Here is a 230,686-nt window from a genome sequence, read left to right as displayed (position 1 = left end):
AATTGAAGATGCCATGAAGAAGAATCACACAGGACCTGCAGCAGCCTATCAGCAGTCGGGTGCGCAATCATGATGCCGGAAATTGGTAGCTTTCTGCTGTGTCTGGCGCTGGCTTTAGCGCTCCTGTTGAGCGTCTATCCGTTGTGGGGCGCTGCGCGGCAGGATGCGCGTTTGATGGCGATGGCGCGCCCGTTAACCTGGGGCATGTTTATCTGTGTCGCCGCCTCTTTTGTGGTGTTGGTGCACGCCTTTGTGTTGAATGACTTTACGGTTGGCTATGTCGCCACCAACTCCAACACCTTGCTGCCGGTCTATTATCGCATCGCGGCAACCTGGGGTGCGCACGAAGGTTCACTGCTGTTATGGGTGCTGCTGCTCAGCACCTGGACGCTGGCGGTGGCAATCTTCAGTCGCGGGATGCCGCAGGATGCGCTAGCACGCGTGCTGGCGGTGATGGGCATGATTAATCTCGGCTTCCTGCTGTTTATCATTCTCACCTCGAATCCATTTACCCGCACCTTGCCAAACTTCCCGATTGACGGGCGCGATCTCAACCCAATGCTGCAGGATATCGGGCTGATCTTCCATCCGCCGCTGCTGTACATGGGTTACGTCGGCTTCTCGGTGGCCTTTGCGTTTGCCATTGCCTCGCTGATGGCCGGACGTCTGGATACCGCATGGGCGCGTTGGTCACGTCCGTGGACCACCGCCGCGTGGGTGTTCCTGACTATCGGTATCGTGCTCGGTTCGGCGTGGGCTTATTACGAACTCGGCTGGGGCGGCTGGTGGTTCTGGGATCCGGTCGAAAACGCCTCCTTTATGCCGTGGCTGGCCGGTACCGCGCTGATGCACTCGCTGGCGGTAACGGAAAAGCGCGGCAGCTTCAAGTCCTGGACGGTGTTATTGGCGATCACCGCGTTCTCGTTAAGCCTGCTTGGCACTTTCCTCGTGCGCTCCGGCGTGCTGGTTTCCGTGCACTCGTTCGCCTCCGATCCGGCGCGCGGCATGTTTATCCTCGCCTTCCTGGTGATTGTGATTGGCAGCTCGCTGCTGCTGTACGCGCTGAAAGGTGGTCAGGTGCGCAGCCGCGTTCAGAGCGAAGCCTGGTCACGCGAATCCTTCCTGCTGGGTAATAACGTGCTGCTGATCGCCGCGATGCTGGTGGTGTTACTCGGTACGCTGCTGCCGCTGGTGCATAAACAGCTCGGTCTCGGCAGCATCTCGGTGGGCGAACCGTTTTTCAACACCATGTTTACCTGGCTGATGGCACCGCTAGCGCTGATGCTCGGTATCGGTCCGCTGGTGCGCTGGCGTCGTGACCAACCACAGAAACTGTGGAAACGCCTTGGCGTGGGCCTGTTAGTGACGCTGATCCTGTCGATCGCCCTGCCGTGGCTGCTGCAGGATCGCATTGAGGCGATGACGGTTATCGGCCTGCTGATGTCGATCTGGGTGATCATGCTGACGTTGATGGAACTGCACGAGCGCGCCACCCATCGCCACTCTTTCTTCAAAGGTTTACGACATCTATCGCGCAGCCATTGGGGCATGGTGCTGGGGCATTTAGGCGTGGCGGTGACCGTGGTTGGTATCGCCTTTAGCACCCAATACAGCGTTGAGCGTGATGTGCGCATGAAGGCGGGTGATACCGTTGATATCCACAATTATCACTTTACCTTCCACGGCGTGCGCAACCTGCAAGGGCCGAACTATAGCGGCGGCGTGGCGGTGATTGAAGTGACGCGCAACGGCAAGCTGGAGGCGGTGATGCAGGCGGAAAAACGCTTCTATGCAGCCGCGCGCACCATGATGACCGAAGCGGCGATCAGCGGCGGTTTCACCCGCGATCTGTATGCGGCGCTGGGCGAAGAGCTGGATGACGGTTCGTGGGCGGTGCGGATTTACTACAAACCGTTTGTGCGCTGGATCTGGTACGGCGGCGTGTTTATGGCGGTGGGCGGCTTGTTCTGCCTGTTCGATCCGCGCTATCGCTCACGCAAAAAAGAGCAGCGCGAGGAGCTGGCATGAACAAAAAAATCCTGTTTATCCCGTTAATTCTGTTTTTGCTGCTGGCCGCGGCGCTGCTGTGGCAGCTGTCGCGCAACGCCAACGGCGATGATCCAACGCGTCTCGAATCAGCGTTGATCGGCAAACCGGTACCCGTATTCAAACTGGAAGCGCTCGATCAACCCGGCAAAACCTACGATCAGCAGGTGCTGACCGACGGCAAACCGATTCTGCTCAACGTCTGGGCAACCTGGTGCCCAACCTGCCGCGCGGAGCATCAATACCTCAATACGCTGGCGGAAAAAGGCATTCGCGTGGTTGGCCTCAATTATAAAGACGATCGCACCAAAGCGGTGACCTGGCTGAACACGCTGGGCAATCCTTATGCGCTCAGCCTGTATGACGGCAACGGGATGCTCGGTCTCGATCTCGGCGTTTACGGCGCACCGGAAACCTTCCTGATCGACGGCAAAGGGATCATTCGTTATCGCCACGCAGGCGACATGAACGATCGTGTCTGGCTCGAAGAAGTGAAACCGCTGTGGGACAAATACAACAAGGAGGCGGGCGTATGAAACGGCTGCTTCTACTGTTAGCGGGCATTCTGCTCAGCACCAGCCTGTGGGCGGCGATTGATACTTATCAGTTCGATTCGGTGCAGCAGGAAGAACAATACCGTGATCTCACCGCATCGCTGCGTTGCCCGAAATGCCAGAACAACAGCATTGCCGATTCCAATGCGATGATCGCGTCGGATATGCGTCTTAAAGTCTACGAGTTGATGAAGCAGGGCGAAAGCCGTCAGCAGATCATTGATTACATGGTGGCGCGTTACGGTAATTTCGTGACGTATGAGCCGCCGGTAACGCCTTCCACGCTGATTTTGTGGGTGGGGCCAGCGCTGTTTGTGGTGCTGGGCGCGCTGATCATTATTCTGCGTAATCGTCGCGGCAAAGCGCGTAGCGAACTCGACGACAGTGAACAACAGCGCCTTGCGGCGTTACTCAAGCGTGACGGGAAGCCGTAATGACTGGATTCTGGATTACCCTGATTATCTTACTGCTGGCGGCTATCGCGCTGTTTCTGCGTGCTGGCTGGCGTCAGCGCGAGGCCAGCAGTGGCGATCGCGATCGTCTCAACACCGATTTCTATCAGCAACGCCTGCGCGAGCTGGAGCGTGATGAAGAAGAGGGCGTGGTGGCTGAGCGCCCGGAAATGGTGCGCGAACTGCAACAAACGCTGTTAACTGATGTGCCGCAGCAGGATGCCGCGACCATTCATCGCAGCAGCCGCTGGGTGTTGCTGCCGGGCGTGATTGTGCTGCTGGTGGTGTCGGTTGGCATGTATCTGAAAACCGGCGGACTTACGCAGCAAACCGCGTTCGTCAGCGTACAGCAGGAGTTTCCTGCGTTACGTGCGCGCGTGATGGATCCTAAAGCTCAGCCGCTAACCATGGAAGAGTTGGCGCGTCTGCAGCTGGGTCTGCGCAGCTCGCTGCAGCACGACGCAACGAACCTCAACGATTGGGCGATGCTGGGCCGCTTAGGGATGGTGCTGAATAATGCCACCGATGCCAGCCAGGCATTTGAACATGCGCTACAGCTGGCGCCAGACAACGTCGAACTGCAGCAGGATTATGCCGAAGTGCTGACGCGCTCCAGCGATCCGCAGGATAACCGTCAGGCCAACGTGTTGCTGAAAGCGCTGCTTAAACGCGATCACAGCGATGTGCGCACGCTGAGTCTGCTGGCGTTTAACGCCTTTGAACAGCAGCAGTACAACGAGGCGATTGGTGCATGGCAGGTGATGCTGAAACTGTTACCGGCAGGCGATCGTCGCATCACCATGATCGAGCGCAGCATTGAACAAGCGAAAACCGACGCGGGACAGCAAAATAGCAGCCTGGCATTGACGGTGAGTTTGACGCCGCCGGCAGAAAAAATGTTACCGCAAGGCGGAGTGTTGTATATTTCTGTGTCTGACGGTGTTTCACCGGTGCCTGTGGCTGTGAAGCGTTTACCGCTGAGCCACTTTCCGTTATCGCTCACGCTCGATGACAGCAATGCCATGATGCCCGATCGCCTGCTTTCGGCACAGCATCAGGTACAAGTCAGGGTGCGCATTTCGCGCGATGGCAGTGCCAATCCACAGTCTGGCGACTGGTTGGGTTTAAGCGCGGTCACACCCTGGGATGGTCATCAGCAACTGGCTGTGGAAATTAATCAACAGCAGCCCTGAAGCGATACCTTACTGATCCGCACAGGGAGAGAAGAATGAATAACCGCCTGACCGGTTTGGCGCTAGCCAGCTTACTGCTGGTGGGTTGTGCCAGCTCAAAACCGGCTGAAAATACGGAACCTGCGCAGCGCAGCGATCCGCTGGAAGGCTTTAACCGCACGATGTTTAACTTCAACTACAACGTGCTGGATCCGTATGTTCTGCGTCCGGTGGCAGTCGCCTGGCGCGATTACGTGCCGGTGCCGGCACGTAGCGGCATCAGTAATGTGTTATCCAACGTTGAAGAGCCCGCCAGCATGGTCAACGCCATTCTGGTGGGTGAACCGCGCCAGGCAGGCATCCACTTCACCCGCTTCTTCCTGAACACCGTGTTAGGGCTGGGTGGCTTTATCGACGTGGCGGGCAAAGCCAATCCGGCGCTGGCGCGTGAAGTGCCGCATCGCTTTGGTAGCACGCTGGGACGTTATGGCGTCGGTTACGGCCCGTATGTTGAATTGCCGGCCTACGGTAGTTTCACCATCCGTGAAGATGGCGGTGACTTCGTTGATACGCTCTATCCGGTCTTAAGCTGGTTGAGCTGGCCGATCTCGGTAGGTAAATGGACGCTGGAAGGGATTGAAACCCGTGCGCAGTTGCTGGATTCGGACGCCATTTTGCGTCAGCAGCAAGATCCGTACGCCTTTATTCGTAATGCCTACTTCCAGCGACATGACTTTATTGCCAACGGCGGTAAGCTGAAGCCGGAAGATAATCCGAACGCCAGTGCGATTCAGGACGATCTGAAAGATATTGATTCTGAATAAAACAAAAAGGCGACTCAATGAGTCGCCTTTTTTATCAAGCTACGTATCAGAACTTGTAGTTAAAGTTCGCGCCGTACAGCCAGGCTTTACCTTCAGAGTTAAAGGTATACGGGCCTTCTTTCACGGTGACTTTCTGACCGTGCATGTAAGAAATACCCAGGTCGACAGAAGCATCTTCATTGAAGGCGTAAGACGCACCGGCACTCAGCCACAGACGATCCTGATCCGGAATAGAGATAGAACGCTTATCGGCCGGAACCGGGCTGTCATCAAAGGCGATGCCGGTACGGAAGGTCCAGTTATCATCGTAGAAGTAAGTGGTACCCAACGCGATACGGTAGGCATCGTGGAAACTTTCATCCTTATAGAACAGCGTCTGGCCATTGCTGCCGGTGGCTTTCAACTCCTGGAATTGACTCCAGCTGGTATAAGTCAGGCTATAGTGAACCGCCCATTGCGGCGCCACTTTATGCCAGCCTGACACTTCCCACATCTCTGGCAGATTCAAAGTCAGAGAACCCGGAATCGTGGTGCCGCTGGTGCCGTAAGGCAGGCCTAAAGCCAGTGCCTGCGGTGTACCGTTAAAGGCGGTGGGGATGTTGCTCTTGTAGTCACCGTCAAAGTCGACTTTTACTTCTGAGCGGTAGGTAAAGCCAAAGCGGTTATTTTTATCCACTTCGTACAGGATGCCGGCGTTCCAGCCGTAGCCCCATTCATCACCTTTTAAATGCGCAATCTGGGTATCGGCTGGCAATCCTGCCACGGCACCTGCTTCACCGGCATAACGCTCAATTTTCGCTTTTGCGTAGACCGCATCAAAGCCGATACCGAAGCTGAAATTCTCATTCAGTCGATAAGCGGTGCTGATATTAAAATTACCGGTCATCAGGTCGGTTTTGCCGCCATAACCACCTGCGGTATAGCCGTCATTAAATTCGGTTGCTAAACCATAGTTTGAGGTCGCAGATGCACCAATCCACCACTGATCGTTAATTGGATGCACATAGTGAAGATTAGGGATCCACTGGTTTGGGGCGATATTTTTGGCATCGAGGCTGCGACCAGTCGGGCTCTGACCGCTAATATCCACTTCGGGATCAATATAAACCGCGCCGATAGAGAAAGAAGGGCGATCCATTAATGCCATGGTTGCCGGGTTACGGCTGGCAGAGGCGGCGGTATCACCCATCGCACCTTCGCCGGAATATGCACGACCTAAACCAATTGCTGAGAATTCATTCAGTTGAAAGCCCGCGGCGTAAACATGAGAACAGACGAGCGTTACTGCAGCTGCCACAGCTGACTTTGCAAACAGGTTTTTATGGTTCATGACCACAACCTCATCTAGATTTATTATTTAACGTTGTTACGTCGCGTAACAAAGAGCGGCGAATTGTAGGGACTGATGGCAAAACCACATATCAGACCAGTGCGACGAGTATAGGTCCGACCTGTGTATTTGTTGCAATATTGTTTTTTAAATATTTCTGATTTGATCGATAAAATCAGATCTGCTTAACAAAATCTTAGCGGTTCGACTTAAACATAGCGTTCAATTTTGCTGTGGATCAATTTTTAGCGTGATATTCGTCACTTAGCGGCTTGATCGTGGATGTGAAAACGCAGCAGGCGTACACTTTGCGGCAGAAAATAATCCGATTATGTTGAAATTATCGTCAGGAGAGAATCATGACTGATGCCATTAAAAAGTGTAATGCCAACGAAACGGCGGCCTGCTGCTGTGTCGATGTGGGAACCGTGATGGATAACACCGATTGCACCGCAAGCTGGTCTGGCGTGTTTGCCGATCGCCATGCGGCGGAAGCGATGCTGGCGCATTTGACTGAGCGCGCGCGTCAGGTGGAATCCGATCCTTGCGATATTCGCGCGGATTTTGCCAATGAAGGCGACGCGGTGCGCCTGTCTATCGACTTCACCTTTGCCTGCCAGGCCGAAACCCTGATTTTCCAGCTCGGCCTACGCTAATCATGCCGCTGCCGAAACCCCTTCGGCAGCCTTAACTCATTTTCGTGTATTCCCTCGCACTTTTTTCCTCTGCTTATTGGCTACTTAGCAACACTTAGTTAACACTGATGATCAGGTCAGACCTGTTTGGCAATGATGCCCCGGTCGAAAAATACAGGTGATTGCAATGAGCAAAGCGCAGCCGCTGCTGACGCGTCAGGGCGAACGTATCGCCATAACCCACGGATTACGCACCCCTTTTGCCCGCCAGGCTACAGATTTCCACGGTATTCCCGCGCTGGAGCTGGGGCGCATGGTGATCAGCGAACTGATGGCGCGCAGCGAATTACCGGTCGAGATTATCGATCAACTGGTGTTTGGTCAGGTGGTGCAGATGCCGGAAGCGCCCAACATTGCGCGTGAAATTGTTCTGAGCAGCGGATTAGGCGTGCATACCGATGCCTATAGCGTTAGCCGCGCCTGCGCCACCAGTTTTCAGGCGGTGGCAAACGTGGCGGAAAGTTTAATGGCGGGCACCATCGATGCCGGCATTGCCGGTGGCGCGGATTCATCCTCGGTGCTGCCGATTGGCGTCAGTAAAACTCTGGCTCGTGCGCTGGTGGATCTCAACAAAGCGCGCAGCTTTAGTCAAAAACTCAGCATCCTGCGTCGTTTGCGTCCGCGCGATCTGTTGCCGGTGCCACCGGCGGTAGCGGAGTATTCCACCGGATTACGCATGGGTGATACCGCCGAGCAGATGGCGAAAAGTCACGGCATCACGCGTGAACAGCAGGACGCGTTAGCGCTGCGTTCGCACCAGCATGCGGCGCGCGCCTGGCAATCGGGCGTGTTAAGCCAGGAAGTGATGCCCGCATTTGTGCCGCCGTGGAAAGCGCCCATCGAGCAGGACAACAATATTCGCTTCAACGCCAGCGCCGCCGATTACGCCAAACTGCGCCCGGCGTTTGATCGTCGCCACGGTTCGGTGACCGCCGCCAACAGCACGCCGCTGACCGATGGTGCCGCAGCGGTGATCCTGATGCGTGAAGGGCGCGCGCGCGAACTCGGCATTCAGCCGCTCGGCTATCTGCGCAGCTATGCTTTTACGGCGATTGATGTCTGGCAGGATATGCTGCTTGGACCGGCCTACGCCTCGCCGCTGGCGCTGGAGCGCGCCGGCATCACGCTCAACGATCTGACGCTGATTGATATGCACGAAGCCTTTGCCGCACAAACCTTAGCCAACCTGAAAATGTTCCGTGACGAACGCTTTGCGCGCGAGGTGCTGAATCGTCCGCATGCGTTAGGTGAAGTCAATGAAGAACGCTTTAACGTGCTTGGCGGATCGATTGCTTATGGTCATCCGTTTGCCGCCACTGGCGCACGCATGATCACGCAAACGCTGCAGGAACTGCGGCGGCGCGGTGGCGGATTGGGATTGGTCACCGCCTGCGCGGCGGGCGGCCTGGGCACAGCAATGGTTTTGGAGGCCGAATAATGAGCGAATCCGCCTTTCATTTACACATGCGCCTCGACCACGTCGGTGTGATCACCATCGATGTGCCGGGCGAGAAGATGAACACGCTGAAGGCCGAGTTTGTGTCGCAGATCAAAGCGGTGCTGGACGAAGCGCGCAGCCATCAGCAGTTGGCTGGATTAGTGTTGATCTCCGGCAAGCCAGACAACTTTGTTGCTGGTGCGGATATCAGCATGATCGCCAACTGCAAAACGGCGCAGGAAGCTGAGGCGCTGGCAAAGCAGGGACAAGATGTGATGGCGATGATTGCCGCGCTGCCGTTTCCAGTGGTGGCGGCGATTCACGGTGCCTGCCTCGGCGGCGGTCTGGAACTGGCGCTGGCCTGCGATGCGCGCATCTGTTCGCTGGATGACAAAACGCGCCTCGGTTTGCCGGAAGTACAGCTCGGTCTGCTGCCGGGTTCTGGCGGTACGCAACGTTTGCCGCGCCTGATTGGCGTACAGCAGGCGCTGCCGCTGATCCTCACCGGCAAACAGCTGCGCGCTAAACAGGCGCTCAAGCTGGGGATTGTCGATGACGCGGTGCCGCAATCAATTCTGCTGGAAACGGCGATTGCGCGCGTACACAAAGGAAAAGGCGCACGGCGGGAGCTTTCGCGCCGCGATCGTTTTCTGCAGGGACCAATCGCGCGTCAGGTGCTGTTCTCGCTGGCGCAGCGGCAAACCCACAGCAAAACCCAGGGCAACTATCCAGCGGCCCAGAGCATTCTTGACGTGGTGCGCATCGGTCTGGAGCAGGGCAGCAGCGCCGGGCATGAAGCGGAAGCGCGCGCCTTTGGCCAACTGGTGATGACACCAGAATCGGCCGCGCTGCGCAGTTTGTTCTTCGCCTCAACGGCCTTAAAGAAAGAGTCGATGGCCAGTGTCGAGCCGCAAGTGCTGAAGCAGATTGGCGTGCTCGGCGGCGGTTTGATGGGCGGCGGCATCGCCAGCGTTACGGCGCTGAAAGCCGGTTTGCCAGTGCGCATTAAAGACATGAATCTGGTCGGCGTGAATCATGCGCTGCAATACAGCTGGGATCTGCTGAGCAACAAGGTGAAGCGGCGTCAGCTAAAAGCCGCCGAACGCCAGCAGCAGATGGCGCGCATCAGCGGTGGCACCGATTACCAGGGATTCAGCCAGCGCGATCTGGTGATTGAAGCGGTATTTGAGGATCTGGCGCTCAAGCAGCAGATGGTCAGCGAAATAGAAGGTCATTGCCAGCCGCACACCATTTTCGCCTCCAATACTTCGTCGCTGCCAATTGCTGATATCGCAGCCAAAGCCCAGCGGCCTGAAAACGTGATCGGTCTGCATTTCTTCAGTCCTGTAGACAAAATGCCGCTGGTGGAGGTGATTCCTCACGCCAATACCTCGGCGCAAACGCTGGCAAATACGGTGCAGCTGGCGCGTCAGCAGGGCAAAACGGCGGTGGTGGTGGCGGATCGTCCCGGCTTTTACGTTAACCGCATTCTCGCGCCCTATATAAATGAAGCGATGCACTGCTTGCAGGAAGGTGAGCCGATTGAGCATATCGATCGCGCTCTGGTGAAGTTTGGTTTCCCGGTTGGGCCACTGCAGCTGCTGGATGAAGTGGGCATTGATGTCGGCAGCAAAATCAGCCCGATTCTTGAGCAGGCTTACGGTTTACGTTTCAGCGCCCCCAACGCCGCGAACGCCATTCTGGCCGACGGCAGAAAAGGGCGCAAAAATCACAAAGGGTTTTACCTCTATCAACGTTCGCGCTGGCCGGGAAAACGCAAAGTCGATGCTTCCCTTTATTCACTGCTGAATATCAAACCGCAGGCAAGGCAGAGCGAAGCGCAGATCGCTGAGCGCTGCGTCTTGATGATGCTGAACGAAGCGGCACGCTGTCTGGATGAAGCGGTGATCCGCAACGCGCGTGATGGCGATATTGCGGCGGTATTTGGCATCGGTTTTCCGCCGTTCCTTGGCGGTCCGTTCCGCTATATGGATCAGCGCGGCATTGGCGATATCGTCAAAGCATTAAGGTCATTAATGCAGCAGCACGGCGAGCGTTTTACGCCGAGTGAGGCGCTGATCGCAATGTCAGAACAGCAAACGAATTTTTACACTTCTGCACAATCGTGAATAGACGCACAGATTCAGCGGGTTAGTCAGCGGGCCGTGCAGCGGTAAGCGCGGCACCATTCTGAGATATGCTTATTTAATAAACAACCGGTTGACTATACTGAAGCCATTGGGGTAAAACACACCGTTCATTCGCAGAATGAAGCGTCTGGTGCTGTGGTACCGGCCGATATCGACAAACAACAGCGGTGCTTTATGCAAGTTTTTATCATGCGTCATGGCGATGCAGCTCTGGAAGCAGCGAGTGATTCCGTTCGACCTCTCACACTCTGTGGCTGTGATGAATCGAGAGCGATGGCGAGCTGGCTCAACGGCAAAACGCCAGAAATCGATCGGGTATTAGTCAGTCCTTACCTGCGTGCCGAGCAAACGCTCGCCACGGTGCGCGAAACCCTGAAATTGCCAGAAGGGCAGGATGTTTTGCCGGAACTGACGCCGGGCGGCGATCCGGGCATGGTGGCCTGCTATCTGCAGGCGCTGGCACAAAAAGGGGTTAAATCGGCGCTGGTGATTTCGCATCTGCCGCTGGTGGGTTATCTGGTGTCTGAACTCTGCCCGCAGGAAGCGCCGCCGATGTTCGCGACCTCGGCAATAGCCTGTGTGAACTTTGATGCAGAGGCCTGCGAAGGCAAGCTGGAGTGGCAGGTCAGCCCGTCAAAATTGGCTAAAGCGATGTAATTCCGCTCTATGGGCCGCTTACAAATGCGGCCCTATCCTTTTTACCGTAGCCTTTACGGCAGTTCAGGCGGTTGCCACTCTTCCACCTCAATCAACACCAGCAGTGCGGCGTCGCCGCCGAACATTTTCGGTGCCTGATGAAATGCCATCACATGCGGATGTTGTGCCAGCCACAGCGGTGTTTGCTGCTTGAGGATGTGTTTGCCGTGCCCGGTCATCACGCTGGCGCAGAACAGATGCTCACGGCGACAGGCAGCGATCAGCGCGCCGAGCTCCTGCTTGGCCTGCATCTGCGTTAAGCCGTGCAGATCGAGAAAAATTTCCGGCGTGTAATCGCCACGACGCAATTTCTTCTGCTCGTAGTGGCTGACATCGGCGCGCACGTAGCGCACCGGACCTTCACTGGAAAGCAGCGGTTGAAACTCGTCAGAAAAGTAATGACTGTTATCGGCTTGTTCCGAAATCAAGCGTTTCAACGGCAGTTGGCGCGTTTTCACCACCGGTTTATGCACGATGGTGTCCTGTTTCAGCTTGCGCGTTCCGGTCATTAACTGGCGGAACATCTGCTGATCGTCCTGGCTTAGCGGCGTTTTTTTACTCATGGCTCTGTGCTGGGTCAGAAAAGGCTGATAAACATCAAGTCGCATACCTTAACCTTTAGCGTTAACAAATGTCAGCTTTTTCGCCTCGCTGCGCTGAATTCTGCCCGGCTTCGTGGCACACTATCGGCCGATTGATTTTATGGCCTGCGGAGGGCTACGTGGACAAGATATTCGTCGATGAGGCAGTGAATGAACTGCACACCATTCAGGACATGCTGCGCTGGGCTGTCAGCCGTTTTTCGGCGGCAGGCATTTGGTACGGCCACGGCACGGATAATCCCTGGGACGAAGCAGTCCAACTGGTTCTGCCAACGCTGTGGCTACCGCTGGATATTCCAGAAGATATGCGCAATGCGCGCCTGACTGCCAGCGAGCGTCATCGCATTGTTGAGCGCGTGATTCGCCGCGTCAACGAGCGCATTCCGGTGGCGTATCTCACCAACAAAGCCTGGTTCTGCGGCCACGAATTTTACGTTGATGAGCGCGTATTAGTGCCGCGTTCACCGATTGGTGAACTGATTGAGAACCGCTTTGCTGGTTTGATCAGCGATTCGCCTCATCACATTCTGGATATGTGTACCGGCAGCGGCTGCATCGCCATTGCCTGCGCTTACGCCTTCCCGGAAGCGGAAGTGGATGCAGTCGATATCTCCACCGATGCGCTGGCTGTCGCCGAGCAGAATATCGAAGAGCATGGCCTGCTGAACCACGTCACGCCAATCCGCGCCGATCTGTTCCGCAACTTGCCGCAGGTGAAATACGATCTGATCGTCACCAATCCACCGTATGTGGATGCCGAGGATATGGACGATCTGCCGAACGAATATCGCCACGAGCCGGAACTCGGTCTGGCTGCGGGCAGCGACGGCCTGAAACTGGTGCGTCGCATTCTGGCCTGTGCGCCGGATTACCTCACCGAACAAGGCGTGCTGATTTGCGAAGTGGGTAACAGCATGGTGCACATGATCGATCAGTATCCAGACGTGCCGTTTACCTGGCTGGAGTTTGATAACGGCGGTGACGGCGTGTTTATGCTGACGCGCGAGCAAATCGTGGCGGCACAGCATCACTTCTCATTTTACAAAGACTAAATAAGAGGGCGAGCGCTCGCCCGCAACATCGCAACAAGGAACCAGCATGGCCGGAAACAGCATCGGACAAGTTTTTCGCGTAACCACTTTTGGCGAGTCGCATGGTATTGCGCTGGGCTGCATCGTTGACGGTGTGCCACCCGGCATTCCGCTGACGGAAGCCGACATCCAGCACGATCTCGATCGTCGTCGTCCTGGCACTTCGCGCTATACCACGCAGCGCCGCGAGCCGGATCAGGTGAAAATTTTGTCTGGCGTGTTTGAGGGCGTGACGACGGGAACCTCAATCGGTTTGCTGATTGAGAACACCGACCAGCGTTCACAGGATTACGGCACCATCAAAGATCTGTTCCGTCCTGGCCATGCCGATTATACCTACGAGCAGAAATACGGCCTGCGCGACTATCGTGGCGGCGGCCGCTCTTCGGCGCGTGAAACCGCGATGCGCGTGGCGGCAGGGGCGATTGCCAAGAAGTATCTGCAGATGAAGCACGGCATCGTGGTGCGCGGCTATCTGGCGCAGATTGGCGATGTGGCCTGCGAGCTGAAAGACTGGAGCATCGTGGAAGAGAACCCGTTCTTCTGCCCGGATGCCTCCAAACTGGAAGCGCTGGATGAGCTGATGCGCGGCCTGAAAAAAGAGGGCGATTCCATCGGCGCCAAAGTTACCGTTCTGGCAGAGAACGTGCCGCCGGGCCTGGGCGAGCCGGTATTTGATCGTCTGGATGCGGATTTAGCGCATGCGCTGATGAGCATTAACGCGGTGAAAGGCGTGGAGATCGGCGACGGTTTCGCGGTGATCAACCAGCGCGGCAGTCAGCATCGCGATGAGATTCGTGCCAACGGTTTCCAGAGCAACCACGCCGGTGGCATTTTGGGCGGCATCAGCAGCGGCCAAACCATTAGCGCCAATCTGGCGATGAAACCGACCTCCAGCATCACCGTGCCGGGCAACACCATCACCCGCGAGGGTGAAGAAGTCGAGATGATCACCAAAGGTCGTCACGATCCCTGCGTCGGCATTCGCGCCGTGCCGATTGCCGAAGCGATGATGGCGATTGTGTTGATGGATCACCTGCTGCGCCAGCGTGCGCAAAACGGTGACATCAACAGCAGCGTTCCGCGCTGGTAAGCCCGATGATGCGCCGTCTGCTCATTATCTGTGCCGCGCTGCTATGCAGTGCGGCCGCCGTTGCCGCCACGCCGTGGCAGCAAATTCATCAGCCGATTGCCGGCAGCCCGCAGTCGATTGGCGGCTTCGCCAACGGCTGTATTGTGGGTGCGCAGCAGTTGCCGCTTAACTCACCCAATTATCAAGTGATGCGCCAGGATCAGCGCCGCTATTTCGGCCATCCCGATCTGATCGCCTTTATTCAGCGTCTCAGCACCCAGGTTCATCAGCTTCAGCTGGGACAAGTGCTGATTGGCGATATGGGCATGGCGGCGGGTGGACGTTTTAGCAGCGGCCACGCCAGCCATCAAACGGGTTTAGACGTCGATATCTGGCTGCAGCTGCCGAAAACCCGCTGGACGGCGCAGCAATTGCTCAAGCCGCAGCCGCTCGATCTGGTTTCTGCCGATGATAAACAGGTGATTGCGCGTCACTGGCAGCCGCAAATCGATAGCCTGATTAAACTGGCGGCGAAAGATGATGAAGTGACGCGTATCTTCGTCAATCCGGCAATCAAAAGGCAGCTTTGCGCCGATGCTGGCAGCGATCGCGCGTGGTTGAATAAAGTGCGTCCGTGGTTTGCTCATCGTGCGCACATGCACGTGCGTCTGCGTTGTCCGGCGGGGAGTCTTGAATGTGAAGACCAGGCTCCTCAACCGGCGGGCGATGGCTGTGGCGCTGAGCTGGACAGCTGGTTCCTGCCGAAAAAACCAGGCAGCACGCCGCCGGTGAAGAAAACGCCGCCGCCATTGCCGCCGTCTTGCCAGGCTTTACTTGATAAGCATCTTCTGTAGGTATTTCAATGGATTGGTTCGTTGTCAGCCCACTGATCATCTGTGTGCTGTTTTTTGTGGCAATGCTGGCGGCGTTTATCGACTCCATTGCCGGTGGCGGTGGTTTACTCACCGTGCCTTCCTTATTGGCTGCTGGGCTGTCGCCGGCACAGGCGTTAGCCACCAATAAGCTGCAATCGGTCGGCGGATCGTTCTCCGCCAGCCTCTATTTCATCCGACGTGGTGCGGTGAATCTGAGCGAGCAGTGGCTGAATATCGCCATGACCTTCCTCGGCGCGATTGCTGGCACCATTCTGATTCAGCACTTACAAGCGGATGTGCTGCGCCAAATCTTACCGCTGCTGCTGATCTGCATCGGTTTGTGGTTCCTGCTGATGCCGCGTTTGGGCGAAGCCGATCGCGAACGTCGTCTGCACGGTTTGCCCTATGCGCTGGTAGGCGGCGGCTGCGTCGGCTTTTACGACGGCTTCTTTGGTCCCGGCGCCGGCTCGTTCTATGCGCTGGCCTTTGTTACGCTGTGCGGCTTCAATCTGGCGAAAGCCACCGCCCACGCCAAAATCCTAAATTTCACCTCGAATTTTGGCAGTTTGCTGTTCTTTATGTTCGGCGGAAAAGTGGTGTGGGGCACGGGCGCGATTATGTTGCTCGGCGCCTTTATCGGTGCGCGCCTCGGCGCCAGGCTGGTATTGAGCCGTGGTCAGAAACTGATTCGCCCCATGGTAGTGATCGTTTCTGCGGTAATGAGCGCTAAATTGTTATGGGACAGTCACGGCGCAGAATTGATGGCCTGGCTGGCCACGCTGTAATCCAACACTCGTCAAGACCGGCTGCCAATGCGACAATGGCGCCGGTTTTTTTTTAAGATTAAAAATTATGAGTACAACACACCATTACGATCAGCTGATTACCATCTTTGATGGCTGTTTCGTTGACGATTTTCAGACCCGTCTAATTAAAGGCGACGACGAACCTATTTATCTTCCAGCGGATGAAACCTCACCGTGGAATCGCGTGGTGTTCGCGCATGGCTACTACGCCAGCGGACTGCATGAAATTTCCCACTGGTGCATTGCCGGTGAAGCGCGCCGCAAGCTGGTGGATTTTGGTTATTGGTATTGTCCGGACGGACGCGATGCGCAAACGCAGAGCCAGTTCGAATCGGTTGAGGTAAAACCGCAGGCGCTGGAGTGGTTATTCTGCGTGGCGGCGGGCTTTCCCTTCAACGTAAGTTGTGACAATCTCGAAGGCGATTGTGAGCCAGATCGCATAGCGTTTCAGCGCAAGGTGCATGCACAGGTGATGACGTATCTGCAGCAGGGCATTCCGGCACGACCAGCTCGCTTCATCGATGCACTGACGAATTATTACGGCACGCCGCCACTGACGGCGGCACAATTCCCCTGGCCGGAAGATCTGTAATCCGCGAAGGTTATAAGAAGAGAGGAAGAGATGATCGTAGAATTTGAAACCCGCATTCTGGCCCTGATTGATGACATGGTCGATCACGCCAGCGATGACGAGCTGTTTGCAGGCGGCTATCTGCGTGGTCATCTGACCCTGGCAGTGGCGGAGATTGAGCTGAGCGGTGAACACTCGCCGGAAGCGCTGCAAACTCACGTCACCAACAGCCTGCAAAAAGCCATTGCTGCTGGCGAACTGTCGCCACGCGATCAGGCGCTGGTCACCGGCATGTGGGACAATCTGTTCCTGCAGGCACGTCAAACCGCTTAACGTCTCGGGGCGATCGCTCGCCCCGCAGATTATCGACCCGCTTTTTTACCCTTCAGCAGTTTTCGCACCCAATAGCGATTCGGACTCATCGCCGCCAGCGTGGCTGCATCCAGTGGCTGCGGTTCGCCGCTCATCTGCGCCGCCAGCACTTCGGCTGCCAGCGGTGCGCTGCACAAACCACGCGAACCTAATGCGCCCAACACAAACAAACCGTTATGCACCGGCGCATCGGCTACGCTTGCACCGCGCGCACGCTGTTCTGGCAGATCGGCGTATTGCGTGAGTGTCGCTTCATAATCTGGCGCGCTGCCGCTCATCGGCAGATGATCGCGCGTGGCACAGCGCACGCCGTTGCGCGCCTGGTTATCGGACACATCAACCTGTTGCGGCCATTGGCTCTGCGGCAGACAGTTAATCAGCCGTTGGCGATTCTCCTGCTGATCGTCGGTGCGGAAATCTGTGGCGGTATCGCCGCGATGATAGCTGGCGCCGATGCAATGGGTGGCGAAGTTCGGGCTGACCGGCGTGAGATAGCCGTCGTAACACAGCACGGTGCGCAGCGCGCCCAACGACGGATTGGTTGGCGCGTGGCTCACTTGTCCCGCCACCGCGTACACCGGCAGCATGTTGCTTTGCTCAAGTTCCAGCAACGCGTGACCATTCGCCAGCACCACTTGGGAATGCTGCTCCGGCGGCTGCTCATCAAAGTGCAGCGTCCAGCGATCTTCATCGCGCGTTAATTGCGTGACGCGATGTAGCCAGTGCAGGCGTAATCCCCGCGATTGCGCGTACTCCAGCAGATTGCTGGTCAGCTGTGCAGGCGACAGCCAGCCGCCTTGGGGATAAAAAATCCCGCCGACATCAAGTTCAACGCCCGCCAGCTGTTGCGCTTCTTCTTTATTAACACCGTACGCGATGTCATGCGGCAGTACCATGTTGAGCATCTGCGCAATTTTCTCCGCGCTTTTATCATCCCAGCCCAGCTGCAACACGCCGCTCCAGTCATGCTCAAACTCCACTGGCAGCCGATCATACAGACGTCGGGCAAAACCAAAAGCGGCCGGGAAGAAGGTGGCCAGCGCGGGATCGTGCTGATTCAGCAGCGGATAGAGCGCGCCCTGACGATTGCCGGATGCGCCCAGCGCGGGCGCGTCATCGGCGCAGTAGAGCGTTACGCGCCAACCGCGTCGCAGCAGCGCCAGCGCCAATACTGCGCTGGCGACGCCGCCGCCAATCAGCGCTACTTTATTGCTGCCTGCCGGTGGGCGTGCATACCACGGCTGGCTGTGCGGCAATGCAGCGGCTTGCTCCAGCACGCCGACCAGCATTTCACGCTTGTGACCAAAGCCTTTGCGCTTCTGCATACTGAAACCGGCGTCCTGCAACCCGCGTCGCACAAACCCCGACGCGGTAAAAGTCGCCAGCGTGCCGCCCGGCCGGGCGAGGCGCGCCATCGCGGCGAACAGATCTGGCGTCCACATCTCTGGATTTTTTGCCGGCGCGAAGCCATCAAGGAACCACGCATCTACCTGACGATTGAGGCTGTCATCAAAGGTGTGAATTAGCGCGTTAATATCACCAAGCCAGAGGTCCAGCGTGACTTCGCCGCCGTTAAACAGCAGGCGCTGACAACCCGGCAACGCCTGCGGCCACTGCTGTTGCAGCTGTTCGGCCCACGGCTTTAGCTCCGGCCAATGGGCATGCGCAGCCACCAGATCGGCTTGCGTCAGCGGGAATTTCTCGCAGCTGATGAAGTGCAGACGCTGCAAAGTGGCGTTGGGTTGCTCATTGCGGAAGCGATCGAAGGCTTGCCACAGGGTGAGAAAGTTCAGACCAGTCCCAAAACCGCTCTCGGCGACAATAAATAAATCGCGTGAATGTTCAGCAAAACGGTGCGGAATATGGTTGCCATCGAGGAACACATAGCGCGTTTCCTCCAGTCCATTATCGTTGGAGAAATAGACATCGCCGAACGCTCGGGACACAGGTGTACCCTGTTCATTCCAGTTTATTTGGGCGTGTTCAACCGGGGTTAATTTCACGGGAAAGGCTCATATTTCAGGCAGTGGCGCGAGTTTAGCGATAGACGTCACATGACGCAAATTTACAAAGGGAAATGGCTGATCGGACTTGTTCGGCTTACAACTGTACGCTAGAGTGCACCACATCCAAATATGTGGAACGAGGATTATTGAATGAAACGTGCAGTGATTACTGGCCTGGGTATTGTTTCCAGCATTGGTAATAACCAGCAAGAAGTGCTGGCTTCTCTGCGTGAAGGCCGTTCCGGTATTACTTTCTCTGAAGAGATGAGAGATGCCGGTATGCGCAGCCACGTATGGGGCAACGTCAAACTGGATACCAACGGGCTCATCGATCGCAAAATCGTGCGTTTTATGAGTGATGCCTCTATTTATGCCTACCTTTCAATGGCCGAAGCGATCAAAGACTCTGGCCTGACTGACGAACAGTATCAGCAAAACCCACGTGTGGGTTTGATTGCCGGTTCTGGCGGCGGTTCTCCGCGTTATCAGGTATTTGGTGCTGACGCCATGCGTAGCCCACGCGGCCTGAAAGCGGTCGGTCCTTATGTGGTGACCAAGGCGATGGGTTCAGGCGTTTCTGCTTGCCTGGCAACCCCGTTCAAAATTCACGGCGTGAACTACTCCATCAGTTCAGCCTGTGCTACTTCTGCACACTGCATCGGTAACGCGGTTGAGCAGATTCAGCTGGGTAAACAGGACATTGTGTTTGCTGGCGGCGGTGAAGAGCTGAGCTGGGAAATGGCCTGTGAGTTCGATGCGATGGGCGCACTGTCGACCAAATACAACGAAACGCCAGAAAAAGCCTCACGTACTTACGATGCCAACCGTGACGGCTTCGTCATTGCCGGCGGCGGCGGTATGGTGGTGGTTGAAGAGCTGGAGCACGCTCTGGCACGTGGTGCACACATTTATGCTGAGATCGTGGGCTACGGCGCAACCTCAGATGGCGCAGACATGGTAGCTCCTTCAGGCGAAGGCGCGGTGCGCTGCATGAAGATGGCGATGCAAGGTCTGGATACCCCAATCGATTACCTCAATACCCACGGCACTTCTACGCCGGTTGGTGATGTGAAAGAGCTGGGTGCGATTCGCGAAGTGTTCGGCGATAACTGCCCATCACTGTCTGCTACCAAAGCCATGACCGGTCATTCACTGGGTGCGGCGGGCGTGCAGGAAGCGATCTACACTTTGCTGATGCTGGAGCACGGTTTCATCGCGCCAAGCATCAACGTGGAAGAGCTGGATGAAGCGGGCAAAGGTCTGAACATCGTGACCAAACCGACTGATAAAGCGCTGACCACCGTGATGTCGAACAGCTTTGGCTTCGGCGGGACTAACGCCACTCTGACCATGCGTAAGTATCATGCGTAAGTTGCCAGCATAATCCCGTAGGATCGCCATTCATGGAGACCTAATTATGCTAGCAATATCACAAGGGCCGGTTATCCGGCCCTTGTTGTTTTGACATTCCACCTTCAGCTTGCCTACACTCCCACTCCATCCGAAACAAAATTATCACTTTTAGCTTAGTGTGAACCAAATATCCCGTTTCTGTTTTGGCAGCAAGCGCGTGTCTGGTTATTACAAGGAGTTCGACCCACCATGACCACGACTGCTGACGCGCAAACGCAATCCGTTATGCCGCTGGCCTGCACCTCCTTTGCGGTATTCCTCACCTATCTGACCGCTGGCCTCGCGCTGCCGGTCATCCCGCTGTATGTCCATCATGAACTCGGCATGAGTAACCTGATGGTTGGCGTGGCGGTGGGAATACAGTTCTTCGCCACGCTGTTGACGCGTAGCTTTGCCGGGCGTCGAGCCGATCAACACGGTGCGAAACTCACCACTCAGCACGGCATGCTGGCCATCGCGCTGGTGGGCGTGGCGTATCTGGCGGCGGCGTTGTTACCGGTTTCTCCGTGGACGAAGTTTGGTTTGCTGGCGGTAGGGCGCTTGCTGTTAGGATTCGGCGAAAGCCTGCTGCTGACCGGCAATCTGACCTGGGGCATGGGATTGGTGGGCAGCAAACGTTCCGGATTAGTGATGTCGTGGAACGGCATGGCGATTTACGGATCGCTGGCGGCTGGCGCACCGCTCGGCTTGCTGATCAATCAGCACGGCGGCTTTGCTGCTCTCGGTGCGGTTGCGCTGCTGTTGCCGCTGCTGTCGCTGGCGATAAATGGCTGGATCCGCAGAGTGCCGGTGGTGGGCGGCGAGCGGCCATCGCTGCTTAGCGTAGTGAAAACCATCTTTCAGCCGGGGCTGGCGCTGGCGCTGCAGGGTACCGGTTTTGCGGTGATCGGCACCTTTACGTCACTCTATTTCGCTGCGGAAAACTGGGGCAATGCTGGTTTTGCATTGACCGCTTTCGGCTGTGCGTTTGTGCTGGTGCGCGTATTCTTCGGCGGCTTGCCGGATCGTCACGGCGGCGTAAAAGTGGCGATGGTCTCTTTGCTGGCGGAAACCGCCGGTCTGCTGCTGCTGGCGTTCGCCACTTCTGGCTGGATGGCGCTGATTGGCGCGGCTTTAACCGGCTGCGGCTGCTCGCTGATCTTCCCGGCGCTGGGCGTTGAAGTGATCAAGCGCGTATCGCCACAGATTCGCGGCACCGCGCTTGGCGGTTTCTCTGCATTTCAGGATATCGCGTACGGTGCCAGCGGCCCGTTGACCGGCTTACTGGCGACGGCGCTGGGTTACGGCTCGGTCTATGTCGCGGGAACCTGTTGTGCGGCGCTGGGCATTCTGGTTACCTGGAGGTTTGCGCGGGCTGCGACAACAGCGTAACCAGCTTATCGCAGGCGCTGACAATCTCCCCGGGTGTCAGCGCCGCAAAGCCCAGCAGCCAGCCCGCTCGCTGCACTTTACCGGCATAAAGCGGCGACAGGCGCGGCAACAACAATCCGATCTCTTCCGCCTGGGCTGTCAAGCGCGCTTCATCCCCTTGCAACAGCCGTACCGCCAACTGTAACCCGCCAGCCGCCGGCAGCGGCTCAAGCCAGGGTGTTAAGCGCGTTTCGATCTGCTGCAGCAAGCAGTCACGTCGGCTGCGATAGAGTTGGCGCATCAGGCGCAAATGGCTGGCGAAATGGCCTTGTTGCAGAAACTCTGCGCAAATCGCCTGCGGCAGCAACGCGCTGTGACCATCCATCACGCTGCGTGCGCGGCCCAATGGTTCCACAAGTTGTGGCGGCACCACCATCCACGCCAGCCGCAGCGACGGGAACAGCGTTTTGGAGAAAGTGCCGAGGCAAATCACCCGACCATCCGCGGCTAATCCTTGTAGCGCCGGAGCCGGGCGATCCTCGTAGTGAAATTCGCTGTCGTAATCGTCCTCAATCAGCCAGCTATCCTGCTGCCGCGCCCACGTCAGCCACTGCAAGCGCCGCGCCAGACTCATTGCTGTGCCGGTGGGATAGTGATGCGCCGGCGTCAGATAGACCAGTTTCGCGCTGCCGCTGAGCGGCACTGCACCTTCTGCATCCAGCGGCATGGCGCGACAGCGCGCACCGGCGGCAAGAAACGCGTTGCGCGCGCCGGGATAACCCGGCTCTTCAAGCCACACTTCGTCACCCGCATCAAGGAACATCAACGCCAGCAACTGCAGCGCCTGCTGTGAGCTGGTGAGGATCACCACTTGCTCCGCCGTGCAGTGCACGCCGCGTGACAGCGCCAGATAATCCGCCACCGCCTGCCGCAGTGATGGCAATCCAAGCGGATCGCCGTAACCCATCACTTTGCTGCCCAGCGAGCGCTGCACCTGATTGCTGATGCGACGCCACTGCGTATGTGGGAAGGCGCGTAAATCGGGTGAACCGGCGGCAAAGGCGTGTGGAAAGGGCGGATCCTGACAGCCGCCCGTTGCCAAAACCTGCAGGCCACGCTGAGAAAAGTGTGGTGAGCGTTCGGTGCCGGTTTTGCTGGTGGGCGAAGCCATGCGAATCGAAACAAACGTCCCGCGTCCGCCGTGACGCTGCAGATAACCTTCACTTTCAAGCTGCGCATACGCCGCCTCCACCGTAACGCGCGACAGCGATAGGTCGGTGGCTAACTGGCGGCTGGACGGCAGTTTCTGCTCATGCCGCAGATGCCCATTGGCGATGGCCTGGCGCAAAGTATTGCACAGTCGCTCACGTAAACCGCCCTGAGTTTGATGGCTAAACAGCGCGAGAAAAGATGTGGTCACGGTGGTCTTATCACTATGGTGGAAGTGGTATCAACAGGCAGACCACTTTGCCGTAAACTTAGGGGAAATCACAACAGGAGAATGCGATGTCAGCGGTCTTAAAAATTGCCCCAGTCAGCGCCAGCGAGAGCGTGGCGTATCTGCAACATAAACTGGCGTACTACACCGATGCGTGGGATTTAGCAGAGGATTTGGCGCAGGGCATCACGGCGATCGTGGTGATTGATGCGCGCTCTGATGAGGTTTATCAGGCTGGACACATTTGCGGTGCACTTTCGTTTCCGCATCGCACCGTGAATGCGGAATCTACGGCGCATCTCGATCGCAGCAAAGTTTACATCACCTATTGCGACGGCATCGGCTGTAACGGCTCAACCAAAGCCGCGCTCAAGCTGGCGTCGCTGGGTTTTCAGGTTAAAGAGTTAATTGGCGGGCTGGATTTCTGGAAACGCGATGGCCATCCGATGGCGTGGGGCGCGGCAGCGGGTGAGTGGCCAATCGCCACGCCCGCTGCCAACTGCGGCTGCTAGATAAACAGCCACAGCAGGAAGATAAACAGGAAGATGCCGACAATCAGCGTTAACGCCGGGCGCTGCGCCAGCGGCTGCGGCAGCATCTGGATAAACGGCGACCAGATGGGCTGCGGCCGAATTTCGCTATCGGCCAGCGGCTGTTCGTGCAGTTTCTCGGCGCGGCGGCTAAACAGCAGATTCAGCAGATCCTGCGTCTGCGCTGGCGTCAGCACGGTGGTCGGCAGCGCCTGGAAACGTTGCTGGCTGTAATCTTCCAGCAGTCGCTGCTCATCATGGGTTAACGGCTGGCGCAGTGAGGTTTCCAGCATCTGCAAGGTTGGCGCACTGTGCTGAGCCAGCGTCTGGCGCACCTGCAAATATTGCGTCAGCAGCGGGAAGTGGCGTGAGGGAATCGGATCGCCACTTTTCAGATTCACCAGCTTCAGCGTATCGGCCAGCAGTTTCACTGGCGATTCACCGGTTTTCGCCGCAAGGCGCGTCACCTGCTGATTCAGCGACTGCTGTTCTGCCGGCAACAAGCTGCGATCGGAGACGCGCGTTTGCTGCGGCTGTGGAATCGCCATCTGGCCGTTTTGCAGCATGGTAAGCACCTGACGCAGCTGATCCTGCGACAACGCGCTCAACACCGTTTGGTTAAACTGCTGACGAATAAAATCGCTCACCGCCTGGCGATTATTGCCCTGCGGCAATTTTTCCAGCAGCTGTTGCAGCAGCTGGCGCGTAGCAAGACTGTTTTGCACCTGGGTTAAGCGACCGTTAAGATGCTGCTCCGCCGCCGGGAAGTGGCGCGATTGCAGCTCCGCCTCACTCTTCACCCCGACTTCATGCCGCACGCCAGCCCAGAGTTCCGGCGCTTTCAGCGTACTCAAAGACATAATGCGAACAATCAGACGTTCCAGCGTGGTGCGCTGGGCTGGAGAAAGCGGCTGCTCACCGGCTGGACCGCCAGGACGCGTCGGGCCAGTGGCCTGAGATAAAGGGGAACGATCGCCCGCGGGCACACCGGGACCGCTGAGAGGTTGCATGGCGGAATCCTTGAAAACGGGTCAGATCCGGGTGCGCCGGAAAAAAGAGGCCACATCATAGCAAAAGCCCCCAGGAAATCCACGGGGGCTGCGGCCTTTCCGGATAATAAAATCAGGCGGCGGGATCGGGAAGGGTCGCGCTGCGCGGCTTACGCAGCGGGGTTTTCAGCCGTTGCGCCAGAATAACACCGACTAACGTCATGCCGCCGCCAATCCAGTGATAGCCATGCAGCTGCTCATGCAGGAACATCACGGCAATAATGGCCGTAAACGCCGGCACGAAGTTCATGAATATGCTGGTGGTGCTGGCGCCCAGACGCTGCACGCCAAGGATCCACAGGAACGGCGCGATGATCGACGCAAACAGCCCGGCATACAGCACCAGCGGCAGATTGTGCTCGTTGAGCGTGACATCCGGCGCGCGCAGGAAGCCGGGCAGCAACAGCAGCACGCCAAAGAAAATCTGCACATACAGGCTTTGCCAGGTCGGCAGCGGAATCGCCCAGCGCTTGGTCAGCACGCCGTACAAGGCGTACGAGGTCGATGCTGCCAGCATCATCAATTCGCCATTGCCGAGCCGTTGATTCAGCAGCTGCGCCGGATTGCCTTCGCTCACCAGCCATACCAAACCGGCGAACGACAGCACGCCGCCAATCAGAATGCCGCGTGTCGGCGCGAGGCGCAGCACAACCAGACTGAGCAGGATGGTCAGCAGCGGAATGGTCGCGCCGAGAATTCCCATCATCACCGCAGAAACGCTGTGCGCCGCGTAATAGGCGAGACTTTGATACAGCACCATGCCAAGCAGACCCAGGAACAGCAATCGCCAGCCGTTGGCTTTAATGGTGTGACGATGGCGCCACACGCCCGGCAGGCAAAACGGTGTTAGTACTACCAGCGCCAGCAGCCAGCGATAGAAGGAGATCGCCGCAGGATCGATACTTCCCGCCGAGAGTTTGCTGACGATAGTGTTGATCGACCAGATCAATACCGCGATCAGCGGAAACAGTAAATTCATGATACAGCTCCTCAGATAATCGCGAATAGTTTACGTTTGACCGGTTTAACGCAGATAGTTAAAATCTGACAATATTTGTTAGTGACCGGACAGAATGAATCTACAAGTCGAATACCAGCCGCCGATTGATGCGCCTTTGCTGCGCTTCTTCATGCGTTATGACGAGGTCAACGCCAAAACCGAATACCTTACCCATGCGCATGATTGGGGTCAGGTGATTTTCGTCACCAGCCACGTGCTGGAGGTGGAAGTGGAGGGCGAACGTCTGCTGACGCCCGCAGATATCCCGATTTGGATTCCGGCCGGGCATCGTCACAGCAGCTACAACCACAACGAGGCGCGTTTTCGCACCTTTAATCTTGCCGCCGATCTCTGCGCGGGCCTGCCGGATAAAGCCTGTTTATTGCATGTCGATGCCATTGGGCATGCCATCATGAATGATTTTGCCCGCCGTGAACTGGAGCAGCCGCAAACGCAAGCCGACTGGCGCATGTGTGAAGTGTTGATCGATCGCCTGCGTCTGGCACCGGTGCATAACAGCTTTTTGCCGATGTCGGATGACAAATTCCTCGCGCCGATTCTGCGCGCGCTTGAAGCGCATCCCGGCGATAACACCACGCTGGCACAATGGGCGAAGCGCGTGTTCACCACCGAGCGTACGCTAGCGCGACGCTGTCAGCAGCAGTTGAATATGTCATTCAGCGAATGGCGGCAGCGTTTACGCTTTCTGCGCGCCATCGCGCTGCTGGAGCAGGGCTGCAGCGTGCAGGGCATCGCTCACGAGCTGGGTTATAGCTCGGCGTCGGCGCTCATTGTGATGTTCCAGCAGCAGGCCGGTACCACGCCCGATCGCTATCGTAGCCGGTTAGGTTAATCCCCGGCTTTATGGCAAAATACGCGCCTAAAATTTTTGCAGACAGGACCGCCGCAGTGAAAATTCTCGTCGATGAAAATATGCCTTATGCCCGTGAACTCTTCAGCCGCACCGGCGATGTGCTCGCGGTGCCGGGACGTCCGTTGCCGGAAGCTGAGCTGCAGGACGCCAGCGGATTGATGGTGCGTTCCGTCACCAAAGTGAATGCGGCGCTGCTGGCCGGTACGCCGGTGAAGTTTGTCGGCACCGCGACCGCCGGCACCGATCATATTGATGAAGCATCACTGGCGGCGGCAGGCATCAGCTTCTCTGCGGCGCCTGGCTGTAATGCCATTGCGGTGGTGGAGTATGTGTTCTCCTCGCTGCTGCTGCTGGCGGAGCGCGATGGTTTTGCACTGCGCGATCGCACCGTGGGCATTGTTGGCGTGGGGAATGTTGGCGGCCGCCTGCAGAAGCGTCTGCAAGCCTGGGGCGTGAAAACGCTGCTGTGCGATCCACCGCGCGCCGATCGTGGCGATCAGGAAACCTTCCATTCGCTGGATGATCTGGTGGCGCAGGCCGACATCCTGACCTTCCACACGCCGCTGTTTAAAGATGGCCCGTATAAAAGCTGGCATTTGGCCGATGCGGCGCTGCTGATGGCGCTCAAACCCAACACTATTCTGATCAACGCCTGCCGCGGTGCGGTGGTAGATAACGCGGCGCTGCTGGCAGTGCTGAAGATGCGCCACGATCTTAGCGTGGTATTGGATGTGTGGGAGCCGGAGCCGGATCTGTCGCTCGATCTGCTGGATAAAGTGGATATCGCCACCGCCCATATCGCTGGCTACACGCTGGAAGGTAAAGCGCGCGGCACCACGCAAGTGTTTGAAGCCTGGTGCGACTTTATCGGCCAGCCGCAGCAGGTGGCGCTGGAAAGCCTGCTGCCGGCACCTGAATTCGGTTCTGTCACTTTACGCGGCAAGCTCGATCAGCCAACGCTAAAACGCTTAGTACATCTGGTGTATGATGTGCGCCGCGACGATGCGCCACTGCGTAGAGTGGCGGCAAAGCCAGGCGAGTTTGATCGCCTGCGCAAGCAATATCAAGAGCGTCGTGAGTGGTCATCGCTGCAGGTGCATTGCGATGATGCGGAGACGGCGGCGATGCTCAATCAGCTTGGCTTCCGCACCAGTTTGTAAAGAAATTTCAATCACCTGCACTATTGCGGGGGATAATTCCTAAATCTCGGGCGATGTTTTCATCGCCTTCTGTTTTTGTGTCAATCTCTGGAGTAACCAACATGTCTGACGGCTGGAATATCGCGCTTTTGGGCGCAACAGGCGCAGTAGGGAACGCTGTACTGGAATTGCTGGCTGAACGCCAGTTCCCGGTTGGTGAGTTGTATTTGCTGGCGAGTGAAAACGGTGCCGGTGAGAACAAACGTTTTGAGGGACGTACCGTGCTGGTGCAGGACGTGGCCGAATTTGACTGGACGCAAGTGCAGCTGGCGTTCTTCACTGCGGGTCGTGAAGCCTCGGCGCGCTATGCCGAAGAAGCCGCCAGCCAGGGTTGTCTGGTGATCGATAGCAGCGATCTGTTTGCGCTCGAACCGGATGTGCCGCTGGTGGTGCCGGATGTGAATCCACAGGTGCTGGCGGATTACCGCAATCGCAACATCATTACCGTTGCCGACAGCCTGGTAAGCCAGCTGCTGTGCTCAATCAAACCGCTGGTGGATCTGGCCGGTCTGAGCCGTTTGCAGGTTACCAACCTGATTGCGGCCTCCAGCCATGGTAAAGCGGCGGTTGATGGTTTGGCCGGTGAAAGTGCGCGTTTGCTGAACGGCGTGCCGGCGGAAACGCACTATTTTGGCCGCCAGCTGGCGTTCAACATTTTGCCGCTGCTGGCGGACAGCAATGGCAGCGTCGAGAGCGAACGTCGCGTGGTTGAGCAGGTACGTAAAGTGCTGCAGGACGAAGGTTTGCCGATCGCGGTAAGCAGCGTGCAGGCGCCGGTGTTCTACGGCAATGCGCAGATCGTACACGTGGAGAATCTGCGTCCGCTCTCTGCAGAAGAAGCGCGCGATGAACTGGGCCGCTCCGTTGATATCAACCTGAGTGAAGAGAGCGATTACCCCACGCAGGTGGGCGATGCGTCCGGCAGCGACGTGCTGAGCATTGGCTGCGTGCGCAATGATTACGGCATCCCAGAGCTGCTACAGTTCTGGTCTGTGGCAGACAACATCCGTTTCGGCGGTGCACTGATGGCGGTGAAAACCGCTGAGAAACTGGTGCAGGAGTATTTCTATTAATGTTGCCTGAAGGGAAAACGCTTAAGCTGGCGTTGGGTATTGAATACGATGGCAGCCGTTATTACGGCTGGCAGCGGCAAAATGAAGTGCGCAGCGTGCAGGAAAAGCTGGAAAAGGCGTTGTCGAAAGTGGCCGATCATCCGGTGGTGGTGTTCTGCGCGGGCCGTACCGATGCTGGTGTGCATGGCACCGGACAAGTGGTGCATTTCGAAACCACCTCACCGCGTGCTGACGCAGCCTGGACGTTGGGTGTGAATGCCAATCTGCCTGATGACATCGCGGTGCGCTGGGTGAAAGCGGTGCCGGACGAGTTTCATGCGCGTTTTAGCGCCACGGCACGCCGCTATCGCTACGTGATTTACAACCATCGGCTGCGTCCGGCGATTCTGGGCAATGGCATTACCCATTATTATCATCCGCTGGATGCAGAGAAGATGCAGCGCGCTGGTCAGGCGCTGATTGGCGAGAATGACTTCACTTCGTTCCGTGCGGTGCAGTGTCAGTCACGCACGCCGTGGCGCAACGTGATGCATCTCAACGTCACGCGTCATGGGCCGTATGTAGTGGTGGATATCAAAGCCAATGCATTTGTACATCACATGGTGCGTAATATTGTCGGCAGCCTGATGGAAATCGGCACCGGCAACCAGCCGGAAGAGTGGATGGCGACGCTGCTCGCGGCCAAAGATCGTAAGCTGGCGGCGGCGACCGCCAAAGCCGAGGGGCTTTATTTGGTAGCGGTGGATTATCCATCCCACTTTGCATTACCTCAGCCTGCGTTGGGACCGTTGTTCCTCGCGGATTAACCGTTAATTGTTGGGTGTTAGGGGAGTTGTGGTTATATGGATTTCATCCACTTTTTAGTCGATTTTATTCTGCATATTGATGTGCATTTGGCCGAGCTGGTGGCGCAGTACGGCATCTGGATTTACGCCATTCTGTTCCTGATTCTGTTCTGTGAAACCGGTTTGGTGGTTACGCCGTTCCTGCCAGGCGATTCCCTGCTGTTTGTTGCCGGTGCGCTGGCGGCCTTGCCGGGTAACGATCTCAACGTTCACCTGATGGTAACGCTGTTGGTGATCGCCGCCATCCTCGGTGATGCGGTGAACTACACGATTGGTCGTCTGTTCGGTGAGAAGCTCTTCAGCAACCCGAACTCGAAAATTTTCCGTCGCAGTTACCTGGATAAAACCCACGCGTTCTACGATCGCCACGGCGGCAAAACCATTATACTTGCGCGCTTTGTACCAATCGTGCGAACCTTTGCCCCCTTTGTGGCGGGGATGGGACACATGTCTTATCGCCACTTCGCGCTCTACAATGTGACGGGCGCACTGCTGTGGGTGCTGCTGTTCTCTTACGCCGGTTACCTGTTTGGCGACCTGCCGGTTGTGCAGGAGAACCTGAAGCTGCTGATCGTCGGCATCATCGTGGTTTCTATACTGCCAGGCGTAATTGAAGTGTGGCGTCATCGCCGCCAGCAGAAGTCGCAGTAAGCTCGTTACCAGATTTTTATCCACAGCGTGAACGGGTTGTGGTTTAATGAGCGACATTTACGGCCTGCTGAAGGTGATTTCAGCAGCAATGAGAAGACTGGACCAGGTCAGCATTAAATAGAAAGGTCATCAATGAGCTGGATTGAACGCATACTGAATAAAAGCACTGCCACGCCAACGCGCAAAGCCAGCATCCCGGAAGGGGTGTGGACCAAGTGCGATAGTTGTGGGCAGGTGCTGTACCGCGCCGAGCTGGAGCGTAACCTCGAGGTCTGCCCGAAGTGCGACCATCACATGCGCATGCACGCCCGTGAGCGTCTGCATAGCATGCTGGATGAAGGTTCGCTGGTTGAGCTGGGCAGCGAGCTGGAACCGAAGGATCTGCTGAAGTTCCGCGACTCGAAGAAGTATAAAGACCGTTTGGTCGCCGCACAGAAAGACACCGGTGAGAAAGATGCGCTGGTGGCGATGAAAGGCACGCTGCACGGCATGCCAATTGTCGCTGTGGCCTTTGAGTTCTCCTTTATGGGCGGCTCAATGGGTTCAGTGGTTGGCGCGCGCTTTGTGCGTGGCGTTGAGCAGGCGTTGGAAGACAACTGCCCACTGATCTGCTTCTCCGCGTCAGGCGGTGCACGTATGCAGGAAGCGCTGCAGTCGCTGATGCAGATGGCGAAAACCAGTGCGGCACTGGCGAAAATGCAGGAGCGCGGCTTGCCGTACATCTCCGTGCTGACTGACCCAACCATGGGCGGCGTTTCAGCCAGCTTCGCGATGCTGGGCGATCTCAACGTGGCGGAACCGAAAGCGCTGATTGGCTTTGCCGGTCCACGCGTTATCGAGCAGACCGTGCGTGAAAAACTGCCGCCGGGCTTCCAGCGCAGTGAATTCCTGATCGAGAAAGGAGCGATCGACATGATCATCCGTCGTCCGGAAATGCGCTTTAAGCTGGCAAGCCTGCTGGCGAAAATGATGAACCTGCCAGCGCCGCAGCTGGATGGTGATCAGCCTAATGTGGCTGAGCCGGAGAGCAACGAAGCCTGACAGGCAACGGAATGAGGCAGTAATGTTTCCTTCCTCCAATGCACCGTCTACATTGAATACTTAAGGTTGCATCCAACGTGGTCCGCGACCTTAAGTTATTCGGTGTATTGATTTTGAACGGGACACATGGACAAATCTCTTCCTCAAGCCACGTCGCCTTTGGCCACGTGGCTTCATTATCTTGAGCATCTGCATTCGCAGGCCATTGAACTGGGTCTGGATCGTATTCAACGCGTCGCCGCACGCCTCGACCTGCTCAAACCCGCTCCTTTTGTCTTCACCGTCGCCGGTACCAATGGCAAAGGCACCACCTGCCGCATGCTGGAAACGCTATTGATGGCCGCGGGCTATCGCGTGGGCGTTTACAGCTCGCCACATCTGGTGCGTTACACCGAACGTGTACGGGTGCAGGGCGCTGAACTGGATGAAGCGCAGCACAGCGCCAGTTTTGCCGCGATTGAAGCCGGGCGCGGTGACACTTCACTGACCTATTTTGAGTTCGGCACCTTGTCGGCCTTCAATCTGTTCCGCGCGGCGAATCTCGACGTGGTGATCCTTGAAGTCGGCCTGGGCGGACGTCTTGATGCCACCAATATTGTCGATGCCGACGTGGCAGTGATCACCAGCATCGCGCTCGATCACACCGATTGGCTGGGTCCTGATCGTGAAAGTATCGGTCGGGAAAAAGCCGGCGTGTTCCGCGCAGGTAAACCAGCAATTGTCGGTGAAGCCGATATGCCGGGCACCATCGCCGACGTCGCAGCGGAGAAGGGTGCGGTGTTGCTGCAGCGCAATCGCGACTGGCAGTGGCAGCAAACGGGTACCAGCTGGACGTTGCAGGATGCGCACGGCGAGCTGCGCGATTTACCGCTGCCGCAGGTGCCGTTACCCAATGCCGCCACCGCGCTGACCGCACTGCGTGCGTCGGGTTTAACGGTAAGCGAAGCGATTATTCGTCAGCATCTGCCGCTGGCGATTTTGCCGGGGCGCTTCCAGACCGTCAGCGAAGCGCCGCGCGTCATTCTCGATGTGGCGCACAATCCGCATGCCGCTTATTATCTGGCTTCGCGTCTGGCTGAAGAGCCGCACAGCGGTGAAGTGCATGCGGTGGTCGGCATGCTGCACGACAAAGATATCGCGGGCACGCTGGCGGCGCTGGCACCACAGGTTGATCGCTGGTACTGCGCGCCGCTCGACGGTCCGCGCGGTGCCTCCGCCGATGAGCTGCTGGCTCATCTGGACGGCGGTGTGGCTTACAGCAACGTTGATGCAGCCTGGCAAGCGGCGCGTCAGCAGGCGCGTCCCGAAGATGTGATTCTGGTGTGTGGCTCTTTCCACACCGTAGCGCAGGTTATGGAATCGATGGCAGCGGAGAACGGCAGTGGCAAGTAAGTTCCAAAATCGCTTAGTCGGTACGGTCATTCTGGTGGCGATTGGTGTCATCGTCTTGCCCGGCCTGCTAGACGGTAAGAAGAAACATTATAAAGAAGAGTTCGCCGCCATTCCGCTGGTGCCAAAACCGGACGATCAGCAGGATAGCGAAATGGTGCCGCCGGTGACGCAACCCTTGCCGGCGCAGCCGCCGGAAGGGGCGGGCGCGGCCCAGAATCAGAACGGTGGTAAAACCGCCACTAATGGCAGCGCGCAGCCCACGCAGAATAGCGAGCCCAGCGTGGTCACGCCGCCGCCGGTGCATCAGCAAGTGCAGCCGAAACCGGTGGAACAGTCGAAGCCAAAAGCGGTCGAGCAGCCGAAACCGAAGCCGGTTGAACAGCCGAAGCCAAAACCGGTGGAGCAAGCTAAGCCGAAGCCCGTCGAGCAGCCGAAACCGGTAGAGCAGTCGAAACCGGTGGAAACGCCGAAGCAGAGTGAACCCGCAGCGCCAGCTGGTCAGGCATTCGTGGTGCAGCTCGGTGCGCTGAAGAATGCGGCGAAAGTGAGCGAGATTGTGGCGCAGCTGCGTCTTTCCGGTTATCGCGCCTTTACCGTGCCGTCTACGCCGGTGCAGGGACAAATCACCCGCATTTACGTCGGTCCGGATGCCAATAAAGCCAAGCTGCAAGGCTCGCTGAGTGAGTTGCAAAGCATCTCCGGCCTCGGTGGCGTGGTGAAACCGTATAGCGCGCGATAACGCGCTGATAAGCCGCGCCAATAGCAGAAAAAGGCGCGGCTTTACAAAATTTTTGTAGCGAAGCGCGACAGGAAAATCATTGAATATCAGTGGATTAAATCACTGATAATACACAGGGCGAGGAAAGTTTTTTTCATCGCCCTTTTTGCGGAAACAGAACCGGAAAACCCTACGCAAACGTTTTCTTTTTCTGTTAGAATGCGCCCCGAACTGGATGCAGGGGTGCGATAGCACTGGGCTGGAAGAGTTCATGATCTGGATTGATTACGTCATTATTGCGGTAGTTGGTTTTTCGGCTCTGGTCAGCCTGATTCGCGGGTTTGTCCGGGAAGCCTTATCTCTCGTTACCTGGGGATGCGCGTTTTTTGTCGCCAGTCATTACTACGCCTACCTTGCAGTCTGGTTTACAGGTTTTGACGACGAACTGGTTCGCAACGGCATCGCTATCGCGGTGTTGTTTGTTGCCACCCTGATTGTGGGTGCCATCGTGAACTATGTGATCGGCTCGCTGGTTGAAAAAACCGGCTTGTCGGGAACCGACAGGGTGTTGGGTGTCTGTTTCGGGGCGTTGCGCGGTGTGCTGATCGTGTCTGCTATGCTGTTCTTTCTCGATACATTCACCGGCTTTTCTAAAAGCCCGGACTGGCAACAGTCGCAACTCATTCCCCAGTTCAGTTACATCATCAGGTGGTTTTTCGATTACCTGAAAAGCACGTCGAGTTTTTTACCCCGGTGACATCATCGGGAGTGCGGCTAATGAGGAAATGACAATATGTGCGGTATTGTTGGTATCACCGGTTTCATGCCAGTAAACCAGTCAATCTATGACGCGTTAACGGTGCTTCAGCACCGCGGGCAGGATGCCGCCGGCATTTGTACCATCGATGCTATTAACTGCTTCCGTTTGCGTAAAGCCAACGGCCTGGTCAGCGATGTGTTCGAAGCGCGCCATATGCAGCGTCTGCAGGGCAACATCGGGATTGGTCATGTGCGCTACCCAACGGCAGGCAGCTCCAGCGCCTCTGAAGCGCAACCTTTCTACGTGAACTCTCCTTACGGCATCACGTTGGCGCATAACGGCAACCTGACCAACGCCCACGAACTGCGTAAACAGCTGTTCGAAACGGGTCGCCGTCACGTTAATACCACCTCAGATTCCGAAATCCTGCTGAATATCTTCGCGCAGGAGCTGGACCGTTTTCAGCACTATCCGCTGGAAGCTGACAACATTTTTGCTGCGGTGGCGGCTGTGCATCAGCAGGTGCGCGGCGCTTACGCAGTGGTTTCAATGATTATCGGACACGGGATGGTCGCCTTCCGCGATCCCAACGGTATTCGTCCGCTGGTGCTGGGCAAGCGCGTTATCGCCGATGGCCGCACCGAATACATGGTGGCGTCAGAGAGCGTCGCGCTGGATACGCTGGGCTTCGAGTTCATTCGTGACGTAGCGCCTGGCGAAGCCGTGTACATCACCGAGCAGGGCCAGCTCTCTACGCGTCAATGCGCTGAGAACCCGAAAACCAATCCGTGCCTGTTTGAATACGTCTACTTTGCGCGCCCGGACTCGTTCCTCGACAAAATCTCGGTGTACAGCGCACGCGTGCGTATGGGCACCAAGTTGGGTAACAAAATTGCCCGCGAGTGGGAAGATCTGGATATCGATGTGGTGATTCCGATTCCGGAAACCTCAACCGATATCGCGCTGGAAATCGCACGTATCCTCGACAAGCCATATCGTCAGGGCTTCGTGAAGAACCGCTACGTTGGCCGTACCTTTATCATGCCCGGCCAGCAGCAGCGCCGCAGCGCCGTTCGCCGCAAGCTGAACGCCAACCGTGCTGAGTTCCGTGATAAGAATGTGTTGCTGGTGGATGACTCCATCGTACGCGGCACCACATCCGAGCAGATCATTGAGATGGCACGTGAAGCGGGCGCGAAAAAAGTCTATCTCGCCTCGGCGGCACCGGAAATCCGTTTCCCGAACGTCTATGGCATTGATATGCCGAGCGCTACCGAACTGATTGCGCATGGCCGTGAAGTGAATGAGATCTGCCAGCTGATTAAAGCGGATGCGTTGATTTTCCAGGATCTCAACGACCTGATTGAAGCGGTGCGTGAAGAGAACCCGGATATCGCCAACTTTGAGTGCTCGGTATTCAACGGCATCTACGTCACCAAAGATGTCGATCAACAGTACCTTGAGTATCTGCAGTCGCTGCGTAATGACGATTCCAAAGCCATCGCGCGTCAGACAGAAGTGGAAGGTCTGGAGCTGCACAACGAAGGCTAAGCCAGAGGTTATGGCAGAGTAAAAGCAGGGCGGGCGCAATCCCGCCCTGTTTGTTTTTGTATTTTTGTTCAGTGAGCCGCTATCATTGCCGCAATCTGAACCTGCAAGGCTGAATTATGAAACGACTGATCATTGGTATTTCCGGCGCCAGCGGCGCGATCTACGGCGTACGCATGTTGCAAGTGCTGCAACCGCTGGCGGAGGTGGAAACCCATTTGGTGATCAGCCCCGCCGCGCGGCAAACGCTGGCGCTGGAGACCGATTTCAGCCTGCGCGAGGTGCAGGCGATGGCCGATGTGGTGCATGACGTGCGCGACATCGCCGCCAGCATCTCATCCGGATCCTACAAAACTCTCGGCATGGCGATCGCGCCGTGCTCGATGAAAACGCTGTCAGGGATCGTGCACAGCTACAGCGATAGCTTGCTGACCCGCGCCGCCGATGTGGTGCTAAAAGAGCAGCGTAAGCTGGTGCTGTGTGTACGTGAAACGCCGCTGCATTTGGGACATCTGCGCATGATGACCACCGCCGCAGAGCTGGGCGCGCTGATCATGCCACCGGTGCCAGCGTTCTATCATCGTCCGCAATCGATCGGCGATTTAGTCGATCAAACGGTGAATCGTGTGCTCGATCAGTTCGATATTGAGCTGCCAGAAGATCTTTTCACTCGCTGGAGTGGCGCATAATGGTGCATTAATGCACTGCTCGTGTGCAAATTCGCGTGTGCGATCACTCTTCGTGCATCTTGTGCACCAAAAGTTAACAATGTCGCTTTTTCTTCCTCACACCGCTGTTATATTTCCCTCACAAACTAAGTGCTTGCGCCGCTAACCGGCGCAGTATTTAGCGCGCTTGCGCAGCGTTTAGCCAATTCGCACAACTGGCATGAAACGTGCACAGCTTACAGCGCAAACCAACACATCACGCACCACATAACAATAAGCACTTCACTTGAGGGTTACCTATGAAAAAGCGAGTTCTGGCTCTTTCTCTGATGCTGACAATGGTAAGTAGCGCGAGCGTCTTCGCCGCTGTGCCGCAGTCGCTGCGCATCGGAACTGACCCGACTTATCCGCCATTCGAATCCAAGAACGCGCAAGGTCAGCTGGTGGGCTTTGATATCGATCTGGCGAACGAAATTTGTAAACGTATCAAGACTAAATGTACTTATGTGGAAAGTGATTTCGATGCGCTGATCCCGTCGCTGAAAGCGAAGAAGATCGACGCCATCATCTCTTCTCTGTCAATTACCGAAAAGCGTCAGGAAGAGATCAACTTCTCTGAAAAACTGTACGCGGCAAACGCGCGCTTAGTGGCACCGAAAGGTTCTACGCTGCAACCGACCATTGAATCCCTGAAAGGGAAAAACATCGGTCTGCTGCAGGGCACCACCCAGGAAACCTATGCAAAAGAGTACTGGCAGCCAAAAGGTGTCACCGTTACGCCTTACGCTAACCAGGATCTGGTGTATCAGGATCTGAATGCCGGTCGTATTGATGCTGCGTTCCAGGACGAAGTGCAGGCGAGCGAAGGTTTCCTGAAGCAGCCTGTTGGCGCTAAATATGCGTTTGCCGGCCCGGCAGTGAAAGACGACAAGATCTTTGGCGTCGGTACCGGTATGGGCTTGCGTAAAGATGATGCCGATCTGAAGGCCGCGATCGATAAAGCTTTTGTTGAGATGCGTAAAGACGGCACTTACGACAAGATTGCTAAGAAGTACTTTGATTTCAACGTGTACGGCGATTAATTATCCTGTTTCCTAATCCTGGTCTGTGAAAGGCAGGAAGGTTGCACATAAGTATACACTCCGGGCGCTTACCTATGTAAACTGCCCGGCTTCATACGCTTGCCGCCATCCATCCTGCGATTCAAATTCCCCGGTTAGGACTGTCCGTCAGTTGGGCAGCGTTTGTAACTTACCCTCACGACAGGATTGAACCCATGTTGTATGGCTATTCCGAAGTAATCCTCAAGGGCACCCTTGTGACGCTGGAGCTGGCGCTCAGTTCCGTGTTGCTGGCGGTGGTGCTCGGCTTGATTGGCGCTGGCGCCAAACTTTCCCGCAGTCGCCCGCTGGCGATGCTGTTTGAAGGCTACACCACCTTAATCCGTGGTGTGCCCGATTTGGTGTTGATGCTGCTGATCTTCTACGGTCTGCAGATCGCCTTGAATACCCTCACTGATGCGCTGGGACTGGCGCAATTTGATATCGACCCGATGGTCGCCGGTATCATCACGCTCGGCTTTATCTACGGTGCTTACTTCACTGAAACCTTCCGTGGTGCGTTCCTCGCGGTACCAAAAGGGCAGATCGAAGCGGCAACCGCCTTCGGTTTCACCGGCTCGCAAACCTTCCGTCGCATTCTGTTCCCGGCCATGATGCGCTTTGCGCTGCCGGGCATCGGCAACAACTGGCAGGTTATTCTCAAAGCCACGGCGCTGGTTTCGCTGCTGGGGCTGGAAGATGTGGTGAAAGCCACGCAGCTGGCAGGTAAAAGTACCTGGCAGCCGTTCTACTTCGCCATTGTGGCAGGTGTGATTTATCTGGTGTTTACCACGCTGTCGAATGGCGTGCTGTGGTGGCTTGAGCGTCGCTACACGGTGGGTGTGAAAAGGGCAGAGCTATGATTGAGATTATTCAGGAGTATTGGAAACAGCTGCTCTGGACCGATGGTTACCGTTTTACCGGCATCGCGATTACGCTGTGGTTATTGATCATCTCGGTGGTGATTGGCGGTTCGCTCGCGGTGCTGCTGGCGATTGCGCGCGTCTCCTCTAACCGCTTTATCTCCACGCCGGTTTGGCTGTTCACCTATGTGTTTCGCGGCACGCCGCTGTATGTGCAGCTGTTGGTGTTCTACTCCGGCATGTACACGCTGGAAGTGGTGAAGGGCACCGAGTTGCTGAACGCCTTCTTCCGCAGTGGATTGAACTGTACGTTGCTGGCGTTCACGCTGAACACCTGCGCCTATACCACCGAAATCTTTGCCGGTGCGATTCGTTCGGTGCCGCACGGTGAAATCGAAGCGGCGCGCGCCTATGGCTTCTCGCCGTTTAAATTGTATCGCTGCATCATCCTGCCGTCGGCACTGCGCACCGCGCTGCCGGCGTACAGCAATGAAGTGATCCTGATGCTGCACTCCACCGCGCTGGCGTTTACCGCGACGGTGCCGGATCTGTTAAAAATCGCGCGCGATATCAACTCGGCCACCTATCAGCCGTTTACCGCGTTTGGCATCGCTGCGGTGCTGTATCTGATTATCTCTTACGGGCTGATTAGCTTGTTCCGCAAAGCTGAACAACGCTTCCTGGCGCACGTAAAACCTTCTTCATCGCATTGAGTATCACTATGGCTGACAATAAATTAAGCGTTACCGAACTGCACAAACGTTACGGTGAACATGAAGTTCTGAAAGGCGTATCGCTGCAGGCAAATGCCGGCGATGTGATCAGCATTATTGGCTCGTCCGGTTCCGGGAAAAGTACCTTCTTGCGGTGCATTAACTTCCTCGAGAAACCGAGCGAAGGCACCATTGCGGTCAACAACCAGCAGATCAATCTGGTGCGCGACACCGATGGTCAACTGAAAGTCGCGAACAAAGAGCAGCTGCGTATGCTGCGCACGCGCCTGACCATGGTGTTTCAGCACTTCAACCTGTGGAGCCACATGACGGTGCTGGACAACGTTACCGAAGCGCCGATTCAGGTGCTGGGGCTGAGCAAGGCGGAAGCGCGTGAGCGTGCGATCAAGTATCTGGATAAAGTCGGCATTGATGCGCGTGCGCGTGCCAAATATCCGGTGCACCTTTCCGGTGGTCAGCAGCAGCGCGTGTCGATTGCGCGTGCGTTGGCGATGGAGCCTGAAGTGTTACTGTTTGACGAACCCACTTCTGCGCTCGATCCGGAACTGGTCGGCGAAGTACTGCGCATTATGCAGAAACTGGCGGAAGAGGGCAAAACCATGGTGGTGGTGACGCATGAGATGGAGTTTGCTCGTCACGTCTCTAATCATGTGATCTTCCTGCATCAGGGCAAAATTGAAGAGCAGGGCACGCCGGATGAGCTGTTCGGCAATCCAAAAAGCCCGCGCTTGCAGCAGTTTTTGAAGGGATCGTTGAAGTAGATTGTGCCCGCTGTCCCCCATCCCGGCCAGCGCTCGCTGTCCCCCATCCTGGCCAGCGCTCGCTGTCCCCCTCCTCGGTCCCCCCATAAATGGGGGAGGAAGATGCTGCAGTATGTGGGTGTTGAAGTGGCATTTGGCAGCGTCTCCTTCCCCCGCGGGCGGGGAAGGCCAGCAAGCACCCTCTACCCCCGCAACAACTTCAGCGCCGTATCCTCATCGGTCACCAGACCTGACACCCAGCCGCCCTGTAACGCCGCGCGAATCGCCGGATATTTACGCTCGCTGCCGGCAAAGCCAATAATCTGGCGTTGCGTCTGGCTCTCCAGCAACACGCTGGTGAGCAGTTCATCGGTTTCACCCCACACGCGTTCACCTTGCTGATTGAAAAAGTGCCCGAGCATTTCGCCCACCACGCCGCGCGCGTTGAGCGCAGCTACTTGCGCATCGGTGATAAAGCCTTCGGCATGCAGCGGGCAGCCGGGCTGCACTTCGCCGATGCCAACGAAGGCCACATTCGCCTGCAAGGCGCGTAACGTCACGCGCTGATAAACCTTATGCTGAATCCACATCTCTTTATCTTCGGGCGTATCCGCATACAGCGGCGCAGGAATGAAGAAATACTTGCCCTGCATCTTCTCCGCCATCTTCAGCGGCACGTCATAGCGCGTACCCGAGTCGTCCCGCGCAATCGCGCCAATCATCGAAACGCACTGATGCTGCGGTCGCTCAACCCAGGGCAGCGCATCAATCATCGATCGCAGCGTCTTACCGGAACCAATGCCAAATACCTGCGGCTGCTCCTCGCTGATGTATTGCGCCATCACCGCCGCGCCTTCCACTGCCAGCATCTGCTGAATAGCGTCATCATCCAGATTGGCGGATGGCACCACACGGCACAGTTGCAGGCCAAATTTATCCTGAACGTCGCGCGCCAGATGCAAGCAATGGGTAACCGGATGATCAATCTTTACGCTCACCATGCCCATTTCACGCGCGCTGGAGACCAATCGCTGCGCCACCTGACGTGACAATCCTAACGCGCGTGCAATCTCTTGCTGCGTCACGCCCGCCACGTAATACATCCAGGCCGCACGTGCTGCCAGTTCTTGTTTTTTCTCTTCTCTGCTCATCGCGCTGTTCCGTCAAAACCGGTGCGCCATGTTAACGCGAGATGCCGATGAAGTGTTAACTGAGCAAAAGCCCTAAAAAAGAGCAAAAGTATTAATTGTGATTGAGCTCGCAGAACAAGGCTGCTCGCTCGCACTATGCTACGCCTCATCGGGCAAATGCCCTTAATCGTGGCAAATGTTTATTTTGAGGCGACTATGACCAATCAATCAGTGTGGATGCATATCGGCGCAGGATCTTTTCACCGCGCGCATCAGGCGTGGTATCTGCATAAACTACGCGAGCGGGGCGATGACAGCTGGAGCATTGCCCTCGGCAATATCCGCAATGATGCCGCGCCGTTGCTAAAGCAACTTGCTGCGCAAGAGGGCGAATATGTGCTGGAAACCGTTACACCCGATGGCGAACGCGCCTATGAAACCATCACGTCATTGCGCAAAATCCTGCCGTGGGATAGCGACATCAGCGCGCTGGTGGAGCAGGGAGCGAAAAGTGAAACCCGCGTGATAGGTTTTACCGTCACCGAAGCCGGTTACTATTTGACACCGGAATTCGAACTGGACCTGACGCAGCCGGATGTGCAGGCCGATGTGAAAGGCGACATCCGCACGATTTATGGCGCGCTGGCACGCATCCTCACGCAGCGCGTGGCCAACGGTGGCGCGCCCGTTACGCTGCTCAACTGCGATAATCTGCGCCACAACGGCGAACGTTTCCGTCACGGCTTCCTCGCGTTTCTTACCGCCAAAGGTGACAACGCCTTAGCGAATTGGGTGCGCGAAAATACCACCTCGCCCAACACCATGGTGGATCGCATTACGCCGCGTCCAACGCCGGATGTGGCTGAGCGCGTTAAAGCCGCTACGGGTAAAGAGGATGGTGCATCGGTGATGGCCGAATCCTTTATTCAATGGGTGATTGAAGATGACTTCATTGCCGGTCGGCCGGCGCTGGAGAAGGTTGGCGTTGAGCTGGTGGAATCGGTATTGCCGTGGGAAGAGGCGAAAATCCGCATCCTTAACGCCACGCATGCGGCGATTGCCTGGGCAGGCACGCTGATTGGCCTCAATTACATTGACGACAGCACGCGTCAGCCGGCGATTTACCAACTGGCCTATGACTACGTGACCCAGGATGTGATGCCATCGCTGTCGCCGAGCCCGCTGGATTTAGCCGATTATCGCGATGTGGTACTGGCGCGTTTTAGCAATCCCTACATTAAAGACACCAATCAACGTGTTGGCGCGGACGGTTTGTCGAAAATCCCCGGCATGGTGACGCCAACACTGCGCGAATGCTATCAGCGTGGCGCAGAACCGGCGGCCACTGCCGTGCTGCCTGCACTGTTCTTCCTGTTCCTGCAGCGCTGGGCCTGTGATGATTTGCCTTACACCTATCAGGATGGCGTGCTGCAAGCCGATGCGCTGCGCCAGCAGTTTAGCCGCTCCGATGCACTGAACGCTTTCCTCAGCGATAGCGCGCTATTTGGCGAACTGGCACAGGACAAGGCGTTTCATGCGCTGGTGACGCGCAGCGTGGCGGATCTGCAACTGTGGCTGAAACAGCCAGAACGCATGCTGGCTGCGGTGTAAGGAGCGCGTTATGTATCTTGGGATTGATATTGGCACCTCCGAGCTCAAAGCGCTGATCATCAATGCGCAGGGTGAGATCATTGCCTCGAATCACGCCACGCTCAACGTGCAGCGTCCGCATGCGCACTGGGCAGAACAGGATCCCGAGCGCTGGTGGCAAGCGTGCGGTGATGTCCTTGCTGGATTGCGCCAGCAGGATGCGCTGGCCTGGAGCGAGATTCGCGCGATGGGTTTGTCCGGGCAGATGCACGGCGCGGTGCTGCTGGATGCGCAGGGTAAGGTGCTGCGCCCGTGCATTCTGTGGAATGACACACGCAGTGCGCCGCAATGTGCCGCGCTCAGTGCCCAACATCCGGAAATGATGCAGCTCAGCGGCAATATGATTATGCCGGGCTTCACCGCACCTAAACTGCGTTGGGTGGCAGAACATGAGCCTGAGATTTTCCGTCGCATCGATAAAGTGCTGCTGCCGAAAGATTACCTACGCTGGCGTTTAACCGGACAATTTATCAGTGAACCTTCAGACGCGGCAGGCACGTTGTGGCTCGATGTGGCTCAGCGCGACTGGTGCGACGAACTGTTAGCCATCACCGGTCTCACGCGCGCCAATATGCCGGCGCTGGTGGAAGGCAGCGCGGTGAGCGCCCCATTGAAAGCCGAACTGGCAAGTGAATGGGGCTTGTCGGCCGCGGTCTGTGTGGCGGGCGGCGGTGGCGACAATGCCGCATCGGCGGTTGGTGTCGGCGCGGTTAATCCGGGTGATGCTTTTATCTCGCTGGGTACCTCCGGCGTGATTTTTGTCGTCAACGATCGTTTGCTGGCCGATCCGCAATCGGGCGTGCACGCCTTCTGTCATGCCTTGCCCGGACGCTGGCACCAGATGAGCGTGATGCTCAGCGCCGCCAGCTGCCTGCGCTGGCTGTGTAATCTGCTCTCCGTTACCGAAAGCCAACTGATGGAAGAGATGGCACAGCTCAGTGAAGAGCAGCGGCGTCATGCCCCGGTTTTCCTGCCCTATCTTTCCGGTGAACGCACGCCACACAACGATCCTGACGCCTCCGGTTCTTTCTTCAATCTGCGCCACGAAACACCGCGTGCGCTGCTCGGCTACGCAGTAATTGAAGGCGTAGCGTTTGGTCTGGCCGACGGGTTCGCGGTGCTTGGTGATGCGCAGCGCCAGATTCAGCAGTGCAGCCTGACCGGTGGTGGGGCGCGCAGCACGTTGTGGGCGCAGTTGATCGCCGATGTGCTGCAACTGCCGATCGTCACGCATCCCGCCAGCGCGTCCGGCGCTTTGGGGGCCGCGCGTCTGGCATGGCTGGCCGCGGGGGGTGTGGAGAGCGAAGTTTGCCTCAAACCTCCGGTGCAGGCGCGATATCAACCAGATGCTGCGCGCGGCAAGGTGCTGCAGCAGCGATTGCAGCTGTTCCGCACGCTCTATGCACAACAGCAGCAGGCGCGAGTGTTATTGCCTGAATAATTCCAGACAGAGGATGAATGAGATGCAATCGAATGATTACTGGTTTGGCTTACCGAAAAAGATGTTCTGGGGCTTCCTCGCCATCGCTATTTTTATGGCGGGTGACGGCTTTGAAATGGCATTTCTGTCGCGTCACATCACCGATATGGGCTTCACGCCAGCGCAGTCGGCGGTAGTATTTACTTTTTACGGACTGGCGGCAGCGCTAGCGGCGTGGGCATCGGGCGTGGTAGCGGAACTAATTACGCCCCAGCGTGCCATGATGATTGGCTTCGTGCTGTGGATTGTCATGCACACGCTGTTTATGTCGCTGGGACTTGGCATGCGCAACTATCCGCTGATGGTGCTATTCTACGGCATTCGCGGTCTGGCGTATCCGCTATTCATTTACTCATTCATGATGATGCTGGTGCAGGTGCTGCCGCGTGAAAAACTGGCGGCAGCCACCGGTTGGTTCTGGGCAATGTATTCCGTCGGTATCGGTGTGGTCGGCAGCTATTTACCGAGTCTGACCATCCCGATGCTCGGCGAAACCGGTACGCTGTGGCTGGCGATTATATGGGTTGCCTGTGGTGGCGTGCTGGCCTATTTCAGCTTGCGCCATGTGCCGGTTGATCGTTCGCGCGTCAATTTGCCGATGCGCGATAAAATGACCGAAATGTCGCGGGCGGTAACTATTCTGTTTACCAATCAGCACGTGTTTTATGCCTGCCTGATTCGCATCATTAACACGCTGTCGCTGTTTGGTTTCGCCATTATCATGCCGTTGTTGTTAGTTGATCGTCTTGGTTTTACCATTTCCGAATGGCTGCAAATCTGGGCGGTGTGCTTCTTCGTTACCATTTTTACCAACATCTTCTGGGGCATTACCGGCGAGAAGCTGGGTTGGATCCGTCAGGTGCGCTGGTTTGGCTGTCTCGGTATGGCCATCTCCAGTCTGGCGTTTTACTACCTGCCGCTGTATGCCGGGCATAACTTCTGGGTGGCGCTGATTCCGGCGGTGATGTTAGGAATTTTTGTCGCCGCCTTCGTGCCGATGACCGCAGTGTTTCCGACACTGGAGCCGCATCACAAAGGCGCCGCCGTGTCGATTTATAACCTGTCGGCCGGACTGAGTAATTTTGTCGCGCCCGCGATTGCGTCGGTGTTGCTGCCGTTTTTCGATATCGTCGGCGTGGTGTGGGCGTATACCTCGCTGTACGTGTTTGCTGGCGTGCTGACCTTTATCATCCGCGTGCCGCAGCCGGGACATACGCATGAACCGGCGGCAGTGAAATCACGCGTGGCGCAGCAAAGGAGTTAATCTGTGATAGGCGGGCGCCATTAATGGCGCCCCTACACGACATCCCGCAACGCTTCCTCCAAATCGTACCAGCGAAAACCAAAGCCTGACTCTTCCAGGCGCTTCGGCAACACATGTTGGCCGCCGAGCACCAGTACCGCTGATTCGCCCATCATCAGCTTGATGGCGCTGGCGGGCGTGCGCATAAAGGCTGGGCGATGCATCACATGGCCGAGCGTGGCGGCGAACTGCTCATTGCGCACCGCATAGGGCGCAACCATGTTGAACGGGCCGCGCAGTTCAGAGTGATCGATTAGCCACAGCAGCGCGTTAACCAAATCGTCGATGTGAATCCACGGTAAATACTGTTTGCCGCTACCAATCGGACCGCCTACGCCAAGCTTAAACGGCAGTTTCATCTTCGATAACGCGCCGCCTTCTTTCGCCAGCACCACGCCGGTGCGCAGCAAACAGACGCGCGTGCGATCGCTCTGTGCCGTTAACGCCAATTGTTCCCAACGTGCGCACAGCGTATGAGTAAATTCATCCTGGCCTGGATCCTCTTCGGTCAGCACCAGGTCGCCGGTATCGCCATAAAAGCCGGTAGCCGAGCCGGAAATCAAAAATTGCGGGGGATTGCTGCTGGCGTGAATCAGCGAGACCAGCTGCTCGGTGATCTGCCAGCGACTTTCGCACAGCCGCTGCTTCTGCTGTTCGGTCCAGCGTTTATCGGCGATCGGTTCGCCCGCAAGATTAATCACACCATCAATACCGTTTAAATCGGTTTGCTGATTGATGCCGGACCACAGCGCCACGCTGGCGTCGAGTTTCTCGCGTGCGGCGGCGACATCGCGCGTGACGACGCTCACCTGATGGCCAAGCTGCAACAGACGCGGAATCAGATGGCGGCCAATCAGGCCGGTGCCGCCGGTGATTAGTAAATGCATGTAGAGCCTCCTTGTCATTTTTTATCTGCTCAGATTGAGCATAGAAGAGAAGCGTGCGCGCGGCGTGACTCGGCTTACGCTTATGAAGAAAAAGGAAAAGTCAGCGCTGGCCTTAGCCGCTAAAGATCCGACCAGCGCACCATTGCCTTAATAAATAAAAATCGGTAAACATGATGTACACCTGACGCTTTTCTGAGGCAGCCAATGAATTATCCAACCATTACTTTGTGGTCAGATTCTTGCTTTTTCAGCCCTTACGCCATGTCGGTTTATGTTGCGCTCACCGAGAAGGGCATTCCCTTCACCCTCAAGCGCGTCGATTTATCGCAGAATGCGCAGTGGGATGAGGAATACCGCGCGCTGTCGCTGACCTGCCGCGTGCCGACGCTGCAAATCGATGATGTGCTGCTGACGGAATCTTCAGCGATTGCTGAGTATCTGGAAGAGCGTTTTCCGGCGCCAGAGTTCGAGCGGCTCTATCCGCGCGATCGTGAGAAACGGGCACATGCGCGCGAAGTGCAGGCATGGCTGCGCAGCGACTTAACGGCGCTGCGATCTGAGCGTCCAACCGAAGTGCTGTTCGCCGGCGAACGCTTTGCGCCGCTTACGCCGGCGGGTGAGCAAGCTGCCAACAAACTCATTGCTGCGGTGCAGCGCCTTTTGCCTGATGGACAGCAAAATCTGTTTGGCGAATGGTCGATTGCGGATACCGATTTAGCCGTGATGATTAATCGCCTGGCGCTGCACGGCGATGCGCTGCCGGTGAAGCTGCAACACTATGCGGAGTTCCAGTGGCAGCGTGCTTCGGTGCAACTCTGGTTAGCGGAATCGGGTAAAACACGCTGAGCACGATGCGCCTTGCGATGGCGAAAAGAACGCTTTACCTTACCGCTCATTCTAATAAAGCATGGCAAACAGGCGCGTGCTGGGCACGCCGAAAACAGAAAAGGGTTACGGATGGTGGATCAAACGGCAGGTGACGGTATCGAGTGGGTTGATATCGTTAACGAAGAGAACGAAGTCATTGCGCAGGCCAGCCGTGCGCAGATGCGTGCGCAGTGTCTGCGTCATCGCGCTACTTATATTGTGGTGCACGATGGCATGGGCAAAATTCTGGTGCAGCGTCGTACTGAAATCAAAGACTTCATGCCGGGTATGCTGGACGCCACTGCCGGTGGCGTGGTGCAGAGTGGGGAAGACCTGCTGGAATCGGCGCGTCGTGAAGCGGAAGAGGAATTGGGTATCGCGGCCGTTCCATTCGCCGAACACGGCCAGTTCTATTTTGAAGATCAGCATTGCCGCGTATGGGGCGGGCTGTTCAGCTGCGTTTCCCATGGCCCGTTTGCCATGCAGGAAGAGGAAGTGGATGAGATCTTCTGGATGACGCCGGAAGAGATCACCGCGCGCTGTGACGAGTTCACCGATGATTCGCTTAAGGCGCTGTCGCTGTGGCTGAGCCGAAACAGTGATGCTGCACGTCGTAAACAGAGCAGCGAAGCGTAATCTTGCCGTAAGGTCGCCATTTTTGGCGACCTTATACACACTATTGTTAATGTTCCCGCAGAATCCCCGCCAACAGTGCCAACGCATCCTCGAACTGCGCATCGGGAATAGTCAGCGGATAGAGGAAGCGGATCACGTTGCCGTACACGCCACAGATTAGCAGAATCAAACCTTTTTCCAGCGCCTGCTGCTGAATAGCTTTGGCAATCTCCGCCGACGGCTTGCCCGCCGCATCATTGAACTCCGCCGCCATCATTGAGCCATAACCACGAATCTCCGCCAGCGCTTTACAATCTGCTTGCTGCAACGTCTGTTTTAATCGGCTGCCAAGCTGGTTGGCGCGGCTGCACAGCGCCTCTTCTTCGATAATGTCTAACACCGCCAGCGCCGCCGCAATCGCCGGTGGACTGCCAGCATAGGTTCCGCCCAGGCCGCCGGGTTCTGGCGCATCCATGACTTCTGCGCGTCCCGATACCGCCGAGAGCGGGAAACCGCCGGCCAGACTTTTCGCCATGGTGATGATATCGGGCTGCACGGCGTAATAGTCGCTGGCGAACAGCTTGCCGGTGCGCGCAAAACCGCTCTGGATCTCATCGGCGATCAGCAGTATGCCGTGGCGATCGCACAACTCCCGCAGCGCAACGACAAACTCTGGCGGCGCACCGTAGAAACCGCCTTCGCCCTGAACCGGTTCAAAGATAATGGCTGCCACCTGCTGCGGGCTGATATCGCTGCGGAAAATCGCTTCCAGGCTGTCGAGCGCATCGCTCACGCTGACCTTGTGCAGCGCGTTGGGATAGCGCGCATGAAACACCGGGCTGGCGAAGGGGCCGAAGCCGGTTTTATACGGCACCACTTTCCCGGTCAGCGACATTGTCATATTGGTGCGGCCATGAAACGCGCCGGTGAAGGCGATGATGCCGGGCCGACCGGTGGCCGCACGCGCGATTTTGACCGCGTTTTCGACCGCTTCAGCACCGGTTGAGAAAAAGGTGGTTTTCACCGGCCCGCTAATCGGCACCAGCGCATTTAGTCGCTCAGCGAGATGAATGTAGTTCTCATAAGGGATGATTTGAAATGCGGTGTGGGTAAAGCATTCAAGCTGCTGTTGCACCGCAGCCATCACTTTCGGGTGACGATGCCCGGTGTTAAGCACCGCGATGCCTGCGGCAAAATCGGTGTATTCGCGGCCATGCTGATCCCAAACCGTGGCATTCTCGGCTCTTACCGCATAGAAATCACACATCACACCTACGCCGCGCGGCGTGGCTTGTAAACGACGGCGGTGCATATCACTGTTGCTCATTATTCACCTCGTAATTAGCGGCAGACTTCAATCAGTGTTAGCGCAGCGTGAGGTTTATGCCAGTGAAGTACGGGGCAAAAAAAGCACGCACCGAAGTGCATGCTTTTTTGGCGGGCGGGAAAGGGGATTAGCCTTCGGCCTGCTGCGATTGAATCGCCGTCAATGCGATGGTGTAGACGATATCATCCACCAGTGCACCGCGCGAGAGGTCGTTCACCGGCTTACGCATGCCTTGCAGCATCGGTCCGATGGAGATCAGATCGGCAGAACGCTGTACCGCTTTGTAAGTGGTGTTACCGGTGTTCAGATCCGGGAAGATGAACACGGTAGCGCGGCCGGCAACCGCAGAGTTTGGCGCTTTGGATTTGGCGACGTCTTCCATAATCGCGGCGTCGTACTGCAGCGGACCATCGATCACCAGATCCGGGCGTTTTTCCTGCGCGATGCGCGTGGCTTCACGTACTTTCTCTACGTCGCTACCGGCACCGGAGTTACCGGTTGAGTAGGAGATCATCGCGACGCGTGGATCGATACCGAAGGCTTTAGCTGAGTCGGCAGACTGAATCGCGATCTCTGCCAGCTGTTCTGGATTGGGATCCGGGTTGATGGCGCAGTCGCCATACACCAGAACCTGCTCCGGCAGCAGCATGAAGAACACCGACGACACCAGCGAGCTGTTTGGCGCGGTTTTGATCAGCTGCAGCGGTGGACGAATGGTATTCGCAGTGGTGTGAACCGCGCCGGAGACCAGACCGTCAACTTCGCCGCTCTCCAGCATCATGGTGCCGAGCACCACGTTGTCTTCCAGCTGCTCCTGCGCCACCACTTCGGTCATGCCTTTGCTCTTACGCAGCTCAACCAAACGTGGCACGTAGTTTTCACGTACCACTTCTGGATCCACGATCACGATGCCTGTGCCGAGTTCAACACCCTGCGCCGCCGCAACACGCTGAATCTCTTCCGGATTGCCGAGCAGCACACAGGTAGCGATGCCGCGTTCGGCGCAAATTGCTGCCGCTTTGACGGTACGCGGCTCGTCGCCTTCTGGCAACACGATGCGTTTGCCGGCTTTGCGCGCCAGCTCGGTGAGTTGGTAGCGGAATGCCGGTGGAGACAGGCGACGGCTGCGCTCGGACGTGGCGGTCAGCGATTCCACCCAATCTTCATTAATGAAGCTAGCTACGTACTCCTGCACTTTCTCGATGCGCTGCGTATCGTCAGTCGGGACTTCAAGGTTGAAGCTTTGCAGGCTAAGCGACGTCTGCCAGGTGTTGGTTTTCACCATAAACACCGGCAGGCCGGTCTGAAACGCGCGTTCGCACAGGCGTGCGATGGGCGCTTCAATCTGATAGCCACCGGTCAACAGCACTGCACCTATTTCTACGCCGTTCATCGCGGCCAAACAGGCGGCAACCAGCACATCAGGACGATCGGCGGAGGTTACCAGCAGTGAACCCGGACGGAAGTGCTCCAGCATGTGTGGAATGCTACGCGCACAGAAGGTGACAGATTTCACACGGCGCGTCTGGATTTCACCTTCGTTGATGATATCGGCGTTCAGGTGACGGCACATATCGATGGCGCGAGTGGCGATCAGATCAAAGCTCCACGGCACACAACCCAGCACCGGCAGCGGACTGTTGGCAAACAGCTGCTTTGGATCGATGTTGGCGATGCTGGCTTTAGAGGAGTCATCAAAAATTTCTGACAGATCCGGGCGCGTACGACCTTGCTCATCCACCGGCGCATTCAGTTTGTTGATGATCACGCCAGTGATGTTTTTGTTTTTGCTGCCGCCAAAGCTGCTTTGCGTCAGTTCGATACGCTCTTTAAGCTGCGCCGGAGAATCGTTGCCCAGCGCCATCACGAAGACGATTTCGGCATTCAGGGTTTTAGCGATCTCATAGTTCAGAGCAGATGCGAACTGATGTTTACGCGTGGGGACCAGACCTTCAACCAGCACTACTTCCGCGTCTTTAGCGTTTGCGTGATAGTTGGCAATGATCTCTTCCATCAACACGTCTTGCTGGTTAGATCCAAGCAGCGACTCAACGCGTGACATCTGCAGCGGTTCTGCGGCAGGAATTGCGGAGCTTTTACGGATAATGCTGGTGGTTTGGTCTGGCGCATCGCCACCCGCACGTGGCTGGGCAATTGGCTTGAATACGCTCAGGCGCACGCCTTTGCGCTCCATGGCACGGATCACGCCGAGGCTGACGCTGGTCAGACCGACGCTGGTGCCGGTAGGAATGAGCATAATTGTACGTGACACGATAGAAACCTCTCAGGTGTTGCAGACTGTCTAAAACAACTCCGTCAGCCTAAGCTGACGGAGAGAAGTGTTTTTAAGCGGTGAGACGCGCGGCGTCTTGAGCAATCACCAACTCTTCGTTGGTTGGGATCACCACGGCTGGGCGCGTGCCTTCTTTGTTGATGAAACCCGATTTGCCGAAGCGTGCTGCCAGGTTGCGCTCGTGATCGACTTCGAAGCCGAGCAGACCCAATTTCTGCAGCGCCAGCTCGCGCACCATCGCCGCGTTTTCACCGATACCACCGGTGAAGACCACGGCGTCCAGACGGCCTTCCATCAGCGCAGTGTAGCTGCCGATGTATTTCGCCAGACGGTGGCAGAACACATCCATCGCACGCTTAGCATCTTCTTTGGTGCTGTAGTTGTCTTCCACATAGCGGCAGTCGCTGGTGACTTCGGTCAGACCTAACAGGCCAGACTCTTTGGTCAGCAACTTATTGATGGCATCAACGCTCATGCCCAGGGCATCATGCAGGAAGAAGATAATCGCAGGATCGATGTCGCCACTGCGCGTGCCCATCACCAACCCTTCCAATGGCGTCAGGCCCATTGAAGTATCAACACACTGACCATTGCGAATAGCAGAAACGGAACCGCCATTACCCAGGTGGCAGGTGATGACGTTCAGTTCGCTAACGGGCTTGTTCAGCATTTTCGCGGCTTCCTGTGTCACATAGTAGTGGCTGGTGCCGTGTGCGCCGTAGCGACGAACGCCGTGCTCTTTATACAATTTGTACGGCAGAGCATAGAGATAGGACTCTTCCGGCATTGTCTGATGGAATGCGGTGTCAAAAACCGCGACATTTTTATCAGAAAGATGCGGGAAATTTTTCAGCGCTTCATCTATACCGATCAGATGCGCAGGATTGTGCAGCGGCGCAAAAGAAGAGGCGTCTTTGATGCCCTGAATAACTGATTCGTCGATGATGACCGATTTGGTCAGCTGCTCGCCGCCGTGAACAATACGATGGCCGATTGCAGCGATTTGTGCCGAAAGCTCTGGTTTTTGTGCCAGAATAGTTTTGACCATGAAATTCAGTGCTTCGCTGTGTGCCGCACCCGCGCCAAGCTGAGCTTCTTGTTTGCTGCCGTCCAGTTTCCACTTAATACGTGCTTCCGGTAAATGGAAACATTCAGCCAAACCGGAGAGGTATTCGTCGCCGGTAACAGGGTTAAGGATGGCAAACTTAAGTGAAGAACTGCCGCAGTTCAGAACCAGAACTAACTTCGTCGACATGGAAGTACCTATTTTTGTTAAATAGTGGCTAAAAAAAACGCAATCAGACTAACAGCGTAGCCCATGAAAGCTGGTAGGTTAATGATAAACATCATGTGCTAGTCAAAAATTCAGTGACATGCAAAAAATTTTGGTGATTTTACGCTTATTTTTGATAAGCACTTAGCGAAACATGGCTCTGGCCGCTCTTTTATTGAGCTAAAGCTTCCGGTAATGTTACTCAAACGGCGTCAGAATACTCACTGTCACCCGCAAAGACAAAAACTTTTGAAGGATGTCACGTAAAGTTGTGTAGTTATCGGTTTATTTTAAATATTGCAGATTTAGTTGAGGTCTATCATGGCGAATGAGACAGACAAACCCGGCTGGTTCGGCTTGTTCCAGCGCGGACAGCGATACATGAAGACCTGGCCTGCAGACAAGCGCCTGGCGCCGGTGTTTCCTGAAAATCGCGTGGTGAATGCAACGCGTTTTGCCATTCGCTTTATGCCGCCGCTGGCGATTTTCACCCTGACGTGGCAAATCGCGATGGGGGGACAACTTGGTCCAGCAATTGCTACTGCGCTATTTGCCTGCAGCCTGCCGATGCAAGGATTATGGTGGTTGGGTAAACGTTCGGTGACGCCGTTGCCGCCGACGCTGCTGCAGTGGTTCCATGAAGTGCGTACCAAACTGCAAGAAGCGGGGCAGGCGATTGCACCCGTTGACGGTAAGCCGACATATCAGTCGCTCGCGGATGTGTTGAAGCGCGCGTTTAAACAGCTTGATCGCACTTTCCTCGACGATCTTTGATCCGCGGACGCTTTTACCTGCCAGAGAATTTGAGCCAAATCCCGGTTCAAATCAAAGAAAAGTGGTGCGGACATACACGCATCACTCTCCTTGTGTAATCATTTCTTCATTGTTTAAATCTTAAGCGGCCGCCTGGCCCGGGAGCAAACCATGGAAATGACCCACGCACAACGATTGATCCTCTCCAATCAATACAAAATGATGGCCATGCTGGAACCCGATAACGCCGAGCGCTATCGTCGTTATCAAACCATTATTGAACGCGGCTATGGCTTGCAGTTACGCGAGCTCGATAAGGAATTCGGCGAGCTAACCGAAGCGACCTGTCGCTTACTGATCGATATTATGGAAATGCATCATGCGCTGCATGTTTCCTGGTCGAACCTCAAAGATGGCAGCGCGATGGATGAGCGTCGCCTGGCGTTTCTCGGCTTTGATGCGGCCACCGAAGCGCGTTATCTCGGCTACGTGCGTTTTATGGTGAACGTTGAAGGGCGCTACACCCATTTTGATTCCGGCACACACGGCTTCAATGCCCAAACGCCGATGTGGGAAAAATACCAACGCATGCTTACGGTGTGGCACACTTGTCCGCGTCAATATCATCTCAGCGCGAATGAGATCGCGCAGATTATCAATGCCTGAATAAGGAGCGACGCGTGAAGTACAGGGGTTTTCTGTTTGATTTAGACGGCACGCTGGTGGATTCACTGCCTGCTGTGATTCGCGCATGGTCATTGTGGGGCGAGCGCCATGGTTTGTCTGCGGAAGAGGTCCTGAGCTATATCCACGGGAAGCCTGCCATCAATTCGCTGCGCCATTTCATGGCGGGACAATCTGAAGAGGCGATTCAGGCGGAGTTCCTCTGGCTTGAACGTCTCGAAGCTGAAGACACGCAAGGCGTACAGGCAATTCCGGGCGCATTAGCGTTACTGTCAACGTTGAACGAGTTGCAGATCCCATGGGCGATTGTCACATCGGGTTCGATTCCTGTTGCCCACGCGCGCCATAAAGCCGCCAATCTACCCATGCCAGAGGTTTTCATCACCGCGGAGAACATCAAGCACGGGAAGCCGAATCCCGAGCCTTATTTGCTGGGCGCCGAGCGTTTGGGGCTTTCAGCGACGCAATGCGTGGTGGTTGAGGATGCGCCAGCGGGCATCATTTCAGGATTGGATGCGGGCAGTGCGGTGATCGCTATAAATGCGCCAGCCGATGCGCCGCGCATTGATGAAGTCACCTTCCGCGTCGCTTCGCTTGAACCGGTAAATGTCACTAAAGAAGATAGCGGTGAATTTACCCTTTCTATCACCGCATAAAAAAACGGGCCGCTGCGGCCCGTTTTTTTACAGCGGCGTATCCTGTGAGATTTCATCCAGCGACAGGCTAAAGCTGGGAATAAACACCTCAACAAAATAATCCATTTCCGGCGAGCGCCGCTGCGTCAGGGTTTTCTCCAGGCGCGCTTTGGCCAGCAAAAACTCGTTATTACCCGCCGACAACTCTTCCAGACACTTCACATAGGCGCAAAGTGCATCCGCTTGCTTTACCACGGATTGTTCACTTTCGCTATGCATGTGTTCATCTATCAGCGGCCGATAAGCGTCCTGCAGTTCGGGCGGCAGCATATCGATGAGTTTCTGCTGGGCAATTTTCTCGATCTTTTTATATTCGTGCGCAATTTGCGCGTTGTAGTACTTCACCGGCGTCGGTAAATCCCCGGTCAATACTTCGCTGGCATCATGATACAGCGCTAGCATGGCAATGCGCTCGGCGTTGAGGTTGCCGTTAAACTTTTTGTTTTTGATGATGGCGAGCGCGTGAGCAACCATCGCCACCTGCAGACTATGCTCGGAAACGTTTTCAGTGCGCACATTGCGCATTAATGGCCAGCGGTTAATCAGTTTGAGACGGGAGAGGTGGGCGAAAAAATGGCTACGAGTCATGGACGGTTCCTGTTCGCACGGCGGGGAAGATATCTTTTCCCCGAAATGCGAACAGTATACGCGTCACAATTTACTGGCGATACCCTTGTAAGAAACGACCAAACTTGCTGACGGCCATTTCCAAATCGTCCACGCGCGGCAGCGTAACGATGCGTACGTGATCCGGCCACGGCCAGTTGAACGCGGTGCCCTGAACCAGCAGCACTTTTTCCTGCAACAGGAAATCCAGCACCATCTTCTGATCGTCGAAGATGTTGAATTTCTTGGCGTCAATACGCGGGAACATATAGAGCGCACCTTGCGGCTTCACACAGCTGACGCCAGGAATATCATTAATCAATTCCCACGCACGCTGGCGCTGTTCATACAAACGTCCGCCGGGCGCGATAAATTCACTAATGCTTTGATAACCACCCAATGCGGTCTGAATCGCGTGTTGTGCAGGAACGTTGGCACACAGGCGCATCGACGCTAGCATCTCCAGCCCTTCAATGTAACCTTTGGCGTGTTTCTTCGGACCATTCAAAACCATCCACCCCTGACGGAAACCCGCCACGCGATAGGTTTTGGACAAGCCGTTAAAGGTCACCGTCAGCAGATCGGGTGCCAGCGCAGCAATCGAATGATGTTGTGCTTCGTCGTAGAGAATCTTGTCGTAGATTTCATCGGCGAAAATAATCAGATTGTGCTGGCGCGCAATTTCAACAATTTCAAGCAACAACTCTTTGCTGTAAACCGCGCCGGTCGGGTTATTCGGGTTAATGATGACAATGCCACGCGTGCGCGGGGTGATCTTGCTGCGAATATCATCCAGGTCAGGGAACCAACCTGCTGATTCATCACACAAATAATGCACCGCTTTACCGCTCGACAGCGAAACGGCAGCGGTCCACAGCGGATAATCCGGCGCAGGCACCAGCATTTCATCACCGCTGTTGAGCAATGCCTGCATCGCTTGCACAATCAGTTCGGATACGCCGTTACCAATATAGATGTCTTCGACAGTGACATCGCGCATGTCACGCGCCTGGTAATGCTGCATGATCGCTTTACGCGCCGAATACAGCCCCTTTGAATCGCAATAACCCTGCGAGCTCGGCAGATTGCGAATGACATCGACCAGAATTTCATCAGGTGCTTCGAAACCAAACGGGGCAGGGTTGCCGATGTTCAGCTTGAGAACTTTGTTGCCTTCTTCTTCGAGACGTTTAGCTTCTTTCAGTACCGGGCCACGGATGTCATAACAGACATTTTCCAGCTTGCCGGATTTATCAATTTGAAAATTCATTGTTACCGCCTTTATGGGCAGAGTCCTTTAACCTGCCACCAAAAATCAAACTCGCCCAATTTACTCTTCTCACCTTAACAAAAGAAGGGCAGCGCTTGGTTTTGGCGTGTTTGCCATTTTTTCCCCTTTCACATGGCGTAAAAGTCATTGGAAATCGATTAATCTGGTTCATTAGTCCACAAATGTGAAGAATGTTAATATTAAACGCTGGTAAGGTGTGCCTGACGTGTAAATGCCATCTTCCATCGACATCCGAGACTATTCAGAAATTTTTTAGTCAAAACTGGCTTAAAAAAACATTAGCGACCAGACGAAATAGTTAAATGAATCTTGTTGGATGGCGGAAAATTGTCTGGTAATGATTAAGCACTGTTTGGCGTCACAAAATAGAGTTCATTCTCATACACTTTTTATTGGCAGGATTAAGCACCATCATCAGCTGCAACTCAGTGTAAAACACGCGTAAAATAGCATTTGCGCTGTATCTTTAACGTAAGTGTTTGAGATTCAGAACCTGGAGGGGTTAAAAAAAGAGCAGCATTATGGCAGGATGTGTGCGAAAAGACTTTTGGTCAAAAATTGCGATGTTTTGAACAAAAACATTTCCATTTATAGCGTAAAAATGATTAAGTATAATTTATTATTTGATGCACTTTATCGCTTCGCATCTACATAACATGATGTTATTTCTTTTTAACCCGCAGGGACTTTGTGCGGGAGACATAGACAACTACGCAGCTTCCAGCACCTGTACGACTTACGTTTTCGGCCCAGAAGTTCTGCTGTCTATAATGACGACGCTGCTCTGATCTCAGAGTGGTGCGATCGTCGGCATCCGCCTGACAAAATTTTTTCATGGCAGCTCCACACAGGGCTGTCATTAAGCACCATTGCCTCTTATCTCTTTGATAAGTCGGGTAATACACCAGGGTAGTAGTTTTAAAAAATCTTATAAGTGAAGAAAAAACATGACTAATGCAAATCGTCCGATACTGAATCTCGACCTCGATCTGCTGCGTACATTTGTTGCCGTTGCCGATCTGAACACTTTCGCAGCCGCTGCTGCCGCCGTGTGCAGAACGCAGTCCGCAGTGAGCCAGCAGATGCAACGTCTGGAACAATTGGTAGGTAAAGAGCTGTTTGCCAGACATGGACGTAATAAATTGCTGACGGAGCATGGCATTCAACTGCTGGGTTACGCCAGGAAAATCCTTCGTTTTAATGACGAAGCTTGCACCTCTTTAATGTACAGCAACATCCAGGGCGTTCTGACCATTGGCGCTTCAGATGATACCTCAGATACCATTCTGCCGTTCCTGCTTAACCGCGTAACGTCGGTCTATCCGAAGCTGGCCATTGATGTGCGTGTTAAGCGCAACCCGTTCATGATGGAAATGCTTAATCAAGGTGAAGTCGATCTGGTTGTGACCACGTCCAGCCCAGGAAACTTTACTTATCAGGTACTGCGTACTTCACCAACGTTGTGGTACTGCGCGGCAGATTATATCTTCCAGCGTGGAGAGGCCATTCCTTTGGTTCTGTTGGATGAGCCAAGCCCGTATCGTGATATGGCCATTGATCACCTTAACGAGGCTGGCATTCCGTGGCGCATCTCGTATGTTGCTTCAACGCTGGCTGCCGTCCGTGCAGCGGTTAAAGCCGGTTTGGGTGTGACAGCGCGTCCTGTTGAGATGATGAGTCCAGAACTGCGCGTGATGGGCGCGGCAGAAGGTTTGCCAGTATTGCCTGATACCCAGTATCTGCTGTGCCGTAATCCAGACAGCGATAACGAACTGGCGCTGGCGATCTTCAATGCCATGCAGTCCACCAACGATCCTTATAATCTGAGTGCTAATCCAGACGGTACCTTGTTACTGGATGATGAAGAGTAAGGGTTGCAGTTGCTGGTAATTCCTCTCAATTGGAATACCGGTTAATTGTTAAAACCGATAAAAATGAGCCTTAGCTGGGTAATTATCCGCTAAGGCTTTTTTTATGCCTTTTAATACCTCGTTTTTAGAGCGATTTCCAGAAAAAGATTTCACTCGACAACTTAAAAATGAAATGTGTTCCATTTTTGCTCCACATGGAATGATTTTATCAATTCGTGCCAACTTTCCCAGGGCATTTGCCCGTCCACTCCGCTGTTTTTTGCAGCATAAAACCCAGTTATGTGCTTTAGATCAAAAAAATACCCCTGATAAGGGGGGGGAATCTCGGGCGAGACCTGTCAAAATATGATTGTTAAATGCACGATCCACGCATGTGAATACCCGCTACACTAAAATTAACCTCACAAACTGAAGCGATTTAGCTGGCGCTCAGAGGGTTGAATGTTAATAATATGATGCAGCTGTAAAATAATGTTTGGATACTTTTGTCAAAGTTGACAAAAGGTTATAGAAAGGAGTAAAAACCCCTATAAAATTGCTGCTTTATTGCTAATGACAGCAAAATTTATAAGGTTTTTTATCCTTCCCTTGAATCGATGTGGTGTGTTTGCTGCAACAGCGCAGGATGCCATCACCACTTTTGATGAGTAAGCAAAGAGTATGTCGACAACTACAGAAGTGATCGCTCATCACTGGGCATTTATTGTTTTTATCGTTATCGCATTCGGCCTGTGTGCCTTTATGTTGACCGGTGGCTGGTTGTTAGGTGGTCGTGCGCGTGCGCGACACAAGGACACCCCGTTCGAATCGGGTATTGAGTCGGTCGGTGACACTCATATTCGCCTCTCTGCAAAATTCTATCTGGTTGCGATGTTTTTCGTCATATTCGACGTCGAAGCCCTCTATTTATACGCATGGTCGACTTCCATTCGCGAAAGCGGTTGGGTCGGCTTTGCCGAAGCCGCAATTTTCATTTTGGTGCTCTTGGCAGGCCTGGTTTATCTGGTGCGCATCGGTGCGCTGGATTGGGCTCCTGCGCGTCGTCGCGTAGTGGTCAAATCTGTCCCGGTCAGTCACAGCCACACCAACCCTCATAAGCAGTAAAAGCGAGGCAATAAGATGGACTACACGCTGACACGCGTAGACCCGAACGGGGGCGGCGATAACGATCGTTATCCTCTACAGAAACAGGAAACGGTTACCGATCCGCTGGAGCAACACGTTCACCGTAGCGTCTACATGGGCAAGCTCGAGCACGCCCTGCATGACATGGTGAACTGGGGTCGTAAAAACTCACTCTGGCCGTATAACTTCGGCCTTTCCTGTTGCTACGTGGAAATGACCACATCCTTCACCGCAGTGCATGACGTGGCACGTTTTGGCGCCGAAGTTATGCGCGCCTCGCCACGTCAGGCTGACTTCATGGTGATCGCCGGTACGCCATTTACCAAAATGGCGCCGGTTATTCAGCGTTTATATGACCAAATGCTGGAGCCGAAATGGGTGATTTCCATGGGCGCATGCGCTAACTCGGGTGGCATGTATGACATCTACTCGGTGGTGCAGGGCGTGGATAAATTCCTGCCGGTTGACGTGTACATTCCTGGCTGCCCGCCGCGTCCAGAAGCGTATATGCAGGCATTGCTGCTGCTGCGCGAGTCTATTGGCAAAGAGCGTCGTCCACTGTCTTGGGTGGTCGGTGATCAGGGTGTTTATCGCGCCAATATGCAGCCAGAGCGTGAAAGAAAGCGTGGCGAGCGTATTGCCGTCACCAACCTGAGATCGCCAGACGAAGTTTAAGCTTCCCGTACACGGATGGAGCCACGGCCACAGCAAAACATCACAATTTAATGTGCGCCGCCATCCTGACGCCTTCTTTTGAGCGCCTGATTACAGGCCGGAATGGTGAGTAACGTATGACTGATTTAACCACGCAAGATCTCGCTCAGCCTTCATGGCAAACCCGCGATCACCTGGATGACCCAGTGGTCGGCGAGCTGCGTAACCGTTTTGGGCCGGATGCCTTTACCGTTCAGGCTACCCGCACCGGGATTCCGGTTGTCTGGGTGAAGCGTGAACAGCTATTAGAAATCGTTGAATTCCTGCGCAAGCTGCCAAAGCCCTATGTCATGCTGTATGACTTACACGGTTTTGATGAGCGTTTACGCACTAACCGCGCCGGTTTGCCCGCCGCGGATTTTTCCGTTTTCTATCACCTGCTTTCCATTGAACGCAACCGCGACATCATGCTCAAGGTCGCTTTATCTGAAAACGATCTGAATGTGCCAACCATTACCAAAATTTTCGCTAACGCCAACTGGTATGAGCGCGAAACCTGGGAGATGTTTGGCATCACTTTCAATGGTCACCCGCACCTGACGCGCATCATGATGCCGCAGACGTGGGAAGGCCATCCGCTGCGTAAAGATTATCCGGCGCGCGCTACCGAGTTCGATCCCTTCGAGCTGACCAAGCAGAAAGAAGATCTGGAGATGGAGGCACTGACCTTCAAGCCTGAAGATTGGGGCATGAAGCGCAGCACCACCAATGAGGACTTCATGTTCCTCAACCTCGGTCCGAACCACCCCTCTGCGCACGGTGCTTTCCGCATCATTCTGCAGTTAGATGGTGAAGAAATCGTCGATTGCGTTCCCGATGTCGGCTACCACCATCGTGGCGCGGAGAAGATGGGCGAGCGCCAATCCTGGCACAGCTACATTCCGTACACCGACCGTATCGAGTACCTCGGCGGCTGCGTGAACGAAATGCCGTACGTGCTGGCGGTGGAAAAACTGGCGGGCATTACCGTGCCGGATCGCGTCAATGTGATCCGCGTGATGCTGTCTGAACTGTTCCGCATCAACAGCCATCTGCTCTATATCTCCACCTTTATTCAGGACGTCGGCGCGATGACGCCGGTGTTCTTCGCCTTTACCGATCGTCAGAAAATTTATGATGTGGTGGAAGCGATTACCGGTTTCCGTATGCACCCGGCGTGGTTCCGCATCGGCGGCGTAGCGCATGACCTGCCGAAAGGCTGGGAACGACTGCTGCGCGACTTCCTCGACTGGATGCCGAAGCGTCTGAAAGAGTACGACAAAGCCGCACTGCGCAATACCGTGTTGATGGGCCGTTCGCAAGGTGTTGCGGCGTACAACATGGACGAAGCACTGGCGTGGGGCACCACCGGCGCAGGTCTGCGCGCCACTGGTTTAGATTTTGACGTGCGCAAATGGCGTCCATATTCAGGTTACGAAAACTTCGATTTCGAAATTCCGGTTGGCGCTGGCATCAGTGATGCGTACACCCGCGTGCAGCTGAAAATGGAAGAGATGTGGCAGTCACTGCGCATTCTGGAACAGTGCCTGAACAACATGCCTGAAGGCCCGTTCAAAGCGGACCATCCGCTGACAACGCCGCCGCCGAAAGAGCGCACGCTGCAGCACATTGAAACCCTGATCACACACTTCCTGCAGGTTTCGTGGGGCCCAATCATGCCGGCCAACGAATCCTTCCAGATGATTGAGGCGACCAAAGGGATCAACAGTTACTACCTGACCAGCGATGGCAGCACCATGAGCTATCGCACCCGCGTGCGTACGCCGAGCTTCCCGCATCTGCAGCAGATCCCATCGGTGATCCGCGGCAGCCTGGTATCCGACTTGATCGTTTACCTCGGTAGTATCGATTTTGTTATGTCAGACGTGGACCGCTAATTATGCACGATCAAAAAATTGCTATTCACACCATCGACCCTACTGAGGTCTTCGTGCTGAGCGAGGCCGAGCACCACGCTATCGAGCACGAGAAACACCATTACGAAGATGCACGCGCCGCTTCGATCGAAGCGTTGAAGATCGTGCAGAAACAGCGTGGCTGGGTGCCGGACGGCGCGATTAACGCCATCGCAGATGTTCTGGGGATTCCAGCCAGTGATGTTGAAGGCGTAGCGACTTTCTATAGCCAAATCTACCGTACGCCGGTTGGCCGTCACGTTATTCGCTACTGTGACAGCGTGGTGTGCCACATCACGGGTTATCAGGGGATTCAGGATGCGCTGGAGCAAAATCTGAACATCAAGCCGGGCCAGACTACGGCGGATGGACGCTTTACGCTGCTGCCAACTTGCTGCCTGGGTAACTGCGATAAAGGGCCAACCATGATGGTGGATGAAGATACCCACGTTCATCTGACGCCTGAAGGCATCGCCAACTTGCTGGAGCAGTATCAATGACCATTAAACAGATCATTCGTACTGCCGAAACGCATCCACTGACCTGGCGTCTCCGTGACGACAAGCAGCCGATCTGGATCGATGAATATCGCAGTAAAAACGGTTATGTCGGCGCAGAAAAAGCGTTGAAAGATTTCAGCCAGGACGAAATCGTCGCGGCGGTAAAAGACTCCGGCCTGAAAGGCCGCGGTGGTGCAGGCTTTAACACCGGCCTGAAGTGGAGCCTAATGCCGAAAGACGAATCCATGAACATCCGTTACCTGCTGTGTAATGCCGATGAAATGGAGCCGGGTACTTACAAAGACCGCTTGCTGATGGAGCAACTGCCGCACCAGCTGGTGGAAGGCATGCTGATCAGTGCGTTCGCGCTGAAAGCCTATCGTGGCTATATCTTCTTACGTGGTGAGTACATCGAAGCGGCCGTTAATCTGCGTCGCGCGATTGCTGAAGCCACCGAAGCGGGCTATCTCGGCAAAAATATTCTTGGTACCGGTTTTGATTTCGAGCTGATCGTCCACACCGGCGCAGGTCGTTATATCTGCGGTGAAGAAACAGCACTGATTAACTCTCTGGAAGGACGTCGTGCGAACCCGCGTTCCAAGCCGCCATTCCCGGCCAGTGCCGGCGTGTGGGGCAAGCCGACCTGCGTGAACAACGTGGAAACGTTGTCGAACGTGCCTGCCATCTTCCTTAACGGCGTTGACTGGTACAAAAACATCTCTACCAGTGAAGACACCGGCACCAAAATGATGGGCTTTTCCGGCCGCGTGAAAAATCCTGGTGTCTGGGAATTGCCGTTCGGCACCACCGCACGTGAAATCCTTGAGGATTACGCCGGTGGCATGCGTGATGGCCTGAAATTCAAAGCCTGGCAGCCAGGCGGCGCAGGAACTGACTTCCTCACCGACCAGCACCTCGATCTGCCGATGGAATTTGCCAGTATTGGTAAAGCTGGCAGCCGTTTAGGTACTGCGCTGGCGATGGCGGTCGATCACGAAATCAACATGGTTTCGCTGGTGCGTAATCTGGAAGAGTTCTTTGCGCGCGAATCCTGTGGCTGGTGTACGCCGTGCCGTGATGGATTGCCATGGAGCGTGAAGATCCTGCGTGCGCTGGAGCAGAAGAAAGGTCAGCCGGGTGATATTGAAACCCTGCAGCAACTTTGCCGCCAGCTTGGCCCAGGTAAAACCTTCTGTGCCCACGCACCGGGCGCCGTCGAGCCATTGCAGAGCGCGATTAAATATTTCCGTGAAGAGTTTGAAGCTGGCATTGCGCCGCAGGTGTTTGGCAATACCCGAGCCATCGGCGGTATTCAGCCCAACCTGCTGAAAGCGCGCTGGTAATCAGCCGCCGTACACGGAATTCACCTCATGCCGACATGGCGTGGGGAAAGAATTAGATGTTTAACGCTCGTCTTAGGGCGAGCCTTACGGAAGCATGTTCACTATGGCTACAATCCATGTAGACGGTAAAGAATATGATGTGAACGGAGCGGACAACCTGCTACAGGCGTGTCTCTCTCTGGGCCTTGATATTCCTTATTTTTGCTGGCATCCGGCGCTGGGAAGCGTAGGGGCCTGCCGCCAGTGCGCGGTGAAGCAATTCCAGAATGCCGAAGATACCCGCGGTCGCCTTGTCATGTCCTGCATGACACCAGCGTCGGACGGCACCTTTATCTCCATCGACGATGGCGAAGCGAAAGAGTTTCGTGAAAGCGTGGTGGAATGGCTGATGACCAACCATCCGCACGACTGCCCGGTGTGCGAAGAGGGCGGTAACTGCCATCTGCAGGATATGACGGTAATGACCGGACACAGTTTCCGTCGTTATCGCTTCACTAAACGTACTCACCAGAACCAGGACCTCGGCCCGTTCATTTCGCATGAAATGAACCGCTGTATCGCCTGCTATCGCTGCGTGCGTTACTACAAAGATTATGCCGACGGCAAAGATCTTGGCGTTTATGGCGCTCACGACAACGTCTACTTTGGTCGTCCGGAAGATGGCACGCTGGAAAGCGAATTCTCCGGTAACCTGGTGGAAATCTGTCCGACCGGGGTTTTCACCGATAAAACGCACTCCGAACGCTATAACCGTAAATGGGATATGCAGTTCGCACCAAGCATCTGTCAGCAGTGCAGCGTGGGTTGTAACACCAGCCCGGGCGAACGCTATGGCGAATTGCGTCGTATCGAAAACCGCTATAACGGCACCGTAAACCACTATTTCCTCTGCGATCGTGGTCGTTTCGGTTACGGCTACGTCAACCGTAAAGATCGCCCACGTCATCCGGTACAGCAACGCGGCAACGATTGGGTCAGCCTGAATGCTGAACAAGCGGTGAATGCGGCGGCGGATGTGTTGCGTCGGGCGAAAAAAGTGATCGGTATCGGTTCTCCGCGCGCCAGCATTGAAAGCAACTTCGCGTTGCGTGAGCTGGTTGGCGCAGAAAACTTCTCAACCGGTATGCCAGCCGGTGAGCAAGCTCGCGTTGAGCTGATGCTAAAAGTCCTGCAGGACGGCGGCATCTACACGCCATCACTGCGCGAAATTGAGAGCTACGATGCGGTGCTGGTGCTGGGTGAAGATTTGACTCAGGTTGGCGCGCGCGTGGCGTTGTCTGTACGTCAGGCAGTAAAAGGTAAAGCGCGTGAGATGGCTGCGGCACAGAAAGTGGCTGACTGGCAGATCGCGGCAATCCTTAACATCGGTCAGCATGCCAAACATCCGCTGTTCGTAACCAATGTCGACGAAACCCGCCTGGATGATATCGCTGCATGGAGCTATCGCGCACCGGTGGAAGATCAAGCTCGTCTCGGCTTCGCGATTGCCAATGCGCTGGATGAAAGCGCGCCGGCAGTCAGCGGCTTCGACAGCAAACTCAACGGCAAAGTTGATGTGGTGGTTCAGGCGCTGGCAGGTGCGAAAAAACCGCTGATTATCTCCGGTACCCATTCCGGTAGCATCGCGATGATTGAAGCTGCTGCTAACGTGGCAAAAGCCCTGAAAGCGCGCGGTGCCGATGTCGGTATTACCTTCCTCGCGGGTGCGGCGAACAGCTTTGGCCTCGGCCTGATGGGCGGCCAATCGCTGGACAGCGCGCTGGAACAGCTGAGCAAAGGCGAAGCCGATGCGCTGGTGGTGCTGGAAAACGATCTCTATCGTCATGCACCGAAAGCCAACGTGGATGCGGCGCTTGATACCACCGCTAACGTGATTGTGGTCGATCATCAACGTACCGCAACGCTGGAAAAAGCCGGTTTGGTGCTTTCCACCGCCAGCTTTGCGGAGAGCGATGGCACATCAATCAACCACGAAGGCCGCGCGCAGCGCTTCTTCCAGGTTTACGATCCCGCTTATTACGATGACAGCGTAGTGATGCTAGAGAGCTGGCGCTGGTTGCGTTCGCTGCACAGCGCGGTTGAGAGCCGTCACATCGACTGGACTCAGCTGGATCACGTGATTGATGCCACCGTTGCGGCGCTGCCACAGCTGAAAGGCATTAAGGATGCCGCGCCAGACGCGAGCTTCCGTATCCGTGGTCAAAAACTGGCACGTTCACCGCACCGCAACAGTGGCCGTACTGCGATGCGCGCCAACATCAGCGTGCATGAACCGCGTCAGCCGCAAGATAAAGACACCATGTTTGCCTTCTCGATGGAAGGGAACAACCAACCCAGCGCACCGCGTTCGCAGATTCCATTTGCCTGGGCGCCGGGCTGGAACTCACCGCAGGCATGGAACAAGTTCCAGGCTGAAGTGGGCGGCAAACTGCGTCATGGCGATCCGGGCGTGCGTCTGTTTGAAGCCAGCGATCGTTCACTGCCGTGGTTTACTGCGATTCCGGAAAGCTTTGTTGAAGGCAGCCAGTGGCGCGTCGCACCTTACTACCAGCTGTTTGGTAGCGAGGAGATGACCCAGCGCTCAACAACCTTCCAGAAACGCATGTCCCCGGCCACGCTGGTGATCAACCCGGCTGATGCTGAGAAACTGGGCGTTAATAACGGTGCTTCCGTTGAGCTGGTGTGTGCAGGCGAAACACTGCGCTTGCCGGTACGTTTCTCTGCGTCGCTGCAAGCAGGGCAGGTTGGTTTACCGCTCGGTATGCCGGGCGTGCCGCCGTTCCTCTCAGGTGCGCACATTGACAAACTGCAGGAGGCCGCGCAATGAGTTGGCTGACACCGGACGTTATTGAAATCCTGATCAACATCGGCAAAGCGCTGGTCATCTTGTTGGTGGTTGTCGGTTGCGGTGCTTTCATGAGTTTCGCCGAGCGTCGTCTGCTCGGCCTGTGGCAGAACCGTTATGGACCAAACCGTGTTGGCTGGGGCGGCTCGCTGCAGCTGGCTGCTGACATGATCAAAATGTTCTTTAAAGAGGACTGGGTTCCGCCGTTTACCGACCGCTTCATCTTTACGCTGGCACCGGTTATCGCCTTCGTATCGCTGCTGCTGGCTTTCGCCATTGTGCCAGTTTCGCCGACCTGGATGGTCACCGATCTGAACATCGGTCTGCTGTTCTTCCTGATGATGGCGGGCCTGGCGGTGTATGCGGTGCTGTTCGCTGGCTGGTCGAGTAATAACAAATACTCACTGTTGGGTGCGATGCGTGCATCGGCGCAGACGCTGAGCTACGAAGTGTTCCTTGGTCTGTCACTGATGGGCGTGGTGGCGCAAGCCGGCTCGTTCAATATGAATGCCATTGTCGAAAGCCAGGCGCATCTGTGGAACATCATTCCTCAGTTCTTCGGCTTCCTTACCTTCTGCATCGCGGGCGTAGCGGTATGTCACCGTCATCCGTTTGACCAACCAGAAGCGGAGCAGGAACTGGCGGACGGTTACCACATCGAATACGCCGGTATGAAGTTCGGCCTGTTCTTCGTCGGTGAATACGTGGCGATCACCACCGTTTCAGCGCTGATCGTGACGCTGTTCTTCGGTGGCTGGCACGGCCCGTTCCTGCCGCCATTCATCTGGTTCGCTCTGAAAACAGCGTTCTTTATGGTGATGTTTATCCTGATTCGTGCTGCGCTGCCGCGTCCACGCTATGACCAGGTGCTGTCGTTCGGCTGGAAAGTGTGTCTGCCGTTGACGCTGTTGAACCTGCTGGCGACCGCCGCAGTGATTCTGTACACCGCGCAGTAAGGGACATTGAGATGACTTTAAAAGATATTGTCGTTGGCTTCGGCACGACAGTGCGCAGTATCTGGATGATAGGCATGCATGCCTTCGCCAAGCGCGAAACCCAAATGTATCCGGAAGAGCCGGTTTATTTGCCGCCGCGTTACCGTGGCCGTATCGTGCTGACGCGCGATCCGGACGGCGCAGAGCGTTGCGTTGCCTGTAACTTATGTGCGGTAGCTTGTCCTGTCGGCTGTATCTCGCTGCAGAAAGCCGAGACGGAGGATGGACGTTGGTATCCGGAGTTCTTCCGCATCAACTTCTCACGCTGCATCTTCTGCGGCTTGTGTGAAGAGGCTTGCCCAACCACCGCGATTCAGCTGACACCCGATTTCGAACTGGGTGAGTTTAAGCGTCAGGATCTGGTGTATGAGAAAGAAGACTTGCTGATTTCCGGTCCGGGTAAATATCCGGAGTACAACTTCTATCGTATGGCTGGTATGGCGATCGACGGAAAAGAGAAGGGCGAAGCGGAAAACGAAGCCAAGCCGATCGACGTCAAAGGGTTGTTACCTTAAGGAGCCAGGTATGGAATTTGCGTTTTATCTTTGCGGACTGGTGGCGGTGCTGACGACGCTGCGCGTCATCACCCACACCAATCCGGTACATGCGCTGCTGTACCTGATCGTTTCGCTGCTGTCGATTGCCGGCGTGTTCTTCTCAATGGGCGCCTACTTTGCCGGTGCACTGGAAATCATCGTCTACGCGGGTGCCATCATGGTGCTGTTCGTCTTTGTGGTGATGATGCTGAACCTCGGCAAAACTCAGCAGGATCAAGAGCGCGAGTGGCTCAAACCTTCGCTGTGGATTGGTCCGGGCATCGTCTCTTTACTGCTGCTGGCAGTGATGATTTACGCGATTAGCACGGCGACCGATCAGGGCATTGATGGCACCGTTATCGACGCGAAAGCAGTCGGTATCAGCTTGTTTGGTCCCTATGTTCTGGCGGTTGAATTGGCATCGATGCTACTGCTCGCGGGTCTGGTCGTGGCCTTCCATATTGGACGTGAAGAGCGTCACGGCGAAGTGTTGAGCAATCGTCAAGCTGATGCGCAAGCAAATAAGGAGGATCACGCATGATCCCGTTACAACACGGCCTGATGCTGGCCGCTGTGCTGTTTGTTCTCGGCCTGACCTCCGTGGTGCTGCGTCGTAACATCCTGTTTATGCTGATTGGTCTGGAAATCATGATCAATGCCTCCGCGTTAGCGCTGGTGGTAGCAGGCAGCTATTGGGGACAAGCTGATGGTCAGGTGATGTACATCCTGGCGATCAGCCTTGCGGCGGCGGAAGCGAGTATTGGTCTGGCGCTGTTGCTCCAGCTTTATCGTCGTCGTCAGACGCTGAACATTGACACAGTGAGCGAGATGCGCGGATGAATCTTCTCTATTTAACCGTATTATTTCCGCTGATTGGCTTCCTGCTATTGGCGTTTTCACGCGGTCGCTGGTCGGAGAACCTGTCGGCAGCAATCGGTATGGGTTCTGTTGGTCTTGCCGCATTAACCACTATTTATGCCGGTTTCGACTTCTTCAATCAGGGTCAGCAGCCGTTCACTCAGGCGCTGTGGACCTGGATTCACGTCGGCAACTTTGACATTAAAGTGAATCTGGTGCTGGATGGTCTTTCTCTGACCATGCTGTCCGTTGTCACCGGCGTTGGTTTCTTCATCCACATGTTCGCTTCATGGTACATGCGTGGTGAAGAGGGTTATTCGCGCTTCTTCGCTTACACCAACCTGTTCATCGCGAGCATGGTGGTGTTGGTGCTGGCCGATAACCTGATGCTGATGTATCTCGGCTGGGAAGGCGTGGGCCTGTGCTCCTATCTGCTGATTGGCTTCTATTACAGCAATCCAGAGAACGGCAAAGCGGCGATGAAAGCCTTTATCATTACCCGTGTCGGTGATGTGTTCCTCGCTTTCGCCTTGTTCATCCTCTACAACGAGCTGGGCACGCTGAACTTCCGCGAACTGGTGGAACTGGCACCCGCGCACTTCGCTGCAGACAACCACATGCTGCAGTGGGCAACCCTGATGCTGTTGGGTGGCGCGGTCGGTAAATCTGCACAGCTGCCATTACAAACCTGGCTGGCGGATGCGATGGCCGGTCCAACCCCGGTTTCGGCTCTGATTCACGCCGCGACCATGGTAACCGCTGGTGTTTACCTGATTGCACGTACCCACGGTCTGTTCCTGTTGACGCCGGAAGTGCTGCATCTGGTGGGTATCATTGGCGCGATTACCCTGGTGCTGGCAGGTTTTGCTGCGCTGGTGCAAACCGACATCAAACGCGTGCTGGCTTACTCCACCATGAGTCAGATCGGCTACATGTTCCTCGCGCTTGGCGTACAGGCATGGGACGCGGCGATTTTCCACCTGATGACGCATGCCTTCTTTAAAGCCTTGCTGTTCCTCTCTTCAGGCTCGGTCATTCTGGCCTGCCATCACGAGCAGAATATTTTCAAAATGGGCGGCCTGCGTAAGAGCATCCCGCTGGTGTATGTCTGCTTCCTGGTGGGCGGTGCCGCGCTGGCCGCGCTGCCGCTGATCACCGCAGGTTTCTACAGTAAAGATGAAATCCTGTTTGGTGCGATGGCGAATGGTCACATCAATCTGATGGTGGCGGGTCTGGTGGGTGCATTCCTCACTTCGATCTACACCTTCCGCATGATCTTTATCGTGTTCCACGGTGAAGAGAAAATTCATGCTCACGCCGGTAAAGGCATTACGCATCACCTGCCGCTGATTGTTCTGATGGTGCTCTCCACCTTTATTGGTGCGCTGATCACGCCTCCTCTGGCGGGTGTTCTGCCGCAGAACGAGTTTGGTGAAGGCGGCAAAGTGATGCTGGAAATCACCTCAGGCGTGGTGGCCATTGTCGGTATCCTGATCGCAGCAGCTCTGTGGCTGGGTAAACGTCAACTGGTGACCAGTATTGCTAACAGCGCGCCGGGTCGTTTCTTCGGCACCTGGTGGTTCGCGGCCTGGGGCTTCGATTGGCTGTATGACAAGGTGTTTGTAAAACCTTATCTCGGCATTGCCTGGTTGCTGAAGCGCGATCCGCTTAACTCACTGATGAACCTGCCTGCGCTGCTGTCGCGTGTTGGTAACAAAGGTTTGGTGGTGAGCGAAAACGGTTATCTGCGCTGGTACGTGGCCTCGATGAGTGTGGGTGCCGTTGTGGTGCTGGCGCTGCTGCTGGTGATTTAAAGATTGATGAGCGGGGCGGGTTCGCTCGCCCAATTAGAATGTCAAAAATTGCCTGAAGTAAGGCAATAAAAAGGGAAGTTTGCCGTGTTATTACCTTGGCTAATTATCATACCTTTTGTCGGTGGCTTGCTCTGCTGGCTTGCGGAGCGTCTTGGCGCAAAAGTTCCGCGCTGGATTGCCATGATCACCATGGGCCTGACGCTAGCGCTTGGTCTGCAGCTGTGGTTGCAGGGAGGCTATTCACTGACGCAGGCTGCGGGCATTCCGCAATGGCAATCGACTTTCTCCGTACCGTGGATTCCGCGCTTTGGCATCAACTTCCATCTGGCAATTGATGGTCTGTCGCTGCTGATGGTGGTGCTGACCGGACTGCTCGGTTTGATGGCGGTACTGTGCTCCTGGAACGAAATTGAGAAATATCAGGGCTTTTTCCACCTCAACCTGATGTGGATTCTCGGTGGTGTGATTGGCGTGTTCCTCTCCATCGATATGTTCCTGTTCTTCTTCTTCTGGGAAATGATGCTGGTGCCGATGTATTTCCTCATCGCACTGTGGGGCCATAAAGCATCCGACGGTAAAACGCGTATCAGCGCGGCGACCAAGTTCTTCATCTACACCCAGGCATCGGGTCTGATCATGTTGGTGGCGATTCTGGCGCTGGTCTTTGTCCATTACAACGCCACCGGCGTATGGACTTTCAGCTACGAAGAGCTGCTGAAAACTCCGATGTCGCACACCGTTGAATATCTGCTGATGCTTGGCTTCTTTATTGCCTTTGCGGTGAAAATGCCGGTGGTGCCATTACACGGTTGGTTACCCGATGCGCATAGCCAGGCACCAACCGCTGGTTCAGTTGACCTCGCAGGTATCTTGCTAAAAACTGCGGCTTACGGTTTGCTGCGCTTTAGCCTGCCGCTGTTCCCGAATGCGTCAGCAGAGTTCGCACCGATTGCCATGTGGCTGGGTATCATCGGCATCTTCTACGGTGCGTGGATGGCATTCTCACAAACTGATATCAAGCGACTGATCGCTTACACCTCTATTTCGCACATGGGCTTCGTGCTCATCGCCATCTACACTGGCAGCCAGCTGGCCTTCCAGGGCGCGGTGATTCAGATGATTGCGCACGGTCTCTCTGCTGCGGCACTGTTTATCTTGTGTGGTCAGCTGTATGAGCGTCTGCATACCCGCGACCTGCGTCAGATGGGCGGTTTGTGGTCACGTATCAAATGGATTCCGGGTCTGTCACTGTTCTTCGCGGTTGCAAACCTTGGTATGCCGGGCACCGGTAACTTTGTTGGCGAATTTATGATTCTGACCGGCAGCTTCCAGGTGGTGCCGGTGATTATCGTCATTGCAACCTTTGGTCTGGTGTTTGCTTCGGTTTACTCCCTGATCATGATGCAGCGCGCTTACTTCGGCGAAGCAAAGTCGAAAGATCCGCTGCCAGGCATGTCACCGCGTGAGTTCATGACTATCGGCGTATTGGTGGTGTTGCTGGTGCTGCTGGGGATTTATCCTCAGCCGATCCTCGACACATCCCATGCTGCGATGAGCAATATTCAGCAGTGGTTTACCGCTTCAATTTCAACTACAAGGCCGTAATTCGCCATGACAATAACTCCTCAACATCTGATCGCGTTACTGCCGCTGTTGATCGTCGGATTGACGGTGGTGGTGGTGATGCTGTCCATTGCGTGGCGACGCAATCACTTTGTTAATGCCACGCTGACGGTGATCGGACTTAACATTGCGCTGTTTTCTCTGTGGTTTGTAGGCCAGGCGGGAGCGATGGACGTCACGCCGCTGCTGCGCGTTGATGGCTATTCGATGTTCTACACCGCGCTGGTGGTGCTGGCGAGTTTAGCCACCTGCACCTTCGCTTATCCGTGGCTGGCTGGTTTCCCGGACAATAAAGATGAGTTCTATCTGCTGGTGCTGATTGCAGCACTCGGCGGGATCGTGCTGGCGAGCGCCAATCATCTGGCAGCGCTGTTCATCGGTATCGAACTGCTGTCACTGCCGCTGTTTGGTTTGATTGGTTATGCTTTCCGCCAGAAACGTTCGCTGGAAGCGTCGCTGAAATATACCATTCTGTCGGCGGCGGCCTCATCGTTCCTGCTGTTCGGTATCGCGCTGATTTATGCTGATTCCGGCAGCCTGAGCTTTGTGCAGCTGGGTAAAAGTCTGAGCGATAGCATGATTCAGGAGCCGCTGTTGCTGCTCGGTCTGGGCATGATGATTATCGGACTGGGCTTTAAACTGTCGCTGGTTCCTTTCCACCTGTGGACGCCAGACGTTTATCAGGGTGCGCCAGCGCCGGTTTCAACCTTCCTCGCTACCGCCAGCAAGATCGCCATCTTTGGTGTGATTATGCGCCTGTTCATGTACGCGCCCGTCACTGACAGCGAAGCGGTGCGTACCGTGCTGGGCATCATTGCGTTTGCGTCGATTCTGTTCGGCAACCTGATGGCGATTTCCCAGAGCAACATCAAGCGTCTGCTCGGTTACTCCTCTATCGCGCACCTTGGTTATCTGTTGGTGGCGCTGATTGCGGTGAAAACCCATCAGCTGTCGCTGGAAACCGCAGGCGTTTATCTGGCCGGTTACCTGTTCAGCAGCCTTGGCGCGTTCGGCGTAGTGAGTCTGATGTCGAGCCCTTATCGCGGTCCGGATGCCGATACGCTCTATTCCTATCGTGGTCTGTTCTGGCATCGTCCGATTCTGTCTGCAGTAATGACGGTGATGATGTTGTCACTGGCGGGTATCCCAATGACGCTCGGCTTCATCGGTAAGTTCTACGTTATCGCCTCGAGTGTGAACGCACATCTGTGGTGGTTGAGTGGTGCGGTGGTAGCGGGTAGTGCGATTGGGCTTTATTACTATCTGCGTGTGACGGTGAGTCTGTATCTCAGTCCGCCGGAACTGCACAACCGCGATACGCAAGCCAATTGGGCATTTACGGCCGGCGGCGTTGTGGTGCTGATATCTGCGATTCTGGTGCTGCTGCTTGGTGTTTATCCGCAGCCGCTGATTACACTGGTGCAGATGGCTCAGCCGCTGATGTAATTCAGATTCACAAAACCACTGAATCAGGCCTGCGGGCCTGATTTTTTTTGCCTGCAGTTCACAGCGTAGTGAGAGGTTGAGCACAGAGTCACCACGAGGTTTTCAGCAGCCACTGCTGCTCACTGCGTTTGGCTTAGCCGGTGTGATATTCTCAACGGATCCCTTTTTTTGCTCAGACAAGGAAGCACCATGGAAATGCTTTGGCTTGATTGCCACCACAGTGAACTGACAGCGCAACAACTCTACACTTTGCTGGCACTGCGCAATCATGTCTTCATCGTGGAACAAAACTGTCCTTATCAGGATATTGATGGCCAGGATCTAGCTGCCGAAAATCGCCACATTCTCGGATTTCTCGACGGTAAGCTGCTGGCCTATGCGCGCGTGTTAACGCCAGCGCTAGACTCTGCGCCGGTAATGATTGGTCGTGTGATTGTTTCTGAAGAAGCACGCGGTTTGAAGCTGGGCTATCGCTTGATGGAGAAGGCGCTGGAGAGCTGTGAGAAGTACTGGCCGCAGCGCGCTATTTATCTCTCTGCGCAGGCACATCTGGAAGGTTTCTACGGTCGTCTGGGCTTTGAAGCGGTGACCGAAGTGTATATGGAAGATGAGATTCCCCACATCGGCATGCAGAAAGCATAACGGCGAGGATTGCTCCTCGCCGTCAATCATCAGCCTGGCGTCATCTGCCGGTCATCAACGTATTTACGTTGATCTGGCGGCGGCGGGAAGTACTGATAAAGCCAGGTTTCACTCAGCGTCTCATCTTTGGTACGCAGGAACAGGCGCATATCAACCGGTTTGGTCGAGTCGCTGTTTGGATACCAGTCAAACAGAATGCGGTAACCGTTGAGTGGCTCGACGTAAAGAATCTCAACCTGCTTGAATGTGCCTTCTGAAACGGTAATCACCGGCTCAATACCTTTCGGCGCTGCGGCTTTCAGATCGCCACCGACAAAATCAATGGCAAAGCGACGTGACCATGTATCCGGGAAGTGTTCGCCTGGCGCCCAACCTTCCGGGAAGCCGCCGATACCGGTGCGCGTGGCATCGACACGCGCCAAACCACTGCGCACTGGTGGCAACTGGCTCCAGTAGAGTTTGTACTGGAAGCTGAACTCGCTACCGGCTTTCACCGGTTCTGACGGCTGCCAGAAGCACACCACGTTATCCAGCGTTTCCCCGGTGGTAGGAATCTCCATCACGTTAATGGCGCCTTTGCCCCATTTACCAATCGGTTCTACCCACAGGCTTGGACGTTTGTCGTACCAGCCAATCACATCCTGATAATTTTTGAAGTCATGATCGAGCTGCAACAGGCCGAAACCACGCGGGTTTTCGTCCTGATAGGCGTTGAACTGCAAACGCTGCGGGTTGTTCAGCGGACGTGCAATCCATTCGCCTTCACCGGTCCACATCGCCAGACGATCGGAGTCGTGGATTTGTGGATGGTAAGTGTTGCACATGCGGCGCTCGTTAGTGCCACAACTGAACATGCTGGTCATTGGCGCAATGCCAAGCTGGCGAATGTCGTTACGTGCAAACAGGTGATTTTCCACCTCCATCACTACGCGTTTCTCCTCGCAGTGAATGGTGAACTTGTAGGCACCGGTGACGCTCGCGCCATCCAGCAGGGCGTAGACCACGAAAGTAGTGTCATCCGCTTTTGGTGTTTCGAACCAGAACGCGGTGAAGTCCGGGAACTCTTCTTTGCCGTTGCTGAAGGTGTTGACCGCCACGCCGCGCGCGGAGAGGCCGTACTGGAAGGTTTCATCAACCGCACGGAAATAGCTGGCGCCAAGGAAAGAGACGATATCGCGGCGCGCCAGTTCAGGCTTCTTAAACGCACGGAAACCGGCAAAGCCGAGATCGGTTTTACCGACCAACTGCCTGGTATCAACGTTGGCGTTGTGATAATTGAACAGCTCCGGACGGAAGTGGATCTCGCGCGCTTCACGGCTCTGCGCATCGACCGAGAACATGCGGATGCGGCGCTTGAAGCCCATGCCGACGTGGAAGAATTGCACGTCCAGCTGACGATCGGGGATGTTATTCCACAGCGAGTGATTGGCGTCGTACTGAATTTCGTTATAGGCCTGCGGAGTGAGATTGGCTAGGGTGTCGGGCAAGGGGCCGGGGGCGCCGCCCCAGGGCTGTTTTGCCAGCGCGGTGGCTTTCTTTTTCAGTGAGTCGAAATCGAAGCGAACCGCGGTACCGTCGGCGATACCATCATCGGCCCAGGCGGATTGTGCAAACAGCGTGGAGAGACCCGTCATGCCGCTAACAGCGGAGAGGGCCATGGACGCTTTCATAAATTTTCTACGATTCATGCCGGAAATCTAATCCTTAGCTGCTCGGGTGTATTTTGACTCTCGTAAGACGAGAAGCGTCTGACTACAGGGGGTTACGACAGTCGTGAAAATAAATAATTCAGTCTGCGGAAAATTTATCAGATTAATCAAATAAGCGAAGCAGAATTCGCGTAGCGGCAGCGTACATGACACAACTTTGCACTGCGGTGGATGAAACTCGGTGAAAACCTTGCAGTCGCCACCCAGCAAATCTGCAATTTATGACTATAGTTAAACCACAACGAGCAAGGAACATGGAGGAACTACATAGTGTCATCTTCAAATCAATTTGAAACGCACCTTGACGACGACCTGGCGCTGCTAACGGAAACGCTGGAAGAAGTGTTACGCGCATCAGGCGATCCGGCCGATCAGAAATATATCGAGCTGAAACTCAAAGCTGAACAAGCGCTGGAAGACGTGAAATCGCGCGTTAGCCAGGCGTCAGACAGCTATTACTATCGTGCCAAAAATGCGGCCTATCGCGCCGATGATTATGTGCATGAAAAACCGTGGCAGGGGATTGGCATTGGTGCCGCCGCTGGCCTGTTTGTCGGTTTACTGCTGGCTCGACGTTAAGTTCCAACGGGCGCGACAAGCTTCGCGCCCGCTTCCTGATTTCCTCGCCGCTTTTCCCGCTAAATCCCTGTTTCGCATCATCCGCGATTGTGTTTCGCCTGCGCGCTTCCTACAGTAAAGCGACAGGGAAAAGGAGAACGCAACGTGATACGTGTAGAAATGCTCTCAACGGGCGATGAAGTGTTACATGGGCAGATTGTCGATACCAACGCCGCGTGGCTGGCCGATGTGCTGTTCCAGCACGGTTTGCCGATGACCAGCCGTAGCACCGTCGGTGATGCAATGACCTCGCTGGTGGAGGCGCTGCAGAGCCGCAGCCAGATTGCTGACGTGCTAATCGTGAATGGCGGTTTAGGACCGACCAGTGACGATCTCAGCGCGCAGGCCGCAGCCATTGCCAGCGGCAGCGAGTTAGTTATCCAGCAACCCTGGCTGGAAAAAATGGAAGCCTGGTTCGCCAGCCGCGGACGTGTGATGGCGCCGAGCAACCGCAAGCAGGCAGAAATCCCCGCCATTGCTGAGATGCTCGATAATCCGGTCGGCACCGCATGCGGCTTCGCGCTGCAGCTCAATCGCTGCTGGATTTTCTTCACCCCTGGCGTGCCGTCGGAATTTAAAGTAATGGTTGAGCAGGAGATTATCCCGCGCCTCAAAGCACGCTTTGAACTGCCTGAGCCACCATTGTGTTTGCGCCTCACCACCTTTGGGCGTGGGGAAAGTGACATTGCCGCCGAGCTGGAGCCGCTCCCGTTGCCGGAAGGCGTGGTGATGGGTTATCGCTCATCGATGCCGATTATTGAAATCAAACTCACCGGACCCGCCAGCCAGCGCGTGGCAATGGAGCAAGTGTGGCAGCAGGTAAAACTGTTGCTGGCTGAATGCACCATTTTTGAAGGCACCGAAGGTTTACCGGCGCTGCTGGCGCGCGAGTTGCAGCAGCGTGGCTTCCATTTGGCGCTGAGCGAGCAGTTCACCGCCGGCTTACTTAACTGGCAGCTGGCCGCTGCGGACGTGGCGCTCAGCAAAGCAGAGATTCTGCCGCCGCAGGATGAAGATTTGGAAGCGCAGGTTGCGCGCACGCGTGACTGGGCGAAACAGCAGGGCGCGGCGCTGGCGTTGTCGGTGGGAAATTTAGTGGAAGGCGAAGTATCGATTGCGCTGCATACGCCGGAAGCCAGCTGGGGCCAACGCGTAAAGTTCACTCATGGACGTCATAACGTGGAAACGCGGCAGAAAGTGGTGGCGATGATGGCGATGAACATGTTGCGTCGCTGGCTACACGGCAGTGAAGTCAGCACCGTTCACGGTTGGATTGATGTGCTGGAAACGGTGAAAAGCTGATTGATCACCAGGTCGCCATAAATGGCGGCCTGGTCAATCACAGCTCGATCTCAATCTCCCCTTTGGCGCGACAGCAGCACGGCAAAATCTCGCCTTGCTGCACAAACGCCAACGGGGTTTCGGCATAATCCACTTCGCCTTTTAGCAAACGCATGCGGCAAGAGCCGCAGTAGCCTTCGCGACACTGAAACTCAACGCACAGATTATTAGCTTCCAGCGTCGCCAGCAGATTGGGGTGATCTTCTGCGCACTCCAGCCGGGAGCCGGAGCTACGCAGAATAACAACAGAGCGGCTCATGCTTACAGCTGGAAGCCGTCGAAATCGTCTTCGCCCACTTCAGAATCAATCTGACCGACCAAATACGAGCTCACTTCAACTTCCTGCGGTGCAACCTGTACGTTGTCCGACACCAGCCACGAGTTGATCCATGGAATGGGGTTAGAGCGCGTCTGGAACGGCAGATCGAGACCCACCGCCTGCATACGGATGTTGGTGATGTACTCGATATACTGGCACAGAATGTCTTTGTTCAGGCCAATCATCGAACCGCCGCTGAACAGGTATTCTGCCCACTCTTTTTCCTGCTCGGCTGCTTTCTTGAACAGATCGAAGCATTCATCACGACACTCCGCGGCGATAGCTTTCATCTCTGGATCGTCTTCACCGGTGCGCAGCAGGTTCAGCATATGCTGGGTGCCGGTCAGATGCAGCGCTTCATCGCGTGCGATCAGCTTGATGATTTTGGCGTTGCCTTCCATCAGCTCGCGCTCGGCGAAAGCAAATGAACAGGCGAAGCTGACGTAGAAGCGAATCGCTTCCAGCGCGTTGACGCTCATCAGGCAGATATAGAGCTGCTTTTTCAGATCGCGCAGGTTAACGGTAACGGTTTTACCGTTGACCTGATGCGTACCTTCACCCAGCAGATGCCAGTAACTCGTCATCTCGATCAGGTCGTCGTAGTACTTCGAGATATCTTCGGCGCGCGCAAGAATCTGCTCGTTGGTGACGATGTCGTCAAACACCACCGCCGGATCGTTAACGATGTTACGGATGATGTGCGTGTAGGAGCGCGAGTGAATGGTCTCGGAGAACGCCCAGGTTTCAATCCAGGTTTCCAGCTCAGGGATGGAAATCAACGGCAGCAGCGCCACGTTCGGGCTACGGCCCTGAATCGAGTCCAGCAGCGTTTGATACTTCAGGTTGCTGATGAAGATGTGCTTTTCATGCTCCGGCAGCGCCTGGTAATCGATGCGATCGCGCGAGACGTCCACTTCTTCCGGACGCCAGAAGAAGGAGAGCTGCTTCTCAATCAGCTTTTCAAAGATGTCATATTTCTGCTGATCGAAACGGGCAACGTTGACGGACTGGCCAAAGAACATCGGCTCTTTCAGCTGGTCATTTTTGTTCTGCGAGAATGTGGTGTAAGCCATTTTGAGTCCAAATGTGAAGAGGGCCGACCAATGTCGGCCCTGACAAGATGAGATTAGATCTTACATGCGCCGCTTTCGCAGCCATCATCCTGAATGGAAGGTGCCAGATCGTCCTGTGCATCTTCCGCACCGTCGCGGGTGTTTTGATAGTACAGGGTTTTCACGCCGAACTTGTACGCGGTCAGCAGGTCTTTCAGCAGCTGTTTCATCGGCACTTTGCCATTCGCAAAGCGGCTCGGATCGTAGTTGGTGTTCGACGAAATCGCCTGATCGATGAACTTCTGCATCACGCCAACCAGCTGCAGATAACCGTCGTTAGACGGCATTTCCCACAGCAGTTCGTACTGGTCTTTCAGACGCTCATACTCTGGCACCACCTGACGCAGAATGCCGTCTTTCGATGCTTTGATGCTGATGTGTCCGCGCGGCGGCTCAATACCGTTGGTGGCGTTCGAAATCTGCGAAGAGGTTTCAGACGGCATCAGCGCAGAGAGCGTTGAGTTGCGCAGACCGTGCGTGGTGATGGACTCACGCAGGCCTTCCCAATCCAGATGCAGCGGCTCGTTGCACACCGCGTCGAGATCCTTTTTATAGGTATCGATCGGCAGAATGCCCTGCGAGTAAGTGGTCTCTTTAAACCACGGGCACGCACCTTGCTCTTTCGCCAATTCGTTCGAGGCTTTCAGCAAGTAGTACTGAATGGCTTCGAAAGTTTTGTGCGTCAGATTGTTGGCGCTGCCATCAGAGTAACGCACGCCGTTTTTCGCCAGGTAGTATGCGTAGTTGATCACGCCAATACCCAGCGTACGACGGCCCATGGCGCCGCGTTGTGCTGCCGGAATGGGGTAATCCTGATAATCCAGCAGTGCATCAAGCGCACGCACCGCAAGGGTGGCCAGCTCTTCCAGATCGTCAAGGCTGTTAATCGCGCCCAGGTTAAAGGCAGACAGCGTACACAGGGCGATTTCGCCGCTTTCGTCATTGACGTCGTTCAGCGGTTTGGTCGGCAGTGCGATCTCGAGGCACAGATTCGACTGACGAACTGGCGCGATGCTTGGATCGAACGGGCTGTGCGTGTTGCAGTGATCGACGTTCTGAATGTAGATACGGCCAGTTGATGCACGCTCCTGCATCATCAGTGAGAACAGCTCAACGGCTTTCACGCGCTGTTTGCGGATGCTGTCGTCTTTCTCGTATTTGGTGTACAGACGCTCGAACTCGTCCTGATCGGCGAAGAACGCATCGTACAGGCCAGGCACGTCAGACGGGCTGAACAGCGTGATGTCTTCACCTTTCAGCAGGCGGGTGTACATCAGTTTGTTGATCTGTACGCCGTAATCCATGTGACGCACGCGGTTGCCTTCAACACCGCGGTTGTTTTTCAGCACCAGCAGGCTTTCAACTTCCAGATGCCACATTGGGTAGAACAGCGTCGCTGCGCCGCCACGTACGCCGCCTTGTGAGCAAGACTTCACGGCAGTCTGGAAATGTTTGTAGAACGGAATACAGCCGGTGTGGAACGCTTCGCCACCGCGAATCGGGCTACCCAGCGCACGAATGCGGCCGGCGTTGATGCCGATACCGGCGCGCTGCGAAACGTATTTCACAATGGCGCTAGAGGTGGCGTTGATAGAGTCGAGGCTGTCGCCGCACTCAATCAGTACGCAAGAGCTGAACTGACGCGTTGGGGTACGCACGCCGGACATGATTGGCGTTGGCAGCGAGATTTTGAAGGTTGAGATCGCATCGTAGAAGCGCTTCACGTAGTCCATACGGGTTTCGCGCGGATAGCCAGAGAACAGGCATGCCGCCACCAGAATGTAGAGGAACTGGGCGCTTTCGTAGATTTCGCCGCTGACGCGGTTCTGCACCAGATATTTCCCTTCCAGCTGCTTAACCGCTGCGTAGGAGAAATTCATGTCGCGCCAATGGTCGATAAACTCGTCCATCTGCTCGAACTCTTCGGTGCTGTAATCTTCCAGCAGATGGCGGTCGTATTTGCCCATCTCAACCATTTTCACTACCTGATCGTACAGCTTCGGCGGCTCAAACTGGCCGTAGGCTTTTTTACGCAGGTGGAAGATAGCCAGACGCGCAGCCAGGTATTGGTAATCCGGCGCATCACGAGAGATCAGGTCTGCGGCAGCCTTGATGATGGTCTCATGAATGTCAGAAGTTCTGATGCCATCGTAGAACTGAATGTGTGAGCGCAGTTCAACCTGTGAAACTGAAACATTGTTCAGCCCTTCGGCTGCCCAATCCAGTACACGATGAATTTTGTCGAGATCAATGCGCTCCTGGCGGCCATCGCGTTTAGTAACGAGCAGACTTTGGTTCATGTCGCGTTTTTACCTGTCCATGCATGAATGACGTATTTATCCCCCATCTATGCACAAGGTTTATGCACAAGCCGCTCGTTGTGAGTAAGCCTGTGGATAAACACTATATATAGGGGGTGCGGGAAGTTTGAACAACAATATGGTGAGTATTCTAGTCAGCAATCTCTTCTTAACAAGAGTTGATTTTCACTAAAAAATCGTCATTACCGGCTGGCTAAAATCCTGGATCCGCATGCCGCAAGGCCTGCACTTAGTGTCAACCGCTCAACACTTTTTTTTCACTTTATGATCGGACGCGTGTTTCTTGCTCAACCACCGCGCTTCAGGAATTTTCTTAGACAAAAAAAGCCCCGACAAGGCCGCCAGCAGCGAACTTATCTAAAAGTGCTTATGAATTTTTTGTGACTTGCTTAGCCTATAAAAAAGGCTGGTACGCGTCTAAAAGGAAATTGATCTGGATAGGGCCAAAATTGGGGGATGAGAGGTCGCCATGAATGACGTAATGTTTGTTAATTAAGAAAGCATTTTGCTTGAAATCTGGTGCGGGCTCTGACACCTCTGCTGCGTCACGGGCCGTCCTCGCGCCGCTAGCGCGGTGCCTTCGGCTTTCACGTCGTGCCAATGGACCGTTCGCGGATCGGCCATCCTGGCCGGCCCCGAACTGCCTCACGCATCCCTGCGTGAGGCTCCTGACCCAACGTAAAAGCCTCAGCGCTGCGAATGGCCCTTTTGCCGCAGCAGACGCGCCAGCGCCTCTGGCAAAGGATGACATCACTCCTGACGATGCGTATGAATCATGTAGTTCACATCGACACCGCGACCCAGACGGAACTGGTTGGTCAGCGGATTGTAGTGCAGGCCAATCATATTTCTTTCACGCAGCGGGGTTTCATCCACCCAGTTCAGCAACTCGGCGGGACGGATGAATTTCTTCACGTCGTGCGTCCCGCGCGGCACCATGCGCAGCACATACTCGGCACCAAATACCGCCAGCAGCCAGGCTTTTGGATTGCGGTTGATGGTGGAGAAAAACACTTCGCCGCCGGGCTTCACCAGCTGCGCGCAGGCTAAGACTACCGAGCGCGGATCCGGCACATGCTCCAGCATCTCCATGCAGGTCACCACATCATACTGCCCGGCGTGACTTGCGGCGTGATCTTCCACGGTTTGCTGCACGTAGTTAACGCTAACGCCGCTCTCCAGCGCATGCAGACGCGCCACTTCCAGCGGCTCAGCGCCCATATCCAGGCCGGTAACCTCAGCGCCTTCACGCGCCATGCTCTCCGCCAGAATGCCGCCGCCGCAGCCGACATCGAGCACTTTCTTGCCGAACAGGCCATTACTATGCTGCGCTATCCAGCCAAGTCGCAGGGGGTTAATACGGTGCAACGGCTTAAATTCACCCTCTAAATCCCACCAGCGGGATGCCACGGCCTCAAACTTGGCGATCTCGGCGTGGTCGACGTTCTGGCGGCTTTCCTGCGGTTGTTCACTCATTGAATCATCACTCCAGACAAAATATTCCCTCAGTATAAACGCTTAACTCACGCGAACGCATCTCTCACGCTCAAGGAAAAGCGGGATTAAGGCTTGGTTAACGTTCACCGAAGGGAAGCAATGTGATATACTTTCGCACCTTTAAATCCGGGATTATGTAGAGGGATAGCGGCTCCATGAGCGACCTTGCGAGAGAAATTACACCGGTCAATATCGAAGAAGAGTTGAAAAACTCCTACCTCGATTACGCCATGTCGGTCATTGTTGGCCGAGCCTTACCCGATGTGCGTGATGGTCTGAAGCCGGTACACCGCCGTGTGCTTTTTGCCATGAGCGAACTGGGCAACGACTGGAATAAACCCTATAAAAAATCCGCCCGTGTGGTCGGTGACGTCATCGGTAAATATCACCCGCACGGCGATTCCGCGGTATACGAAAGTATCGTGCGTATGGCCCAGCCATTCTCCCTGCGCTACATGCTGGTTGACGGTCAGGGTAACTTTGGTTCGGTCGACGGCGACTCCGCCGCAGCGATGCGTTATACCGAAGTCCGCATGGCAAAGATCTCTTCGGAGCTGCTGGCTGACCTGGAAAAGGAAACCGTCGATTTCGTGCCGAACTATGACGGCACCGAGCAGATCCCTGAAGTCCTGCCAACTAAAATTCCTAACCTGCTGGTAAACGGTTCTTCCGGTATCGCCGTTGGTATGGCAACCAACATTCCACCGCACAACCTGACGGAAGTGATCAACGGCTGTCTGGCGTTTATTGAAGATGAAGACATCACCGTTGAAGGTCTGATGGAGCACATCACCGGGCCAGACTTCCCGACGGCGGCCTTCATCAATGGTCGTCGTGGTATTGAAGAAGCCTATCGCACCGGGCGCGGTAAGATTTACATTCGCGCACGTGGCGAAGTGGAAACTGATGCCAAGACCGGCCGTGAAACCATCATCGTGCACGAACTGCCGTATCAGGTGAACAAAGCGCGTCTGATCGAGAAGATCGCCGAGCTGGTGAAAGAGAAGCGCGTGGAAGGCATCAGCGCACTACGTGACGAATCTGATAAAGACGGCATGCGTGTTGTCATTGAGATCAAACGCGATGCGGTGGGTGAAGTGGTTCTCAACAACCTCTACTCGCTGACACAGCTGCAGGTCTCTTTCGGCATCAACATGGTGGCGCTGCATCAGGGCCAGCCGAAGATCATGACGCTGAAAGGCATCATCGAAGCCTTCGTGCGTCACCGTCGTGAAGTGGTTACGCGTCGTACCATTTTCGAACTGCGTAAAGCGCGCGATCGTGCCCACATCCTTGAAGGCCTGGCGATTGCGTTGGCCAACATCGATCCAATCATCGAACTGATTCGTCGTGCACCAACGCCAGCCGAAGCGAAACTGGGCCTGCTGGCGCAGTCGTGGGATCTGGGTAACGTTGCCGCGATGCTGGAACGTGCCGGTAATGACGCTGCACGTCCGGAATGGCTGGAAGCCGAGTTCGGTATTCGCGATGGTCAATATTATCTGACTGAACAGCAAGCGCAGGCGATTCTGGATCTGCGTCTGCAGAAACTGACCGGCCTCGAGCATGAAAAACTGCTCGACGAATACAAAGAGCTGCTGGATCAGATCGCTGAACTGCTGCACATCCTGCAAAGCGCTGAGCGCCTGATGGAAGTAATCCGTGAAGAGCTGGAGCTGATGCGCGATCAGTTCGGCGACGCACGCCGTACGGAAATTACCGCAAACAGTGCAGACATCAACATCGAAGACCTGATCAATCAGGAAGACGTTGTGGTGACGCTGTCGCATCAGGGTTATGTCAAATACCAACCGCTGACCGACTATGAAGCCCAGCGCCGCGGTGGTAAAGGCAAATCCGCCGCACGTATTAAAGAAGAAGACTTTATCGATCGTCTGCTGGTGGCCAACACCCACGACACCATTCTGTGCTTCTCAAGCCGTGGCCGTCTCTACTGGATGAAGGTCTATCAGCTGCCGGAAGCCAGCCGTGGTGCGCGCGGTCGTCCCATCGTTAACCTGTTGCCGCTGGAAGCCAACGAACGTATCACCGCCATTCTGCCGGTGCGTGAATACACCGAAGGCTTCAACATCTTCATGGCTACCGCGAGCGGTACCGTGAAGAAAACCGCGCTGCAGGAGTTCAGCCGTCCGCGTAGTGCGGGCATCATCGCCATCAACCTGCGTGAGGATGACGAGCTGATTGGCGTGGCGCTGACCAACGGTAGCGACGAAGCAATGCTGTTCTCTGCCGCCGGTAAAGTGGTGCGCTTCGCTGAAACGGCGGTACGTGCGATGGGCCGTTCGGCTTCGGGCGTTCGCGGTATCAAGCTGGCTGAAAGCGACAAAGTGGTGTCGCTGATTGTGCCACGCGAAGAGGGCGCGATCCTCACCGTGACGCAGAACGGTTACGGTAAACGTACCGCCAACAGCGAGTATCCAACCAAGTCGCGTGCGACCCAGGGCGTGATCTCGATTAAAGTCACCGAACGTAACGGACCGGTTATCGGCGCGGTACAGGTGGTGGATGGCGATCAGATCATGATGATCACCGATGCCGGTACGCTGGTGCGTACTCGCGTATCGGAAGTCAGCGTGGTTGGCCGTAACACTCAGGGCGTGATTCTGATCCGTACAGCGGAAGATGAAAACGTGGTGGGTCTGCAACGCGTCGCGGAGCCGGTGGAAGAGGAAGAACTCGACGCCATCGACGGCAGCGTAGCGGAAGGCGAGGAGGATATCGCGCCGGAAGTGGACAGCGACGACGAAGCACCAGAAGCTGACGACGAAGAGTAATTCGTAACGGCTTTATTAAGCGGCAGGTCAGGAAACTGACCTGCCGTTTTTTTATCTGAGTTTTCCCCTAAAGGCGCGGGCTAGCTGGCTTTTTAGGACCGATAAAGCTAGTGTATGGAAGCTTTTCAACATCCTGATAACCTCTTACCGCCAGTGAGCCTCTTTTGAAATATCTTGTCTCCTTTCGCACTACGCTTCGAATTTCGCGCTATCTGTTTCGTGCGCTGGCGTTGCTGCTCTGGGCGCTGGGTGCGCTGCTGACCACTTTCTACATCATCAACGTGCTGCATGAGAAAGAGAACGCGGTGCGTCAGGAGTTTGCCGCCAATTATGGTCAGGCTGAGTGGTACGTGCGCCATTCGGCGGACGTGATGCGCGAGCTGAAATACATCACCGAAAATCGCCTGAGCAGCAGCGCTAACGGTCTGGATGTGCTTAACGGTTTGCCGCCGGGCAAAGGTGCGCTGCCGCAGTTCACGCCGCTGTTTTCCGATGGCGACTGCACGTCAATGAGCAACACCTGGCGTAACTCGCTGGACTCGCTCAGCTACTACATCAATTACTGGAAAAGCAATTTTGCCTCGGCGTATGAATTGAACCGCGTGTTCTTCATTGGCGGAGAGAATCAGTGTCTGGCTGATTTCACCATCGGCAGCAACAATTCGGTCGATCGTGAACGTAGCCTGAAAGCGCTGCGCGAACACGTGCTGCATTATCGCAACGGCAATGAAGAAGAGCGCCGTCAGCCGATGTATTGGATCACCAGCAGCGCGCAGCCGGGCGTCGGCAACTTCTATATGGTGATGCCGGTATATGTGGCGAACAAGCTGCAGGCGTTGCTGGGCGTGGAGCAGAATATTCGCCTTGATGAGTTCATTCAGCCGGGCGGTTTGCCGCTGGTGGCCACCATCACTGATGAAAACTACCGTCCGCTGATCAGTTCGCGTCGCGGCGGGCCGGGCTACTCGCTCGACGATCTGCCGGATAACAGCACCTGGTTCGGCTATCTCGACAGCTATCGCCAGCTGGTGCTGAAAAAGCCGCTGCCGCCGTCGAATCTCAATGTGGTGTGGTCGCTTTCCACCGACGTGTTAACCGATCAGCTCAAGCTGATGCTGATCAACGCGCTGCTACTCAATATCTTAACCGCGGTGGTTTTGTTCACGCTGGCGTGGATTTTTGAGCGCCGCATGTTCCTGCCGGCCGAGGAGAATGCGCATCGGCTGGAAGAGCACGAGCAGTTCAACCGCAAGATTGTCGCCTCGGCGCCGGTCGGCATCTGTATCCTGCGCACCAGCGACGGCACCAACATTCTGAGTAACGAACTGGCGCATAACTATCTGACGCTGCTGACGCAGGAAGATCGCCAGCGTCTGAATGAAATCATTGGCGGTCAGCAGGTCAACTTTGTCGATGTGCTGACCGGCAGCAACACCAACCTGCAAATCAGCTTTGTGCATTCGCGCTATCGTAATGAAAATGTGGCGATTTGCGTGCTGGTGGATGTTTCGGCGCGCGTGCGTATGGAGCAGTCGCTGCAGGAGATGGCGCACTCGGCCGAGCAAGCCAGCCAGTCGAAATCAATGTTCCTCGCCACCGTCAGCCATGAACTGCGCACGCCGCTGTACGGCATTATCGGTAACCTCGATCTGCTGCAAACCAAAGTGCTGCCGAAAGGCGTCGATTCACTGGTGACGGCGATGAACAACTCGTCGAGCCTGCTGCTGAAGATCATCAGCGACATCCTCGACTTCTCGAAGATTGAATCCGAACAGCTGAAAATTGAACCGCATCCGTTCTCGCCGCGTGAAGTGGTCAACCATATTGCCAGCAACTATCTCTCGCTGGTGGTGCGTAAGCGCCTGGCGCTGTATGTGTTTATTGAAAACGATGTGCCCCTGATTATGGATGGCGACGCCATGCGTCTGCAGCAGGTGATATCCAACCTGCTGAACAACGCCATTAAATTCACGCATACCGGCTGCATCATCCTGCATGCTTACGTCAAAGAGGGTTATCTGGCATTCCGCGTACGCGATACCGGCGTCGGTATTCCGGCCAAAGAGGTAACGCGCCTGTTCGATCCGTTCTTCCAGGTGGGTTCTGGCGTGCAGCGTAACTTCCAGGGCACCGGCTTAGGGCTGGCGATCTGCGAAAAGCTGATCAACATGATGGACGGCGACATCGAAGTCGATTCCGAACCGGGTATGGGCAGCCAGTTTATCGTGCGTATTCCGATCTATTCCGGTCAGCTGGCGGCGCCACCGCTGCTCGACGGCTTGCAGGAAAAAGCCATCTGGCTGGATATGCGTAATGAGTATCTCGCCAGCTTCCTGCTGCGTCTGCTGCAACAGCAGGGCATTCAGGCAGCGTATTACCATGGCCAGGCGGCGGCTGATGATGTGATCATCAGCGATCACGATGAGCCTGCCGCGCAAACTGGACGCGCACATATTCGTATCTGTGGTGAGCACATCGATATGCCGCACGAAACCGCGCCGGGGCAATGGATTCAGAGCAGCGCGATGCTCCACGATCTGCCGCAGCTGCTGGGCCGCATCTACCGCATCAACATTAATAGCCAAACCGCCACGCCGCTGCCGTTAACCGCGCCAAAAGCCGCCGCGACCTTCGAAGATATTATCGTGCTGATTGTTGATGACCATCCGATCAACCGCATGCTGCTATCAGAACAGCTCGGCACCGTCGGCTATCAAACCAAAACCGCGCAGGATGGCGTTGATGCGCTGAACGTGCTGAGTCGCAACCATATCGATATCGTGTTGAGCGACGTGAACATGCCGAACATGGATGGTTATCGCCTGACGCAACGTCTGCGTCAGCTGGGACATACTTTCCCGGTGATTGGCGTCACGGCAAATGCGTTAGCGGAAGAGAAGCAGCGCTGTATGGATGCGGGTATGGATAACTGTTTGTCGAAGCCGGTCACGCTGGATGTGTTGAAAAGCACGCTGGCGGTGTATGCGGAACGCGTCAGAAAGGGCAGGGTAGAGGCGTAAAGCGGATACTAAAAAATGGGCGGTGTCAGAAGACGCCGCCCATTCGTATTACTCTTTGTCGACCTGAGTGGCGCTGACAGAAGAGAGATAGTTCAGCAGCGCGATATCGTTTTCCACACCCAGTTTCATCATGGCTGATTTCTTCTGGCTACTGATGGTTTTGATACTGCGGTTAAGTTTCTTAGCAATCTCAGTCACCAGGAAACCTTCTGCGAACAGACGCAGTACTTCACTCTCTTTCGGCGACAGACGTTTGTCACCGTAACCACCGGCGCTGATGCGCTCCAGCAGTTTTGCCACGCTTTCCGGCGTATATTTTTTGCCTTTCTGCAGAGCCGCGAGTGCTTTTGGCAGATCGGTTGGTGCGCCTTGCTTCAGTACGATCCCTTCGATATCCAGATCCAACACCGCGCTCAGGATCGCTGGGTTATTGTTCATGGTCAGAACGATAATCGAGAGGTCCGGATAGTGACGTTTGATGTATTTAATCAGGGTGATACCGTCACCGTACTTCTCGCCTGGCATGGAGAGGTCGGTAATCAGGACATTAGCGTCCAGTTTGGGCAAGCTGTTTACCAGTGCTGTTGAGTCTTCAAACTCACCTACAACGTTAACCCATTCAATCTGTTCCAGTGACTTACGGATACCGAACAGAACGATCGGATGGTCATCGGCAATAATTACGTTCAAGTTATTCATCTTATTGGTTACCTTGCTGCAGCAGTTGGCTGACGTAAGCGTCAATTTCACTGGTGGTATTTTTAATGGTTAAATCGTCACATACTTTAATGTGTTGTTCTAACGCTTCACAAAGCTGTTTACCTGAACCCAGATTGAGCATGGCAAACACGCCTTTCAGGCGATGTGCTGTCTGAGCAAGCGAGGGATAATCCTTTTCCGCCGCTTCAGTATACAGTCTCTTCACATCTGGCGGTACTGTCTCGGTAAACAGCTGGAAATAGCCTCCGCTCATTAGCGGCGTGGCTTCTTCATCTTCGCGACTCTCATCTAACAAATCATGAGAAAGTTGCTTTTCAATCAGGGCCAGCAGCGCATCAAGCAGTGCATTACTGAGATTGAAGTTGACCCGGAATTGCTGATCGTTCAACGCGTGATGACCCATTTCGTCACCGGCCAGCAGCAGCGCCCAGCCGTTCAGGCGCGCCGGATCGTCGGTCACCAGCACATCATGATCCTGACCAGTTAAACGCTCATCCGAGGTCAGGCATTTCGCTCCCCAGTTTTCGAGGTGGCGACAAACGATCTTGTGTACGTCTTCTACGGCGATATCCACCAACGCGGTCACGCCTTCCAGCAGTTTCTCTTCCTGCTCGCCTTGCTGCTCTAACGCCAGCGGCAGCTGAATATTGTAGCGTGTGCCGATATCGGGTTTAGCGATGATCTCCAGCTGGCCGCCCATCTGTTTGCACAGCTGCTTACAGAGGAAAAATGCCATGCCGGACGCCTGGCCAAAACGATCTTGCGTGGTGTCGCCGAGATAGGGGAAATCGACATTCGCCAGTTCATCGACGCTCAAGCCGGAGCCAGTATCCACCAGCTGCAGCAAGACCTGATTGGGCTTGTCTTCACTGGTTTTGATCTCCAGCGAAATCTTGCCCCAGCGCGTGGTGGTCAGCGAATAGTGCATCAGCGTGGTCAGCACTTTACGCAGCGCACGACGATCGCCAAAACGCATCTCGTCATTGGCTAAATGGTTATTCACCACCAGCGCTAAACCTTTACGACGCAGCAGCGGCAGGCTTTCCAGCGCGATTTCGTCCAGCATATCCTGCAGGTTGAACACGCTGGCATCAGGCGACCAGTCATGCGCTTCCAGGCGATTAAGCAGCACGATGTCATCCACCAGGCGCGCCAAACCCTGGCTCTCGTCGAGCAGATCGAGCACGCTTTCGTCATCGTCACGCTGGCTAAGTTGTACTAGTTGCTTAACCATGCTTTGCAGTGGACCATTGAGGGCGTGACCGAGGTTATGCATTAACTGCTGACGCATCTGGTGATTACGATCCAGCACCTGTTGCGCCTTCTGCAACTTCTTATTCACCAGTAATTCGCGGTCCTGATCGCGCATCATAAATAGCTGAGTATGCGGCGACAGCACGCTGCGCGCGTGGCGAATTTCATACACTTCGTTATTGATGGTCGCCTGCAATACGCCCTGATGTTGATCGGACATATTGATGATTTTCTGCAGATTCAGGTGCGGCAACAGATGTTCAGCGATTTTATTGCTGAGCAGCGTGCGGTTAGTGGCGAAGTCGTACACCAGCAAGCCGACCGGCAAACTGGCGACGATCTCTTCGTTAAGCATGCGCAGCGAATCCAGCTCGGCGCTCTGATTCTCGTTCGGGCGCAGCGATTGCTGACGCAGCAGCGTAATGCCCGCAATCGACAGTAAAAACAGCACAAGGTTGATCAGCAGCGGCCACATCAGATTATGCAGCGTATCCAGCGCCAGGTTGGTGAGCGGCACGCGATATACCAGCTGCAGCGAAGTGCTAGGCAGCGAGGAGGCGATCTCCAGATTCGGGTTTACCAGCGCCACGTGCGTGCTTTCGCTGCTGGTGTCGTCGCTGGTGGTGGTGTTGGTGGTCGACGTTTGCGTCGCGTCCTGACGCAGTTGGAAGTTCTCCAGCGGCATATTACGCGGAATCAGATCGTTAACCGGCAAATCAAATGCCACCACGGTGGCTAAATGGCCCGGCTGATTGAAAGTGGTGCGCAGGGTAAAGTAGTGATCGTTCTGCCAGGCGAAGTGACGCAGCGGCGAGAAGCTTTCGCGCTCATCCAGCGCATTGGCCTGCTGCAGCATCTCGGCGCGGCGGCTATCAACCAGCGAATTGATCGCACTCTCTTTATAACGTGTCGCCATGTCTTTCAGCGGCAGCGTGGAGATCATAATCAGGCTGTTATCCTGACCATTGAGGAAGTACATCGACCAGGTCGGATTTTCCGCGCCCCACAGCGTATCGAGATAGTTGGACATGCGCATGGTCATATCCAGCGTGCTGCTATCGTGCGAACCGAAAATCAGTGCTTCGGTTTTGCGGCGGGTTTTTTCCAGATAATAGACATCCGGGCGCAGGCGGGTTTCCTGAAGATTACTGTTCGGCGACGAACCGGCGGCGCTGGTGGCCAGGTTCTCATAAATCTGCCACGTAGCGAAGCGCGACGCATCGATGCGTTTCTGCATCGCACGCGCCAAATCGGTCATCGCATAGCGCTTCTCTGTCATCCAGGCATTCACGCTGTTGTGCACCATCGCGCCCAGCGCCAGAAAAAGCACCAGGTTAAACACCACGAAAAAGCGCGTTACATTGCCGGATGTCAGAGGAAATTTATAAGGCAGCATAGTGTCTCAGGATCATGGAATTAGCGCGCAACCCGTCGGGCACTGGCAGCGACGGCCAGCAGCAGCAGAGCGATAAGCAAAAATGCACCACTCAGGCTGATCCACTGGGAAATTAATCCGATTAAAGCCGGACCTGAAAGAATACCTGCATAGCCTAACGTTGTCATGGCCGAAATCGCCAGATTCGACGGCATATCGTGTTGATTCCCGGCAGCATTGAACAACATCGGCACCGTATTGGCGAGGCCAAAACCTACCAGCAGGAAAGCCAGCAGCGCAATTTGCGGCCACGGCAGCAACACCGCCAACGTCATGCCTGCGGCAGCGGCTAACGCACCGGTCAACATCACCGGATAACGGCCGAAGCGCTGAATCACTTTATCGCCGGTCAGACGACCAATGGTCATTGCCACCGAGAACACCGCATAACCTAAACCAGCGTGCGCCGGGCTCATCTCCGGGCTTTGCAGCAGCAACAGCGCGCCCCAATCCAGCACCGCACCTTCGGCAAGAAACAGAATAAAGCAGAGTAAACCGAGGAATGCCACCCAACCGCGCGGAATAACCAGCCACGGCTGATCGGGCTGATGCAGGCGTTCGGTCATCAGCGTCGGCAGGCTCCACACCAGCAGCAGCACAATCAGCACCATCACCGCGCCAACCGCTTGCAACGGCGTCAGGCCGCTGCCGAGTAACAGGCTGACGGAGCCAGCGCCAATAATCCCGCCGAGGCTAAAGAAACCGTGGAAACCGGACATCATCGGCTTGCGTGCGGCTTTTTCCACTTCGACCGCCTGCACGTTCATCGCGACATCCAGCATGCCGAGTCCGGCACCAAATACCATTAAAGTGGCGGCCATCAGCCACATCACATCAAGCGTCGCCAGCAGCGGTAACATCGCCAGCACCACCAGCGTGGAGCACAACATCACCCGACGACCACCGAAGCGCGCAATCAAACCCCCGGTAATCGGCATCGCCGCCAGCGAGCCAATTCCCAGACACAGCAGCAAACCACCCAATGATGCGCCGCTCAATGCCAGACGCTGGCTGGCGAACGGCACCAGCGGTGCCCATGCGGACATGCCCAATCCAGCGATGAGGAAAACGATACGTGTCCCGAGGTTGACACGGTGATGCAATTTATTTTGCGGCGCGGCGTCCAGTGCTGTCATAAAGAGTAGTTTTCATTAGCGGGTGAAGCGACGAAGTTTAGCATCAAAGCGCATGTCACACCGCGCATCAGACCCTATCAGATGGCAGCGATTAAACGCCAGAAACAGGCATATTACCGATTTTTTACGCATCGCTGCGCTTTTCCAGAACTTTCCTGGCATGTGCCAATCATTACTGGAGTGACTTAAGTAAAATTTTTTCTGCCGAATGATGCAGTATACTGATGAAAGATTCCGCGCCACATGCGGCCTGGACGTCAATTTTTTGGCGCTGTCGCAAAGCATGCATTTCCGGATTTTCGCCAATAGGCAGCGACCACGTAAAACCGATATGTTAGTCATCCCATCATCTCCCGATGCGGAATATAGCGAGATCGAGATTATTTCTCCCCCTTTGGGAGAATTTTGCTGTGCCTTATTTTACTCCTTGTTACCTGCGGGTAACCCGTTTTCATCAGGCGAAGCGGGCCATTGATTAATGGCCTGTATGGCGCACCGGTACGCTTAAAACATTAATAAGCTTAATGACCGTTGCAATACCTTCCCTGTAACGAGGTTACCTATGTCTTCACGTCAATCCGAACAACAATTAGCGGCGATTCTGCACTCTGCGGTCACTCTTTATCCGCTGGCAGACGACACATCATCTTTGCAAACGCGCAGCGTGGATACTACGCCGCCCGCGCCGTTACGTCCTTATGAACCTATTGCACAAGATGGCGTGATTGCCGCATGGGAATCCCGCAGGAATATTCACCTGCGCGGTCGCGCCGAATCTGAGCCAGGCGCCACCGTAACGCTGACCTTTAACGGCGAAGTCTGGCACAGCACGGTAAATAAATGGGGTTACTGGAATGCTTCGATGCCGCCGTCGGTGCTCAACGGATTGTCCGACGGTGCTTATTCGCTGACGCTGACCATCACCGACAAAGCCGGTAACAGCACCGATACGCAGGTGGGCTTTGGGGTTTACGTGGATAAAACCATCAAGCCTACGCTGACGGTGGATCCGATCAGCGGTGATAACGCGGTCAGCGTGGCAGAAGGCATTTACGGCGTGGAGGTGCACGGCAGTGTTACGCACATGCCGGCGAACAGCCATATCACGGTGATCTTAGCCGGGAAAAAATACTCTGGCGGCGTTAACGATAAAGGCGAATGGACCGCCGCTATTCCTTCACAGGATCTTCAGGCGTTACAGGATGGCGTCTACAGCCTAAAAGTCAGCGCTACCGATCCCAACGGCAAAACCACCGCTTATCTGCAGGATGTCACCTTAATTACCCACGTTAGCAGCCTGCCGCACATCAGTTTCGATAAGGTCACGGCAGACAACGTGATCAATAAAGAAGAGAGCCAAAACGATCTCACCTTCAGCGGCGATCTCTCGGTGGTGGTACCGGGCCAGCAGCTGTTGCTGTGCAGTGGAGATGCGGTATATCACGCGCAGATTGGCAGCGACGGTCACTGGCAGGTGACGATTCCGGCCAGTGAAGTGGCGAGCTTTATTGCACTGGGCGAAATCCGGGTTTATGCGCAGGATGGCGCTGGCAACACCACTGACGCAATGCTGGAACTGAACGTGGTCACCCAACTGCCAGACATCTATTACGAAATCAATATTGGCGGCGATACCACGCTGAATCAGCAGGAAGCGCAGCACGATCTCAGTTTCTATCTCGAAGGCGTGAAGGAGCTGACGCTCAACGGCAAAAACTACACGCCGGATAACGGCATGGTCACCATCAGCGCCGAAGATCTGCAGGCGCTGCCGGATGGCGAAGTGTCGGCGCTGGCCACGCGCTGGGATGAGTACGGCAACCACGATACGCAGATTATTGAGAACCTGTTCAACGTTGCCACGCATCAGGTGCCGACCATTACGCTGAATCAACCGTTTGGCGACTGGGTGCTGGATGCGGCGGAGCTCAATAGCTGGCATCTGATTCAGGGCAGCAGTAGCCATCTCGATCAGGGCAGCCTTGTGACGTTGACGCTGGGCGATCAGAGTTACACCGCCACGGTTAAAGCCGACGGCAACTGGGCGCTGACCATTTTGGCGGGTCAGTTGGCACCGCTGGATGATGGCAGCTACCAAATGAAGGTCAGCGCGCAGGACAAAGCAGGCAATGTGGCGACGGCGACGCAGCCGGTGACCATCGATAGCCATGAGGTGGCCGCCAGCGTCAGCAGCGAGCCGCTGAATACGCTGCTGGTCGACGCAGGCGACAGCGCCGCCGCTCAACCCAGCGATGCGCGCGCCACGGAAAGCCACTACAACGGCAGCGATAGCAGTTACACCCTCGGCGACCATCTGCAGCAACATCAGGTTCAGAACCTGGCGTAATCCGCCATCAACCGCTAGCAACATCGGCTAGCGGTTGCCAGCCCACTCTCATTGCTCACGGGACAACAGGGATGACAGCACAACCCTTCAACAGCGACAACGGCATCGCGGCGATGCTGCGCGTGGCGGCACGCTTCGGTAAACCGGCGGACGGCAGCACGCTGCGCCAGCAGATGCGCTGGTTTCAACATCTGGCCCCGACGCAACAGTTAGAACGTTTAGCCCGGCTGTTAGGCCTGCATTTGATGTTGGTGCCGCACAGCAAACTGCGCTGGCGGCAGGAAATTGTGCCGGTATTGCTGCTGCTGGAAAACGGCAGCGTGGCGTTGATAGAAGAGGTGGATAGTAACGGTGGCGTACGTTACTGGCTGAGTGAAAGTGGCGATGTGGTGCGCGCAGGTCAGCTGCAGGATTTGCTCATGCAGGCGGACATACAGGTTGGCGTCGTTGGTGTGGCGGCGCGGGCGCGTGATGCGCGCATCGATGAGTTTGTGCAGCCGTATCAGCCGCACTGGTTCTGGCATCACTTTCGTGGCATGAAGCGGCGCATTGCGGAGATCAGCCTGGCCTCGCTGGTCGGCAACGTGCTGGCGCTGGCGGGCATTCTGTTTTCCATGCAGGTGTACGATCGGGTGATTCCGGCGCAGTCGCAGCCAACGTTGTGGGTGCTGTTCGCCGGCGTGGTGCTGGCGGCCGCCATTGAGTATCTGATTCGTCTGATGCGCACCCAGGTTTCTGACCTGATGGGCAAACGCATCGACCTGAAAATATCCGCCATGCTGTTTGCGCGGGCGATGAACATCCGCAACGAAGCGCGCCCACGTTCCACCGGCTCCTTTATTGCCCAACTGCGTGAAATTGATCAGGTCCGCGAGCTGCTGACGTCCACCACGGTGAATGCCGCCGCCGACTTGCCGTTTGTGCTGCTGTTTCTGCTGATTATGGCGTCAATTGGCGGCTGGCTGGTGCTGATTCCGTTACTGGCAATCCCGCTGATCGTCATTCCTGGCTTACTGGTGCAAATCCCGATGGCGCGTCTGGCGCAGGAAGGGTTGCGGGAAAGCGCGCTGCGTCAGGCGGTGCTGGTGGAAACCTTAGAAGGTGTAGAGGATATTAAAGCGCTGCAAGCGGAACCCTATTTTCAGCGCCAGTGGGAGCAAACGCACGAAGTTAGCGCGGCCATCAGTAATCAGCAACGTTTATGGGGCGCGCGCCTCACCGGTTGGTCGGCCAGCGTGCAGCAGCTCACCTATGCCGGCATGTTGGTGTTCGGCGTCTATCTGGTGCTCGACAATCAGATCACCACCGGCACGCTGGTGGCGTGCAGCTTGCTCTCATCACGCACCATCGCGCCGCTGATGCAGCTCACCATGGTGTTTTCGCGCTGGCAGCATGCGAAATCGGCGATGAAAGGGCTGGATGAACTGTTAAAGAAGCCGCTCGACCAACCCGATCACGCCACGCTGGCGCACTGTCCGGTGCTCAGCGGCCACTATCTGCTGCAAAACGTGCATTACCGCTACGAAGAGGAGAGCGGTAATAGCGTGCTCAACATTCCGCAATTGCAGATCACGCCCGGCGAACGCGTGGCGATTCTCGGTAAAGTCGGCGCGGGCAAATCGACGCTGCTGAAGATGCTGGCCGGTCAGGCGCGCGCCAGCCAGGGCAAAGTGCTGGTGGACGGCGTCGATCTCACCTGCATCGATCCGGTCGATCTGCGGCGTCAGCTTGGCTGGCTGTCGCAGGATGCGCGGCTGTTTTTCGGCACGCTGCGCCAGAACCTGCTGCTCGGGAATCCGCACGCCAGCGAGCAGGAGATGCTGCAGGCGCTGCGCATTAGCGGCGCGTTAGCTTTGGTGCAGCAGGACGCCGCCAGCCTTGATCGCATTATTCATGAAGGCGGACGCGGCTTGTCCGGCGGCCAGCGGCAAATGGTGCTGCTCAGCCGGTTGATTCTGCGCCAGCCGCAGGTGGTTTTGCTGGATGAACCGACCGCGGCGATGGATGAGCAACTGGAGGCGCAGGTGATTCGTCAGCTGGCGCAATGGGTCACCGGGCGCACGCTGGTACTGGTCACGCATCGTCCCGCGCTGCTGCGCATGGTTGATCGCATCATTGTGATGGATAACGGCCGCATCGTGGCCGATGGCGCGCGCGACGAGATTCTGCGCCACGCCGCCAATAAAAAAGGAGATGCGGCATGAGCGTGGTGCTGTTGGATAAAGATCTGACGCGGCGTGAGCGTCGCACCTCGGCGATCATCTGGCTGTGCGTGGTGGCGCTGCTGCTGTTTCTGCTGTGGGCGTACTTTGCGGTGCTGGACGAAGTCACGGTCGGCATCGGCAAAGTCACGCCTTCCAGCCGCGCGCAGATCATTGATAGCCTTGATGGCGGCATCGTCAAACAGCTCAATGTGCACGAGGGCAATATCGTGCAGCGCGGCGAGGTGCTGGCAACACTCGATCCTACGCGCTTTCAAACCAACTTTGGTGAGGCGATTGCGCGGGTGCGCACGCTGCGTGCCTCCTCTGAACGTTTACAGGCCGAGCTCAGCGACACGCCGCTGAGGTTCAGCGCCGATATCCTGCAACATCCCGAACTGGTGGCGCGCGAAACGCAGCTCTATCAGGCGCGGCGGCAGAATTTTGTCGAGACCATCGGCAATTTGCAGCAATCCCTTGCGCTGGTGCAGGCAGAACTCAACGTGACGGAGCCGCTGATGCTGCGCGGCGCGGCGGGTAAGGTGGATGTGATTCGCCTGCGTCGCCAGGTTAGCGATCTGCGCGGCAAAATCGACGAAGCGCGCAACGATTATTACGTGCGTGCCCATGAAGAGCAGGTGAAAAACAACGGTGAACTGGATGCGCAGCTGCAGGTGGCGGCAGGCAAGCAGGATCTGCTGACGCGTACCACGCTGATTTCGCCGGTGCGCGGCATTGTGAAGGATGTGCGCGTCACCACGGTGGGCGGCGTGCTGGAGCCGGGTGGCAAGCTGATGGAGATTGTACCGCTGGAGGATCAATTGCTGATTGAGACGCGCATCAATCCCCGCGATATCGGCTATATCCGGCCGGGTTTACCCGCGGTGGTGAAGATCACCGCCTACGACGCGTCGATTTATGGCGATCTGCACGGGGAAGTCGAAACCGTCTCGCCTGATACGCTGCAGGACGAAGTGCGGCACGACGAGTTTTACTATCGCGTCTATGTACGCACGCAAAAAGCCGAGCTGACCAATAAAAGCGGCCGCAGGTTCGCCATCATGCCCGGCATGGTGGCGAATGTTGAGATTAAAACCGGTCAGAAAACCGTGATGGATTATTTGCTTAAGCCGCTGAATAAAACCAGGGAATCACTGCGTGAGCGTTAACAATATGCACCGGCTATTATTGCAGCGATCTTTGTTAAGTGCCGAAATTAACATTGCCGATTTAAGGCTATGAATTGAACAAAATGTGCGAAAAGAGACAAATAATGCGCGGCAGTTATTGTGGTTAATTTAACCCGCGTAATTAACTTTACGCAATATAAGGCGATGTCTGAATTGCGGGCAAAAAAATGCCGGACCATCTGGTCCGGCGGGAAATTAGGGTAAATCAAAACATTCGGGGTGAATGAGGGTAATAATGAAATAAATGATGATAGCGGGGATAATTGTATGCTCTGGATGGGTTTGAGTTTTGTCATTCAGTGCGGAAATGTAACTCATGTAATTTGATGTTTTTAAACAATTAAAATATATGTTGTCAAAAAGTGCTATATTTTTTACCTATCTGTGCTGGTTATTAGTTCCCCTGAATTTACATCCTGAAATAACTATTTAATACACTGAAACAGTTTTGGAAATTTAGTAGCATTTTCGTGATAGATTATTGCCCAACATAAAATAACAATGGCTTGCCGGCTGAATTTTTAATCATTCAGTTCGCAGTGGCAAAAATAAAGGCACATTAAAGAGGGTAATTAAAATGAAACGTCGCGTTCTCTCCCTGATGATTCCTGCATTGCTGGTGGCAGGATCAGCAAGCGCAGCTGAAATTTACAATAAAGATGGCAACAAATTAGACCTCTACGGAAAAGTGGACGGTCTGCATTATTTCTCTGACAACTCTGGCTCAGACGGTGACCAGTCTTACCTGCGTTTTGGCTTCAAAGGTGAAACTCAGGTGACCGATCAGCTGACCGGTTACGGCCAGTGGGAATACCAGGCTGCACTGAACACCGCAGAAAGCGAAGGCACCGCGAACAGCTATACGCGTGTTGGTTTTGCCGGTCTGAAATTTGGTGATGCAGGTTCATTCGACTACGGCCGTAACTACGGCGTGATGTACGATCTCGGCGCATGGACTGACGTTCTGCCAGAGTTCGGTGGCGATACCTACGGCGCGGACAACTTCCTGTTCCAGCGCAGCAACGGCCTCGCTACCTATCGTAATACCAACTTCTTCGGTTTAGTCGATGGCTGGAACTTCGCGGTTCAGTATCAAGGCAAAAACGATAACCCAACCGAATCTACTGGCTCTGGTCGTGATGTGTTGGGCGAGAACGGTGACGGCTACGGCCTGAGCACCACTTACGATCTGGGTTCAGGTTTCGGTATTGGTGCAGCGATGTTCCAGTCTGACCGTACCAATAACCAGAACGGTAACAATCCACGTACCGCCAACATCCTGGGTCGCGGTGATAAAGCCGAAGCTTACAGCGGTGCGCTGAAGTATGACGCTAACAACGTTTACCTGGCCGCAATGTACAGCCGTTCATACAACGCGACGCGTTTCGGCGCCAGCGATAGCGGCACCGTTTACGGTTACGCCAACAAAGCGGATAACTGGGAATTGGTGGCACAGTACCAGTTCGACTTCGGCCTGCGTCCATCTCTGGCGTTTGTCTCTTCTCGCGGCTCTGACATCGAAGGTTACGGCAGCCAGAATCTGAAGAAATACATTGATGTAGGCGCAACTTACTATTTCAACAAAAACATGTCGACCTACGTTGATTACCAGATTAACCTGCTGGACGACAACAACTTCACCGACGCAGCCGGTATCAATACCGATGACGTCGTAGCACTGGGCTTGGTTTACCAGTTCTAAGGGTGATGGAGCGTGACTTGCCGGTCACGCTCCCGTTTTCAGCAGCGCATCCAGCGCGGCATGCAGCACGTCGACCACCCGTTCCGCCTCCTCGCCAATATGTACCTGCACAATCGCACCCTCAACCAGTAACACAATCTGCGCCGTTTTGACCTGCTGATCGGGCATCAACTTGTCGCTGATCGCCTGCGCCATCTCACGCTTATGTTGACGAATCAGTTCGCTGGCTTCCGCTAACGTGTCGCCCAGCTCCGCAGCGGTATTGATAAACGCACAGCCGCGATAATCGTCATCCCTGAACCAGCTCAGTAACGCCGCGGGCAGCGCATCGATCAATGCCGCATGCTGATTCAGCGCATGGCGAAACGCCAGCATCCAGCGCTGATGGCGCTGCTGTAAAAACGCCAGCACCAGCGCATTCTTCGCCGGAAAGTGACGATAGAAAGTCACTTTGGTCACGCCCGCTTGCGCAATCACCTTATCCACACCGGTGGCGCGAATGCCTTGTTGGTAAAACAGCTGCTGCGCGCACAGCAAGATACGATCGCGCGCGGAGGCGGTGGCATCAAAGATCAGAGGCTCAAGCATAAAAATTCCTGTGTTTGCATGTAGACAGAATTGTCTACATACGGCAGGATGAATCAAGTAGACAGACCTGTCTACATAATCGGGAGGAATAACATGCTGGTGCCACCGTTCAATCAACAAACCGCGTTACAGAAAGTCCGCATGGCGGAAGATGCCTGGAATAGCTGCGATGCGCAGCGTGTTTCGCGGGTGTACAGCGAAGATACGCGCTGGCGCAATCGCAGTGAATTCGTCAATGGACGCGCAGAAGTCGTGGCCTTCCTGCAGCGCAAGTGGGTGAAAGAGTTGGATTATCGACTGATCAAAGAGCTATGGGCGTGGCATGAAGATAAGCTGGCGGTGCGCTTTGCCTATGAATGGCATGATGACAGCGGTAACTGGTTTCGCAGCTATGGCAATGAGAACTGGCACTTTGGTGCCGATGGTTTGATGATTCAGCGATTCGCCTGCATCAATGATCTGCCTATCAGCGCAGATCAGCGTCTGTTCTACTGGCCAGCCGGCACGCGCCCGGACGATCATCCGGGCCTGAGTGAGTTGGGACTGTAGCGGTTATTGCATACCGCGCCATTTTTTGGCTTTGGGCGCCGGTTGCGGCGGCGGGTTGGTGATGGCGCTCAGGCTACCTTCCATCGCGACACCCGCCAGCGTAAAGGCCGAGAAGCTCAGCCAGTGCTGCCATTTACTGTTTTGTGTTTTGCTATTTTCCATTCTGCACCTCGCTGAAGTTCAACTCATCTTCAACAATGCAGCATTCATGCCAGCGCACCGCTCTCAGCGCCACGCGGCTTGCAGCGACTTTGCTACACTGCGCCAGCGCTGAAGCGGTGCAGAAGGGTGATTTTCTGGTGCAATAATTTAACGTCGGCGTGCAGGATAGTGCTGAATCAGGCGATGGCGGTACGTCTGCCAACATTTGAAACTGCCATAAATAAACAGCCCGGCGGTTACGGCAATAATCATATAAATCATCTGATGCTCCTGTAGGCATAACGTTGCAGGAACCGGTTATCCTGTGTCAGCGCTTATCGAACATCAAGCAGCTTTAGACTGCTTTACAAGCGAGTTATGCTTTGTAATTGGCTGTAGTAATGGGTTACAGATGAGGAATTGATGCGTTTTCAGAACATTCTGCTAATTAGCCTGCTGGCATTAGGACTCAGCGGTTGCGAAAAAAACAGCAGCCAACCCGCGATGGTGCTGGAAGGCAAAACCATGGGCACCGTGTGGCGCGTCAGCGTCGCCGGCGTTGATCCGCAGCGTAAAGCGGCGTTGCAACAGCTGATCCAGCAACAGCTGGATCGCGATGACGGCGAACTCTCGACGTGGAAAAGCGATTCGGTGCTGTCGCACTTTAATCAGTATCAAGGCAACGCACCGCAGCCGGTAAGCGCTGACATGGCGGACATCGTCACTGAAGCGCTGCGAATCGGGCATAAAACGTCGGGTGCGATGGATATCACCGTGGGCCCGCTGGTCAATCTGTGGGGTTTTGGCCCGACGAAGCAACCGGCGCATACCCCCAGCGAGGCAGAAATCGCCGCCGCTAAAGCGCTGACCGGTTTGCAGCATCTGCGCGTGATTCAGGGCGTTAACGGTCAATGGCTGCAGAAAGATCTGCCCGGCCTGTATGTCGATCTCTCCACCATGGGCGAAGGCTATGCCACCGATCATCTGGCGCGTCTGATGGAGCAGCAAGGCATCACTGATTATCTGGTTTCAGTGGGCGGCGCAGTATTGAGCCGTGGCGTCAATGCTAATCAGCAGCCGTGGCGCGTGGCGATCCAAAAACCCACCGATCGCGAAAACGCGGTGGAAGCGCGCGTCGATCTGCAAGGACACGGCATTAGTACCTCCGGCAGCTATCGCAACTATTATGAACTGGATGGCAAACGCATTTCGCACGTCATCGATCCGACTACCGGAAGACCGATTGAGCACAAGCTGGTGTCGGCAACGGTGATAGCCACCACCGCGCTGGAAGCGGATGGCTGGGATACCGGTTTGATGGTGCTCGGCAGCGAACGTGCTAAAGCGTTAGCGGTGAAAGAGCATCTGGCGGTCTATTTGATCAGCAAGCAGGGCGACGGTTTTACTCACTGGATGTCGCCGCAGTTTAAAACCTTCCTCATCGATCAGGCATCTCAATAAAGGAGGCGCACATGCTGGATTTATTTAGTGACGAAGCGCCGTGGCAGGAACCGCTGGCGGATGGCGCGGTGATTCTGCGGCGTCGCGCTCGCGAACAGGCCGATGCGCTGCTGGCGGCGATTCACGATATCGCCGCGAAAAATCCCTTTGCCCATCGCATCACGCCCGGTGGCCATCGCATGTCGGTGGCGATGACCAACTGTGGTGATTTTGGCTGGTCCACCGATTCGCGCGGCTATCAATATACCGAGCAAGACAGCAACAGCGGACACCATTGGCCGCCGATGCCCGCGCTGTTCCGCGAGCTGGCGCAGCAAACCGCGCACGAAGCGGGCTTTGCCGGTTTCAATCCGGATGCCTGCCTGATTAACCGCTATGAACCCGGCGCAAAACTGACGCTGCATCAGGATAAAGATGAGAAGGATCTGCGCCAGCCGATTGTGTCGGTTTCACTGGGATTGCCTGCGGTATTCCAGTTCGGCGGTTTCGAACGCGGCGACGCCACCCAGCGCGTGCTGCTGGAACATGGCGATATCGTGGTGTGGGGCGGGCCATCGCGCCTGCGTTATCACGGCATTCTGCCGCTCAAACCTGGCATTCATCCGCAGGCAGGCGCTTTCCGTTTCAACCTGACTTTCCGCCGCGCATTTTAGGCATTTTTGTGGCGGCGCAATTTATTGCGTAATACATGTTAGTTAAGCCAGTGATGAGGGCGCTGGCCGGTGCCACTTTTGGGCCGGCGGTCCTCGCGCCGCTAGCGCGGTTCCTTCACTTCGTTCGTCTGCCTGACGGACCGGCGGAGACGGGACTTCCATGTCCCGGCTCCGCCTTTCGCCCGCATCCTGCGGGCTCTCCTGGCTTCCTCGCTTCGTTCAGCGCTGCGGATTGCCGGCCCAAAAGCGGCCCCGGCCTGCTCATCAACTTCAGTGCTTATTATTGAAAAGGGCTCATTTGCCAGAGGCGCAGACGTGTCAGAGCCCGCACAGATAATGCATTTTCAAAACAAAATACCTTCTTATCTGACAAGCATTTCGCAATAAATCGCGCCGCTACCAAACGAGCGGCGAGAAACATTTTACTCAGGCAAATTTGAGATGAGAATTATTCTTGCTATCAGCCAAGGCGACATTAAACTGCAGGCTGCTTTATTGACCGCTGGAACCCTTTGATGGCATTGCTGCAAGTCGTTTTTCGCCAGTACCGCTGGCCTTTTATTGGCGTCATTCTTCTTACATTGTTAAGCGCCGTGCTTGGTATTGGTTTGATTGCCTATATCAATAATGAGCTAATCGTCGCGGTGAATACTTCGATTTCGGTGCTGCCGAGTTTCCTTGGCCAGCTGTTCCTGCTAATGGCGGTGACGCTCGGCTCCCAACTGACGCTGACTATGCTCGGCCATCACTTTGTCTGGCGGCTGCGCGGCGAATTCATCAAACGGATTCTTGATACGCGCGTGGAGCGCATCGAACAGATTGGCAATGCCCAACTGCTGGCCGGTCTCACCAGCGATGTGCGCGCCATCACCATCGCCTTCGTGCGTTTACCCGAGCTGATTCAGGGCATCATTATTACGCTCGGTTCGGCGCTTTATCTCGCCTGGCTTTCGCCAAAAATGCTGCTGATCACCTGCCTGTGGCTGGTGGTGACGCTGGTTGGCGGTTGGCTGCTGGTATCACGCGTTTATCAGCACATGGCTAAGCTGCGTGAAATCGAAGATGACCTGTATCGCGATTTCCAGACCATTATCGAAGGGCGTAAAGAGCTGCAGCTTAACCGCGAACGTGCGCAGCTTATTTACGACAGCGTTTATCAGGAGAATGCCAAAAGCTATCGCCACCACATCGTGCGCGCCGATACCTTCCACCTCAGCGCGGTGAACTGGTCGAATATCATGATGCTCGGCGCGATTGGCATCGTGTTCTTTATGGCGAACGGGCTGGGCTGGGCAAATACGGCGGTGGCGGCAACTTATTCGCTGACGCTGCTGTTCCTGCGCACACCGCTGTTGGCGGCGGTCGGCGCCTTGCCGACGCTGCTCAGCGCGCAGGTGGCGTTTCGCAAGCTCAACAGGTTTGAACTGGCGCCCTATGAAGAAACGTTCAAGGCGCTGCCAAAAGTCAGCGACTGGCAAACGCTGGAGCTGCGCGACGTCTGCTTCCACTACGGCGAGCACGGATTCCAGGTTGGGCCGATCAATTTGACGCTACGCCGCGGCGAGCTGGTGTTCCTGATTGGCGGCAACGGCAGCGGAAAATCGACGCTGGCGATGCTGCTCACCGGCCTCTATCAGCCGCAATCGGGCAGTTTGCTGCTGGATGGCAAGGTGGTGGATTGGCAAAACCTCGATGCTTATCGCAAACATTTCTCGGCGGTGTTTACTGACGTGCATCTGTTTGATCGCCTCATCGGCGATCAAGGGCAGCCAGCCAATCCTGCGCTGGTGCAGCAGTGGCTGGAGCGTCTGAAGATGCAGGACAAGCTCAAGCTGGAAGGCAACAGAGTGCTCAATCTGCAACTGTCGAAAGGGCAGAGCAAACGTCTGGCGCTGCTGCTGGCAGCCGCCGAAGAGCGCGATATTCTGTTGCTCGACGAATGGGCGGCGGATCAGGATCCGCATTTCCGTCGCATCTTCTATCGTGAGCTGCTGCCATGGTTACAGGAATCGGGTAAAACGGTGTTCGCTATTAGTCATGACGATCACTACTTTATTCACGCCGATCGCTTGCTGGAGATGCGCGAAGGTCAACTAAGTGAGTTAACCGGTAACGAACGCGAGATGGCAACGCTGGATGCGGTGCAACGTACCGATACCGGCCATTAACGCCAGCCGGGAAAGCTTAGCAAAAACCCTTATTGGGCAAGAAGTTGCGGAGTGAGTAAAGTCACTCCCAGCAGAAATCCTCGTTTCTGCGTCCCTGGAACACTTTTCTGTCGTCTTGTGTTGTCACCGGCTCAGGTTTATTTCTGAGCCGGTTTTTTATTTTGTCGGGAGTGGATGCGTCAGCAGCGTAATCACGCGATCTCCAGCCAGCCAAAAACGCGCCTGCAGCAGCGCTTTGGTGGTGAAATACTCATCAAAATCCTGACACAACCGCAGCGTTGCACGGCCTTGCTGCACGTCCAGTTCCAGCACTTCCGCCTGAAGAAAATCCATTGGCTGATGCAATTGCGGCCACAGCGCTTTGTACACACTCTCTTTCAATGAAAACAGCAGTGTAGCGGCCTGGGCAAAGGGCATAGGCCGCGCCAGCAGGCGCTGTTTTTCCGCCGGGCTCATCAACATCCCAGCGGTTTCATCGGCGGTTTCCTCCGCCATAATCTGCTCAACATCCACACCCACGCACAGTGGCTCGCGCGTCGCAGCCATCACCGCAACGCTGTGCGTATGCGACAGCGACGCCTGAATGCCGGCGGGCCACAACGGTGAACGATCGGGCGCATTACACAACACAAAGTGCGGTAAACCGAAGTGCGCAAAGTTTTGCTGCACCAGCCAGCGACTCGCCAGATGCTCGGCTTTGCGTTTCGTCACCGCGCTCTGTAGCGACGCGGGCAGCGGCAGTTGCCACGCCTGATGTAATTCAGCATGCCAGTGATGTTGATCGAATTCGCACCAGGCGATCGGCAATGTATCCAGCGAAATGCCAGCAGCGCGGATAAACGGGGAAGAGGGCAGAGCAAGCGGCGTTTGAGAGGCGAACATAAAAAATCACGGCTGACGGAAAACGTAGTTTTACCAGCCAGCCGGATGGAGAGCAAGCCAAAGGGGCTCGCCCACTTTTAGTTATTTGGCGGAATAGCCATGCCTTTAATCTGCACCACGAAGTGCTGATGGCCTTTGGTGATGCGCGCACCGCGATCGCACCAGCGCGAGGCGAGACGGAAGAAATCGTCGCTGCCGATATCGTAAGCCAGTTCAACTTTATTGATACCCGAGTGCAGGAGTTCTTCCGCATCCTGCAGGTTTTTTGCTTTGATGACCATAATGGTTTCCATCGAAAAAACAGGAGCCCTAAGAGTAAGAGAAGTCTGTGACAGTTTTGTTTCAATTTGATGAAGCGCTGTCATATTTATCCAGAAATGTGATCTGGCTCGGGTTGGGTTGCATTCAGTAAGTTACTGATTAAAAGCCAATAATCAGCAATTCTTTGGCGATAATCTGAGAATGCTTTACTGCATGAAAGACATATGAAATCGCCAGGCTTTAAATTCTGCCTTTACTTCTAATATATATGAATTAGCATATGTGTTAGATTTTTACCGGAATCTGGCCCAATGCTTCCTGTTCAACTTTTCAAACTGCTTGCCGACGAAACGCGTACGACCATCGTTTTATTATTACGAGAGGCCGGAGAGTTGTGTGTCTGCGATCTCTGCACCGTTACCCAACAATCACAGCCAAAAATTTCGCGCCACATTGCCTTGCTGCGCGATGCTGAGCTGATTCTGGATCGACGTGAAGGCAAGTGGATACACTATCGTCTTTCTCCGCATATGCCGGCCTGGGCTGCATCGATTATCGATACGGCCTGGAATAGCCAACGTGAGGAAGTGCGTGAGTCGCTGAAGAACGCCGCTGCTACGGGTTGTGAATAATCGTTAAACACATTCGATTATTCGAATGCATTGGAGGCGTGATGTTTCTGGCAGGCGCAATATTTGTTTTGACCATCGTGTTTGTCATCTGGCAGCCGCGCGGCCTGAGCATTGGCTGGACAGCAACGATAGGGGCTTTACTGGCGCTGGTGACCGGCGTTATCCAGTTAAACGATATTCCCGCGGTGTGGCATATCGTCTGGAATGCGACAGCGGCTTTTATCGCCGTCATTATCATCAGCCTATTGCTGGACGAATCCGGTTTTTTTGAGTGGTGCGCTTTGCACGTAGCGCGCTGGGGGAGTGGGCGAGGGCGGCTGCTTTTCACCTATATCGTGTTGCTCGGTGCATGCGTTGCCGCGCTTTTCGCCAATGATGGTGCGGCTCTGATATTGACGCCGATCGTCATCGCAATGCTGCTGGCACTGGGCTTTAGTAAAGGTGCAACGCTGGCTTTTGTCATGGCAGCAGGATTTATCGCCGATACCGCGAGTTTGCCGCTGATCGTATCCAATCTGGTTAACATCGTTTCCGCAGATTTCTTCAAATTGGGATTCAACGCTTACGCGGCGGTGATGGTTCCGGTTGATATTGCCGCTATTATCACCACGCTGATAGTGCTGCACCCTTTCTTTCGCAAAGACATTCCCGCCAGCTATGAGGTTTCACGCCTCAAACTACCAGCTGAAGCCATAAAAGATCCCGCTACCTTTAAAGCCGGTTGGCTGGTGCTGTTGTTGCTATTGGTGGGATTTTTCCTGCTGGAGCCGCTGGGCATTCCAGTCAGTGCTATCGCCGCACTGGGCGCGTTAATTCTGTTTATCGTTGCCAAAAGAGGTCAGGCGATTAACACCGGTAAAGTGTTACGCGGCGCGCCCTGGCAGATCGTGATTTTTTCACTCGGCATGTACCTGGTAGTTTATGGCCTTAAAAATGCCGGGCTGACGCAACATCTCACTGACTTACTCAACCTCATTGCCAGCCACGGCTTATGGGCCGCCACCTTGGGTACCGGTTTGGTGACGGCGCTGCTTTCTTCAGTAATGAATAATATGCCAACGGTGCTGATTGGTGCGCTGTCGATTGATGCCAGCAGTGCGCAGGGCGTGATAAAGGAAGCGATGATTTATGCCAATGTTATTGGTTGCGACCTGGGGCCAAAAATTACGCCGATTGGCAGTCTCGCCACGTTGCTATGGCTGCACGTACTCGACCAGAAGAACATCAACATTAGCTGGGGTTATTACTTCCGCGTGGGTGCCGTGATGACATTGCCCGTGCTGCTCGTCACCCTTAGCGCGCTGGCCCTGCGCCTGACGTTGTCCCATTAAGAAGAGAGCACCATGACTGACATCACCATTTATCACAATCCCGCTTGCGGCACATCGCGCAACACGCTGGCGTTAATACGCAATAGCGGCGTTGAACCTACCGTTATTCTTTATCTTGAGACGCCGCCAAATCGTGAGCAACTTAAGGCGTTGATTAGCGCGATGGGGATCGATGCGCGCGCTTTATTACGCAACAATGTCGAACCCTACGAAAAATTGGGTTTGGCTGAAGAGCGTTTAAGTGATGATCAACTCATTGAGGCGATGTTGAATTATCCCATCCTGATTAACCGCCCGATTGTTGTCTCCCCGCTGGGAACGCGTTTGTGCCGGCCTTCAGAAGCCGTGCTCGATATTCTTCCCGATGCGCAGCAGGGCGCATTCAGCAAGGAGGATGGTGAGAAGGTGATAGATCAGCAGGGTAATCGAATCGTTTAGACCGAATTAGAAACAATAAAAAAGCAGCCATAAGGCTGCTTTTTTGGATTTTGGTCGGCACGAGAGGATTTGAACCTCCGACCCCGGACACCCCATGACCGTGCGCTACCAGGCTGCGCTACGTGCCGAACGTGGAAGAATATTACTGTTTCTACGCACGATTGCAATATGAGCAGCATTTAACTGCCTCATAATTAATCAGTTTGCGACGAAACGCTTCTCTTCCGTCAGCACCTGCAGCAACAACGCCAGCTGCGGTTTATGATCTTTCAGTTTGTTACCCTGTGCATCGTAAGCGCTGTAGCTGCCATTGTTATTCAGCACCAGCGTCACGGTTGGCGTGGTCACTACCAGCTTGCCATCTTCGCTGCTCGCCACCCAATCGTGGCTGCGTTGTGCGGCAAACAGATCTTCACCCTGCGAGAAGTTAGCGGGATTAGTGCGCACGTGCAGCAGGCGCTGCATCAGCGTGGTCATCACATCCTGCTGATCGGTCAGACGATCGATGGTTTGCGCTGGCGTATTCGGCCAATGCACCACCAGCGGCACCTGTAACGTCGCACGGTTACCCGGATTGTCATCGTTGCTATCCAGATTGATCGCACGCTGCGCCGTGATCACCACCACGGTATTTTTCAGCAAATCGCGATCCTGCAAGGTTTGCAGCACCGCCTTAATCTGCTCGTCGACACCGCTTGCCTGACGCGTATAGCTACGCTGGCGCGTCTTGACATTGTCGCCATTGACCGTCACACCGTTAAGGGCAATCCACGAGAACCACGGCGCATTGTTTGATTTGTGGCCATTGAGCCAGTTCTGCCACTGCGTCACCGTGGTGCTATTCGGTTGGGTATCGGCCTGCGGCAGCGAGTAATCGGCTAACAAAGCCTGACGATACAGCGGTTGGCTGAAGCCGTCCGATGAGAACAAGCCAAACTGATAGCCTTGCGCGTTCAGCGCATTCAGCAGCACGGAAGGCGTACGCGACGCTAACACGCCATCCATATAGCTGGAAGAGATGCCGTAGAACAGGCCAAATAACCCTTTTTCCGGCTGTAGCCCTGCGCTGAAGTGCTGGGTGAAGCGCACGTTCTCACTGGCGAATTGATGAAGCGACGGCAGCGCTTTTTCCACCGTGGCATTGTTCAGACCATCAACAGTTAGCACCAGCAGATTGTGGCGCGTACCGCCATCGCGGAAGGTAATGTCACTCAGTGGATACTGCACTGACAACGCTTCCGGATCACCCTGTTGCACCAGACGGCGCTGATACTCTTGCGCATCCAGCAAACCGTGACGCTCAAGGAAGCGACGCGCGGTCATTGGATAGGAGAGCGGCAGGTTGGCGCGCTGCATGGTAATTGGGCGATAGAAATTGGCATCGGCCCAGATATAGAGCAGATGACTGGCGAAGAAGGCGCTGATAAACAGCGCAGCCAGCGGCTTACCGAACGAGCGCCGATTAAGGCTGCGCAGCTTTTGCCAGCTCCAGGTCGCGAACAGCATTTCGACGAGGAAAATCAGCGGCACGCTGATAAACATCAGCTGCCAGTCGCGCGCCATCTCGCTTTGATCAGGGTTTATCACCAGCTCCCACACCACCGGATTGAGGTGCAAGTGGAAGCGGCTGAACACCGCGCTGTCGACCATAATCAGCGTCAGTCCGGCGGTGGCGACAATCGCCGACAACACCCTAAGCAATCGCTGTGACATCACCACGAAAGTGAGCGGGAAGATGATGAGCAGATAACCGGCGAAGACGATGAAACTGAAATGACCGATCCAGCTGGTATAGGCATAGATACGTCCCGCGAGTGACGCGGGCCAGTCGGCGACCAACAGGTAGCGGCTGCCTAAAATTAACGCGAAGATAATATTAAACAGGGCAAACCAATGCCCCCAGCTAATCATCTGGGAGACTTTTTCACGGTAGCGCTGCCGGTTGGTTACCATATTATGAGGTCAAATCTGCATATTAATGAGCGTTATCATCGCGTACGGATGACTGCAACGCATCCGCGAAAGATCGAGCCAGTGTGCGGCGTTGAGCCGGTGAAACGCTGGTATTGATTAAGTTAGTTACCATGTTACCCAATACCATCAGGGAAAGGTCGGTTGGCGCTTTGTCTTTTTCAAGAATCTGCGCCATCTCTGCGAGGAGCTTTTCCACGCGTTCGTCACTGTAACGGGATGATTGTGGCATATCGTCGTCTAATCAAGGGTGAAAAGGCGGTATATTACCGTAACAACGCATTTTTTTCCGCAATTTTATCGCAAGCAGAGCGATCAGTTTGTGCTGGCAGTTGAAAGCGGCTGCGGGCGGTGTTTGAATACGCGCCTGAGCTAAAAGGAGAGTCTACCATGAGTCTGGATATCGACCAGATTGCCCTGCATCAGTTAGTTAAACGTGATGAAAACCAGCTTGAACTGGTACTGCGCGACACCTTGCTGCCTGCAACCCGCGCGGTTGAAGAGATGGCAGAAGAGTTGCACCGGGTTTATAGCGCCAAAAGCAAAGCTTACGGCCTGTTTAACGAAGATAGCGAACTGGCCGATGCGTTGCGTAACTGCCGCAAAGGGGAAGATGACTTTCTGGCGTTTAGCCGTGCGGCAACCGGACGTTTGCGTGATGAACTGAGCAAATATCCGTTTGCGGAAGGCGGCGTGGTGCTGTTTTTGCACTATCGCTATCTGGCCGTGGAATATTTGCTGATTGCGGTTCTCAACAGCCAGTCGAGCATGCGCGTTAACGAGCAGCTGGATATCAGCAGCACCCATTATCTTAATATCAATCATGCGGATATTGTGGCGCGTATCGATCTCACCGAGTGGGAAACTAACCCGGAATCCACCCGTTATCTGACCTTCCTGCGCGGTCGCGTGGGGCGTAAAGTAGCGGATTTCTTCATGGATTTCCTTGGCGCTAGCGTCGGTCTGGACACCAAAGCGCAAAACCGTGGGCTGCTGCAAGCGGTTGATGATTACTGCGCCGAATCGGATCTCGATAAAAACGAGCGTCAGAACTATCGTCAGCAGGTTTACAGCTACTGTAACGATCAGCTGCAGGCCGGCGAAGAGATTGCGCTGCACGATCTCTCCAGTGAATTACCGCCGCTGGGAGAAAAAACGTTTCAGGCCTTCACCCAGGAGCAAGGTTACGAGCTGGAAGAGACCTTCCCAGCGGATCGTAGCACCTTGCGCCAGTTGACCAAGTTTGCGGGTAGCGGCGGCGGATTAACCCTGAACTTTGATGCCATGCTGCTCGGCGAGCGTATCTTCTGGGATCCCACCACCGACACGCTGACCATTAAAGGCACGCCACCGAATTTGCGCGATCAGCTGCAACGCCGCACCAGCAGTAAATGAAAAAAGCCGGGTCACCAAAGTGCCCGGCTTTTCTATCAGAACGAATAGTTTATGCCACTGCTGATGAGGGAATCGGTGCGGAACTTGCCACCAAAGCTATGCTTCGCGCCAATATTCGCTGACCAGTTGTCGCTGATTTTCCCTTCTAAACCCAGATGAACCCGATAACGATCGTCGTCCAGCGCGCCATAAACGCGTCGGCTGTGGCGATCCTCAAGGGTTAGTGAAGAGCCAGAACGGCCCGGTGAAAATTGTTTTTCAACGGTGGCGCTGAATCGCACGCGTGGCAGCAGCGTACCGAGCCCCTGTTTGCTGACTTCAATACCCGGCGCGAGTCCCCACGGCATGGCTGAACTCAGGGCAATGCTGGCCTCTCTGCTTTCCAGCGTGTAACCCGGTAAATAGCCTGCGCTGGCTTTCAGGTAAGGCGATAGCGTGAAAGACGCATCCAGCAGAGGGTAGGATTTACCCCATTTTGCACTGCCTGCCAGCATATGGCTGGTTTTTGAGGTGCTTTTTACTCCCAATACCGGGTCAAGGTGAATGTCCTGACGCAGATGCAGGTAGCTGGCAGCAAGATCCATAAACCATCCTTCATCGCTCATTCCGCTTGCATACAGGCCCAGAGTGCTCAGTTTATGGCTAATGCTGGCTTCGTCCCCGGCATTTCCCTGGCTGTAACTGGCGGTCACGCCATAAAGCCAGGCATCCGCTTGCGCATCGGCGCCGATCTCTAGCCTGCTGTCTTTTAACGTTACGCTATCCATTCTGCCGCGATTTTGGCTGAGGCTGGCCCATGCGCCGCTATTTTCATGGTTACCGCGCAGGAGCTGAGCGCGATCGGTCAGCATATTGCTGATTTCACTGAACAGGTAGTGGCGCGAAGCGAGCAGGGCGCGAGTACTCTGCACCAGCGGCTGATTATCAATGACCTCAAACCAGTCTTCTGCAGTACCCGGATTTGGCGTGATCTTGGGCTCAGGTTTCACTTCTGGTTCAGGCTTAACTTCCGGTTCGGGCGTAATGTCGGGTTCGGGATGAGTCTCCGGATCGGGGTCGATTACCTGATCGGGTGGTAACACCGGATCCGGCGTTTTGGCAATGATCCATTTCACGCGACCATTCTCTTCCACAACCTGATAATCAGCGGTATAGAGCGAGAACCCGCGTTTGACCGGAGGTAGCGTGAAATAGTCGTGCGCGGTTCCGGCGGGCGCGTTCACCAGCACGATCTCTTTCGCGATGCGGTTGGGGAAGGTTTCACCCAGCATAAAACCAAGATCGAGGGTGTTGCTGCCGCCCTGCACGCTGGACCCAATGTATAAACTGTCGCTGATGGCGGACTGTGGCGCGATGCCGAAACCAAGCTGCAGATGATTTGCCGTCAGATGTTCCACAGAGAGCAGCTTCGGCGTCCAGGCCATTTCATCTGCAGAAAGAAGCGAGATGATACCGCCTTTACCTGCATCCATCCGATGCAAGCGGCTGTTACCATTCATATTCCAGAATGTTTCACTGCTCAGGGTGACTCTCGCTGAGTGACTGTCGTTGATGTGGCCGTGATAATCGACTTTGCCAAGATAAAGCAATGCGTTATCGCCCAGCGTGATATTGCCCTCAACCGAGCTGGCGGGAAGGAAACGCAACTCTTCCGCGTTTCGCTGTGCAACTTTGCAGCTGCCCTTAGTGCTTTGCACCGGCGAGGTGCAGCGTAAAATTTGCTGCTCATCAGCAGCGTCGGGATGGTAGCCAAGGATAACCTGGCTGTTGTCGCCCGCCTGGATATCGGCTTTAACCTGCGCGTATTCACCGACCTGTAAACGTGCATTGTCATTGACTACAATGTTATTGGCGGTGAAAGAGGAAGTGTACCAATCGTTGTCAATGATCAGGCCGCCGGCATGAGGAACGGGTTGCCCGGACAGCAGAAGAGTCCCCTTATTGACGCTGATATTTCCATTTAAATGGATATTACCGGTCAGTGCGAAATTTGTATTTCCACTCTCCGGAGATAAATTCACATCTAATGCACCATTATTTTTATCCGACGAGCGCGTGCCAATGTCTCCGCGGAAAACTAAATCATTTAACTGCGATAGTCGATAATCGACGGCTTGAACCAGATCATATCCCAGATACTTCCAGTCTTCATTGTCCTGCTGATTTGTGGGGAAGTACCAATACTTCTCTTTTTTTAATTGAAAATACTCTTTACGTTGCGTTCTCGAATTATAATATTCATAAATATCACCAATATTACCAATGTCGACACTGCTCCAGGTGTTAATGTTGATATCGCTACGTGAGTACCCTGTAAGCGTTAGACTGGCCGAGGTTAACTCACTCTGATTGATCACTGCCGCACCGCTATCCGTGTGATTAATCTTTCGCATTATGAGATTATTACCATTAAGATCCAATGTCCCCCCACGATAACCAAAATAAATGTTATCAGGATTAACCTGGTCTTCGCTCGCTAAAATAACGGTAGGCCGACCGCTCGCTAAATACAGTCGAGAAAATGCCTGGCGATTTCCTTGCGCATCTTTTTGTTGATCCAGAATAACGGTGCCATCGCCGATATTCAGTCCGCCTTCATTGACACCTGTAGCATTAATATGTAAGACGCCACCGCCAATTTTGTGTAAATCATCATCTTTGAGTCCATTCACTTGCCAGATGACTTTTTTCCCTTCATCGATTTCAACGCCGCCGCCCACCCAGGTTGCGCCCACATTCTCTGCAGATTTCAGTGTGTAGTTATTAGAAAACTGTAGTTTTCCTGCTCCCAGATTGACAGCCTCATTAAGAATAATGTCTCCGCCTGTGCCGTTAAAGCGAATATCTTTGGTTGCATCAAGTTCAATAAGGCTGGCTTTGCCTGGCGCCAAATGACGATATGTGTTGTCTAAACCTTGCCAACCCCAGTTTTTACTACCCTGAACCAGCTTATCTGCATTCCAGTAAATTGGGCCATTATTCGCAAAATCAGTGACATCGGGAGAGATATTGTTGGCAATAATCCCATTGAAATATTCTTCATTAAAACGTGTTGAGATAACTTTGCGACCATAAGGCGTTGCGCTACCATAACCACCATAATGAACACCAGCGAGTTTCCATTTTTTATCAACATTGTCGTAGACGTAAATAGGGCTGCCACTGTCACCGCCGCCGGTTGATATTGATAAAGCGGATGAATATTGATGGCCAGGTTCATATTGAATCCAATAGAAATCGTCATTTTTTTCTTTGTTGAAGGTAATGGTGTCAATATTAATTTTTCCACCCGCTAACCATTTATAGGCACTGGCCAGGAACTCTTTCTCAGTTAGATCATTCGAGATCTGTGTCATTTCACCAGCACCCGCGCGCACATAAGCAATATACCGAGAGCCATGTCCTTTCAGAAGCTCACTACGTTCCACATAATCTATTGGCGCGACTTCGGTTACAACTTTGTTTAACCGTGGCAGGATATTATCCTGGACGGCGGATTGATTGCGGTTAATAAAAAGATAACGGGTGGAATAAGCAGACGGACCGCCAAAAGAAACGCTACCCAAAGCGGTTACGTGCCGTGTGGTGGTGACATAGGATGGATTAATCAATGTGGCAAACCCGCGACGAGATACACTGCTAAGGTCGGGCATGGCAAAATCAAGATAACCACTCAGCTCGCCATCTTTCTTAAAAATGGGAATGTTGCTTAAGCCGACACGATATTTACCCATATTCTCGGCAAAATCACGGTATTCTTGCACGTTAATGTCATGACGCATTACGCCCGCATAGCCAGAAAATGAGATGAGTATGATGCCATACCCCAAGGCAGGTATTTTTTTCACTTGAAGTCCTTGCAGACAAATTCTGGAGAAATGTTAAAACGGCATTCTCCATGGTTTGTGCAAGCTTCATGGTAAAGAACAGTCTCAAATAAACGAAGGCAGAGAGAAATGAAAGACAGGGGTTTTTCGGAAGGGAAGATATCGGGTTATTTTTTATGCCTAAAATAAAAGGGCCGGTTTCGCAACCGGCCCTTCTACCTTCAACTCATTCAGCGATTAAGCGCGAACGAAGTCGATGTGGAACAGTTTTGGCTTGAACGGATGACGCTGTACCGCCTGAGCTTTAACTTTAACTTCTTTGCCATCAACCGCGATGGTCAGCACTTCGCTGTAGAACTCAGGTTTAACCTGTACGTTCATCACTGCATCGTGGTCGAGTTCGATAGCAATTGGTGCTTCATTTCCGCCATAGATGATGGCTGGGAATTTGTTTGCTACACGCAGGCGGCGGCTCGCACCCTTACCCTGGTCTTTACGTACTTCAGCGTTAATAGTGAACATTTGATGTCTCTTCAATAGTTCCTGCTACAGGCGACCCAGCAACAGGACGGTTATTCAAACTGCTTTTACGGATGCAAAAGCGGGCGGCATTATAGCCCCAATGATGCTGCAGGGGCAAATGATTCCGCCGCTTAACGCAGCTCATTGGCACGGCGATAACGGCCCTGATAATCAAACATTTTTTCGCGGATCTGCCAGAAATGGCCTTTTGCGCGTGCCACCACAAAGTCCGGATGACGCAATAAAGGCTGTAAGGCGATGACATCCGCTGCGGTTTGCCAGCCAAGTTCCACGCCCGGCGCGCGCTGATGCGGGCGCATAAACAGCTGCTCAAAGGCTTTACGTTGTGCCGGCGTTTGCAGGCGAAAACGCTCGCTGACGCTGGTGCCATCTTCATCGAAATAGGTGGCTTTCAGCCATTCGCCTTTATCATCGCGTCCTTGCTCCAGCGTCATGCCGGCGCAGCGCAACACGCGCGCATCTTTCAGTTTCAGCGCCGCTTTCAACATGTCATCCGGGTCGACCAGAATTTTGTCGCATTGATGGCAGCGCCGCGCGGCGATGTCATTCTCGGCGCCGCAATCCGGGCAGCTTTTGAAGCGAAAGCGATAATCACACTGTTCGCGCTCGCCTTCATCATCTTCCAGCACGCCCTGACAGCGGCGGCCAAAATGCTCGATGATGTGTCCATCTTCGGTAGTTTTGCCCCAGAAGGTATTGGCGAAACCGCAGGCGGGACAAAACACCTGCACCGGCTGATTGTCGCTGGCCCCTTTCGGCGCGCCGACTTCGGGGGTGAAAAGATCGTGTGGATTACCGGCGTAATCCAGCACCAGACAATCGGTTTTGCCGGGTGACAAGCGTAAACCGCGACCGACGATCTGCTGGTAGAGGCTGACGGATTCGGTAGGGCGCAAAATGGCGATCAAATCCACGTGGGGCGCGTCAAAGCCAGTGGTCAGAACGGCAACATTGACCAGAAACTTCAGCTGCTGCGCTTTAAATGCACCAATCAAGCGGTCACGATCCTTTACTGCCGTTTCCGCCGAGACCAGCGCGCTGTTTTCAGGCAGCAGCGTGAGGATTTCACGGGCATGTTCCACGGTGGAGGCAAACACCATCACGCCACGGCGATCTTCAGCAAACTCAATAATCTGGCGAATAATATGCGGCGTTACGCGATGCTGTTGTTTCAGCTCGCGGTTGAGATCGGCTTCGCTAAACAGGCCATTATTTTGCGGGATCAGGCGGCTGAAATCGTACTGCACCACCGGCATATCTAAGCGCTCCGGCGGCACCAGAAAGCCGTGTTTGATCATATAGCGCAGCGGCAGCTCATAAATGCAATCGCGGAACAGTGCTTTCTCATCGCCGCGCACCATGCCGTGATAGTGGAATTGGTAGATCCAGCCTTTGCCGAGTCGGAAGGGCGTGGCGGTCAAACCCAACAGGCGCAACTGCGGATTGTGCTGCCGCAGGTGGGCGAACAGCAGCTGATACTGGCTCTCTTCGTTATCGCTGATGCGGTGACACTCATCAACGATCACCAGTGAAAAGGCGCTATCGAAGCGGTTGAGATTGCGTGCTACCGACTGCACGCTGCCAAACACCACTTTGCTTTCGCTCTGTTTGCGCTGCAAACCCGCGGCGAAGATGTCTGCTTCAAGTCCATAAGCCTGATATTTGCTGTGATTCTGCTCCACCAGCTCTTTGACGTGGGCCAGCACCAATACCCGTCCACGCGCCAGCCGCGCCAGTTCAGCAATCACCAGACTCTTACCCGCACCGGTCGGCAGCACAATCACCGCAGGCGTGGTATGGCGACGAAAGTGGTTGAGGGTGGCGTCAACCGCCTCTTGTTGGTATGGGCGCAGGGTGAATGACATCGGGGCAAACTTTTTTCTGGAACGGACGCGCATTATGCCATGAAAGCCAGTTAAACGCAGGTTCACTACTGTTAGCACTCTAAGGATCAAGCTATACTGCCCACACTTTCTTAACGGACAAAAACACCGTTTCAGTTTCCCCCGCAGTAACAGGCAAAGCGAATTCATGCGACTCGAAAAATTCATATCTCAGCAACTGGAAGTTAGCCGTGCTATCGCCGGACGCGAAATCCGCGCCAAAAAAGTCACCATTAACGGCGAAGTTGTGCGCGATGCGGCATACAAAGTACAGCCAGACGACGAAGTCGAATACGATGGCAATCCGCTGGTGGTGCAGCAAGGACCGCGCTATTTCATGCTGAATAAGCCGCAGGGTTACGTCTGCTCAACCGACGATCCCGATCATCCCACCGTGCTGTTCTTTATCGAAGAACCCGCGGCGTTCAAGCTGCATGCGGCGGGCCGTCTGGATATCGACACCACTGGTTTGGTGCTGCTGACCGACGATGGCCAATGGTCACACCGCATTACCTCACCGAAGCATCACCTGGAAAAAACCTATCTGGTGGAAGTGGAGGAGCCAATCGATCCTGTCCTGGTTGAGAAGTTCGCTGCGGGTGTACAGCTGCACAATGAAAAAGAGCTCACCAAGCCGGCCGTGCTAGAGATTCTCGATGAGAAAGCCGCCCGTTTGACTATCAGCGAAGGGCGTTACCATCAGGTCAAACGCATGTTTGCGGCGATGGGTAACCATGTCTCAGCGCTGCATCGCGAACGTATTGGTGACATCGAGCTGGATGAAGATCTCGGCGAAGGTGAATATCGTGAACTGACCCAGCAAGAGGTCGACAGCATCGGCCTGCCAGAAGAACTCAAACAACGTAAATAGCGGGAGAACGCGGTGCGCAAGGAAAAGAATTCACCGGTCGGTTTAGTGGTCATCCTCGGATTGCTGGCAATGCTGATGCCGCTCTCTATCGATATGTATCTGCCGGCCATGCCGCAAATCGCCCATGAGTTTGCGGTTTCAGCGGGCAGTGTGCAGATGACGCTCAACCTTTACATCCTCGGTTTCGCCATTGGCCAGTTAGTTTATGGTCCACTGGCAGACAGCTACGGACGTAAACCGGTGATTGTGCTGGGAACGCTAATTTTTGCCTGCGCCGCCGCGGCTTGCGCGCTGTCACAAACCATCGATCAGCTGATCTTTATGCGCTTCCTGCACGGCTTATCGGCCGCCGCTGCCAGCGTGGTGATCAACGCCTTGATGCGCGACACCTACTCGAAAGAGGACTTCTCGCGCATGATGTCATTCGTGATGCTGGTGACCACCATCGCGCCGCTGCTGGCACCGATTATCGGTGGCTGGCTGCTGTTGCTGTGGAACTGGCACGCCATTTTCTGGACGCTGGCGGGCGCTGCGCTGATCACCACGGTTCTGGTGGTGACGCAAATTCGTGAAACGCTTAAGCCCGAACAGCGCCAGCGCTTTCATCTGCGGACCACGCTGGGCAACTTTGTGGCGCTGGTGCGCCACAAGCGCGCCTTCAGTTACATGCTGGCAAGCGGTTTCTCCTTTGCCGGATTATTCACCTTCCTCAACGCCGGTCCGTTTGTCTACATCGAAGTGAACCACGTTTCCCCGCAGAACTTTGGCTATTACTTTGGCCTGAACGTGGTGTTCCTGTTCGTGATGACGTTGATCAACAGCCGCGCCGTGCGCCGTTTTGGTCCGGTGAAAATGTTCCGCATGGGATTGTTGATTCAGTTCGCGATGGGCGTTTGGCTGCTGATTTCCAGCGCGCTGGATTTAGGCTTCTTGTCGCTGGTGTTTGGCGTGGCGATGTTTATTGGCTGCGTCTCGACGGTGTCGTCGAATGCGATGGCGGTGATTCTGGATGAGTTTCCGCATATGGCGGGCACCGCTTCCTCGCTGGCGGGAACGCTGCGTTTTGGTGTCGGTGCTTTAGTCGGCGCGCTGCTCTCATTAGTCAGCATTAACAGCGCCTGGCCGATGGTTGCCACCATTGCGCTGTGCGCCACAATTTCGATTGTGCTGTTCACCTATGCTTCGCGGCCTCAACAGCCGGCGTGACATCCCCAGGGTCGTCATAAATGGCGACCTGACCTCTCTTAATTCTTCTCCCTCACTCGCTAATCCCCATTCATTCGTTATGCTTAATGTTTCCATTATGTGAAAATTTAGAGATAAAAAAGTAACGATAATGCGTCTAAAATGATTGTTAACCGCAGCCGAACACGGTAAACATAGGCATAAATGTGAGAAGCCTCGCAAATTGTAAATTGGCTACACGCTTTGTGCTTAAAACGAGAAGGCAGACTGAATTGGTATTCTGAGCTAACCAAGTTGGGATTCACCACGTTGTGCCGTCGTCGTGAATAAAGTTAACGTCTCTGGGGGCCGTATAACTATGCTGCAACTTTCCGTTGTGCATCGCTTGCCACAACATTATCGCTGGTCGCTGGAACATGCGGGTGAAATTGTGCGTCAGGAAGCAGCGAATGGCGTGCATGCCGAAGATTTAGTGGTGCTGCGCCTGCTGAGTCATGATGGTCATCCGGCGCTGGAAATCCTGCACCAGCTGAAGGAAACGCTGGCGCAGATTCAGGTCGAGTGCAAAATCGCCGAGTGTGAAGGGCAGCCTTGCCTGCTGATTCAACGTGATGACGAAAGTGCGACCAACTGCTGCCTGAAAAATCAAGGTGTCGCTATCGCCGAAACCTTTGATGGTCACTGACTTAGGTCTTTTCCCTGCGCAGACGCCAGTAGCTGCCGCGTGTAATCGGCTGCTGGTGCGTTAAACAGCGTTTCGCAATCACCTTGCTCCACCACTTCACCCTGACGCAGCACAATCAGCTGATGACAGAGCGCGCGCACCACCTGCAAATCATGGCTGATAAACAGATAGGCGAGCTGATGCTGCTGCTGCAAACGGCGCAGTAAGGTGAGAATTTGCTTCTGCACCGAGCGGTCCAGCGACGAGGTGGGTTCATCCAGCACAATCAGCTGCGGCTCCAGGATCAACGCGCGGGCGATCGCGATGCGCTGGCGCTGACCGCCTGAAAACTCCGCCGGATAGCGCGAGCGGCTGTCGGCATCGAGTCCCACTTCCTGCATCACCGCAATCACTTTGGCTTCCTGCTCCGCACTGCTCAGTTCCGGGCGATGCACCGCTAAACCCTCCGCAATCACCTGTTGCAACGTCATGCGCGGATTGAGCGACGAATTGGGATCCTGAAACACCACCTGAATGCGCTGGCGCAGCGGCAATAACTGCTTTGGCGACAGCTGATGCAGCGGCTGATTCTCGAACCAGATTTCACCGCGCGCGCTAATTAAACGCAGCAGCGCCAGGCCCGTTGTACTTTTGCCCGAACCCGATTCGCCCACCAGTCCGAGGCTTTCGCCACGCCGCAGGGTAAAGCTAAGATCCTTCAGCGCCATCTTCTCTGCCACGGTGCGACGCAGCAATCCCCGCCGGATCGGGAAACCAACCTGCAGGTTTTTCACCTGCAACAGCGGTTGCGCATCCAGCAGCGGCACCGGTTCGCCATCCGGCTCGGCGGCGATCAGTTCGCGCGTATAGGGCTGCTGCGGCTGGCTGAACAGCATATCGCAGCGATTATGTTCCACAGCACGGCCATTGCGCATCACCGTGACGCTGTGCGCCAGCTGACGCACGATATTGAGGTTATGGGTGATGAACAGCATGCCCATGTTGAGTTCACGCTGCAGTTCGCGCAGCAGTTGCAGAATTTGCGCCTGCACCGTCACATCCAGTGCTGTGGTCGGTTCATCGGCGATCAGCAGCTTCGGCTGGGTTAGCAGCGCCATGGCGATCATCACGCGCTGTCGCTCACCACCAGAAAGCTGGTGCGGAAAATCCTGCAAGCGCGATGCCGCATGGCGAATGCCGACGCGATCCAGGCAGCTCAGCATTTCGCCACGTGCGGCTTCGCGCCGCATGCCGCGATGCACCGACAGCACTTCATACAGCTGCTTCTCCACGTTATGCAGTGGATTGAGCGACACCATCGGTTCCTGAAAAATCATTGCCATCTGGTTGCCACGCAGCCCGCGCAGGGTGCGTTCGCTGGCTTGCAAAATATCCTGGCCGTTAAACAAGATTTCGCCTTGCGGATAGTTGACCGGCGGCTGCGGCAATAAGCGCATGATCGACAGCGCAGTCACGCTTTTACCTGAACCGGATTCGCCCACCAGCGCCAGCGTTTCGCCGGCATCAATCTGCAGCGAAATGTCTTCTACCACGCGGCGATCCTGAAAGGCCACCGCCAGATGATTCACCGTTAACAGGCTCATTTAGCGTCCTCGGCTCGGGTCAAAGGCATCGCGTACCGCTTCGCCGATAAATATCAGTAACGACAGCAGCAGGGCGAGGGCAAAGAAGCCCGCCAATCCCAGCCACGGCGCCTGTAAATTGTTTTTGCCCTGTAACAGCAGCTCGCCAAGCGAGGGCGATCCCACCGGCAAACCAAAACCCAGGAAGTCCAGCGAAGTTAGCGTGGTGATTGAGCCGCACAGGATAAATGGCAAAAACGTCAGCGTGGCGACCATGGCGTTGGGCAGCATGTGGCGCAGCATAATGCGGCTATCGCTGACGCCGAGCGCGCGCGCCGCACGGATATAATCGTAGTTACGTGCGCGCAGGAATTCGGCGCGCACCACGCTTACCAGGCTCATCCAGCCAAACACCACTGTCACCAGCAGCAGCCACCAGAAGCCGGGCTGAATCACGCTGGAGAGCAGAATCAGCAGGAACAGCGATGGCATGCCGGACCACACCTCAATCAGGCGTTGACCCACCAAATCGATGCGGCCGCCAAAGTAGCCTTGCACCGCGCCAACCACGATGCCAATCACGCTGGAGAACAGCGTCAGCATGATGCCGAACAGCAATGAGATGCGCGTGCCATACAGCAAGCGTGCCAGCACATCGCCACCGTTAGCATCGGTGCCGAGCCAGTTTTGTGTGGAAGGTGGCGAAGGGAAGGGCACATCGGTGGCGAAGTTGATGGTGCTGTCGCTGAAGCGAATCGGTGCCCAGATCGCCCAACCTTGTTGATCGATGCGCTGCTTCAGCCAGGGATCCTGATAATCGGCAGGCGTAGAGAAATCACCGCCGTAATCACTTTCGCTGTAGTTGAACAGCAGCGGCGCATACCAGCGCTGCTGATAATGCACCAGCAGCGGTTTGTCGTTAGCCAGCAGCTCAGCGCCCAGTGACAGAACAAAAATGATCAGGAAAATCCACAGCGACCAGTAACCGCGTCGGTTATGGCGAAAACGCTGCCAGCGCTGCTGGTTAACCGGAGATAAGCGCATCAGCGTCCCTCAAAATCAATGCGCGGATCGACCAGCGTGTAGGTCAGATCGCTAAGAATATTCATCAGCAGGCCAATCAGGGTGAAGATATAGAGCGTGCCAAACATCACCGGATAGTCGCGCTGAATAGTGGCGTCATAGCCGAGCAGGCCCAAACCATTGAGTGAGAACATCACCTCTATCAACACCGAGCTGGTGAAAAACATGCTGATAAAGGTGGCGGGGAAACCGGCGATCACCAGCAGCATGGCGTTGCGGAACACGTGGCCGTACAGCACGCGCTTCTCATCCAGCCCTTTGGCGCGCGCGGTGACCACATATTGTTTGCGGATCTCATCAAGGAACGAGTTTTTAGTCAGCATGGTCAGCGTGGCGAAACCGCCAATCACCGTAGCCAGCACCGGCAGCGTGATGTGCCACAGGTAATCGCTGATTTTGCTGTACCACGGCAGCGCATCAAACTGCGGTGACGTCAGGCCGCGCAGCGGGAACCAGTCGAAATAGCTGCCGCCAGCGAACAGCACAATCAGCATGATGCCGAACAGGAAGGCCGGGATCGAATAGCCAATGATGATAAAAGTGCTGCTCCAGATGTCGAAAGCGCTGCCGTTACGCACCGCTTTTTTGATGCCCAGCGGAATCGACACCAGATAAATGATCAAGGTGCTCCACAATCCCAGGCTGATGGAGACCGGCAAACTCTCTTTGATCAGCTGCAGCACCGATGCGCTGCGGAACAGGCTATCGCCGAAATCAAAACGAATATAGTTCCACAGCATTTCACCGTAACGCTGCAGCAGCGGTTTATCGAAACCATAGCGATGCTTAATTTCCGCGATCACTTCCGGATCGAGTCCGCGAGCGCCGCGATATTGGCTGTCGCCGGGATTGTCACGCATCAGCGCACCGCGCGCGCCGCTGTCGCCGCCGCCTGAGCCAGGAATGCCGGTGCTGTGACCAAACTGCACGTTGGCTAACGCCTGATCCACCGGGCCACCCGGCGCAATCTGCACAATAAAGAAGTTCAGGGTGATGATCGCCCAAAGTGTCGGGATGATCAGCAGTAACCTGCGAAGAAAATAGGCTGCCAAACCGTGCTCCTCAGCGTCGATTGGCCGGCAATCGCCCGGCTTTGTTCACATCGTACCACCAGTTTTCCAGACCGGTAGCAAACGCGGGTTTAATCTCGGGATGGGAAAACTTGTCCCAATACGCCATGCGATCTTCCGCGCTGTACCACATCGGAATCATGTAGGCATTCCACAGCAGGATGCGATCCAGCGCCTGGCCGAGCGGCAGCAGCGCTTTCTCATCGCCCTGATGCTCAACGATCTGCTGCACAAAATGGTCGACGATGGGATCTTTCACGCGCGGCCTGTTCCAGGAAGAGTCAATAAATTGAGATTGCCAAATCGTTTGCAAGCTGGTCGAGGGCCATGGCATGGCGTAATAGAGCGATGGGATCATGTCGTAGTCGCCTTCGCGCATACGGCGGAGATATTGCGAGCTGTCAATCTGGCGCAGCGAGACCTGGATGCCAAGCCGTTGCAAGCTGTGCTGGAACGGCAACGCCCAGTCGTTTTGCGTACCGCTGCGCATCAGTAATTCGAAACGGAACGGCTGGCCGGATTTCACATTCACCAATTGCTGATTTCTGATTTCCCAACCCGCCGCTTTCAGCAAGTTCATGGCTTGCAACAGGTTGCCGCGATCGAAACCGCTGCCGTCAGAACGTGGCGGGGCATACTCATTGTTGAACACTTCGGGCGGCAGCTGCGCTTTGTAGGGCGCCAGCAGGATCAACTGCTCGGCTTTGGGATAGCCAAGCGCTGCATATTCAGTGTTCTGGAAATAGCTGCGCGTGCGTTTATAAGCGCCATAGAACAAGGCTTTGTTCATCCACTCGAAATCGAACGCCAGCGTGATGGCTTCACGTACGCGACGATCGGCGAACAGCGGTTTTTCGTTGTTAAATGCCAGCCATTGCGTGTCGGTGGAAACGGTGTTGGGAATGGTCGATTTGACGATGGCGTGACTGTCAAAGTTGCGACCGCGATATTGTGTCGCCCATTTCTTCGCTGAACTCTCTTCGCGCAAATCGTAAGCGCCGGCTTTAAAGGCCTCAAACGCCACGTTGTCATCAAGATAATAGTCATAACGCAAAGTATCGAAGTTAAAACGCCCGCGATTCACTGGCAGATTGGCGGCCCAGTAATCTTTCACCCGGCTGTACTGGATAAACTGACCCGATTTATAGGAGGTGACGCGATAAGGCCCGCTGGCCAGCGGCGGATAACCAATCGGCTCGTTAAACTTTTTGTTTTGCCAGAATTTTTCCGGGATGACCGGCAGCGTTAGCCAGCTGAGAATCCGATCTTTGTCCGGTTTCGGCATGTCGATACGCACGGTGAGACGGTTTAGCGCTTTCACTTGCACGTCACGAAACGCCACGCGGAACTGCGGCACACCTTCCGTCATGAATTTCTGGAAGGTGAAAGCCACATCCTGCGCGGTAATCGGTGTTCCGTCCTGAAACTGTGCATGAGGATTGATCGACACTTCCATCCAGCGATAGTCGTCGGGATAGCGCGCTGATTCCGCGATCAGCGGATAGTAGCTGCCAGGTTCATCATCGGAGGTGGTAAACAAGCCGTCATACAGCGTATCGGTACCGATGCCGGGATTGCCGCGCGAGGCGAAACGATTGAAGTTGTCGTAGGTGCCCACCACCGCCAGCGTGATTTTGCCGCCTTTGGGCGCGGCGGGATTGGCGTAATCGTAGTGAGTGAAATTCACCGCATATTTCGGCTCGCCCAGCTTAGCGAAGGCATAGCTTTCATTGATGGTGGCGGCATGCAGCGGCGCAGTGGCGCTACAAATGAACAACGCTGTGACAAGACGCAGCAGCATAAGTGGGGCGATCTCCTGTGGTGTTCCGCACTTTATGGTAGCAGTTTCATGGGGTTCGCGTGATGTTAACTCAGCGCGCGCTGGCGTTGATAATAGCTGACGAGGTTTTCGGGGCGTAACGGACGACTAAACAGATAGCCCTGCAAATGCGTCACGCCGCGATTCACCAGCCACGCCGCCTGATCGCCCGTTTCGACCCCTTCAGCCACGGTTTTGAGATTGAGTTTTTTCGCCAGCAGCAGCACTGCATCAAGCACCGGTGAGGTGACAGTTTCTGTACCAATGCTTTGCACAAAGCCGCGATCGATTTTCAGGTAATCGAACGGATATTTTTCCAGATAGATCAGCGCGCTATGCCCGGTGCCGAAATCATCAATCGCTATTTTAAAATTGTTCTCATGTAGCCAGGCGAAGATTTCTCCCGCGCTTTTTTCACCGACCATGCTGCGTTCGGTAATTTCAAACACATAGTTGAAGTGATCGGTGGGCATGATGTTAATCCATGCCTGGACATCGCGCCGGAAGCTCTCTGAAGCGAGATGCAGCGGCGAGAGATTGAGGCTCAGGCGCGTGCCGCGCGGCAGCTGTTTACAGAGAAACTGGGCATCGCGCGCCACCAGCGTGAACAGATGCTGAGTGAGCGGAATAATCAGGTTTTGCGCTTCGGCGTAGCTGATAAAGGCATCCGGCGGAATCATGCCTTCAGTGGGATGCGTCCAGCGCAGCAGCGCTTCCACGCCGTAGGGTTGTCCATCGTGCGCGGTGACCAGCGGCTGGTATTCAACATGAAACTGGCCGCGTTTAATGCCCTGCATGATCTCTTTGCCCGGCCGCTGATGTCGCGTCAGCAATAACCCGCTCAGGCCGGAAACCAGCAGTGAGAAGAGGATGCCGGTCAGCAACGTCAGTGAGTAATCGCGTGGCGCTAAGGTGGTGCCAAACAGCACGAAGCGTAGATCGCTGTTATTAAAGGCTATTTCATGCAGCGATGCCGGTAAATCACTCGCGCGTACCACGTTGTTGCTGCCGCTCAACAGCGCTTTGTTGCCGACCACCAGCGCCATGCCAGTGATTTCGGGATGATAAGAGGCCAGCAGCTGATAAGGCGTCAGGCTGATGTTCATGGTGGCGAAAAGGCCGGTCTCGGCTGAACCTGGATTTTTCACCCATAGCACCAGCGCCGGTTTCTTCGGTAGCAATGGCGTGCCTTCCAGCAAGCGCATATCGCGATCGCGTTCCAGTTCAGACTCAGGAGAAATATCGTTTGCTGGCATCAGAAAAGCCCCGGTGGCAGAAGAGCAGTAAGCGTTGCCATCACGCACCAGCAGGATGGCGCGGATATTACCGGCAAAGGCGGCGCGAGATGTGAGCTCACGACTGACGTTGTTGCAGGCTAACTGGGTGTATTGCTGTAAGGGATAAAGTGTATCGACCAGGCTTGCTATCACCTGTTGTAAATCGTCGCGGCTGTGTGCCAGAAGCTGTTCGTGTTGTTGTACACGTTTTTGCCAAGTGAGTGTTAATAGCACGGTGACAAAAAGCAGAAAGAATGCCGCGCCGATAATCGCACTATGCCAGGCGATACGGCGTGAATAACTGCGGTGGTGTTTTAATGTCCCTGACAGTGGCATGGAGTGCATTCCCCTTGTCTTGCCATTTTTTATTATGTTTATCGTTTGGTCACTACCCACTTCAGACCGCAGCCACGGTGATAACGGTGTCTGCAGCGCAATATCTGGGTATCAGGAAGTCAACGAGAATATAACGAGAGCGCGAAGAATGTCTCGTTATATTTTTGATTCTCAATTACTTTTTATCGGTTGGATTTGAGTTAAAAACTACGGGCGAAAAAAAACGCTGCCGGGGCAGCGTTTCTGATTCTCTGGCTGAGAGGATCATCAAAGAAATACGTTAGCTTGGGTTTTTAGCAAGAACCCGACGCGCTTCGCGGTAACGATTTTTCCAATAACTGTCATTCAGGTTGGAAATCATTACGCCACTGCTGGTGGACGCGTGAACAAAGTTATCGTTGCCAAGATAGATGCCCACGTGGCGACCGGTAGAACCGGCGCGGAACAGCACTAAGTCACCTGCGCGCAATTTATTGCGTGAAATCTCTTTACCGGTGTCTTGCTGTTCAGACGTTGAGCGTGGCAAATCTAAACCGAACTGCTCGCGAAAGGTGCGCTGAACAAAAGCAGAACAATCAATGCCGCGTTTGGTGTCGCCGCCTAAGCGATAACGTACACCTTTCCAGTCACTGTACTGTTCCATGATGCGGGACTTAACGTCCACGTTCTGCACCATCTGTTCAAATTCGTCCTGAGACGCTTGAAGTAAAAAACCATTCTGGTTGTTAACTTCATGATTCTCGTTATTCGCGTTCTGACCGTTATGGGTACTGCTGCATGCTGATAAAAGTGTTGCGAGTGCTACCGCGGGAATGATCCGCCTGAGGTATCTCAGAATTGGTTGAGACTTGACCATTGTACGTGTTTTCCTTCGATTTCCTTACGACAGAATGTCGTCAGCCAGATGACAAAACGGGTTGAGATTAATAAGTACGACCGTCTAAGACAAATCCTTAATTACTAAAATGTGTTAATGCACACATTTTTGTCGCTTTCAGCACCGCATTTTATGCTGTTGCTTACTAATCGGATTTGAGGTTAACCGATTACAGACCGCGTGGCGAGTGCTTTTATATAAATATTCAAAGGTTTTTTCGATGTGAAATCAATCTGTAACACAATGGCGAGTTTATCAACAATTGGCAGCGATTTAATAGCCAAACAGCGGTGCAATAAGGGGGTAATTCTGGCGCTAAGGCCGATTTTAAGAGGGTTCGGGCTGGACAACTTAGGATTAAGGCTATTGTTCCGCGTTTTTCATCATAATCTTTTCTTTTACCTGAATAATGTTAGTTTGCTAATAGTTTATTCAGGTTTTAAATAAGCGCGAGCGACTGACTTTTTGTTCTATGATCACTCGCGCTTAACAATTACGTGCGCGGCTTATATTTGCCCGGCAACGAACGGTTTAGCCAATTCACCAGCTTGTCGCTGAAGGGCGTTAACAGGCACCAGCTCATGCCAACCAGCACGACTGACAATGAACCCACAGCGATATCAGTAAACCAGTGCGCACCCGCCATCACACGTGGCAGAGCAAACACCACGGTAATCATCAACCCCACCAGAAACGCGCGGAAGCCGAAATAGCGCCACATAAAGCAGGTGAAGATCATCAGCATCATGCCGTGGTCGCCAGGGAAGCTATCTTTAGAGGCATCTTTGGCCGGGATGCCGGTCAGTTCGCTTACGCGATGCACATTCTCAAAAAACAGCGTTGGGCTGGAGTGCTGTACCGGCAGCAGATGACCGAGCTGGTTCAGTACTACCGCGCTCAGCAGCATCGTGATGCCAATGGCCAGCAAACGGCGGCGACCTTGCGGTGTCTCGCGACGCCAGTAGCTTAAATAGAGCAAACCCATAGCCAGCAGCGAAACCACATCGAAACCGCGGAAGTTAGTGATGGCCACTAACAGTGCGAAACCGTGATGATCAACCATCTGGTCATTGAAGCCATAAAAGATGGCTTTATCGATACCAAACCAGAACCCGTGATCCGGCGGCAGGTACCATGAAAGGAAAAGCATCACACCCAGTGCATTCAGCAGCAGGATGGTGACTAATCGAGAAGCGCGCATAGAAAATAGACTCAAAGTGAAAACAACGGGGCAACCTAACGCATCTAATGTAAACGAATCTTCAACAAAGCGGTCTGCAAAAGGTTCCAGTCAGCAGGCTGATGATGAATCAATTCGATGCGGCTATCAGGCGGTGTAGTAGGGCGGGTTTCAATAAACAGATCGTCGCCCTGGCGATTGATATTCACTAAACCATCGGCAGTGCGCAACACACCTTTAACGCGATCCACTGGCGCATGCCTTGCCCACTCTAGCGCTTTGATCGTATCAAACACGGTTTCACCATCGAAAATCCAGCCACAGGAAGCATAGCCCTGACCTTCATTTAGCGCACGACGCCAGCGCGCCTGGCCATCCAGTTTCAGTGCGGCCAAGCCTTGTGGACGTGAATTATGGTAGTGATGTGCTGCATCGGGAACCGCACGATCCGCCAAGGCGGGTTGTGTCAACAGCGCGGGATCGATGTGTCCCCACGCCGCTTCCACCAGCTGACGCTCGCCCAAAAATTGCTGCTGCCAATCCTGCAAACGCTGACGATCATTATCGCTCCAGCGATCGCTTTTATTCGCCACGATGATATCGGCCGCCACCAGCTGATCGCGGAAATTCTCATTCTCCACTACGCGTGCGTCGGCAAGCTGGCGCGGATCGAGAAGCGTTAAGGTGGCATCCACCTGAATCCAGGGTTGATAGACGGCGGCACGCAGCATATTCAGCAGCTGTTTGGGATGGCCAAGGCCAGTGGGTTCGATAATCAGACGATCGGGTTTAGCCTGTTTTAGCAGCATGTTCAGCCCAACCTGCAGCGGCAAGCCGTTAACGCAGCACATGCAGCCGCCGGGAATCTCTTTCAGCGTGGCACCGCGATCGGCGAGCAGTGCGCCGTCGATGCCAATTTCGCCAAATTCGTTGACCAGAATCGCCCAGTTTTCATCGGCGGGTTTATTGGCTAACAGATGCAGCAGAGTGGTGGTTTTTCCGCTGCCGAGAAATCCGGTGATGAGGTTTACGCGCGTCACAAAAGGGCTCCCAAAAAAAGAGAATAAATCGCGCGTGGATGAGAGGCATCCGGCGCGCACGGCCTTGTTATACTATAACAATCACCGGGCGCCGGACGGAAGCACGTTATGAATCAGCGCGTCCCATATAACGACGTTCCGCAATATGAATGCGGATGCGATCGCCATTGCTCAGGTATTCCGGCACCTGAATGGATAAGCCGGTGCTCATGCCTGCGGGTTTGGAGCGAGCGCTGGCGGAGGCGCCTTTAATGCCCGGCGAGGTATCAACAATTTCCATATCGACGGTTTGTGGCAGTTCAAGCGCCAAGACCTGGCCATCCATCGTCAGCACCTGAATGCCGGGAATGCCACCTTCAGGAATAAACAGTAGCTCTTCTTCAATTTGCTCTTTTTTGAAGTTGTACGGCGTGTAGTCTTCGTCATCCATAAACACATACTCATCACCATCTATATAAGAGAAGGTGACGGCGCGGCGGCTAAGCGAAATGGCGTCAATAATATCGTCGCCTTTGAAGCGCTCTTCCACTTTCAGGCCGGTGCGGACATCGGTAAAACGCATTTTATAGAGCGTCGCGGCACCGCGAGCACTTGGGCTCTGTACATCAATGTCTTTCACCAGCAACAGTTTGCCGTTCCAGGTGACAGCCATCCCTTTTTTAATCTCATTTGCCTTTGGCATGGTGGTTTTCTCGCTGACAGGAGGTTAATGCGCGTCACGTTACTCGCGCGGCGAAAAACTGGCAAGTCAGCCAATGTAAAATTGTTGCCGGTGCATGGCATTCGCGGTCTGGGACTGTTATTGTCGCGGCGAATTGTCTGCAGGAGCGCATGATGTTTTGTCGTGACCAGTGCGGTGCCTGTTGCACAGCCCCCTCAATCTCGTCCCCGATTCCTGGCATGCCGCACGGCAAGCCGGCCAACACGCGTTGCGTGCAGCTTGATGAGCAACAGCGTTGCAAAATATTTGGTTCACCGCTGCGTCCGGCGGTCTGTGCTGGCTTACAGCCCAGCGCCGAAATGTGTGGCAGCAGCCGTGATAGCGCCATGACATTTCTGCTTAAACTGGAAGTCGAGACGGCGCCCTGAAGCACTGCTGAGGCATAGCTGAAGAATTGGGCTTAATGCCGTTGGTCTGTACAGCAAAAGCATCAGCCTGCCTGCCGGTAAAAATCTTAAATCCAACATGAAGTGTGCGGAACGTCAAAAATCTGCTACTCAGATCGCGCATTTTCTTGCCTGCTGTACGTGGCTGTACCATATTCCCTGAAACGTTTCAGCGTTGTCACTCCGGCTAAGTCCGCGATGCACAGCAGATTTTTTCACCATCTAGCTGAAACGATTCAATACAGCAAGCGAGGAGAGATATGTTCCAGCTCGAAGTTCAGGCCATTCATATCGGTGCTAGCGCACAGAATAAAGAAGAGGCCATTCGTCAGGTTGCCGCTGCGTTAACCGCTGCAGGCAATGTGGCCGAAGGCTACGTTAACGGCATGCTGGCGCGCGAACAGCAAACCACCACTTTCCTGGGTAACGGCATCGCCATTCCGCACGGCACCACCGACACCCGCGACCTGGTGCTGAAAACCGGTGTCCAGGTTTATCAGTTCCCGCAGGGCGTGGATTGGGGCGAAGGGCAAACGGCGTATGTGGCGATCGGTATTGCCGCTAAATCGGATGAACACCTCGCGTTGCTGCGCCAGCTCACTCACGTATTAAGTGATGACAGCATTGCTGAACAGCTGAAAACCGCCTCGGCGGAAGATCTGCGAGCGCTGCTGATGGGCGAAAACCAGGCCGCAGAATTCAAATTCGATACCTCGCTGATTGCCGTTGATGTGGCGGCCAGCGATTTAATCACGTTACAGGCACTGAACGCCGGACGTCTGCAGGCTGCAGGCGCGGTGGACGCGTCCTTTATTGCTGACGTGATTTCCCGCGCCCCGCTGAGCCTCGGTCAGGGCATCTGGCTGAGCGACAGCGCCAACGGCAATCTCGGCAGCGCAGTGGCCGTAAGCCGCGCGGCTGCGCCATTCCAGCATCAGGGCGAAAACGTCGCGCTGCTGCTGACCGTGGCGGCTAACGATCAGCGTCCGCTGGAAGTGCTGGGCTATCTCAGCAACCTGCTGCTCAGCAACAAAGCTGAACGTCTGCTGAAGGCCGATGCCGCCGGTATTCTGGCGCTGCTGACCAGCGAAGTCGATGAAGCTGCCGAGCTGCTGACCGCTGAATTCACCATCCGCAACGAACACGGTCTGCACGCGCGTCCGGGCACGGCGCTGGTGACCGTCATCAAACAGTTCAACAGCGACATCACCGTAACTAATCTCGATGGCAGCGGTAAGCCTGCTAACGGCCGCAGCCTGATGAAAGTCGTTGCGCTCGGTGTGAAAAAAGGCCATCGCCTGCGCTTTACCGCCAGCGGCGAAGATGCACAGCAGGCGCTGAAAGCAATTGAAGAAGCGATCAATTCTGGTTTAGGCGAGGGGGTTGCATGAGCCGTCGTGTCGCAACAATTACCTTAAACCCGGCTTACGATCTGGTCGGATACACGCCAGAAATTGAGCGCGGCGAAGTTAACCTGGTGAAAACCACCGGCCTGCACGCGGCGGGTAAAGGCATCAACGTTGCCAAAGTGCTGAAGGATCTCGGTATCGATGTCACCGTCGGCGGTTTCCTCGGCAAAGAGAATCAGGACGGCTTTCAGCAGCTGTTCAGCGAACTCGGCATCGCCAACCGTTTTCAGGTGGTGCAGGGCCGTACGCGTATTAACGTTAAGCTGACCGAAAAAGACGGCGATGTGACCGACCTGAATTTCTCTGGCTTTGAGGTCACCGCGCAGGATTGGGAGCGCTTCACCGCCGATTCTCTCACCTGGCTCGGCCAGTTCGATATGGTGTGCGTCAGCGGCAGCCTGCCAGCCGGCGTGGCGCCAGAAGCCTTCACCAAATGGATGAGCGATCTGCGCACGCTGTGCCCGTGCATCATCTTCGACAGCAGCCGCGAAGCGCTGGTCGCCGGTCTGAAAGCCGCGCCGTGGCTGGTGAAACCGAACCGCCGCGAGCTGGAGATTTGGGCTGGTCGCAAACTGCCTGCGCTGCAGGACGTGATCGGTGCTGCACATGAACTGCGTGAGCAAGGCATTGCGCACGTGGTGATTTCTCTTGGTGCGGAAGGTGCGCTGTGGGTGAATGCCTCCGGCGAATGGATCGCCAAACCGCCTGCCTGCGAAGTGGTCAGCACCGTCGGTGCCGGCGATTCGATGGTCGGCGGCCTGATTTACGGCTTGCTGATGCGTGAATCCAGCGAGCACACGCTGCGTCTGGCGACGGCAGTGGCGGCGATGGCCGTCAGCCAAAGCAACGTTGGCGTTAAAGATCGTACCCAGTTGGCCGCGATGATGGCGCGCGTCGACTTACAACCCGTTAACTAACAGCAGGAGAGCGATAATGAAAACGCTGCTGATAAAAGATTCTTTACTGGGACTGGCGTCAGGACATCTGGCGCTGGAACGTTTACGCGCGACGGCGGCACAAGCTGGCCTGACGTTGACCGATAATGCCGCCGAAGCTGAACTGGTGCTGGTTGTTGGCCACAATGTGCCGCACGACGCAGAGCTGGCCGGTAAATCGCTGGCGCTGGTTGATGTGCAGCAAGCGCTGCGCGATCCGCTGGCGGCAATCAATCAAGCCAAAGCGAGTGCCAAAACCTGGCAGTCTGCGGCTGCAACCGCTGCCGCGCCAGTAGCTGCGCAGAGCGCTGCACAGAAACGCATTGTGGCGGTGACCGCCTGCCCAACCGGCGTGGCGCATACCTTTATGGCTGCTGAAGCTATTCAGGCCGAAGCGACCAAGCGTGGCTGGTGGGTGAAAGTTGAAACCCGTGGTTCTGTGGGCGCAGGCAACGCGATTACCCCAGAAGAAGTGGCGGCGGCCGATCTGGTGATCGTCGCGGCTGATATCGATGTGGATCTGGCGAAATTTGCCGGTAAGCCGATGTACCGCACCTCAACCAGTCTGGCGCTGAAGAAAACTGCGCAGGAGCTGGATAAAGCGCAGGCCGAAGCGAAAACCTATCAGCCGAGCGGCAATCAGGCTGCCAGCGCACAGGGCGACAGCAAAGAGAAAGCCGGTGCCTATCGTCACCTGCTGACTGGCGTTTCGTACATGCTGCCGATGGTGGTTGCCGGTGGTTTGAGCATCGCGCTGTCATTTGCCTTTGGTATCACCGCATTTAAAGAGCCGGGCACCTTAGCGGCGGCACTGATGCAGATCGGTGGCGGCAGCGCCTTCGCGCTGATGGTGCCGGTGTTAGCCGGTTTCATTGCCTTCTCGATTGCGGATCGTCCGGGTCTGACGCCTGGTTTGATTGGCGGTATGATCGCCACCAGCATTAACGCCGGTTTCCTGGGCGGTATCATCGCCGGTTTCATTGCCGGTTACGCCGCGAAGATGCTCAGCAGCAAAGTGAAACTGCCGCAGAGTATGGAAGCGCTGAAGCCGATTCTAATCATTCCGCTGGTGGCGAGTTTAATTACCGGTTTGCTGATGATTTACGTGGTAGGTAAGCCGGTGGCGGGCATCATGACTGGCCTGACAACCTGGCTGGCCAATATGGGTACCGCGAACGCAGTGCTGCTGGGCGCGATTCTCGGTGGCATGATGTGTACCGACATGGGCGGTCCGGTGAACAAAGTGGCCTATGCGTTTGGTGTTGGTCTGCTGAGTTCACAAACCTACGCACCGATGGCGGCCATTATGGCAGCCGGAATGGTGCCACCGCTGGCGATGGGCCTGGCGACGCTGGTTGCGCGTCGTAAGTTCAACAAAGGTCAGCAGGAAGGGGGTAAAGCGGCGTTGGTGCTTGGGCTGTGCTTCATCTCTGAAGGTGCGATTCCGTTTGCGGCGCGTGATCCAATGCGTGTGCTGCCGTGCTGTATCATTGGCGGCGCGGTAACCGGTGCGATTTCCATGGCGATTGGCGCGAAACTGATGGCACCGCACGGTGGTCTGTTCGTCCTCCTGATTCCAGGCGCGATTACCCCAGTATTGGGTTATCTGCTGGCGATTGTGATTGGTACTGCGGTAGCGGGACTTGGCTACGCCATCCTGAAACGTCCGGAAGAAGAGCTGGTTAAAGCCGCGTAATCTTCGTCAGACATAAAAAAGGGAGCTGCGGCTCCCTTTTGTTTAATCAGATAATTAACCCTGCTGCTCCGACTTCAACCACGCAATCTCATCCTTCCAGATATCCGGATTAATGGTTTCCAGAATCATGGGAATGCCGTCAAAACGTTTATCTTTCATCAGCCAGCTAAACGCGGTTTTACCGATATTGCCTTCACCCAGACTATGATGGCGGTCGACGCGACTGCCCAGCGTGCTCTTGGCATCATTCAGGTGCATACCGCGCAGATACTGGAAACCAACGATGCGCTCAAAGTCGCTGAAGGTCTCGGCGCAGGCTTCTTCGGTACGCAGGTCGTAACCGCCCGCAAAGGCGTGGCAGGTATCAATGCACACGCCAACGCGCGACTTATCTTCCACGTGCTCAATAATGGTGGCGAGGTGCTCGAAGCGGAAACCGAGATTGCTGCCCTGACCGGCGGTGTTTTCGATCACCGCCACCACGCTGCTGGTTTTATCCAGCGCGATGTTGATCGATTCGGCGATACGCTTCAGGCAGGCTTCTTCTTCAATCTGCTTCAGATGGCTGCCCGGATGGAAGTTCAGCAGGGTCAAACCCAACTGCTCGGCACGCTGCATCTCATCGAGGAAAGCCTCGCGCGATTTCTCCAGCGCTTCCATCACCGGATGGCCGAGGTTAATCAGATAGCTATCATGCGGCAGAATCTGCGCGGAGGTGAAGTTGTAACGATCGCAGGCGGTTTTAAACGCATCGATCACTTCTCCTGACAGCGGTGCGGCTTTCCACTGGCGCTGATTTTTGGTGAACAGCGCAAAGGCTGTGGCTTCGAGTTCGTGGGCACGGATAACTGCCTGGTCCACGCCGCCTGATGCACTGACATGTGCGCCGATATATTTCATGCCGCTCTCCTGATTGGGCGATTGCTGCTGCAAAGCTGCCCATCATAGCGGATGCGGTTACGCCATGAAATGTTGCACCAGCACATTGAGTGCTCCGCCGCCGAGAATTAACCAGCCAAACATCACCAATCCCAGCAGCAACGGTTTACAACCGGCCTGTTTCAGGGCGCTGAAGCGCGTAGTTAAACCCAGCGCAGCCATCGCCATCGCCAGCAGCAGATTGGCCAGCTGATTCAGCGTGCTAACAATATTGGCAGGAAGCAGATGCAGCGAGTTAAACAGCGCCACCACAATAAACAGCAGCGCGAACCAGGGAAAACGAATCGCTTGTTGCTGTGCGTTGTGGCTGCGCTGACGTTTCAGCCAGCTTCCCAGCATCAGCAAGAAGGGCGCTAACATCATCACGCGCAGCATTTTGGCAATCACGGCGGTGTTTTCGGCCTCGGCACCCATCGCGTGTCCTGCCGCGACAACCTGCGCCACTTCATGCAGCGTCGATCCGGTAAAGATGCCGAAATGTTCTGCACTGACAGTTGGCAGCAGCGACCATAACAGCGGATACAGCACGATGCCAACGGTACCAAACAGCACCACAGTCGCAACAGCCACCGCCACTTTTGACGGCGCAGCCTTAACGATAGGTTCACTCGCCAGCACCGCCGCCGCACCGCAAATGCTGCTGCCCGCCCCAATCAGCCACACGGTTTCGCGATCCATCTTCAGCAGACGAATGCCGATAAAACAGGTCAGCAGGAAAGTGGAGCTGAGAACCATCACATCAATCAATACGCCGCTGAGACCGACATCAGCAATCTGCTGTATGGTAATACGAAAGCCATACAGGATGATGCCGAGGCGCAGCAAGCGCTGTTTCGCCAGCATTACGCCGCTGTCACAGGCGCCGGCCATCTGCGGATAAAGGGTGTTACCGAGCACGATGCCCAAAATAATCGCTAACGTCAGCGCACCGAATCCGGCCCCCGCCAACCACGACTGATTGCTTAACCACGCCGCGGTACCGGCAATCGCCACGGTCAACAGCAAACCCGGCAGCCAGCGATGTAGATGAAACGGGGTTTTATTCACGCTTAACTCAGCCATACTTTTCTCCTGTAGGGTTACCATTCCTGGCGACCTTCTAACATTCAATCTCTGCTTCAAGCCTGCGTTACACTGGTATAAAAGTAAAATTGATAATATATTTATAATTAACCAGAATAAGTAATATAAGGGAACCGCATGCACATCACGTTGCGCCAGATTGAAGTGTTTACCGAAGTGCTGAAGAGCGGCTCGACGACGCAGGCCTCGCAGGTGCTGGCGCTGTCGCAGTCGGCGGTGAGCGCCGCGTTAGCAGATTTGGAAAACCAACTCGGTGTGCAGCTGTTTGACCGCGTCGGTAAGCGGTTGGTGGTGAATGAGCATGGCCGTTTACTCTATCCGCGTGCCGTGGGTTTGATGGAGCAGGCGGGCGAAATCGAACAGCTGTTTAAGGAAGATAACGGGGCGATTCGCCTGTTCGCCAGCAGCACCATCGGCAACTACCTGCTGCCCGGCATGATTGCCGCCTATCGCCGTGATTTTCCCGCGCTGCCGCTCGAGCTCAGCGTCGGCAACAGTCAGGATGCAATTAATGCGGTGGCGGATTTTCGCGTCGACATCGGCTTGATCGAAGGTCCATGTCACGAGCTGGATATTATCAGCGAGCCGTGGCTGGAAGATGAGCTGGTGGTCTTTGCCGCGCCGGATGCTGCCATCCTGCAAAAGCCGATTACGCTGGAAACACTCGCCGCCGCGCCGTGGATTCTGCGCGAGCGCGGCTCAGGTACGCGCGAGATCGTGGATTATCTGCTGCTGTCGCATTTGCCACAGTTTCAGCTCGGCATGGAGTTAGGCAATTCAGAGGCGATTAAACACTCGGTGCGTCACGGCATGGGCATCAGCTGTTTGTCGCGGCGGGTGATTGAGGATCAGCTGGAAGCCGGCACGCTGGTGGAAGTCGCGATCCCATTGCCGCGCCTGACGCGCACGCTGTATCGCATCCATCATCGACAGAAGCATGTGTCCAAAGCTTTGAGCCGTTTCCTGTCGTATTGCCGTGAATAATCACAGCGCTGAGCACGCTGCGGCTAATAATTCCCGGCCGATCATGAAGGTAACTAATAACCCGACGTGAATGCTATACAGCTTGGGGCTAGCTGCTACAATCTCGCCTCATTTTTATCCAGCATAGCGTTTACACATGCATAATGACTCAAAAACAACACAACAACCTGGATTGCGCCGTGAATTAAAAGCGCGTCATCTCACCATGATCGCCATTGGTGGTTCCATCGGTACCGGCCTGTTTGTCGCCTCGGGTGCCACCATTTCTCAGGCCGGACCCGGCGGCGCGCTGCTCTCCTATGCGCTCATCGGCCTGATGGTTTACTTCCTGATGACCAGCCTCGGCGAACTCGCGGCCTTTATGCCGGTTTCTGGCTCCTTCTCCACCTACGGTTCAAAATATGTTGAAGAAGGCTTCGGCTTCGCGCTGGGCTGGAACTATTGGTACAACTGGGCGGTGACCATCGCCGTTGACCTCGTCGCCTCGCAGCTCGTCATGAACTACTGGTTCCCGGACACGCCCGGCTGGATCTGGAGCGCACTGTTCCTTGGCCTGATGTTCCTGCTCAACTACATCTCAGTCAAAGGCTTCGGCGAAGCGGAATATTGGTTCTCGCTGATCAAAGTGACCACCGTCATCATCTTTATTGTGGTTGGCGTGTTGATGATCACCGGCATCATGCGCGGTGCAGAAAACGCCGGCTGGCATAACTGGACCGTGGGTGAAGCGCCGTTCGCCGGTGGTTTTGCCGCGATGATAGGCGTGGCGATGATCGTTGGCTTCTCCTTCCAGGGCACCGAGCTGATCGGTATTGCGGCCGGTGAATCTGAGGATCCGGCGAAGAACATTCCGCGCGCGGTGCGTCAGGTATTCTGGCGAATTCTGCTGTTCTATATCTTCGCTATTCTGATCATTAGCCTGATTCTGCCGTACACCGATCCGAAGCTGCTGCATAACGATGTTACCGATATCGCCATCAGCCCGTTCACGCTGGTGTTCCAGAATGCCGGTCTGCTTTCGGCGGCAGCGGTAATGAACGCAGTGATTCTGACGGCGGTACTGTCGGCGGGTAACTCCGGCATGTACGCCTCAACGCGTATGCTGTTCAACCTGGCACGCGAAGGTAAAGCGCCACGCATTTTCGGCAAGCTGTCGAAAGGTGGCGTGCCGCGTAACGCGCTGATTGCTACCACTGTGGTGGCGGGATTGTGCTTCCTGAGCTCGAAATTTGGTAACCAGGAAGTTTACCTGTGGCTACTGAACACCTCAGGCATGACCGGTTTCATCGCCTGGTTGGGTATCGCCATTAGCCATTACCGTTTCCGTCGCGGTTATATCGCTCAGGGTCACAACCTGGCCGATTTGCCGTACCGTTCGGGCTTCTTCCCGCTGGGACCGATTTTCGCCTTTATTCTGTGTTTGATCATCACACTGGGTCAGAACTATCAGGCGTTCCTTGCTGACCGCATTGATTGGTATGGCGTGGCCGCAACCTATATTGGTCTGCCGCTGTTCCTGATTATTTGGTTGGGTTACAAGCTGACACGCGGTTCGCGCTTCGTGAAATACAGCGAGATGGAATTCCCGACGTTTAAAGAGTAGTCATACCCTTGCGCGATAAATCGCGCCGCTACGAATAAGGTGCACGTGTAGTAGCGGCGCAATTTATTGCGCATTGTTTTGGATTTTGTTACTCAGATTGAATTGATAATTATTATCACCTGCACTATTGTGGCTGCCGTTATGATTTCGACAAGAAACGGGTAGAACAATGCGTACCACCGACGCCACGCTGCTGGCGGAAAACGGCCTCGAAACCGACACCATGACGCGTTATCGTCAGGTACTGCGCCAGCGATTGATGTTAATTGGCGTGCTGGCGCTGGCGATATTAGCGTCAGTGATTCTTGATTTCACCCTCGGCCCGGCTGGGCTCTCCCTCGACACCTTATGGCAAACGCTGACGCATCCCGATGCGGTCGATGCGGGCACCCGCGTGATTGTCTGGGATATTCGTTTACCGTACGCCTTGATGGCGGTGGTGGTGGGCTTCTCGCTCGGCCTTGCCGGTGCAGAGATGCAAACCATCCTGAATAACCCGCTTGCCAGCCCGTTTACGCTCGGCGTTTCGTCGGCGGCGGCCTTTGGTGCGGCGCTGGCCATCGTTCTTGGTATCGGCATTCCTGGCGTGCCGGATCAGTGGTTTATCTCCGCCAACGCGTTTGTGTTTGCGCTATTTGCCGCCTTGATGCTGGATGGCGTGACGCGCTGGACCAAAGTTTCGACCTCTGGCGTGGTGCTGTTTGGTATCGCGCTGGTGTTCACCTTCAACGCATTAGTCTCAATGATGCAGTTCATCGCCAGCGAAGATACTTTGCAGGGCCTGGTGTTCTGGACCATGGGCAGCCTCGCGCGCGCCTCGTGGGAAAAGCTCGGCGTATTAACCGCTGCTTTTGCCATCCTGATTCCGTTCTCGATGCTTAGCAGCTGGAAGCTGACCGCGCTGCGCCTCGGCGAAGATCGCGCGGTGAGTTTTGGTATCGACGTGCGCCGTCTGCGCCTGGCAACGCTGCTGCGCATCAGTATTCTCTCTGCGCTGGCGGTGGCGTTTGTCGGCCCAATTGGTTTCATCGGTCTGGTCGCGCCGCACATTGCGCGCATGATGTTTGGTGAAGATCACCGCTATTACCTGCCAGCCAGCGCGCTGGTCGGTGCGCTGGTGCTGTCGCTGGCTTCGGTGGCGTCGAAAAACCTGATTCCCGGCGTGATCATTCCGGTGGGAATTGTGACGTCGCTGGTCGGCGTGCCGTTCTTCCTCAGCATTATTCTGCGTCATCGGGGGACGGTGTAATGGAGCAGGGATTACGTCTTAAGCATTTCTCCGCCGGTTATCCGAAGCGCAAGGTGATTGACGATCTCAACGTGCCGGAGCTGCCGCAGGGCAAAATCACCGTGTTGCTTGGCCCCAACGGCTGCGGCAAATCGACGCTGTTGCGCGCGCTGGCTGGTTTGGGCAAAGGGCAGGGCGAGCTGTGGCTGAACGGTGAAGAGCTGATGAGCCAGCCGTTTGCGCGCCGGGCGCAGCGTGTGGTTTATCTGCCGCAAAGTTTGCCGGCGGGCGTGCATCTGCACGTGCTGGAGTCGATTATCGTGGCGCAGCGTGCGTCGGGTGGCTTGCACAGCGCCTCGAGCGAAGCGGAGATCATGCATCTACTCGAGCAGCTCGGCATCGCGCATTTAGCCATGCGTTATCTCGATCAGCTTTCGGGCGGGCAGAAGCAGTTGGTGGGTCTGGCGCAATCGCTGATTCGCCGTCCGGAACTTCTGCTGCTGGATGAACCGCTTAGCGCGCTGGATCTTAACTACCAGTTCCACGTGATGGATCTGGTGCGTCGTGAAACCCGGTTGCGCAATATTGTGACGGTGGTGGTGGTGCACGATATCAACATCGCGCTGCGTCATGCGGATCACGCGCTGATGCTGAAGGATGGCAATCTGCTGGCGGACGGCGAGCCGTCGCAGGTGATTACGCCTGAGACGCTGGCGCAGGTGTATGGCGTGCGCGGCCGTATCGAGCACTGCTCTCGCGGCATGCCGCAGGTGATGATCGACGGGCTGGCGGAGACGTTGGTGTAGTTACGTGCACGCTGTCCCCCATCCCGGCCTTCCCCCGCAAGCGGGGGAAGGAGACGCTGCCACATGCAGCTTACTCACTGACATGTGGCAGCATCTTCCTCCCCCATTTATGGGGGAGGACCGAGGAGGGGGACAGCCAGCACACACCCAGAGGCCAGCCAGCACCATCACACCAACAAATGCTTCGCGTGGAAACGCAGATGATCTTCCACGAAGCTGGCGATAAAGAAGTAGCTATGGTCATAACCTGGCTGAATGCGTAGCTCCAGCGGGAAACCTTGCTCACGCGCCACCGCTTCCAGTCGCTCTGGACGCAGCTGATCGGCGAGGAACTGATCGCTATCCCCTTGATCAATCAGAATCGGCAAGCGCTGTTCCACGTCACGCATCAACAGGCAACTATCCCATTCACGCCACGTCTGACGATCTTCACCCAGGTATGCGGCAAAGGCCTTCTGCCCCCAAGGCACTTCGGTAGGATTGACGATTGGCGCGAAGGCAGAAGCAGACGCAAAACGTCCGCCAAGACGCAATGCCAACACCAGCGCACCGTGACCGCCCATTGAATGACCCATCACCGACTGACGATCGCTCAGCTTAAAATTATCCGCCACCAACTCCGGCAGCTCCGCGCTGAGGTAATCGAACATGCGGAAGTTCGCCGCCCACGGCTGCTGCGTGGCGTTGAGGTAGAAACCTGCGCCCTGGCCGAGATCGTAACCGCTGTCGTTCGCTACCTCGTCACCGCGCGGGCTGGTGTCTGGCATAATCAGCACCAAACCCAGCTGCGCAGCCACGCGCTGGGCGCCGGCTTTGGTGGTGAAGTTCTCATCGCTGCAGGTCAATCCGGCGAGAAACCACACTACCGGCGGCGGTGCGTCACTCTGCGGCGGCGGCAGAAAAATACTGAAGGTCATCGGACAGTTCAGCACGGCCGACTGATGACGCCAGCGCTGCTGCCAGCCACCAAAGATGCGATGCTCTTCTAACAGCTCCAAAGTGGAAGCCATAACGTCTCCTGATTACTTAGTAAAATGCACCACCGTACGGATGGATTTCCCTTCATGCATCAGATCAAAGGCGTCGTTAATCTCTTCCAGCGGCAGGTTATGGGTGATGAAATCGTTCAGGGCGAATTTACCGTCGAGGTAATCCTGCACGATGCCCGGCAACTGTGAACGGCCTTTAACGCCACCAAAAGCGGAACCACGCCATACGCGACCGGTCACCAGCTGGAATGGACGGGTAGAAATCTCCTGGCCCGCGCCAGCCACGCCGATAATCACTGATTCGCCCCAACCTTTGTGGCAGCACTCCAGCGCCGAACGCATCACGTTAACGTTACCGATGCACTCGAAGGAGAAATCGACGCCGCCGTCGGTTAGTTCAACGATCACATCCTGAATCGGTTTATCGTGATCTTTCGGGTTGATCAGATCGGTTGCACCCAGTTTGCGCGCCAGATCGAATTTACTGGTGTTGAGATCGATACCGATGATGCGACCGGCTTTCGCCATCTTCGCGCCGATAATCGCCGACAAACCAATACCGCCGAGGCCGAAGATCGCCACGGTGTCGCCTTCTTTTACTTTGGCCGTGTTCATCACCGCGCCCATGCCGGTGGTGACGCCGCAGCCCAGCAGGCACACTTCTTCCAGAGGCGCTTCTTTGCTGATCACCGCCAGCGAGATTTCCGGTACCACGGTGTATTCAGAGAAGGTTGAGGTGCCCATGTAGTGGAAAATCGGCTTGCCGTCTTTGAAGAAGCGGGTGGTGCCGTCTGGCATCAAACCTTTGCCCTGGGTGGCGCGAATCGCCTGACACAGGTTGGTTTTGCCCGAGAGACAGAACTTACACTTGCCGCACTCTGGGGTGTAAAGCGGGATCACGTGGTCGCCGACGGCCACGCTGGTCACGCCTTCGCCCACCGCTTCCACCACGCCGCCGCCTTCGTGGCCGAGGATCGCCGGGAATACGCCTTCCGGATCTTGTCCCGACAAGGTGTAAGCATCGGTGTGGCACACGCCGGTGGCCACGATGCGCACCAGCACTTCACCTTTTTGCGGTGGCATCAGATCCACTTCTTCGATTTTCAGCGGTTCGCCAGCTGCCCAGGCAACGGCGGCGCGGGTTTTAATCATGTTCATGCAATCCCTCTTCCTGTAGATGCGGGGTAAGTGGCCCCGATGGTCGTGATGTCGATAAAACAGAAACTCACTCGGCAACGTGCAGCGGATGCCGCAACTCGTCGTTAACCGGGCGATCGTCAAACAGTTCAATAATCAAGTATTTCAGCGCTTCCACATTGGGTGTAAACGCATCGCGCCGCCACATCAGCCAGGTGGCGGTATCGCGGTAAGCAGGCGGTAACGCATGCTCCTGCACGCGGGCGCGGGCTGGCATTTGCGCCAGCACCGAGGCGGGAATCATCGCCACGCCCGCGCCGCCGGCCACACACGCCACCATCGCGTGGTAAGACTGTATCTCCATCACGCTGCTCGGCGCGGTCTGGCTTTCGCGATACCACGCTTCCAGCTTGGTGCGGTAGGAACAGCTGTTGCGAAAAGCAAACAGCGTGTCGCCTTGCACATCGCGCGCGCTGGCAATCGGCGCATGTTCCGGGCTGGTGATCAGCACCATCTGCTCATTAAAGGCAATGCAGCCATTGAGATCGTCGTGCGCCACCGGACCATCCACCAGCGCGGCGGCCAGCGTGCCTTCCCGCACTTTGTCGATGATTTCACCGGAAGTATTGGTGATCAGCGACAGTTCCACGGCGGGAAAACGCTGGTGATAGGCCGCCAGGAGGGCAGGGAGGCGCGTCGCGGCGGTGCTCTCCATCGAACCGAGCGCGAAATTACCGCCCGGCTCACCGGCGCGCGCCATGTTCAGCGCTTCATCGCTCAATGCCAGGATGCGCTGCGCATAGTTAAGAAAATTGTGGCCCATTGGCGACAGGCGAATGCGTTGCTTCTCACGAATAAACAGATCAACGCCAATTTCATCTTCCAGCTGGCGCAGACGCGTGGTGAGATTGGAAGGTACGCGATGGAGTTGCTCGGCGGCACGCGCCAGCGAACCGGATTCGGCCACGGAGCAAAACATGCGGAGCTGTACTAAATCCATATTCTCTTCTCGTAAACAACTTGGTTAGTATTATTCACTTTCCGTGAGTTTAAACGTCATGCATGCTAGTGACAAGTGATAAAACATTCTGAGGTCGGTATGGCGTTTCGTGTCGCGCTTAGCGCGTTCTTAAGTTTAGTGGTTGCGATGGGGATTGGGCGATTTGCTTTCACGCCGCAGGTTCCGCTGATGATTCAGGACCATCAACTGACGCTCACCAGCGCCAGTCTGGTGGCGGCACTCAACTATCTCGGCTATCTATTTGGCTCGTTTGATGCGATGCGTGCGCGCAACCGCGTCGAGTGGCGTTTACAGGCGGGCGTGTGGGGCGCAGTGATTTTAACGCTGCTCTCGGCCTGCGTCAGCGGTCCGTGGTTACATGGCCTGATTCGTTTCCTGATTGGCTGGGCCAGCGGCTGGGCGATGGTGTTGCTGGCGGCATGGGCCAGCGACCAGCTACATCATCACGGACGTCCCGGCTTGCTGGCGGCGGTGTTTGCCGGACCCGGCACCGGCATCTTTATCAGCGGCATGCTGGCGGTGGCGCTGCACGCCAGCGGTGTCAGCGCGGCCTTTGCGTGGGCGGCTTACGGTTTGCTGGCACTGTTGTTGATTGCCGCGATTGCGCGATTCCTGCCGCGCACCGGCCAGTTACATCGCCCCGATCACGCTGCATCGCCGCTGGTGCTGAATGGCAATCTCAAGCGCTTGCTGCTGAGTTACAGCCTCGCCGGCTTTGGCTACATTCTGCCCGCCACTTTTCTGTCGCAAATGGCGGCGGCGCGTTTTCCTGACAGCGCGTTTGCCCAGTTTGTCTGGCCGGTGTTTGGTGGCGCGGCGGTGATCGGCATCGTGTTAGGCATCATGACGCGTCACTGGGGCAGCAGCCATCTGCGGCTGGCCATAGTGTTGTGGGCGCAGGCGTTGGGCGTTATCGCCGCGATTGTGCTGCCCGGCTTGAATGGCCTGATGCTGGGCGCAGCGCTGATCGGCGGCGGCTTCCTGTGTGTGGTGCAGCTGACGCTGCAATATGGGCGCGAGCTGGCACCGCAGCATGCGCGCTATCTTGCCGGTTTGCTCACCACCGGTTATGCGGTCGGGCAGTTGGGCGGTCCGCTGCTGTCGTGGATTTCCAGCATGCTATGGCATCAGCTGGAACCCGCGCTATGGGTAGCGGGCGCCAGCTTAATCCTTGCGGGAATGCTGGTTTTACGTCGCCGTACGTGATGAAAAGCTTATCAGAATGATTACTGGATTAAGGGCGCGGAGTATTTCACAATACGCGCTCAGAATTTCCCCCGTGGGCGAAAACCCGCGGGCGCATCACCTGTCGGAGAAGAGTAAATGAGCACCTTAAGTCAGGAAGCCGCCCTGGTTCACGAAGCGCTGTTGGCGCGTGGTCTGGAAACACCGTTACGTGCCCCGGTGCGTGAAATGGATGACGCCGCGCGCAAACGCGAAATTGCCGGCCACATGACGCAAATCATGCAGCTGCTGAACCTGGATCTGGAAGATGACAGCCTGATGGAAACGCCGCACCGCATCGCTAAGATGTATGTGGATGAGATTTTCTCAGGTCTGGATTACGCCAACTTCCCGAAAATCACCGTCATCGAAAACAAGATGAAAGTGGATGAGATGGTAACGGTGCGTGATATCACGTTGACCAGCACCTGCGAACACCACTTTGTGATTATCGATGGCAAAGCCACCGTGGCCTATATCCCGAAAGAGAAAGTGATTGGCCTGTCGAAAATCAACCGTATCGTGCAGTTCTTTGCTCAGCGTCCGCAGGTGCAAGAGCGCCTGACGCAGCAAGTACTGGTGGCGCTGCAAACGCTGCTTGGCACCAATAACGTTGCGGTATCGATTGATGCAGTGCATTACTGCGTGAAAGCGCGTGGCGTGAAAGATGCTACCAGCGCCACCACCACCACCTCGCTGGGTGGCTTGTTCAAATCCAGCCAGAACACGCGTCAGGAGTTTTTGCGCGCGGTTCGTCACAGCTAATCTGTTTGGGCAACAGCCTGTTGCCCGATTTCCTCTCTCCGTCAGGGCACTCGATGCAACGCTATCTCGCGCTGGATTTCATTCGTGGTTGCGCCATTCTCGGCATCTTGCTGCTGAACATTGTCGGCTTTGCGTTGCCATCGGCCGCTTATCTCAATCCGGCGTGGCGCGGCGAGGCTGCTACGTCTGATGCCTGGACGTGGGCGATCATGGATGGCCTGGCGCAGCTGAAATTCCTCACGCTGTTTGCCTTGCTGTTTGGTGCCGGCCTTTATATGCAGGCGCCGCGCGGCAGCCGCTGGATGTCGGCGCGTCTGACGCTGCTGGTGCTGCTCGGTTTCATTCACGGCATCTTTTTCTGGGAAGGCGACATCCTGCTGGATTATGGCCTGATTGGGCTGATTATCTGGCGCATGCTGCGGGATGTGCCTTCCGACCGCGCGTTGTTACAAACCGGCGCATTACTCTATCTGGTCGGCTGCGGCGTGCTGCTGATTTTCGGCGCGGTCTCCAGCCCCAATCCCACGCGATCCTGGCTGCCGGGTGCGGCGGACCTGCAGTATGAAAGCTACTGGAAACTGCTCGGCGGCTGGGAAGCGGTGCAGAACCGGCTGGATCATCTGTCATCAGGCCTGATGGCACTGGCATCACAATATGGCTGGCAACTGGCGGGTTTGATGCTGATTGGTGCGGCATTGATGCGCAGCGGCTGGCTCAGCGGGCAATTTAGCGTGCAGCACTATCGCCGTTCGGCGGCGCTGCTGCTGACTATCGGCTGGCTGATCGCCATTCCCGGCATCGCCGCGCAGTGGATGATTGGCTGGGAATTCCGCTGGACCGGCTTTTTCCTGCAGGTACCGCGCGATCTCGCCAGTCCGTTTATCAGCCTCGGTTATGCCGCGCTTTGCCTTGGATTCTGGCCGCAAATTGCGTCAACGCGCGTCAGCTACGCCATTCAATGCGTTGGCCGCATGGCCTTGAGCAATTATCTGTTACAGACGCTGATTTGCACCACGCTGTTCTACCGCTTTGATCTGTTCCTCAGGTTCGATCGACTGCAGCTGCTGGCCTTTGTACCGGCTATCTGGCTGGTTAATATCCTGTTTTCCGTGCTGTGGCTGCGCGTCTTCCCGCAAGGCCCAATGGAGTGGATCTGGCGCAAACTGACACGTCTTGCCGCGGGAAAAGCTGATCCTTCCTCCTCGCTCAGATAATGATGTTCATCACAAAGGTTGCAGAATTGTATGTAACCGTTTTCATTGCTGTGACGTGATTCACGTAGTCGTTTCACATGCCCTGACAGAATAGCGCCGTTACGCGCTTGTCGCGCATTTTCAGCCTCTGTGGAACAGCTGCATGATAACGATTCGTGATGTCGCCCGTCAGGCCGGTGTGTCAGTAGCCACCGTGTCGCGTGTGCTCAACAACAGCAGTGCAGTCACCGCCGATACCCGGGAAGCCGTGCTGGCTGCCGTTGATGCGTTAGGCTATCGCCCGAACGCCAACGCGCAGGCGCTGGCTACGCAAATCAGTGACACCATCGGCGTGGTGGTGATGGATGTTTCCGATCCCTTCTTTGGCGCGCTGGTGAAAGCGGTGGATACCGTGGCGCAGCGTGTGCATAAACACGTGTTAATCAGCAACTCCTGGCATCAGGAAGAGAAAGAACGTCACGCAATTGAGGTGCTGATACGTCAACGATGTAACGCATTGGTGGTGCACGCGAAAACGCTTTCAGACGCCGAACTGATGCAGTTTATGGATCAGGTTCCCGGTATGGTATTGATTAACCGTACAATTCCCGGTTACGAACACCGCTGCGTCTGTCTGGATAACGTTACCGGCGCTCAGGTAGCCACGCGCATGTTGTTACAACAGGGACATCAACGCATCGGCTTTATTAGCTCCAGCCACCCGATTGAGGATGTAACGCAACGACGTGAAGGCTGGCTGCAGGCCTTGTCAGAACAGGGAATTCGCCCGCAGGAGTCATGGATTGCGCATGCTGAACCTGATATGCAAGGCGGCGAAGCAGCGATGGTGGAGCTGCTGGGGCGTAACTTACATTTAACAGCGGTGTTTTCCTACAATGACGGCATGGCGGCGGGTGCATTGACCGCTTTAAAGGACAACGGCATCCAGGTTCCGCAGCATTTCTCTGTCATTGGCTTTGATGATATTCCCATCTCCCGCTATACCGATCCGCAGTTAACCACGGTCCGTTATCCTATTGTTTCTATGGCGAAACTCGCCACGGAATTAGCGCTCAAAGGTGCCGCAGGTGAGCTGGATCAGCTGGCTGTACACTGCTTTATGCCAACGCTGGTGCGTCGCCATTCTGTCGCCCAGCGGCAAATTGTGGAGTCGGTCACTAATTCAGGCGATAGCGCAGTGTAACCGTTTCCAATCTGTGATTGCATTCACAGTTAATTAACATGCCGCTCACTATGATGGCAGCGTCTTACCGGACTGAAACATCATGTAACGCTGGGAAATCCTCTTCCCAGCCGGTTTCAGTAGCCGATTGAAATAGTTCACAACACTCTTCAGGAAGCGTTTACCTACAGGGAAGTCAGGATTGCGATGGTGGCCCGGCTTTGCGTTACGCGTCCGCCCATTATCAGGTTTACAACCGACGGCGCTGTTTGCCCGCAGGCAAATAGCGCAATGAAATGCCCTACATAAAAAACCGGAGATACCATGAATAAGAAGGTTTTCACGCTCACAGCACTGGTTGCCAGCATGATGTTTGGTGCAACTGCGCACGCCGCCGATACCCGCATTGGCGTGACCATCTACAAATACGACGACAACTTCATGTCGATGGTGCGTAAGGACATTGAGAAAGAAGCAAAATCATTGGGCGGCATTCAGCTGTTGATGAATGACTCCCAAAACGACCAGTCTAAACAGAACGACCAGATTGACGTGCTGATGGCGAAAGGCGTGAAAGCGCTGGCCATCAACCTGGTGGATCCGGCTGCTGCGGCAGTGGTGATCGATAAAGCGCGTGGCAACGATGTGCCGGTGGTGTTCTTCAACAAAGAACCTAACGCCAAAGTGCTGGCCAGCTACCCGAAAGCGTATTACGTCGGTACCGACTCTAAAGAGTCAGGCATCATCCAGGGTCAGCTGATTGAGAAGCACTGGAAAGCCACGCCAGCCTGGGATCTGAACAAAGACGGTACCATCCAGTTCGTGCTGCTGAAAGGCGAGCCGGGCCATCCGGATGCCGAAGCGCGTACTAAATACGTGATCGATACACTGAACAAAGACGGCCTGAAAACGCAGCAGCTGGCGATGGATACCGCGATGTGGGATACCGCACAGGCAAAAGACAAAGTTGACGCCTGGCTCTCTGGCCCGAACGCCAACAAAATTGAAGTGATCATCGCTAATAACGATGCGATGGCGATGGGTGCGGTTGAAGCGCTGAAAGCGCACAACAAAACCAGCATTCCGGTGTTTGGTGTCGATGCACTGCCAGAAGCGCTGGCGCTGGTGAAATCAGGCGCGCTGGCCGGTACCGTGTTGAACGATGCGGAAAACCAGGCGAAAGCGACGCTGGATATTGCTAACAATCTGGCCAATGGCAAAGAGCCAACTGCAGGCACTAACTTCAAGATGGACAACAAAATCGTACGTGTTCCTTACGTACCAGTAGATAAAGAAAATCTGTCGCAGTTTGTGAAGTAATTCATCCTGGGCGCGGCATTTCGCCGCGCCTTATTGCATCTGACCAACGCTTTATTTAGCCAGGTAAATTATGGCCAGTGAGAATCCGACCACACAGCGTGAATATCTGCTGGAGATGACGAATGTCTCGAAATCATTTCCAGGGGTTAAAGCCTTAGATAATGTGAATTTAAAAGTGCGGCCGCACTCTGTTCATGCATTAATGGGCGAAAACGGCGCCGGGAAATCTACATTATTAAAATGTCTGTTTGGGATTTATAAAAAGGATACGGGGAGCATCCTGTTTCAGGGTGAGGAAATTGATTATAAGAGCTCCAAAGAAGCGCTGGAAAATGGCGTTTCCATGGTGCATCAGGAATTAAACCTGGTTCTGCAACGCAACGTCATGGATAACATGTGGCTTGGCCGTTATCCACGTAAGGGCGTGTTTGTCGATCAGGATAAAATGTATCGCGATACTAAAGCGATCTTTGATGAATTAGATATTGATATCGATCCGCGCGATAAAGTCGCCACCTTATCGGTGTCGCAGATGCAGATGATCGAAATCGCCAAAGCCTTCTCCTATGACGCCAAAATCGTCATTATGGATGAGCCGACATCATCGCTGACCGAAAAAGAAGTGAACCACTTGTTCACGATTATTCGTAAGCTGAAAGATCGTGGCTGCGGCATTGTGTATATCTCGCACAAGATGGAAGAGATATTCCAGCTGTGTGATGAGATCACCATTTTGCGTGACGGACAGTGGATCGCCACCCAGCCGCTGGAAGGTCTGGACATGGACAAAATCATCTCGATGATGGTTGGCCGTTCATTGAACCAGCGCTTCCCGGACAAAACCAACGTGCCGGGGGAAACCATTCTTGAGGTGCGCCATTTAACCTCACTGCGTCAGCCATCGATACGTGATATCTCGTTCGATCTGCGTAAAGGTGAAATTCTTGGTATTGCCGGTTTGGTGGGCGCCAAGCGAACCGACATCGTCGAAACCCTGTTTGGCATTCGCGAGAAGTCAGGCGGTACGATTAAGCTGCACGGCAAGAGTATTAATAACCACAGCGCCAACGAAGCCATTAACCACGGCTTTGCGCTGGTGACGGAAGAGCGTCGCTCCACCGGTATTTATGCGTATCTGGATATTGGCTTTAACTCGCTTATCTCCAATATTAAAAAGTATAAATCCAGCATGGGGCTGCTCGATAATAAACGCATGAAAAGCGATACCCAATGGGTCATTGATTCGATGCGCGTGAAAACGCCGGGTCATCATACGCAAATTGGTTCGCTTTCCGGTGGTAACCAACAGAAAGTGATTATTGGTCGCTGGTTATTAACGCAGCCGGAAATATTGATGCTTGATGAACCGACGCGCGGGATTGATGTGGGCGCGAAATTTGAAATCTACCAACTTATTGCCGAGTTGGCGAAGAAAGAGAAGGGCATCATTATTATCTCTTCTGAAATGCCAGAGCTGTTGGGTATTACCGATCGTATTTTAGTGATGAGTAATGGCCAGGTAGCAGGCATTGTTGATACCAAAACGACCTCGCAGAATGAAATCCTGCGTTTAGCGTCATTACACCTTTAATGAAGCAAGGGCTTTAACATGAAAGCGACTACTAAAAAGAATGCGCTAACCTGGTTAAAAGAGGGCGGCATTTACGTTGTCCTGTTTGTACTGCTGGCAATTATTATTTTCCAGGATCCAACCTTCTTAAGCTTAATGAACCTGAGTAATATTCTGACCCAATCTTCGGTGCGTATTATTATCGCACTCGGCGTGGCCGGTTTGATTGTCACCCAGGGTACCGACCTTTCAGCGGGTCGTCAGGTTGGCTTAGCGGCGGTGGTGGCAGCCACGCTGCTGCAGGCGATGGATAACGCGAACAAGGTGTTCCCGCATCTGGATACCGTACCTATTCCAGTGGTTATCCTGACCGTGTGCATCATCGGCGGTGTGATTGGTCTGGTGAACGGGGTGATCATCGCTTACCTCAAGGTAACGCCATTTATCACCACGTTGGGCACCATGATTATCGTTTACGGTATCAACTCGCTCTATTACGACTTTGTGGGTGCATCGCCAATTGCCGGTTTCGATCCTGGCTTCTCCAAATTTGCCCAAGGCTTCCTGCGTTTTGGTGATTTCAAACTGTCGTTTATCACCTTCTACGCTGTGATTGCCATCGTCTTTGTTTGGGTGCTGTGGAATAAAACTCGCTTTGGTCGCAACATTTTCGCTATCGGTGGTAACCCGGAAGCGGCGAAAGTGTCTGGCGTGAACGTGCCGTTCAACCTTATTCTGGTGTACGCCTTGTCTGGCGTGTTCTACGCGTTCGGCGGGATGCTGGAAGCAGGCCGTATCGGCAGCGCCACCAATAACCTCGGCTTTATGTATGAGCTGGATGCGATTGCGGCTTGTGTGGTCGGCGGCGTGTCGTTTGCCGGGGGCGTGGGTTCGGTGGCCGGCGTGGTGACCGGTGTCATCATCTTCACCGTGATCAACTACGGTTTGACCTACATCGGCGTTAACCCTTACTGGCAGTACATCATCAAGGGCGGCATCATCATCTTCGCCGTAGCGCTAGATTCATTGAAGTACGCACGTAAGAAGTAGTGGGTTTCCCCTCACCCCAACCCTCTCCCGCAGGCGGGAGAGGGAACCGTGAGGGAACAAACGTCACTTCTGCAGTTTCTCTTCCAACTCCAAAAGCTGCTCCGGCGTCACCGCCGGATAACTCTGCGCATCCTCCGGCACTTCATGCTCCGCAGGAATCGGCACTAACGGGCCGAGGAAGCGCGGCTCGCGCTTCATCAAATACAAATCCGCCAGCGCACCCAAACGCGCACCCACTTCGCGGAAACGCACCGACAACATGTTTTTCGGCGACGGCACCGCATAACACTGCGCCTGAATCCCCAAATGCTGCGCGATATATAGCGCACGTTCGCAGTGGAAACGCTGGGTAATGATGATGAAGTCGTTGGTGTCGAACACTTTGCGCGTGCGCACAATCGAATCCAGCGTACGAAAGCCAGCGTAATCCAGCACGATGTCCGACGGCGCGACGCCCGCTTTGATCAAATCGCGGCGCATGGTCATCGGTTCGTTATAGCTTTGCTGCGCATTATCACCGCTCAGCAGCAGGTAATTGACCTTGCCGCTGTTATAGGCGTTCAACGCGCCCTGAATGCGATAGAGGTAATACTGATTGATCACGCCCGTGCGGTAGTACTTCGCCGTGCCCAAGACCACGCCGACCTGACGATGTGGCAACGAGGTGACATCTTCATATATAAAGGGCGCGGTTTTCCAGCTGATCCAGCGATCCAGGCCGAGCGCGGTCGCCACCATCAGTAAGATGATGAAAAACAGACCAAAGAAAACGCGTTTAATCATGCGCGCGGGCACTCGATTGGCAGAATTCAGAATGGATAAAGGCTACTTGAGGCGGGCGGGGGAAGCAAGTAAACGCCCGTTGGCTGACGTTTTTTTAAACGTTGCCGGATCTAAATGATCCGGCAACGGATTTATCAGATCGAAGTACGGCGATAATTACGATACTGCGGCAGCCAGAAATTGTTGCTGACGGCTTTCGACAACACATCTTCCGACGTCACCACCGCCACGCCCGCCAGCTGCGCGGCTTTACCCACCTCGATGGCAATCAGCTTGGAAACGCCCTGAATGTCTTTGATCTCCGGCAGAACCGGACCTTCGCCATCGTTAACCAGCGGCGAGCAGTCGGCCAATGCGCGGCTGGCGGTCATCAGCATCGAATCCGTCACGCGACTGGCGCCCGCGGCGATAACACCCAAACCGATGCCAGGGAAGATATAGGAGTTATTGCACTGGGCGATGGGATAGGTTTTCCCTTTCCAGGTGACCGGCGAGAACGGGCTGCCGGTGGCAACCAGCGCGGCGCCATCAGTCCAGGCGATGATGTCGGCTGGCGTCGCTTCAACGCGTGAAGTCGGGTTCGACAGCGGCATAACAATCGGACGCTTAGTGTGCTTGTGCATCTCGCGAATGATCTCTTCGGTGAACAGGCCTGGTTGGCCAGACACGCCGATCAGAATATCCGGCTTGGCGTTGCGTACCACGTCGAGCAGAGAAATGGAGTCGCTACTGGTGTCCCAATCTTTCAGGCTGTCGCTCTTCTGCACCAGCTTGCTCTGGAAATTGAGCAGGTTCGGCAGCTTGTCGGTGAGCAAACCGAAGCGATCAACCATCATCACGCGGCCACGCGCTTCATCATCGCTCAATCCTTCCGACTTCATCTGCGCGATGATCTGCTCGGCAATACCGCAACCGGCAGAACCGGCACCAAGGAACACCACTTTCTGTTCACACAGGCGGCTGCCCGCAGCGCGGCTGGCGGCGATCAGGGTGCCGACGGTCACTGCGGCGGTGCCCTGAATATCGTCGTTGAAGCAGCAGATCTCATCGCGATAGCGCTCCAGCAGCGGCATGGCGTTTTTCTGCGCGAAGTCTTCGAACTGCAACAGCACGTTCGGCCAGCGACGATTCACCGCCTGAATGAATTCATTGACGAACTCTTCGTACTCTTCGCCAGTGATACGCGGATGACGCCAGCCCATATAGAGCGGATCATTCAGCAGCTGCTGGTTGTTGGTACCCACATCCAGCACCACCGGCAAGGTGTAAGCCGGGCTGATGCCGCCACACGCGGTATACAGCGACAGCTTACCGATTGGAATGCCCATGCCGCCGATACCCAAATCGCCGAGGCCGAGAATACGTTCGCCATCGGTCACCACGATCACTTTTACATTCTGCTTGGTAGCGTTCTGCAGCATGTCTTCAATGCGGTCGCGATTGTTATAAGAGATGAATACGCCACGCGCGCGACGGTAGATTTCAGAGAAGTGTTCACAGGCGGCGCCGACCGTTGGGGTGTAGATGATCGGCATCATCTCTTCCAGATGATTGTCGAGTAGGCGGTAGAACAGGGTTTCGTTGGTGTCCTGGATGTTGCGCAGATAGACATGCTTGTCGTTGTTGTTTTTAAAATCCAGGAACTGGCGCCAGGCACGTTCTGCCTGCTCTTCGATGGTTTCTACCGCTTCGGGTAGCAGGCCATTGAGGTTAAATTCGTTACGTTCTTCGAGGGTGAAGGCGCTGCCTTTATTCAACAGCGGAAATTCCAGCAGGATCGGACCCGCATAAGGAATATACAGCGGGCGTTTACTTTCGTAGTCGAGTTCCATGCAGTGCTTGCTCCGGTTGCAGTGTTTTCTGACGTATCGCCGGGAAAAGGTAACGCCAGTCCATCTTGAAGTGAAGAGGTTCTGGCGCCCGATCCTATGAAAATTCCTGCAGATGTACAGCTTTTGTTAACAGGAGGTCACAAAAGCGGTAAAAGGATCACTAAACTGATGTTTTCGAAACTAAAGTAAGTGAGAAATCCTCACATCCTAACGCCTTAAGCGTCGCGCGGGTCGCGTCAAGCTGACTCAGCGTGCTGTCCTGACATTCCGCCAAAACCGCTTGCTGAATTGTCTCCAGCGCTTCGTTGCTCATGTTCATCAAAATCAGTGCAGCCTGCAGCGGCGGCAAGCTGGGGTTGAAGGCGGCGTTTTCCGCATAGCGACCGGTAAAGACCTTGCCGCTCTGGCTGCGCAGCGCCACGCCGCTGTAACTCTGGCTGTAAGGCGCGTGACTGTGATTGGCGGCGGTAATGGCGGCCTGTTGCAATGCATCGCCTGCAACCGCAAAACCATGATCGACCGGCGTTAGAAGACGTTCGGTGATATTCAGATCGGCAGGGCCAAACGCATCCGGCAGATAGTCGCCCAGCGTGCTAACCGCGCGTCCCGGCAGGCTGATGCGAATCGCCGTGCCGCTGTTCAGCTCGTTCATAAACTGACGGCAATGCCCGCACGGCGTGTAGTTGACAGTAATCGCTGCCAGCTTCTCTTCACCGCGCAGCCAGGCATGCGTAATGGCACTTTGCTCGGCGTGCACCGTCTGCTGCAGCGGGGTATGCAGGAACTCCATGTTGGCGCCGAAGTACCAATGGCCGCTGACGCCGCGGGAAATCGCGCCGACATTAAAATGAGACACAGTTGCCACGGCGCAGCTCGCCGCCAGCGGCAGCAGTTCCAGCGCCAGCGCATCATCATCCAGACCGGTAAGCTGTTTCAGTTGCGCGACATCCTGCGGACGTAATACGCCATGGAAATCCGGCGCACCCAGCAGCGGCTGAATCGCAGCTTGCAGCGCAGCGGGCAGGGCAGAAAAAGCAGTTAGGAATCGTGAATGCATGATGGGATGACCTCAGTTACGCGTTAGCGGCGATGCGCCGCCTGACGTTTTATATGTGATCCAAGTCGCTCTGACAATGCAAGCTGATTGGGTTGTTTCAACTTTGCGAGATCTCTCGCAAGTTTTAGCCCCACCAATGCATTAATAGCGGAAAAAGCAGCGGCGCCAGTAACGAAGTGATGATGCCGCAAATCACCAGCGCAAGGGAGCTGAACGCGCCTTCCTGATAATCGATCTCGGCTGCGCGCGCGGTACCTAACGCGTGCGATGCGTTACCAATTGCTAACCCGCGCGAGGATTTGTTTTTCACCTTAAACAGATTGAGCAGCATATGGCCAAACACCGCACCCAGCACGCCGGCGATAAGTACGCAGATGGCGCTGATGGCAGGAATACCGTGCAGCGATGCGGAGACCGCCATCGCAATTGGCGTGGTGACAGATTTCGGCATGATGGTGGCGGCGATTTCCGGCGTTGCGCCCATCCACAGCGCAATCGCGGTGCCCGATACCATTGCCGTGATGCTGCCGATAAAGCAGACGCTGATGATGGTTTTCCAGCGCGCGCGAATCTGATGCATCTGCTCATACAGCGGCAACGCCAGCGCTACGACTGCCGGTTGCAGCAACTGATTGAGCAGGCTGCTGCCGGCAAAATAGCGCGTGTATGGCAGGTGAGTCAGCAGCAGAATCGGGATGACAATCGCCATCGCCACTAACAATGGATTGACGATGGAGATATTGATTTTCGCCGCCAGTTTACGCGCCAGGAAATAGGCGATCACCGTCAGCGGCAGCGACCACCATGCATCACTCATTCGGCTTCTCCTGCGGGCGCTGCAGGCGCTCTGCGCTGAGCCCGACAATCAGCAGCACCATAAAAGTACTGACAATGCATGACACCACAATCGGCCCAAACTGCGCGGTGAGGATATCGGTATAGCCCATTACACCAACGCTAATCGGCACAAACAGCAGTGCCATATAGCGAATCAATAAATGGCATCCGGGTTTCACCCACTCAACCGGCATGATTTGCAGACCCAGCAGCAGGAATAGCAGCAGCATGCCGATGATGCTGCCGGGAATGGTTATTGGGAGCAGGGCAGAAATCCCCATTCCAGCGTAAAGCGCCGCATAGATGATGACGAAGGCGCGCACATAGCGCCAACAAGCAGTGAGAACGGCAGGCATGTCAGGCTCCTGTTTTCGTAGCGCTTTATCATACGCATTAAGCGATTAGCGTGCTAGCGATCACATTGGAATGCAGATTCCAGCTTTTTCATCGCGTTATTTTCCTCCTGCAAACATGGCGTAGGGTAAGCCGATATCGCGAAAGGGAGGCGATGATGAAAGCGATTACGCGGCGGCGACAACTGCGCCAGGCAATGCCTGAAGCGGAGCATCTTTTGTGGCGTTTTTTACGTAATCGGAATTTATGCGGAGTGAAGTTTCGGCGTCAGCATCCGATTGGCGGTTATATCGTGGATTTCGCCTGTAATGAAAGAAGGGTGATAGTTGAGCTAGACGGCGGGCAGCATAACGAAGATGAAGCGAAGATTTATGATCAACAACGAACGGCTTTTTTAGAGCGAGGTGGCTGGAGAGTGATTAGATTCTGGAATCATCAGGTTTTGAAGAGTTTGATGCGGTGATGGAGGAGATATATCGGCAGTTGATGTTGCCTGGGCCCTCACCCTAGCCCTTGTATGTTTAAAGTCATCTTAGTTACCCGCCTCCGGGCGGGTACACTGTCAAAGCGTTGTACCTGACGTTTCAGCCCGTCTGCCCTCTGGGACATCGAGCCCGCGGGAGAGCTTATGGCGGAACGTCAGTTTTTCTCTTAACCCGAACAGCTGCCAGGACCGCTCTGCGAGTCCGTATCTTACAAGGCCGGGAGATGTGAAATGACTGAATACTCTGTAATCGGCATCGACATTGCTAAAGAGACGTTTGACGTTTATATCGATACTTCCTGTACTTATCTGCATCTCGATAATTCACCCGACGGCCATCAGCAGCTGCTGAGCGTATTGTCTGCCCTTCGCGTGAAACTTGTGGCTATGGAAGCAACCAGCCGCTATCACTCGCTGCTGGCCGCCACGCTGACGCTGCAGGGCTTTGCCGTTGCTGTAGTCAATCCGCGTCTGGTAAAAAATTTCGCCCGCGCAACGGGAACGCTGCATAAAACCGACCCAAACGACGCGCGCCTCATCTGCGAGTTTGGCCGGCGCATGGAGCCGGAAGTACGCGCCACGCCGGATGAGCAGACACAACGGCTGGCAGGAATGGTGACCCGTCGCAGGCAGTTGGTTGAGAATCGTGCGATGGAAATAAACCGGTATAAAAGCTGTGATGACGTTGCCATATCGGCGAGCCTCAAGCGTCATATTGACTGGCTGAAAGCGGAGATTAAGGATGCGGATGACGATATCGACAGACAGATAAGAACGATGCCGCTGTGGAAAGAGAAGGTTAAGCTTCTGGAAGAGGTAAAGGGAATAGGACCGACGACGATGGCTGTGTTGCTGTCAATGTTGCCGGAACTGGGAGCGCTGAGCCGTCATAAAATCAGTGCGCTGGTCGGCGTGTGCCCTTACGCGCACGACAGCGGAAAAATGAAAGGTAAGCGCTGCATCTGGGGCGGCCGAAGTGCGGTGCGGTCGGTGCTGTATATGGCCACGCTGACGGCGGTGCGTTACAACCCAACAATCAAAGCTTTTTTTGAGCGCCTGACAGGGCGGGGAAAAGTGTTCAAAGTCGCGATAACGGCGTGTGTGAGAAAGCTGATAACCATTTTGAACGCGATGCTGAGGGACAATAAAGAATGGAGGCCGGCGTAACGCATCCATTGACTTTAAACACAGCTGCTCTCCCGCGCGCGGGCGAGGGAATGGTTAGGTGGAGCAGGCTAGCATAAAGTGGAGTGAAAAATTAAATGGCTGCTTTGAACGGTTCCCTCTCCCGCGCGCGGGAGAGGGCTAGGGTGAGGGCAACGAAATCCGTTACTTAACCGGCATGCCCGGTACTGCGCCGCTATCAACCGACAGCACAAACAGGTCTTTGCCGCCTGGACCCGCTGACAGCACCATACCTTCGGAAATACCGAAGCGCATTTTACGCGGCGCGAGGTTGGCGACGATGATGGTCATCTTGCCTACCAGCACCGACGGATCCGGATACGCAGCGCGAATGCCAGAGAAAATCTGACGCTTCTCGCCCCCCAAATCCAGCTCCAGACGCAGCAGCTTGTCAGAACCCTCAACCAGCTCCGCTTTCTCGATCAGCGCCACGCGCATATCGACCCTGGCAAAATCATCAATGGTGATGGTGTCGCCAATCGGCGCATCAGCCAGCGGACCGGTTGCTGCAGGCTTATTCGCTGCCGCCGCATCTTCTTTCGAGGCCTCAATCAGCGCGTCGACTTTGGTCATTTCGATACGGCCATACAGCGCTTTGAACGGCGCCACTTCATGATCCAGCAACGGTTGGGCAATTGCATCCCAGCTCAGTTCGCTCTGCAGGAAGGCTTCGGCACGCTCGCTCAAAGATGGCAGCACTGGCTTCAGCCAGGTCATCAAGACGCGGAACAGGTTAATGCCCATGGAGCAAATCGCCTGCAGGTCGGCATCGCGGCCTTCTTGCTTTGCTACCACCCAAGGTGCCTGCTCATCGACATAGCGGTTGGCCAGATCGGCCAGCGCCATGATTTCACGGATCGCGCGGTTATATTCGCGGCTGGCCCAGGCTTCGCCAATCTTCTCTGAGGACGCCACAAAGGTTTGATACAACGCGGGATCGGCCAGTTCACTCGCCAGCTTGCCGCCAAAGCGTTTGGTCAGGAAGCCGGCATTACGTGACGCCAGGTTCACCACTTTGTTCACCACGTCTGCATTCACGCGCTGCACGAAATCTTCCAGATTCAGGTCGATGTCGTCGATGCGTGAAGAGAGCTTAGCTGCGTAGTAATAACGCAGGCTATCGGCATCCAGATGCTGCAACCAGGTGCTGGCTTTAATAAAGGTGCCGCGCGATTTAGACATCTTCGCGCCGTTCACCGTCACATAACCGTGTACGAACAGATTGGTTGGCTTGCGGAAGTTGCTGCCTTCCAGCATCGCTGGCCAGAACAGGCTGTGGAAATAGACGATGTCTTTACCGATGAAGTGATACAGCTCAGTAGTGGAATCTTTCTTCCAGAACTCGTCGAAATCGATATCGCCGCGTTTGTCGCACAGGTTTTTGAATGAACCCATGTAACCGATTGGCGCATCCAACCAGACGTAGAAGTATTTGCCCGGCGCGCCAGGGATTTCGAAGCCGAAGTAAGGCGCATCGCGGGAGATATCCCACTGCTGCAAGCCAGACTCGAACCACTCTTGCATCTTGTTAGCCACCTGCTCTTGCAGTGCGCCTGAACGCGTCCACGCCTGCAGCATCGCGCTGAAAGAGGGCAGATCAAAGAAGAAGTGCTCGGAATCGCGCAGCACCGGCGTCGCGCCAGAGACCACCGATTTCGGGTCGATCAGCTCGGTTGGGCTGTAGGTCGCGCTACACACTTCGCAGTTATCGCCATATTGATCCGGTGACTTACATTTCGGGCAGGTGCCTTTGACGAAACGGTCCGGCAGGAACATGCCTTTCTCAGGATCGTACAGCTGCGAAATGGTGCGGTTCTTAATGAAGCCGTTCTCTTTCAGGCGGCCATAAATCAGCTCGGACAGCTGACGGTTTTCGTCACCGTGCGTCGAGTGATAGTTGTCGTAGCTGATATTGAAGCCAGCAAAATCCGTTTCGTGCTCCTGCTTCATCTCCGCGATCATCTGCTCCGGCGCGATGCCAAGCTGCTGAGCTTTCAGCATGATAGGCGTGCCGTGAGCGTCGTCTGCACAGATGAAGTGAACCTGGTTGCCACGCATTCGCTGGTAACGGACCCAAATGTCAGCCTGAATGTGTTCAAGCATGTGACCGAGATGGATTGAACCGTTTGCGTACGGCAGTGCGCACGTTACCAGAATTTTTTTAGCGACTTGAGTCATTTTTGCGTAGCGTTCCGTTGAAGAAAAATCGGTGTTAGATGTTAACCGAAGCACCCTCTGGCGTAAACACAGCTGGACATCCACGTCACTTTTAGCGCCTATCTGATATTATTGAACAGACACCGCCGCAATCTGGCGTGATGAATAAACAAGGAGAGGGGATGACTTCACAATCCCAGCAACATCATTCACCTGAGGCGCTGCGAGCATTGGTTATTGGCGTGTTGAGTGACTTTGAACATCCGACGCTGCAACATAACCTGACCACGCTGAAAGCCCTGCGCCATGTCGCGCTGCTGGATGACAAGCTGCATATCGAACTGGTGATGCCGTTCGCGTGGGCCAGCGCTTTTGAAGAGCTGAAAGCGCAAACCAGCGCCGAACTGCTGCGCCTGACGGACGCCAGCGCCATTGACTGGCGACTGCGCCACGACATCGCCACGCTGAAGCGGGTGAAAAACCACCCGGGCGCAACCGGTGTGAAGAACATCATCGCCGTGAGTTCTGGCAAAGGTGGCGTGGGCAAATCCAGCACCGCTGTGAACATGGCGCTGGCGCTGATCGCTGAAGGGGCGCGCGTGGGGATTCTCGATGCGGATATTTACGGTCCGTCGATCCCTAACATGCTCGGCACCGAAAATCAGCGTCCCACCTCGCCGGATGGCACGCACATGGCACCGATTATGGCGCACGGCCTGGCAACCAATTCGATTGGTTATCTGGTCACCGACGACAACGCCATGGTGTGGCGCGGTCCAATGGCCAGCAAAGCCCTGATGCAGCTGCTCAACGAAACCCTGTGGCCGGATCTCGATTATCTGATCCTCGATATGCCGCCAGGTACCGGCGATATTCAGCTGACGCTGGCGCAAAACGTGCCGGTGACCGGCGCGCTGGTGGTCACCACGCCGCAGGACATCGCCTTGATTGACGCGCGCAAAGGGATGGTGATGTTCGAGAAAGTGAGCGTGCCGGTGCTGGGCGTGATCGAGAATATGAGCATGCACATTTGTAGCCAATGCGGACATCACGAGCCGATTTTCGGCACCGGCGGTGCGCAGAAGCTGGTGGAAGATTACAGCACCCGTTTGCTGGCCCAGTTGCCGCTGCACATTACGCTGCGTGAAGATCTGGATGATGGCGAACCGACCGTGGTGCGCCGTCCGGAAAGTGATTTCACCGCACTCTACCGCCAGCTGGCGGGTCGCGTTGCGGCGCAGCTCTATTGGCAGGGAGAAATTATCCCTGGCGATATCGCGTTCCGCGCCGTTTAACGGCGTCCATTTCCGCTGGTGCGCGTCGCCAGCGGAAAATGCATCAGCACATATTTTCCCTGCTCGCTCTCGCCAACCGCTTCGCGCCGCCAGCCGTGTTTGAGATAAAAATCCATCGCCGCCTGATTTTGTTGCAGGCATTTCAAGGCGCCCGTCGAGCTAAATCGCGATTGCACTTTTTCTAACAGCGCGCTGCCCACGCCTTGTCCCTGCGCATCGGGGTCGACATACAGGCTATGCAGGAAGTTGTCATTATCCAGCACCGCCGCAAACCCCACGCGATGCCCATTCAGTTCAGCGACCAGCACGGTTTCGCCCAAAATCACCGCATCGAAATCTTCTAACTGCCAATCATCGCCATCCAGCCACGTCCAGTTATGGCGTCGAGCGGCAAGATACAGCGTGCGCAGAAAAGGCCGATCGGCTTCGTCAAAAAAACGTATGTGCACCTATTTGCTCCGTCAGTTAGGTATTTGAATAAAAGTAGCAGTTTCACCGCAAAAAGATAAAGCCTGACAGAACCGCGCCCTTTTTGTGTAGAATGCCTCCGCGAGCCGCATGAAATCTGGTGTCGGCGCTTTGATAGCTTTTGGTTATCTGATTGATAACGTCTGCATATTAGAAGTTGGCCCGAAAATTCTGTAGCCTGCATCACATCTTTTAACGGAGGTCACCATGTCCATCATTAATACCAAGATCAAACCATTTAAAAACGCAGCGTTCAAAAACGGCGAATTCATCGAAGTCACCGAGAAAGACGTTGAAGGTAAATGGAGTGTTTTCTTCTTCTACCCGGCTGACTTCACCTTCGTATGCCCAACCGAACTGGGTGACGTTGCAGACCATCACGAAGAGTTCCAGAAACTGGGTGTAGATATCTACTCTGTTTCCACTGACACGCACTTTACCCACAAAGCCTGGCACGGTTCTTCAGACACCATCGCGAAAATCAAATACGCGATGATCGGTGACCCAACTGGCGCGCTGACCCGTAACTTCGAAATCATGCGCGAAGACGAAGGTCTGGCAGACCGCGGTACCTTCATCGTTGACCCGCAAGGCATCATCCAGGCGATCGAAATTACTGCAGAAGGCATTGGCCGTGACGCATCTGACCTGATCCGCAAAGTGAAAGCCGCTCAGTACGTTGCTTCTCACCCAGGTGAAGTTTGCCCGGCAAAATGGAAAGAAGGCGAAGCAACTCTGGCTCCATCACTGGACCTGGTTGGCAAAATCTAAGTTAGCTGCCATTCGATCTTTCTCTATCGGGTGCTACGGCACCCGATTTTCATGACAGGAACTCACTATGCTCGACACCAATTTAAAAACCCAACTCAAGGCTTACCTTGAGAAACTAACGAAACCGGTTGAGTTGATTGCCACATTGGATGATGGCGCCAAATCGGCAGAGATTCGCTCTCTGTTGGCCGATATCGCGGGCTTGTCAGACAAAGTCAGCTTCCGCGAAGAGAACGATCGTCCGGTGCGTAAACCCTCTTTCCTGATCACTAACCCAGGCAGCCAGAGCGGTCCGCGCTTTGCCGGTTCGCCAATGGGTCACGAATTTACTTCACTGGTTTTAGCCCTGCTGCAAACCGGTGGACACCCTTCGAAAGAAGCGCAGAGCCTGCTGGATCAGGTTGTGGCTTTGGAAGGCGACCTCCACTTCGAAACGTATTATTCCCTGTCGTGCCACAACTGTCCTGACGTGGTACAGGCGCTAAACCTGATGGCGGTACTGAACCCGCGTATCAGCCATACCGCGATTGACGGCGGTATGTTCCAGAACGAAATCACCGAGCGCAACGTGATGGGCGTGCCGGCGGTATTCCTCAACGGTAAAGAGTTCGGTCAGGGCCGTCTGAGCCTGGCGGAAATCGTCGGTAAAGTGGACACCAACGCCGACAAGCGCGCGGCGGAAGAGCTGAACAAACGTGAAGCCTACGAAGTGCTGATCGTCGGCAGCGGCCCGGCGGGCGCAGCAGCGGCCATCTACTCGGCACGTAAAGGCATCCGTACTGGCCTGATGGGCGAGCGTTTCGGTGGTCAGGTGCTGGACACCGTAGACATTGAAAACTACATCTCCGTACCGAAAACCGAAGGCGCGAAGCTGGCCGGTTCTCTGCGTGCCCACGTTGATGATTACGATGTTGATGTGATTGATACCCAGAGCGCCATCAAGCTGATTCCGGCGGCGAAAGAGGGCGGTCTGCACGCAATTGAAACCGCATCTGGCGCAGTACTGAAATCCCGCAGCATCATCATTGCTACCGGCGCACGCTGGCGCAACATGGGCGTACCTGGCGAAGAGCAGTATCGCACCAAGGGCGTAACTTATTGCCCGCACTGCGACGGCCCGCTGTTTAAAGGCAAACGCACCGCGGTGATCGGCGGCGGTAACTCAGGCGTTGAAGCGGCAATCGATTTGGCCGGTATTGTTGAGCACGTGACGCTGCTGGAATTTGCCAGCGAAATGCGCGCCGACAAAGTGCTGCAGGACAAACTGCGCAGCCTGAAAAACGTCGATGTGATTCTGAACGCACAGACCACCGAAGTGAAAGGCGACGGCAGCAAAGTTACCAGCCTGACCTACATTGACCGTAACAATCAGAGCAGCCACGAAATCGCGCTGAGCGGCATCTTCGTGCAGATTGGTTTGCTGCCGAACACCACCTTCCTGGAAGGTGCGGTTGAGCGCAACAAGATGGGCGAAATCATCATTGATGCCAAGTGCGAAACCAGCCTGAAAGGCGTGTTTGCCGCAGGCGACTGCACCACGGTGCCTTACAAACAGATCATCATCGCCAGCGGTGAAGGCGCGAAAGCCTCACTCAGCGCCTTTGATTATCTGATTCGCACCAAACCGGCCGAATAAGTTTTGCGATAGCCACGCAATAGCCCTGCAACCTGTGTTGCAGGGCTTTTTTTTATCTGCATTTCCATGCGTGTTCATCACGGCTACACTGCGCATTGGTGACGATGAGCAGGGGAAGCGTGGATGCACAAACTGTTATTGATCTTGCTGTTAGTGATAAATGTGGCGCAGGCACAGCGCATTTCTTTGACGCCACAACAACAAGCATGGATCCAGGCGCATCCCGACATCACTTATACCGTCACCGATCGCTGGCCGCAGGACTATCGCGAAAACGGTAAACCGGTGGGTTTGAGCCGCACTATCCTCGATGAAATTAGCGCACGTACCGGGCTACATTTCACCTACGTTGCACCTGAAGAGGCGCTACTTAATCCGCCGATGATTAACGCGGCAGTCAGCGCGGAGCTGATCCCCTCGCATGAGAAACAGCGCTGGCTGTTCACTCAATCCTGGATGCAAACCATGCCGATGCTGGTGGGCCGCAAAGAGACGGTGGATATTCGCGCTATCGAACGTTTAGACGGAAAACGACTTGGAATTGCACAATCATCGGAATATGAGCCGTGGATCAGTAAGCATTATCCGGCGATTCAACTGGTCGATTATCCCAGCGTCAGCGAAGCGTTGCGCGCTGTTGATGAACATCAGGTTGATGCGGTGATTGGTTCCGGTTTGATCATTCTGCCGATACTGCAGCGTTTCTATGCGGGCGATTTGGCGGTGACCGGACAGGTACCGGAAATGGCCAGCGGCATCAATATGGCTATCGATCCGGCCTATCCGGAATTGCGCGACATCATCAATGCGGCCTTTACCACTATCAATGGTGTCGATGCGCAAAACATCTTTAAACGCTGGGTAGGGATTGTCGATTTGGGCACGCCGTCGATTGGCGTGATTGTTGAACACTTTCGTTATCAGCTTATCGCGTTTGCCACGCTGCTGCTGTTGCTGCTGTTAGCTCTGCGCAGCGCAATTCAAGCGCGCCGCCGTGCGCAGGCGAGTGAAAAAAGTAAGTCAGAATTTCTTGCCGTCATGAGCCATGAAATTCGCACGCCGATGAACGCCATCATCGCCTCGCTAGAATTGCTGCAACAGCCGGCGACGGCGAAAAAGCAGCAAGAGTATCAGGCGCTGGCGCTCTCCTCCTCGCAGGATCTGCTCGAGCTACTTAACAACGTGCTGGACCACAGCAAACTCACTCAGCAGGATATTCCTCTGCACATTGCGCCCTGTGAAATCAGTCAATTACTGGCGGCAGTGTGCGACAGCCAGCGCCCTTCGGCTGAGCGCAAGGGGGTGAAATTGCTCCTCGATCTGCAGCCCGCGCTGGAGACATTGTGGCTGGATGTAGACGCGCATCGTTTGCGCCAAATTGTGAATAACTTGTTGTCAAATGCGGTGAAGTTCACCGATAGTGGAACAATTACTCTAAAAGCCGATTGGCAAAGCGAGCCAGGATTACCGGATGCATTAACCCTCGCGGTGGAAGATACCGGCATCGGTATTGCACCCGCCGATCAGCAGCGGATGTTCCAGGCCTGGCAGCAGGCGGAAAGTCGCGGTGCGCGCGTACGCAGCGGCAGCGGCTTGGGGCTTTATCTATGCCGCACGCTGGCAAAACGTATGGGTGGAGATTTAACGCTGAGCAGTGAGGAGGGAAAAGGCAGCGTCTTCACCTGTATTTTGCCGCTGAATAAGAGCCATGCGCCGGGCAATAATGAAGAGCAACAACCGGTGGCAGCGCTTCCTGTTGGTCTCGCGGTGTTAGTGGTGGAGGATCATCCAGCCAATCAGCAAGTGCTGGCTGCTCAGCTAAAACAGCTCAATTGCCATTATGAAATGGTCGAAAGTGCCGAGCAGGCTTTACAGCTGCTGGAGGAGGAAAATTACTACGATATCATGCTGTTGGATTGTAATTTACCCGGCAAGGATGGCTATTGGCTGGCAGAACAGATCCGTGAATTTGAAACCGCACAACAGCGCGACCGCACGCCGCTGATCGCGATCTCCGCCGTCAGCAGTCTTGAGCATCGGCAACGCTGTTTAACCAGCGGCATGGATGATGTGTTAGTTAAACCGATTCGATTAGCCGAGCTGGCAGAAAAACTCGGACACTATCAGGCAATTCAAGAGCCGGATACGCCGTTGTTAAGTGAGGAAGTGAAGTTATGGCTGCAACAGGATCGGGATAACTTTGTTCATGCCTGTGAACAGCGCGATGTGCCGCACATGATCCATTTTGTGCATCGCATTCGCGGTGTAGCACAGATCTACCAACTGCCAGAGCTGGCTCAGCAAGCAGAAGACATTGAAACCCAACTGCGCCAACAGCCTACGCCAACGGTTCAAACCAGCAGGGATTGGCAAACGCTGATTAACAACCTTATTCCTTGAGATAAGGCAATTGAGAGTGCTCTCGTAGAGTGTTTGACGCTTTTTCCATCAAATAGCCTGCCTAATCCTGCTGCATCAACGCTTTTAGCGCGCAGCAGTTCGTCTTATTAGTCAGGTTATTATGTTATGCGTGCTTTGCTATCAGGCCTGCTGCTTCTGGCTGGCCTGCTACTCTCTTATTCTACTTTCGCTACGCAGATCGCCTTCACCGAGGATGAGCAGCGCTGGATCGCTGCGCATCCGGTGGTTCCTTACCACTTCATCGCCAGTTGGCCGCTCGATTATCAGGAAGATAATCAACATATAGGCCTGAGTCGCGATTATCTCGACCACATTAGTGAAATCACCGGCCTGCAATTTGTACTGGCAGAACAGAGCGGGCAGCCGCCTGGGTTAATTTCAGCCATTGCGCCTGAATTGCTGGCTGCGGATCAACAAGAAGGCTGGCTGTTTAGCGATCGCTGGCTGGCGACCAGCGCTTCGGTTATCACGCATAATAATGGCGCAACCATCCATTCTCTCGATCAGCTGCGTGGTAAACGTGTCGCGGTGCGTAGCGGAACGCTGTATGAGAGCTGGCTGAGAGAAAACTGCCCGGACATCCTGCTGTTACCGGTCAATCATATGCGTGAGGTATTTCAGGCGGTATATGAAGATCGCGCCGATTTGGGCCTCGGTTCCAGTCTGGTAATGCGTCCGCTGTTGTGGCGCTACTATTCCCACAAGCTGGCGATTGCCGGTCAAATACCCGAATTAGCCGCCAGCTTAACCATGGGCGTTTCGGCCGCAGACCCGCAGTTGCTGAGCATCATCAATAAAGCACTAAGCGCCGTACCCGCCGCCGATGCCAACGAGATGTTTAGCCGTTGGGTAGGTGATATGCGTTTGGGCTATCCCTCGATGGGGGTTATTTTTTCCCTGTATCACTGGGAAATCTTCACGTTCTGCTTGCTGGTGTTATTACTAGGCTGGTTGCTGCAGCGCGCGATTATGCATCGCCGCCGCGCTACTGCCAGCGAGGAGCGCAAAACGCAATTTCTCGCCATGATGAGCCATGAAATTCGTACGCCGATGAATGCCATGATTGCCTCGCTGGAGCTAATGAAGCGCACCGAGAATGCGCATCAGCAGCAGCAATATCTGGCGCTGGCCTCCTCTTCGGCGCGCAGTTTGCTCGATCTGCTTAACGATATTCTCGACCACAGCAAACTCTCCGCAGATTGCATTGTGATTGATAGCCAGCCCTTCGATCTCAGCGAGCTGATCAATACTATTTGCGATAGCTACCGGCCAATGCTGGCGGAGAAAGGGCTGAACCTGGTGATCACCATTGATGAACCGCTTAAGAAGCAGTGGATGATGGGCGATCCGCATCGCCTGCGGCAAATCATCAACAATCTGCTCTCCAACGCGATTAAGTTCACCCATCAAGGTGCCATTTCGCTGGCGCTGGATGCAGAATTTTTTGCTGATAATACCTGCATGATTGCGCTGGCTGTGGCGGATACCGGCATTGGTATTGCACCCGAAGCGCAAAAAACCTTGTTTGATGCCTGGACGCAAGTCGATGACGGAGCCGATCGCCGCTACGGCGGCAGCGGATTGGGTTTATGGATCTCTCAGCAATTGGTCACGCTGATGCGCGGAGCATTGAGCTGTCAAAGCCTGCCCGGCGAGGGCAGCACCTTTACCCTGAAAGTGCCGTTAGGCCTGTGCGCAGAAAAATCCCCGCTGAGTGAACCTGTGTTACCGCGTTTCACTGCGGACACGATGATTTTACTGGTGGAAGACCATCCAGCCGCGCAGCGGACGTTACAGGCACAGCTTGCCACGCTCGGTTGTCAGGTCGAGCTGGCGGAAAATGGCCAGCAAGCTCTGGCGCTGTTAGAAGAGGAGAATTACTACGATGTGATTCTGCTGGATGTCAACTTACCGGACATCAGCGGTTACGACATCGCCAGGCGCTTACGCGTGCTGGAGCGCGAACGCGGTAATGAAGCCACGCCGGTGGTGGCGATTTCCGCCATGAGTGACGATGCGCATTTTGAGCAATGCGAAGCCAGCGGCTTTGATGCAGTGCTCAGTAAGCCAATTATCCTCACCGCATTGGCCAGTTGTTTACGCCGCTGGTGCCATCTGGCGGCAGCGAGCGGTGTGCATGTGCAACGTGAAGAGTCCGAACAGCAGGAACTGCAAGCGTGGCTGGAGGAAGATGTTAGCGGATTCAATCATGCCTGTGATGCAATGGACACGCGACTTATGCAGCACCATGTGCATCGCCTGCGCGGCACCGCGCAAATCTTCGAGATGAACGGCCTGGCGCAGTTGGCGGGAACCATCGAAAGCCAACTGCGCGCAGGTGCAACCGTCAGTGAAGAGCTTGCCCGCCAATGGTGGGATTCGCTTAGATGTGAAGTGACTTCAGCAATTCGTCCTTGATGATAAAGAGCTCGTGGTCGGCTTTAAGTCCAAGCTTGCGCATGGCGCTCTGCTTCTGGCCGCTGATGGTTTTCAGGCTGCGGTTAAACTTCTCGGCGATATCGGTTACCGTCATGCCGGCAAGAAAACAGCGAATCACTTCCTGCTCTTTCGGCGACAGCGCCGACAAACTTACCGCCTGGCGCACGTTGGCCTCGCTGTAATTGCCGCTGATCAGCACTTCGCCATGGCGCTGCTGATTCGCCAGTTCCTGCGCCATCTGCGCTTCAATAAAGGTGCGACCACGGCTCACCTCCAACGCAGCGTTTTGAATCTCTTCAAACGGGCGATTTTTCCCGATAAAGCCTTTAGCACCTCCGCGCAGTGCCAGCGCCACCGTGGCGGGATTGTAATGTGCTGACACCACCAGCACCGCGACGTGCGGATACAAACGCGTCAAGGTTTTGATCAGATTCAGGCCATCGACATCGGCCGGTGCCAGTTCATAATCGGCGATCACCACATCGACCTTGGTGGTTTTAATGCAGTTCAGCAACTCCTTGCTGCTGGTAAAGGTTCCCACTACATCGAAGTCGGGATTTTCCCGCAGTACATCACTGAGCCCGCGCAACACCAGGAAGTGATCATCCAGCAGGGCGATAGAGACGTTATTACGACGGAATGTTTTCATCCTCAACACTCTTGCTTATCAATAGGGGGGTGAGAATCAGTGTACTGTATTTTTGCTGGCTGTATGACGTAACCGTCAGTTTTACGCGCGACCCGTCAAGGTGACAGCGGCCGGAAATTACCGCGCTTAACCACCAATGTCATCTTTTTTGTTTGATAATTGGCGTCAGTCGCCAAAAATTTCCGGAAAGGGTGAATATATCGCCGCAGATTAGCCTGGCCTGTGAAGATTATTAATTGTCAACATGTTCGATTCGAGAATAGGAATATTTTTTGAGAGTGCTCTCGTAGCGAAGAGTAGTGGCTCTGCTTATTATGTCACCCGAACGTTAAGCCTCTCCGAACAAGATTTTGCACATTATCCACTGATGTTAAACACCTTATTTCCTGCGGCACAGCCACAAGGAAAGGGCCAGTTACAGCTATAGATATTACCGAACATCTTGGGTAATAACGGGATAACGAGAGCGCCGCAAAGGATGATAAAACATCTCGCATCCTGCAATAAAATAAATGCGCCAGCAGATTGAAGCGAGAGACTTAATTTGCCCCCAATCGACTGGAACTTATTAGTCATGAAAATTTCAGGATATTTTAAATTCGGAGCCACTATCGGTAGCGTATTAATGCTTACCGGCTGTTTTTCCCTGCCTAATGCCAATGCATCCTATCACGCGGAAACCATTCCGGCCGCGCAGCATGCTAATCAACTATCCAGCCTCGATCGCTGCCAGGCCGAGGTTTCTGCGCTGGCGCAGTACGATGAGGCACGTTTTCAGCAACAGCACGATGCGCTCAACGGGCTGATGGATCGCAGCGCCAAATACCTGCTTACCCGCCCGCAACTTGCCGCCGATATGCAAGCCACGCTCGACAGCGTGTATCAGGCCGAACTGGCAAAGCGTTGTCAGCAGATTCACAGCGAACTGTTCCTCGCCATGCTGGCGCAGGCGGATAGGGAGTGATGTGGCGATGAAAACTCTCTTCTCTTTAGTAGCACTGAGCGCATTGCTGAGTGGCTGCGTCACACATGTGCAGCCGCACACATCGCCTGCTACTGAGCCTTTTGCACAACCACGCTTGCTCAGCGACTTCAATCAACAGATGACAGCTACGCGTCAGCAGGCAGAAGCCGGTGAACACCGCGCGCAGCAACAGTATGGCGGCTGGCTGGCGTCGGCTGGTCAACGCGATGCCGCGCAACCGCTGCTCAAGGCCGCCGCCGAAAGCGGCCAGCCTGAAGCGCAGTATCAGCTCGGCAAGTTGCTGCTTGAGCATCAACCTGGCGATGGCAAACAGTGGTTAGAGCGTGCCGCCGAGCAGGGCAACAGCGCCGCCGCGCAGCAGCTGGCACGTTATCATCGCAGCGGCAATCCGCTGCTGCAGGATAAGCAGCAGGCATTCAACTGGCTGCTGCAAGCCGCACAGCAGGGCGACGCGCAGGCGCAAAACGATGTCGGCGCGGCCTATAGTCGCGGTAATGGCGTGAAGAAAGATGCAGCGCGCGCGGCAGAGTGGTATCGCAAAGCCGCCGAGCAGGGTAATGCGCTGGCGCAATTTAATCTGGCCGGTGCTTATCAGGCGGGAGAAGGCGTCAAAGCCCAGCCGCTGCAGGCTTACGCCTGGTATCACGTTGCGGTGCAAAACAGCGACGATCGCCATCTGACGCAAATCGCCGAGCAGATGAAACTTCGCATGTACGCCAGCGCGACGCGCAGCGGCAAAGCCGCGCAGGCGCGTCAACTGGCGCAAAAAATCACCCAGCAGTATGTCAAACCGCACAAGGAACCAATGCCATGAAACCCTTATTTACCCGCTCGCTGATTGGCCTGGCAGTGGCTGCAACCTTGTGGTCATCCGCCAGCCAGGCGGCACCGGCGCTGACCGGTTACAGCTCGGATCACACCATTCCTTATTCACTGTTCGATGAAACCGAAGCAGCGAAACCGTGGGTAAAAGCGCCGCCGCCAAAGAAAAAGCCTTTGCGTCCTGCCACCACACACAATGTGGAGCAGACGAAAAAACTGCAGGTACTGGAACATTCTCTCAACGAGCAACAGCGAATTAATAAAGAGTTGCTGGCTGGTCATCAGGTGGAGAAGCAGGCGCTGCAACAGCAGTTGCAAGCTTTAGAAACTGATAAAGCCACCGTTGAAACGCAGCGCGAGCAGCTGGAATCTCTGCGACAGCAATTGGCCGAGCATCAAAGCCAGCAGAGCGGTTCGCAAGAGCAGTTGAGTGAACTGCGTGCCCAGTTAGCCGCGCATCAACTGCTGGTGGATACCCATGCGCTGCAACAATCTTCACTAGAGGGCAAGCTGAAAGAGAAGGAAGAGAGCGTGATTGCGCTTAGCAATCAGCTGGAGGAGGTGCGCGCCGAAACGCAGGCGCTCAAAGCGCAAAAGCAGCACGACACGCAACAGCTTGCGGAGCTGAAGCAGCATCAGGATCGTATCGCCGAACTGGAAATCAATTTGCAGGATGCAGAAAAACAGCAGGCTGCGATGCGAGAGCAACTGACCAAGCAGCAGGCGATGCAGGAGAGCGCGGCACCGGAAAGTCACGAGCAAAAACTCTCTTATGCCAATGGCGTGGCCTTTGCCAGCAATATTGTGCAGAGCCTGCGCGCCCAGCAGAATCTTGGTGTTGAGCCGGATCGTCCAATGGTGTTGGCAGGGATTAAAGATGCCTTCAGCCAGCGCGTCGCACTTAATAGCGATGAAGTGGCTAAACTGGTCACCGAGCTGGATGGCACGCTGAATGAAAAACTTCAGGCGCAGCAGCAAACTCAGGCAACCGAACGCGAGAAACAGCAGAAAGCCGGGAACGCGCTGATTGAAAAAACCAAACAGCGCAAAGGGGTGAAAACGCTTGATGGCGTTTATTACGTGGTGAATAAAGTCGGGAAGGGCGAAAAACTGACTGAAGAGAGCACCGTTGATATATTGCTGACCGGACGTTTATCGGATGGCACGGTATTTGATAACAGCGGTAAGGAGAATAAGGTGCAGCGCGTGAAGCTGGATTCCTTATTACCGGCCTTAACCAAAGTATTAAGCCAGCTTAAAAAGGGCAGTGAAGTCGAAGTAATTTTACCCGCTGATAAAGCATTCGGTGATGCCGGTGTGGAAAATATGATTCCACCGGGCGCGACATTAATCTTCGATATTAAAATTAATCGCTGAATAAACTGACGTCGACAGGGGGCTGTCGTCAACTTGAGGAATATGCCTGACTCATTACCTCGCGCCACACTTTTTAGTGTGGCTTTTTTGTTTTCGGATTTATCTGGTGTTTTGAGAGTGCTCTTGTATTGCTCAAGGCGTGAGTTTTAAATAATTAATTCACAAGCAGTGCATCCGGCTTTTACAATAACAGGCCAGTCGCTACTTGGTTTTTGTTTTCTATGCTCACGGTGTTGTGAGTATTAATTAACCATTGATTGGCAAAGAATTAATATTGCGTCGTCTGTGTCAATCTGACCCTAAAGGATTATTAAAATGAAAAAAACATTGGCCTCAATGTTAATTGGCTCAGCCATTATGGCTGCTAGCGCATCCACAGCGTTTGCAGATACTTCTGGTACAATGACATTCACCGGAACTGTAGCGGATACTACTTGCACAGTGAGTGATTTAAATCAGTCTATTGTTTTCAGTAATTATGATCGTACAACATTCCAAAATTCTGTAGTGCATACTGCATATGAAGTTCAACCTGTTAATTACCAAGTGAGCGGATGCCCAGCAAATATTACTAATGCTAGGTTGAATGTTAGTTTTACAAATGGAGACCGCAGTCCAGAACGCTTGAGTTTAGGGAACACTGATGCAAGAGGCTTGGCTGTACTAATTTCCAAAGAGCCTGTCACTGCTGGAAGTACTGCTCCTCCATCTACCTTGTATAGTGCTAATAGCAGTAATAAGGATTTCCCAATAGATAATGGTTCTGGTGTTGTAAGCCTTTATCCTCTCACGATGCGGGTTAACTCAAGTTACCTTGGTCAGGCAACCGTTGTAGCCGGTGATTTCACCACGAGCGCTAATGTTGAATTAACCTTTAATTAATTAAAAGGACTTTGGAATAAATATCATGAAAATGAATAAAACACTTATCGCTTCTATTTTTACCACTGTATTACTGTCGCAGTCTGTAATGGCAAATAATACTGGCACTGTCACTTTCGCAGGTGCTATTACCGAGCAAGCATGTACAGTTCCTTCAAACCAAATGAATCAGCAAATTGACATTACGGGTATTACGCCGGAATCACTTATTGCTGCGGATGAGGATGAGTCGGTAGCTGAACGCGCCTTCACTTTTAATGTGACAGATTGCCCTGCTGGTCTAACTAATGTTGGTATTAAGTTTGATTATAATCCTGATAGCAGTAATAACCAGTATTTAAGTAACTCAGGTACGGCTACAGGTGTAGCTTTCGGTATTACCGACAAGAACAATGTGCTGAAAAATACCAGTGAAGTTATCAATGCTGATAATTACGATGGCACTACAGGTACCGCAACGGTTGAGGCAAAATTGCGTGCTTACCGCGTGGGGACTGCTGCGCCAGAAACAGGTACGGTTGAGTCAACCGCAACTGTAACACTGATCACCAATTAATCTCATCAGGCAAGGAGTGTATATTCCTTGCCTGATTATTATTAAGGTATATATGAAACGTTCAATTTTAAATTCCATTGCAGTTGCTTCTCTCTGTTTTGTTGCATCGTTATCTTCGCCTGCATTGGCTGAAAATAATCAAGGTGGGTTCAGCCTCGGCGGCACGCGAGTGATTTACAAGGAAGAACAGAAAGAAGCAACGGTAACCGTGATTAACTCAGCTAAGAATGCGCCTTTCCTGGCTCAGTCATGGATGACACAACTCAATGCGGATGTAGACAAAAGTAAACCTCCATTTGTAATTACACCACCGCTTTATCGTCAGGATGAAGGGAAGAATACTTTGAGAATTATGCGCACGGGCGGGAATTTGCCGACCGATCGTGAATCAGCATATTGGCTAAACGTTAAAGCGATTCCTGCGCAGGCGAAAGAAAATCAAAATAAAAACTTGCTTTCTTTTGCTTTTGTTCTTCGTATAAAAATGTTTTATCGACCTTCAGGCTTAAGTATGCCAGCACAAAATGCTTATAAAAGCCTTACATTCTCTCGCGAAGGCGATAAGTTGATTGCTCACAATCCAACACCTTATCATATCTCTTTTAATAAAATGAGATTGGGTAATATAGAAATAAAAGATGTTAATGCAATGGTTCCACCAATGGGGCAGCAATCCTATATTCTACCATCCAAAGCATCCGGGGAGCAGGTGAAATACAAAACAATTAATGATCTTGGCGGTGTCACTCAGGAAGAGTCTAAGTTGTTGGGTAAATAAATAGAAAGCAAATGAGCTTCACTAATAATAATACTATAACAATGAAACATTACATTATGCACATCTTACCTCCATTTTCAGGAAATATTGGATTATCACCGTTAGCTAGTGTGATTTCATTAGCGATTTATGCAAGTAACGTAATGTTAATTGATCATGTCTATGCAGAAGATTATTTTAATCCAGCGTTGCTGGCTATGCCGGGTCAACAGGTGTCTGAAGGAATAGTCGCTGATCTTAGCCATTTTTCTGCGGGTGGTCAGGCACCGGGGGAGTATCCGGTTAAAGTTTACGTTAATAACCAATACATTGATGAAGAAGAAATATTTTTCGACGCGGACGCGAATAATAAACTTTATCCAAAATTAACCATAGCGGACTATGTAAGATATGGTCTACGAGTAAATTCAATAGAGGCGTTACGTGTATTACCTTCTGAACAGGTTGTTAAGAACATTCGGGATTATATTCCGGCCGCCAGTATTGATTTTCGATTTTTCGAACAGCGCTTAGATATTTCTATTCCTCAAATGTTAATGCAGAGACGCGTGCGTGGAGAGGTGGATCCCGCCACTTGGGATAATGGATTATCCGCAGCAATGTTGAATTACACCATTACCGGTAATCAAACGCGTGAGCTATCAAAACAGGGTGGAACTTCCCAGACGATCTTTAGTTATATGCGTGGTGGGTTGAACGCTGGTGCATGGCGTTTGCGTTCTAACGCCACCTTTCAACGTAGCCAGAGTAGTTCACAAGGTAGTAATGACAGTTTCAATGTCATTAGTACCTATTTGCAGAGAGATGTCCGCGCAATCAAAGGACAGCTTATATTGGGTGAAACCGCTACACCCGCTGACGTATTTGACAGCGTGCAGTTCCAGGGCGGCCAGTTAGTTTCTGATGACAGCATGCTGCCCGACAGCCTGCGCGGTTTTGCGCCGGTAATTCGTGGCGTATCGGAATCGGGCGCGGAAGTGACGATTCGCCAGAACGGCAGCGTGATTTATCAATCTTACGTGCCGCCTGGCCCGTTCGAGATCAACGATCTTTATCCAGCCTCATTGAGCGGTGACCTTGTGGTGACCGTCAAAGAAAACGACGGCAGCGAGCGTACCTTTTCACAGCCTTATTCGTCTATCGCCATCATGCAGCGTGAAGGCCAGCTGAAATACGCCATGACTATTGGCAAATTGCGCAATAGCGGCGGCGCGATCACCACCGACGCGGCGAAATTTGTCCAGGGTACGCTGATTTACGGCTTGCCGAACGCCATTACCGTGTACGGCGGCATGCAGCTGGCGAAAGAGTATCTCTCTGCCAGCGCCGGTATCGGATTGGGTATTGGTCGCCTTGGCGCCGTTTCTGCGGATATTACCCAATCCAGTGCCACGCTGCCAAACGGTGAGAAAAGTCAGGGCCAATCTTATCGTTTGCGTTATTCGCGCAGTATCGTTGAAACCGGCACCTCAGTATCGCTGGCGGCCTATCGTTACTCCACCGAGGGTTATTACACCTTGCAGGATGCGATGACCAATCCGGCGGATGGCCTGAACGGTGCGCTGAACCGCAATTACCGCCCGCGCGGCGAATTCCAGGTAATGCTGAACCAGTCGCTCGGCGACGCCGGTTCGATGTATGTATCGGGTTCACAACGTGATTACTGGAACAAACCGGGTAACCTGCGCACCTTCACGCTGGGTTACAACACCAACCTGTTTGGCGTCAGCTATGGCATGAACCTCAGCCAGTCGCAGGATAGCGACAGCGGCAAAGAAGATCGTCGTCTGGCGTTAACCGCATCGGTGCCGTTGAGCCGCTGGCTGGCGGGGGATTCCCGTAACTCTATGCAGCTGAACTACGGCATGGCGCATGCCAAAGGGCAGGGCACCACGCAACAGGCCGGTCTAAGCGGCAATGCGCTGGATAACCAGCTCAATTACAATGTCAGCCAGACGTTGGGCAATGACAGCAACACCAGCAATCTCTCCGCATCCTATCGTGGTAACAGCGGCACGCTGTCAGCGGGCTATAACCGCAGCCAGGCGCAGGAGCAGATCAACTACGGCCTGCGTGGCGGCATCGTCGCCCATCCGTATGGCGTGACCCTGTCGCAGGAGATGAGCGACACCGTGGCGCTGGTGCGTGCGCCGGGCGCAGCCAACATTAAAGTGAACAACCAAACCGGGCTGTCCACTGACTGGCTCGGTTATGCGGTGATGCCATATATGTCGCCGTATCGTCGCACCGACATCTCGCTCGATCCGCAAGGCTTGGGCACCAATGTTGCGCTCGATCAAACCAGCACCTCCGTCACGCCAACCCGCGGTGCGGTGGTATTAGCCGACTTTAAAACCCAGCGCGGTCATCAGGTGATGATGACCTTGCGTAAAGCCAACGGCGACTACGTGCCATTCGGTGCCACCGCCAAACTGCTGCTGAACGAAGGCGAGCAGAACAATGGCAGCATCGTCGGCGATGAAGGATTGCTCTATATCTCTGGCATGCCAGATAGCGGCTCGCTCGAAGTGCAGTGGGGGCGCGGCGCGGATGCATCGTGCAAAGTGAACTTTAACCTAAAATCCGCCAGTGAAAATCAGATGGACGGCGTACCGCTTCAGGTGCAGAGCGTCTGCCAAAACAGTGAGGAAGTTTAAAATGAGTAAAGTGTTTGGCAGACAATTGCTGTTAAGCAGCGTGATTGCCGCGTTGTTGGGCAGCAATGCCGCATGGGCGCAAAATCTGGCACTTTCGGATTTACCGAATGGCTGCAGTTACACCCGCAGCGAACAGCAACCCCTCAACGGCCTGGTAAAAATTCCTGCCGCTACGCCGCTGTTTGCCGCCATCGGCGATGCGCCACATACGCTGCTGGAGATTGGGGTGCAGTGTGATGGCCCAATTAGCGCACCGGTATCGCTGGGTTTGAAAGAAAGCGGCGCACTGGACTGGATCGGTCCGGGCCGCGATGTGCTGGCAACCAATGTGAATGGCATCGGCGTTCGATTGTTCGCGGATGCCAATAGCGAAGGCGGTAAGTGTAGCGGCAGTGGCGCGATTGCCGCGGGGCAATCCGCCAGCTGTTCCATCAGCCGTGAAGGCGAAGGTACACGCCGCGTCGGTTTCAGCCTGAAGGCGCAGCTGGTGAAAATCAGTAATAACACGCCGATTCAGTCGCAGCGTACGCTGCAATTAACCCACGGCGGTACGCTGCTGCTGGAATCAAATGGTGCGACGCCACAGCAAGTGGATGTGCTGAACAGCGGCCTGCTGGCACCGAGCATCGCTACCGAAGCCAGCTGCACGCTGGTCACTGAACAAAATCGTACAGTGAATTTCGGCACCATTTATCGACCCAAATCGGGCACTCAGGAAGCAACGCTCGGCCAGGCGCAGGTGACGCCGATTGAAGTTTCCTGCTCGCCGCTACGTGATGACGCCGCCAATAACTACAACGTGGCGATTACTTTTCAGGCCGGCCAATTACTGAATAATGACGACACCGCATTAGCCACGTCGATTGACGACATGGCGATCCGTTTTTCAACCAAAGCGGAAGGCGGCGACTGGCAGAAATTTGGTGAGAAATCATCGATGCCTTACGATGCAGCCAAAAGTGGCGACAAGAGCCACTTCGCGCAAACCTGGTATTGGTTCCTGCGCTATTTACCTGGCGCGAATCATCAGCAAACCGGTAATTTCAATGCGGTTGCGACCTACACCATAACGATTCAATAATTCATCAACTTTTAATACACCAGCAAACTATGAAAGAAAATAATGTCGTTATTCTCGATGATCATCCGATATTTCTCGAAGGTCTGAAAAGAATTATTAATCACGATTCTGAGTTCATCGTGACGGACTGTTGTAAAAATAGCCGTGAGCTGTTTTTTTCACTGAGTCTGGCACCTGCCAATATCGCCCTGATTGACTGTTCACGGCCACGAGGTGATATGAATATCAGGGCGCTGGTTAATCAATTAACTCTCAACCATCCCCGAATGACGATTGTCGCGATGGGTGATTGTCCCCAGCAGCAGCAGCTTAGCGATACACTTAAGCCGCAGATTAAATCCTACTTTTGTAAATCGTTGACGCCGGAGAATTTGATCACGGGCCTGCGTCATATCTGGGCTAGTCATTGTCAGAGTGAGCAATTGCTGATGGATGATTCTGTTGATGCCGGACATTTCATTAAGCCACGTCTTTCAGCAAAGGAGAAACTCGTTGTCGAATATCTTCATGCTGGATTGACGGTGTCACAAACGGCATTGCGATTGTCGCGCAGCGTAAAAACCATTAGCTCACAGAAGCGCTCGGCAATGCGTAAACTGGCGCTTAATCGTGATAGCGATATTTTTCGCCTAAAGCTCAATGAACTCTAATAAATATATTTATAGTGAAGCCTAACCCAGCCAGCGCCGCGCTTGTTCATCGGTAATATCGCGATAATAGATTTTATGCAGCAACGCATCACAGCCTTTACATTGCGCCTGAACATAAGTGGCGAGGCAGGTGCGTCCTGAAGGCGATATTGCGCCTTTGCGTGTGATAGTGATGTTGTGCCAAAGGTGTGCGTGCGGAATAAAGCTAAAAAATTTCATTATCGCTTCCGGAGTTGGTGAATGTTTTCAATTCCGGAGCGCAATTAGGCCTGTTTTCTGGCGTGATAAATTTGATAAGTATCAAGGTGCTTAAGACTTTGCGGGTTTCTCTGAACTGTGTTGCTTCCGGTGCGAATAAAAAATGAATTCGCACCGGATTATTTGATCGCGGAAGGATTACAGCGTTAGCGCCATAAACACGATTTCATCACTAAACCGTGCAACCTCCTGTTTCATACTGCTCATCACTTTAAAACCTTTCTTGCGATAGATCATAGCTGCCGGGTTCGATTGCCAGACGCATAAGGTGATGCGGCGCATTTTTTGCTGTTTGGCTTGTTCCATAAGCTTTGACAAAATTTGATTGAAATAGCCTTTTCCCTGTTCCTCGGGCAGCAGCGCCACGCTGCAAATGAAGAAATCATCCGGCTGGCGGTGCTGATTCACGAAACTGTCGTAAGCCACATCCAGTGGAAAAACCTCCTGACGATAGCCATATTGCACCTTGATGTGATCGTAATCCTGAATCGGCGCAGCGTTAACGAAACCCACCATTTTTCCCTGCGGATTATAAATCACGGCAATCTGTTGCAGGAAAGGCTGGATATTTTGCCGCAGCTGTAAGGTGGTTAAATCGGTGGCATAAATATTATCGACCGAGCAGTATTCCAGATAACTGGTGCTGAAGATTAATTTCGCCATCGCGAGCTGTTCATGCTTGTCTGTAATACTTCCCGGTTTAAAGCTCAGTGGCGACGCTTTCTGACTTTCAACCGGCTGCCAGAAATCACCTGCTTTTATGTTCCTGGCGTTAAGCGCAATTAAAAAGTCGCTGAATAACGCATTCACTTTATCCAGTTGCGGATCCTGAGAGAGCACGCCGTAATAGTGATAATAGGGAATTTCAGCGCGCAGCTGCGGCGCATAAGCAATTTGCAGGATATCGCATTCAGAAAACAAAGGTACCAGTTCACCCAACTGCAGAGGATCGCTTAATTGCCAGTCGCGTTGTGCCAGCTGAGTAATCGTATGCTGATAATGCTGCTGCTCTTCACCACTTAGCGGGCGACGTTCACCGCTGAGAATGTCCTCCGTCAGGCGAATGCCTTTAATCCCGCTCACACGATGCTGCTGAACATCAAAGCCACATACGGCAAACCGGCTGAAATCCTGATGGCTGAGCTGCGTGACCTGCAATTGCTCGCACCATAACTGGTAGAAAGGTTCGAAGATGGCGCGTTCGCTTTCCGGCGTTTTTGTTGGAATTGGCTGAGGCCAGCCGCGATACACCGCACTGAGCCGCCGTTGTAAGTTCTGCAACACCGGATTGTTTTGATGACTGATGATCATGCCGGTTTCATCGGTGAAGAGATTCAGCCAATTTATTTGCTGCTGTTCTGCCGTAAAATCAGGCAGTTCAGGATGACAGAGAAACAGCGTCGCAGGCCGAGCAGGAAGTGTATCGGCATCCAGATAAACGCCGCCGCACCGATTGAGAATCGCCAGGCGGAAGAAGTCAGAGAGCGTAGCGTAATAGCGCTTATCATGCAGTTGCTGCAGCACATCGATTAGCGCGCCATCAAATGACTGCATCAGTGCGCTCAGGCTGTTGACCTGCACCAGCGCATCAGGCAGAAACAGCGTGCCAGCATGAAAGGGGCTGTTTCCCTGCTGAGCGACGAAGCGATCCTCTGCCGCCAGCTGCTGTGCATTCCACACCCATAGCGTTTGCCGGAAATCACTGCGACTGGCTTCTATCGCGCGTTGCCATTGGGCAATGGTGCGGTTGACGTTGAGTGGTGATGGTCCGCCGAGCCAGACGCGATGGAGCGTGCATTCTTTACCTGTCAGTCGGCTGGTGGGCACCGCGAACATCGAAGAGAGTTCCGCAACGCACACCTCGTGCGGCTGATGTTCCACTTGCCACTGTTTAAACTGCCGTAATGCTTGTTGCCAGTCTGCTGTCGCGGGATAGGTAAAGCGCTTTTTAAGCGCGGCGAGTTGGCGTTCGTAGTGAGGTAAAAACGTTTCGCGCGTCATCATCAGATTTCGCTCCCGGCTGGTTGAGCAGCATAGCCTTGCGGATTCTGCGTATGCCAGCGCCATGCGTCGCGCAGCATGTCTTCGAGGCCGCGAGTTGCTTGCCAGCCCAGTTCTTTTTTCGCCTGACCGGGATCGGATAAGCAGATGGCGACATCGCCGGGACGACGCGGGCGCATATCGAGCGGCACGCGTCGGCCGCTCACCTGTTCAAACATCTGCACGATTTCCAGCACCGAGTAGCCTTGTCCGGTACCCAGGTTGTAATGGCGATAGCCCGGTTTGAGATGATTTAGCGCCTGAATATGACCTTCGGCTAAATCCATCACGTGGATGTAGTCGCGCACGCCGGTGCCGTCGGACGTTGCATAGTCATCACCAAATACTGGCAGATGGCTTCTTAGTCCATTGGCAACCTGAAACAGATAGGGCAGCAAATTGTTGGGAATCCCTTCAGGATGTTCACCAATCCGGCCGGAGGGATGCGCGCCGGCGGGATTGAAATAGCGCAGTGCGGTAATGGCTAACTCAGGTTGTGCATCAACCACTTCACCCATGATCTTCTCCACTATATATTTGGAGGCGCCATAAGGATTGGTGGTATTGCCGGTATCGCAGTTCTCACACAGCGGAATCATTACCGGAATGCCATAAACCGTGGCGGATGAGCTGAAAATGAGTTTTTTCACCTGATGCTGCTTCATGGTTTCCAGCAGCATGAGCGTTCCGGCAATATTGTTTTGATAATACTTCACCGGTTTCTGCAGCGATTCATTTACCGATTTCAGCCCAGCCATATGAATAACCGCATCAATCGGCTGATGGCTAAATACCAGATTTAGATCGGCGCGGCGGCGAATATCGCCCTGATGAAAAGTCATTTTCTTTCCGCTTAACGCTTCGACACGCGTTAAGGCCAGCGGCGAGCTATTACACAAATTATCCAGCACGATGACATGATGATTTTTCTGCAGCAGGCTAAGGGCAATGTGTGAGCCAATATAGCCTGCGCCGCCAGTAATTAAGACATTCATTTAGGTACACTCCATGTGTTTTGATGCGCGCAGCGGTGCGCGACGAATGAGGGTGTTTAAACATTGTCGACCTTTGTTATCAGTAGTAATGACATCACCAACAGCACACAGGCTGCCGGCCAGATGGCCAGCGGTGAGACGGTGGTGATAATTCCCTGTAAAACGCCAGCCAGCAGCACGCCGATGGACATCGAATTGGTATACAGCGTGGCCGCCATTCCCTGACGATGTTGCAGTAAATCCTGAAACCAGAACATGCCAACGGTAGCGATGATAGCGATGAAAATGGCATTGAAAATTTGCAGTAACATCAGTGGGATAAAACTTTGACTGAAGTAAATTCCCACATAAAACATCATGCCGCACAGCATGGCTGCCTGCATTTGCGTTTTCTTATCCCAGCGTTTGAGCATGCTGGCGCTGAGCAGCATGATCGGTATTTCCAGCGCCGCGGCGAGGCCAAAAAGCACGCCACTCCAGTCGGCAGACAAGGTTGGCTGCTCTGCCAGATGCAAAGGAAACGCAATCAGATAGAGTGCGCTGCAGCTCCATACCAGCAAGGTGGCAAACATCAGGAAGCAGAGGTTGTGCCCCAGCGGCTGCCGGTCCGGTTGCTTTGCAGGAGTAGCACTTGCCAGCCGCTCGCCAGGCGGCAAGGTGACAGCCAGCAGCGTCACGCTCAGTAACAGCACGAACATGACGGCATACAGCCAGGTGAAGCCGGCCAACTGAACAATCCAGAATGCCAGCGGTGGGCCGAATACCCACGCCAGCGAAAATTGCGCGCGTAAAATGGCGCTGAAAGCGTTGTCACTGCGAGTTTGTCGCGCCAGCGCGAACAGTTGCGGTATCGCCGCACTGCCGCAAGCACTGAGCAGCGAGCCGAGTGTGATTAACAGCAGATAATCGCGGCAGAAGATAAACAGCAGCGCATTGAACGCCAGTGCGAATAAGCATAAAAGCAGTAACGGGCGACGCTGCGTGACACGATCTGAATAACGGGCAATCAGTAAGCTCATCGCAATACTGCTGAGAGCATTAACGCTGTAAAAGGCGCCGATTCTCCAGGCTGCTACGTTGAGTTCAACTGCCAGAAATAAGCTGAGCGTCGGAATGAACAGGGCGCCACTTAAACCGGCCCCCAGCGCAACAACATAAAAAGAGAAGGTTGAGTGTTTCATCGACATCCTTGTCAGTGTTCGCCCCAGGCACTCCAGCGAGGGGCAGAAAGTTTTTAAAGTGCTTCAGCGCGGCTGAAGCGTTTGCCATCCGGACTCACGCTACGCACCCAGACTTTATCGCTAGCAGTAATTGCCGGTTTAGCATGTGGTTGATAACGCTGCCAGCGCTTACCCTTATCCAGGCTGTACTCCAGCGGCAGACCCGGCAGCGCAATGTTCATGGTCAGTGTGCCATTCTCGACGCGCGCCCCCGGCACCGGTAAACGGTAGTGAATACCGGCTTTATCCATCTTGCCCAACTCACGCTGGCCTAACAGATTGGCGAAACGCTGCCAGTCCTGATTGCGCTGCTGCTGGTTAACGAAGTGGGTTTCACCGCCTTTAAAGCTGCGGCCTTGCTGATAATCCAGCTCCCACTCCGCGCGATGCCAACCGCGTTCGGCCACTGACAGCAGGCGCGGGAATACCATGTAATCCATCTGCTGATCGGTACGCGTGGTTTCACTCCACAGCTGTACGGAAATGCCGTATGCGCCTGACCACGGCTTATTCGAGGTGGCATCAAAGGTCTTCCCGTCGCGATCCACCGAGGTTTCAGCGTTCTGCGGCAGGTTGTCCGGCGCGAAGCCAAACATCTTACGCTCATCGCTGAAGCGTGTGCCCCAGTAATAGCCGCGCTCGTTAGGATTCACTTCATAGGGGAAGTCCATGTAGACGTAATCCGGATTGGAAATTACTACTTCGTAATCTTTCAGCGTCCAGTCGTTGGCGGTGTCAAAGCCGCCCCAGTAGAGCGTGTCCCAGAAGTTAACGCGTACGCGCGAGGTGGCGAAGGCGTGCGCGTCAGCGGCATCTTTCAGCCCATCCTGCCAGGCCTGCATCACCGGAATGCCGTGCGCTTTCACCATCTTGCTCACTTCCAGCGCGAAGTGACTTGGCAAGTGCTCCAGATCTTCCACCTTGCCGGATTTCACCACCGCCTGGCAGACCTGAGATTTTGCCCAGGGTTTGTCCTCTTTGCTTTGGTCTAAAATGCCCGTTCCCGCTTGCGGGTTTTTGCTATCGCTGTAGCCGCTACCGAGGCGAATGTTTTTCGCTTCATCACCGCCAAAGTGCCAGGTGGTCAATGGTTGGCCGGCTTCGCGGTGCATCGCCTGCACTTCACCCATCACTTTATCGACAAAGCGCTTCGAGGAGTCGAGGCAAGGATTGAGATAGCTGGTGCGGTCGTACAGCTGCACGGAACGGGTATTCGAGGTATCCGTAGGATCCACCAATCGATATTCACTGGCCTGCTGCGGTTTACCTGCCTTCATCAGTTGCTGATATCGCGCCTCCATAGAGATCACCGCCGCGCGTGCATGCGCGGGCATATCGATTTCCGGGATCACTTCGATGTTGCGCGCCTGCGCATATTTGACGATCTCGATATAATCGGCGCGGCTGAAATGTCCGGTTCCGTTGTTATTCGTGAACGGACCGGAGCCCAATTGCGGCAGCAGGCATTGCTGCTCAGTCAGATCGTGACAACGCTTACTGCCTACGTCGGTCAACTCTGGCAGACCGGGGATTTCGATACGCCAGGCTTCGTCATCGGTCAGGTGGAAGTGGAATTTATTCATCTTCCACGCCGCCATTTGATCGAGCATGCGCAGCACCGCTTGCTTGCTGTGGAAATTACGCGCCACATCGAGGAAGGCACCGCGATAGGCAAAGCGCGGTGCATCTTTCGCTTCGAGCGTGGCGATAATCGGTTTACCTTCAGCCGGCACCAGCGACAGCAACGACATCAAGCCGTAGTAAACGCCAGCCTGATCGTAACCAATGATATCGGTGCCGCGCGGTGTGATGCGCAGTTCATAAGCACCGGAAACCGCCTCTGCGCCGTGGAAATGATTGACGGCGATACGGGTATGAATGTCATAACCCGCTGACTGCGGTTTGAGCCCCATCAAATCGAAACGCTGTTTAACTGCATCGGCCTGGTTGTCCGCCAATACCTCAAGATGTAAGGCAACGCCACGGCTCAGATCGACATCCGCCGCATGAACTTTCACCGAACGCGGCGTTGGGGTGATTTGTCCGCGCAGCGCGCTGGCAGGCAGTTGCGCCACATCGGCATTCTTTGAGAAGCGACTTTGCGGCAGCATTAGCACGTTTTTATCGTCGGCAATGCGCTTCCATTGGCCGCCAAACGGCTTAACAAAGTCGCTGAGGTTTTCGGTATCGGTGCTGGTGATAATTTTTGGCGTGGCATTGGCGGCGGTGACATACCAGCGCGGCATCACGTCGGTGATAAACAGCTGCCAGTATTCATTGACGATAGGGATCTCAATCGACTCACCCGCCGCGATACCTTTGAATTTCTCCGTCGGTTCCAGACGGGTTAAATCGCCGACGATATGGGTCATTTTGAACTGATCGTTATCCACCCGCAGCGTTTCGTGCACGTTGCTCATGTAGATTGCCCAGTTTTTACTGGTGAGCGCCGGACCGTTGTTGGTCAGCGTGATGGTAGCGGTGTTGCAGGATGCCCAATCGGCACCGAGTTTCGCGCAGTTCACGCCGTGATCGGCCGCCTGGTTGTCAGTGACCTGATACTGCACGCCGAACTGACTGATTTGATCGACGACCTGCTGATTACTGCGCGGGGATGAACTGCAGGCGGCAAGGCCCATCACGCTCAGCGCCAGTAAACTGATTTTTAACTTTTTCATGTTGTTATCCTTCTCCACGGAGGTAAGTCTCTGGCTCCTGCCAGATCGGGGTCAAAACAGGGTGAATGGCGCGACGACCATAAATTTGATGTCTTTCTCGTCCTGGAAGATGTTGCCGTAGCCGCCGCTATAGCTGGGAAGATCGCTGTGATTGTCGTAGCGGGTGTAGTGCAGTTTGAATTGGGTGTCTTTGGCGCGGCCTTGCTGGATGGTGTAAACCATGTCGAGGCTCCACGCGGACTCTTTCAGGCGCTGATTTTGGTCGTAGAGGGGATTGGTGGAAGGCTTCGCGTCCCAACCGTAGGCGTACGACGTACCGACTTGCCAGCCAGGTAATTGCCAGTGTCCCAGATCCACCATCACACCGGCGAAGAGCGCTTTCTCACCGTTGGCGTTCCAGTCCGAGCGTGAATCCCACCACACGTCCATGCGGCCATTCGAGCTGGCGTAAGACGGCGTCATACGTTGCAGGAAGAAGCCCTGATTACCCTCGGCTTTTACCCATGTGCCTTCGAGGCGGAAATCGAACGCGCCGAGCGTGTAGCCGAACGTCAGCGCCTGCAGCCACGCGAGGCCATCGTAAACATCGTTGATCTGGCCAACGCCGCTGTTGTCACGATCCTTCGCGCCATAAAACTGATAACTAGTGCGCAGCGGTGCATCGGCCAGCGGCAGCTGATAAGAGGCTTTGGCGAAATACTGATCCATGTAATTCGCCGCCTGGCCGTAGGCGCCTTCCAGCACCAGCGCGTTTTTAAAATCGTATTTGGCACCAAAGGATTGCAGCCACGGAATCTCCGTCACGCCATCGGCTTTACGGAAGTTGTACATGTCGCGATACCACGGCGCTTTGTATTCGTCAGTCCACATCCAGGAGACGGAAAGGGCGCCGGCGTCGCTAAAATCAAAGGTGGTGCCGGCCTCAACGCCGCGATAGGTGCCGGGCAGGAAGCTCCAGTGCGGTGCCAGCAGCGTCTGCCCGGTGGGCTGCAGATAGCCTGCACGCAGCCAGTTATCCTGCCATTTTGCCTTGATGGCGGCTTTATAGAGACTTAAGCCGCTCTTATCTCCGCTCCAGTCCTCATCCCAGCGCGTGCGGGCATTACTGAAACCAATTTCATTCGGTGCCGCCGGGCCGCCGTTGCTTAACTCCAGCGCGCCAAACGCTGCCAGATCGAGGCCGATCACCTCACCGGCGTAACCGGATGAGAAGTCGAGATTGGCATTCGCAGAGGCGTGATGCAGATTGGCATCATACTGACCGTACGAGCCTTTTTGCGGATCCATCTCTTTGCGATCGCGCTGGCGTTGCCAGTAAAACAGATTGCCAGAGAGAGTGGCGTCTTCGACAAAACCCACGGCGTGGGCGGAGGGAACCGGCACAAAAGTGCCGGCAAACAGGGCAGAGACAATGGCCGCAGAGAGCGGCGCGCGTGGAATCCGACGCATAGCAAATCCTCCGTGATGCTTCCATAAACAATTAACAAATCCGTATTGTTTCGTCATGAAACAAGTTGCCGGGGATGCTATTTTTCGCGACGCGAATTATCAATGGGATTTATTACAAAGTATGACGCAGCACGCAAAAAAGCGTCGTTTTAAGGCGTTTTATCAATAAGTTACATGAATGTGTAATTTGTTACTTTGTGAGCCAGATTCCAGGAAAGCGGCGTTTACTTGCTTTACCCCAACTTGTTCCCTATGCTCGCCAACGTAGTTTTGACTCGGGGTGCCCCTTTAATACAGGGCTGAGATACACCCGCCGACCTGATCTGGATAATGCCAGCGTAGGGAAGTCAGATGCCTGACCGCATTCGCCTTCTTGATCGCCGGTTGGGAGCCTTATGAAACAGCCTGACCTTCTTTCCCCCGCGCAACTCGCGCACTCTCTGCAACTGCTGCGTCAGCAAGCGCCGCTGGTGCACTGCATGACCAATGACGTGGTGCAAACCTTTACTGCCAACGTGCTGCTGGCACTGCAAGCTTCGCCCGCGATGGTGATCGATCCTGAAGAAGCGGCGCAGTTTGCCGGTTTTGCCGATGCGTTGTTGATAAACGTAGGTACGCTGACGCGCGACCGTCGTGATGCGATGTGGGCGGCGGTGCAAGCGGCGCAAACCGCAGGCACGCCGTGGACGCTGGATCCGGTGGCGGTCGGCGCACTAACGCTGCGCACCGCATTCTGCCAACAGTTACTGAGCCTGCAACCGGCGGCGATTCGCGGTAACGCTTCAGAAATTCTCGCCTTGGCGCAACAGGCTAGCGGCGGACGCGGTGTCGACAGTCTGCATCAGGCCGATGCCGCGTTAAGCGCTGCCCAGCAGCTGGCGCGTGATTACCACACCGTTGTGGCGGTGACCGGTGAAGTGGATTATGTCACTGACGGCGTGCAGACATTCGCCATCCCCGGCGGCAGCCCGCTGATGACGCGCGTGGTTGGCACCGGCTGCGCGTTGTCGGCGGTGGTTGCCGCCTGCACCAGCTTGCCGGGCGATCGCCTGCAGCATGTCGCTGCGGCCTGCCGCGTGATGTCGCTGGCGGGTGAGCAGACAGCGCGCCAGGTCGCCGGGCCAGGCAGCTTTGCCGCTGCTTTCCTCGATACGCTGTGGACGCTGGAGGTCGAGGCATGAAACGCATCAATGCATTGACCATTGCTGGCACCGATCCGAGCGGCGGCGCAGGTATTCAGGCCGACCTCAAAGCTTTCTCCGCGCTGGGCGCGTATGGCACCAGCGTCATCACCGCGCTGGTGGCGCAGAACACCTGCGGCGTGCAGTCGGTGTATCGCATCGAACCTGATTTTGTTGGCGCACAGCTCGATTCGGTGCTGAATGATGTGCGCATTGATGCTGCGAAGATAGGCATGCTGTCCGAAACCGCTATTGTCGAGGTGGTCGCCGAGCGGCTGAAACGGGCCAGCCTGCCGTTTGTGGTGCTGGATACGGTGATGATTGCCAAAAGCGGCGATGCGCTGCTGTCGCCGGATGCGGTGGCGAGCGTGCGCGAATTGCTGCTGCCGCAGGTATCGCTGATCACACCAAACCTGCCGGAAGCCGCCGCGCTGCTGGGACGCGCGATGGCGCAGGATGAGAAAACCATGTTGCAGCAGGGCGATGCGCTGCTCGATCTTGGCTGCGAAGCGGTGCTGATGAAGGGCGGACATCTTAGCGATGCCGAAAGCCCGGACTGGCTGATTACCCGCGACGGACGTCAGCGCTTTACCGCGCCGCGCGTCAATACGCGCCACACGCACGGTACCGGATGCTCGCTTTCAGCCGCGCTGGCGGCGTTGCGTCCGCGCCATGATAGCTGGGCAGCGACGGTCGCTGAAGCCAAGGCGTGGCTGCAACAGGCGCTGCTGCACGCCGATTCGCTGGAGGTCGGTAAAGGCATTGGGCCGGTGCACCATTTCCATCAATGGTGGTAGGGCGTAACGCCAGATTGCCGCTTTTTCACTGCGCATCCGTCTGAAAAATGGAGTCAGCAATTTGCCAGCCTGGCGCTTTCCGGTCCAGGCTGTTGGGGGCGAATCGGCAACGGCCGGTTCCAATCCAGCCATTTATCAGGAGCGAACATGACGGACATCGTACAGTTATTGGGCAAAGAGGCGGATAGCCTTCTTCAACATCGCTGCATGACCATTCCAGCGGATAGCCTCTATTTACCCGGCGCGGATTATGTTGATCGCGTGATGATCGACAACAATCGTTCTCCTGCCGTACTGCGCAACATGCAAACGCTATACAACACCGGACGTTTAGCCGGCACCGGCTATTTGTCGATTTTGCCGGTCGATCAGGGCGTTGAGCACTCGGCGGGCGCATCCTTTGCGGCCAATCCAGCTTATTTCGATCCGAAAAACATTGTTGAGCTGGCGATTGAAGCTGGCTGTAACTGCGTCGCCTCCACCTACGGGGTGCTGGCTTCAGTTTCTCGTCGCTACGCGCACCGCATTCCGTTTATGGTGAAGCTGAACCACAACGAAACGCTGAGCTATCCGACGCAATACGATCAGACGTTGTACGCCAGCGTGGAACAGGCCTTTAATCTGGGCGCGGTGGCGGTTGGCGCCACCATCTACTTCGGTTCCGAACAATCACGTCGCCAGATTGAAGAGATCTCGGCGGCCTTTGAACGTGCGCACGAGCTGGGCATGGTGACGGTGCTGTGGGCCTATCTGCGTAATGATGCGTTCAAGAAAGAGGGCGTCGATTATCACGCCAGCGCCGATTTAACCGGCCAGGCCAACCATCTGGCGGCGACCATCGGTGCGGATATCGTCAAGCAGAAGATGGCGGAGAATAACGGCGGCTATAACGCGGTGAAGTTTGGTCACACCGATGAGCGCGTCTATAGCAAGCTGACTTCGGAAAACCCGATTGATTTGGTGCGTTACCAGTTGGCGAACTGCTATATGGGACGCGCGGGTTTGATCAATTCCGGCGGCGCTTCTGCGGGTGAAACGGATATCGCGGAGTCGGTGCGTACGGCGGTGATCAATAAGCGTGCCGGTGGCATGGGGCTGATTCTGGGGCGCAAGGCGTTTAAGAAGACGTTGAAAGAGGGCGTGCAGCTGATTAATGCGGTGCAGGATGTGTATTTGTCGAAGGATGTGACGATTGCTTGATTGAGTGGGGGCCGTGCTCGCTGTCCCCCATCCCGGCCTTCCCCCGCGAGCGGGGGAAGGAGATGCTGCTACATGCTGCTTCAACACTTACATATTGCAGCATCTTCCTCCCCCATTAATGGGGGAGGACCGAGGAGGGGGACAGCGAGCACTAAATCAAGGCGCCTCAAACCACTCACTATTACGCTCGGCAATCGGCGTAATGGTCAAAATCATCTCCTGCAGATGACGGCGCATTGCGCTTTCAGCTGCGTCAACATCATGCGCTTTCAACGCGTTATAGATATCTTCATGCTGCTGAATCAAACGCTCCGGCGGTGACACTTCGCTCAAGGTCAGAAAGCGCACGCGGTCCATGGTAGCTTTGATGTTCTCCACCGTTTCCCACGCCAGCAGGCAATTAATCCCTTCAGCAATTAAGCGGTGAAACTCATCGTCCAGCCCCAGGAAAGCCTGGCTGTCATGACGTTCAGCGGCGAGACGCTGCAGCTGCAGGTTATGCTCCAGCGCCATCAATCCGGTCGCACCCATCTCCTGCGCGGCGCGGCGAACCACGGCGATCTCTACCGCTTCCCGGATAAAGCGACCGTCGGCCACGCGCTGAGCGGAGATTTTGCGCACGAAGGTGCCGCGCTGCGGTAGCACCTGCACCAGTCCGGCTTCCGCCAGCTTGATAAAGGCTTCACGTACCGGCTGACGTGACACGTTAAAACGCGCCGACACTTCCTTCTCCGACAGCAGCGAGCCCGGATGAATAACGCAGGTCACAATATCTTTGCGCAGATAACGATAGATCTGCTGATTTACCGGTTCGCTGGTGGTTATGGTATAGGCAGTCGACATGCAGCAATATCCGTATTACGGCTGGCATCTGCCAGCCCGTTAAGAAAGGTTCAGTCTAATCAGCACGCTGCGTCTGCGCTACACATTTGTGCAGGCGCTTAGCCTTGTGTGACGAGGCTTTGAACGGTGGCGCGCGCGCCCTGTTTAACCAGTTGCTGATAGAGTTCAGTCACGCGTGAGACAAAGGCGGGCTGCTGCTGCAGATCGTCACCGAACACGGCGTTGAGGCTGAGCAACGCCTTAACGCGTGGCGCACCGTCCTCACTGTTTGCCACAATGTCCGCCAGCTGATCTTTCAGCGGATCGCGAATCTCAATGGCCTGACCTTGCTCATCCACGCCGCTGACGTAGCGCATCCAGCCCGCCACGCCCAGCAACACGAAATCGCACGAGGTGCCATTGCGCAGATGCCAGCGCGCGCTATCCAGCAGGCGCTGCGGCAGTTTTTGCGTGCCATCGGTGGCGATTTGATAGGTACGATGTTTGATGGCGCGATTCTCGTAACGCGCAATCAGGGAATCAGCGTAGGCTTCGAGATCGACGCCTTGCGTGCGCAGCGTCGGCGCCTGATCCTGCAACATCAACGCGCGCGCCGCCGCACGATAGCTGGCATCCGCCATGCAATCGCTGATGTGTTCATAACCGGCGAGAAAACCGAGATACGCGAGGAACGAGTGGCTGCCGTTGAGCATCCGCAGCTTCATCTCTTCGAACGGCAGCACATCGCTGACCAGCTCCGCACCCGCGTTTTCCCACGCCGGACGTCCGTTAACGAAGTTATCTTCGATGACCCACTGGAAAAACGGTTCGGCTTCAACCGCCACCGGATCGCGGCTGCCCAAACGTTCCGCCAGCGTGTCGAACGCTGCATCGGTCATGGCCGGGACGATGCGATCAACCATGGTCGAAGGGAAAGTAATATGCGCCTGGATATACTCCGCCAGCGCAGGGTTATGGCGCTCGGCCAACTGGGTGATCACGTTGCGCGTGACATGGCCGTTTTCCGGCATATTGTCGCAGGACATCACGCTAAACGGCGGCAAATTACGTTCGCGGCGGCGGATAATGGCCGCCAGAATCAAGCCGGGCAGCGAACGTGGCTGACCAGAATGAGCGAGGTCGTGCACAATATCGGGATGATCGGGATTGAGCTTGCCGCTCGACGGCATGTAGCAATAACCTTTCTCGGTTACGGTCATCGAGACAATCGCCACGTCCGGCTGGCTCATCGCCTCAATCACCGCCTCAATGCCGTCGCCTTTGCCATGCAGCGCTTGTGTCACCACGCCAATCACCCGCGTATGTAAACTCTCATCCGCCATTTCGGTTAGCGTGTAGAGCAGATCCTGCTGACGCAGCGCCTGAATCAGCGTGCCGCTGTTGAGATTCACTTCGCAATAGCCCCAGTCGCTGCCCTGAGCGGCCAGCTTATCGGTCGCCAGCGCCTGATGCGCGCGGTGGAAGGCGCCAAAGCCGATGTGCACCATGCGGGTTTTGAGTTGGCTGCGATCGTAAGCGGGGCGTTGGACATCAGCGGGGAGGCGTTCAAGCTCTAACATAGTCATTCCTTTTAGCAAATGGGGCGCTCAGCGCCCCATGAGATTTACACTGAAACCGGTTTATTGGTGGCTTTAGGTTCACGAATCACCAGCAGCACCAGCAGCGCGCCGACGCCGGCTACCGCACCCGCGAGGATAAAGGCGCTGTCAAACTTACCGGAGTGCTGCACGATGAAGCCAGTCACCACCGGGCCGATCACGCCGGACAAGCTACCAATCAAATGGATAAAGCCACTGATGCTGCCGACACGGCTTTTGTGCACCACGTCCTGCACAATCGCCCAGTAAATTGCGCCGGTGATGTAGAGGAAGAAGATCGAGATCGACATCATGATCACCGCCGAGTTAACCTCTTTTATCGTACCTGCCAGCGCCACGCAAATCGCCGCAGCGGTAAGTGAAACCACCAGCACAATTTTTCGTGAAAGCAGCAACTTGCCGGTGATGTTGAAAATCTTATCGGAGATCCAGCCACCCAGCGCCAGGCCCACGAAGCCAACAATCCACGGGATCATGGTGGTGATGCTCATCGCTTTGATATCGAGGCCGTGCGCCTGCACCAGATACGCCGGGAACCAGCTCAGGAAGAAGAACAGAATGTAGTTGTAGCAGAAGAAGGCAAAGGCGGTGACCAGAATGATCGGCTGGCGCAGATAAAAGCCTAAACCATGCGCGGCGCCGCTTGAGTCGATCACGTCGGCCGGTTCTTCGGCTTTCAGTTTTTCTACTAAGGCACGCTCTTCTGCCGATACGCGCTTACTTTTCGCCGGATTATCTGACGCGAAGAAGAACCACAGCGCCAGCCAGACGAAGCCAATCGCGGCGATCACTACAAATGCCGGACGCCAGCCGAACGACAGCGCCAGATAACCAACAATCGGACCGGCAACCGCGCCACCCAGCGGTGAACCCGAGCTGAGTAAGCCCATTGCGGTGGCGGCCTGTTTTTTCGGGAACCAGCCGTTAATGGCTTTGTTCGCTGAGGCAGAGATGGGGCCTTCCGCCATGCCAAACAGCACGCGCAGAATCATCATCGACCAGAAGCCAGTCGCCATCGCGGTCAGGCCGCAGAACAGCGACCACATGCCAACGGCGGTGCCGAGCACGATGGTCGGGCCAAATTTATCCGTCGCCAGCCCGCCGATGAAGTTAAACAGGGCATAACCGAAGAAGAAGCTGCCGAAAATCATGCCGAACTGCTCGGCGTTGATCATCAGGTCTTTTTCCACCAGCGGTACCGTCAGAGAGAGGGCGATACGATCAAGGTAGTTGATCATAAACACCAGGAACAACAGCAGTACGAGGGTCCAGCGCAGGTTCTTAAACATAGAAACTCCGTCATCGTCATTTTTTATAGTAATAATGCCGGCGGGTAAGGGACCGGCATGGGGACACCTGGTGTGCGGGTTAACTTAACCCATTTGTAGGATCACTTTGCAGCAGGTGCGGGGATCTTTTTCGAACAGCGTCATGGCTTGCTCAACGTCTGCCAGCGGGAAATAGTGCGTCACCAGTTTCTCCGGCTGGATCTGGCCTTGCTCAATCCACTCAATCACCTGCGGGAAGCGATTGCTGTTGAGACGCGAGGTGAACAGCGACAGCTCTTTGCTGGTGAGACTTTGCTGCGTGATGCTGCACGGCTCGCCAGAAAAACCCAGCAGGCCGATACGCGCCGCCGGTGAGGCGAGGGCGGCGGCTTCTGCCAGGATCGAAGGGTGACAGGCGGCGTCGATAATTAGCGTTGGCTGCACGCCTTCCAGCTGCGCGGCGAGTGGAATCTCACTGTTGTTGAACACCTGATCGGCACCGTTTTCCTGCGCCAGCGCCAGCCGTTCTGGCAGACGATCAACCACCAATACCTGTTCAACGCCATACACGCCTTTCAGCACCTGAATGGCGGTAAGGCCCATTGGCCCGGCACCGTAAATCAGCGCCACATCGTTTGGCTGTGGTTTGAGGAAGGCGGTGATATTGGCCGCGATGGTGAAAGGTTCGACCATGCTGGCGAGTTTGTCGGGAACGCTATCCGGCAGGCGGAAGGCGTTTTTTGCAGGCGCCACGGCATATTCGCTAAAGCCACCGTCGCGGTGCACGCCAATCACCTGCAACGCTGTGCAGACGTTCGGGCGACCAATCGAGCAGGGATAGCAGTGACCGCAGCTGACCACCGGATCGACCGCCACACGTTCGCCAATGCGGCTGGCGGCAACGTCATCGCCGACCGCATCAATCAGGCCGAAGAATTCGTGACCAATCACGCGCGGATATTTAGCGAAAGGATTGTGACCGTGCCAGATATGCACATCGGAACCGCAGATGCTGGCAAATTGCACCTTCACGCGTACTTCACCTGCAGCGGGTTGCGGCAGCGGACGCTCTGCCAATACCAGTTCACCCGGTTGCTCAATCACTACACTTTTCATCATCTACTCCAACGGGAATGCAATGATGAAAAAATACGCGCACTAATACTACCATACAAGTCGGCGTTAAAGAGTTGTGAAGAGAATCACAGAGGAACAGTTACGTAGGTGCGCCATTCATGGCGACCAGGGAATCACGGCCACCCTAAATGGCGATGCTGAAATGACAAAAACCCGCTCAGGTTTCCCTGAGCGGGTTTTTTAAATTTGGCTCCTCTGACTGGACTCGAACCAGTGACATACGGATTAACAGTCCGCCGTTCTACCGACTGAACTACAGAGGAATCGTTTGAACGGGGCGCATATTATCGAGCGGCCCTCGCCTTGTCAAAACTCTTTTTCACAATTCGTTCTGACTGCTGAATAAAGCGTCAATTGCGCGCCATGAGCGGACTCAGCGCGGCAAAATCACGACTGATACAAACTCTTTTGTGACGATGATCACCATCTCTATGCAAAATTACATTCTGATTTGTCGATTTTGTCAGATACCTCGCATGCATGATCACAGATATTTCATTTCGCCGTTGTCGGGGCCAAAAGCGAAACATATATTCCAGATCAACTCTTAAGCGAATGCGGGAATAGTCATGAACAAAGTCAGAATTGGAATGATTGGCAGTGGTTACATTGGTCGTTGTCACGCGATTGCTTACGCTCAGGCACCTACGGTTTTTGCCCTGAAAGGCGAGATCGTGCGTGAGATGCTGGCGGAAGTGAACCCAGAGCTGGCAGCAAAACAGGCGGCAACTTTTGGCTTTGCCCGTTCTACTGGCGACTGGCACGAGCTGGTGCGCGATCCGAACATCGATGTGGTTGATATCTGCGCGCCAAACTTCCTGCATAAAGAGATGGCGCTGGAAGCGATTCGCAATGGCAAACACGTTTACTCCGAGAAACCGTTATCGCTATCCGTGGCCGATGCGGAAGAGATGGTACAAGCGTCGCAGCAGGCGGGCGTTAAAACGCTGGTCGGCTTTAACTACATGAAAAACCCCACCAGCCAACTGGCGCGCGAGATTATCGCGCGTGGTGAAATCGGCGACGTGGTGCACTTCTACGGCACGCACAATGAAGATTATCTGGCACGGCCGGAAACGCCGCTCGATTGGCACTGCCAGAAAGCGTTGGCCGGATTAGGCGCGCTTGGCGACCTCGCTGCGCATATTGTGAATATGGCGCACTATTTGGTCGGTGATATTGAAGAAGTCAGCGGCGATATGATGACGGTGATTAAAGAGCGTCCGGATCCGAAGGATGCTTCACGCCTGCTGCCGGTGGAAAACGAAGATCAGGCCAGCGCCTTGCTGCGCTTTAAAAACGGTGCGCACGGCGTGTTTGAAACCTCGCGAATCGCCTGCGGCAGCAAAATGGGCCTGACGTATGTGGTCACCGGTACCAAAGGCACGCTGCGTTATACCCAGGAACGTATGGCCGAGCTGGAGCTGTATATTCACGATGAACCGGCAGGCCGCCAGGGTTTCAAAACCATTTTGACCGGTCCGGCGCATCCGGATTACGCCAACTTCTGCGTCTCTGCCGGGCACGGCATCGGTTTCAACGATCAGAAAACCGTCGAGATTCGCGATTTAATCAATGGCATTGCCGCTGGCGATCGCATGTGGCCAGATTTCGCCGAAGGATTGCAGGTGCAGAAGGTGCTGGAAGCTGTCGCGGTTTCCTCACTGGAACGCCGCTGGATGAAAGTGTAATCACACTTAACTGAACAACATCGTAGCGGCGCAATGTATTGCGCGCCGTTGAAAGCGCGCCGCTACGGTAATGTGCGTTAAGCAAGTAACGGGCATTGAGGCGGTAAACGGCAGCTCAGTGCGCCCGCCATCACTTCAATCTCAAACTCACTTCCCGTCAGCGGTTCGCCATCCAGATTAAACGTCATCTCATGCGGTGAACGGATGGTGAGCGACTGCAGCTGCGCCGTGACGATATTCGGATTTTCATCATCACGCGTCAGCGAATGCAGCAACGTTGGCAGCAGCTCTTGCGCGGTGACGATGCTGAGGTTGAGCTGTCCATCATTGATCAGTGCATCCGGGCAGAGCTTTTGTCCGCCGCCAGCCTGACGTCCATTGCCAATGCCAATCACCAGCGCATCGCCTTGCCAGTTAAAGCCGGGGCCGCTGATTTCACAGCGATCCGGTTTCAGCGCATCGACGCGCATCAAACCATGAATAAAGTACGACACGCCGCCGAGCGCCGATTTCAGCTTTTCAGGCGTTTCGGTGGTGATGCGTGTACCAAATCCGCCGGTCGCCATATTGATAAAGTAGCGATCGCCGTTCACGCGCGCCAAATCGATAGCCGTGGCTTTTCCCACCAGCGCGAGACGTAAAGCCGGTTCCATCCCTTCGGGAATACCGACGCTGGTGGCGAAATCATTGGCGGTGCCGAGCGGTAAAATGCCCAGCGCCGGACGCTGCTGCTCGGGTAATCCCGCCAGCGCGGTGGCGATCTCATTAATGGTGCCATCACCGCCGCCAGCCACCACGGTTTCTGCCTGCAAAGCGACCGCTTCTTGTACATAACGATCGCCATCACCTTTTTCCCAGGTGACGCGCACCGCCAGATTAAAGCCTTCATCACGCAGCGTATTCACCGCAGCGCGCAAATCTTCATTACCTGCGCCTTTCCCGTTGAGGATCAGCAGCGTCAGCGGTTTGTTTTGCATTATCAGTTCCTTGATGCGAGAGACAGAGCACTGGTTATAGCATAGCTGGTGAGAGAACTTTATCGGCGGGCGACGAAAAAATCGGTGGGCGATCAAAAAAGAAAACCCGCACGGGGGAGCCGGGCGGGTGAATGAGGTGGTTCCTGGTACTACCTGCTTTTATTCTTACTCGTTAGCAGCAGGCGAGATTCTAAAGCGAGGCGAAGAGAGGGTCTGTGATCCTACTCTAACTTCGCCATTTTCTTTTCTTTATGTGCGATTTTTCCCGTGAGGATCGTAGGTGCTGTTGCCATCGGTGAAGTTACGCAGCAGCAGGGCGAAGGCGAGGTTGACCGATTTCGGGACCGGGATCCACACGCGGTGTCCATCGCCTGGCGCCACGTCCACCGCCGATCCTTTATCGTTCTGCATGGTTTCCAGCGTGCAATTAAGGTTGCCTTCGGGCGTCATGATCTCGACAGAATCCCCGAGCATAAACTTATTCTTCACCGCAATTTGCGCCCAGTCGCCGCGACGTTCGCCGGTGAATTCGCCGACAAACTGCTGGCGCTCGGAGATGGAGAAACCTTGCTGGTAGTTCTGATAGCTGTCATGGGTATGGCGACGCAGGAAACCTTCGGTGTAACCGCGATGCGCCAAACCTTCCAGCGTCTCCAGCAGAGTCGGGTCGAAGGGTTTACCCGCAGCGGCATCATCAATGGCGCGGCGATAAACCTGTGCGGTACGCGCGCAGTAGTAGAAGGATTTGGTGCGGCCTTCGATTTTCAGCGAGTGCACACCCATTTGGCTAAGACGTTCAACGTGCGCCACCGCACGCAAATCTTTTGAGTTCATGATGTAGGTGCCGTGTTCATCCTCGAAGGCACTCATCACCTCACCCGGCTTCATCTTCTCTTCCAGCAGGAACACGCGGTCGGTGGTCGCGCCGGCGCCCAAAGTCGGCTCCTGCACCTTAACCGGCTCATGGAAACCGACGATATTGCCCATCTCATCCTGCTTGCCTTCTTCCACTTTATATTCCCAGCGGCAGGCATTGGTGCAGGTCCCTTGATTAGGATCGCGTTTGTTGAGGTAGCCCGATAGCAGGCAGCGGCCGGAGTAAGCCATGCACAGCGCGCCGTGCACGAAGATCTCAATCTCCATTTCCGGCACCTGCTGACGGATTTCTGCAATCTCATCCAGCGATAGCTCGCGTGAAAGAATCACGCGCGTCAGCCCCATCTGCTGCCAGAATTTCACCGTGGCCCAGTTGACCGCGTTGGCCTGCACCGACAGATGAATCGGCATCTGCGGAAAGGCTTCACGCACCAGCATAATCAAGCCGGGATCGGACATGATCAGCGCGTCCGGCTGCATAGCAATGATTGGCGTCAGATCGCGGATAAAGGTTTTCAGTTTGGCGTTGTGCGGGGCGATGTTGACCACAACGTAGAATTTCTTACCGAGCGCATGGGCTTCATTGATGCCCTGCGCCAGAATCTCGTGGGTGAATTCGTTGTTGCGCACGCGCAGGCTGTAGCGCGGTTGGCCAGCGTAGACGGCATCAGCGCCGTAGGCAAAGGCATAGCGCATATTCTTCAGCGATCCCGCTGGAGAAAGCAGTTCAGGTTTTAACATGGATTTTCTCACTGATGTCAGGTCAGCATGCCATCGTGGATGGCAGGTGCAGCGGCCGCATTATACGGCCCTGCAAAAGGTGGGGAATTGTAGGCAGGCCCGCACCCGATGTAAATTGACCTGGATCAATGTAAGCCGTTGCAGGCTACAGCAAGCGGCAGACGTCCGCTTCCCAGCGATACCCCATGCCGTACACCGCGCGGATAAACGGCTGTTCCGCATCGAGGCTTTCCAGCTTGCGGCGCAGGTTTTTGATGTGACTGTCGATGGTGCGATCGGTGACTACGCGGTAATCGTCGTAGAGATGATTGAGCAACTGCTCGCGCGAGAACACTTTTCCCGGCTCCAGCGCCAGCGTTTTCAGCAGACGAAATTCGGCGGGCGTCAGCTCCAGCTGCTGTTCACGCCAGCTGGCCTGAAAGCGGCTCTCGTCAATATGCAAAGGCGATTCCTGCTGCGCCTCTTCCGGCGAACGTTTGACGCGGCGCAAAATGGTTTTGACGCGCGCCACCACTTCACGCGGGCTGAACGGCTTGCAGATATAGTCATCCGCGCCGATTTCCAGCCCCAGCAGGCGATCAATCTCCTCGGTGCGCGCGGTCACCATGATGATCGGCAGTTCCGAGAAACGTCGAATTTCGCGGCACAGCGTTAAGCCGTCGCGGCCGGGCAGCATCAAATCCAGCAGCATCAGGTCCGGCGGCGTGTGCTGAACATAGCTCAACACCGCGTTACCGTCGGCAATGTGGTGCGTGCGATAGTTGGACGCCTGCAGATAATCAATCATCAGCTGCGCCAGTTTGGGTTCATCTTCTACAACAAGGATCAGAGGATCGCTATTTTCCGGGCTCATAAATGGCGTCTAGTGAGGAACATACGGCAAGTTTAGCGTGATTTGCAGTCCACCTAAATCAGAGTGATCCGCACTGATGCTGCCGTCATGTGCTTCCACGATGTTTTTACAGATCGCCAGGCCAAGCCCAGAGCCGCCGCTGGCGCGATTGCGTGAACTTTCCGCGCGGAAAAATCGTTCAAATAATTGTGCCTGATGGGCCGGATCAACACCCGGCGCGCTGTCCGCAAAGCGCAGCTGCCAGTTTTCGCCCGCCAGCTGCATCGAGAGCTGCACCGCGCCGCCGCTGTCGGTGTAACGCAGGCTGTTTTCCAGCAAATTGGTGAACAGCTGCATCAGGCGATCGGGATCGCCAAAGCTCTCCGCCTGCGCGGGTAACGCCAGATTAAGAGCTAAGCCGCGGCTGCGATAGCGTTCGCCGAAACTGCCGGCCACCACTTCCAGCAGAGTGACCAGATCAACCGGCTGCTTGCGATAGGCGAGGGCACCCGCGTCGGACAATGACAGCTGATGCAGATCCTCCACCAGTTTCGTCAGCACCACCACTTCACTTTGCAATGAACTGATGGCTTCCGGCGTCAGCTTGCGCACGCCATCCTGCATCGCTTCCAGCTCACCACGCAGAATCGCCAGCGGCGTGCGCAGTTCATGGGAGATGTCGGCCATAAAGGCGCGGCGGTTGCTTTCGTTCTTTTCCAGCGAACTGGCAAGCTGGTTGAAGTCGCGGCCCAGTTGGCCGAGTTCATCGCTGCTGCCGACTTCCACGCGGGTAGCGAAATTGCCCGCCGCCAAATGGTGCGTGCCATCCACCAGCCGTTTTACCGGTGCCAGTAAACCGCGCGCCAGCAGCCAGGTGACCAGCGCGGCGAGTAACCCAGTCAGCGCCACAATCATCCAGCTGGTGCGTCGCTGCTGCTGATCAAAGTTGATGTCGGTGCTGCGCGTCAGACGTTCAGCCGGTGAGGCAATCACCCAGCCAACAATTTTGCCGTTGCTGGTGGTGATATTGCGCCGGGTACCTTCCGGCGGCACCGGCTGGCGCGGCCCTGACAGCACTTTGTATTGCTGATCGATAATCCAGAACTGCGTGCGCCAGCCGTGCGGCGGTAACTGATTAACGCTGCCCGGATTCTGCTCCAGCGAGCGCAAAATTGAAAAAATCAGCTTGTCATTGCTGCGCAGAAAATCCCAGCTACCGTGCTGCTCATACTGATCGGCCAGCGCATCGCTCAGCAGGGTTAAGCGCTGCTCATTGCCCTTTTTGATGTAATCCACAAAGCCGTGCTCAAAGCTGAGCCGCACGCCCCAATGCATGGTGATGATCACCAGCATGCAAGTGGAAAAAATCGCCGCAAACAGCTTGGCGCCAATGCCCCATTTTACCGGCCGCTTCATCCTTTGCTCCTGCCTCTAAGGTCAACGTTTTTACTGACATCCTTCGGTACGCGCCAGAACACCAGCGCCGGCAGCGCAATCACCAGCGCCATGCACAGATAGGTGTAAATGAAGGTTTGATGCGCCGCCGCGCTGTCGGTTACCACGCCGTGGCCAAATGCGCCCAGCAGCAAACCGGCCACGGTGACGCCAATACTCATCGACAGCTGCATGATCATCGACAACAACGAGTTGCCGCTGGAAGCCAGATCGTCCGGCAGTTCCTTTAGCGTCAAGGTATTCATCGAAGAGAAGCGGATGGCGTTGACCATACCCTGCAGCAATAACACCACCGGCAGTAGCCAAATCCATCCCAGCAGCGCCACCAGCGGGAACAGCAGCACCACCAGCGCCAGCGCCAGGGTCGCGCCGACCAGCGCATTGCGATAGCCGAACAGGTTGACGATGCGCACCACCACGCGCTTAATGCCCATGTTGCCGAGCACCATTGGAATCATCATCAATCCGGCGTGGAATGGGCTGTAGCCGAGGCCGACCTGCAGGAAAATGGGCGTCATAAACGGCAGCATGCCGCTACCGATGCGGCCGGTAAAACTGCCGATCAGGCCAATTGAATAGATGCGGTTATCAAACAGTTTCAGGCTGAACAGCGCGTTATCGTTGTTGCGGCCGTGCATCAGGTAGAACAACAGTGAAAACACCCCAACCAGAATCAGTAAGCCGAGCAACAGCGGCGATCCGCCGGCGCTGCGCTGACCATCCAGCGCCAGCGTTAAGGTCGCCATGCCGACGGCCAGCAGCACAAAACCGAGGAAATCGAAGCGCCGCGTCTGCATGGTGTAATTCGGCATCAGCGTCAGCGTGGCAATCGCACCAATGATGCCAACCGGAATGTTGATCAGGAAAATCCAGTGCCAGCTGGCGTACTGCACCAGAATCCCGCCCAGCGCCGGGCCGAGCAGCGGACCAATTTGTCCCGGCGTGGTGACGAAGGTCATCGCCGACATATATTGCTCGCGCGGCACAATTTTCATCACCGTTAAGCGGCCAACCGGCACCATCATCGCGCCACCAATGCCTTGCACCACGCGCGCCATAATCAGCTCATCGAGCGTGGCGGAGAAGGCGCACAGCAGCGAGCCGATGCTGAACAGCACAATCGCGCAGAAGAAGATATTGCGCACGCCAAAACGGTCCGCCAGCCAGCCGCTGATCGGCAACGTAATCGCCACGGTCAGCACATAAGAAACGATCACCGAGTGCATATTCAGCGGGCTGACGTTGAGATCGCGCGCCATCGACGGGATCGCGGTATTGACGATGGTGGTATCCAGCGCCTGCATAAAGAAGCCAAACGCGACGATCCACAGCTGCCAGCGCACGGTGGCGTTTTGAGGTGACATGCAGGTACCCGTTATGTCAGATCCAGTTTTCGCAGATCAGCCCATTCACGCGTGAAAATTCACGCAAATTGTTCGATACCAACGTCAGGGCGGCACTGCGGGCATGAGCGGCGATATGAAGATCGTTCAGGCCGATAGGCGTGCCATTTTTCTCCAGTTCTGCGCGGATAGCGCCATAATGGAAAGCGGCTTTGGCATCGTAATTCAGCACATCAAGGCGTGAGACAAAATCTTCAACGATGCGTAAGTTCCGCTCAGGAAAGGCGCTCTTTTCTGAGCCATGGAACAACTCCGCCAGGGTGATCGTCGAGATAACCATCCGGCCGACATTGGCGTTGAAACGTTCGAGCACCTCAATCGGCCGCCGCTTGATGACGTAGATAACAATATTGGTATCCAGCATGTAGCGATGCATTAAAACGCTTCCCGCTCAGATTGTTCCTGCGAAGCACGCTCATCCATAAAATCATCGCTCACCGTCGGACCGTCGAGGAAAAAACTGTCCCAGGCGTTCTCTATGGGCGTGAGGATGCGCTCCTTGCCGATTGCTCTGACGGTGACGTTTTTTACATCATCAGGAAAACGAACGTCTGCTGGAATGCGAACGTTTTGTGTCCTGTTGCTGGTGAACACGGTACCTTGTGACATATAAACCTCCACAGTAATGAACGGGTTAAAGTTTACGCTCTTGATGCTACATAGCAAGCGTATGTAGCAGGTCATTTAGCGGTTAACTGAACCTTTTTCTTACGCCGCCGCAACTTATCCATCATCAAATAGACCACCGGCGTGGTGTAGAGCGTCAGCAGCTGGCTCATCACTAAACCCCCGGCGATGGTGATGCCGAGCGGCTGACGCAGCTCCGCGCCGTCACCGCTGGTAAGCACCAGCGGCAGTGCGCCAAACAGCGCGGCGAGCGTGGTCATCAGAATCGGGCGGAAACGCAGCTGGCACGCCTGGAAAATCGCGTCGCGCGGCGACAGATTGCCGTTGCGCTCGGCATCCAGCGCAAAGTCGACCATCATGATGGCGTTCTTCTTCACGATACCGATCAGCAGCAGAATGCCGATCAGCGCAATCAGGCTGAACGGCGTGTTGAACAGCTCCAGCGCCAGCAGCGCGCCGACGCCCGCCGACGGCAGCGTGGAGAGAATGGTCAGCGGATGCACGTAGCTCTCATACAGAATGCCCAGCACGATATACACCGCCGCAATCGCCGCCAGCATCAGGTAGAGCTGATTGGATTGCGACTGCTGGAACACCTGCGCGGTGCCGGCAAAGCTGCCGCGCACGCTGGAAGGCACGCCAAGCGCGGTGATGGTGCGGTCAATAGCTTCAGACGCCTGCGACAGCGATACGCCTTCCGGCAGGTTGAAGGAAACGGTGGACGCCGCCGACAAGCCTTCGTGGTTCACCGATAGCGGCGCGTTGGCCGGTTGCCATTTAGCAAACCAGCTCAGTGGAATCGCTTTGCCGTCGCTGTTAATCACAAACATCTGATCGAGTGAACTGATGTCCTGGGTGTAGCGCGGATCAACTTCCATCACCACTTTGTACTGGTTGAGCGGTTGATAAATGGTGGAGATCTGGCGCTGACCAAAGGCGTTATTCAGCAGGGCATTAGCGGCAGAGACATCAATGCCGAGCCGCGCCATGCTTTCACGGTCGTAAGTCAGATTCATTTCGCTGCCGTTGTCCTGCTGATCCGAGTTAACGTCCGCCAGTTCGGGCAGGGCGGCGAACGCCTGACGGATTTTCGGCTCCCATTCGCGCAAATCATTCAGGTTATCCGACAGCAAACTGTACTGATAGCTGGCGTTGGACTCACGTCCGCCAATACGAATGTCCTGCACCGCGTTGAGATAGAGATTGGCACCGGGCTCTTTCGCCAGCTTAATACGCAGCCGGGCGATCACTTCCTGCGCGCTTTCGCTGCGCTCAGAGAGCGGCTTGAGCGAGACGAACATCGAACCGCTGTTGGTACGTGAACCGCCGGTAAACCCGGTGACGTTATCCACTGCCGGATCGGCTTTGATGATGTTCATGAAATCCTGCAGCTTGCCGCGCATCGCCTGGAACGAAATGCTCTGATCCGCCGAGATAAATCCTTGTAAGCGGCCGGTATCCTGTTCCGGCATAAAGGTTTTCGGGATCGAGATGAACAGCCAAACGGTGAGCGCCACGGTGCCGAGCAGCAACATCAGCACCCAAATGGCGTGATTCAGCACCCAACCCAATGAGCGCGCGTAGCCGTTTTGCACCTTCATCAGCAGCTTGCCGAAACCGCGGAGACGCGGCTGGCTGCGCTTGACCTGCGGCTTCAGCAGATAGGCGCACATCATTGGCGTCAGCGTGACCGAGATAAACAGCGAGATCAGAATCGCCACCGACAGCGTAATGGCGAACTCCGAGAAGAAGCGGCCAATAATACCGCCAATCATCAGCAGCGGCAGGAACACGGCAATCAGCGACAGGCTCATCGACAGCACGGTAAAACCGACCTCGCGCACGCCGGTCAGCGCCGCCTGCAGCGGTTTCATGCCCGCTTCGACGTGGCGCGCAATGTTCTCCAGCACCACAATGGCGTCATCGACAACAAATCCGGTGGCGATGGTCAACGCCATCAGCGACAGGTTATTCAGGCTGAAGCCACACAGATACATGGCGGCGAAGGTGCCAATCAATGAAACCGGCACCGCAGCGGCGGGGATCAGCGTGGCGCGCCAGTCACGCAGGAAGGCAAACACCACCAGAATCACCAGCGCGACGGCGATGATCAGCGACTGCTCCACTTCATGCAGCGAGGCGCGAATCGTTGGCGAGCGGTCCTGCGCAATTTGCAGATCGATGGCGGCGGGGATCACGTCGTGCAGTTCCGGCAATTCGCCACGAATGCGATCGACGGTATCGATGATGTTGGCTTCCGGCGATTTACGCACCACCAGCAGCACCGCCGCTTTACCGTTGGTCATCCCGGCGTTGCGCACATCCTGCACCGAATCCTGCACGTTGGCGACATCGCTGAGGCGCACCGCCGCACCGTTGTTGTAGTGCACCACCAGCGGCTGATATTCGCTGGCGGTTTGCAATTCTCCGTTAGTACGTAACTGCCAGCGCTGCTGCACATCGTCAATCGCGCCCTGCGGACGGCGCTGGTTGGCGTTGCTGATGGCGGTGCGCACCGCATCCAGTGATACGCCCTGGTTGAACAGCGCCTGCGGATTGAGTTCAACGCGCACCGCCGGCAGCGAACTGCCGCCGACCGTCACATCGCCCACGCCCTCAATCTGCGACAGTTTCTGCGCCAGTTGCGTTGAGGCGTAATCATACAGCTGACCGGGATTATAAATGTCTGAGGTCAGCGTCAGGATCATGATTGGCGCATCGGAAGGGTTGGCTTTGCGATAGCTGGGACGGCTCGGCATGCCGGTTGGCAGCAGGCTTTGTGCGGCGTTGATCGCCGCCTGCACATCGCGCGCCGCACCGTTGATGTCGCGATCAAAATCGAACACCAGAATGATGCGCGTGCTGCCCAGCGAGCTGGTGGAGGTCATTTCGCTGACGCCCGCGATGCGTCCCAGCGAGCGCTCCAGCGGCGTTGCCACCGATGCCGCCATGGTTTCCGGCGACGCACCGGGCAGCGAAGCCGAAATCAAAATCACCGGGAAATCCAGCTGTGGCAGCGGCGCCACCGGCAGCAGGCGGAAGCCGAGAATACCGGCCAGCGCAATCGCCAGCGTCAGCAAGGTGGTGGCGACCGGACGATGGATAAACAGCGCGAAAAACTTCACGACTGCGCCTCCGGGCGCTTAAAGCGACGGCGCGTGGCGTGCGACAGGCGATCAAACAGCAGATAGATCACCGGCGTGGTGAACAGCGTCAGCACCTGGCTCACCACCAAACCGCCCACCATGGCGATGCCCAGCGGACGACGCAACTCCGCGCCAACGCCGGTGCTCAGCATCAGCGGCAGTGCACCGAGCAGCGCCGCCAATGTGGTCATCAGAATCGGGCGGAAACGCAGCAAGCACGCCTGATAAATCGCCTCGCGCGGCGGCATGCCTTGCTCACGTTCCGCTGCCAGCGCGAAGTCGATCATCATGATGGCGTTTTTCTTCACGATACCGATCAGCAAAATAATGCCGATAATGGCGATGATATCCAGCTCATTACCGCTCAGCATCAGCGCCAGCAGCGCGCCGACACCGGCGGTGGGCAGCGTCGAGAGAATGGTGATGGGATGGATAAAGCTCTCATACAGCACGCCGAGCACGATATACATCGCCACCACCGCCGCCACGATCAGCCACACGGTGCTGGACAGCGCCGCTTCAAAGGCCAGCGTGCTGCCCTGGAACTGCGTCATCATTTCGGCGGGCATGCCCACCTGATCTTCCGCTGCGCTCACCGCTTTCACCGCATCGCCCAACGAATACCCTTCTGCGACATCAAACGAGAAGGTCGCCGACGGGAACTGGTCGAGATGGTTGATGCTGAGCGCGGCGTGGCGCTGCTCAATCTGCGCGATGGCGCTAAGCGGCACGCTGCCGCCGTCGCTGCTGGTCAGACGAATGCCGTCCAGACTCGCCAGTCCTGGCGTGGCGTCGCTGTTCTGCTCCAGCACCACGCGATACTGATTAGCCTGGGTGTAAATGGTGGAGATCAGGCGCTGGCCAAAGGCGTTATACAGCGCGTTATCCACGTCGGCCATGCTGATGCCGAGGCGGCTGGCGCTGTCACGATCGACTCTTACAAAGGCTTCCAGACCTTGATCCTGCCAGTCGCTGCTGACGTCGCGCAGTTGTGGCAGCGTGTTAAGTTGCTCCAGCAGTTTCGGCACCCACAAACTCAGCGACTCCAGCGAACCCGATTGCAGCGTGAACTGGTACGGCGTGCGACTCGCCTGGGTATCAATGGTCAAATCCTGCACCGGCTGCAGCCACAGCGAAATGCCCGGCACTTTGGCTAACGCCTGTTGCAGACGCTGCTGCACGGCCGGAATGCGATCGTCACGCTCATCCAGCGGCTTCAGGTTGATTTGCAGGCGCGCGCTGTTGAGCGCGGCGTTGGTGCCATCGACGCCGACAAACGAGGTCATGCTCTGCACCGCCGGATCTTTCATGATGATCGAGGCGATATCGCGCGTGCGCTCAGCCATGTTGGCGTAAGAGACCGACTGTGGCGCCTGCAAGGTGCCCTGAATAATGCTGTTATCCTGCTGCGGGAAGAAGCCTTTGGGGATCACGATCCACAGCAACACGGTGATCAGCAAGGTGCCGAGCGCTACCGATAAGGTGATCCATGGATGCAGCAGCACGCGCGTTAAGCCGCGTCCGTAACGGGCAATAATGCGGTCAAACATCGCTTCGCTGGCCCGCGAGAAGCGGTTCTGCTTGCGCAGCGATTCAGCGCTTAACATGCGGGCGCACATCATCGGCGTCAGCGTCAGCGACACCACGGCGGAGATCAAAATCGCCACCGCCAGCGTCACGGCGAATTCGCGGAACAAGCGGCCAATCACATCGCCCATAAACAGCAGCGGAATGAGCACCGCAATCAGCGAGAAGGTGAGGGAGATAATGGTGAAGCCAATCTCGCCCGCGCCTTTCAGCGCCGCCGTCAGCGGCTTTTCGCCTTTTTCGATATAGCGCGAGATGTTCTCGATCACCACGATGGCGTCATCAACCACAAAACCGGTGGCGATGGTCAGCGCCATCAGCGTCAGGTTGTTGATCGAGAAGCCCAGGAAATACATCGCGGCAAAGGTGCCGACCAGCGACAGCGGCACGGCGACGGCGGGAATGAGGGTCGCCGGAACGTTACGCAGGAACAGGTAGATGATCATCACCACCAAACCCATCGCCAGCATCAGTTCGTGCTGGGTATCGCTGACCGAAGCGCGGATGTTGGTGGTGCGGTCGGTAAGCAGTTTCACCTCCACCGATTTCGGCAGCGTGGCGGTTAATCCGGGCAGCATGGCGCGAATATTATCGGCGGTGGCGATGATGTTAGCGCCGGGCTGGCGCTGCACGTTGAGCACAATCGCCTGCTGACGGTTCGCCCAGGCGCCCAGCCAGCTGTTTTCGGCACCTTGTTCGATGGTCGCCACATCGCCCAGTCGCACCGGCGCGCCGTTGTTATAGCTGATGATCAGCTTGCGATAATCTTCCGCCGAGGTCATCTGATCGTTAGCCGACAGGGTAATTGAGCGCGTTGGGCCGTCGAGGCTGCCTTTCGCCGAATTGACGTTAGCGTTAGTAATGGCGGTGCGCACCGATTCGCTGGTCAGGCCGAGCGCAGCCAGCGCCTGGGTGTTCATCTTCACACGCACCGCAGGACGTTGCCCGCCCGACAGCGTGACTAAACCCACGCCCGACACCTGAGAAATCTTCTGCGCCACGCGCGTTTCCACCATGTCCTGCACCTGCGTGAGCGGCATGCTGGTGGTGGTGACGGCGAGCGTCATGATCGGCGGGTCGGCCGGATTTACTTTGCTGTAGACCGGTGGATTTGGCAGATCGCTCGGCAGCAGATTGGTGGCGGAGTTGATCGCTGCCTGTACTTCCTGCTCGGCAACATCCAGTGGCAGCGTCAGCTGAAACTGCAATGTGACAACCGACGCGCCGCCCGAACTCTGCGACGCCATCTGCTTCAGGCCGGACATCTGGCCAAACTGGCGTTCCAGCGGCGCGGTAATGGAAGAGGTCACCACATCGGGAGAAGCGCCGGGATAGAGCGTAACCACCTGAATGGTCGGATAATCGACTTCAGGTAACGCGGAGACCGGCAGAAAACGGTAGCCGAGCACGCCGGCTAACAGAATGGCGATCATCAGCAGCGTGGTGGCGACCGGGCGCAGAATAAACAGGCGCGAAGGTCCACCGCTGCTGTCAGGAGGCATCACCTGCATTATTGACGCTCTCCGCGTGCGGGCTGCGCAGCGCGCGTGCTGTGGGTCGCGGCGCTTTGCGGTGCCACCACTTCAACGGTGGCACCTTCCGTCAGGCGATCGAGCCCATCGGTCACCACGCGTTCGCCTGCTTCAAGGCCCGCGCTGATCACCACTTTCTGGCTGTCCTGTAACCCAGCGGTGACGCGTTTTTTGCTCACTTTGTTATCACTGTTGACCACCCAGACAAAGTGACCGTCGTTGCTCATCTGCAACGCGGCGGTGGGGATCACCACCGCATCCTGCAAGGTGTCCACTTTCAGACGCGCATTGACAAACTGATTCGGGAACAGCGTGTCATCTTCGTTGCTGAAGCGTGCTTTGAGTTTGATGGTGCCGGTGGTGGCATCAATCTGGTTATCGAGGCTCAACAGCGTGCCGCTGGTCAGCAGCGTTTTGTTGCTGCGATCCCAGGCTTCGACGATCAGCGGCTGTCCGCTTTTCTGCGCCTTGAGGATTTGGCTGATGTTGTTCTCGGCGACGCTGAACACCACGTCAATGGGGTGCGTTTCGGTGAGCACCACCAATCCGGTGGTATCGCCGGAGGTGATGTAGTTGCCGACATCCACCTGCTTCAAGCCGACGCGTCCACCAATCGGCGCAGTAATGCGGCTGTAGGTGAGATTAAGCTGGGCGCTGGCGACGTTGCCTTCATCAGCTTTAAGGGTGCCGAGCGTTTCGCTCACCAGCGAACGTTGCGTATCGAGTTCCTGCTGCGATACCAGCGAGGTTTTCGCCAGTTTTTCATAGCGACTGAGATCGCGGCGCGCGTTGGCGAGCGTAGCCTGGTCTTTTGCCAGTTGGCCCTGCGCCTGAGTTAATGCCACCTGATAAGGGCGCGGATCGATTTCCGCCAGCAGCGCGCCAGCGGCCACTTGCTCTCCTTCCTGGAAGTGCAGCGCCATCAATTGGCCGTCAACGCGGCTGCGCACCGTAACGGTGTTGGCGGCGGTCACGGTGCCAAGGCCACTGAGGAAATACGGCACGCTTTGGGTGGTGGCAGCGGCGGCTTGCACTGGCGCTAAGGGGCGTTTGCCACCTGCGCCGCGACCACGCTGCTGCTGACCTTCGGCCTGCGGCTGTTTATTCGGTTCCGCTGGATGCTGCCACCAATAATATCCGCCCGCCAGCACGGCAATCACGGCTAAGGCCAGTAAGCTTGTTTTAATTCGACGGTTCATCAAGGCGTGTGCTCTCCAGCATTTTTCGTTTTCCCCAATGCGAAATATAAAAATAGCCATTTCGCAAACGAATGATTGTAGTCGCCCGGACCGGGCAAAAATTGAAGGAAATAAGAATATCGCCCCATTGAAGGTAAGTATTCATATTCTGTAAATATTCTGCCAGCAATAGGCATAAGCGCGGCAATTTCCTTTGCTAAGCTCAATACAGACCTGTCTCGTTTGAATAAGGAGAACAAAATGAGTCAACAGAAACTCCGCCAGCTCGGCGACAGCGGTATTGAAGTTCCCCGTCTCACCTTTGGCGGCAATGTGTTTGGCTGGACGGTGGATGAGAAAACCTCATTTTCCCTGCTTGATGCGCTGGTGGAGAAGGGCTTGTTCTTCATCGATACCGCCGACGTTTATTCGCGCTGGGCGCCGGGTAACGAAGGTGGCGAATCGGAAACCATCATCGGTAAATGGCTGAAGAAAAGCGGCAAGCGCGACAGCATCGTGCTGGCCACCAAAGTCGGCATGGAGCTGTCGCCGGAGAAAACCGGCCTCAAGCCGGCTTACATTCGTCAGGCGGTAGAAGATTCGCTGCGCCGCCTGCAAACCGACGTCATCGATCTTTATCAGGCGCACCGCGATGATGACACGACGCCGCTGCTGGACACGCTGAAAGCCTTCGATTCGCTGATCAAAGAGGGCAAAGTGCGTGCCATTGGCGCGTCTAACTATAACGCTAAACGTCTGCAGGAAGCGCTGGACGTGAGCAAGCAACATGGCCTGGCGCGCTATGAAACTCTGCAGCCGGAATACAATCTCTACGATCGTCAGGAGTATGAAAGCGGTTTGGAGCAGGTTGCGGTGAAAAATGGCCTCGGCGTGATTAACTACTATTCGCTGGCCAGCGGCTTCCTCAGCGGTAAGTACAAAAAGCCAGAGGATGCCAGCAAAAGTCAGCGCGGGCAGGGCATCGTCGACAAGTACCTGAATGAACGCGGTAAGCGCATTGTTGAAGCGCTGGAAGATGTCGCCGCCTCGCACGATGTGTCGGCAACGCAGGTGGCGTTGGCGTGGCAGATTGCCCGTCCGAGCATTACCGCCCCGATTGTCAGCGCCACGTCGCTGGAGCAGTTGGATGAGTTGGTGAAAGCCACCCAGCTCGAGCTCAGCAAGCAAGAGATCGAAGAGCTGGCGAGCGCCAGCAAACTGTAAGGTTTTCAGGGACGCTGCGGCGTCCCGCTATTTTCCCGTTCTGCCTCACAAAAAATGCCATTTCCCGCAAAAGATTTTCAATCATCGACAGACGTCACAATTGCGCTAACGCACTATCATCCTGCGGTAAACTGCGCACATATTTGCAAAAACTGACAAATCCTCAGCACTATCCTCTGTTCGATCCATTCCAGTAACTTCATATAAGAATAATCATCATGAACAGAAAAGAAGCAGTGCAGCATTTACCCCGCCTGGCAGCGGGAACTCTGATGTTTGCGATGCTGAGTGCATCTGCGCTGGCCGCTGATGCTTTCAGTTACGACTCTCCCTATATGTTTGGTGATTGGGGCGGTTACCGAACGCAGCTGGAAAATGACGGCATAAAATTCGACGTTAACTACACCATGGAAAGCGGCTCCAATCTGGCGGGCGGCGCCGATACCAACACCTCAATGCGCTACAGCGATCAGTGGGCGTTTGGCGCTAACTTCGACCTGGAAAAACTGCTCAACTGGCAGGATGCGCAATTCCAGATGACGATTACCGATCGTAATGGTCAGAACATTTCCGACCAGGTCGCCGATCGTCGCACCGGCATGTTGTCCTCCACTCAGGAAGTGTACGGACGCGGTCAAACCTGGCGTTTAACCCAGTTCTGGTTAAGCAAAGGTCTGTTCGATAACACCGTGAACCTGAAAGCCGGTCGCGTTACCGTCGGTGAAGATTTCGATAACTTTGACAGTAAGTTCCAGAACCTGGCGTTCGGTAGCGGCCAGGCCGGTAACTGGCGTGGCGATCGCTGGTTCAACTGGCCGGTGTCCCAATGGGGCGGCCGCGTGAGGGTAAATATCACGCCTGAGGTGTTCTTCCAGGTGGGCTTCTATAACCAGAACCGCGCCAACTACGATCGCGGCGACGGATTCCGTCTTGATACCAGCAACTCCGAAGGCAATCTGGTGCCAGTAGAGTTGGGTTGGAAACCGACGTTAGGCGCCGACAAGCTGCCGGGTAATTACCGTATCGGCTATTACTACTCTTCGGCTAACGGCGACAACTACGGCAGCTGGCGCGATGGGGCTTATCAGAGCCAGGATCACGCTTACGGCGGCTACGTGCTGTTGCAACAGCAGCTGACCGCGCAGGGCGGCGATGCCAGCCGTGGTTTGGGCGTCACCGTTCAAGCGGTGATGAACGACCACAAAACCTCGAAAACGGATAATTATCAGTCGGTGAGCTTCACCTGGAAAGGGCCATTTGATGCGCGTCCGCAGGATGAGATTGGTGTGGGTGCGGCACGTATTCACGTCAACAGCGCTTACACGCGTTCGCAGCGTGAGCAGAACAACGCGAACGGTGAGACCGACTTCAATAGCCCAACCTACCTGCCGATTCAGGATGGCTCAGAGTACAACTATGAGATCTACTACAACGCGCAGCTGACCAAATGGCTGCAATTGCGTCCGAACCTGCAATATGTGGTGGCGCCGGGGGCGGTAAGTGAAGTGAAAGATGCGTTTGTGGGTGGGATCAGTGCGAACGTGAATTTCTAATCTGGCAGAATCTGTGGCTTTGCCCTCTCCCTTTGGGAGAGGGCAGGGTGAGGGAATTATCTGAACATCACTTCGGCCCAGCGGGCGAGGCCGGCGGTCACCGAGGCGAAGTCATCGCCGCTGGCGATAGGCGTATCGGGCAGCGCCTGCTGTAACGCCGCACGCAACACCGGAGAACGTGCGCTACCGCCGGTGAGATAAATCACTTCCGGCTTGGTTTCGCAGGTGGCGAGCGCCAGATGCACTTGCTCCAGAATGCGTTCCAGCGGTTGATTGATCGCTTCTTCCAACTGCGCAGCGCTAATTTGCGCCTGCAATTGCGCGGCGATAAATGCCAGCGAGGCATCGGTCTCTATCACCTCCGACAGCGCAATCTTGCTCTCTTCCGCCGCACGCACCAGACGATAGCTCAGCTTCTGCTGCCACACTTTCAGCAGGTGCGCCACTTTGTCGCTGTGTTCAGCATCGCGGATCAAATCGCGCAGCAGTTTGCCGCTGGCCGCGGAATAGAAGTCGCTCTGTGCCGGAACGTCGTTGATAGCCACCGCATTCCACCACGGCAGTGCGGGCAGCGCGGTGCCTTTCTGCGTATTGCCACCGAGCCCCAGCAGCGGCATCAGGGTTTTAAACGCCAGCATAATGTCGAGATCGTTTCCGCCCACGCGGCATCCGCTGTGGCCAAGTAAACTTTCACGGCGATCGGTTTTATGACGCCATTCCGGCCCCATTAGCAGCATCGAGCAGTCGGTGGTACCACCGCCGATATCAACCACTAATACGCGCGTCTCTTTCTGCAGCGTGGCTTCGAAATCCAGGCCCGCCGCCACCGGCTCAAACTGGAACTCCACATCACGGAAACCGGCGCGCTGTGCCGCACGCAGCAGAATGCCTTGCGCCTGCTGGTTAGCCTCTTCGCCGCCTAAACCCTGGAAGTTAATCGGGCGGCCAATCACCGCTTGCTCAATCGGGCGATCGAGCTGGGTTTCGCCTTGCTGACGAATGTGCAGCATCATCGCGCACACCAAATCTTCAAAGAAGGCGATCTGCTGTGGCTTCAGGCCGTTTGCGCCGAGGAAGGATTTCGGTGACTTCACGAACCACACTTCTTCGGGATCGACCATATATTGCTGCAGCGCGGTCAAACCGAACTGCACGCTGCCTGGCGTGACGTCGATATCTTCTTCGCGGTTATAGCGCAGCGCACGCTGCAATAAGGCGGTGCCTTCGCTGTCGGGCGTTGGCACCTGATGATGGCGATGCAGCCATTCGCTGATCGCTTCACGCGTTGGCGCGCAAATCATGGAGGGAAGCAAGCGCTGACCATTCTCCAGTGTCAGCAGGCGCGGCGTGCCATTATCGCTGACCGCAATTGAGCAGTTTGCTGTGCCGTAATCGAATCCGATAAACATATTTATCCCCCATGCCGGAAAAAAGGGGGCGACTTTAGCGCAGCCAGCGCGGGCTGGCAATGGGCAGACGTGGCAGATTACATCTGCACTTCCTGATGAACGTGATACTGACCACGGCCCGCGTGTTTTGCGCTGTAACAGGCGACATCGGCCTGTGACATCACCACATTGCTGATGCAGTTGCGTTGATCAATTTGCGTGATGCCGGCACTCGCGCCGACGTGATAAGTCTGCTCCTGCCACATAAAGCGATATTCGCTCACGGCGGTGACGATACGCTGCACCACGTCGCGCACCTGATCCACTTCGCAATTCGGCATCAGCACGCCAAATTCGTCGCCGCCCAAACGCGCCAGCATATCGCTGCTGCGCAGATGATGCGGCATCAGCTCTGCCAGTTCGCGCAGCAGCGCATCACCGGCGGCATGCCCGGCGGTATCGTTCACCGCCTTGAATTTATCCAGATCGATAAATACCAAGACGTGATGGGTGTGGTTGGCCGCCGCATCGTTCACCAACTGCTTCAAACGCTGCTCGAAGCTGTGGCGATTTGGCAGGCGCGTCAGCATATCGTGTGAAGCGCTGTAGCTCAGGCGCTTCATCACCTTGCGCGATTCACTGACGTCCTGAATAACCATCACCGCGCCGATGCTGGCGCCAGTCAGGGTTTTCAGCGGCGTGATGCTGTAGTGGATCTCCACGCGCGTGCCGTCTGGTGTATGCAGCACCAGCTCTTCATCGAGTTCGGGAGAGATTTTTTCGTCCGGCAGCTGGCACAACAGCAAATTATCGACGCGCGGGCCGCTCGCGCCGCGCGTGATGTTAAGCAGTTCGGTAATGGGTACGCCTGCGGCTTTTTCCTGTGGCCAGCCGCTCAGCGTTTCGGCCACCGGATTCATAAAGGTGACGCGCATTTCATCATCGGTACTGATCACCGCTTCGCCGATGGAATCGAGGGTGATCGCCATGCGCTCTTTTTCCTGGAACAGCGCTTCATTCAGCGCGCGCAGCGGCGTGATGTCCTGACAGATGCCGAGCATACGTTCAATCTGACCATCCTGACTCAGAATGCGGTTGGCCTCAGAGCGCACGTAGCGCGGGCCTTCTGGTAAATTAATCCGGTATTCCAGCTGGAAAGCGCTGCGGCGTTCGATGGCCTGCTGCACCGCAAGCGTGGCGGTTTCCCGCTCGGCCGGATCAAGCAGATGCATCCACAGATCGTAGGTGGGCGTCTGGTGCGGACTTAAGCCAAACAGCTCATACATGCGCTTGTCCCACAACATCTCGCCGGTCAGCAGATTCCACTCCCAGACGCCAATGCCGCCAGCTTCATTGGCCAGCGTGATGCGCTCCATCAAGCGTCGATTAATCTGCTCACTCTGCTTCAATTCGGAGATATCGATAATCTGCGCGATGAAGTAGTGCGGCTGTTGCGCGGCGTCGCGCACCATCGATACCGTCAGGCGCGCCCAGACGATTTCGCCATCCTTGCGGAAATAGCGCTTCTCCATGGTGTAGGTCATGATTTCACCCGCCACCAATCGCTCCAGCTGCTGTAAATCGTTGTTGAGATCGTCGGGATGGGTGATTTGCTGGAAGGTGAGCTTTTTCAGCTCATCGGCCGGGAAACCCAGCGTCTGGCACAGCGAATGATTGACCTGCTGCCAACCGCCATTCGGCGAAACCAGCGCCATGCCAATCGCGGAGTATTCCATAGCGTTACGGAAGCGGGTTTCACTCTCGCTGATATGATGCTTCTCGCGCTGGAAGGCATCCATCACCAGCGCCATCACGTGGCTCGGCAGCAGCACCAACAGGAACGGCAGCCAGGTGCTGACCTGGCCGAGCAGCATGCCGTTTTGCGCCAGGTTGACCCAGTTAAAGGCCAGCAGAATCGAGATGAAACTGGCGTTGAGGAAGAACAGCAGAAACGCTTCGAACTTGGGTAGCCGCACCGAGCACCAAAAAAGAATCACCACAATAAAGGTGAAGGGCCACGGCAGAAAACGCAGCGATAAATAGCTGGCGAGCAGCGTGACAAGCAGCGTCAGGCCGGTTTCCAACTGACGGCCTGGCGTCAAAATCTGGCGCAGCGGTTTATTTGGCCACAGCAATAACACCGGGCCAAACGCCAGCACGCCGATCACCTCAGAAATCACCCACGTCGAGAAGAAGGGCAGTGACGCATTGCTGCCCACATGCAGCATCCACAATGCCACGACGCCACCTAACAGCGGCGCAATCAGGCCGGCGCACAGGGCAAAGCGCACCCAGTCGAGTAACGAATTGAGCGGGGCGCGGCGATCGAGCAGCGCGCGCAGCATCACGCCGCCCAGAATCGCCTGCACCATATTTAAGATGGCGAACTTAATGTTGCTGAGCGCGGGGCCAATAATGATCAGATTGGCTAACGCGGTACCCAGTACGCAGGCAAGCAGCAGCAAGGGAACGTGTTTGGAGTGGGCGCGAAACACGATCACCGTCATCAGCGCGGTGGAGTACCAAAGCGGCGAAATACGGCCACTGACAACAATCAGTTCCAGGCAAAATAGCGTCAGTAGAAAAGTGAGCCCGCCAATGAGCAAGGCATTGAGCCAGGTTCGCTGTGGCCTTTCCTGTGAAGTTAGTATCTCGAGGGTCATGCAAGAATCCAGCAGCGCGCACCTGATTCACGATGGAAAATGCGCCAATCAATCACTATTTTGCATGCTAGCACATCTGTTTGAGATGTCTGCGGGGAATTCGACTTTAGTCGTTATTCACTGAATTGATTGGCCCTTTGCGCGCAAAGGGCCAAACGGGATTAGCGAAAAAGATCGGCGCGGGTAAACGGCTTTTCTAAGCCGGCAAGATTGGCAGAGAAGCGTTCGAGGAACTGTTGCGTGGTGGCGACGCGGCCGTGGCTCAGCAGCAACAGCGGCACCAGCAGCGCGACGCCAATCTGCGGCAGGCTAAAGCCCTTTAGTGAAGTGCGGCGCTGCGTCAGCAGGAATGCGGTGCTAAGCGTAAAGCCAAGCATCAGGCCCGCCAGCACTTCGCTTTTGGAGTGCGCGTGGATGACCAGGCGCGACAGGCCAACCATCAACGGGATCAGATAGCCGATGCCAATGGTAAACAGGCGCCAACGCGGCGACCAGCGGCCGGAGATCAGCCACATCATCACCGGCCAGAGCGTGGCCGACATCGCGCTGTGGCCGCTGAAGCCGGTAAAGTTGAATCGGGCGCTACCAATGCCAAAGCCGAGAAACAGGATTTTCGAGACGCTCACCACCAGGCCAGCCAGACCAAACGCCAGCACCCAATACCAGACGGTTTGGCGGTTGTCGCTTTTCCATGGCAAGACCAGCGCGATGATCACCGCGGTCGGGATCAGCAACATGCTGTCGCCAAAATAGGTCAGGGTTTTCCAGCTCATACTTTTCCTTGCGGCTATATTCGGAGTGCCAACGCCGGCTGCAGTGTTGGCAGATGAACAGTGTATCGATTAAGCGTCTGGCTGCAAAAGGGGATATTCTGAAAAGCCGTTGGCCCATTTCTCTGGCATCAACCCGGTGAAATACCTATAATTGCCGCCAACTAACCCTCTCATTCGGCCCGTTGCAGCTTCGGCTTAGGCAGGCTCCAGTTATCAGGTCTTAAAAAAGTATGACTGACAAGTCTCATCAGTGCGTGATCGTTGGCATCGCAGGTGCATCCGCATCCGGAAAAAGTCTTATCGCCAGCACGCTCTATCGTGAAATCCGTGACCAGGTCGGTGACGAGCATATCGGTGTGATCCCCGAAGATGCCTACTATAAAGATCAGAGCCACCTCACCATGGAAGAGAGGGTGAAAACCAACTATGACCATCCGAGTGCGATGGATCATGATCTGTTGTTGCAGCATCTGCGCGCGCTTAAAGCTGGTCAGGAAATTGAGTTGCCGGTTTACAGCTATGTTGAGCACACCCGCACCAGCGACTGTATTCATCTCAAATCGAAGAAAGTCATCATTCTCGAAGGCATCTTGCTGTTAACCGATGCCCGCCTGCGTCAGGAGATGAATTTCTCTATCTTCGTCGATACGCCGCTGGATATCTGTTTGATGCGCCGCATGAAGCGCGATGTGAATGAGCGCGGTCGCTCCATGGATTCGGTGATGAGCCAGTATCAGAAGACCGTGCGTCCGATGTTCCTGCAATTTATTGAACCTTCCAAGCAGTACGCTGACATCATTGTGCCGCGCGGCGGAAAAAACCGTATCGCCATTGATATCCTCAAGGCCAAGATTAATCAGTATCTTTGACGACATGGCGTCCGCCCCGGCGTGACGCGCTGTCGTAGCCATTCGCTACACTTAATTCATGGAGTACCTGCGATGAGATTATGCGATCGCGATATTGAAGCCTGGCTGGACAACGGAAAGTTGGCGATTGAGCCGCGCCCGCCAGTGGAACGCATCAACGGCGCCACGGTGGATGTGCGCCTCGGCAATCAGTTCCGCACTTTTAGCGGTCATACGGCGGCGTTTATTGATTTGAGTGGTCCAAAGCATGAAGTCAGTGCCGCGCTGGACCGCGTGATGAGCGACGAGATTGTGCTGCCGGAAGGCGAAGCCTTTTTCCTGCATCCTGGCGAGCTGGCGCTGGCGGTGACGCTGGAATCGGTCACCATTCCTGACGATCTGGTCGGCTGGCTGGATGGCCGCTCGTCGCTGGCACGCCTCGGTTTGATGGTGCACGTCACGGCGCACCGTATCGATCCGGGCTGGCAAGGCCGTATCGTGCTGGAGTTCTATAATTCAGGCAAACTGCCGCTGGCGCTGCGTCCAGGTATGTTAATTGGTGCATTGAGCTTTGAGCCGCTGTCGGGCCCGGCTGCGCGACCGTATAACCGTCGCGAAGATGCCAAATATCGTGGTCAGCAGGGCGCGGATGCCAGCCGCATCGACAAAGACTGACTATCAGTAAGTGGCCGGGGTGAGCGAGCGCAGCCAACGCTGCTGCAACGTGAAGTATGAAGGCAATGAGGATGTGATGAGAAGAGTGATAACAACGCTGGCCATCCTGTTAGTGGTGGTGGTGGCGGGCATGACGGCATTGGTGTTGCTGGTCAATCCCAACGACTTTCGTACCTACATGGTAAAGCAGGTAGAACAGCGCAGTGGTTATCAGCTTCAGGTAGGCGGCGATCTGCGCTGGCACGTCTGGCCGCAGCTTAGCATTCTCGCCGGACGCATGAGTCTGACCGCGCCGGGTGCGACGCAGCCGATGGTCACCGCCGATAATATGCGCCTGGATGTCCATCTCTGGCCGCTGTTGTCGCATCAGCTTAGCGTCAGCCAGGTGATGCTGAAAAACGCCATCATCCGCGTCACGCCAGACAGCGCCGCACAAAAGCCGAGCGGCGCGCCAGTGGGCCCGGGTGATGCCGAGCCGGTGAGCAGCAGCGATAACGGCTGGTCATTCACTATTGGCAAACTGCGTCTCGCCGACAGCCTGCTGATTTGGCAGCAGCCCGGCGGCGACGAGTATAATTTCCGCGACCTCAATCTCAACCTCGATCAGGATGCCAGCAAACAGGCCAGCATCAATCTGGCTACCCGAATTTCGCGTAATCAGCGCAATGTTAGCGTCAATCTCAAAGGGCAAATGAATGTGGCGCAATATCCACATCGTCTGGTCGGGCAGCTGGATGAGTTGAATTACGCCATCGACGGCGCCAATCTGCCGACGCAAGGCATCAAAGGCACCTTGAGCGGGCAGGGCGAATGGAACGGTGACAATCAGCGTTTTTCCCTACAGAAGATGCAGCTCACCGCCAATGACAGCGCACTGGATGGCAGCGCCGAGGGGCGTCTGGCGCTGCCGCAGCAGCTTAATCTGGCGCTGCATGCCACTCGTTTAGACATCGACGCGTTGATGGCGAATGCACCGGTGACGGATAGCAGCGCGCCGCAGCGAGCCAATGTGGTGAGCACGCCAGTGATTGCTGAACCGCGAATGCGTGATAACAGCAACTCGCCGCTGAATCAGCTGGATTTGACGCTCAATCTCACCGCCGATAGCAGCGTGTGGCGCGGCCTGACGCTGACCAACCTGCAGATCGATGCCAGCAATCAGCAAGGTTTGATGACGCTGAGTAAGCTGCAAGGCAAATTTGGCGAAGGCCATTTCTCCGTTCCCGGTTCGGTGGATATCCGCAAACCGGTGACGCAAGTGGCGTTCCAGCCTGAGCTGGATAACATTGCCATTGCGCCGCTGCTGAAAGCATTAGAACTGCCAGAAACGCTGCAAGGCACGGTTTCACTGCAAGGCGATGTGAGCGGTGCTGGATTGAGCATTGAAGAGGCAAAACGTAACTGGCAGGGCAGTGCGGATCTGGAAGCCACTAATTTGCAGCTTTCGCAGCTGAATCTGCAGCAGATGGTGCGCCGTGCGGTGGCGCGCGTCAGTAATCGTGTCACCAACGATCAACCCGACGACCAGGGCATTCAGCAGTTGAGCGGGCGCGTGAGTCTCAAGCAAGGCATCTTCAGCTTGCCGGATCTGCAGGGCGGCAACAGTCGTCTGGCGGTGCAAACCAAAGGCAATGTCGATATGGTTAAACAGCAGCTCGACGTCACCATTAATATGATGCTGCGCGGCTGGCAGGGCGACGATAAATTAGCTGCGCTGCTGAACCAGCAAACTATTCCGCTGCGCATGTACGGCGGCTGGAATAATCTGCAGTACTCGTTGCCGGTGGATGATGTGGTGCGTCAGCAACTGCAAAGCGAAGCTAAGTCGCGGCTCAATCAGTGGCTGGATCGCCAGCAACCGGCGAAGCAGCCGTAGGGGCGCCATTAAGGGCGCAATGCCGAACAGTTAAGCGCAAGAGCGACTTTCGTTCGCCTTGCACTCAGGCAGTTGCAGCATGTTCGTGCGGCGACCAGGTTAATTACGGTGCTATCGGCACTATTTCCACTTTCTGCACGCGGTGATTTTCTACCTGCAACGTTCGCAGCAGATAATCACCGATCTGTAACTCTTCGCCTTCCTGCGGCACATGTTGCAGGCTGTCCATCAGTAATCCCGCCAGCGTGTGGTAATTGCGCTTTTCATCAAGTGGCAGCTGCACGTAGACGGCTAAATCCTCTAGCGGCATATGACCATTCGCCACCCAACCGCCGTCGGGCAGCACTTGAATATCGTAGCGCGCATCGATTTTTTCCCCTTCATTCGGCAGATTGCCGGCGATGGTTTCCATCAGGTCGCTCAGCGTGACCACGCCTTCCACCGAACCAAACTCATCCACTACAAAGGCGAAGTGGGTGCGCGCGTTGCGGAACTGTTCCAGCGCCTGTAATAAGGTGACGCGCTCAGGAAAGATCAACGGCTGGCGAATCAGCGAGCGTAAATCCAGTGATTTGCTGTGCAACGATTGATGCAGGAGATCAATCACATGCACCACACCGAGCGGGTCGCGGCCCTGTTCGGTCACCAGAATACGTGTGTGTTGATTGCGATCGAGCTTCGCCATAATCTCCGCCGGATCTTCGGTGAGGTCGATATGCTCGACGTCGTGGCGCGACGTCATGATGCTATTAATCTGGCGCTGACCCAGCCCCAGCACGCGGGCAATCATGCGCCGTTCCTGACGGTTAAATAGCGCACCTTCTTCGCTATCGCTTACCAGTGACGCGGTATCGGCGTCCAGTTCCGCACGCTGCGCCTCGCCGCGCAGAATGCGCAAAACGGCTTCTGACGTACGCTGACGCAGTGGACGGCCGGCAGTGAGAAAGCGGCGGCGATTGAACATCGCCAACTGATTGAGTATCTCAATGACGATAGAGAAACCAATCGCCGCGTAAAGATACCCTTTCGGAATAATGAAGCCTAACCCCTCGGCCACCAGGCTGAAGCCGATCATGAGCAGGAAGCTCAGACAGAGAATCACGATGGTCGGATGGCCGTTAACGAAACGCGTCAGCGGCTTACTCGCCAGCAGCATCAGCAGAATCGCTATCGTTACTGCCGCCATCATCACCGGCAGCTCGTTGACCATGCCAACGGCGGTAATCACCGAGTCCAGCGAGAAGATGGCGTCCAGCACCACTATTTGCGCCACCACCGGCCAGAATTTAGCACCGTTCTTATTTTGACCAGTTTCCTCGTCAGCGCCTTCCAGGCGACTGTTTAACTCGGTGGTGGCTTTATAAAGAAGAAAGAATCCACCGCACAGCAGCAGCAGATCGCGGGCGCTGAAGTCGTGGTGCAACAGAGTAAACAGCGGTTGTGTCAGGGTTACCAGCCAGGAAAGTGAGGCGAGCAGCGCTAAACGCGACACCAGCGCGAGAAGCAGGCCGATAATGCGCGCACGGTCGCGTTCCTTCGGCGGCAGCTTTTCGACGAGGATGGCAATGAAAACCAGGTTATCAATGCCCAACACCAGCTCCAGAACGATTAGCGTTACTAATCCTGCCCACAGCGACGGATCAATGATCCACTCCAACATGTGTTAATCACCTTAATGTCTGTGTTATGCGCTTAATCTGATGATAGTGAAACGGCGTTAAGCCTGTAAATAGCCGCTGACTCGGTCAATCGGCGGGTCAGCCATATGAGAAGAATATCCCTGATTGCCGATTTGCACCGATAAGATGAAAGTATGGATAAAGATTGCACCTGAATGAAAGAGACAATTATTTTTTTTCAGCAGATAACCGCGTGCATTTTTAATGCAGTCTATTGCGGGGTTGAGTATCGAATTAATCTGAATTTTGCAGGGGAATGGCCTGAAAGGGCTGGCATCAATACTTATCGCTGGTAGTCTTTTTCCTAAAATAGTGCAGGGAACACGGGGCCTACTTGTAAACAAGCCAGTAATAACTAGTATAGCAACGTGTTAGTAAATGTCTGCGCCAAAGTTGTTTATAGCGTGCTCCTTAGCCTCTTAATGTTGCGAACTGTGATCGCACGCGGACCACGGCCAGTAATTAGCGCAAAAATGCCGCATAAAACAAGTTGTAATTAGGATGAAAGCGGTATTGGCAGCGACAGCCAAGGGCGGTAGCGTGCCTGAAGCGCCTTTCTCTTGGTTTAATGGTCTGCCACTGTGGTAAGGGAAGTCGGACTAATCTGTTGGTATTAATCACAATTCTCTTGCTTACTATTGTGAGAATTGATTTGGCCTCAGAGAATTTACCGCAG

Annotated in this window: 192 protein-coding genes, 2 tRNA genes and 1 riboswitch (1 of these 195 running past the window's edge); of the genes, 116 read left to right on the top strand and 78 right to left on the bottom strand. The window is 55.1% G+C overall.

What is annotated here, in order from left to right; translation table 11 throughout:
• The 6 genes in view from ccmE to mlaA are tightly spaced (at most 35 nt apart) and all read left to right on the top strand, a layout consistent with a single transcriptional unit that may run on beyond the window.
• Positions 1-73, top strand: the end of a protein-coding gene (ccmE, locus tag FCN45_RS13515) for a cytochrome c maturation protein CcmE (protein WP_008101293.1). The gene continues 413 nt to the left of window position 1, outside the view; only the last 73 of its 486 coding nucleotides appear in the window; the start codon falls outside the window, past its left edge; its stop codon occupies positions 71-73.
• A complete protein-coding gene (locus tag FCN45_RS13510) occupies positions 70-2,028 on the top strand; it encodes a heme lyase CcmF/NrfE family subunit (protein ID WP_137386221.1) in 1,959 nt (652 codons plus the stop codon). Before ccmE ends, FCN45_RS13510 begins: the two co-directional genes overlap by 4 nt.
• Positions 2,025-2,582 (top strand): DsbE family thiol:disulfide interchange protein, encoded by a 558-nt coding sequence (locus FCN45_RS13505; RefSeq protein WP_137386220.1) that lies wholly within the window; start codon positions 2,025-2,027, stop codon positions 2,580-2,582. Before FCN45_RS13510 ends, FCN45_RS13505 begins: the two co-directional genes overlap by 4 nt.
• Positions 2,579-3,034 carry a cytochrome c-type biogenesis protein gene (locus FCN45_RS13500; RefSeq protein ID WP_101763615.1) on the top strand — a complete coding sequence of 152 codons (456 nt, stop codon included), beginning with the start codon at positions 2,579-2,581 and terminating at the stop codon, positions 3,032-3,034. The genes FCN45_RS13505 and FCN45_RS13500 overlap by 4 nt, the downstream gene beginning before the upstream one ends.
• Complete coding sequence (ccmI, locus tag FCN45_RS13495; RefSeq protein WP_137386219.1) at positions 3,034-4,245, top strand: c-type cytochrome biogenesis protein CcmI; 1,212 nt, start codon at positions 3,034-3,036, stop codon at positions 4,243-4,245. The genes FCN45_RS13500 and ccmI overlap by 1 nt, the downstream gene beginning before the upstream one ends.
• A gap of 35 nt (positions 4,246-4,280) precedes the next feature.
• Positions 4,281-5,048 carry a phospholipid-binding lipoprotein MlaA gene (gene mlaA, locus FCN45_RS13490; RefSeq protein WP_101763617.1) on the top strand — a complete coding sequence of 256 codons (768 nt, stop codon included), beginning with the start codon at positions 4,281-4,283 and terminating at the stop codon, positions 5,046-5,048.
• A 46-nt stretch (positions 5,049-5,094) separates the two neighbouring features.
• On the opposite strand, the gene fadL is transcribed toward mlaA, so the two are convergent.
• Positions 5,095-6,378, bottom strand: coding sequence for a long-chain fatty acid transporter FadL (gene fadL, locus FCN45_RS13485; protein ID WP_101763618.1), 1,284 nt, complete (start codon positions 6,376-6,378; stop codon positions 5,095-5,097).
• Between the two features lie 359 nt (positions 6,379-6,737).
• On the opposite strand from fadL, the gene FCN45_RS13480 reads away from it, so the two are divergent.
• The 4 genes from FCN45_RS13480 (at position 6,738) to sixA (ending at position 11,318) form a co-directional block, all read left to right on the top strand.
• On the top strand, positions 6,738-7,034 hold the full coding sequence (locus FCN45_RS13480) for a YfcZ/YiiS family protein (RefSeq protein WP_101763619.1): 297 nt from the start codon (positions 6,738-6,740) through the stop codon (positions 7,032-7,034).
• Between the two features lie 166 nt (positions 7,035-7,200).
• Positions 7,201-8,511, top strand: a complete 1,311-nt coding sequence (fadI, locus tag FCN45_RS13475) for an acetyl-CoA C-acyltransferase FadI (protein WP_137386218.1) — start codon at positions 7,201-7,203, stop codon at positions 8,509-8,511.
• Positions 8,511-10,640 (top strand): fatty acid oxidation complex subunit alpha FadJ, encoded by a 2,130-nt coding sequence (fadJ, locus tag FCN45_RS13470; protein WP_137386217.1) that lies wholly within the window; start codon positions 8,511-8,513, stop codon positions 10,638-10,640. Before fadI ends, fadJ begins: the two co-directional genes overlap by 1 nt.
• A gap of 195 nt (positions 10,641-10,835) precedes the next feature.
• The gene (gene sixA, locus FCN45_RS13465) at positions 10,836-11,318 is read left to right on the top strand and encodes a phosphohistidine phosphatase SixA (RefSeq protein WP_101763719.1); all 483 of its coding nucleotides are present in this window, start codon (positions 10,836-10,838) and stop codon (positions 11,316-11,318) included.
• Positions 11,319-11,371: 53 nt separating this feature from the next.
• Here the strand turns inward: sixA and smrB are convergent, their stop codons facing one another.
• Positions 11,372-11,920, bottom strand: coding sequence for an endonuclease SmrB (gene smrB / locus FCN45_RS13460; protein ID WP_061717868.1), 549 nt, complete (start codon positions 11,918-11,920; stop codon positions 11,372-11,374).
• A 158-nt stretch (positions 11,921-12,078) separates the two neighbouring features.
• Here smrB and prmB point away from each other — a divergent pair, with 158 nt between their 5' ends.
• The 6 genes from prmB to FCN45_RS13430 all read left to right on the top strand — a co-directional run bounded on the left by prmB (position 12,079) and on the right by FCN45_RS13430 (position 16,707).
• On the top strand, positions 12,079-13,011 hold the full coding sequence (gene prmB / locus FCN45_RS13455; protein ID WP_137386216.1) for a 50S ribosomal protein L3 N(5)-glutamine methyltransferase: 933 nt from the start codon (positions 12,079-12,081) through the stop codon (positions 13,009-13,011).
• A 46-nt stretch (positions 13,012-13,057) separates the two neighbouring features.
• On the top strand, positions 13,058-14,143 hold the full coding sequence (gene aroC / locus FCN45_RS13450; protein ID WP_137386215.1) for a chorismate synthase: 1,086 nt from the start codon (positions 13,058-13,060) through the stop codon (positions 14,141-14,143).
• A gap of 5 nt (positions 14,144-14,148) precedes the next feature.
• The gene (gene mepA, locus FCN45_RS13445) at positions 14,149-14,976 is read left to right on the top strand and encodes a penicillin-insensitive murein endopeptidase (RefSeq protein ID WP_370579096.1); all 828 of its coding nucleotides are present in this window, start codon (positions 14,149-14,151) and stop codon (positions 14,974-14,976) included.
• Positions 14,977-14,984: 8 nt separating this feature from the next.
• Positions 14,985-15,782, top strand: coding sequence for a sulfite exporter TauE/SafE family protein (locus tag FCN45_RS13440; RefSeq protein WP_137386214.1), 798 nt, complete (start codon positions 14,985-14,987; stop codon positions 15,780-15,782).
• Positions 15,783-15,849: 67 nt separating this feature from the next.
• Positions 15,850-16,395 carry an elongation factor P hydroxylase gene (locus FCN45_RS13435; RefSeq protein WP_101763626.1) on the top strand — a complete coding sequence of 182 codons (546 nt, stop codon included), beginning with the start codon at positions 15,850-15,852 and terminating at the stop codon, positions 16,393-16,395.
• Positions 16,396-16,425: 30 nt separating this feature from the next.
• A complete protein-coding gene (locus tag FCN45_RS13430) occupies positions 16,426-16,707 on the top strand; it encodes a YfcL family protein (protein WP_137386213.1) in 282 nt (93 codons plus the stop codon).
• Between the two features lie 29 nt (positions 16,708-16,736).
• On the opposite strand, the gene mnmC is transcribed toward FCN45_RS13430, so the two are convergent.
• Positions 16,737-18,749 carry a bifunctional tRNA (5-methylaminomethyl-2-thiouridine)(34)-methyltransferase MnmD/FAD-dependent 5-carboxymethylaminomethyl-2-thiouridine(34) oxidoreductase MnmC gene (mnmC, locus tag FCN45_RS13425; RefSeq protein ID WP_137386212.1) on the bottom strand — a complete coding sequence of 671 codons (2,013 nt, stop codon included), beginning with the start codon at positions 18,747-18,749 and terminating at the stop codon, positions 16,737-16,739.
• A 153-nt stretch (positions 18,750-18,902) separates the two neighbouring features.
• Here mnmC and fabB point away from each other — a divergent pair, with 153 nt between their 5' ends.
• Both fabB and FCN45_RS13415 read left to right on the top strand, forming a co-directional pair.
• On the top strand, positions 18,903-20,123 hold the full coding sequence (fabB, locus tag FCN45_RS13420; RefSeq protein ID WP_101763628.1) for a beta-ketoacyl-ACP synthase I: 1,221 nt from the start codon (positions 18,903-18,905) through the stop codon (positions 20,121-20,123).
• A gap of 231 nt (positions 20,124-20,354) precedes the next feature.
• Positions 20,355-21,536, top strand: a complete 1,182-nt coding sequence (locus FCN45_RS13415; protein ID WP_137386211.1) for an MFS transporter — start codon at positions 20,355-20,357, stop codon at positions 21,534-21,536.
• On the opposite strand, the gene FCN45_RS13410 is transcribed toward FCN45_RS13415, so the two are convergent.
• Positions 21,499-22,935, bottom strand: a complete 1,437-nt coding sequence (locus tag FCN45_RS13410) for a PLP-dependent aminotransferase family protein (protein WP_137386210.1) — start codon at positions 22,933-22,935, stop codon at positions 21,499-21,501. The genes FCN45_RS13415 and FCN45_RS13410 overlap by 38 nt on opposite strands.
• 86 nt (positions 22,936-23,021) lie before the next feature.
• Here FCN45_RS13410 and FCN45_RS13405 point away from each other — a divergent pair, with 86 nt between their 5' ends.
• Positions 23,022-23,465, top strand: a complete 444-nt coding sequence (locus FCN45_RS13405) for a rhodanese-like domain-containing protein (RefSeq protein WP_137386209.1) — start codon at positions 23,022-23,024, stop codon at positions 23,463-23,465.
• Here FCN45_RS13405 and flk read toward each other — a convergent pair.
• Positions 23,462-24,493: a flagella biosynthesis regulator Flk gene (gene flk, locus FCN45_RS13400; protein ID WP_101763630.1), complete on the bottom strand. Its 1,032-nt coding sequence runs from the start codon at positions 24,491-24,493 to the stop codon at positions 23,462-23,464. The two genes, FCN45_RS13405 and flk, sit on opposite strands and share 4 nt — an antisense overlap.
• 112 nt (positions 24,494-24,605) lie before the next feature.
• On the bottom strand, positions 24,606-25,511 hold the full coding sequence (locus FCN45_RS13395) for a DMT family transporter (RefSeq protein ID WP_137386208.1): 906 nt from the start codon (positions 25,509-25,511) through the stop codon (positions 24,606-24,608).
• Between the two features lie 94 nt (positions 25,512-25,605).
• Here FCN45_RS13395 and FCN45_RS13390 point away from each other — a divergent pair, with 94 nt between their 5' ends.
• The 15 genes from FCN45_RS13390 to hisP all read left to right on the top strand — a co-directional run bounded on the left by FCN45_RS13390 (position 25,606) and on the right by hisP (position 39,759).
• A complete protein-coding gene (locus tag FCN45_RS13390) occupies positions 25,606-26,385 on the top strand; it encodes a helix-turn-helix domain-containing protein (RefSeq protein ID WP_137386207.1) in 780 nt (259 codons plus the stop codon).
• Positions 26,386-26,441: 56 nt separating this feature from the next.
• Positions 26,442-27,566 (top strand): 4-phosphoerythronate dehydrogenase PdxB, encoded by a 1,125-nt coding sequence (pdxB, locus tag FCN45_RS13385; RefSeq protein WP_137386206.1) that lies wholly within the window; start codon positions 26,442-26,444, stop codon positions 27,564-27,566.
• A 101-nt stretch (positions 27,567-27,667) separates the two neighbouring features.
• Entirely contained in the window at positions 27,668-28,678 is a 1,011-nt protein-coding gene (locus FCN45_RS13380; protein ID WP_137386205.1) for an aspartate-semialdehyde dehydrogenase, read from the top strand.
• The gene (gene truA, locus FCN45_RS13375; protein ID WP_101763635.1) at positions 28,678-29,484 is read left to right on the top strand and encodes a tRNA pseudouridine(38-40) synthase TruA; all 807 of its coding nucleotides are present in this window, start codon (positions 28,678-28,680) and stop codon (positions 29,482-29,484) included. The genes FCN45_RS13380 and truA overlap by 1 nt, the downstream gene beginning before the upstream one ends.
• A gap of 36 nt (positions 29,485-29,520) precedes the next feature.
• Positions 29,521-30,174: a DedA family protein gene (locus tag FCN45_RS13370; RefSeq protein WP_101763636.1), complete on the top strand. Its 654-nt coding sequence runs from the start codon at positions 29,521-29,523 to the stop codon at positions 30,172-30,174.
• 132 nt (positions 30,175-30,306) lie between these two features.
• A complete protein-coding gene (gene accD / locus FCN45_RS13365) occupies positions 30,307-31,215 on the top strand; it encodes an acetyl-CoA carboxylase, carboxyltransferase subunit beta (protein WP_008105205.1) in 909 nt (302 codons plus the stop codon).
• A 126-nt stretch (positions 31,216-31,341) separates the two neighbouring features.
• Positions 31,342-32,607: a bifunctional tetrahydrofolate synthase/dihydrofolate synthase gene (folC, locus tag FCN45_RS13360; RefSeq protein WP_101763637.1), complete on the top strand. Its 1,266-nt coding sequence runs from the start codon at positions 31,342-31,344 to the stop codon at positions 32,605-32,607.
• The gene (dedD, locus tag FCN45_RS13355; RefSeq protein ID WP_110866560.1) at positions 32,597-33,346 is read left to right on the top strand and encodes a cell division protein DedD; all 750 of its coding nucleotides are present in this window, start codon (positions 32,597-32,599) and stop codon (positions 33,344-33,346) included. Before folC ends, dedD begins: the two co-directional genes overlap by 11 nt.
• Positions 33,347-33,596: 250 nt before the next feature.
• On the top strand, positions 33,597-34,082 hold the full coding sequence (gene cvpA, locus FCN45_RS13350) for a colicin V production protein (protein ID WP_064739347.1): 486 nt from the start codon (positions 33,597-33,599) through the stop codon (positions 34,080-34,082).
• A 36-nt stretch (positions 34,083-34,118) separates the two neighbouring features.
• Positions 34,119-35,636 carry an amidophosphoribosyltransferase gene (gene purF / locus FCN45_RS13345; RefSeq protein WP_101763639.1) on the top strand — a complete coding sequence of 506 codons (1,518 nt, stop codon included), beginning with the start codon at positions 34,119-34,121 and terminating at the stop codon, positions 35,634-35,636.
• Between the two features lie 116 nt (positions 35,637-35,752).
• Positions 35,753-36,322: a UbiX family flavin prenyltransferase gene (locus FCN45_RS13340; RefSeq protein WP_061717852.1), complete on the top strand. Its 570-nt coding sequence runs from the start codon at positions 35,753-35,755 to the stop codon at positions 36,320-36,322.
• 278 nt (positions 36,323-36,600) lie between these two features.
• On the top strand, positions 36,601-37,383 hold the full coding sequence (gene argT, locus FCN45_RS13335) for a lysine/arginine/ornithine ABC transporter substrate-binding protein ArgT (protein ID WP_101763640.1): 783 nt from the start codon (positions 36,601-36,603) through the stop codon (positions 37,381-37,383).
• 194 nt (positions 37,384-37,577) lie between these two features.
• A complete protein-coding gene (locus FCN45_RS13330; RefSeq protein WP_008105192.1) occupies positions 37,578-38,264 on the top strand; it encodes a histidine ABC transporter permease HisQ in 687 nt (228 codons plus the stop codon).
• On the top strand, positions 38,261-38,977 hold the full coding sequence (locus tag FCN45_RS13325; RefSeq protein WP_008105190.1) for an ABC transporter permease: 717 nt from the start codon (positions 38,261-38,263) through the stop codon (positions 38,975-38,977). The genes FCN45_RS13330 and FCN45_RS13325 overlap by 4 nt, the downstream gene beginning before the upstream one ends.
• Positions 38,978-38,985: 8 nt before the next feature.
• Positions 38,986-39,759: a histidine ABC transporter ATP-binding protein HisP gene (gene hisP / locus FCN45_RS13320; protein WP_101763641.1), complete on the top strand. Its 774-nt coding sequence runs from the start codon at positions 38,986-38,988 to the stop codon at positions 39,757-39,759.
• A gap of 182 nt (positions 39,760-39,941) precedes the next feature.
• Here the strand turns inward: hisP and FCN45_RS13315 are convergent, their stop codons facing one another.
• Complete coding sequence (locus FCN45_RS13315; RefSeq protein ID WP_137386204.1) at positions 39,942-40,889, bottom strand: sugar-binding transcriptional regulator; 948 nt, start codon at positions 40,887-40,889, stop codon at positions 39,942-39,944.
• A gap of 195 nt (positions 40,890-41,084) precedes the next feature.
• On the opposite strand from FCN45_RS13315, the gene dalD reads away from it, so the two are divergent.
• From dalD to FCN45_RS13300, 3 genes are read left to right on the top strand one after another with little or no spacing between them, the layout of a single operon-like run.
• Positions 41,085-42,479 carry a D-arabinitol 4-dehydrogenase gene (gene dalD / locus FCN45_RS13310; protein ID WP_137386203.1) on the top strand — a complete coding sequence of 465 codons (1,395 nt, stop codon included), beginning with the start codon at positions 41,085-41,087 and terminating at the stop codon, positions 42,477-42,479.
• A gap of 10 nt (positions 42,480-42,489) precedes the next feature.
• Entirely contained in the window at positions 42,490-43,959 is a 1,470-nt protein-coding gene (gene xylB / locus FCN45_RS13305; RefSeq protein WP_137386202.1) for a xylulokinase, read from the top strand.
• Between the two features lie 22 nt (positions 43,960-43,981).
• Entirely contained in the window at positions 43,982-45,262 is a 1,281-nt protein-coding gene (locus FCN45_RS13300; RefSeq protein WP_137386201.1) for an MFS transporter, read from the top strand.
• 32 nt (positions 45,263-45,294) lie between these two features.
• On the opposite strand, the gene FCN45_RS13295 is transcribed toward FCN45_RS13300, so the two are convergent.
• Positions 45,295-46,188 carry a TIGR01777 family oxidoreductase gene (locus tag FCN45_RS13295; protein ID WP_101763646.1) on the bottom strand — a complete coding sequence of 298 codons (894 nt, stop codon included), beginning with the start codon at positions 46,186-46,188 and terminating at the stop codon, positions 45,295-45,297.
• A 204-nt stretch (positions 46,189-46,392) separates the two neighbouring features.
• Between FCN45_RS13295 and yfcF the strand changes: the two genes are divergently transcribed.
• Both yfcF and yfcD read left to right on the top strand, forming a co-directional pair.
• Positions 46,393-47,034, top strand: a complete 642-nt coding sequence (gene yfcF, locus FCN45_RS13290; protein ID WP_137386200.1) for a glutathione transferase — start codon at positions 46,393-46,395, stop codon at positions 47,032-47,034.
• A 111-nt stretch (positions 47,035-47,145) separates the two neighbouring features.
• Complete coding sequence (yfcD, locus tag FCN45_RS13285; protein ID WP_007889295.1) at positions 47,146-47,691, top strand: NUDIX hydrolase YfcD; 546 nt, start codon at positions 47,146-47,148, stop codon at positions 47,689-47,691.
• A 46-nt stretch (positions 47,692-47,737) separates the two neighbouring features.
• On the opposite strand, the gene FCN45_RS13280 is transcribed toward yfcD, so the two are convergent.
• The 3 genes from FCN45_RS13280 to ackA form a co-directional block, all read right to left on the bottom strand.
• Complete coding sequence (locus FCN45_RS13280; RefSeq protein ID WP_137386199.1) at positions 47,738-48,997, bottom strand: 4-aminobutyrate--2-oxoglutarate transaminase; 1,260 nt, start codon at positions 48,995-48,997, stop codon at positions 47,738-47,740.
• Positions 48,998-49,124: 127 nt separating this feature from the next.
• Positions 49,125-51,269: a phosphate acetyltransferase gene (pta, locus tag FCN45_RS13275; RefSeq protein ID WP_176971183.1), complete on the bottom strand. Its 2,145-nt coding sequence runs from the start codon at positions 51,267-51,269 to the stop codon at positions 49,125-49,127.
• A gap of 73 nt (positions 51,270-51,342) precedes the next feature.
• Entirely contained in the window at positions 51,343-52,545 is a 1,203-nt protein-coding gene (ackA, locus tag FCN45_RS13270; RefSeq protein ID WP_101763649.1) for an acetate kinase, read from the bottom strand.
• A 339-nt stretch (positions 52,546-52,884) separates the two neighbouring features.
• Here ackA and yfbV point away from each other — a divergent pair, with 339 nt between their 5' ends.
• The 3 genes from yfbV to FCN45_RS13255 all read left to right on the top strand — a co-directional run bounded on the left by yfbV (position 52,885) and on the right by FCN45_RS13255 (position 54,656).
• Positions 52,885-53,337 carry a terminus macrodomain insulation protein YfbV gene (gene yfbV / locus FCN45_RS13265; RefSeq protein WP_101763650.1) on the top strand — a complete coding sequence of 151 codons (453 nt, stop codon included), beginning with the start codon at positions 52,885-52,887 and terminating at the stop codon, positions 53,335-53,337.
• A gap of 150 nt (positions 53,338-53,487) precedes the next feature.
• Complete coding sequence (locus tag FCN45_RS13260) at positions 53,488-53,982, top strand: YfbU family protein (RefSeq protein ID WP_137386198.1); 495 nt, start codon at positions 53,488-53,490, stop codon at positions 53,980-53,982.
• Between the two features lie 14 nt (positions 53,983-53,996).
• Positions 53,997-54,656 (top strand): sugar phosphatase, encoded by a 660-nt coding sequence (locus FCN45_RS13255; protein ID WP_137386197.1) that lies wholly within the window; start codon positions 53,997-53,999, stop codon positions 54,654-54,656.
• Between the two features lie 27 nt (positions 54,657-54,683).
• Here the strand turns inward: FCN45_RS13255 and yfbR are convergent, their stop codons facing one another.
• Both yfbR and FCN45_RS13245 read right to left on the bottom strand, forming a co-directional pair.
• The gene (yfbR, locus tag FCN45_RS13250; RefSeq protein WP_110866568.1) at positions 54,684-55,283 is read right to left on the bottom strand and encodes a 5'-deoxynucleotidase; all 600 of its coding nucleotides are present in this window, start codon (positions 55,281-55,283) and stop codon (positions 54,684-54,686) included.
• Between the two features lie 70 nt (positions 55,284-55,353).
• Positions 55,354-56,571: a pyridoxal phosphate-dependent aminotransferase gene (locus FCN45_RS13245; RefSeq protein ID WP_008105154.1), complete on the bottom strand. Its 1,218-nt coding sequence runs from the start codon at positions 56,569-56,571 to the stop codon at positions 55,354-55,356.
• A 968-nt stretch (positions 56,572-57,539) separates the two neighbouring features.
• Here FCN45_RS13245 and lrhA point away from each other — a divergent pair.
• The 15 genes from lrhA to FCN45_RS13170 all read left to right on the top strand — a co-directional run bounded on the left by lrhA (position 57,540) and on the right by FCN45_RS13170 (position 74,799).
• Positions 57,540-58,463: a transcriptional regulator LrhA gene (gene lrhA, locus FCN45_RS13240; RefSeq protein ID WP_021509211.1), complete on the top strand. Its 924-nt coding sequence runs from the start codon at positions 57,540-57,542 to the stop codon at positions 58,461-58,463.
• A 660-nt stretch (positions 58,464-59,123) separates the two neighbouring features.
• Positions 59,124-59,567: an NADH-quinone oxidoreductase subunit A gene (locus FCN45_RS13235; RefSeq protein WP_137386196.1), complete on the top strand. Its 444-nt coding sequence runs from the start codon at positions 59,124-59,126 to the stop codon at positions 59,565-59,567.
• A gap of 15 nt (positions 59,568-59,582) precedes the next feature.
• Positions 59,583-60,263, top strand: a complete 681-nt coding sequence (locus tag FCN45_RS13230) for an NADH-quinone oxidoreductase subunit B family protein (RefSeq protein WP_008105151.1) — start codon at positions 59,583-59,585, stop codon at positions 60,261-60,263.
• A 116-nt stretch (positions 60,264-60,379) separates the two neighbouring features.
• Complete coding sequence (gene nuoC, locus FCN45_RS13225) at positions 60,380-62,179, top strand: NADH-quinone oxidoreductase subunit C/D (protein WP_008105149.1); 1,800 nt, start codon at positions 60,380-60,382, stop codon at positions 62,177-62,179.
• Between the two features lie 2 nt (positions 62,180-62,181).
• Positions 62,182-62,697: an NADH-quinone oxidoreductase subunit NuoE gene (nuoE, locus tag FCN45_RS13220; RefSeq protein ID WP_101763655.1), complete on the top strand. Its 516-nt coding sequence runs from the start codon at positions 62,182-62,184 to the stop codon at positions 62,695-62,697.
• Between the two features lie 2 nt (positions 62,698-62,699).
• Positions 62,700-64,040: an NADH-quinone oxidoreductase subunit NuoF gene (gene nuoF, locus FCN45_RS13215; protein ID WP_176519213.1), complete on the top strand. Its 1,341-nt coding sequence runs from the start codon at positions 62,700-62,702 to the stop codon at positions 64,038-64,040.
• Positions 64,041-64,143: 103 nt separating this feature from the next.
• Positions 64,144-66,867: an NADH-quinone oxidoreductase subunit NuoG gene (gene nuoG, locus FCN45_RS13210; protein ID WP_137386195.1), complete on the top strand. Its 2,724-nt coding sequence runs from the start codon at positions 64,144-64,146 to the stop codon at positions 66,865-66,867.
• The gene (nuoH, locus tag FCN45_RS13205; RefSeq protein WP_008105140.1) at positions 66,864-67,841 is read left to right on the top strand and encodes an NADH-quinone oxidoreductase subunit NuoH; all 978 of its coding nucleotides are present in this window, start codon (positions 66,864-66,866) and stop codon (positions 67,839-67,841) included. Before nuoG ends, nuoH begins: the two co-directional genes overlap by 4 nt.
• Before the next feature lie 11 nt (positions 67,842-67,852).
• Positions 67,853-68,395 (top strand): NADH-quinone oxidoreductase subunit NuoI, encoded by a 543-nt coding sequence (nuoI, locus tag FCN45_RS13200; protein ID WP_137386194.1) that lies wholly within the window; start codon positions 67,853-67,855, stop codon positions 68,393-68,395.
• Positions 68,396-68,405: 10 nt separating this feature from the next.
• The gene (gene nuoJ / locus FCN45_RS13195) at positions 68,406-68,957 is read left to right on the top strand and encodes an NADH-quinone oxidoreductase subunit J (protein WP_008105138.1); all 552 of its coding nucleotides are present in this window, start codon (positions 68,406-68,408) and stop codon (positions 68,955-68,957) included.
• Entirely contained in the window at positions 68,954-69,256 is a 303-nt protein-coding gene (gene nuoK / locus FCN45_RS13190; RefSeq protein ID WP_007889334.1) for an NADH-quinone oxidoreductase subunit NuoK, read from the top strand. The genes nuoJ and nuoK overlap by 4 nt, the downstream gene beginning before the upstream one ends.
• The gene (nuoL, locus tag FCN45_RS13185) at positions 69,253-71,088 is read left to right on the top strand and encodes an NADH-quinone oxidoreductase subunit L (RefSeq protein WP_137386193.1); all 1,836 of its coding nucleotides are present in this window, start codon (positions 69,253-69,255) and stop codon (positions 71,086-71,088) included. Before nuoK ends, nuoL begins: the two co-directional genes overlap by 4 nt.
• An 84-nt stretch (positions 71,089-71,172) precedes the next feature.
• The gene (gene nuoM / locus FCN45_RS13180; RefSeq protein ID WP_101763660.1) at positions 71,173-72,693 is read left to right on the top strand and encodes an NADH-quinone oxidoreductase subunit M; all 1,521 of its coding nucleotides are present in this window, start codon (positions 71,173-71,175) and stop codon (positions 72,691-72,693) included.
• Positions 72,694-72,699: 6 nt separating this feature from the next.
• Positions 72,700-74,157, top strand: coding sequence for an NADH-quinone oxidoreductase subunit NuoN (gene nuoN / locus FCN45_RS13175; RefSeq protein WP_008105131.1), 1,458 nt, complete (start codon positions 72,700-72,702; stop codon positions 74,155-74,157).
• Positions 74,158-74,346: 189 nt separating this feature from the next.
• Positions 74,347-74,799, top strand: coding sequence for a GNAT family N-acetyltransferase (locus FCN45_RS13170; protein ID WP_137386192.1), 453 nt, complete (start codon positions 74,347-74,349; stop codon positions 74,797-74,799).
• Positions 74,800-74,828: 29 nt separating this feature from the next.
• Here FCN45_RS13170 and FCN45_RS13165 read toward each other — a convergent pair whose 3' ends face one another.
• The gene (locus FCN45_RS13165; protein WP_137386191.1) at positions 74,829-76,487 is read right to left on the bottom strand and encodes a glucan biosynthesis protein D; all 1,659 of its coding nucleotides are present in this window, start codon (positions 76,485-76,487) and stop codon (positions 74,829-74,831) included.
• A 291-nt stretch (positions 76,488-76,778) separates the two neighbouring features.
• Here FCN45_RS13165 and elaB point away from each other — a divergent pair, with 291 nt between their 5' ends.
• Positions 76,779-77,087: a stress response protein ElaB gene (elaB, locus tag FCN45_RS13160; protein ID WP_137386190.1), complete on the top strand. Its 309-nt coding sequence runs from the start codon at positions 76,779-76,781 to the stop codon at positions 77,085-77,087.
• 144 nt (positions 77,088-77,231) lie between these two features.
• Positions 77,232-78,428 carry a nicotinamide mononucleotide deamidase-related protein YfaY gene (locus FCN45_RS13155; RefSeq protein WP_137386189.1) on the top strand — a complete coding sequence of 399 codons (1,197 nt, stop codon included), beginning with the start codon at positions 77,232-77,234 and terminating at the stop codon, positions 78,426-78,428.
• 37 nt (positions 78,429-78,465) lie between these two features.
• Here FCN45_RS13155 and yfaE read toward each other — a convergent pair whose 3' ends face one another.
• The 4 genes from yfaE to ubiG all read right to left on the bottom strand — a co-directional run bounded on the left by yfaE (position 78,466) and on the right by ubiG (position 83,695).
• Positions 78,466-78,726, bottom strand: a complete 261-nt coding sequence (gene yfaE / locus FCN45_RS13150; protein WP_061717835.1) for a class I ribonucleotide reductase maintenance protein YfaE — start codon at positions 78,724-78,726, stop codon at positions 78,466-78,468.
• A 2-nt stretch (positions 78,727-78,728) separates the two neighbouring features.
• The gene (gene nrdB, locus FCN45_RS13145; protein WP_101763665.1) at positions 78,729-79,859 is read right to left on the bottom strand and encodes a class Ia ribonucleoside-diphosphate reductase subunit beta; all 1,131 of its coding nucleotides are present in this window, start codon (positions 79,857-79,859) and stop codon (positions 78,729-78,731) included.
• A 53-nt stretch (positions 79,860-79,912) separates the two neighbouring features.
• Positions 79,913-82,198, bottom strand: coding sequence for a class 1a ribonucleoside-diphosphate reductase subunit alpha (gene nrdA, locus FCN45_RS13140; protein ID WP_137386188.1), 2,286 nt, complete (start codon positions 82,196-82,198; stop codon positions 79,913-79,915).
• 771 nt (positions 82,199-82,969) lie between these two features.
• Positions 82,970-83,695, bottom strand: coding sequence for a bifunctional 2-polyprenyl-6-hydroxyphenol methylase/3-demethylubiquinol 3-O-methyltransferase UbiG (gene ubiG, locus FCN45_RS13135; RefSeq protein ID WP_061717833.1), 726 nt, complete (start codon positions 83,693-83,695; stop codon positions 82,970-82,972).
• A gap of 176 nt (positions 83,696-83,871) precedes the next feature.
• Between ubiG and gyrA the strand changes: the two genes are divergently transcribed.
• Positions 83,872-86,511 carry a DNA topoisomerase (ATP-hydrolyzing) subunit A gene (gyrA, locus tag FCN45_RS13130; protein WP_110866580.1) on the top strand — a complete coding sequence of 880 codons (2,640 nt, stop codon included), beginning with the start codon at positions 83,872-83,874 and terminating at the stop codon, positions 86,509-86,511.
• Between the two features lie 164 nt (positions 86,512-86,675).
• Positions 86,676-89,531: a two-component system sensor histidine kinase RcsC gene (gene rcsC / locus FCN45_RS13125; RefSeq protein ID WP_137386187.1), complete on the top strand. Its 2,856-nt coding sequence runs from the start codon at positions 86,676-86,678 to the stop codon at positions 89,529-89,531.
• A gap of 48 nt (positions 89,532-89,579) precedes the next feature.
• Here rcsC and rcsB read toward each other — a convergent pair whose 3' ends face one another.
• The 3 genes from rcsB to FCN45_RS13110 are packed head-to-tail and all read right to left on the bottom strand — an operon-like array spanning position 89,580 to position 94,076.
• The gene (gene rcsB / locus FCN45_RS13120; protein WP_007889370.1) at positions 89,580-90,230 is read right to left on the bottom strand and encodes a response regulator transcription factor RcsB; all 651 of its coding nucleotides are present in this window, start codon (positions 90,228-90,230) and stop codon (positions 89,580-89,582) included.
• Between the two features lies 1 nt (position 90,231).
• Positions 90,232-92,898 (bottom strand): phosphotransferase RcsD, encoded by a 2,667-nt coding sequence (gene rcsD, locus FCN45_RS13115; protein ID WP_137386898.1) that lies wholly within the window; start codon positions 92,896-92,898, stop codon positions 90,232-90,234.
• 23 nt (positions 92,899-92,921) lie between these two features.
• Positions 92,922-94,076, bottom strand: a complete 1,155-nt coding sequence (locus FCN45_RS13110; protein ID WP_110866581.1) for an MFS transporter — start codon at positions 94,074-94,076, stop codon at positions 92,922-92,924.
• Positions 94,077-94,638: 562 nt separating this feature from the next.
• On the opposite strand from FCN45_RS13110, the gene FCN45_RS13105 reads away from it, so the two are divergent.
• The 4 genes from FCN45_RS13105 (at position 94,639) to ompC (ending at position 101,516) form a co-directional block, all read left to right on the top strand.
• On the top strand, positions 94,639-96,423 hold the full coding sequence (locus tag FCN45_RS13105; RefSeq protein ID WP_137386186.1) for an Ig-like domain-containing protein: 1,785 nt from the start codon (positions 94,639-94,641) through the stop codon (positions 96,421-96,423).
• A 71-nt stretch (positions 96,424-96,494) separates the two neighbouring features.
• Complete coding sequence (locus FCN45_RS13100; protein WP_137386185.1) at positions 96,495-98,627, top strand: type I secretion system permease/ATPase; 2,133 nt, start codon at positions 96,495-96,497, stop codon at positions 98,625-98,627.
• Positions 98,624-99,793 carry an HlyD family efflux transporter periplasmic adaptor subunit gene (locus FCN45_RS13095; RefSeq protein WP_137386184.1) on the top strand — a complete coding sequence of 390 codons (1,170 nt, stop codon included), beginning with the start codon at positions 98,624-98,626 and terminating at the stop codon, positions 99,791-99,793. Before FCN45_RS13100 ends, FCN45_RS13095 begins: the two co-directional genes overlap by 4 nt.
• 598 nt (positions 99,794-100,391) lie before the next feature.
• Positions 100,392-101,516: a porin OmpC gene (ompC, locus tag FCN45_RS13090; protein WP_101763675.1), complete on the top strand. Its 1,125-nt coding sequence runs from the start codon at positions 100,392-100,394 to the stop codon at positions 101,514-101,516.
• Positions 101,517-101,540: 24 nt separating this feature from the next.
• Here the strand turns inward: ompC and FCN45_RS13085 are convergent, their stop codons facing one another.
• The gene (locus tag FCN45_RS13085; protein WP_137386183.1) at positions 101,541-102,104 is read right to left on the bottom strand and encodes a TetR/AcrR family transcriptional regulator; all 564 of its coding nucleotides are present in this window, start codon (positions 102,102-102,104) and stop codon (positions 101,541-101,543) included.
• Positions 102,105-102,197: 93 nt separating this feature from the next.
• On the opposite strand from FCN45_RS13085, the gene FCN45_RS13080 reads away from it, so the two are divergent.
• Complete coding sequence (locus FCN45_RS13080; RefSeq protein ID WP_137386182.1) at positions 102,198-102,653, top strand: nuclear transport factor 2 family protein; 456 nt, start codon at positions 102,198-102,200, stop codon at positions 102,651-102,653.
• 3 nt (positions 102,654-102,656) lie between these two features.
• On the opposite strand, the gene FCN45_RS23630 is transcribed toward FCN45_RS13080, so the two are convergent.
• The gene (locus FCN45_RS23630; protein WP_168197464.1) at positions 102,657-102,815 is read right to left on the bottom strand and encodes a hypothetical protein; all 159 of its coding nucleotides are present in this window, start codon (positions 102,813-102,815) and stop codon (positions 102,657-102,659) included.
• A 402-nt stretch (positions 102,816-103,217) separates the two neighbouring features.
• On the opposite strand from FCN45_RS23630, the gene apbE reads away from it, so the two are divergent.
• The 3 genes from apbE (at position 103,218) to FCN45_RS13060 (ending at position 107,076) form a co-directional block, all read left to right on the top strand.
• Positions 103,218-104,255, top strand: a complete 1,038-nt coding sequence (gene apbE / locus FCN45_RS13075; RefSeq protein ID WP_137386181.1) for an FAD:protein FMN transferase ApbE — start codon at positions 103,218-103,220, stop codon at positions 104,253-104,255.
• 11 nt (positions 104,256-104,266) lie between these two features.
• Positions 104,267-104,908: a DNA oxidative demethylase AlkB gene (alkB, locus tag FCN45_RS13070; RefSeq protein ID WP_101763679.1), complete on the top strand. Its 642-nt coding sequence runs from the start codon at positions 104,267-104,269 to the stop codon at positions 104,906-104,908.
• 515 nt (positions 104,909-105,423) lie between these two features.
• Entirely contained in the window at positions 105,424-107,076 is a 1,653-nt protein-coding gene (locus FCN45_RS13060; protein ID WP_137386180.1) for a multidrug ABC transporter permease/ATP-binding protein, read from the top strand.
• Positions 107,077-107,232: 156 nt separating this feature from the next.
• Here the strand turns inward: FCN45_RS13060 and FCN45_RS13055 are convergent, their stop codons facing one another.
• The gene (locus FCN45_RS13055; RefSeq protein WP_137386179.1) at positions 107,233-107,958 is read right to left on the bottom strand and encodes a 4'-phosphopantetheinyl transferase; all 726 of its coding nucleotides are present in this window, start codon (positions 107,956-107,958) and stop codon (positions 107,233-107,235) included.
• 77 nt (positions 107,959-108,035) lie between these two features.
• Entirely contained in the window at positions 108,036-108,239 is a 204-nt protein-coding gene (locus tag FCN45_RS13050; protein WP_008105079.1) for a hypothetical protein, read from the bottom strand.
• 291 nt (positions 108,240-108,530) lie between these two features.
• Here FCN45_RS13050 and FCN45_RS13045 point away from each other — a divergent pair, with 291 nt between their 5' ends.
• From FCN45_RS13045 to arsC, 3 genes are read left to right on the top strand one after another with little or no spacing between them, the layout of a single operon-like run.
• Positions 108,531-108,851, top strand: a complete 321-nt coding sequence (locus FCN45_RS13045) for a metalloregulator ArsR/SmtB family transcription factor (protein ID WP_101763682.1) — start codon at positions 108,531-108,533, stop codon at positions 108,849-108,851.
• A gap of 41 nt (positions 108,852-108,892) precedes the next feature.
• Positions 108,893-110,182, top strand: a complete 1,290-nt coding sequence (locus tag FCN45_RS13040; protein WP_137386178.1) for an arsenic transporter — start codon at positions 108,893-108,895, stop codon at positions 110,180-110,182.
• Between the two features lie 12 nt (positions 110,183-110,194).
• On the top strand, positions 110,195-110,620 hold the full coding sequence (gene arsC, locus FCN45_RS13035; RefSeq protein ID WP_137386177.1) for a glutaredoxin-dependent arsenate reductase: 426 nt from the start codon (positions 110,195-110,197) through the stop codon (positions 110,618-110,620).
• Between the two features lie 51 nt (positions 110,621-110,671).
• Here the strand turns inward: arsC and FCN45_RS13030 are convergent.
• From FCN45_RS13030 to FCN45_RS13020, 3 genes are all read right to left on the bottom strand, one after another.
• Positions 110,672-110,748, bottom strand: a tRNA-Pro gene (locus FCN45_RS13030).
• A gap of 70 nt (positions 110,749-110,818) precedes the next feature.
• Entirely contained in the window at positions 110,819-112,573 is a 1,755-nt protein-coding gene (gene yejM / locus FCN45_RS13025) for an LPS biosynthesis-modulating metalloenzyme YejM (protein ID WP_137386176.1), read from the bottom strand.
• A gap of 22 nt (positions 112,574-112,595) precedes the next feature.
• Positions 112,596-112,823, bottom strand: a complete 228-nt coding sequence (locus tag FCN45_RS13020; protein WP_036648480.1) for a YejL family protein — start codon at positions 112,821-112,823, stop codon at positions 112,596-112,598.
• A gap of 158 nt (positions 112,824-112,981) precedes the next feature.
• Between FCN45_RS13020 and yejK the strand changes: the two genes are divergently transcribed.
• Entirely contained in the window at positions 112,982-113,986 is a 1,005-nt protein-coding gene (gene yejK / locus FCN45_RS13015) for a nucleoid-associated protein YejK (RefSeq protein ID WP_137386175.1), read from the top strand.
• Between the two features lie 35 nt (positions 113,987-114,021).
• On the opposite strand, the gene FCN45_RS13010 is transcribed toward yejK, so the two are convergent.
• From FCN45_RS13010 to FCN45_RS13000, 3 genes are all read right to left on the bottom strand, one after another.
• The gene (locus tag FCN45_RS13010) at positions 114,022-117,834 is read right to left on the bottom strand and encodes a S6 family peptidase (protein ID WP_137386174.1); all 3,813 of its coding nucleotides are present in this window, start codon (positions 117,832-117,834) and stop codon (positions 114,022-114,024) included.
• Between the two features lie 216 nt (positions 117,835-118,050).
• Positions 118,051-118,335 carry a 50S ribosomal protein L25 gene (gene rplY, locus FCN45_RS13005; RefSeq protein ID WP_101763688.1) on the bottom strand — a complete coding sequence of 95 codons (285 nt, stop codon included), beginning with the start codon at positions 118,333-118,335 and terminating at the stop codon, positions 118,051-118,053.
• Positions 118,336-118,466: 131 nt separating this feature from the next.
• A complete protein-coding gene (locus tag FCN45_RS13000; RefSeq protein WP_137386173.1) occupies positions 118,467-120,221 on the bottom strand; it encodes a DEAD/DEAH box helicase in 1,755 nt (584 codons plus the stop codon).
• A 166-nt stretch (positions 120,222-120,387) separates the two neighbouring features.
• Between FCN45_RS13000 and rsuA the strand changes: the two genes are divergently transcribed.
• The 3 genes from rsuA to FCN45_RS12985 all read left to right on the top strand — a co-directional run bounded on the left by rsuA (position 120,388) and on the right by FCN45_RS12985 (position 122,980).
• Positions 120,388-121,110, top strand: coding sequence for a 16S rRNA pseudouridine(516) synthase RsuA (gene rsuA / locus FCN45_RS12995; RefSeq protein WP_101763690.1), 723 nt, complete (start codon positions 120,388-120,390; stop codon positions 121,108-121,110).
• A 12-nt stretch (positions 121,111-121,122) separates the two neighbouring features.
• Positions 121,123-122,316, top strand: a complete 1,194-nt coding sequence (locus FCN45_RS12990; protein WP_137386172.1) for a Bcr/CflA family multidrug efflux MFS transporter — start codon at positions 121,123-121,125, stop codon at positions 122,314-122,316.
• A 337-nt stretch (positions 122,317-122,653) separates the two neighbouring features.
• On the top strand, positions 122,654-122,980 hold the full coding sequence (locus FCN45_RS12985; protein ID WP_101763692.1) for a hypothetical protein: 327 nt from the start codon (positions 122,654-122,656) through the stop codon (positions 122,978-122,980).
• On the opposite strand, the gene yejF is transcribed toward FCN45_RS12985, so the two are convergent.
• The 9 genes from yejF to yeiP form a co-directional block, all read right to left on the bottom strand.
• The gene (gene yejF, locus FCN45_RS12980; protein ID WP_137386171.1) at positions 122,974-124,563 is read right to left on the bottom strand and encodes a microcin C ABC transporter ATP-binding protein YejF; all 1,590 of its coding nucleotides are present in this window, start codon (positions 124,561-124,563) and stop codon (positions 122,974-122,976) included. The two genes, FCN45_RS12985 and yejF, sit on opposite strands and share 7 nt — an antisense overlap.
• A complete protein-coding gene (locus FCN45_RS12975; protein WP_137386170.1) occupies positions 124,564-125,586 on the bottom strand; it encodes an ABC transporter permease in 1,023 nt (340 codons plus the stop codon).
• A complete protein-coding gene (locus tag FCN45_RS12970; RefSeq protein WP_137386169.1) occupies positions 125,586-126,677 on the bottom strand; it encodes a microcin C ABC transporter permease YejB in 1,092 nt (363 codons plus the stop codon). The genes FCN45_RS12975 and FCN45_RS12970 overlap by 1 nt, the downstream gene beginning before the upstream one ends.
• A gap of 10 nt (positions 126,678-126,687) precedes the next feature.
• Positions 126,688-128,496: an extracellular solute-binding protein gene (locus FCN45_RS12965; protein ID WP_101763696.1), complete on the bottom strand. Its 1,809-nt coding sequence runs from the start codon at positions 128,494-128,496 to the stop codon at positions 126,688-126,690.
• Positions 128,497-128,561: 65 nt separating this feature from the next.
• Positions 128,562-130,127, bottom strand: a complete 1,566-nt coding sequence (locus FCN45_RS12960; protein ID WP_137386168.1) for a cyclic di-GMP phosphodiesterase — start codon at positions 130,125-130,127, stop codon at positions 128,562-128,564.
• Positions 130,128-130,407: 280 nt separating this feature from the next.
• Positions 130,408-130,983 carry a bifunctional murein DD-endopeptidase/murein LD-carboxypeptidase gene (mepS, locus tag FCN45_RS12955; RefSeq protein ID WP_008105015.1) on the bottom strand — a complete coding sequence of 192 codons (576 nt, stop codon included), beginning with the start codon at positions 130,981-130,983 and terminating at the stop codon, positions 130,408-130,410.
• A 514-nt stretch (positions 130,984-131,497) separates the two neighbouring features.
• Positions 131,498-132,205, bottom strand: a complete 708-nt coding sequence (locus FCN45_RS12950; protein ID WP_101763698.1) for a phosphatase PAP2 family protein — start codon at positions 132,203-132,205, stop codon at positions 131,498-131,500.
• Positions 132,206-132,249: 44 nt separating this feature from the next.
• Complete coding sequence (locus FCN45_RS12945; protein WP_137386167.1) at positions 132,250-133,224, bottom strand: GTP-binding protein; 975 nt, start codon at positions 133,222-133,224, stop codon at positions 132,250-132,252.
• Positions 133,225-133,330: 106 nt separating this feature from the next.
• Positions 133,331-133,906, bottom strand: a complete 576-nt coding sequence (gene yeiP / locus FCN45_RS12940) for an elongation factor P-like protein YeiP (RefSeq protein WP_008105009.1) — start codon at positions 133,904-133,906, stop codon at positions 133,331-133,333.
• A 152-nt stretch (positions 133,907-134,058) separates the two neighbouring features.
• On the opposite strand from yeiP, the gene FCN45_RS12935 reads away from it, so the two are divergent.
• From FCN45_RS12935 to fruA, 4 genes are all read left to right on the top strand, one after another.
• A complete protein-coding gene (locus FCN45_RS12935; protein ID WP_137386897.1) occupies positions 134,059-134,313 on the top strand; it encodes a YkgJ family cysteine cluster protein in 255 nt (84 codons plus the stop codon).
• Positions 134,314-134,591: 278 nt separating this feature from the next.
• Positions 134,592-135,722, top strand: coding sequence for a fused PTS fructose transporter subunit IIA/HPr protein (gene fruB / locus FCN45_RS12930; RefSeq protein ID WP_137386166.1), 1,131 nt, complete (start codon positions 134,592-134,594; stop codon positions 135,720-135,722).
• Positions 135,719-136,657, top strand: coding sequence for a 1-phosphofructokinase (gene fruK / locus FCN45_RS12925; RefSeq protein ID WP_101763702.1), 939 nt, complete (start codon positions 135,719-135,721; stop codon positions 136,655-136,657). The genes fruB and fruK overlap by 4 nt, the downstream gene beginning before the upstream one ends.
• A 16-nt stretch (positions 136,658-136,673) precedes the next feature.
• Positions 136,674-138,371: a PTS fructose transporter subunit IIBC gene (gene fruA / locus FCN45_RS12920; RefSeq protein WP_137386165.1), complete on the top strand. Its 1,698-nt coding sequence runs from the start codon at positions 136,674-136,676 to the stop codon at positions 138,369-138,371.
• A gap of 54 nt (positions 138,372-138,425) precedes the next feature.
• Here the strand turns inward: fruA and nfo are convergent, their stop codons facing one another.
• Positions 138,426-139,271: a deoxyribonuclease IV gene (nfo, locus tag FCN45_RS12915; RefSeq protein ID WP_101763704.1), complete on the bottom strand. Its 846-nt coding sequence runs from the start codon at positions 139,269-139,271 to the stop codon at positions 138,426-138,428.
• Between the two features lie 57 nt (positions 139,272-139,328).
• The gene (locus FCN45_RS12910) at positions 139,329-140,372 is read right to left on the bottom strand and encodes a YeiH family putative sulfate export transporter (RefSeq protein WP_137386164.1); all 1,044 of its coding nucleotides are present in this window, start codon (positions 140,370-140,372) and stop codon (positions 139,329-139,331) included.
• A 138-nt stretch (positions 140,373-140,510) separates the two neighbouring features.
• Between FCN45_RS12910 and yieE the strand changes: the two genes are divergently transcribed.
• The 4 genes from yieE (at position 140,511) to FCN45_RS12890 (ending at position 145,014) form a co-directional block, all read left to right on the top strand.
• On the top strand, positions 140,511-141,377 hold the full coding sequence (yieE, locus tag FCN45_RS12905; protein ID WP_137386163.1) for a DNA-binding transcriptional regulator YeiE: 867 nt from the start codon (positions 140,511-140,513) through the stop codon (positions 141,375-141,377).
• Between the two features lie 136 nt (positions 141,378-141,513).
• Positions 141,514-142,980 (top strand): amino acid permease, encoded by a 1,467-nt coding sequence (locus FCN45_RS12900; protein ID WP_101763707.1) that lies wholly within the window; start codon positions 141,514-141,516, stop codon positions 142,978-142,980.
• A gap of 169 nt (positions 142,981-143,149) precedes the next feature.
• Positions 143,150-144,229 carry an iron ABC transporter permease gene (locus FCN45_RS12895; RefSeq protein WP_101763708.1) on the top strand — a complete coding sequence of 360 codons (1,080 nt, stop codon included), beginning with the start codon at positions 143,150-143,152 and terminating at the stop codon, positions 144,227-144,229.
• Positions 144,229-145,014, top strand: a complete 786-nt coding sequence (locus FCN45_RS12890; protein WP_110866609.1) for an ABC transporter ATP-binding protein — start codon at positions 144,229-144,231, stop codon at positions 145,012-145,014. Before FCN45_RS12895 ends, FCN45_RS12890 begins: the two co-directional genes overlap by 1 nt.
• Before the next feature lie 167 nt (positions 145,015-145,181).
• Here the strand turns inward: FCN45_RS12890 and fghA are convergent, their stop codons facing one another.
• The 3 genes from fghA to FCN45_RS12875 form a co-directional block, all read right to left on the bottom strand.
• Positions 145,182-146,024 (bottom strand): S-formylglutathione hydrolase, encoded by an 843-nt coding sequence (gene fghA / locus FCN45_RS12885; protein ID WP_137386162.1) that lies wholly within the window; start codon positions 146,022-146,024, stop codon positions 145,182-145,184.
• A gap of 12 nt (positions 146,025-146,036) precedes the next feature.
• Entirely contained in the window at positions 146,037-147,161 is a 1,125-nt protein-coding gene (locus FCN45_RS12880) for an S-(hydroxymethyl)glutathione dehydrogenase/class III alcohol dehydrogenase (RefSeq protein WP_064739274.1), read from the bottom strand.
• 67 nt (positions 147,162-147,228) lie between these two features.
• A complete protein-coding gene (locus tag FCN45_RS12875; RefSeq protein WP_101763711.1) occupies positions 147,229-148,140 on the bottom strand; it encodes a LysR family transcriptional regulator in 912 nt (303 codons plus the stop codon).
• 99 nt (positions 148,141-148,239) lie between these two features.
• Between FCN45_RS12875 and FCN45_RS12870 the strand changes: the two genes are divergently transcribed.
• From FCN45_RS12870 to mglC, 7 genes are all read left to right on the top strand, one after another.
• Complete coding sequence (locus FCN45_RS12870) at positions 148,240-149,367, top strand: YbfB/YjiJ family MFS transporter (RefSeq protein ID WP_137386161.1); 1,128 nt, start codon at positions 148,240-148,242, stop codon at positions 149,365-149,367.
• 117 nt (positions 149,368-149,484) lie between these two features.
• The gene (folE, locus tag FCN45_RS12865) at positions 149,485-150,150 is read left to right on the top strand and encodes a GTP cyclohydrolase I FolE (RefSeq protein ID WP_049852430.1); all 666 of its coding nucleotides are present in this window, start codon (positions 149,485-149,487) and stop codon (positions 150,148-150,150) included.
• A gap of 53 nt (positions 150,151-150,203) precedes the next feature.
• Complete coding sequence (gene yeiB, locus FCN45_RS12860; protein WP_101763713.1) at positions 150,204-151,364, top strand: DUF418 domain-containing protein YeiB; 1,161 nt, start codon at positions 150,204-150,206, stop codon at positions 151,362-151,364.
• Positions 151,365-151,506: 142 nt separating this feature from the next.
• Positions 151,507-152,547, top strand: a complete 1,041-nt coding sequence (galS, locus tag FCN45_RS12855; protein ID WP_137386160.1) for an HTH-type transcriptional regulator GalS — start codon at positions 151,507-151,509, stop codon at positions 152,545-152,547.
• Between the two features lie 303 nt (positions 152,548-152,850).
• Positions 152,851-153,846: a galactose/glucose ABC transporter substrate-binding protein MglB gene (mglB, locus tag FCN45_RS12850; protein ID WP_101763715.1), complete on the top strand. Its 996-nt coding sequence runs from the start codon at positions 152,851-152,853 to the stop codon at positions 153,844-153,846.
• A 70-nt stretch (positions 153,847-153,916) separates the two neighbouring features.
• The gene (mglA, locus tag FCN45_RS12845) at positions 153,917-155,437 is read left to right on the top strand and encodes a galactose/methyl galactoside ABC transporter ATP-binding protein MglA (protein ID WP_110866613.1); all 1,521 of its coding nucleotides are present in this window, start codon (positions 153,917-153,919) and stop codon (positions 155,435-155,437) included.
• An 18-nt stretch (positions 155,438-155,455) separates the two neighbouring features.
• Positions 155,456-156,466, top strand: coding sequence for a galactose/methyl galactoside ABC transporter permease MglC (gene mglC / locus FCN45_RS12840; RefSeq protein ID WP_007889502.1), 1,011 nt, complete (start codon positions 155,456-155,458; stop codon positions 156,464-156,466).
• 63 nt (positions 156,467-156,529) lie between these two features.
• Here mglC and sanA read toward each other — a convergent pair whose 3' ends face one another.
• The 5 genes from sanA to FCN45_RS12815 form a co-directional block, all read right to left on the bottom strand.
• On the bottom strand, positions 156,530-157,249 hold the full coding sequence (gene sanA / locus FCN45_RS12835; RefSeq protein ID WP_137386159.1) for an outer membrane permeability protein SanA: 720 nt from the start codon (positions 157,247-157,249) through the stop codon (positions 156,530-156,532).
• A 134-nt stretch (positions 157,250-157,383) separates the two neighbouring features.
• Complete coding sequence (locus FCN45_RS12830; protein WP_101763321.1) at positions 157,384-159,081, bottom strand: NAD-dependent malic enzyme; 1,698 nt, start codon at positions 159,079-159,081, stop codon at positions 157,384-157,386.
• A gap of 160 nt (positions 159,082-159,241) precedes the next feature.
• Positions 159,242-160,138, bottom strand: a complete 897-nt coding sequence (gene cdd / locus FCN45_RS12825; protein ID WP_137386158.1) for a cytidine deaminase — start codon at positions 160,136-160,138, stop codon at positions 159,242-159,244.
• A gap of 124 nt (positions 160,139-160,262) precedes the next feature.
• Positions 160,263-160,955, bottom strand: coding sequence for a CidB/LrgB family autolysis modulator (locus FCN45_RS12820; RefSeq protein WP_101763323.1), 693 nt, complete (start codon positions 160,953-160,955; stop codon positions 160,263-160,265).
• Positions 160,948-161,331 (bottom strand): CidA/LrgA family protein, encoded by a 384-nt coding sequence (locus tag FCN45_RS12815; protein WP_110866616.1) that lies wholly within the window; start codon positions 161,329-161,331, stop codon positions 160,948-160,950. Before FCN45_RS12815 ends, FCN45_RS12820 begins: the two co-directional genes overlap by 8 nt.
• A 152-nt stretch (positions 161,332-161,483) precedes the next feature.
• Here FCN45_RS12815 and FCN45_RS12810 point away from each other — a divergent pair, with 152 nt between their 5' ends.
• Together FCN45_RS12810 and FCN45_RS12805 are read left to right on the top strand one after the other, a co-directional pair.
• Positions 161,484-161,792 (top strand): endonuclease domain-containing protein, encoded by a 309-nt coding sequence (locus FCN45_RS12810; RefSeq protein ID WP_168197462.1) that lies wholly within the window; start codon positions 161,484-161,486, stop codon positions 161,790-161,792.
• A 252-nt stretch (positions 161,793-162,044) separates the two neighbouring features.
• Positions 162,045-162,980 carry an IS110 family transposase gene (locus FCN45_RS12805; RefSeq protein ID WP_137385056.1) on the top strand — a complete coding sequence of 312 codons (936 nt, stop codon included), beginning with the start codon at positions 162,045-162,047 and terminating at the stop codon, positions 162,978-162,980.
• A gap of 162 nt (positions 162,981-163,142) precedes the next feature.
• On the opposite strand, the gene metG is transcribed toward FCN45_RS12805, so the two are convergent.
• Positions 163,143-165,176: a methionine--tRNA ligase gene (gene metG, locus FCN45_RS12800; RefSeq protein WP_137386157.1), complete on the bottom strand. Its 2,034-nt coding sequence runs from the start codon at positions 165,174-165,176 to the stop codon at positions 163,143-163,145.
• 161 nt (positions 165,177-165,337) lie between these two features.
• Here metG and apbC point away from each other — a divergent pair, with 161 nt between their 5' ends.
• Positions 165,338-166,450, top strand: a complete 1,113-nt coding sequence (apbC, locus tag FCN45_RS12795) for an iron-sulfur cluster carrier protein ApbC (RefSeq protein WP_101763326.1) — start codon at positions 165,338-165,340, stop codon at positions 166,448-166,450.
• On the opposite strand, the gene FCN45_RS12790 is transcribed toward apbC, so the two are convergent.
• A complete protein-coding gene (locus FCN45_RS12790; protein ID WP_137386156.1) occupies positions 166,447-166,899 on the bottom strand; it encodes a GNAT family N-acetyltransferase in 453 nt (150 codons plus the stop codon). The two genes, apbC and FCN45_RS12790, sit on opposite strands and share 4 nt — an antisense overlap.
• 226 nt (positions 166,900-167,125) lie before the next feature.
• Between FCN45_RS12790 and ahpC the strand changes: the two genes are divergently transcribed.
• The 4 genes from ahpC (at position 167,126) to FCN45_RS12770 (ending at position 174,164) form a co-directional block, all read left to right on the top strand.
• Entirely contained in the window at positions 167,126-167,689 is a 564-nt protein-coding gene (gene ahpC / locus FCN45_RS12785; RefSeq protein WP_101763328.1) for an alkyl hydroperoxide reductase subunit C, read from the top strand.
• A 67-nt stretch (positions 167,690-167,756) separates the two neighbouring features.
• Entirely contained in the window at positions 167,757-169,325 is a 1,569-nt protein-coding gene (gene ahpF, locus FCN45_RS12780; protein WP_137386155.1) for an alkyl hydroperoxide reductase subunit F, read from the top strand.
• Positions 169,326-169,448: 123 nt separating this feature from the next.
• Positions 169,449-171,725, top strand: a complete 2,277-nt coding sequence (locus FCN45_RS12775) for an ATP-binding protein (RefSeq protein ID WP_137386154.1) — start codon at positions 169,449-169,451, stop codon at positions 171,723-171,725.
• Between the two features lie 126 nt (positions 171,726-171,851).
• Positions 171,852-174,164 (top strand): ATP-binding protein, encoded by a 2,313-nt coding sequence (locus FCN45_RS12770; protein ID WP_137386153.1) that lies wholly within the window; start codon positions 171,852-171,854, stop codon positions 174,162-174,164.
• On the opposite strand, the gene FCN45_RS12765 is transcribed toward FCN45_RS12770, so the two are convergent.
• Complete coding sequence (locus FCN45_RS12765; protein ID WP_137386152.1) at positions 174,130-174,834, bottom strand: response regulator transcription factor; 705 nt, start codon at positions 174,832-174,834, stop codon at positions 174,130-174,132. The genes FCN45_RS12770 and FCN45_RS12765 overlap by 35 nt on opposite strands.
• Before the next feature lie 574 nt (positions 174,835-175,408).
• On the opposite strand from FCN45_RS12765, the gene FCN45_RS12760 reads away from it, so the two are divergent.
• The 9 genes from FCN45_RS12760 (at position 175,409) to FCN45_RS12720 (ending at position 184,622) form a co-directional block, all read left to right on the top strand.
• Positions 175,409-175,798, top strand: a complete 390-nt coding sequence (locus FCN45_RS12760; protein WP_137386151.1) for a hypothetical protein — start codon at positions 175,409-175,411, stop codon at positions 175,796-175,798.
• A gap of 7 nt (positions 175,799-175,805) precedes the next feature.
• Positions 175,806-176,633, top strand: a complete 828-nt coding sequence (locus FCN45_RS12755; RefSeq protein ID WP_137386150.1) for a tetratricopeptide repeat protein — start codon at positions 175,806-175,808, stop codon at positions 176,631-176,633.
• Positions 176,630-178,018: an FKBP-type peptidyl-prolyl cis-trans isomerase gene (locus FCN45_RS12750; protein ID WP_137386149.1), complete on the top strand. Its 1,389-nt coding sequence runs from the start codon at positions 176,630-176,632 to the stop codon at positions 178,016-178,018. Before FCN45_RS12755 ends, FCN45_RS12750 begins: the two co-directional genes overlap by 4 nt.
• A 315-nt stretch (positions 178,019-178,333) precedes the next feature.
• Positions 178,334-178,900, top strand: coding sequence for a fimbrial protein (locus FCN45_RS12745; RefSeq protein ID WP_137386148.1), 567 nt, complete (start codon positions 178,334-178,336; stop codon positions 178,898-178,900).
• Between the two features lie 25 nt (positions 178,901-178,925).
• Positions 178,926-179,456, top strand: coding sequence for a fimbrial protein (locus tag FCN45_RS12740; protein ID WP_137386147.1), 531 nt, complete (start codon positions 178,926-178,928; stop codon positions 179,454-179,456).
• Between the two features lie 52 nt (positions 179,457-179,508).
• On the top strand, positions 179,509-180,234 hold the full coding sequence (locus FCN45_RS12735) for a molecular chaperone (protein ID WP_137386146.1): 726 nt from the start codon (positions 179,509-179,511) through the stop codon (positions 180,232-180,234).
• An 11-nt stretch (positions 180,235-180,245) separates the two neighbouring features.
• Entirely contained in the window at positions 180,246-182,891 is a 2,646-nt protein-coding gene (locus FCN45_RS12730; protein WP_137386145.1) for a fimbria/pilus outer membrane usher protein, read from the top strand.
• 1 nt (position 182,892) lies between these two features.
• Complete coding sequence (locus tag FCN45_RS12725) at positions 182,893-183,972, top strand: fimbrial protein (protein WP_137386144.1); 1,080 nt, start codon at positions 182,893-182,895, stop codon at positions 183,970-183,972.
• 29 nt (positions 183,973-184,001) lie between these two features.
• Entirely contained in the window at positions 184,002-184,622 is a 621-nt protein-coding gene (locus tag FCN45_RS12720; protein WP_137386143.1) for a response regulator transcription factor, read from the top strand.
• 21 nt (positions 184,623-184,643) lie between these two features.
• On the opposite strand, the gene FCN45_RS12715 is transcribed toward FCN45_RS12720, so the two are convergent.
• From FCN45_RS12715 to FCN45_RS12690, 6 genes are all read right to left on the bottom strand, one after another.
• Positions 184,644-184,841 (bottom strand): hypothetical protein, encoded by a 198-nt coding sequence (locus FCN45_RS12715; RefSeq protein ID WP_137386142.1) that lies wholly within the window; start codon positions 184,839-184,841, stop codon positions 184,644-184,646.
• Between the two features lie 177 nt (positions 184,842-185,018).
• The gene (locus FCN45_RS12710) at positions 185,019-186,884 is read right to left on the bottom strand and encodes a GNAT family N-acetyltransferase (protein ID WP_137386141.1); all 1,866 of its coding nucleotides are present in this window, start codon (positions 186,882-186,884) and stop codon (positions 185,019-185,021) included.
• On the bottom strand, positions 186,884-187,915 hold the full coding sequence (galE, locus tag FCN45_RS12705; RefSeq protein WP_137386140.1) for a UDP-glucose 4-epimerase GalE: 1,032 nt from the start codon (positions 187,913-187,915) through the stop codon (positions 186,884-186,886). Before galE ends, FCN45_RS12710 begins: the two co-directional genes overlap by 1 nt.
• A gap of 56 nt (positions 187,916-187,971) precedes the next feature.
• Positions 187,972-189,096: a sugar efflux transporter gene (locus FCN45_RS12700; RefSeq protein ID WP_137386139.1), complete on the bottom strand. Its 1,125-nt coding sequence runs from the start codon at positions 189,094-189,096 to the stop codon at positions 187,972-187,974.
• Between the two features lie 53 nt (positions 189,097-189,149).
• Positions 189,150-191,813, bottom strand: coding sequence for a beta-N-acetylhexosaminidase (locus tag FCN45_RS12695; protein WP_137386138.1), 2,664 nt, complete (start codon positions 191,811-191,813; stop codon positions 189,150-189,152).
• A 51-nt stretch (positions 191,814-191,864) separates the two neighbouring features.
• Entirely contained in the window at positions 191,865-193,262 is a 1,398-nt protein-coding gene (locus FCN45_RS12690) for an OprD family outer membrane porin (RefSeq protein WP_137386137.1), read from the bottom strand.
• A gap of 266 nt (positions 193,263-193,528) precedes the next feature.
• A riboswitch (TPP riboswitch) is annotated at positions 193,529-193,624 on the top strand.
• A gap of 33 nt (positions 193,625-193,657) precedes the next feature.
• On the opposite strand from FCN45_RS12690, the gene thiM reads away from it, so the two are divergent.
• From thiM to fbaB, 3 genes are all read left to right on the top strand, one after another.
• Positions 193,658-194,443, top strand: coding sequence for a hydroxyethylthiazole kinase (gene thiM, locus FCN45_RS12685; RefSeq protein WP_137386136.1), 786 nt, complete (start codon positions 193,658-193,660; stop codon positions 194,441-194,443).
• A complete protein-coding gene (thiD, locus tag FCN45_RS12680; RefSeq protein WP_137386135.1) occupies positions 194,440-195,240 on the top strand; it encodes a bifunctional hydroxymethylpyrimidine kinase/phosphomethylpyrimidine kinase in 801 nt (266 codons plus the stop codon). The genes thiM and thiD overlap by 4 nt, the downstream gene beginning before the upstream one ends.
• 147 nt (positions 195,241-195,387) lie before the next feature.
• Complete coding sequence (gene fbaB / locus FCN45_RS12675) at positions 195,388-196,440, top strand: class I fructose-bisphosphate aldolase (protein ID WP_101763338.1); 1,053 nt, start codon at positions 195,388-195,390, stop codon at positions 196,438-196,440.
• A gap of 156 nt (positions 196,441-196,596) precedes the next feature.
• Here the strand turns inward: fbaB and FCN45_RS12665 are convergent, their stop codons facing one another.
• The 5 genes from FCN45_RS12665 to FCN45_RS12645 form a co-directional block, all read right to left on the bottom strand.
• Positions 196,597-197,283, bottom strand: coding sequence for a GntR family transcriptional regulator (locus FCN45_RS12665; protein WP_101763339.1), 687 nt, complete (start codon positions 197,281-197,283; stop codon positions 196,597-196,599).
• A gap of 98 nt (positions 197,284-197,381) precedes the next feature.
• Positions 197,382-198,842, bottom strand: a complete 1,461-nt coding sequence (locus tag FCN45_RS12660) for a mannitol dehydrogenase family protein (protein ID WP_137386134.1) — start codon at positions 198,840-198,842, stop codon at positions 197,382-197,384.
• A 44-nt stretch (positions 198,843-198,886) separates the two neighbouring features.
• Positions 198,887-200,170: an MFS transporter gene (locus FCN45_RS12655; RefSeq protein WP_101763341.1), complete on the bottom strand. Its 1,284-nt coding sequence runs from the start codon at positions 200,168-200,170 to the stop codon at positions 198,887-198,889.
• Between the two features lie 84 nt (positions 200,171-200,254).
• Entirely contained in the window at positions 200,255-201,265 is a 1,011-nt protein-coding gene (locus FCN45_RS12650) for a Zn-dependent oxidoreductase (RefSeq protein WP_137386896.1), read from the bottom strand.
• Positions 201,266-201,473: 208 nt separating this feature from the next.
• Positions 201,474-201,549, bottom strand: a tRNA-Asn gene (locus FCN45_RS12645).
• A 306-nt stretch (positions 201,550-201,855) separates the two neighbouring features.
• Between FCN45_RS12645 and FCN45_RS12640 the strand changes: the two genes are divergently transcribed.
• Positions 201,856-202,977 (top strand): Gfo/Idh/MocA family protein, encoded by a 1,122-nt coding sequence (locus tag FCN45_RS12640; protein WP_137386133.1) that lies wholly within the window; start codon positions 201,856-201,858, stop codon positions 202,975-202,977.
• 77 nt (positions 202,978-203,054) lie between these two features.
• Here FCN45_RS12640 and yegS read toward each other — a convergent pair whose 3' ends face one another.
• The 10 genes from yegS to FCN45_RS12590 all read right to left on the bottom strand — a co-directional run bounded on the left by yegS (position 203,055) and on the right by FCN45_RS12590 (position 217,352).
• Positions 203,055-203,954 carry a lipid kinase YegS gene (yegS, locus tag FCN45_RS12635; RefSeq protein WP_110866633.1) on the bottom strand — a complete coding sequence of 300 codons (900 nt, stop codon included), beginning with the start codon at positions 203,952-203,954 and terminating at the stop codon, positions 203,055-203,057.
• A 249-nt stretch (positions 203,955-204,203) separates the two neighbouring features.
• On the bottom strand, positions 204,204-205,571 hold the full coding sequence (gene yegQ / locus FCN45_RS12630) for a tRNA 5-hydroxyuridine modification protein YegQ (protein WP_137386132.1): 1,368 nt from the start codon (positions 205,569-205,571) through the stop codon (positions 204,204-204,206).
• A 145-nt stretch (positions 205,572-205,716) separates the two neighbouring features.
• Positions 205,717-206,424, bottom strand: coding sequence for a two-component system response regulator BaeR (gene baeR, locus FCN45_RS12625; RefSeq protein ID WP_101763346.1), 708 nt, complete (start codon positions 206,422-206,424; stop codon positions 205,717-205,719).
• 9 nt (positions 206,425-206,433) lie between these two features.
• On the bottom strand, positions 206,434-207,819 hold the full coding sequence (baeS, locus tag FCN45_RS12620) for a two-component system sensor histidine kinase BaeS (protein ID WP_101763347.1): 1,386 nt from the start codon (positions 207,817-207,819) through the stop codon (positions 206,434-206,436).
• Positions 207,816-209,222, bottom strand: a complete 1,407-nt coding sequence (gene mdtD / locus FCN45_RS12615; RefSeq protein WP_137386131.1) for a multidrug transporter subunit MdtD — start codon at positions 209,220-209,222, stop codon at positions 207,816-207,818. The genes baeS and mdtD overlap by 4 nt, the downstream gene beginning before the upstream one ends.
• 16 nt (positions 209,223-209,238) lie before the next feature.
• Positions 209,239-209,637: a type II toxin-antitoxin system VapC family toxin gene (locus FCN45_RS12610; protein WP_137386130.1), complete on the bottom strand. Its 399-nt coding sequence runs from the start codon at positions 209,635-209,637 to the stop codon at positions 209,239-209,241.
• Complete coding sequence (vapB, locus tag FCN45_RS12605; RefSeq protein ID WP_101763423.1) at positions 209,637-209,870, bottom strand: type II toxin-antitoxin system VapB family antitoxin; 234 nt, start codon at positions 209,868-209,870, stop codon at positions 209,637-209,639. Before vapB ends, FCN45_RS12610 begins: the two co-directional genes overlap by 1 nt.
• A gap of 71 nt (positions 209,871-209,941) precedes the next feature.
• Positions 209,942-213,013, bottom strand: coding sequence for a multidrug efflux RND transporter permease subunit MdtC (mdtC, locus tag FCN45_RS12600; RefSeq protein ID WP_137386129.1), 3,072 nt, complete (start codon positions 213,011-213,013; stop codon positions 209,942-209,944).
• Entirely contained in the window at positions 213,010-216,132 is a 3,123-nt protein-coding gene (locus tag FCN45_RS12595) for an MdtB/MuxB family multidrug efflux RND transporter permease subunit (protein WP_137386128.1), read from the bottom strand. Before FCN45_RS12595 ends, mdtC begins: the two co-directional genes overlap by 4 nt.
• Complete coding sequence (locus FCN45_RS12590; RefSeq protein ID WP_137386127.1) at positions 216,132-217,352, bottom strand: MdtA/MuxA family multidrug efflux RND transporter periplasmic adaptor subunit; 1,221 nt, start codon at positions 217,350-217,352, stop codon at positions 216,132-216,134. Before FCN45_RS12590 ends, FCN45_RS12595 begins: the two co-directional genes overlap by 1 nt.
• A gap of 240 nt (positions 217,353-217,592) precedes the next feature.
• On the opposite strand from FCN45_RS12590, the gene FCN45_RS12585 reads away from it, so the two are divergent.
• Positions 217,593-218,555: an aldo/keto reductase gene (locus FCN45_RS12585; RefSeq protein ID WP_137386126.1), complete on the top strand. Its 963-nt coding sequence runs from the start codon at positions 217,593-217,595 to the stop codon at positions 218,553-218,555.
• 218 nt (positions 218,556-218,773) lie between these two features.
• The gene (locus FCN45_RS12580) at positions 218,774-220,108 is read left to right on the top strand and encodes a carbohydrate porin (RefSeq protein ID WP_168197461.1); all 1,335 of its coding nucleotides are present in this window, start codon (positions 218,774-218,776) and stop codon (positions 220,106-220,108) included.
• A gap of 56 nt (positions 220,109-220,164) precedes the next feature.
• Here FCN45_RS12580 and yegD read toward each other — a convergent pair whose 3' ends face one another.
• The 3 genes from yegD to FCN45_RS12565 all read right to left on the bottom strand — a co-directional run bounded on the left by yegD (position 220,165) and on the right by FCN45_RS12565 (position 224,932).
• Complete coding sequence (gene yegD / locus FCN45_RS12575) at positions 220,165-221,517, bottom strand: molecular chaperone (RefSeq protein WP_137386125.1); 1,353 nt, start codon at positions 221,515-221,517, stop codon at positions 220,165-220,167.
• Between the two features lie 77 nt (positions 221,518-221,594).
• Positions 221,595-224,159 (bottom strand): diguanylate cyclase, encoded by a 2,565-nt coding sequence (locus FCN45_RS12570; RefSeq protein ID WP_137386124.1) that lies wholly within the window; start codon positions 224,157-224,159, stop codon positions 221,595-221,597.
• A gap of 161 nt (positions 224,160-224,320) precedes the next feature.
• A complete protein-coding gene (locus tag FCN45_RS12565; protein WP_101763357.1) occupies positions 224,321-224,932 on the bottom strand; it encodes a phosphatase PAP2 family protein in 612 nt (203 codons plus the stop codon).
• A 230-nt stretch (positions 224,933-225,162) separates the two neighbouring features.
• Here FCN45_RS12565 and udk point away from each other — a divergent pair, with 230 nt between their 5' ends.
• The 3 genes from udk to asmA all read left to right on the top strand — a co-directional run bounded on the left by udk (position 225,163) and on the right by asmA (position 228,331).
• Positions 225,163-225,801: a uridine kinase gene (udk, locus tag FCN45_RS12560; RefSeq protein ID WP_008104883.1), complete on the top strand. Its 639-nt coding sequence runs from the start codon at positions 225,163-225,165 to the stop codon at positions 225,799-225,801.
• 72 nt (positions 225,802-225,873) lie between these two features.
• Entirely contained in the window at positions 225,874-226,455 is a 582-nt protein-coding gene (dcd, locus tag FCN45_RS12555) for a dCTP deaminase (protein ID WP_007888946.1), read from the top strand.
• A gap of 76 nt (positions 226,456-226,531) precedes the next feature.
• Positions 226,532-228,331 carry an outer membrane assembly protein AsmA gene (gene asmA, locus FCN45_RS12550; RefSeq protein ID WP_137386123.1) on the top strand — a complete coding sequence of 600 codons (1,800 nt, stop codon included), beginning with the start codon at positions 226,532-226,534 and terminating at the stop codon, positions 228,329-228,331.
• A 103-nt stretch (positions 228,332-228,434) separates the two neighbouring features.
• Here the strand turns inward: asmA and FCN45_RS12545 are convergent, their stop codons facing one another.
• Entirely contained in the window at positions 228,435-229,991 is a 1,557-nt protein-coding gene (locus FCN45_RS12545; RefSeq protein WP_137386122.1) for a TerC family protein, read from the bottom strand.
• Between the last annotated feature and the right edge of the window lie 695 nt (positions 229,992-230,686).

The organism is Pantoea sp. SO10 (assembly GCF_005281435.1).
Taxonomy (GTDB): domain Bacteria; phylum Pseudomonadota; class Gammaproteobacteria; order Enterobacterales; family Enterobacteriaceae; genus Pantoea; species Pantoea leporis.
This window is presented reverse-complemented; position numbering and strand designations above follow the sequence as displayed.

Excerpts from the sequence above, each read along its gene's own strand:
- FCN45_RS13510 (WP_137386221.1), top strand. The coding sequence starts at position 70 with ATGATGCCGGAAATTGGTAGCTTTCTGCTGTGTCTGGCGCTGGCTTTA.
- FCN45_RS13505 (WP_137386220.1), top strand. The coding sequence starts at position 2,025 with ATGAACAAAAAAATCCTGTTTATCCCGTTAATTCTGTTTTTGCTGCTG.
- FCN45_RS13500 (WP_101763615.1), top strand. The coding sequence starts at position 2,579 with ATGAAACGGCTGCTTCTACTGTTAGCGGGCATTCTGCTCAGCACCAGC.
- ccmI (WP_137386219.1), top strand. The coding sequence starts at position 3,034 with ATGACTGGATTCTGGATTACCCTGATTATCTTACTGCTGGCGGCTATC.
- mlaA (WP_101763617.1), top strand. The coding sequence starts at position 4,281 with ATGAATAACCGCCTGACCGGTTTGGCGCTAGCCAGCTTACTGCTGGTG.
- fadL (WP_101763618.1), bottom strand. The coding sequence starts at position 6,378 with ATGAACCATAAAAACCTGTTTGCAAAGTCAGCTGTGGCAGCTGCAGTA.
- FCN45_RS13480 (WP_101763619.1), top strand. The coding sequence starts at position 6,738 with ATGACTGATGCCATTAAAAAGTGTAATGCCAACGAAACGGCGGCCTGC.
- fadI (WP_137386218.1), top strand. The coding sequence starts at position 7,201 with ATGAGCAAAGCGCAGCCGCTGCTGACGCGTCAGGGCGAACGTATCGCC.
- fadJ (WP_137386217.1), top strand. The coding sequence starts at position 8,511 with ATGAGCGAATCCGCCTTTCATTTACACATGCGCCTCGACCACGTCGGT.
- sixA (WP_101763719.1), top strand. The coding sequence starts at position 10,836 with ATGCAAGTTTTTATCATGCGTCATGGCGATGCAGCTCTGGAAGCAGCG.
- smrB (WP_061717868.1), bottom strand. The coding sequence starts at position 11,920 with ATGAGTAAAAAAACGCCGCTAAGCCAGGACGATCAGCAGATGTTCCGC.
- aroC (WP_137386215.1), top strand. The coding sequence starts at position 13,058 with ATGGCCGGAAACAGCATCGGACAAGTTTTTCGCGTAACCACTTTTGGC.
- mepA (WP_370579096.1), top strand. The coding sequence starts at position 14,149 with ATGATGCGCCGTCTGCTCATTATCTGTGCCGCGCTGCTATGCAGTGCG.
- FCN45_RS13440 (WP_137386214.1), top strand. The coding sequence starts at position 14,985 with ATGGATTGGTTCGTTGTCAGCCCACTGATCATCTGTGTGCTGTTTTTT.
- FCN45_RS13435 (WP_101763626.1), top strand. The coding sequence starts at position 15,850 with ATGAGTACAACACACCATTACGATCAGCTGATTACCATCTTTGATGGC.
- FCN45_RS13430 (WP_137386213.1), top strand. The coding sequence starts at position 16,426 with ATGATCGTAGAATTTGAAACCCGCATTCTGGCCCTGATTGATGACATG.
- fabB (WP_101763628.1), top strand. The coding sequence starts at position 18,903 with ATGAAACGTGCAGTGATTACTGGCCTGGGTATTGTTTCCAGCATTGGT.
- FCN45_RS13415 (WP_137386211.1), top strand. The coding sequence starts at position 20,355 with ATGACCACGACTGCTGACGCGCAAACGCAATCCGTTATGCCGCTGGCC.
- FCN45_RS13405 (WP_137386209.1), top strand. The coding sequence starts at position 23,022 with ATGTCAGCGGTCTTAAAAATTGCCCCAGTCAGCGCCAGCGAGAGCGTG.
- flk (WP_101763630.1), bottom strand. The coding sequence starts at position 24,493 with ATGCAACCTCTCAGCGGTCCCGGTGTGCCCGCGGGCGATCGTTCCCCT.
- FCN45_RS13395 (WP_137386208.1), bottom strand. The coding sequence starts at position 25,511 with ATGAATTTACTGTTTCCGCTGATCGCGGTATTGATCTGGTCGATCAAC.
- FCN45_RS13390 (WP_137386207.1), top strand. The coding sequence starts at position 25,606 with ATGAATCTACAAGTCGAATACCAGCCGCCGATTGATGCGCCTTTGCTG.
- FCN45_RS13380 (WP_137386205.1), top strand. The coding sequence starts at position 27,668 with ATGTCTGACGGCTGGAATATCGCGCTTTTGGGCGCAACAGGCGCAGTA.
- truA (WP_101763635.1), top strand. The coding sequence starts at position 28,678 with ATGTTGCCTGAAGGGAAAACGCTTAAGCTGGCGTTGGGTATTGAATAC.
- FCN45_RS13370 (WP_101763636.1), top strand. The coding sequence starts at position 29,521 with ATGGATTTCATCCACTTTTTAGTCGATTTTATTCTGCATATTGATGTG.
- accD (WP_008105205.1), top strand. The coding sequence starts at position 30,307 with ATGAGCTGGATTGAACGCATACTGAATAAAAGCACTGCCACGCCAACG.
- folC (WP_101763637.1), top strand. The coding sequence starts at position 31,342 with ATGGACAAATCTCTTCCTCAAGCCACGTCGCCTTTGGCCACGTGGCTT.
- cvpA (WP_064739347.1), top strand. The coding sequence starts at position 33,597 with ATGATCTGGATTGATTACGTCATTATTGCGGTAGTTGGTTTTTCGGCT.
- purF (WP_101763639.1), top strand. The coding sequence starts at position 34,119 with ATGTGCGGTATTGTTGGTATCACCGGTTTCATGCCAGTAAACCAGTCA.
- FCN45_RS13340 (WP_061717852.1), top strand. The coding sequence starts at position 35,753 with ATGAAACGACTGATCATTGGTATTTCCGGCGCCAGCGGCGCGATCTAC.
- argT (WP_101763640.1), top strand. The coding sequence starts at position 36,601 with ATGAAAAAGCGAGTTCTGGCTCTTTCTCTGATGCTGACAATGGTAAGT.
- FCN45_RS13330 (WP_008105192.1), top strand. The coding sequence starts at position 37,578 with ATGTTGTATGGCTATTCCGAAGTAATCCTCAAGGGCACCCTTGTGACG.
- FCN45_RS13325 (WP_008105190.1), top strand. The coding sequence starts at position 38,261 with ATGATTGAGATTATTCAGGAGTATTGGAAACAGCTGCTCTGGACCGAT.
- hisP (WP_101763641.1), top strand. The coding sequence starts at position 38,986 with ATGGCTGACAATAAATTAAGCGTTACCGAACTGCACAAACGTTACGGT.
- FCN45_RS13315 (WP_137386204.1), bottom strand. The coding sequence starts at position 40,889 with ATGAGCAGAGAAGAGAAAAAACAAGAACTGGCAGCACGTGCGGCCTGG.
- dalD (WP_137386203.1), top strand. The coding sequence starts at position 41,085 with ATGACCAATCAATCAGTGTGGATGCATATCGGCGCAGGATCTTTTCAC.
- xylB (WP_137386202.1), top strand. The coding sequence starts at position 42,490 with ATGTATCTTGGGATTGATATTGGCACCTCCGAGCTCAAAGCGCTGATC.
- FCN45_RS13300 (WP_137386201.1), top strand. The coding sequence starts at position 43,982 with ATGCAATCGAATGATTACTGGTTTGGCTTACCGAAAAAGATGTTCTGG.
- FCN45_RS13295 (WP_101763646.1), bottom strand. The coding sequence starts at position 46,188 with ATGCATTTACTAATCACCGGCGGCACCGGCCTGATTGGCCGCCATCTG.
- yfcF (WP_137386200.1), top strand. The coding sequence starts at position 46,393 with ATGAATTATCCAACCATTACTTTGTGGTCAGATTCTTGCTTTTTCAGC.
- yfcD (WP_007889295.1), top strand. The coding sequence starts at position 47,146 with ATGGTGGATCAAACGGCAGGTGACGGTATCGAGTGGGTTGATATCGTT.
- FCN45_RS13280 (WP_137386199.1), bottom strand. The coding sequence starts at position 48,997 with ATGAGCAACAGTGATATGCACCGCCGTCGTTTACAAGCCACGCCGCGC.
- ackA (WP_101763649.1), bottom strand. The coding sequence starts at position 52,545 with ATGTCGACGAAGTTAGTTCTGGTTCTGAACTGCGGCAGTTCTTCACTT.
- yfbV (WP_101763650.1), top strand. The coding sequence starts at position 52,885 with ATGGCGAATGAGACAGACAAACCCGGCTGGTTCGGCTTGTTCCAGCGC.
- FCN45_RS13260 (WP_137386198.1), top strand. The coding sequence starts at position 53,488 with ATGGAAATGACCCACGCACAACGATTGATCCTCTCCAATCAATACAAA.
- yfbR (WP_110866568.1), bottom strand. The coding sequence starts at position 55,283 with ATGACTCGTAGCCATTTTTTCGCCCACCTCTCCCGTCTCAAACTGATT.
- FCN45_RS13245 (WP_008105154.1), bottom strand. The coding sequence starts at position 56,571 with ATGAATTTTCAAATTGATAAATCCGGCAAGCTGGAAAATGTCTGTTAT.
- lrhA (WP_021509211.1), top strand. The coding sequence starts at position 57,540 with ATGACTAATGCAAATCGTCCGATACTGAATCTCGACCTCGATCTGCTG.
- FCN45_RS13235 (WP_137386196.1), top strand. The coding sequence starts at position 59,124 with ATGTCGACAACTACAGAAGTGATCGCTCATCACTGGGCATTTATTGTT.
- FCN45_RS13230 (WP_008105151.1), top strand. The coding sequence starts at position 59,583 with ATGGACTACACGCTGACACGCGTAGACCCGAACGGGGGCGGCGATAAC.
- nuoC (WP_008105149.1), top strand. The coding sequence starts at position 60,380 with ATGACTGATTTAACCACGCAAGATCTCGCTCAGCCTTCATGGCAAACC.
- nuoE (WP_101763655.1), top strand. The coding sequence starts at position 62,182 with ATGCACGATCAAAAAATTGCTATTCACACCATCGACCCTACTGAGGTC.
- nuoG (WP_137386195.1), top strand. The coding sequence starts at position 64,144 with ATGGCTACAATCCATGTAGACGGTAAAGAATATGATGTGAACGGAGCG.
- nuoH (WP_008105140.1), top strand. The coding sequence starts at position 66,864 with ATGAGTTGGCTGACACCGGACGTTATTGAAATCCTGATCAACATCGGC.
- nuoI (WP_137386194.1), top strand. The coding sequence starts at position 67,853 with ATGACTTTAAAAGATATTGTCGTTGGCTTCGGCACGACAGTGCGCAGT.
- nuoJ (WP_008105138.1), top strand. The coding sequence starts at position 68,406 with ATGGAATTTGCGTTTTATCTTTGCGGACTGGTGGCGGTGCTGACGACG.
- nuoK (WP_007889334.1), top strand. The coding sequence starts at position 68,954 with ATGATCCCGTTACAACACGGCCTGATGCTGGCCGCTGTGCTGTTTGTT.
- nuoL (WP_137386193.1), top strand. The coding sequence starts at position 69,253 with ATGAATCTTCTCTATTTAACCGTATTATTTCCGCTGATTGGCTTCCTG.
- nuoN (WP_008105131.1), top strand. The coding sequence starts at position 72,700 with ATGACAATAACTCCTCAACATCTGATCGCGTTACTGCCGCTGTTGATC.
- FCN45_RS13170 (WP_137386192.1), top strand. The coding sequence starts at position 74,347 with ATGGAAATGCTTTGGCTTGATTGCCACCACAGTGAACTGACAGCGCAA.
- FCN45_RS13165 (WP_137386191.1), bottom strand. The coding sequence starts at position 76,487 with ATGAATCGTAGAAAATTTATGAAAGCGTCCATGGCCCTCTCCGCTGTT.
- yfaE (WP_061717835.1), bottom strand. The coding sequence starts at position 78,726 with ATGAGCCGCTCTGTTGTTATTCTGCGTAGCTCCGGCTCCCGGCTGGAG.
- nrdB (WP_101763665.1), bottom strand. The coding sequence starts at position 79,859 with ATGGCTTACACCACATTCTCGCAGAACAAAAATGACCAGCTGAAAGAG.
- nrdA (WP_137386188.1), bottom strand. The coding sequence starts at position 82,198 with ATGAACCAAAGTCTGCTCGTTACTAAACGCGATGGCCGCCAGGAGCGC.
- ubiG (WP_061717833.1), bottom strand. The coding sequence starts at position 83,695 with ATGAGTGAACAACCGCAGGAAAGCCGCCAGAACGTCGACCACGCCGAG.
- gyrA (WP_110866580.1), top strand. The coding sequence starts at position 83,872 with ATGAGCGACCTTGCGAGAGAAATTACACCGGTCAATATCGAAGAAGAG.
- rcsB (WP_007889370.1), bottom strand. The coding sequence starts at position 90,230 with ATGAATAACTTGAACGTAATTATTGCCGATGACCATCCGATCGTTCTG.
- FCN45_RS13110 (WP_110866581.1), bottom strand. The coding sequence starts at position 94,076 with ATGACAGCACTGGACGCCGCGCCGCAAAATAAATTGCATCACCGTGTC.
- FCN45_RS13105 (WP_137386186.1), top strand. The coding sequence starts at position 94,639 with ATGTCTTCACGTCAATCCGAACAACAATTAGCGGCGATTCTGCACTCT.
- FCN45_RS13100 (WP_137386185.1), top strand. The coding sequence starts at position 96,495 with ATGACAGCACAACCCTTCAACAGCGACAACGGCATCGCGGCGATGCTG.
- FCN45_RS13095 (WP_137386184.1), top strand. The coding sequence starts at position 98,624 with ATGAGCGTGGTGCTGTTGGATAAAGATCTGACGCGGCGTGAGCGTCGC.
- ompC (WP_101763675.1), top strand. The coding sequence starts at position 100,392 with ATGAAACGTCGCGTTCTCTCCCTGATGATTCCTGCATTGCTGGTGGCA.
- FCN45_RS13085 (WP_137386183.1), bottom strand. The coding sequence starts at position 102,104 with ATGCTTGAGCCTCTGATCTTTGATGCCACCGCCTCCGCGCGCGATCGT.
- FCN45_RS13080 (WP_137386182.1), top strand. The coding sequence starts at position 102,198 with ATGCTGGTGCCACCGTTCAATCAACAAACCGCGTTACAGAAAGTCCGC.
- FCN45_RS23630 (WP_168197464.1), bottom strand. The coding sequence starts at position 102,815 with ATGGAAAATAGCAAAACACAAAACAGTAAATGGCAGCACTGGCTGAGC.
- apbE (WP_137386181.1), top strand. The coding sequence starts at position 103,218 with ATGCGTTTTCAGAACATTCTGCTAATTAGCCTGCTGGCATTAGGACTC.
- alkB (WP_101763679.1), top strand. The coding sequence starts at position 104,267 with ATGCTGGATTTATTTAGTGACGAAGCGCCGTGGCAGGAACCGCTGGCG.
- FCN45_RS13060 (WP_137386180.1), top strand. The coding sequence starts at position 105,424 with ATGGCATTGCTGCAAGTCGTTTTTCGCCAGTACCGCTGGCCTTTTATT.
- FCN45_RS13055 (WP_137386179.1), bottom strand. The coding sequence starts at position 107,958 with ATGTTCGCCTCTCAAACGCCGCTTGCTCTGCCCTCTTCCCCGTTTATC.
- FCN45_RS13050 (WP_008105079.1), bottom strand. The coding sequence starts at position 108,239 with ATGGTCATCAAAGCAAAAAACCTGCAGGATGCGGAAGAACTCCTGCAC.
- FCN45_RS13045 (WP_101763682.1), top strand. The coding sequence starts at position 108,531 with ATGCTTCCTGTTCAACTTTTCAAACTGCTTGCCGACGAAACGCGTACG.
- FCN45_RS13040 (WP_137386178.1), top strand. The coding sequence starts at position 108,893 with ATGTTTCTGGCAGGCGCAATATTTGTTTTGACCATCGTGTTTGTCATC.
- arsC (WP_137386177.1), top strand. The coding sequence starts at position 110,195 with ATGACTGACATCACCATTTATCACAATCCCGCTTGCGGCACATCGCGC.
- yejM (WP_137386176.1), bottom strand. The coding sequence starts at position 112,573 with ATGGTAACCAACCGGCAGCGCTACCGTGAAAAAGTCTCCCAGATGATT.
- FCN45_RS13020 (WP_036648480.1), bottom strand. The coding sequence starts at position 112,823 with ATGCCACAATCATCCCGTTACAGTGACGAACGCGTGGAAAAGCTCCTC.
- yejK (WP_137386175.1), top strand. The coding sequence starts at position 112,982 with ATGAGTCTGGATATCGACCAGATTGCCCTGCATCAGTTAGTTAAACGT.
- rplY (WP_101763688.1), bottom strand. The coding sequence starts at position 118,335 with ATGTTCACTATTAACGCTGAAGTACGTAAAGACCAGGGTAAGGGTGCG.
- FCN45_RS13000 (WP_137386173.1), bottom strand. The coding sequence starts at position 120,221 with ATGTCATTCACCCTGCGCCCATACCAACAAGAGGCGGTTGACGCCACC.
- rsuA (WP_101763690.1), top strand. The coding sequence starts at position 120,388 with ATGCGACTCGAAAAATTCATATCTCAGCAACTGGAAGTTAGCCGTGCT.
- FCN45_RS12985 (WP_101763692.1), top strand. The coding sequence starts at position 122,654 with ATGCTGCAACTTTCCGTTGTGCATCGCTTGCCACAACATTATCGCTGG.
- yejF (WP_137386171.1), bottom strand. The coding sequence starts at position 124,563 with ATGAGCCTGTTAACGGTGAATCATCTGGCGGTGGCCTTTCAGGATCGC.
- FCN45_RS12975 (WP_137386170.1), bottom strand. The coding sequence starts at position 125,586 with ATGCGCTTATCTCCGGTTAACCAGCAGCGCTGGCAGCGTTTTCGCCAT.
- FCN45_RS12965 (WP_101763696.1), bottom strand. The coding sequence starts at position 128,496 with ATGCTGCTGCGTCTTGTCACAGCGTTGTTCATTTGTAGCGCCACTGCG.
- FCN45_RS12960 (WP_137386168.1), bottom strand. The coding sequence starts at position 130,127 with ATGCCACTGTCAGGGACATTAAAACACCACCGCAGTTATTCACGCCGT.
- mepS (WP_008105015.1), bottom strand. The coding sequence starts at position 130,983 with ATGGTCAAGTCTCAACCAATTCTGAGATACCTCAGGCGGATCATTCCC.
- FCN45_RS12950 (WP_101763698.1), bottom strand. The coding sequence starts at position 132,205 with ATGCGCGCTTCTCGATTAGTCACCATCCTGCTGCTGAATGCACTGGGT.
- yeiP (WP_008105009.1), bottom strand. The coding sequence starts at position 133,906 with ATGCCAAAGGCAAATGAGATTAAAAAAGGGATGGCTGTCACCTGGAAC.
- FCN45_RS12935 (WP_137386897.1), top strand. The coding sequence starts at position 134,059 with ATGTTTTGTCGTGACCAGTGCGGTGCCTGTTGCACAGCCCCCTCAATC.
- fruB (WP_137386166.1), top strand. The coding sequence starts at position 134,592 with ATGTTCCAGCTCGAAGTTCAGGCCATTCATATCGGTGCTAGCGCACAG.
- fruK (WP_101763702.1), top strand. The coding sequence starts at position 135,719 with ATGAGCCGTCGTGTCGCAACAATTACCTTAAACCCGGCTTACGATCTG.
- fruA (WP_137386165.1), top strand. The coding sequence starts at position 136,674 with ATGAAAACGCTGCTGATAAAAGATTCTTTACTGGGACTGGCGTCAGGA.
- nfo (WP_101763704.1), bottom strand. The coding sequence starts at position 139,271 with ATGAAATATATCGGCGCACATGTCAGTGCATCAGGCGGCGTGGACCAG.
- FCN45_RS12910 (WP_137386164.1), bottom strand. The coding sequence starts at position 140,372 with ATGGCTGAGTTAAGCGTGAATAAAACCCCGTTTCATCTACATCGCTGG.
- yieE (WP_137386163.1), top strand. The coding sequence starts at position 140,511 with ATGCACATCACGTTGCGCCAGATTGAAGTGTTTACCGAAGTGCTGAAG.
- FCN45_RS12900 (WP_101763707.1), top strand. The coding sequence starts at position 141,514 with ATGCATAATGACTCAAAAACAACACAACAACCTGGATTGCGCCGTGAA.
- FCN45_RS12895 (WP_101763708.1), top strand. The coding sequence starts at position 143,150 with ATGCGTACCACCGACGCCACGCTGCTGGCGGAAAACGGCCTCGAAACC.
- FCN45_RS12890 (WP_110866609.1), top strand. The coding sequence starts at position 144,229 with ATGGAGCAGGGATTACGTCTTAAGCATTTCTCCGCCGGTTATCCGAAG.
- fghA (WP_137386162.1), bottom strand. The coding sequence starts at position 146,024 with ATGGCTTCCACTTTGGAGCTGTTAGAAGAGCATCGCATCTTTGGTGGC.
- FCN45_RS12880 (WP_064739274.1), bottom strand. The coding sequence starts at position 147,161 with ATGAACATGATTAAAACCCGCGCCGCCGTTGCCTGGGCAGCTGGCGAA.
- FCN45_RS12875 (WP_101763711.1), bottom strand. The coding sequence starts at position 148,140 with ATGGATTTAGTACAGCTCCGCATGTTTTGCTCCGTGGCCGAATCCGGT.
- FCN45_RS12870 (WP_137386161.1), top strand. The coding sequence starts at position 148,240 with ATGGCGTTTCGTGTCGCGCTTAGCGCGTTCTTAAGTTTAGTGGTTGCG.
- folE (WP_049852430.1), top strand. The coding sequence starts at position 149,485 with ATGAGCACCTTAAGTCAGGAAGCCGCCCTGGTTCACGAAGCGCTGTTG.
- yeiB (WP_101763713.1), top strand. The coding sequence starts at position 150,204 with ATGCAACGCTATCTCGCGCTGGATTTCATTCGTGGTTGCGCCATTCTC.
- galS (WP_137386160.1), top strand. The coding sequence starts at position 151,507 with ATGATAACGATTCGTGATGTCGCCCGTCAGGCCGGTGTGTCAGTAGCC.
- mglB (WP_101763715.1), top strand. The coding sequence starts at position 152,851 with ATGAATAAGAAGGTTTTCACGCTCACAGCACTGGTTGCCAGCATGATG.
- mglA (WP_110866613.1), top strand. The coding sequence starts at position 153,917 with ATGGCCAGTGAGAATCCGACCACACAGCGTGAATATCTGCTGGAGATG.
- mglC (WP_007889502.1), top strand. The coding sequence starts at position 155,456 with ATGAAAGCGACTACTAAAAAGAATGCGCTAACCTGGTTAAAAGAGGGC.
- sanA (WP_137386159.1), bottom strand. The coding sequence starts at position 157,249 with ATGATTAAACGCGTTTTCTTTGGTCTGTTTTTCATCATCTTACTGATG.
- FCN45_RS12830 (WP_101763321.1), bottom strand. The coding sequence starts at position 159,081 with ATGGAACTCGACTACGAAAGTAAACGCCCGCTGTATATTCCTTATGCG.
- cdd (WP_137386158.1), bottom strand. The coding sequence starts at position 160,138 with ATGCATTCACGATTCCTAACTGCTTTTTCTGCCCTGCCCGCTGCGCTG.
- FCN45_RS12820 (WP_101763323.1), bottom strand. The coding sequence starts at position 160,955 with ATGAGTGATGCATGGTGGTCGCTGCCGCTGACGGTGATCGCCTATTTC.
- FCN45_RS12815 (WP_110866616.1), bottom strand. The coding sequence starts at position 161,331 with ATGCCTGCCGTTCTCACTGCTTGTTGGCGCTATGTGCGCGCCTTCGTC.
- FCN45_RS12810 (WP_168197462.1), top strand. The coding sequence starts at position 161,484 with ATGATGAAAGCGATTACGCGGCGGCGACAACTGCGCCAGGCAATGCCT.
- FCN45_RS12805 (WP_137385056.1), top strand. The coding sequence starts at position 162,045 with ATGACTGAATACTCTGTAATCGGCATCGACATTGCTAAAGAGACGTTT.
- metG (WP_137386157.1), bottom strand. The coding sequence starts at position 165,176 with ATGACTCAAGTCGCTAAAAAAATTCTGGTAACGTGCGCACTGCCGTAC.
- apbC (WP_101763326.1), top strand. The coding sequence starts at position 165,338 with ATGACTTCACAATCCCAGCAACATCATTCACCTGAGGCGCTGCGAGCA.
- ahpC (WP_101763328.1), top strand. The coding sequence starts at position 167,126 with ATGTCCATCATTAATACCAAGATCAAACCATTTAAAAACGCAGCGTTC.
- ahpF (WP_137386155.1), top strand. The coding sequence starts at position 167,757 with ATGCTCGACACCAATTTAAAAACCCAACTCAAGGCTTACCTTGAGAAA.
- FCN45_RS12775 (WP_137386154.1), top strand. The coding sequence starts at position 169,449 with ATGCACAAACTGTTATTGATCTTGCTGTTAGTGATAAATGTGGCGCAG.
- FCN45_RS12770 (WP_137386153.1), top strand. The coding sequence starts at position 171,852 with ATGCGTGCTTTGCTATCAGGCCTGCTGCTTCTGGCTGGCCTGCTACTC.
- FCN45_RS12765 (WP_137386152.1), bottom strand. The coding sequence starts at position 174,834 with ATGAAAACATTCCGTCGTAATAACGTCTCTATCGCCCTGCTGGATGAT.
- FCN45_RS12760 (WP_137386151.1), top strand. The coding sequence starts at position 175,409 with ATGAAAATTTCAGGATATTTTAAATTCGGAGCCACTATCGGTAGCGTA.
- FCN45_RS12755 (WP_137386150.1), top strand. The coding sequence starts at position 175,806 with ATGAAAACTCTCTTCTCTTTAGTAGCACTGAGCGCATTGCTGAGTGGC.
- FCN45_RS12750 (WP_137386149.1), top strand. The coding sequence starts at position 176,630 with ATGAAACCCTTATTTACCCGCTCGCTGATTGGCCTGGCAGTGGCTGCA.
- FCN45_RS12745 (WP_137386148.1), top strand. The coding sequence starts at position 178,334 with ATGAAAAAAACATTGGCCTCAATGTTAATTGGCTCAGCCATTATGGCT.
- FCN45_RS12740 (WP_137386147.1), top strand. The coding sequence starts at position 178,926 with ATGAAAATGAATAAAACACTTATCGCTTCTATTTTTACCACTGTATTA.
- FCN45_RS12735 (WP_137386146.1), top strand. The coding sequence starts at position 179,509 with ATGAAACGTTCAATTTTAAATTCCATTGCAGTTGCTTCTCTCTGTTTT.
- FCN45_RS12730 (WP_137386145.1), top strand. The coding sequence starts at position 180,246 with ATGAGCTTCACTAATAATAATACTATAACAATGAAACATTACATTATG.
- FCN45_RS12725 (WP_137386144.1), top strand. The coding sequence starts at position 182,893 with ATGAGTAAAGTGTTTGGCAGACAATTGCTGTTAAGCAGCGTGATTGCC.
- FCN45_RS12720 (WP_137386143.1), top strand. The coding sequence starts at position 184,002 with ATGAAAGAAAATAATGTCGTTATTCTCGATGATCATCCGATATTTCTC.
- FCN45_RS12715 (WP_137386142.1), bottom strand. The coding sequence starts at position 184,841 with ATGAAATTTTTTAGCTTTATTCCGCACGCACACCTTTGGCACAACATC.
- FCN45_RS12710 (WP_137386141.1), bottom strand. The coding sequence starts at position 186,884 with ATGATGACGCGCGAAACGTTTTTACCTCACTACGAACGCCAACTCGCC.
- galE (WP_137386140.1), bottom strand. The coding sequence starts at position 187,915 with ATGAATGTCTTAATTACTGGCGGCGCAGGCTATATTGGCTCACACATT.
- FCN45_RS12700 (WP_137386139.1), bottom strand. The coding sequence starts at position 189,096 with ATGAAACACTCAACCTTCTCTTTTTATGTTGTTGCGCTGGGGGCCGGT.
- FCN45_RS12695 (WP_137386138.1), bottom strand. The coding sequence starts at position 191,813 with ATGAAAAAGTTAAAAATCAGTTTACTGGCGCTGAGCGTGATGGGCCTT.
- FCN45_RS12690 (WP_137386137.1), bottom strand. The coding sequence starts at position 193,262 with ATGCGTCGGATTCCACGCGCGCCGCTCTCTGCGGCCATTGTCTCTGCC.
- thiM (WP_137386136.1), top strand. The coding sequence starts at position 193,658 with ATGAAACAGCCTGACCTTCTTTCCCCCGCGCAACTCGCGCACTCTCTG.
- thiD (WP_137386135.1), top strand. The coding sequence starts at position 194,440 with ATGAAACGCATCAATGCATTGACCATTGCTGGCACCGATCCGAGCGGC.
- fbaB (WP_101763338.1), top strand. The coding sequence starts at position 195,388 with ATGACGGACATCGTACAGTTATTGGGCAAAGAGGCGGATAGCCTTCTT.
- FCN45_RS12665 (WP_101763339.1), bottom strand. The coding sequence starts at position 197,283 with ATGTCGACTGCCTATACCATAACCACCAGCGAACCGGTAAATCAGCAG.
- FCN45_RS12660 (WP_137386134.1), bottom strand. The coding sequence starts at position 198,842 with ATGTTAGAGCTTGAACGCCTCCCCGCTGATGTCCAACGCCCCGCTTAC.
- FCN45_RS12655 (WP_101763341.1), bottom strand. The coding sequence starts at position 200,170 with ATGTTTAAGAACCTGCGCTGGACCCTCGTACTGCTGTTGTTCCTGGTG.
- FCN45_RS12650 (WP_137386896.1), bottom strand. The coding sequence starts at position 201,265 with ATGAAAAGTGTAGTGATTGAGCAACCGGGTGAACTGGTATTGGCAGAG.
- FCN45_RS12640 (WP_137386133.1), top strand. The coding sequence starts at position 201,856 with ATGAACAAAGTCAGAATTGGAATGATTGGCAGTGGTTACATTGGTCGT.
- yegS (WP_110866633.1), bottom strand. The coding sequence starts at position 203,954 with ATGCAAAACAAACCGCTGACGCTGCTGATCCTCAACGGGAAAGGCGCA.
- yegQ (WP_137386132.1), bottom strand. The coding sequence starts at position 205,571 with ATGTTAAAACCTGAACTGCTTTCTCCAGCGGGATCGCTGAAGAATATG.
- baeR (WP_101763346.1), bottom strand. The coding sequence starts at position 206,424 with ATGAGCCCGGAAAATAGCGATCCTCTGATCCTTGTTGTAGAAGATGAA.
- baeS (WP_101763347.1), bottom strand. The coding sequence starts at position 207,819 with ATGAAGCGGCCGGTAAAATGGGGCATTGGCGCCAAGCTGTTTGCGGCG.
- mdtD (WP_137386131.1), bottom strand. The coding sequence starts at position 209,222 with ATGTCACCTCAAAACGCCACCGTGCGCTGGCAGCTGTGGATCGTCGCG.
- FCN45_RS12610 (WP_137386130.1), bottom strand. The coding sequence starts at position 209,637 with ATGCATCGCTACATGCTGGATACCAATATTGTTATCTACGTCATCAAG.
- vapB (WP_101763423.1), bottom strand. The coding sequence starts at position 209,870 with ATGTCACAAGGTACCGTGTTCACCAGCAACAGGACACAAAACGTTCGC.
- FCN45_RS12595 (WP_137386128.1), bottom strand. The coding sequence starts at position 216,132 with ATGCAGGTGATGCCTCCTGACAGCAGCGGTGGACCTTCGCGCCTGTTT.
- FCN45_RS12590 (WP_137386127.1), bottom strand. The coding sequence starts at position 217,352 with ATGAACCGTCGAATTAAAACAAGCTTACTGGCCTTAGCCGTGATTGCC.
- FCN45_RS12585 (WP_137386126.1), top strand. The coding sequence starts at position 217,593 with ATGAGTCAACAGAAACTCCGCCAGCTCGGCGACAGCGGTATTGAAGTT.
- FCN45_RS12580 (WP_168197461.1), top strand. The coding sequence starts at position 218,774 with ATGAACAGAAAAGAAGCAGTGCAGCATTTACCCCGCCTGGCAGCGGGA.
- yegD (WP_137386125.1), bottom strand. The coding sequence starts at position 221,517 with ATGTTTATCGGATTCGATTACGGCACAGCAAACTGCTCAATTGCGGTC.
- FCN45_RS12570 (WP_137386124.1), bottom strand. The coding sequence starts at position 224,159 with ATGACCCTCGAGATACTAACTTCACAGGAAAGGCCACAGCGAACCTGG.
- FCN45_RS12565 (WP_101763357.1), bottom strand. The coding sequence starts at position 224,932 with ATGAGCTGGAAAACCCTGACCTATTTTGGCGACAGCATGTTGCTGATC.
- udk (WP_008104883.1), top strand. The coding sequence starts at position 225,163 with ATGACTGACAAGTCTCATCAGTGCGTGATCGTTGGCATCGCAGGTGCA.
- dcd (WP_007888946.1), top strand. The coding sequence starts at position 225,874 with ATGAGATTATGCGATCGCGATATTGAAGCCTGGCTGGACAACGGAAAG.
- asmA (WP_137386123.1), top strand. The coding sequence starts at position 226,532 with ATGAGAAGAGTGATAACAACGCTGGCCATCCTGTTAGTGGTGGTGGTG.
- FCN45_RS12545 (WP_137386122.1), bottom strand. The coding sequence starts at position 229,991 with ATGTTGGAGTGGATCATTGATCCGTCGCTGTGGGCAGGATTAGTAACG.